The organism is Myroides fluvii (assembly GCF_009792295.1).
Taxonomy (GTDB): Bacteria; Bacteroidota; Bacteroidia; order Flavobacteriales; family Flavobacteriaceae; genus Flavobacterium; species Flavobacterium fluvii_A.
Genome location: NZ_CP039934.1, coordinates 796,201 through 1,026,886, shown reverse-complemented (window position 1 = coordinate 1,026,886; position 230,686 = coordinate 796,201). Strand labels below are relative to the sequence as shown.

Below are 230,686 nucleotides of genomic sequence, written 5' to 3'. Positions count from 1 at the left end.
ATACGTCGATTAATTTACCACGCAATTCAAGTGCGATGGCACAAGTAGGCGATAAAGTTTCTAAAAACCAAGCGCAAAAAGGCGATTTAATTTTCTTCCGTACAGGTAGAGGAAGTAGAATTAGTCATGTAGGTATTGTTACCGAGGTGGTTGACGATGAAATCAAGTTTATTCACTCTTCTACAACAAAAGGCGTTATTGTTTCTTCAACCAAAGAAGATTACTATAAAAGAAGATTTGTTCAAATAAACAGAGTTTTATCGGAGCAAGATATTTAAATCAAAGGATTTTATAAAATATGGAGAGAATTTTGATGTACTCAGCTGATGAGTCCATTAAAATTCTCTTTTTTGTTTTATGCTACTGCGGTAGCCGGTGGTATTTTGGCTAAGGCGCATGGTAACTTTGTAGCCCTGAGTCTTCTTTTTGTTCTACTGGTAGGAGTATTGGTCTTTACTGCGTACAGTAAAAGGAATTGGCTTTTTCATCCTCTAGCTTTTTACGCAACAGGGCTACTCTTTTATATTTTGTGTTTTTTATTGGGGTTCACCGCGGTTTCTTTTGTAGATTGGAAGAACAAGCAGCATCAGTATGTCAATGCTGTTGTAGATCAGCAATGGCATCAAGTAGATTTTCGCATTCTAGAAAAGCAAAAAACGAAAGGAGGCAAGCAGCAGTATATCGTTGAAATTGAGGGAGTAGATACTTCTGATACGCGAGGACAGGCTCTTGTTGTGGCGATAGATCAGCCTGGGCAACTTGGTCAAAAGTTTACTGGTATTGGCTACTTTCAGTCTTTTCCTAAAGCGATTAATCCAGGGCAATTTGATTATCAGTTGTATATGCAACACAAACAGATCTATAAACAACTCAAGATTCGACGATCTGTTTCTGTAGGTGTAGAACTCAGTCTTTCTATTTGGATGTTGGAAGGACGTGCGTTGTTGCAAAAACAATTGAATAAAAATGAAAAACTATCTAATCAAAGTAAGGCCCTTTTAGGTGCGTTGTTGTTGGGAAATCGCAAAGAAATGGACGAAGAATTAACCGCGAGTTTTCAACGGTTGGGGTTGCTCCATCTTTTAGCAATATCCGGGTTGCATATTGGTTTACTCGCTGTGTTTGCCACTAAGCTATTATTCTTTGTCAAACCAAGATATCGTCGAATAATCTTACTTTGTTTTTTGTGGAGCTTCGCTTTTATGACTGGTTTCTCTCCTTCTGTTTTTCGAACGGTATTGATGTTCTCTTCTATTGTTTTAGCTCAATCTGTCCTCCGTCAACAGCCAACAAGTGAAAGTATTGGTTTGTCGTTGTTTCTAACCTTGTTGTTTAACCCCTATTGGCTTTTTGATGTAGGATTTCAATTTAGTTATCTCGCAGTATTGGGGATTGTGTGGTTGATGCCATTATTCAAAAAGGGGTATACATCCTCGCGAATTGGCAACTATTTTTTGCGTTTATGCTATGTGTCATTGGTCGCCCAGATCTGTGTTCTGCCGTTGCAACTGTATTATTTTCATGCGTTTTCTGCCACTTTCTTAGGAAGTAATTTATTGATTATTCCCTTAATTACTCTTTTGGTGTTGGGGGGATTTATCTTGGTAAGTGTAGGGTGGGTGTCGGAGTTTATTGCTGGTTTTTTAGGCATGATACTCGAGCAAATTACACAGGGGATAGTTTTAATTTTGCAAGGGTTGAACCAGGTTAATTTTGCGTTTTCAAAAGGTTATATTACGAAAGAAACGATGGTTGTACTACTGGTAATTTGCGCAACAATTGGAATTGTGTTGCACAGGCCTAGATTAAAACGCGTGATTTTCTTTCTGTCTTTTTTAGTGGTCGTTGCTGTTAGCTGGGTTTATTTTGCGAGTCAAAATAAAAACCGTGAAGAATTTTGTATTGCTGCTGTACACGGTCAGCAACCTCCCTTGTATTGGCATTATACTAGGCAACAGTTGTATGTTTTTGGACAAGAAGAAAGTACAACTAAACTTGTAGAGGGATATAAGAAAAAATATGCATATAAAGAGGAGATGAACCAGCCAAGTATGACAAGTTATACCGTGGATGCTAATCGCAAATTGTTGGTAATCGCTCGCGAACAACCTTACTATGCTTTGCAAACGCATTTTCAGTTGATTTACTTCATTAATGAGGTAAAGCTCAACGTGGATCGCCTGCTCGATGTCCATCAACCGAAAATGGTTATTATCGGTTTTGCTATGGGGCGATGGTATAAGCAAAAGCTTATCCAAAGTTGCATGAAAAAAAATATCCCTTTTCACGATATGCGTGAAAAGGGATATTGGTCTTCTCAATTTCTTTGAGATTATATTTTGCTCAACAATTGAACGGGCGTGTGATAGCCAACAATTGATTGATCTAAGTTTCCTTTTTTATCCAAGATAACCATCGTTGGGTAACCAGGTACACGTAAGAAAAGCGTTAACTCATGTGTAGCATTTCTTCCTTTTCTACTTGCGTCATAGTTCGGGTTGCTGTATTTCTTACCATTATAAGTAACCGTTTCATTTCCTTCCGCATTGAATTTTACAGCATAATAATTTTTCGTTACATACTCTGCAAATTTTGCATCACTGAATGTGTTGCTATCTAACATTTTACAAGGTCCACACCAATCAGTATAGACATCCATAAAAATTGGTTTTGGATCTTTCTTCTGTGCCGCTAAAGCGTCATTTAATGACATCCACTTGATTTCTTGGGCTTGTGTTGTTAACCCTACCAAGATCAACGTAAATAAGAATACGATTTTTTTCATTTGTAATTAGGTTTGTTTTTTTTATTTAACACCGTGCATTAAACGTTTCATCATTGGATTTAGTGCAATGACTAAGATACCTGCTACAATTGGAACAATAGTGAAAATCAAGAAGAATCCAGATAGTGAATATTTCTCTGTAATATTTTCAATTTGTCCCCCTAATTTAGCAGCTAAATTATTACCAATTGCAATGGCTAAATACCACATACCAAACATAAAGGCAATCATTCTTGGCGGAACGAGCTTAGATACATAAGAAAGCCCCACTGGTGAAGAGAATAACTCCCCTAAGGTATGAAATAAATAAGCAAAAACAAGCCACATCATCGAAACTCTATTTCCAGCGGTTATACCATGTGCACCATAGGCTAGTACTCCAAATCCTAAGGCCATAATGATTAAACCTAATCCGTATTTAATAGAGGCTGGTGGGTTGTATTTGGAATCCCATAGTTTAGAGACTAAGGAGGCAAATGCAATGATAAAGAAGGAGTTTAAGATTGAAAACCAAGAGGCAGTAATTTCTACTTGGTTGTCTTTAATTTCTCTTACTTCTGCTTGAACAATATGAGGTGTTTTATCATGTGTGCCATATTCTGCAATTAATTTGGCTTCTAATTCTTCATTTAGAATATGGTAAGTACCTAATTCTTCGTAAATTTTAAGCGTTGTTCCAACTTCGTAACTAGCACGGTTTGATATAATGGTATGTTTCTCTACAATTTTATCTCCTTCTTTCGCTTGATAAGCAGTAGAGATTGGTTGATTGTGAAGAATTGCATTTTTGTGTTCATCGTATTTTGCTGTACCATCTTCATTTAAGGCTACAGTTTCAACTGTATCAAAGTGTACTTGGTAAGCATGAGAGGACCAATCTCGGTCGAGCATCCAAACAACAGCACCCCAAACTCCTAAAAAGGTAAGACCTAAGATGATGTTTGATATTAAAGCTTTTTTATAGGTTCTTTTCGCTAAGATGATTAACACCCATGAGATTAAAGCTAATGGAATAATCGTTAGTAACGTATTGAAAATTTGGAATAGTAAAGCCGTATTTCCTGATAAAACACGTTGTGTATTATCACGGGCAAAAATGACTAAGGAAGTTGCTCCTTGCTCAAAACTCATCCAGAAAAAGATGGTAAAGAACGCAAAGATAATTACTGCAATCATTCGATCGCGTACCACTTTTGCATAACGTGCGATACGCCAAATAACCAAGACTAAGAAGACAATTAGACCAAAAGCAATTCCAACGGTGGAACCATCTTGGCCAAGAATCGTTTCTGGGAATAAATTAATGCCCCCTACAATTCTAAATACATCATCAAAGGCATATAGCAATCCAATAACGGTTGTAATGGCAATTAGAATATAATCAATTGTAGTAAATGGATTGCGTTTTAGTGCGTCTTTTTCTTCAGGTGTCATGCCTGTTGTGTCAACCGCTTCTTCTTTATCACTTCTTGATTCTTTTGAAGGTACATCCCCAATAGTTCCAAAAATAGGTTTAGCCAACCAGAACTGTAAGGTTCCCAATAACATGAATACTCCGGCTAAACCGAATCCCCAATGCCATCCTACGCGTTCACCTAAGTAACCACAAAGCATCATTCCAAAGAAAGCACCTGCATTTACCCCCATGTAGAAAATCGTATAAGCACCATCTTTTTTCTCAGGGAATGATTTGTACATTTCCGATAGAATGGAAGTCATATTGGGTTTGAAGAATCCCGTACCAATAACCAAACACCCTAAACCAATATACATAAAGGTTTCTCCTTCAAAAGCCATGGCTGCATGCCCTAAGGTCATAATTAACGACCCAATGACAACGGCCCAGCGATAACCAATATATTTGTCTGCTAAGATACCTCCAAAAATAGGAGTGATATAAAGTAACATAGCATACGTAGCAAACAAGGCTCCTGCATCTGCAACGTTCCAACCCCAACCGGTGTTGATTCCGATCACGGACATGGTTAAGAATTGAATCAATAAAACTCGCATTCCATAGAATGAGAATCGTTCCCACATTTCGGTGAAAAATAACACAAATAAACCGGCCGGATGTCCAAGCACTTTGGTGTCAAAAAAGTTCGGCTGCGTATTCGAGCTTGTTTGCATAGAATATTGTTTTTTAAATTGGTTGAGAAAGATAGCTATTTTTATTTAGTTTAAACGGCTCTTTTTTTTGTACTCCATAATTTTAGTATAAAAAAGTTGATTATTTCTTGTTTTCGAGTGGTTTAATAATCAATCTGTCATAGATCATTAGTGTTACAACAGAAAACACACCAATTCCTACGATTACGTACCAAATTTTGTTCGGATTGTACGTATTCCATAGCATATCTACCATTTCCCAATGCGACATGCCCAATTTTTGTTCTGCTAAAGCAAAGTATTCATTTTTAGAGAAAGGGAAGTGTATTTGGCTGATATCAATACTTTTAGAAACTGCAAAATCTTTGAAATTTTGTGTAACAAGTTGCCAATCTACAGCTTCTGCTTTTAAATCAAATTGTTTTTCAAACGCTGAAATAGACATATTCAAGGCTTTAGCACCTTGTTCAATAAACTGTTCATGACTTACTACTTCGGGCATTTCAATGCCTCTTCCTGTCATTTCGCCTTTCAATAAAGACAATTTATCCGACCACGATTGGTATAGTCTTCCTGAAATAACACTGGTTACAAAATAACTTGCGGCTACAGGCAGAAAATAGGTTCCTTGGTATAACCCTTCTTTTCCTTTTGGTGTGATTAACGCAATAAAAGAAGACACGGTAGGACTGGACATCATCTCTCCAATAGAAAAAATCATGGTACCTAAGATGGTAAAAATAGGATTGTTGGTATAGAACGTTAAACCAACTCCGATACTTGCAATAATGGCTCCGCGGATTACCGCATTAATATGGCGCATTTTAGTTACGAAATAGGAGATACTCACTTGACAAAAAATAATCATGAAAGAATCAATATTCGTAAACCATTCTGGTTTAACCTGACCATCTTGTGTTAGTAATGTTCCCAATACAGGGGCATTTTCATTCAACCAATCGCTCAACGCTGCTGAGTTTACCCAGTCTTCAATAAAGTTTGGTAAGGTATTAAATAGTTGGTTGAACATGGTCCAGAATCCAATCATTAGCAGCAATAGAATTCCTAAACGCACGTCTTTTAATGCTTCGAAAATTCCTAATATCGAATCTCCGATGGCTTTTCCAATGGATTCTTTGGGTTTTTCAACTTTGGGTTCTTTGTAGAATAAAAGAAGAACAATCAGGTTGATTCCGATTACGATAGCTGCTTGAATGAAAATAATTTTCCATCCATAGGTTGTGCGTAAACCAGATGACATAGCGGGTCCGATAAATCCACCAATGTTTACCATCATGTAAAAAATACCAAATCCAAGTGTTCCTGTTGACTCATCGGTGTTTCTTGCCACAATGGCAGAAGCAACCGGTTTAAAGAAGGCAGCTCCTACGGCAACTAATAAGAAAACCATATAAACACTCCAGTATGTATTTACTTCACCTAGAAGGTAATAACCGCTTATCATAATAATATAGGCGATGGTTAAGGATACTTTATATCCAATACGATCCGCAATAACACCAAAAATTAACGGAAGAAAATAAAGGATACCAACGATATTCCCCATGATATTTCCTTTTTGAACGTGGTCAAATCCTAAACCGCCCGTATCGGTTGAACCAACAAGATAAAGGCCTAAAAGGGTGTAAATTCCGTACCATGCCCAACGTTCCATTAATTCCATGAAACTGGCAATCCAGAAGTTTTTATTGAACGATTTTAAAGTCTGTCCAAAGGTTTTATTATTTTGTGACATGCGTATAAAAAGTTGTTAAAATTAAGGAGTGTAATTTAATTCCTATATTCTATATAGCAATGGAATCGGTGTTAAAAAAACGGAGTAAAAAAAGAAAAAGCGACCAATTGGTCGCTTTTATCTTGTTTGATATAGAAAGAGTGAGAGCTAATTACTTCACTTCTTGCATTAATTTTTTCATGATTGGTGAAAGTGCAATTAAAACTACCCCTGCGATTACGGCATAAAGACCTAAATCTTTATATCCATCGGTATATGAAAGTAAGGCATCGTAGTTCGGGTGATTTCCTGTTGCAATTTCACTGCGTCCTTTAGACATTGCTGCACCAAGGATACCTGCTACATATTGACCATATGCACTCGCTAAGAACCACATTCCCATCATCATTCCCTGTAGGTTTGCCGTAGAAAGTTTAGTCATAATAGACAATCCAATCGGCGATAAACAAAGTTCACCTAAAGTAATGATTAATAAGGCAAAGGTAAAGAAGTCTAAGGAAGTCATACCCACTGCATCAGCGAAGAATCTTGTTCCAAATAAAGCGTAGTATCCAGCTCCTAAAAGAATAAAACCTAAACCAAATTTCATTACGGTGTTCGGTTCGATTTTCTTTTTCGCCATCCAAATCCACAGTAAACCTAATAAAGGAGCAATGAAGATAATGAAAAAGGCTCCTCCAGAGTTATTCACTCCATTCGGATCTAAGTGAATCCCCAATAAATCTGAATTTAAGTTTTTAGCAGCGAAAATACTCAATGATCCCCCTGCTTGTTCGTAGATACCGAAAAACAAGATAGAGAAGAAGATAAATACCAAAGCGGCAATAATCTTTTTGCGTTCTGCTTTTGTTAATTTGGTCATTTCATAGAACAAATAAGCTAAAGCTAATGGACCAACCGTATACATAAAGTAAGCGGTATAATCTGTATTGTCAATCATAAATACGATGACAGGCACCATAGCAAACGTCAATACATATGTTCCAACTTCTTTCCATAAAGGCATTTTTACTTGCTCACCATTTGCATTGGTTTGCATTGGTTGAAGTCCAATTGGACCCAAATGTCTTTTTGTAAAAATGAAGTTGATTAAACTAATTAACATAACAAAAGCGGCTAATCCAAAGGCTACACTCCAACGATTTTCTACTGCGATAGAATCTTCGAATAAGTGTCCTTTACCAATAGCGATACATAAATATCCTCCGATAAGCGCACCTAAGTTGATCCCTGCATAGAATAAAGAGAAACCTGCATCTGTACGATCATCTCCTTTTTTGTACAATTTACCAACCATGGTCGAGATATTCGGTTTAAAGAATCCCGTTCCAATTACAGTAAAAGCAATTCCGATAAAAAAGTAAGCGTGTGGATCAATGGCTAGGATTAAACTACCTAAGATCATCATGGCTCCACCCCAAAACAGCGATTTTCTGAAACCTAAAATTTTATCTGCAAAAATACCTCCCAGAAACGTGAAGGCATATACGAAAGCTTGTGTAGCTCCGTATTGTAAGTTAGCTTGTGCTTCTTCAAATTTAAGTTGGTCAATCATAAAGAATACCAACATTCCTCTCATTCCATAGAACGAAAATCGTTCCCACATTTCTGAGAAGAATAAGCTCCAAATTTGCTTCGGGTATTTACCAGAGAAATTTTGAATCTCTTCTAATGTCTGTGTTTGACTCATTTTTTATAGTTTTTATTTATGGTGTAATACACGGTGGGTTAACGAACACCGTGCATTAGTTTTTTCAATAGTGGGTTTACTAACATCACCAATACTGCAGCTGCAGCTGGGATTAAAGTAAATAAGAAGAAGAAGTGACTCAAGGAATATTCTTCTTTGATATTTTCAATTTGACCTCCTAGGATTGCTGCAAATTTTTGAGCAATAGCCAAAGCTAAGTACCACATACCAAACATGAAGGCAAGCATTTTTCCTGGTACTAATTTTGATACATAAGACAAGCCAACAGGTGAAATAAATAATTCTCCTAAAGTATGGAATAAGTAAGTTAAAACTAAAAATATCATCGACATTTTTACACCATCACCTAATCCCATTGACCCCAATCCTAAAATCAAGAATCCAACAGCAACTAATAATAATCCAATTCCGTATTTGAATGCAGCTGGTGGGTTGTATTTAGAATCCCATAATTTAGATACGGAAGATGCTAACGCAATAATAAAGAACGAGTTTAAGATTGAGAACCATGAAACTTTAATTTGAGAAACATCTTTTAAGAACTCTTCTCTCAACATATAAATAGCCATTGCCCAAATTCCAGCAAAACAAATGAATAAAATCACGTTTGATAAGGCAATTTTTTTCCAAGTAGTTCTAGCTAATAGGACTAATACCCATGAAATAATCATTAAAGGAATAATGGTTAAACACGTATTAATGATATTAAAAATCATTAGTGTGTTACCTTCTAAAGTTCGATCTACATAATCTCTTGCAACAAGTACTAAAGATGTAGCACCTTGTTCAAAGCTCATGAAGAAGAACATCAAGAAGAATGCCAATAAAATAACAGCAAACATACGATCTCTAATCACCTTTCCGTAGCGTAAGATTCTCGAAACAACTAAGTATATAAAAGCGATTAAAGCTAAAATAGCCATTAAGTTTTGACCACGTAAGAAAGGAGTGTCAAGACGAACAAAAAGGTCTAGTACCTCACTTTTTGATAAGGGATCATTAAATGCATAAAGTAGTCCAATAACTGATACAATAGTGATTAAGATATAATCTACGATGGTATAAGGGTTTTTAGTTTCCTTTTCTTCTTTGATTTGTTCAGTTGTTTTTACTTGAGTATTATCTTCTGCTTTTAATACACCAACATCACCAAATAAAGGTTTTGCTAGCCAAAATTGAATCGTTCCTAAGAACATAAAAATACCTGCTAATCCAAATCCATAGTGCCATCCTTGTGTTTCGGCTAAGTACCCACAAAGTAACATACCGAAGAAAGCTCCTGAGTTTACTCCCATGTAGAAAATCGTATAAGCTCCATCTTTCTTTTCAGGAAGTGCTTTGTACATTTCACCTAGCATGGAAGGCATATTGGGTTTAAAGAAACCTGTTCCAATTACTAAACAAGCCAATCCGACAAAGAACCAAACTTTAGAGATTCCCTCTGCGGCCATCGAAGCGTGACCTAAAGTCATGATGACTGCTCCTATGATCACAGCCCAACGAGAACCAATGTATTTATCGGCGATAACTCCCCCTAAAATTGGAGTTAAATAAAGAAGCATGGCGTATGTACCATATAAGGCTCCAGCTTGTTCTGCTGACCAACCCCAACCTGAAAACTCGCTGCCAAAAAGCACCTGAGCGGTTAAGAATTGCATCAATAATACTCTCATTCCGTAGAATGAGAAACGTTCCCACATTTCTGTAAAGAAAAGAACGAAAAGACCTGCTGGATGTCCTAAGACATTAGACTTAAAAAGGTCTGATTTAGTAGCTGTTTCTGCTGCCATTTACGTTAAGTTTAATATAGTTTGTTTTAAAGTTTAAACTATAGTTTAATAGTTGATCGTGTTATAGGTTGTTTAAGATGAAATTTGTCATCTTGGTGTATAGTTGTAAGCGTGTGTTTCCTCCGTAAATTCCGTGGTTTTTATCTGGATAAATCAACCAGTCGAAATCTTTGTTGTGTTGCACTAAAGTCTCAATCATAGCCATGGCATTTTGTACGTGTACATTGTCATCCGCAGATCCGTGTACCAGGAGATAGCGCCCTTTTAATTGATTGGCAAAGAAATACGGGGAGTTGTCATCATAGCCAGATGGGTTTTCTTGTGGCGTTTTCATGTAGCGTTCCGTGTAAATGGAATCGTACATTCTCCAGTTGATAACTGGCGCTACTGCAATAGCCATTTTGAATACGTCATTGCCTTTTAAGATACAATTGGTCGACATAAATCCACCGTAACTCCAGCCCCAAATTCCAATTCTAGTGGCATCAACATAACTTTGTTTACCCAAATACTTAGCTGCTTCAATTTGATCTTCAACTTCGTACTTTCCTAATTCGTACTGTGTTACTTTTTTAAATGCAGCTCCTTTGAATCCTGTTCCTCTTCCGTCAACCGTAACCACAAGGTATCCTTTTTGTGTCAACATTGCATGCCAGTAATCGTTCGAGTCCAACCATTTGTCTGCCACCTGTTGTGATCCTGGTCCACTGTATTGATACATAAAAACAGGATAGGTTTTTGTTGCATCAAAATCAATCGGTTTCATGATCCAAGCATTTAATAGGTTACCATCTGCTGCAGGAATTTGAATAAATTCCTTCTGCGGCAATTGATAGGCTTTTACCTTGCTTTCTAAAGCCGTATTGTTTAAAATCTCTTTGACTACTTGACCTGTTTTACTGTTTTGTAAGGTGTAAAGCGGTGCCTGTTTGGTAGAAGAGTGTACATTGATGAACAAGTCAAAGTTTGGACTAAAAATAGCCGTATTTGTTCCCAACTGATTGGATAATAGCTTTTTGTTCTTTCCGTTTAAATCAATGGAGTAAATATCTCTATAAATAGAACCTCGCTCAACCGATTGGAAATACAGTTTTTTATTTTTTAAATCGATACCATAGTAATCCGTTACTTCCCAGTTGCCTTTGGTGATCTGATTTAATAATTTTCCGTCTTTGTTGTAGTGATACAAGTGATTATTTCCATCTCTTTCACTCATCCATACAAAATCATTGTTTTCTAAAAAGGAAAGATCGTGCACATCGACATAGGCCTTGTCTTTCTCGTTTAAAATTAGCTTTTTGCTTAAGGTTGAACCATCGACAAAAAACACTTTTAAATCATTTTGATGTCTGTTGATTACTTGTACGCTTAAGTGTTTAGAATCCTGCGTCCACTTAATTCTAGGAATATAGAAATCGCTGAATTCACTAAGATCAATGCGATTGTTTTTAGCTTTTGCTAGGTCAAAAATGTGAAGGGATACTTCTGCATTTTTCTCTCCTGCTTTCGGGTATTTGAATTTATCTTGTGTTGGATATACGCCTGAACCGTAGATGTCCATGGAGTATTCGGGCACTTCTGTTTCATCAAATCGCACAAAGGCCAATTGATTACTTGCTTTATTCCAATCGAACATGCGAACAATACTAAATTCTTCCTCATAAACCCAGTCTGAAATACCATTGATAATCTGGTTTTTCTTTCCGTCTTGGGTGACTTGAATCGTGTTTTTCGAGGAAATATCGTAGATAAATAAATTGTTTTCGTAAGCATAAGCGATTTTTGTTCCATCAGGTGAGAACAGAGGCTCCATGATAGGGTGCTTCGCTATTTTTGTCGTTTGATTGGTCTTTGGATTAAATAGGTAGTAATCAGCTACGAACGAACGACGATAGATGGGTGTAGTATTCGTTCCAATTAAGATTTGCTCTTCTTTTGCATCAAAAACGTAACTTTCAATCGAAGTTATTTCAGGAAATGGTGCATTACTGAAGACTGTTTTTGTTTTTTCTAACGTTGCAAAGTCGTATAGATTAATGGCTTGATGCTTTTCTGAAATAGCTTCAATCCGCGCGTATTGATTGGTGGTATTTAGCGTATTGACGGCTTGCATAGCCTCAGTCCTAAAAGTACCATTCCAAATTTCAGCTAACTCAATGTTCTTTTGAGCTAACCCAATCTGTGTAACCATCACACAGATTAAGGAGGTTAGTTTTATGTATCTCATTATTTATTTAATCGAAAAAACTTCCAATTTTACTGAAAAAATCTGATTTATGCCAATTTTTATTGAGATTAATCAATAAAAACTTAAAATTATTGACGCGATTTTGGTAGTGAAAATCTTAATACCTTAAACAAATGGTATGGATTGTTCGTTTTTTACTTTTTTTAGTTCCTCTTGTTTAGATTATTCTTGCAACATGTATAATTTAAATGAAGTGCGGTTTGACAAGGGAAGAAGGACTGCTGTTTTTTAGCAAAAAATAATTTAGCTCTTAAACTAAATCTATTTACTGCATCTGATAGCTTCCTTTCGTTTTACTTGGTATTGTGTTTGGTGTAGTTATTTTGGTTGTTTTTTTCTACTATCGTTCAAGTTTCCTTCGAGTATAGGTGATTAATAAGGCTTTTTGTCGAAGGAATGTCGAAGGAATAGTAAGAGTATATCAAAGGAAGCTTACAGCGAGACTTGGTGTAAATGAACAGGAGTGAGGTCTTTTTTTGCGAAGATATTAAGAGGAGGTTTAGCTACTAAGTAGAATCATGTATCTTTGTAGCTAAAATTTTTCAGAATGGTAGGGAGTATAAATGGGTTTTCTAAATTAAGTAAACAAGAGAAAATCAATTGGATAGCAACGACATTTTTAAACAATCAAGAAGCTGTCGTAGATTTAATGAAGCAATATTGGAATTCAGATGAAGAATTGCAAAAGTTGCACGATGAATTTATTGAAAATACAATTACCAATTTTTATTTGCCTTTAGGGGTTGCACCTAATTTTTTAATCAACAATACGTGGTATGCTATACCCATGGTTATTGAAGAAAGTTCGGTAGTTGCAGCAGCGGCGAAAGCAGCAAAATTTTGGGCAGATCGCGGAGGATTTAAAGCGACTATACTCAATACGGAAAAAATTGGTCAAGTGCACTTTATCTACAAAGGAGATAAAGAAAAACTAGCACAATTTGTAGAGGATATACAAGGCGTTTTTCTAGAAGATACGTTTTCGATTACGCAAAACATGCAGAAACGCGGTGGGGGAATTCTATCCATTAGCTTGCGTGATAAAACAGCAGAACTACCTCATTACTATCAGTTACATGTAACGTTTGATACCAAAGATAGTATGGGAGCCAATTTTATCAATTCTTGTTTAGAACAAATGGCAACTACCTTGAAAAACCAAGCCTTGTTGTATGCTGCTTTTACAGCAGAGGAAAAAGGGATTGATGTCGTGATGAGTATTTTATCGAACTATGTACCCAATTGTGTGGTCCGCGCGGAAGTATCGTGTCCAGTTGAAGCATTGAAGTCAAGCGAAATTGCAGACCCTGTGCTGTTCGCAGAGAAATTCGTTCAAGCGGTTCGCATAGCAGAAATCGAGCCTTTTAGAGCGGTAACACATAATAAAGGAGTGATGAACGGGGTGGATGCAGTTGTCTTAGCAACAGGAAATGACTTTAGAGCCATTGAGGCGGGTGTACATGCGTATGCCTCGAAAGACGGACAATACCGAAGCTTGTCTCATGCGTCTATTGAAGATGGGATTTTTAAATTTTGGATTGATTTACCCTTAGCTGTTGGGACCGTTGGAGGTTTAACCTCTTTGCATCCGATGGTGAAAATTGCCTTGCACATGTTGCAAAAACCCTCAGCAACGCAGTTGATGCAAGTTATTGCAGTAGCAGGATTGGCACAGAATTTTGCAGCAGTAAAATCATTAACTACAACGGGAATCCAACAAGGACATATGAAAATGCATTTGATGAATATATTAAATCAGTTTAAAGCAACAGATGAAGAACGAATGAAAGTGGTTACTCATTTTGAAAAGAATGTAGTTTCACATCGTGCAGTGGTTGAATTGTTGGAAAGTTTGAGAAAGTAGTCCAATGGAATTTTATAGCAACGGTAAACTGTTAATTTCTGGGGAATATGTGGTGCTAGATGGAGCATTAGCTTTTGCATTGCCGACTAAATTTGGTCAGTCTTTACAGGTGGAACAGATTGAGGAACCCGTTTTGTATTGGACCAGCTATGATGTGGATGGGCAAGTTTGGATGAAGGAACAAGTAGATCTTGTTCATGTCGTTCAAGAAACCAACTTAGAAGGGAGTGCTTATTTACTAACTTTAGTAGATGTACTTCGTGTGGCACATCGTTTGAATCCATTTGTTTTGGAACAATCTGGCGGATTTAAAGTAGAGAGTAGATTGACCTTTCCACGTTTGTGGGGATTGGGAACTTCATCTACTTGGATTAATAACGTCGCCCAGTGGTTTGAAATTAATCCCTATCAGCTGTTGCGTGAATCTTTTGGTGGAAGTGGTTACGATATTGCTTGTGCACAGCACGATTGTGCTTTGTTTTATCAAGTAGTGGATCCATTGAATCCAATCGTTGATTTACTCGAATTTGAACCTGCGTTTACCAATCAACTGTACTTTGTTTATCTGAATCAAAAGCAGAGTAGCAAAACGGCCATAGCGGCTTATAAAGCAAAAAAAGGAGGTCTTCAAAAAGAAATTCAACGCATCACAGAAATCAGTAAAGCGCTGTCTACAACAACAGAGGTAACTGTTTTTAAAGCGTTACTTGTGGAGCATGAAAAAATAATGGGTGTCCTTTTAGACACTCCCCCCATTCAAGAACGTTTATTTGCAGATTTTAATGGAGTAATTAAAAGTTTAGGTGCTTGGGGAGGAGATTTTGTACTGGTTGTTTCTCAAGAAGATCCAACCGACTATTTCCAGCAGAAAGGATATCATACGATTGTGACTTATCAAGCCATGATTAAATAGAAATAAAAAAAGTTCGTATTCCATTGCGAACTTTTTTTGTTTAAAAAACTTCCAAGCTAAGAGAATGAATGGACAAGGTTGATTTAGATGCTAGTTTGGATAAGGATATGGAAAGAGATGCTGTCTTTTGACATTATATTAGTTTCTTTTTAGATATTTGATTGGATATAATGGAAAAATGGGGTTTGAAGCCTGTATTGGAGGCTTTTATAGTAGAATTTAGTATATTTATATTGTTTTAAAATAGTTAATAGCTTGTATCTTTTTTACAGGTGTTCAAGTATAATTTGGTAGCTTTTTAGGTATGAGCAATATTGGAAGAAGTTATTGAAGAAAAGGCATCTACTAAGGTGCCTTTTTCGTATCTCTTTCGGAACTTCATATAAAGAGATTTCACTATCTTTAATGGAAATGAAATGGATATGATACAAGAGATTTTGACTGCTGTAGACCACAGACCTTGGGAATTACCACAAGGCAATTGGACGTATTACCAAGAGTGGAATCGGTTGATTTTTTTGCACTTTGAAGTGCCCTTTGATGTATTGAGAGCACTTGTACCGCATGCTCTGGAGCTAGATTCTCTAGATGGACAATGCTATATTTCTGTTGTCCCCTTTACGATGGAGAAAATTCGCCCTCGTCACTTACCTGCTGTTGGTTTTATTTCTGATTTTGATGAATTAAATGTTCGTACCTATGTGGTGAAAGAAGGAAAACCAGGGGTTTACTTTTTAAATATTGAAGCAGGTAAATCCCTTTCTGCTTTTGTGTCGCGAACGCTATCAGGATTGCCGTATGAAAAAGCAACCATGAAACGCAGTAAAGGAAAATATTCCTCTCACAATTCAAAAAAGAACTACCAATTAGAAGCAACGTATCATATAGGGGAGGTCGTGACACATAAAACACCGCTGCAAGTGTGGTTAACAGAGCGCTATTGCTTGTATACCTATGGAAATAATACGCTTCATCGCTATCAAATTCACCATAAAGAATGGGAGTTGAAAACCATTGCTTTTGACCATCTGAAAGTGGATTATATATTTGGATCACTGAAACTGACGGAAGACAAGGTGCTTGCTCCAAATTATTCCGATGGCATTCAAGTGGTTGCTTGGAGTAAGGAAAAAGTTGAAATTTAAAACAAAAAACATGAGAATTCTTCATTTACTATTGGTCTTTTTTAGTGGGTATTTTGCACAGGCTCAAGCGCTAGCTGGTACATGGAAGACCAATGCGGTATTTACGTACAACATACAAGAATACTATGTGTTAACTCCTGCAAACACAACCGAAGAGGCTTCCAAGATGGAACGTTATGGTAGTTTTGTTGTTTTTTCGGAAGATGATACGTTTCAAAGCTATTATACAGCACCTTGCGGAAATGATTGTTTTACAACGACAGATGGAACCTATGAATACCTAGATAAAAACACGGTGAAACTCACACTGCATCGTTTGCACCAAAGTGGAATGTGTCAAGATGCTCAAAATAAAAAAGTGGTTTTAGGTGTTTTTGACATTGTGCAAAATAAAGAAGGTACGCGATTAGTGAAGCGTAAAGTATGATAGTAGTTTTTAAGTAAATCCTTTTTAGATGGCTAATTATATTATTCAAATACCTGAACCATGTTCCGAAGATTGGAATCAAATGACTCCTGTAGAAAAAGGAAGATTCTGTGCGGTTTGTGAAAAGGAAATCTATGATTTTTCAGCGTATACTGAACAAGAGTTGATTCAACAGATTAAAAAAGAAGGGGAAATTTGTGGACGAGTTCCTGCAAAATATTTAGATATAGAGTTGAATGAATCAACTGCGAATCGTGGAATTGGTCTGCGTGGTCTTGTTGCAGCTACAATTAATTTATTGGTTTTAACCACAGCAACAAGTGTGCAAGGTCAGACTCAAGACCCTGTAGAACAAAGTGAGCAACAAAAAGGCGATAGTAGTGAAAATCTTGAAGTAACAGTTCTTCCAACCCAACCGTTGAAACGCATGGTAACAGGGCAAGTAATCGATGAAGAAGGATTAGGATTGGCTGGTGCAATTGTTATAATTAAGGGAACAGAACATGGGGTAGCTGCGAATTTTGATGGGCAATTTGCAATTGAAATTCCGGAGGAAATTAATGATGTTGAGTTGTACTTTAGTTTTTTTGGAACAGAAGATTATATTAAAAAGATTAAAGATTTTGAAAAGCCATTGGTGATACGGTTAAGGAGTATCTTGGATGACGAGAAGACGATAATCACTACAGGAGGAATTATTGTGAAAAAGAAGAAAAAGTGGCTTTTCTTTTAATTGTTTATACGTAAGCGGTTGATTTTTTCTTGTCTCGTCCAATCATGGGTTTGCGTAAGCTCATTAATTGTTACATAGAGCAGTAAAGCTGTTTCCTTGTATGCTATACGGGTATGTACTGCTGTTGTTCGCGCGGCCAAACCAACGAGTAAATCAGCGAGCTCTTCCTGATTGGCAGTATCAAAAGAAGGATGTATAGCAAAGAAATCATTTACTTGTTGGGGTGTAGTTAGGGACAGTAATACGTCTAAGTCAACGGAAGTTTGTTCTTTCAAGTTTGAGGAAAAATCTTGAATAGCTTGCTCATTAGTGTCATCAGGAGGTAATTGATTAAAAAAGGCCCTTAGAATAAGAGCCGTTTTTTGTATGAGTCGTAAAATTGTATCTCGTGTTTCCATTAGCGAACGGGTCTCAGTGTGTTGCTGAAGGTCACCTTAAAAGGATTGTCTTTGCTACTGTTTTTCATGATGTAGATAAACTTAAACATCTTAGCGTGATCACTTTCAATCGTTACCTCGCTATTGGTATAGGTATCTACAATGGTAAAGTCATCGGTATTGTCAACGCGAACAGATTTTGCAATCCCGTTGGATAAATCACTCATCGTCATGCCTCTGAAGAATGTTTTGTTGCTATTTTTAACAACAATATTCTCTCCTTTGAATCCTTGAGTCAAGATAACGACACAGTATTTAGCTTCTGTCGCTTGCATGCCTTGTAAATAGGACTCTTTCGTCTTGTCTGAAACAGATCGAAAATCATCCCTTACTTGAGCATAGGAAGGCAAATCAATAACATCTTTGGCTTCGGGTAATCGATTTTCTTCTTTTATTTCTTCTAAGCGATCTTCAATAGACAAATCTTTAGATGTGTTGCTACTACTGTTGTTGTTACTGTTACTTGAACTACTCCCTGATGGAACGGATTTACACATAGCAAATAAAACAATCAGGAATAAAAAGGGCAATTTTTTCATAATCTTAATTTTACAATGATAAGGATGCGATTGTAAGTAAGTATCTTTGTGGCTGTAAAGATAAAAGTTTCAAATAGAATAAAAAAAGAGATCTTTACTTAATGACTAAACAAGTGTTTTATGCATTATGATGTTATCATTGTAGGAGGAGGGGCTGCTGGTTTTTTTACGGCAATCAATATTAGTGAACGCCATTCGAAATTGAGAATTGCTATTGTAGAACGTGGAAAAGAAGTGTTGTCAAAAGTGAGGATTTCTGGTGGAGGGCGTTGTAATGTTACGCATGCGTGCTTTGATCCTAGAGAACTGGTGCAATTTTACCCTAGAGGAGCGAAAGAATTGTTGGGACCTTTTCATCAATTTTGTTGCGGAGATACGATAGCATGGTTCGAGAAATACGGTGTAGAATTAAAAATTGAGGAGGATGGACGTATGTTTCCCATAACAGATTCGTCTCAAACGATTATTGATTGTTTTCTTCAAGCAACAGCAAAATTTAAAATTGACGTTCTTCAAGGCGTTAGCGTGCAAGGGGTTTATCAAAGTGATAACGGATGGAAGCTGGATACGACAAAAGAAAATATGACCTGTACTGAATTGGTTTTTACTACGGGAAGTAATCCTAAAATAGGTGAACTTATGCGCGATCTAGGACATCGTTTGGTAGAACCTGTTCCTTCGTTATTTACCTTTAATATAAAAGATAAACGCATCAAAGATTTGATGGGAGTTTCAACTGCAGCACATATAAAAGTAAAAGGAACAAAATTAGAAGCTACCGGCCCGTTGTTAATTACCCATTGGGGAATGAGTGGGCCTGGAATTTTGCGATTATCTGCTTGGGGAGCTCGTATTTTAGCAGAGAAAAAGTATCAATTCCATATTTTGGTTAACTGGCTGCCTCAGTTTGAAAAAGAAGAGTTGTTTGATGTGTTGAAAGAACTAAAACAAGAGCATGCTAAGAAAATTGTTTTAAAACGAGGGCTATTTGATTTTCCTATGCGTTTATGGGAACGTTTAGTTGTTGCAGCAGGTATTAGTGAAACCATTACTTGGGCCGACTTAACAAACAAACAAATGCAAGCGTTAATAATGCAACTGCAAGAAGGAGATTATCAAGTGAATGGAAAGAGTACCTTTAAAGAAGAATTTGTAACGGCTGGTGGAATTGATTTACGCGATGTAAATTTTAAAACCATGGAAAGCAAAGTTTGTTCTCATTTGTATTTTGCAGGTGAAATACTAAATATAGACGCAATAACAGGGGGTTTTAATTTTCAAAATGCTTGGACTACGGGGTTCTTAGCTGCACAAGCAATTGCTTCTAAATTTTAAAAAAATAGATGAAATTTAATTATTATAACACAAGTAGTAGCGCACTGCTTTTAGTGCTGTGTCTAGGTCCATTTTTGTCAACGGGAATCTTTTTCCTCTTGGTCGCTTCGGGTATCATTAAGCTTGTAGCGGTCTTGTTGTTCTTTTTGTTTTTGGTCTTTTTGTATAAAGTGCTCTTTATGAAAGTGACGATTGACGAAAAAGGAGTAAGCTATAAAAGCTTGTTTAAAGAGAAATCCTTGTCTTGGACGGAAATTCAAGACGTTTTAATTGTTGTAAGGGAAAGGAGATCTATACCAGATTACTATAAATTAGAGGAATGGATGCAAGCCGGAAAATCGAGTAAAAGTTATTTTTTACTGTTTCGTTCAACAAGTGAATTCCCTGCTAATCCGATGTTTATGTTTAGTGCGCCAATCGATGAAGATTATATTAGTGTGCAGGCTAGAAAAGAAATTATCGAGAGCATCAATCAATACTATTACCGTTCTTAATCTTTTCTTAAAGAAAGCGCAATTGGTGATAACATTGTTGATAAGTTTATTTTATTTTAGTAGCATACGCAAGTATTTTGCGTTCCTTTGGCGAACACACAACGAATAAATTAGACTACTTTAGTATGATTTAAAGATGTATGTAATTTTGTAAGTGCTAATAGAAATATGGAAGGTGTCCCCTTCCATATTTTTTTTATTCTTTTATTAGAGGATTAGGATTGTAAACTTTAAAAAACGATCCTTGGTAATCTTTGATGAAACGAGTAATAACCGTTAACGTAGATAAGCCAATTAAGGTTTTTAACGTCCAATTTTCCGAGGGAATTAATAGAACGATTAAAACAAGAGCACTAATTGTAGCGTACATTCGAAGGTTGTAATTTCGGGTGTTAATGGTTTGTTTATACAATAACATAAAAACAAATAAAACAATAATTGTACTGCCCAACAAGAATAAGAATTCTCTCCAACTCGAATTGGTGAAAATAGAATAGCCTATGGCTAGAGTCCCTGAAAGTGAAGCCAAAATCAAATTAGTGTAATCCAATAGTTTAATGCCATAACTCAAGCGAACCTGTATAGATACATCTGCTGTTAAGTGTAATGTCGTTTGTTTGATTGCTTTGAGCTGAGCTAATGAGATTTTGTATTGCGTCTGCCCGTACATAATGAGAACGTTGGAGCTTTTGCTGTCTAAAACTAAAGTGGATGAGGTTGTATCTTCTAGTTCTTTGACTAAGCAGTCATCTGAATAAATCAAAATAGGCTCTGGATCCCTCTGTGTCTTTTGAGAGATCGTCGTAAGGTGTAATCTTACCATAATGTTATGAGTTTGTGGGTTCGGTGTTAAGCTAATATAAAATATGTTTTTATAATAAACAATTATAACCTGATTTTTTTGCAATAAAATGACCTGAAGTGTAGAAATAGTTTAATAAAAGTGGTGAAATGATTGCGTATGGTAAGTTTCGAAAGGACAGAAAGGAAACGCTTGTATCTAATAAAAAGGTAGTATTTTTGTCAAAATTTAGAAAGGAATGACAAGCGCAACTGATTTTATTTTCGAGGGAAGTACCACAACGAATGAACAAACGATTCAACAAGGTACATTTACATGGAGTGCTCCGAGTAATATTGCACTAGTGAAGTATTGGGGGAAAAAAGAACAACAGATTCCCGCAAACCCTTCGTTGAGTTTTACGTTGAGTAACTGTAAAACGATCACTTCTTTATCTTATTTCAAAAAAGAAGAAAAGGGAATTGCTTTTGATTTGTTGTTTGAAGGACAGCCCAAAGAGGAGTTTAAACCGAAAATTCAAAAGTTCTTTGAGCGTATTTTACACTATTGTCCTTATATCGCGGATTATCATTTTACTATAGATACCAAAAACACATTTCCACACAGTTCTGGAATAGCCTCTTCTGCATCTGGAATGGCGGCTTTAGCGATGAATATTATGTCGCTAGAAAAAGCACTGCATGCGGAAATGACGCAGGCCTTTTTTTTAGAAAAGGCTTCTTTTTTAGCGCGTTTAGGTTCGGGTAGTGCCTGTAGAAGTGTTGTTGGAAGCGTTGTTGTTTGGGGCGTGCAAGCGGATGTAAAAGGCAGCTCGGATTTATTTGGTATTGAAGCACCTTTTGACATACACAACCATTTCAAAAATTATCAAGATGTAATTTTGTTGGTCGATAAGGGAGAAAAACAAGTGTCTAGTACAGTAGGACACGATTTGATGCACGACCATCCTTTTGCACAGGAGCGTTTTAAACAAGCCCATCAAAATCTTAGTCGATTGAAAGACATCCTTCAAACAGGAGATTTAAACCAATTTGTCGCGTTGGTTGAAAGTGAAGCATTGACCTTACATGCGATGATGATGACCTCGATGCCTTACTTTATATTGATGAAACCCAATACCCTTCAAATTATTGAAAAAATTTGGGCTTTTCGCGCTAAAACAGAAATCCCCGTTTGCTTTACATTAGATGCAGGAGCGAATGTACACGTGCTTTTTCCCGAAAACAATAAAGATGCTGTATTGGCGTTTATCCGTGAAGAGTTGAGTGAATTCTGTCAAAATGAACATTTTATTGAAGATAAAATGGGAACAGGAGCTGTGTTAATTAAATAAATAGTACTATATTTACTTTAGAAAAAATAGTGTTTAATTTTTAAAAAATCAAGCTATGAAAAATGTTATAAAGTTATTCGGACTCGTGATATGTAGCTTGTTAACATATCAAGTTAGTGCACAAACGCCAGTTTTTGACCAAAATCCCAACTATCGCGTTAGTATGGAAAAATACATGATGCAGAAGGATTCACTTTTGGTTAATCTAGGAGAAACTGTCCAAGATACGTATAAAGCGTACGATTGGTATGAAGCCAAGCAAGAGCGAAAAGCACTGAAGCGACAATACCGCCACGAAGAGCGTATGGCTCGAGCAAAATATGGACGCAGTTATTATTCCGATTATGGATATAACTACAATTCGGGTTACAACGGTTATTATCGAAATTATAGCAACTGGAATTGGATGCCGCGTATTGGCTTTAAAACAGGTAACTGGTGGTTCTCAATTTAATGAAAAAATTAATGAATAATAAAAAAAGTATGCAAATTAAGAAGATAGCATTAGCTGCAATTTTAGCAACATCAGGTCTATTTATCACGTCATGTGGTCGTCAAGTTACACGTGTTAGCACTGAAGAGACCATCGATTTAAGTGGTAGATGGAATAACTCCGATTCACGAGAAGTTGCGCAACAAATGACAAGACAAGTATTAGACGGTGCTTGGATTGGTAATTTTCAAGATGACAACAACAACAAAAAACCTGTAGTTATCGTCGGAATGGTTTACAACAAAAGCCATGAGCATATTGATGCTGAAACTTTCGTAAAAGACGTAGAGCAATCATTTATTCAGTCTGGACGCGTGCGTTTAGTTCAAGGAGGTAAAAAACGCGATGAGTTAAGAGGAGAAAGAGCGGATCAACAAACCAATGCTTCGGCTTCTTCTATGAAGCAATTTGGATTGGAGCAAGGAGCGGATTTTATGTTGCAAGGTTCAATCAACTCAATTGTCGATTCACACAAAAAGAAAAAAGTGGTTTACTATCAAGTCAATCTGGAATTAACTAATCTTCAAACGAATGAAGTAGTTTGGATTGGTGACAAAAAGATAGCGAAATACGTAAAAAACTAAATTTATAATTTATGGTTTTCAATCGAACCATATATTCAATTACAAAAACATTAGTACTTGTTGTGCTAATGTTTTTCGTATTTGGATGTGCCACTTATCACGATAGAATTACCGATTACTACCAACGTATGCTCAATGAAGATTACGTCGGAGCGGATAATGCCTTAGATAAGAACAAGTTGTTGCAAAAACCTCGAAATCTTCTGTTATTCTATATGGAAAAGGGAAAGGTGGAGCATCTAAAAGGAAATTATGCCCTGAGTAATCAATACTTTAATAAAGCCGATTTAGTTATTGAAGATCAAGTGACTAAGTTTGGTGATGTTATGGTGGGACTTTTTCTTAATTCTATGTCGCAGAGTTACAAAGGAGAGGAATTTGAAATCTTTATGATTCACTACTATAAAGCATTGAATTATTTGTATCTCGGACAATCACAAGAAGCGCTCGTAGAAGCGCGTCGAATTAGTTTGCAAAATTATGAGTTAGGGGATAAATATAACAACAAAACAACGCGCTATTCGAAAGATGCATTTTCGCTTAATTTACAAGGGTTAATCTACGAATCTACCGGTAATTATAACGACGCATTTATTTCGTACCGCAATGCACTTGACGTATATCAAAGTGCAGTTGGAGGGTTGTATTATGGCGTTTCCGCACCACAGAATCTGAAGTATGATGCTATGAATATGGCGGATAAACTTGGGTTTGTTACTGATTTACATCGATTTGAAAAAGACTTTGCAACCCCTTTTAAACGCTATAAAGCGACAGAAGGCGGAGAGCTTGTCGTTTTCTGGGAAAATGGTACTGCTCCAATTAAAGAAGAAGAAAATATTATCTTCACTTTAATTAAAGGAGATAGTGGAGCTTTGGTCTTTACGAATGCATTGGGTGTTATGATTCCCTTGGACTTAGGAATTGCAGGAAATACAAACTTAAGTGATGTGCACAGTGTGAATATTGCTTTTCCGAAGTATATTCATACAAAATCACCTTATGCTAGTGCTAATGTAGAAGTAAATGGAAGTGAGATATTTGCATTAGAAAAAGTACATGATATTGATGTTGTAGCTGTTTCTACCCTGAAAGAACGCGCTGGAAAAGAATTAGGACAGATTTTAACGCGATTAGCAGTAAAAAAAGCTGCGGAATACGCTGTGAAGTCTGCCGCTAAGTCAAATGATAACAATGCCATATTAGAAGGTGTAGGTTTAGGCTTACAGCTGTTTAATATGTTTTCTGAAAAGGCAGACACGCGAAATTGGCAAACCTTACCCGCTGAAATGAGTTATGCTCGTATCCCTTTACAAAAAGGAGTAAATAAGTTGACTTTTGAATTGCGAAAACCAAGTGGAGAGGTTGTAAAGCAACAGGTAGAAATTGAAGCGAATGGTGGAATGAAATTCTATAATTTTGCTACAATGAAGTAGAAAGATCATGGCGAAGAATCAAGTATGTACACATTGTAAATCACCTATTGACTGTCGAGCTGAAACAATTGATTTGTGTGCTTGCTCGCAAGTTAAACTCAGCGCAACTACTCGAAATTTTCTGCGTAGTTCGTTTCATAAATGTCTGTGTACGGCTTGTTTAGAAAAGATGGAGCAATTGGTTCAGGAAGCCCAAATGAGTGAATTTCCTCCTACAAGAAGCGAAATGATAGAAGGAAAACACTTCTATAAAGAAAATGGATATTTTGTCTTTACCGAATTGTATCATCTGCTCAAAGGACAGTGTTGTCAAAACGGATGTAGACATTGTGTGTATGGTTTTAAAAACCGCTATCTGTAGAAAAAAATAAGACAAAAACACCTAAGCGTTAATATTATACGTACCTTTGTGGTGTAAATTACTTTTATAAGCTATGAAAGGACCTTTATTTTATTCGAAAATTCTATTATTCGGCGAATATGGAATTATTAAAGACTCAAAAGGGTTATCGATTCCTTATAATTTTTATAAGGGAGCCTTGAAAATGGAAGATAACTTGGAGGGATTTGCTAAAAAATCAAACGAGAGCTTGAGAAACTTTGCTGCGTATCTACAAGATATGCAAGAGGCAGAGCCATCTTTGGTTCAATTTGATCTCAATCGCCTACAGACAGAAATTGAAAATGGACTGTATTTTGATTCTAGTATTCCACAAGGCTATGGCGTAGGAAGTAGCGGTGCTTTAGTAGCAGCAATCTACGATCAATACGCGATAGAAAAAATTACCGTGCTAGAGAATTTAAGTAAAGATAAATTACTTATACTAAAGGGAATCTTTGGTAAAATGGAAGCTTTTTTTCATGGAACTAGCTCAGGCTTAGATCCGTTGAATAGCTATTTGAGTTTACCTATCCTGATCAATTCTAAAGATAATATTGAACCAACAGGAATTCCTTCTCAAAGTTTAGACGGAAAAGGAGCGGTGTTTTTAATAGACTCGGGTATTGTTGGGGAAACTGCCCCTATGGTAACCATCTTTATGGAGAAATTAAAAGAACAAGGGTTTAGAAAGGTACTGAAAGAAGAATTTATTAAGCATACAGATGCTTGTGTAGAAAACTTCTTAAAAGGAGATTTGAAAGCGCTGTTTAATAATACCAAAGAACTTTCATCTGTAGTATTCAATCACTTTAAACCGATGATTCCAGAACAGTTTCACCAGGTGTGGCAAAAGGGAATCGAAACCAATGATTACTACTTGAAATTATGTGGTTCTGGTGGAGGAGGATATATCTTGGGATTCACCCCAGATATTGACAAAGCAAAGGAAACACTGAAAGATTACAAATTAGAAGTAGTATATCAATTTTAAGATATATAGATATAAAACATGTTATAACCTTTTTTAATCACAAGAAAAATAAATATGTTATCTAGGAAAAATAAAATCCTCTTAGCTAAAATATTCAGTCTATTTTCTGTGGTAAGAGGTTATAACATTTTTGTTATAATTTTAGCCCAATACCTAGCGTCAATTTTTATATTCGCTCCAGAGAAAAGAGCCTTAGACGTTATTTTAGATTGGCAATTATTCCTCATTATCTTAGCATCGGCCTTAGCAATCGCTTCTGGCTACATCATCAACAATTTTTATGACGCAGAGAAGGATCTAATCAATCGACCCAATAAATCAATGTTGGATCGTTTGGTGAGTCAAACAACAAAATTGAGGGTCTATTTTTTTCTCAATTTTCTATCGGTTTGCATTGTACTTCCTGTTTCCATACATGGCGCTATTTTCTTTGCTATTTATATCTTCCTCTTGTGGTTTTATTCCCATAAGTTGAAAAAATATCCAATCATTGGCAATCTATTAGCCTCGTTGTTGGCTATGTTGCCTTTCTTTGCCATCCTCATGTACTTTAGATCATTTCATATTTCTATTTTTATACATGCTTTTTTCTTGTATCTCATTATTTTGATTCGAGAAATCATGAAGGATTTGGAAAATCTTCGAGGAGACTTTGCTAATAACTATCAGACGATGCCGGTGCGCTTTGGCGAGCGAAAAGCTAAAGAAGTGATTACAGGTGTTTTTGTGTTGGCTTTAATTCCCGTCTATTTTATGACGGTTCGCTTTGATGTTGGCTATATGATTTACTATTTCTATTTTAGTATTGTTATTTTGCTGTTCTTCTTATTGAGATTATGGAAATCGAATACAACGCAAGAATATCACCAATTGCATTTTTTACTTAAGCTTTTGATTCTCTTAGGAGTTTTATCTATTGTGTTGATTAAGCCCGATGTTTTGGCAAGTGGCAAGTATCTTTTAGAGGAGACTTTATAATAAAAAGCTATATTTTTTTGTATTTTGAAATAAAAGACGGAGTTTGTCTATCTTTGCAAAAATATTTAATATGAATAACGGTAAATCAGGTTCTAGAAAACCCCAATCTAATCGCAGTGGTAAACCAAAAGCAGGAGGGCCAAAAGCTGGTAAATCTAAAGCTGGAGGATCAAAAGTTGGAGGTGCAAAACCTTTCCAGAAGCGAGCTAGTCAAGGACAAGGAGCACAAAAACCTAATCCTTCTGCTAGAACATTCGATAAAAAACCAAAAGTAGCATCAGCTCCAAAAGAAGATAATGGAGTAATGCGCTTAAACAAGTATATTAGTAATTCTGGAGTATGTTCTAGAAGAGACGCAGATTTATATATTACTTCGGGTAACGTAAAAGTGAACGGAGAAGTAGTAACGGAATTAGGACACAAAGTAAATATAACGGATGTAGTAAACTTTGACGGTATGGTATTAATACCAGAGAAAAAGGTATATATCTTGTTAAATAAGCCCAAAGGATTCTCTACCATCAATGAAGATGTTATTAGTCAAGAGAATGTATTGAGCTTGATTAAAAATGCAACTAAGTCAGCAGTAGCTCCTGTAGGTCGTATGGATAAGAGTACATTGGGATTGATGATTTTTACCAATGATACGAGTTTAATTCAAAAACTAAGTTCACCTGAACAACGCTCTTCTAAAATGTATCAAGTATCATTGGATAGAAACTTAAAATACGAAGATTTAGAACGTGTACAAAAGGGAATCTACATTGATGAGAAACGCGTATTTGTGGAAGATGTCGCTTATGTTGAGAATCAACCGAAGACTGAAATCGGAATTAAATTAAAAGCGTCTAACGTAAAATTAGTACGTGCTTTATTTGAATCAATGGACTATAATGTATTGAAAGTAGATCGCGTCATGTACGGAAATATTACCAAGTGGAATCTACCAAGAGGAAGCTGGAGATTTTTAACGGATGATGAAGTTCGCAGCTTACAACAAGGGTAAATAGTTATCAGTTATCTGTTATCAGAATAAAATAAACAAAAAAAGGGCAAGTTTAATTTAAACTTGCCCTTTTTTCGTTTATTGATAGTTGCTTAGATTTTGCCGTTTATGGCGTATCAATTAAGCTAATACAAATTGTGTTTCTATATCAAAATTAACTTCTTCGCTTACTAATAAACCACCTGTTTCTAGTGTGGTGTTCCAGTTTAAATTCCAGTCTTTTCTATTCACTTTACCATTTAGGGCTAAAGCAATTTTAGCATTTCCCCATGGATCTTGAATGATACCGCTGTATTCTGCATTTAATTTTACAGTTTTACTTACACCGTGCATGGTTAAAGTACCTTCTACTACATAATGGGCTTCTCCTTTTTTCTCAATTTTAGTTGAGGTAAAAGTTACAGTAGGGTATTGTTCTGCATCAAAGAAATCAGCACTTTTTAAGTGGTTGTCACGATCTGTATTGTTTGTGTCAATTGAAGCTGTTTGAGCCTCAAATTGTAGTGTGCTTTCTTCTAAATTATCATTTACTAGGTTGATTGTTGCTTGATAATCGGTGAAATTTCCTCTTACATTGGTAAACATCATGTGTTTAATTTTAAAGCCAATTGAAGTGTGTGTAGTGTCAATGTTCCAAATTTTAGTTTCCATTTTTTTTATTTTTTTACTGTTTGTAATTATTGTAAGTAACTTGGCAATTCCATCGGAATCTCCATTAATAATAGTTGTGCATCAGCCGTTGCTTGTACTTGAAGGGAATCAATATCCCAAATTCCGATGGCATCTCTGCGATTTAATGTTTGGTTGTTCGCTGTGATGCTCCCTTCTAATACAAAGAGATAAATTCCGTTGGTTTTATCTTTCAGCTCGTAGTTTAGTCCTTTATTTTGATCCAAGTTTGCTAAATGAAACCAGGCATTTTGGTGAATCCACGCTCCTGCATCCTCAGGATTAGGAGATAGAATCTGATCCCAATTGTTTTTTCTATTCGCCACGTCTAAGGGCAATTGTTGATAGCGCGGTGTGACGTGAAGTTTATTGGGAAATACCCAAATTTGCAAGAATTCACTCGCTTCTGTTTCACTAGGGTTAAACTCACTGTGTTGAACCCCTGTACCTGCACTCATCACCTGAATTTCATTGACGTTAATCGTCTGTCCATGTCCCATGCTATCTTGATGTGCTAGACTTCCTTTCAACGGAATTGAGATAATCTCCATATTTTCATGGGGATGAGTTCCAAATCCCATGCCTGGTGCTACATAATCATCATTGAGAACACGTAAAACACCGAAGTGTACACGGTCATTGTTTCTATAGTTAGCAAAGCTAAACGTGTGGTGTGATTTCAACCAACCGTGGTCGGCAAATCCTCTTGTATCTGCGGGGTATAAAATAAAATTATCCATAGCTGTATCGATTTTTGTTATACAAAGATACAGACAATCAATGGGTTAGTTGCTTAATGTAGGTTAAGAAATGGTGAGGAGGTGTGAGGAGGTGTGGTTGATTGTCGATTGTTGATTGTCGATTGTCACGAACAACAAACAACAAACAACGAACAATAACCAACCTCTATTTCGCGGTTAGGATTCGCTTTTTTAATTTGCTAAAAAATTCAGGGGTAATCCCTAAATAGGACGCAATTTGCTTTTGTGGTAAACAGTGTTTAATATCCGGGAAACGCTCGCAGAAGCGCTCATAACGCTCTTCAGCGGTTAGTGAAAGGTTATCCATCAAGCGTTGTTGATTGGCGATTAGTGATCGTTCAATAAGGATGCGGAAATAACGTTCCATTTTTGGAACTTGGTCAAAGAGATTGAGCTGTTGAGTACGAGTCATAGTTAAGACCATAGCATCTTCAACTACCTCAATATAGGATTTTCCCGGTTTTTGAGATAAAAAGCTGTACATATCGGCAATCCACCATCCATTAGTAGCAAAACTAACGGTATGCTCGACGATCTGATCATCAACAAAGTAGTTTCTCAATATTCCTGAGATTACAAAAGTAGAATTATAGCAAATTTCCCCTTCGATTAGGGTTTTTTCTTTGGCACTATAACGATGGGATTCAAAGGAATCCAATACAATTTTTTGCTCTACTTCTGTCAAGGTTACATGCTTCGCAATGCTTTCTAATAGTATATCCACAACAATCGGTTTATCTTTTAAAGATACGGTTTTTATTTTTACAAAAAAAAAGCGCTAATACGAGAGTATTAAGCGCTTATGTATATTTTTTGTTGATGAGTTCTATTTCAAAGCCTCTTTCATTCGCTTTAGTGCTTCTGTCAATTGATCTTCGCTTGTTGCATAAGAAAGGCGGATACAATTTGGATTTCCAAAGGCATCACCTGTAACGGTTGCAACATAGGCTTTATCTAATAAATACATCGATAAATCGTTTGCGTTGTTAATGGTTACTCCTTGTAGCGTTTTTCCAAAGAAAGCAGATACATCTGGGAATAGGTAGAACGCACCATCTGGTACATTTACTTTTACTCCTGGGATTTCTCTCAATAAGTTTACTACTATATCTCTTCTATTTTTGAAGGCGCTTACCATGTCTTTTAATACACTTGGATCTGCGTTAACGGCTGTGATCGTTGCGCGTTGTGCAATTGTATTGGCACCCGAAGTTACCTGTCCTTGCATTTTAGCACAAGCTTTTGCAATGAATTCTGGGGCACCGATATAACCGATACGGTATCCTGTCATAGCAAAGGCTTTCGAAATTCCGTTTACTGTAATGGTACGCTCAATTAGATTGCCAATTGAACCAATACTGCAATAAGCACTGTCAAAAATGATGTGTTCGTAAATTTCATCTGAAAGGATGTAAATAGCGGGGTGTTTTTCTAGTACAGCAGCAATAGCTTCCAATTCTGTTTTGCTGTAAACAGATCCACTTGGGTTACAAGGTGAACTGAACCACACCATTTTGGTTTGAGGTGTAATTGCCTCTTCCAACTGTTGAGCCGTAATTTTAAAATCGGTGTCGATCGTTGTTGAAACTTCTACGGGAATACCTTCTGCAATTTTTACGATTTCAGCATAACTCACCCAAAAAGGAGCGGGAATGATCACCTCGTCTCCAGGATTGATCATCGCTTGAGCTACATTGAATAACGCTTGTTTAGCTCCTGTCGAAACGACAATTTGGTTGGCTGTATAGTTTAGATTGTTATCTCTTTTGAATTTGTTGCTAATCGCCTGTCTTAACTCTAAATATCCTTCAACAGGAGGGTATTTACTATAGTTATCCTGGATTGCTTGAATAGCTGCTTCTTTGATAAAGTCAGGTGTATTAAAATCTGGTTCACCAAGACTCAAGCTGATGATGTCTATTCCTTGTTCTTTTAGCTCGCGAGCTTTTGCGGCCATCGCTAAAGTCTGTGAAGTTGTAAGATTGTTGATTCTATCTGATAGAACTTGAGTTTCCATAGGTATTAAATACATTTAAATAGTATCAACCAAAGGTAAGTATAATAAATTTATATTGAGAACTCATGTTGACTTTTTTGATTGAAGTGAAAATTAGCCATTTTGAGTCTGATTAAAGGCATTTTTAAGTTGCATAGCAGGGCTACGGAATGAAAAAATGGCGAAAAACAGGCTCAAAAGAGCAATTTTTAACCAATTAGAGAAAGTCAAGATGAGTTCTATAGTTAAGGGTGTTTATTTACCGAGAAAAAAGGCTATTTTTGTCAAAACTTTTGAAATGGAAGAAATTTTAAAATATTTCCCTAATCTTACCCCAGAACAAATCGCACAATTTGAACAATTGGAAGCTGTATATCATGAATGGAATGCGAAAATTAACGTTATTTCTAGAAAGGATATACAGGAATTATACGTAAAGCATGTTTTGCATTCTTTGGGTGTTGCCAAAGTCATGGAATTTGTTCCCGGAAGTAGTGTGATGGACGTTGGAACAGGAGGAGGTTTTCCAGGTATTCCCTTGGCTATTATGTTTCCAGAGACAAAATTCTATTTGATTGATATTATTGCAAAAAAAATACGTGTAGTTAATGAGGTAGTGCAAGCCTTGGGGTTGACGAATGTAGTAGCAGAACAAAAACGAGCGGAAACCGTAGAGGAAAAATTTGACTTTATCGTGAGTCGTGCGGTTACTAATATGCCCGATTTTGTCAAGTGGATTCGCCATAAAACGAAAAAGGAAAATAACCACGAATTCGAAAATGGTATCTTATATTTAAAAGGAGGAGACTTAACAGAAGAATTGCAAGATTTTCCTAAAGCCGTTCAGTTCGATTTGAGCAATATCTTTGACAATGAATTTTTTGAGACCAAAAAAGTGGTGTATCTACCGTTGAAATACAAAGGGTAAATTGGATAGAAGAAAGAAGTGAGAAGAAAGAGGAGAGGAGTGAATTTTCTCAAGTAAGGAAATTCTTTCTTTTGACCTAGAATCTTTTTTTATGGATAGAAGTTAGAGGAAAGGAGATATAAGGGTAGGTTTCTCTACTGTAAGATGATTCAATCTTCAAACAAAAAAATAAAAAAAGGCATGGATTGCAACTACAATTCATGCCTTTTTTTTATTTTTTAAAGAAGTTTTTTTTCTTCTAACCTCTTTATATCATTAGGTTTATATTTATTTTGGTATTCGATGAATCTATCTCACCTATTTTATATTTGGTTTAGTGTTTGATGAATCTTCACTGCGTTTCGATTTTCACTGCGCTCCGATTTCTTCTCACTTCTTTCCAATAAGTGGTTTGACAAAAAGCAAACAAGTATCAGTAGGACGATGAAGGACGTGATTGGCTACACTTCCCAAAATAATGTCCTTAATACCCGCAGATCCTTTTACCCCTAAAATCATTAGATCTGCTTTTTTGGTTTTGGCGTATTGAATTAGGGCTGCAGCCACATTCTGATTTTTAGCAGGAACAATATCGATATCGGTATATTGTGCATAGGCTTGGTTCCATTTTTCTTCTTTTTCTCTAATGTCTTCTAGCGAAATTTTGTCCAATTCCCGTTCTGTCATCATCGGCAGATAGCTCCAATACGATTTGGAAATATGCACTGCAGAATGCTTGATTCGCTGTCCCTTAGAATTGTTTTTGAATCGATCGGCCCACAGCATAATTGAATTCGTGTAGCGAGAGAAATCGATGGCGTCAATAACTGTTTCAATGGGAACGTGAAAGGTTTCAGGAACAAGAAGTGTAGCTGAAGGCAATAGGCGAATGAGTTTGTTGGCCAAAGCGCCATTTCCGGTCAATTGTTGCTTGTTTCCCAACAACAGTAAGTCGTAGTTCTTTTGCTTTGTAAGGGTTGAAAAGGCAATTTCTGAATAGTTCTCCATTGTCACCACAATATCGTATGGATAGGTGATTTCAGTCGCACTAATTTGCTCTTCTATCCGTTTGTGTATTCTTTGCTGTATGAGTTTTATTTGTTCTTCTTCAATCAATTCTTTGGGTAGTTCACCTAATTTTAAATTGTGAATAAAGGTGATTTGTGCTACGTTTAGAATATGGTCGAGTATTTTGGCATATTGAATCAAATAGTGATCCATCTCAGAGAGGTCTAAGCCAACTATTATATTGAGTGCTTTGTTTGTTTCCATCATGCGTTATTTTTGCTGTTCTTCGATTAAATCAGAGATAATATCCTTGTAACTCTTTTCTTGTTTCGACTTCAATTGTTTGGCCTTTTTATTCAATTCATCTTGTAACCCTTTTTGCAAGCTGTAACACATGAGCAGGAGGATAACGGCAAAGGGGAGTCCGGTTATAATTACAGCGGTTTGTAAGGCATCTAAACCGCCACCCCATAGTAATACGATGGCAATAAATCCTTGTAAAAAGGACCAGAATATACGTTGCCAAACGGGAGAATTCCCTTCACTCCCTGAGGTAATGTTATCGATAACTAAAGATCCAGAATCCGAAGAGGTAATAAAGAAAAAGAAAATAAGAATGATGGCAACTAGGGATAGAAAGTTTGTGAGAGGAAAGTTTTCTAAAAAGACAAAGAGAGCTGTTGAAATATCTTCTTTAACAGCGACTACCATCGTCATATCGCCTTCTAAAATGGTGTGTAAGGCACTTCCTCCAAATACATTCATCCATAGCAGGGTAATTAACCCGGGTACGATTAGAACGCCTAAAATGAATTCTTTAATGGTGCGTCCTTTTGAAATTCGCGCAATAAAGCTACCTACAAAAGGAGACCAAGCAATCCACCAAGCCCAATAGAAAATCGTCCAAATATTTTGCCATCCGGAACCTCCGTAGGTATCATTCCACGTACTAATATCAATAAAGTTCGCCAAATAGGATCCCGTATTTTGTACATATCCTTTTAGAATAAAAAGGGTAGGCCCTGTGATGAAAATGAGCAGCATAAAACCAGAAGCCAAATACATATTGACATTACTCAAAAGTTTGACCCCTTTGTCCAATCCAGATAGAACGGAGATTGTAGCGACACTAATTACGCCAATAATAATTCCCGCTTGCATTAAAGGGGATATTTCCCAACCATAGAGGTATTGTAATCCGGCAGCAATTTGGGTTACCCCTAGTCCCAAGGAAGTGGATAGACCGAATACGGTGGCTAAAGTGGATAAGATATCAATGGTATGTCCCCACCAACCGTGAATTTTTTCCTTTAAAAAAGGATATAATAAAGAGCGGAAGGTCATGGGTAGTTTCTTGTTAAAACTGAAGAAAGCTAAGGCTAGACCAACAATAGCATAGATAGCCCAAGCGTGTAAACCCCAGTGTAAACTAGTAAATTCCATCGCTTGGATTGCGGTATTAGTATCGCCATCAGTAGCGCGAGGAGGATTAAAGAAGTGAGAAACAGGTTCTCCAATACTAAAGAACATAATTCCGATTCCCATTCCTGTACTAAATAACATAGCAAACCAAGAAGGTTTGGAAAATTCGGGTTCAGCATCATCACCCCCTAAACGAATATTTCCATACTTGCCAAAGGCGAGAAATAGGGCAAAAATGAGGATGATATTAACGGTAAGAATAAAAAACCAACCAAAATTTTCAGTTACTGCAAGTTGTCCAATATGAAACCAATCGCCCACTTTATTGGGAAAAAGGAGGCAGATAGCAAGAAGTAAAATGATTAGAAAAATGGAGGTGGTAAAAACGGGTGGGTTAATAACCAGTTGTTTTCTGTCTCGTAATTTTTTAAACATGAGTTATATTTTATTTGTTAATAAGTATAACCCAGTACTTTAGAAATGAAATAAGGAACTTTTTCTGCTGAAAAAGTATAAAAGCAAAATATAAAAGTAATTTTTACTTAATCGTTTTTTTAAATGTATCAAACGATCCCGATAAAAAGCACTGAATTGTGAAATAAAAAAGGCGGTTAACAAACCGCCTTTGTATGTATTATCCTAAGAAAGGATATTTGTAATCTTTTGCAGGAACAAAGGTTTCTTTGATTGTTCTTGGCGATACCCAACGCAATAAGTTCAAGATAGAACCTGCTTTGTCGTTTGTACCAGAAGCTCTTGCTCCACCAAATGGTTGTTGACCTACAACAGCACCTGTTGGCTTGTCATTGATGTAGAAGTTACCAGCCGAGTTTACTAAGGCTTCAGTAGCTTCTGCGATTGCATAACGACATTGAGAGAAGATTGCTCCAGTTAAGGCATAAGCGGAAGTCTCATCTACTAATTTCAATGTTTCAGCCCATTTAGCATCCTCGTATACGTAAATAGTTAAAACAGGACCGAATAATTCTGTTTCCATTGTATCGTATTTTGGATTAGAAGTTAAGATAACCGTTGGCTGAACAAAGTAACCTACAGATTTATCGTATGAACCTCCCAATACAACCTCAGCGTCTTTTGCATCTTTTGCTGCTTCAATTGCTTTCGCCAATTTGTCGAAAGAACTTTCAGAAATAACAGAAGAAACAAAGTTAGAAGGATCTACTGGAGAACCCATTTTGATTGTTGCTAAATCAGCAGCCATAAAGTCTTTTACTTGTGGCCATAATGAAGCAGGGATATACGCTCTTGAAGCTGCAGAACACTTTTGTCCTTGGTATTCGAAAGCTCCTCTTGTTAAGGCAACAGCCACTTCTTTAGCATTTGAAGATGGGTGTGCTAACACATAGTCTTTTCCACCTGTTTCCCCAACAATTCTTGGGTATGTTTTATAGTTGTTGATGTTTTGTCCAATTTTTGTCCACATGCTGTTGAATACACCCGTTGATCCTGTAAAGTGAATTCCAGCAAAATCAGGACTAGCTAAAAGGGTATCTGTAATCATAGCTGAATCACCGTAAACTACGTTGATTACACCGTCAGGTAAACCAGCTAATTTGAATACTTCTACAATTACTTGTGCAGAGTAAATTTGTGTAGCAGATGGTTTCCAAACCACAACGTTCCCCATCATTGCAACTGAAGACGGTAAGTTTCCAGAGATTGCCGTAAAGTTAAATGGAGTAATTGCGTATACAAAACCTTCTAATGGTCGGTGTTCTAATCTATTCCAAACTCCATCAACAGATAGCGGTTGCTCGGAATAAATTTGAGCCATATATTCTACGTTGAATCTCAAGAAGTCGATGAATTCACAAGCCGCATCAATCTCTGCTTGGTGTAGAGTTTTTGCTTGAGCAATCATCGTAGCCGCATTAATTTTAGCACGGTAAGGGCCTGCTAATAATTCAGCCGCTTTTAAGAAAATAGCCGCTCTGTGTTCCCATGGCATTGCTGCCCATTTTGTTCTTGCTTCTAAAGCTGTAGCAATTGCTTTTTCAACTAAGGCTTTGTCTGCTTGGTGGTAAACACCTAGTTTATGTTTGTGATCAAAAGGTGGGAATAAATCTTTTGTATTTCCAGTTCTGATTTCTTCTCCACCAATATATAATGGAATATCAACTAATTGGCTATATTGCTCTTTGAAAGAGTTCAAAGTCAATTCTCTCTCTTGCGTTCCTGGCGCGTATGATTTTACAGGCTCATTAATAGCACTTGGAACTTTGTAGAATCCTTTTGACATAATGTACTTTTTTTCGGGTTTATTAAAATATGTAACTACAAAGATAATTAATTTTACTAGAACTATAGGCGATTTACAGTAGTTTAACTTAAAGCGTCTAATTTAAAATAAAGGGTGCAATCAGTTTAAAAAAGGGAATCTCAATGCTGATCATTTGCTGATTATCTGTTCGGATTACGTTGTAATACCCCTGCATCGCCCCTGAAGTTGACGTCAATACACAACCGCTGCTATAGGTGTACTTCTCTTGGGGTAAAATGAAGGGTTGTTCTCCCACAACCCCTAAGCCTTCTACAATTTCTTTGGTATTGAGCGAGTCGTAAATTTCCCAATAACGCGAGTGAATTTGAATGGTAGAATCGCTCTGATTTTCGATGGTGATTTCATAACTAAAAGCAAATTGCATGCTATTGCCACGCTGAAAAAAACCTTCATACAATGTTACTACTGTTACATTTACTCCTTTGGTTTGTTTTGATACCATAATGTTGTTTCTTTTTGGGTTCTAGTACGTAATTTGTTCCGCATTGGTTTCTACAAAACCAATAACGCGGTCATATAAATCAGTATTTCCTTTATAGTAGACTAAAACTTGATAGGTATTGGTCGTTAGGGCGTGGTTGCCATCTTGATTGTGTTCGTTGCTTACTATTCCTTTTTGAACAGTGGTAATGTTGTAATTGGTAAATCCTTGCTTGATGAGAATGGCCTTTTCAAAGCGATCCGTCTGTGTATTATATTCAAGCCTATGTTCAGGTGTTAATTCATAATTGTTGAACATACCCGTTACATAGTAAGCCTTGTTTTTATCTTCTGAGATGGGTTGGAACTCAAAGTATACCCAACTGTATTCTGCTTCAATAGTGGCGTTTTTACCATATATATTTCGCACTCTAAATGAGCCACTGATATCCGGGTAGTAAGAATATTTTTTTTCTAACCATCCTGTGATAGGATAAAGTATGGTTTTATACATATCATTTTCTTTGCCATTGGAATAAATCATATTATTGGCTTGTCTCAAGTCACTGTTGTCGAAATAGCGAAATTGATTTCCTCCCCAAAAGCTTGTCTCTTTGTCGTATTTGTAAATTAAATCCGTACCAATGGTATATTGAGGGGGAACTTTGGTGATATAGGAATCCCAACGTCCATTTTGGAATAAGGCTACTTTGATATTGGCAGTTGGGTTCTGATAGGTATGATCTCCAAGTTTAATAGTAAGTTCTAAGGATTGCTTGGTATCAACATAAGTTAGATCGCGTAGTCTTTTTACTTGTGCACCAACGCCAACACTATTTTCATATAAGACAAATTTACGTCGAACTACTACTTGGTTGTCTTCATCGTAAATTTCTAAAATGTAGTTACCACTTTTGGTAATGCGATACACGGAGTTGGGAATCGTCAATTTGTAGTGGGTATACAGCTGAAGGGTATTAAATGAAGTGCTGTATTGTTGAATCCGTTGATTATCCATTCCTTTGATATATTCAATCGGTCTCAATTGAGCAGGCGTCCAATCATAATTATAGGCCAATACGCGATAATAGTAATTGCCTTCATCTCCATATAAATCATCAAACTCAAGAGTAAATCCATCTTGTAATGGAAAAAAGGGGGTAGTGGCTTTATCATTGGCCATGAAAGCAGCCATTTTAATGTAATTAGCGGTATAATCCTGTGTTTGCTGTGCATGAGCGAATAGCGTACACAAAAAGAATATAAAAAGCCATCGTAGGTTCAACATGAGCGAATATTTATTAAGGAGTTACGCAATTTAAAGCTAAGAAATTTTCTTCAAATTCAGTTAAGTCAACTAGTTTTCTGTCTGCTAAGTTGAATTTAGTGTCGTGGTAAAATTCCAATTCAGGAACAATAAAAACGGTCATGCCTGCTTTTTTACCTGCGGTTGCTCCAGTAAAAGAGTCTTCAATAACAAGGCAATCTGCGGGATAGCTTCCTAGATTTTGTGCGGCTTGTAAATAAACATCTGGTGCGGGTTTACCTTGAGCTACATCTAAAGCGGATACAGTAGTTTGAAAAAAGTGTGCAATTTTCAATCGATTCAAAACAGTTTGAATTAATGAAGGGGTTGAATTGGTTGCTAAGCCAATTTTTATGTCTTGGGATTGTAAGAAAGTCAACGTTGTCCATACGCCTATTTTTATTTCTCCTTGAAGGCGGATGAGTTCATCTACGCGATCAATCACTGCCTGTTCTACTTCTTCTAGTGTTTTGCCTGTCCAAGGATATAAGCTGTACCAAAGTTCAGTAACGGCTCTTGTAGTTTGTCCAGTGGTTTGATGGGCAATTGCTTCGCTCCATTGACAGCCGACAGAAGTAAAAACCTCTTGCTCTGCTTGTTGCCAAAATTTTTCGGAGTCAATTAAAACGCCATCCATGTCAAAAAGTACGGTCGTAATCCTAGTCATATCAATTTACTAAATAATAGTAGGACGAAGATACGCAAAAGCGATAGAATGAGAAAGGAAGGTTTAAGCGGGTTTGAAGCAAACAGGAATTATTTCACCTGGAGCTAGGCAATATTTGACTACTTCTTTAGGAGTTAGTTTGTGCGTATAGTCCTCTTCAATAACAGTGAAACCGATTTGACGCAATTTGTCAAAATAGTCTAATCCATACACGCGGACGTGATCATACTGCCCAAACACCAAGGTGCGTTCTTTGGGATCGGTAATGCTGTCGTCTTGAAAAGTAGTTGTTCTGTTGAGGTCTTGCGGAACTTGAAAAATACCCATTCCTCCTGGTTTAAGGATGCGATATAGCTCTTGCATGGCTTTGATGTCATCGGGAATGTGTTCTAAAACGTGATTACACAAGATAATATCGAAGGAATTATCAGCAAAAGGCAGATTGCATATATCCGCTTTAACATCGGCTAAAGGCGATTCTAAATCAGTGGTGGTATAGGTTAAATTCGCTTGTTTTTTAAAGCGCTTGTAGAACGCTTGTTCTGGTGCGAAGTGCAAGACGCGATGAGCGGCTGTGAAAAAATCAGTCTCATTTTGCAAGTACAGCCACAGCAAACGATGTCTTTCTAATGACAATGTACTTGGTGAAAGTACATTAGGGCGTTGTTTGGCATAGCCATAGGGTAAAAAACTTTTAAAGCTTTTGCCATCAATCGGATCGGTGTATCGATCTCCTTTGAGGTAGCAGGCAAAAATAGGTCGAACAAGATAACTCAACCGAATTAAAATCGGTCGAGGTATGATGTTCAGTATAGTTTTGAAAAGTTTCTTCATTAGAGGGAAGTGAATTATAAAACTAAAGGATTAGCTCTAAACTCATCTTCTTCGTTGCTTTGGATTCCCAAGGCTTGGTAAATGTAGTGGAAGGTAGACAATAATTCTGGTTTTCCATTTACCAAAGCTACATCGTGCTCAAAGTGAGCCGAAGGTTTTCCATCACGGGTAACGATTGTCCAACCGTCGTTTAATTGTTTGATGTTTCTTGTTCCTAAGTTAATCATAGGCTCAATAGCAACCACCATTCCTTCAACGAATTTTTTACCTCTACCTGGTTTACCGTAATTCGGCATTTCAGGCGCTTCGTGCATTTTCGTTCCCAATCCGTGACCTACTAATTCGCGAACGACCGTATAGCCTTCTTTTTCACAGTAACGTTGAATGGCACTTCCCACATCTTCTACGCGATTTCCCAATTTGAATTCGCGAATTCCCACGTAAAGCGATTCTTTGGTCACTTGTAATAAACGCTTGGTTTCTGGCGCTACTTCACCTATTTCAAAGGTATAGGCGTGGTCACCATAGTATCCATTCATCACTGTTCCACAGTCAATGGATACGATATCCCCTTCTACAATCGGTTTATCCGTTGGTAGTCCATGTACAATTTGCTCGTTTACACTAGTCAAAATAGTAGAAGGACATCCATATAATCCTTTGAATCCCGGTACTGCACCGTGATCCCTGATAAATTCTTCTGCTTTTTTATCTAATTCTAAAGTCGTTACTCCTGGCTTTAGCTCTGTTGCAAGCATCCCCAATGTTTTTGAAACTAAAAGGGCACTTTGTCTCATCAACTCAATTTGTTCTAGAGTTTTTGGAATGATCATACTTTATTGATTTAAGAACTACAAAATTACGGTATTCCTTTGAATCTAAAAAATCGATGAAAATGGAATTTTAGAAATAAAGTGGTTCTATGTGATTGAAAAGCAAAATAATTAACTTATTTCCAATCCGATGCTAGAATTGTATGGGTGCTGTTGCTGACTTCTAACTTAATGGTTGCTGTACTCGGTTGCGCTTTGAGTTGGGTTGGATACCAATTTCTTTCGGGGCTAACGAAAATAAGCAATCCTTCGTCATCGCCAATCGCACAGAATTCAGGTAGGGGGGCGGATTTGCTGAAATACTGCAATCCCGTTTGTTGCATGATTGCTTCTGCTGTTTGCATGGGATGAGCGGTTACAATGCCAATTTCGCTAATATTCAACATCTCTTTAGGTGAAAAAGGCTGTGCTTTTGTGGTTTGGATATCGGCTCTAGCAATAAATTCAAGTAAATTGCCATTAAGGTCCCAAAAGTAAATCGACTTCGCTTTCCACGTGTCAAAGTGGGTAATGATTTCATTTTTAGGAGAGGGCAGTAACTCAATGTGGTTCGCTTGTGCCCAAGCAATCGCTTGCTCTAAGTGATTTGTCGCTATGTTAAAAGCAAAATGATAAAAAGGCGTTTTATTTTTATTCTCCGTGAAAGTAAGTAGGGTTTCTCCCGCTTGAAAGCGAACCTCTTTTGCTGTTTGTTCAACTACGGTCAACCCTAAGGTGTTTTGATAAAACGAAAGGCTATTGTTCAGGTTCTCTGTTTCTAAGTATAGGTTTGTTATTTTCATAATTTTCTTCGTTTTTGTTTATAGTAAAGGTAGTTGAACAACTTGCTTACTAAACGAGATTGAGATTGTTTAAACCAATGCAGAAATAAAAAACAACAATGAGAATCTAAACATAGTGATGGAATAGTTTACTTGTTAGAAGAAATAAATTGGGATTCGAGATTCAATAAATCACCAGAAACTTGGGTGAGTTTTCCCTTTTCAAAGGCATATAGATTAACGTATGGATCTTTTACAATTGCTTTTGGATTTGCCTCGTTTTGAAGTAAATCCATTAAAAAACGATTACTGTATTTTCCCTGCATATTGGTATTGTATGCTTTGTAGTTGATTACATAAAGTGGTAGGTCGATCTCTTGACTTAGTGTACTACTTAGGTTTCCATAGCCTGTAGTTACCAAGTAAAGTTTATATCCATTTTCATCTGCCCAACGCTTAAAGGTGGCTAAGGGATAACAAGTAGAGCTTGAACAACCATTGGCAAAAGTATAGACTAGAATTTTATCGTGTTGTTCCATTTGTTTACGGATTTGTTCTCCTGTTATGGAATAAACGCGATTGTATAGGGTATCTTTTCCTTCTTCGTAGGTAGCAAGATAGGCGTGGAGTGCTGGATCTAATTTTTTGTAATCACTCGTTACTCCGTATATCGTAATACAAGAGGAGCAGAGGATGAGCAACCCCAAAAGAGGGAAAATTTTAGTCATAAGGGATGGTTGATTGGTTGTAAGTGATACGAATATAGTAAAATAGCCCAACAAAAAAGTGCTTTGTAAATTTTACAAAGCACTTTTTTTATGTTGTTCTTTTCGTTTATACTAACGAATGTCTGGTCATTTCTTCAGGTTGAGGTAATCCCATCAACTTTAAGATAGTTGGTGCAAGATCACCCAAAACCCCGTGATTGATGGTTTTAATATCTTTATCTACTAAAATAATCGGCACGGGATTGGTTGTATGTGCGGTATTTGGTGTTCCATCCTCATTAATCATCGTTTCACAATTTCCGTGATCGGCTAAAACAATTGTAGTATAATTATTCGCCAAAGCCGCTTCGATTACTTCTTTTGCGCATTGGTCTACAGCTTCACAAGCTTTAATGGCGGCTTCCATGACTCCTGTATGGCCAACCATATCGCCATTGGCGAAATTCAAACACACAAAGTCAACCTCTCCTTTTTGCAATTCGGGAATCAAGGCATCTTTCAGATCGAAAGCGCTCATTTCGGGTTGTAAATCGTAAGTTGCTACTTTAGGAGAAGGACACAGAATGCGTTGTTCTCCTTCAAAAGGCAATTCTCTTCCTCCTGAGAAGAAAAAGGTAACGTGTGGGTATTTTTCTGTTTCAGCAATGCGAATTTGCTTTTTTCCATGATGGGCTATAATTTCACCTAAGGTATGGTGTAAGTTTTCTTTGTCATATACTACGTGTACATTTTTAAACGTATCATCGTAATTGGTTAAAGTAACGAAATACAAGGGCAAAGCTTTCATTGCAAATTCAGGGAAATTACTTTGGGATAAAACCTGTGTTAATTCACGCCCACGGTCTGTACGGAAATTGAAGAAAATAACGACATCGTCAGCTTCAATTTTTCCAACGGGATGATTGTCTTGATCAACCAGGACAATAGGGTCAATAAACTCGTCTGTTACATTATTGGCATAACTTGCTTCGATGCTTTTTACTGCATCAGTAGAGTGAATTCCTTTCCCCTCTACAAGTAAATGGTAGGCTTTAGCTACTCTTTCCCAGCGTTTGTCGCGATCCATGGCATAGTAGCGACCTATTACAGAAGCTAATTTAGCAGGGGAATACGCGATGTGTTCTGCTAGGTTTTTTACGTGTCTTACTCCCGATTTTGGATCGACATCACGCCCATCCGTAAAGGCGTGGATGAAAATATCTTGTAACCCAAAATCAACCGCAGCATCTACTAATCCGTATAAGTGTTTTTCATGAGAATGTACCCCACCATCTGACAGTAAACCTAAGAAGTGAACTTTTTTATTGTTTGCTTTGGCATAAGCAAAAGCGGCTTGTAAAGCTGGTTCATGGGCAATGGTCTTATTTTCAACGGCCATGTTGATTTTAACCAAATCTTGGTACACAATTCGACCGGCTCCTAAATTCATATGACCTACCTCTGAATTTCCCATCTGCCCCTCGGGCAATCCTACATTGAGTCCATCCGTTAATACATATGTATTTGGGTATTGGGTATACAGACTATCGATGAACGGTGTTTGTGCATGTGCAATGGCTGAAACCTTAGGGTCTTGTGTTTTTCCCCAGCCATCCAGTATCATTAAAATTACTTTCTTATTCATTGTTGTGTGTTTTGTCGTTTGAATTATTCCTTACACAAATTTACAGATTGTATGGTTAACTTCTGCTTTTCGTCGGTAGATTCCTGCATTTTATTTAAAAAGAAGGCGCTTTTTCCTCCTGACGTTTTAGGATTTAAGGAAATTGTGATTTTTGGTTAAAAAAAATTCTCAATAAGCAACGAAAGTAAAAAAAAATCACAATTATAGACTTAGTTGGGTGATAATCATTTGTTTGGTAAGAATATTTTTTTATTTTTACGACTTCGTAATTAAAAACAATCCCTTTTTAAAGATATAATAATGAATTATAAGCAGTGGATAGTGGCGTCAGCCGCTTTGGTATTAGTAGGTGCAGGTGTTGCCAAGAATTCAATAGCATTTGATATGTCGTCCATTCAATTGGATGTTGCCAGAACAGAAAAAATAGAGAAGATAGAAAAAGTAGAATTAAGTGCAGAAGAGCGATTTGAGTTAAAAGCGAATACACTTTTTCAAACGTTAGAACTAAAGGCATTTAACGCTCCTTCAGAAAAAGTATTTACCATGGCGTTGAAAGGCTATTTAAAAATGCAAGAGGAAGGATTGATTAAAAACAGTAAATTGACGATTGTCGATTTTAGCGTTTCTTCTACACAAAAGCGCTTATGGGTGATTGATATGGACAAAAATACCGTGTTATTAGAGTCTGTGGTCGCACATGGTAAGCGAACAGGGGATGAGTTTGCTACGGCATTTTCTAATCGAATTAACTCCCATATGAGTAGTTTAGGATTCTATAAAACGGGCGAAACGTATCAAGGGAGTAATGGCTTTTCGATGCGTTTAGATGGATTGGAAAAGGGGATTAACGACAATGCGCGTACACGTGCGATTGTGGTACATGGAGCGGATTATGCTTCTCCAACTTTAGCTTTGAAACAAGGTCGTCTGGGAAGAAGCTACGGTTGCCCAGCTGTTCCAAATGAAGTGAATAAAGAATTAATTGACTTGATCAAAGATGAATCTTGCTTGTTTATTTATTCTACACAACAAGATTATTTAAAACAATCAAAATATTTAATCTAATAGCATAGGATTCAACGAATAGTTGCTAAAAATGTCCAACGTACTAGAGTGCGTTGGACATTTTTATTTTAAAATAAATCAATTTTTTTGATACAGACAGGTCTACTTTTTGTTACTTTTAAGTGTACTACAAGTTGGAATAACATCTGATGCACTGTAGGACAAACGATAGTATTATTTAAAAAAATTAAAGCGATGAAAAAAATCAGTTTATGTTTACTTGCAACTCCTTTGTTGCTCTTGTCTTGTAAACAAGGAGATTCAACGACCAAAGGAGCAGCATCCAATCAAACAAGTGAGACTACTCAGGCGCAATCAATACAAGATCATGGTGGTCTAATTGGGCAAAAGGGAATATTAGCTTACCCTGATTTTAAAGCAGAGGTAACGTATTTGTCAGAAAATCAATTGCATTGGAAAACAACGAATGCCAAGGGAGTGGTTTCAGAAGGAACGGAAACAATGAGTTATAAGAAAATAGGGGATCACCTGTTTTTTATTAACTGGATTGAACAAGATGGTCTAACCGTTAGTCAGGTTATTGATACCCAAAAAGGAAGTGTGGATGCTTTCTTAAGCTATGCCGATGATGGCAGTAGTCAAGGAAAAAGAAGTTCAAATTTTATACAAGGAACTTTTCAATTTGCGGAATAAACAACGGAAAATCGCAGAATACAAAAGCCCAAGTAGAGAATTACTTGGGCTTTTGTATGTAGAAAAAAGAACGATTTTATTTGATTAAACGTTTGTACAATTCTTCGTCATATTTGTAAATATCCTTAAAATAGGTAAATTTCCCTTGACGATCCACTTCTACAGTCCAATATAATAAATGAACATCAATCGGAGTTTTACTCACGGATACGCTTTTGGTTTCTTGGGAGGCAACAATTTTGTCTACTTCTTCTTTGGTTAAATTTGGTGAGGCAAGCTCAAAAATATAAGTTGTCAGCTCAAAAGGATTTTGTACACGTACACATCCTGAACTCAAATTTCTATCATTGCGGGCGAACCCCCATTGACTTGGAGTATCGTGTAAATATACGGCATGGTTATTTTGAAACATGAATTTTACACGCCCCAGCGTATTACCTTGGCCCCCTTTTTGAACATAGCGATAGGATGTCCCTTTACTAGCATCCCAATTTTCAGGAGATACTACTTTTCCTTGGTTGTTGTAAATTGTAAAATTCAATCTTGAAAAATAGGAAAGATCACTAGATGCTTTGGGTACTAAATCATTTTTTTTAATTGTTGGAGGTACGGTCCACGTTGGATTCAAAACAACGGTAGTCAGCGTAGAACTTAAGATTGGTGTTTTACGCGCAGCAGTTCCCACAACAACTTTGTGTTGTTGAATCGTATCCTGATTGGATACGGTAACCAAACTAAAGGCTGGAATATTGACCAAGATATAGTTGGATGAAAATTCCCTCGGAAACCATCGCCAACGCTCTAAATTGACAATAATTTTTTCTTTTAAGGCATGTTCATCGCGCAACATCGCTTCAATCGTTTTGGTGTCAGTATAACCAGTAACACTTAGTTTTTTTTGGGTTTGAAAAGCTTTTATCGATTGGGCTGTAGCCTGATTGTAAATGGCATCTGTGCCAATACTGTCGGGCAACTGATTCAAGAATATCAAGTGTTTTTTAATGGTTACCAGCTCTGGAATCGTGTCGTTTATTTTTCCATTTTTAAATGGCTTTAAACTGTCTTGCTCTAAAGTATAATAGGAGAAAAGTTTTTTTCTCAATTGGGTGTATACCGGTTGCTTTGTTCGAATACTGTCATACGTGAGGGCAATATTTTCATGATTCAAAGCTAATAATAGGGTTGCACTTGTGTTTAAGGGTTTTGGGGTTATCTCCCAATCACCATATAAGCGCTTGGCTTTGATGCTGCCGTTGTACAAATTGTCTAATGTATTCACATACATCGTGGAGAATAAGAAGTCAGCCTCAATCTTTGTGGCTTCGTCCAACTGCTCATAGCTTGCGCTAAAATCTGTGAGCTTGTCCCTGTCTTTGGTTGAAATCTTAATACCGTCGTATTTAAGATCGTCAACACTCGTTAAAAGTTGTTGTCTATTTACGGCACTAAACCATCCTAAATGGTAGTCGTTGTTCTTGTAAAAAAGACGCACATCTTCTGGAAGTGCACTAGTTTGTAAGGAGTCAAATTGGATGTTCGGCACTTCATTCAACGCTTCAACAACTTCATTTTCACCATAGATAACTCGCATGGCTTGTTTACTTCTCTCCCCACAAGAGGTGAGTACACAAGCAAGCAATGCAGTTGGCAGTAATATTTTCTTAATCATATAGCAAGATTATAAACCAAAAATAATGAAAATAATTTATATTTTAAATATTATCCTTGTTTGAGTTTTTGCATAAGTGCTAAAAATGAATAAATAAGGTAATTTTTTTGTAAGAGAAAAAACCGGACTGTTTTCTATTTTTAAACTGGACTAGGAGAGGTGTAACATCCCTACTTACATTTGCAGTATACGAATGAATCAAGCATACATTTATTTTATGAAACCTCAATTTTATGTAGCCTTAACGGTTTGTAGTTTTTTTGCTGTAGCAGGTAATGCACAAGAAAAAAACACAACCACAGTAGCGGACAATATGGAAGAAATTGTGATTTACAATCAGCGATTACAACTTCCAAGTACTTTGAAAAATAGAAATATTACTATAGTAGGTCAGGATCAGATTAAGCAATTACCCGTGAGCTCGGTCAACGAGTTGTTGAGTTTTGTTGCCGGAGTAGATTTGAGACAACGAGGCCCCAATGGAACACAGGCAGATTTGAGTATTGATGGTGGAAGTTTTGAGCAAAATATTCTGTTGTTGAATGGTCAAAAGATTTCTGATCCACAAACGGGACATAATTCGCTAAACATTCCTATTCCTTTAGAGGCTGTAGAGCGCATTGAAATTGTGCGAGGGCCTTCTGCGCGTTTATACGGGATCAACAGTTTAACAGGGGTTGTGAACATAGTGACGAAAAATCCAAAGAAGGATGGAGTCTTTGCGGCTGCGTACGGAGGTACGAGCTTTAAGAAAGACAAAGAGGACGATCACAACGAAACGTATAACAACCGCGGCATTCAAGTAGGTGGGACATTGGTGCGTGAAAAGGATAACCATATGTTGTTCGCCAGCCACGATTCCGGAAATGGATATCGCTATAATACCGCTTATCACAACAATAAGGTGTTTTATCAAGGGAATATTAATCCCAACGAGCACAATACCCTAATGATTTTGGCTGGACATGCGAATAGTTCATTTGGTGCGAACGGATTTTATGCTGCACCTGGAGATAAAGAGTCGAAGGAAATTGTCAGCACAACGATGTTGAACTTGAGTTCACGTCATTATGTATCGGATCGGTTTACTTTGATGCCTAGTGTGGCCTATCGCTATAATTTCGATGATTATCGCTACTATCGTCATCGTTTGGATGTGGCAAGAAGTAGACATTATACTCATGCAATTACATCCAATGTCAATGGAGAATACGCTGCTGATTACGGAAAATTTACCTTTGGTGGTGAAATGCGTTATGAGGAAATTAACTCCACCAACATTGGCGATCACAGCAAGAGCAACTATGGATTTTTTGCTGCCTTTCAACGCGATTGGTTTGAGAAATTAGACGTAAATATTGGGGCTTATGTCAATTATAATACAAAGTATGGTTGGGAGTTTTTCCCTGGAATTGATGCGAGTTATAATTTCAATCCGCATTGGCAGGCTACATTTAACGCGGGAACAGCAAGTAGAATTCCGTCATTTACGGATTTGTATTTGAATCAACGACCTGGTAATATCGGAAACCCCGATCTAGCACCAGAAAAAGCATATCAAGTTGAGGTAGGTGGAAAGTATAGAAAAAATCGCTTACAAGCCGAGGCCTTTGTATTCTATCGCGATATTGATGATTTTGTCGATTGGATTCGCGTAGATATCAATCAACCGTATCAACCGTATAACGCCTCAAAGAATAAGACAAAAGGCTTGAATACGGCATTGCGTTACCAATTAGGAGAAGGTATTTCGCTATGGAATTTAGGTCTTTCGTATACGTATTTGTCACCAACTATTGAAAATAAATCTGCAGAAGCAGGGGTGCTTTCTAAGTATTCCTTAGAAAGTTTGAAACACCAAGTGGTGGGAACGGTGAACTACACCTATGATAAATTTAGCGTGACCTTAGCCAATCGCTTCAATGAACGATTGACGTATAAGAGTTATTGGATTACGGATATTCGTCTGAACTATGCCTTAGATAAGGTGAAGTTCTATTTAGATGCTCAGAATATATTTGATACAACCTATATTGAGGCTGGGGCTGTCCCTATGCCAGGTAGATGGTTTACACTAGGAGTAAAATTTGATGGGCTATAAACGATACGAATGTTTGGGTTAGTTGTAAAAACGAGTTAGAAGGGATATCTAACTCGTTTTTTTATGGGGTTGGTTGTTGGTCGTAGGTCGTAGGTCGTTCGTTGGTTGTTGTTTGTTGTTTGTGAGGTTTGCTCTTTGCAGAAACTTCAAAACTTCACAAAAAACAAAAAAGCAACTTCACTTTTTTAGTGAGGTTTGTGCTTTGTGAAGATTTTCGATTAAAGTACGATTGATCGATTCAGAAAATTTAAACCGTTAACTGATAACCTTTAGATTTGCTTTTTTGTCTTTTTGCAAGTTGCTTTTTCGACAGATTATCGATTTAAGAATATAAATCCTTAAATCAGAAAATTTAAACCGTTAACTGATAACCTTTAGATTTGCTTTTTCGTTTTTTTGCCAGTTGCTTTTTCGCCAGATTATCGATTTAAGAATATATATCCTTAAATCAGAAAATTTAAACCGTTAACTGATAACCTTTAGATTTGCTTTTTTGTCTTTTTGCCAGTTGCTTTTTCGACAGATTATCGATTAAAAAAAATATATCCTTAAATCAAAAAATTAACCAACAATCTGATAATGAATAACAATTGACTAAGATATCTTATTTAACCGATAAACTTCCGATTACTCATAACCTTTAGATTTGCTTTTTCGTTTTTTTGCCAGTTGCTTTTTCGCCAGATTATCGATTTAAGAATATATACCCTTAAATCAGAAAATTTAAACGGTTAACAGTTAACCGTTAACCGTTAACTAATTCGATATCTTCATTCCTTTTTTATTGATGGTAAAAGCGCGAAATTTGACTTCTACTTGTGCTTGTCCATTTTCAAAATTACTGGCGTATTCATATTGAAAGGGGATCATTACTTTTCCTTGTTTATTGATATAGCCAAATAAATTATCCTTTGAGGCTAGGGCGAGGCCTTCTGAAAAATTACCTACAAATTCATAAGATGCGGGAATAATTTTATCACCTGTGGTAGAGAAGAATCCCCATAAACCTCCTTCATAGAAAGCAATGCGGTCTTCACTACTGGTTTGCAATTCTTCGTATATGTAGGGAATAACGACTATTCCCTTATCATTAATTGCGCCTTGATAGCCTTCGAACGTTACGATGGAGACATTATCAACAAACGATTCAATTTGGTGAAATAAAGGTTCGATAAACAAGTCACCCGATTGTGTTTTAATTCCAAACAGCGATAGATCTGGGTCTTGAAACCAACGTAAATGATTGGCAAATTTAAAATCAGGATCGTTTTTTAGATCAATAAAAACGGTATCTGAGGTTGCTTGAAGTAAAGGAAGTAGCTTGTCTTCCCAAGCGTTTTTAGTTTCATGGGCATAAAGCGATGAACTAAAGGTGCAATGAAGCCCTAAAAAAAGACTAATTGCAATTAGGTGTTTCATAAAGTGATTGCTTTTAAATCGTTTACCCTATTGAGGTTTTCTGTAAAAAGTTGTTCCGCTAGCTTGTGCTTTGGGAAAAATGGTCATATCGGCCAATTGCACGTGATCCGGTTGATTGATGGCGTAGGCAATAGCATGGGCAATATCTTCGGGGCTAAGTGGATCATATCCATTGTACACTTGGTTTGCTTTGGTTTGATCTCCTTTAAAGCGCACCATTGAAAATTCCGTTTCAACAGCGCCAGGAGCTACGTTGGTAACTTTGATTCCCTTGCTATTTAAATCGATGCGCAACCCTGCTGAAATAGATTCTACAGCTGATTTTGATGCACAATAAACCGATCCGTTGGCGTAGGTTTCTTTTCCTGCAATGGAAGACAAGTTGACAATATGCCCTCCTCGGTTGTGTTGTAATAACAAGGGTAAAACAGCTTTCGTCACGTAAATTAAGCCTTTGACATTGATGTCAATCATTGCTTCTAGATCTTCAATGTCTGCTTCTTGGAAGGAAGATAAACCATGTGCATTTCCCGCATTGTTGATTAAGATGTCTATGTTTTTCCATTCCGTAGGTAGGGAGTCAACAGCCTGAAATACTTCTTCTCTGTTGCGCACGTCAAAAGTGAGTATATGCGTTGCTGTAAGGGCATTTAATTCTAGGGCTAAGGCTTCTAATCGCTCTCTTCTTCTTCCACAAAGGATTAAACGATGATTGGGTGCTAAAGCTCTGGCTGTAGCTTGTCCAATTCCTGAAGATGCTCCTGTGATAAATACGGTTCTCATATGCGATTGTGTTATAATATAGTTTGTTTTAGACCTTGTAAAATACATAACCAAAGGTAATTGAAAAAAGACTTTTCTTCTATGCGATTCACTTTTTTTATCTCAACTTCTTTAAATGCTCCAGCCGAGTTTTTGTGAATGAACCAATTGCCTACTTTAGAGAGTAGTTTTTTCTTTTTTTCTCCATTTTTACGATACAAGGTGACTTTTAAATCGTTGTAATTCATACCAAAAGTACCCGTTGCGACTTTGTTGTTTCCGGTGAAATTGAATTTGATCAAATCCAAATTCCCCTCCGTAGACGCTTTGACATAGGGTTGCAAAAAGGGTTGCATGGCAGTAGCCGGAAAGTTTTTAATGGTTCCACTAATTTGAAAATCGTCTTGACGATTTAATAGGTTAAAGGACCAGTTTACTTGTAAAGGGGCTGCATTCATAAAACTCGCCTGAATAGCCAAGGTTGTTGTCGGTAATTTAGTTTGCCTAAATCCACTGTATATATTTTGAATGGACGCATTGAAATTGCCAAAGGTTAACTTTCCAGGTGCGATTGCTTTTTGGTCGTATTCTTCATATTCCAAGGTAGAGTTGACAATATCTACTTGTTTTAAGGCCAAGGTAAAGGGAATCTCGCGTAGTTTTTTACTGAACAACGGCTTGATGCTCATGTTGAATGGCGGTGTTTTATCTCGAAAAATATTGGCGTTAATTTGATCGAGTTTGACGCGATCGGCTTTAAAAAATAAAACATCTTGAGCGTCAAATCCCCACGAGTAATTGGAAAGCGTAATCGCTTTGGTTTTAAGGGTAAAAATATCATCCGCATAGGTAAACATCTGCACCATGGTCTTGCGATTGTATTTGGGAATTAGCTCAAAATTATGACAAGTTAATGTGGTGTTTTTTCCCTGTATTTTAGATATTTTGATGTTGTAAAAACGACCAGCATCCCATTGTATCGCCTCTGACGAAAAGGAGATTTCTTTGTATTGCACGGGAATTTTGTTTTCCATAGTCCCTGCATCTAAGTGAATTTTTTCGATAGAGGCTTGAATCTCTTTTGCTTGTAAGGCAATTTTGTGCTCTTTTCCTTTCGTTGAGGTAAAGCTTCCCTTTTGAATAGAGAGGGTATCAATTTGCACTAACTCGTCAAAAAACACTTGTACTTTTTGTTTCTTTTGTGGATTTACCTTTGTTTTTTGATGTGTCTGATGCTGGTGAATATCCGGTTGTTTGAATTGAATGGATCTAATACGCAGCTCTTCTTTGGCTTTGTTTGCCACGCCTTTGAGGTGTAAGCTTCCTTTTTTGACAAGCCATTGATTGAGCGAATTGATGTGAATGCTATCCATATCAATAGCACCAATGGTTAAATCAAAAGGTAAAAGTTTAGGATTAACCGCTGTTTTGACCTCTTTTTTACGAGTTGATCGCTCATTTGCCTCTACTTGAACATCCACAGAAGGGGTTTGTATTTGATCGATATGGAGATAAAAATCGGATTGATCTTTATATCCCCAATCGGTACCTCTTAATACTAGCGAAGGAGCAGTTATGGAAACAAGTCGATGAGGTAAATCTGCTTTCTCTCTCGTCCCTATTAGCGGTTTTAAGGAAAGAAGCGCAGTGCTAATTTGATTGGGATTGATTAGAATGCCGTCTATATCTAATTGCTGAGCATCTGAAACTAAACTGCGAACAGAGTCACAGGAAATAACATAGTCCATGTAGGTGAACGGAAGGGGTTTATCTTGGGTTTCCACGCCAAAGTGAATCCCTTTAATTTGGGCGTTAAAGTTGTGTACTTCGTGTAAGCGCAGGTTGCGATCCACATCGTGTATCAGAACATGAGCTTGTTTCACAACAATATTCTTGATATCAATCGCTTTGATGAATTCAAGTGGCGCTTTTGGTGTAGTATCTTGCACTGTTTGATGTTGATATACTTGGATATCAGGTTGAACAATTACAATTCCTTGAGCCTCCAGGTGATGCTTTTTGAATAAATTCCAAAGAGCAACTTGTTGAATATCGATTTGCTGTAACTTTCCTTTGAGGTAAGATAGGGAATCGGTGGTTGTAGTCGCTTTCGGTTGAATATCTATCTCTTTAATGGATAATTTGCGTTCGGCAATGGAGTAATGAACGGATTGATAGGTTAAATCATAGGGTGAATCGTTTTTTTCTGCGATGATTGTCGGTAAATATTGATTTAGGAAATAGTTAATCATCCATTGACCTGAACAATATACAACCACAACAAAAAGGAGTAGAATCCCTAGTATTTTATGTTTCTTTTTCAACCGCATAATGTAGTCTTAAAACTGTTTACTCAAAGATACTGTTTTCGTTCTTTACTTGAGGAAACATATTTAAAATATGTTTTATTTATAAGTTTTAAAATGTTGTATTTCTGTTGTTTAGGTTTTTTTTAATAGCTTAATTCCTTTTTTTGACGCAGTGTGCTTGGTGCATGACCAAAGTGTTTTTTGAATGCATTACTGAAATTGGAGGTATTGAGGTATCCACATTTTAGGCTAATTTCTTCGATGGTATCCCTTGTATCCATGACATACTTTTGGGCTTGATTCATGCGCAATTCTTGTAAGTATCCAAAAACGGTAGTGCCAAAAACTTGTTTAAACCCTAATTTGAGCTTGGTCTGGTTGATGCCCACTTTTTTTGCAATTTCCTCTATCGTAAGCGGATGACTGATGTGTGCTTGAATTAAGTGGGCTGCAAAGCGAATGCAATCCATGTCTCTCGTCGTTAATTTAACTGTTTGAGCGGTGATTGGCTCTTCAAAACAATACGCTAGTATTTCGTTGATTTTCGATTCTAAATAGATTTTACGTGTCAACCCTTCAAAAGAACACTGTTTTATGCTTTGAATGGCTTGGTACAAAAGCGGATTCAGCTGAATAAAATTATCGGATAATCCCGCACTTTGAGCTGAGGTGATTTGATTGAGAAAATGATCCAATTGACGATTTTCACCCGCATGTTTGCTAATCATACTCAACGGTAAATGAATATCGAAGGTTTCATAATTTACTCCTTCTTGAAAAGATATTTCTGATTTTTCACTTGTGGATGCTAAGTAAATCATATTGCCTGTCATAGTGGGAACTTCCTTTAAAGGCGAAAATGAATTATTATACCCAATGGCGTGAGGAGATAAATTGAAGTGAAGTTCGAGAAAGGGATCACGTTCTAAGCAGTCTAAGGTTATTGTCTGTTTGGTTGTGTATTGCATAGAAACAACGCGAAGATGTTCGTTGACAATTTCTTGCTTAATGCTTATTTTCTCGGGAAGTAATGCGTTGTCCTTCTCTTTTTTTAAGCTAGTTGTAGGCTCCTGGAGTGATGGGTAATTCACCAGGTCTAGAAAGTCAACAATATCTATTCTATAGCTCATAATAAACCCTTTTACGTAAATCTTACACTCAAATTCGTAAGGTGTATTGATCTCTCTAAGTATATTTTTGCGTAAAAATACAGTATTTAAATTTATTCTAAATAACAATATGGTTAAATATTTTTACTTTTTGTTGTGCTGTTGCTCACCTGCCTTGGCTTGTGAGGTGTCTTTTTCTGTGCAGCATAGTCAAACTGGATTTTCTTCCAACTTAACCTTGATTGTTAATCAGCAATCCTACGGACTTGATAAGGAGGGGAAAAGCAAGCGTATAGATATACAGGAAGGAGTTTATAACGTGCAAATCTACGAGAATGGAAAGCTTCTTGATACACAATCAGTGGAGATTGATTGCCAGCATGCTCATTATTTCTTGTTTGTTGGAGAACAGCAGGAACAGTTAGAGGAAGTAGTGATTCAGTCTCAAACGACAGCGCAGAAAATAGAGCGAACACCTTTTGCAGTACAGGTATTGGATATGAAGCAGGCGTATCATAAAGGAGGAGATATTAGTAATCAATTGAATCAATCAGCGGGAATCAAAGTTCGATCTAATGGAGGATTAGGCGCTGAAACTCAATTGAATTTGGGAGGTTTACAGGGTAAAGCTATTCGAGTATTTAAAGATGGGATTCCCATCGAGTTATTTGGACATGGATTTTCTTTGAGTACAATTCCTGCGAATATGTTGGAGCGCATTGAGATTTACAAAGGCGCTATGCCAGTATACCTAGCTTCTGACGCTCTTGGAGGTGGTGTTAATTTGGTTACGCGGAACCCCAAATCTAATTTGTTAGAATTGTCCTATGAATTAGGTTCTTTTCAAACTCATCGGGCAACGGCTAATTTACTTTTGGTTGGCAAGAATCCTGCTTATTATTTTGGACTGAATACGAATTATAATACTTCGGCGAATAACTATAAGATTGATGCTCCTTTCATCGATCCAGAAACAGGAAATCAATACAAGAAAAAAGTGCGTCGTTTTCACGATGACACAGCTTCTTATTACGGGGAATTGTTTGTGGGAGTTCGAGATAAAATATGGGTTGATGATCTGAAATTGACGTTTTTGTTTTCAGACTTTTACAAGGAGTTGCAACACGACAGTGAGATGGGGAAAGTTTTTGGAGAGGCTTATAGTACGGAGCAGAATTACGCGTCCATTCTCTCCTATAAAAAAGGATTTTGGGATCAGCGTTTGCAAGTAAATGCAGTATGGAGTTGGAGTCATTTTAATACGAAACTCATCGATACTGCTACGGTGCGTTACAATTGGGATAATGAAATTATTCTTCAAAATCAGATTATTGGTGAAATCAATAAAGGCGGAAGTCAGCAGCGTTTGCAGTATGATTTACTAGCGGCTAGAATCAATGCAACATTGCAAGTGAATCCGAATCACTTTCTTGAATTTGGAGAATTAGTTTATCATCAACGCAGAAAGGGCAGTGATCCTTTAGGGGCAGTTTCTCCAGTACATGAGGTGGATGTTTTGACTATTCCTGCAACTTATCAAAAGAGTATTACCGCTTTAGCGCTGCGATCTTTGTGGTTGGGAGATCAACTAGAGAGTATCGTTTCGCTCAAGCATTACAACAATCAATCCAAAGGCTTTACTACAGATAAGTTCAATTTCGCTTGGCAATCTTCTCAGTCTACGAAACAATGGGGATATCTCGGTGGATTAAAGTGGGATGTAAATTCGTACTTACTCAAGCTTTCCTATGAATATGCTACGCGTTTACCCGATGAAATGGAAGTCTTTGGCGATGGCGTTTTAATTAAGGAAAACTTGGATCTCCTTCCTGAAACGAGCCACAATGTCAATCTAAACACAGCTTATGTGTACGGAAAGTCTGCACATAAGGGAACGCTAGCGCTTAATCTTTTTTATCGTCGAGTAAAAGATGCTATTTTCCTTCAACCTGATATTCCCTACAACCGATACATCAACTTCCATCAAGTTGAAATCAAAGGAGTAGAAGTAGAAGCGACCCATCAAATCAAAGAACAAGTAGATTTTGGGGTGAATGTTACTTATCAAGATATTAGACGCATTAATGAAAGAGCAGAGTTCAGTATGTATGAAGGTGCTCGTGTACCTAATATTCCCTTCTTTTTTGGCAATGCGTTTTTTAGGAGTCATGTTAAGGGAATATTGACTACGGATGATAAAGTAAGTGTAAGTTGGAATCTCAACTATCTCCATCGATTTTATCTGACCGATATTCCCAAAAAACAAGAACCTAGTCTTTTTGGGGAAGCGACTATGGTAGATTCTAAATTAATTATTCCCAATGACGGACGATTAGGTCAATTCTCACATGATGTGGGACTCTATTATTATTTTGGAAATAAGAAAATAAATCTAGCCTTAGAAGTGCTCAATGTTGGCAATAGTAAACGCTATGACAACTTCAACGTGCAAAAACCTGGACGTTCCGTTCAATTTAAAATTGTATACAAAATCATTTAATTAATCAAGATTATGAAAAAACTAAGATTTAGTGGTATAGCTACAGCTTTTTTAGCTACTTGTTTACTTTTCTCGTGTGCGAGCGATGATACGACACAAAAGCCAACACCACCTATTAACTCAGATGAATTGCCTAAAGATGAATTGTGGGTGATTTTTAATGGAACAGAAAAATGGGCCGGAGGAATTTATGCATTAGATGAAGCGAAATCACGTGTAATCGATTTATCTTCTACTCCATTCTATCAGTTGGGATACTCCGCGGGAGGTCGTGTTGTGGATAATGTATTGTACAAAAAAGATGGAGCTTTAGCGAGTGAAGTAGGCTTGTCCAAGTACAAATTGGAAGGCGGTAAATTTGGAACAGACGGATTTATTAGTACGCCAAATAATACATACGAAACCAATTATTTAGTGGTTAATGCAACCGAAGGATATTATTGGGATTCTGCTGCAGGAGGATTAAAAGTACAAAAGTTTAATCCACAAACGATGCAACGCATCGGAGAAGTTGATTTTTCGTCCCTTTCAGATGGCAGCCAATATGAAGCAGCTGGACAGTTGATTCTAGCGAAACGAGAGAATAAATTATATGTTGATATTCAACATGGAACACGTAGTACGGCTTGGCAAGTAAAACCCAATGTGGAAAAAGTTGAAATAGCAGTTTACGACTTAACAACAAATAAAATTGAAGGAGTGACTTCTTATGAAGGAGCAACAAATTTAGGTTTATTTGCGGATCATGTGCTATGGAGTTTAGATGAGGTTACACAAGATTTATACGTGATTGCAGTAGGAGATATGACTGTTCAAAAACCCGAATCTAAAATTTTACGCATTAAAAAAGGGGCCATTACTTTTGATCCATCTTTTGAGTTGAAAATCTCAGATTACCAGTATCCAAGTGATTTCAACCGAATTTTTGCACACAACAACAAAATATATACGACGATTTCAAGTCGACCTACGTCCTACTATGGTGGAGGTCAGCATGGAGTGTCTTACCGCAAAGATATTTGGTATTGGAATGAAATTGATGTGAATTCGAAAAAAGCAACGCGTTTAGCTATGTTACCTGATAATTTCTATTCCTACCAAAATCCATTTCATCACAATGGTTTTATTTATTTCACTTCCAATAATACAGAAGAAAATTTTGCAGGAGCCTATCAGTATAATCCTAAAACAGGAGAAGTAAAAGAAACTTTTCGCTTAAAAGGTAGCGGACGTTTAATGGGCTTCCATATTATCGATAAAAAGTAAGAGGTATTATGGGAGAAATTATTCAACGCATTGCTTTAGCCTTAAGTTATGTTTGTCGTGCTTTTTTAGCTTATGTATTTATTCCGCATGGGTTTGAAAAGCTAACAGAAAAGATCAGTCAACAAGAATACATTGACTTTGGATTAGCAGGGGATTTTCTGGATTTTTACCTTATTTGGGAACGAACGAACTTCATTCACGTTATTGGTTTTGCTCAATTAGTTGGGGGGCTGTTGCTTTTGTTTCGAAGAACGTATTTTTTTGGTGCTGTTTGGTTATTTCCAATTTCACTGGGTATGTTTTTGACGCATGTTTACATTAGTCATGCATTGGATTTTATCTACTTTGATCTGCTGGTTTTGCTTTTTAATGTATACCTTATTGCGGAGAATTACGCAGCGATTCGAGCTGCTTTTTTCAAAGCACAAAAAACGTGGATTTAACGGAAATGTATTGTGTTGAAATAGCACAAATTAGTTCAATAATGTGTAGATTATGACGGATTATCCGTTAAAAAAGAAGAGAACCCTAAGGTTCTCTTCTTTTATTTTAAAATCAATTGATGTTTTCTCAACAACCCTTCTAAAGCGTCTTTGGAAAAGATGGCATTTTTCAGTTTGGTCGAATCGGGATCAATATCAAAATTATAACTGGTATAAAAGTCGGCTTTCTGTGCTTTGGCTTTGGTGAAATTCACGCGATACAGGTTACAGTTGTCAAACATCACTTGAGATAAGTCTGCTTCCATGAAATCTGCGCTAATTAAACTACAGTTGATAAAGGATGTTTTCTTGAGGTTTAATCCATAGAATAACGTAAATTCTAAATTACAATCCGTAAAGGAGAACTCGAAAATCGTTTGATCAATCATGGTGAAGTTAACATGCGTAAAATTACAGGTTTGGAAGTGACAATTTCGCAATCCTACATAATTCACTGCAGCGTTTTTAAAGTTGCAATTCTTGAAATCACAATCGATAAATAGCGTAGATAAAAAAGAGCAAGCCGTAAAATCACAGTTGATGAATTTACAGTTTTCATATTCTTTAAAAGAGATGCTATTAGGCTCTAAAACGAGGTTTTCAAAGGTTTTGTCGTAAATAAAATCGGGTGTCATGGGCGGTAAAAAGAGTAAAAAAGCCTAATGTAAAATTAGGCTTGTATGTTATTCAATAATATGAGGGACGAATCTGCTTTTATCCGTCGTTATGCGTTTGTCGCTTTCTCTAAAAGTAATTCCACAAGGTTCTTGTCCGATTAGCCAACTGCCAATAATAAAATAGCCTTTTCCTTGGTTGGGTAAATTCGCTAGTGCTTGACAGATATAGCCTTCATCGCCATAATCACCTTTGGTTGCTTCTGCTACTTGATTGTTGATATACAAGGTTACATTGGCTCCTTCACGCGATAGTAGGGGCTTTTTGACAAAGTTTTGCATGCCTTTAGGTTCGTCGAAATACGATTCCAAGAGCAAAGGGTGATTGGGATACAACTCCCATAAAATAGGCAAAATGGCTTTGTTGGAGAGAATCATTTTCCACGACGGTTCAATCCACTGTGCTTGTGCCATATCACTGGGAATATGTAGGGCAAAGGGCTCGTAAATCAACCACTCCCAAGGATATAATTTGAAGATATCGGTAATCATTTCATCTTCTAAATCGGTAAAGGTTTCACCATCCCATCCAATATCGTCAATGTAGATAAGTTTGGTGTTAATACCTGCTTGTATTGCACAATCGCGAAGGTATTCAATATTCGTTAAGTCTTCGAGTGTTTCACGCATACAAGAAAAGTGTAAGGTACTGCCTTTCATGTGGGCCTTTGCTTCTTTCCACGTTTCGATTAAGCGATCGTGTACCGAGTTAAATTGATCTCTAGAATTGCCAAAATACGTATTCATCCACTGCCATTGCACCACACCTGTTTCATAAAGAGAGGTAGGGGTATCGGCATTGAATTCGAGTACTTTCAGTTGTTGATGTACGGTGTCATACACAAAATCAAAACGGCCATAAATGCTCAATTCATCCTTTTCCCAAGAGCGTTCAATGTGTTCGTGAAAGAAAAGGGGAATTTGAAACTGGTCGTATAATTTGTTTGTGATGACGTGGTCTACCGCTTGGAGGCACATGTCCCATAAATCAGCGGTGGCCGCATAAATCTCATCCGCTAAGGGTTCCGAAATGCTGTAATAGTATTCTTCGACCCAATAGGGGATGTTGTTTTCATCTGTATGATAACCAAAACCGTTTTGTTCCAATCGATTTTGCCAATTGGATTGCGGTGTGAGATATTTTAATTGCATGTTGTACGATTAAGAAGCAGCCGAGTTACTTTTGGAGGTATTGCCAAAGCCACCACGTGCCGTTTGTTTTTTATAGGCATCTGCTTTGGAGGTATTGGATCCAACATTCGATTGAGGAGAAATACCTGGACTCGTATAGCCCATTCCACCCCCCATCATCGGACGGAAAGCCATATACCACAAGAGTGCACTACCCATGCCCATGCCACCACCACTGCTGCGTTGTTGTTGGTATTGATCGGTTACTTCGGTATAGGGAGCACTGCTATCCGCACGCATAAATACGCGTTGTTGCTCTTCTTTTGTTTCAGTAGGTTTGGAACAAGAAGCTAAAGTAGCTGTGATTAAAACTAAAGAAACGGCTTTACTACTTTTTTTCATATTATTCTACTGTTACGTAAATTGGAACTTTTTCTATATTGGTTGGTTGAGCATCCCCCCAGTCGCTAAAATTTTTCGCTGTGGTAAGGGTGTCTACTTTTTGTTGTACCATTTTGCCATTTACCCAAATGGTTTGCGCTGTGATATGGTAAATACTGTCGCCAGAAGTAATCGTTTTTAACGTCACTTCTCGGGCTGATTTTTTATCGAGTGATTCTAAATTTTGTGTCGGTTGTTGTTGTGTACAAGCTGTTGCAACGAGGGCAATAAAACTCGCTATTCCGATTGCTTTTTTCATTGGAGCAATTATTTTTAGTTTGAGTAACAAAGTTTGGAAATAAAATTTGCTTATGCAATGCTTATTTTAAAAAATGAAAGTTCTTGTAAGATAGTTAATTAAATTGGGCTAGATGGGATTTCTTTTTACTTTTGTTACAAATTGAGTGGGTATGGATGAAATAGCTATTTTACAGATTAATGATATAACGCATAACAATTTGCAAACCGATTTTTATGCCAACACCTTATCTCAACATCTTATCGATAATCACAGCCATATTGAGCGACCACACAAGCACAATTTTTACGTAGGCGTTTTGTTCACTAAAGGCGAAGGGATACACGAAATTGATTTTAATCGCTACGAGGTAAAACCGGGATCGGTATTCATGTTAGCTCCTGGGCAAACGCATAGTTGGGAGTTGTCAGATGATATTGAGGGATACATCTTTTTTCACACCCAGAATTTCTTAGACTTGTATTTGTTGAAAGAATCCCTGCGGGATTATCCTGTTTTTCGATCCGCTTTTTATCCGAATCACGTGTGTTTAAGTGAAGCCGATGCACAAGTATTGGCGTTTGTGTTGAACCGCATGGTCGAAGAAGTTAGACAAGAACAATGGAAGCGCAACCAGCAATTGGTGAGCTTGACGTTGTTGTTCTATATTGAAACAAACCGCATATTGCTACAAGGAGAAACCTTTAAAACAATACACAATAATTTATATGCCACGCATTTGCAATTGTTTGAGGAGTTGGTTGAGAAGCACTTTGCGGAAGAGAAATCAGCGGCTGTTTACGCCAATAGGATGAATATGACACAAAAACACCTCAACCGTGTTTGTAAGACCATGGTCAATCAAACGACAACGGATATTATTCTCGATCGCGTGGTGTTAGAAGCCAAGCGCATGATGATTTATACGGATTATCCACTCAATGATATAGCCTCTGTTTTGGGATATGATGATTATTCGTATTTCTCTAAATTGTTCAAGAAAAGAGTAGGAGAAACCCCCAAAGAATTTTTTAAGCGGTATCAGTGATGGTTTACGGTTTACAGTTTACGGTTTACAGTTTACGGTTGTGAACATCCCTAAATACAGTTGGCTGTTTTTTAAACAGTAGCTTTAAACTGACAACCGATTATTAGGCAAACAAAAAAAAGTCCTTACAATTTGCAAGGACTTTTTTGCACGGGTGGAGGGATTCGAACCCCCATCAACGGTTTTGGAGACCGCTATTCTACCCTTGAACTACACCCGTTTTTGTTTCAAGTGGTGCAAAGATAAATAACTTTTTGAAAGAAACTATTCTTTTTTATAAAATATATTTAACCAAATTATGCGAGATAATCGGTAGTTAAATGTCCAACATAAAAGTAGTACAACTACAATGGCGATAAAGGTTTGAAGGAGAGTTATATGTACGTCAAAAAGAGCGTTGATGATCAATCTCAAAACCATTACAGCACTCATTTCTGCCACAGTAAGACCATAGCTCACATACATGCCTCCAAAGTAAAAACCTGTCTCTCTATGGAAATTATAATGGCAATGAGAACACTCTTTCGCCATTTTAGGCATGCGAAATGTAACGGGATTCCCCTTATCATAGAATAAATCTTCTTTGCCGCAATTTGGGCATTTTCCGCTTAAAACTCTTGATATGTATGACATAAGATTATTTTTATGCAAAGTAAAGTAAAAATACTGAAATGGAGGGGTTTTAAAATGCTGTATTTTGGTGTAATTCGGACATTTTAGCCCCTCTTGTCTTTATTGTTGTTTTTGTTTTGGTAGCTATCACCTTGAGTGTCTTGAAAAATATAAAAAACACTTAGGTTGAAAAAGAACAACACAAGAATAGCAAAAAAAAACAGCAGTAAACGTTGAAGTCCTGCTGTTGTTGCTATTAAAATCGCTTATTATTCTTCTGAGTACGTTGATTCCTCAACCGTTGTTTCTTCTTCTCCTTCTGTTGCATTTTCTCTAATATTCAAGAACTTTAAAGGATTGGATTTTGCTTCTCCATTGTAGTAATCGTCAAACTCTTTTACTAAGTTAGCGATTTCTTCTAAGGACATTACATCGTTTTCTTCTTCAGAAACATTGTAATATTCCATTAGTTTTAAACGATCCGTTTCGTATTTTTTGCGAATAGTATTTTTTTGAGCGGTATAAATAGCGCGATCCATTCCATACTTTCTGTAAATTTCTTTTTGTTCTGCCTTATAAAGGGCATCTAACACTTTTAAATCTGCCTTTAGTCCATCATCATTGACCATGGCTAAATCATATTCTACCTTTTTCTGAGCCCAAACGTCCATTTGGTCTTTGTTTAACGTGCGTTGAATAAATAGTTGATACGAATTTTTAACTTTTTTTTCCGTTTCATTTTTTTCAACAGGAAGCATATCTGTTCTGTCATTTAGGGCTTGCAAGTCCCTTTTGATGTATTCGTTTTTAACGACAAAAGAAGCTTCTTGTTTTTGACTTAATCCCAATTCAGCTTTGTGCTGAAGGATATTCTCTATATCTTTATAAACAATGATATCACTGCTACGTTGAATCACAGGTTTTCTTTGCCCATAAGTCACAGAAAAAGCCAAGAGTAGGATGGATAATGAGATAATCTTTTTCATTTCTTTTCTTTATTTTCAGTTGCAAATTTAATATAAAATAATCTTTTTCCTTTCGAAGAATAGCGAAAAAACAACGTTGAAATTAACCGTTTTTAGCTTCTTGTTGTCGTTCATTTAACACGCTTTCTCCTGCGTGTACAAACACCCTTTTTTATTTCTTTTTCAGGAGATTATCATCGCCTACAAAAGTAAACATATGTTTATTAAAATTAGTTAAATTTTTTTAAAAAACGAATATTGTGTGTCTGTATGTTTGTTTTTTGTATGTTATTGTGGTTGTTGTACATAAAAATATTGTAATTTGTTAAAAAATAGCGATAAAAAGCTATTTTTGTTTTGTTTTTACTGCTATTCCGCAGTGTTTTTTAATGAAAATTTGTTTAACACAAGTTTCTATTTTTTTATTTATTGTAAATTTCGAAACTTTTATGATAATCAATCTTATTATTGTTGTTAAATGCAAGAGATGTGCCACTTTTTAGTTTTAAGAAAAAATTGTGATGTTTTGCGATTTTTTATTCATGTTGTCGCATTCTTTTCTTTTCATGGAGTCGTATTGGGACAAATACCCAAAACACAAATCAAAGTTTTACAACAAGGAACAACGCTTGATTCTATTCGTGTAACCCCAGCACAAAAGGGTGAGCTATTTATGGAAGTAGTTAGTTATTTCGAAGAATACAGTTCAACGGAGCCAGCAAGTCGTATACAAATGTACTTTCAAGGTCAAAATAAACAAGGGGAGTTAGAGGTGCGCTATGTTTACACGTATGCCATGCTCAACTTTCACCTGGATACGCTGTTAACCTACTCCAATAACAGTAAGCAGACCTTTTTGTTTGATCAGTCTCGACGTGCGGCTTTGCTAGTAGAAGTAGACCTGCAGTATAAACCTTCAAAATTAGAAGTGAAGTTGCGGTAACTACTTGAATCGCAAATTGAAATACTTAAAAACAGGTGTGTATTAAGTTAATTTTTCGTATTCGTTCACTTTATTTTTTGTATTGGTTGGTTTTTTTTCTACTTTGCGTACTCCTTAGGGAAAAATGTACAACAAAAACTCCAATGACTAATGAAAAAGCCAGCTATTCTTACTCTACTTTTGTTAACGATGAGTACTGGTGCATTTGCTCAAATGGCACTAGATCGAATTGACGCTAATCCAAAATGGAAGCAATACGACCATTTTTATGAACGCGATGCATCGAGTGTATACCCCAATGATCGCATTGAATATGAATTAGTGGACGGGCGAATCAGCAGCTACCGCTTGTATTATAACGATGAATTGGGAAAGGTATTCGACGTGTTTTACGACAATCAAGGTCGCGTGTACCAAGAAGTTTTGATGTATGATGCAGATCGTGGACAAGTGAGAGAAGTCGTTTTTGAGAGTTCGTTTACCTATGATGATAAAGGAATATTGATTGACGACGGAAAACATACGTATACGAAATTCGTAAAAGGAAGACCCATGATCGTTACCTCTCGGGAGTATTCAGAAGAATATGAACGTGGGTTCAGTACGGTTCGCGCCTATAATGAAAGCGGAACCATACGCTTGGAGAAAACAACGTTTTTTGAGGAAGGAGAAAAGAAGATTCGCACCAGTATCTATAAATACGATGCTTGTGGGAATGTAACAGAAGTGAGTACGCGTACCACCATTGCGCCTACCTATACCAAACAAAAGAGACGCAAAAAAGACAGAACACCACCCGTTCGCCCTGTTATTGAAAAAGAAACGTTTGCTTATGAGTATGACGGCGATTGTATTTGGACCAAAAAATACAAAGTGGAAAATGGTGAACAAACCCTTTTGCGCGAAAGAGAACTTGTAAAATAGCACAAAAACCAATCAAACTATATTATGTAAAGCTCAGTGAATGTATTGTTCATTGGGCTTTTTTTTGCAAAAAAATAAAGAGAAGTACGTATATTTTGTTTGAGCGAGCGGATTGTATGCTAAGAATGCCTATTTTCGTTTTACTTATAAAAGGAGTAATGGATGTATAAATTAATGTTCCTCTTTGTTGGTTTTCTCCTCTTTGGTTGTGGGAGAAAGGAGTTGAAAAGAACTTGGAGTTATGAGATGCTGGGTGAGGTGTTCTATCAAGTAAAATGGTTTTCCTATCCCACTCTTGATGATAAACTGGAGAGCGTACAGTATTATATTTCTGAAACAGGAGATACGATCATTAATCAAGTTGTCGTATTTTGGGATGAAGAAACAATAGATACCTTGAGCAGTGAGTTTTATAGTTTACAGATTTATCCAACTGATACATTAGACACGTACAAAGGGGTTCTCGTCTTGTATAATAGATTCAACAAGCTACAAGTAGGTGCTGAAAATAAGCGTCGGTTACAGCTGTTATACGATGAAATTACAGATAGTTTAATTTTGAGTGCTGTAAGTTCAGATACCAGTAATCGCTTGGAATTCTATTACCGAAACTCCATTGATCACCACCTGACAGGCGTTTTATTACAAGACGTTTTTAGAGATACCTTAGTAGGGAATGATACGTTGCTGAATTATGGTAAAACGAGGTTGCTTATTGATACAAGAGAATTGACGAATAATACCTTTATAGAAAGCCATCGCTTTTTAAAAGTAAAAGGAAAAAATAGTACATCAGGTTATTTTTTTGAATAAAAAAACATAGGATCATGCAAGAAAGCACAACAGAAGAAAGCAAAACAAAAGCAAATATAACAGAAGCAAATACAACACAAGAAAATATAACAGAAGGGGTAAAAATGTATTCATCCAATGCGATTGCTATGGCTACTTTTTTAGGGGGTCCTTTAGTCGCGGGTTATTTAATTCGCGAAAATTACCGCGCCTTAGGTGAAGAGAAAAAAGCAAAACAAGCATGGATTTTGGGTATTATTGCAACGGTTGTGATCTTTGGTGGACTTCTTTTGCTTTCTGATACAATTGTCGAACGTATTCCCAATTATATTTTTCCAGCAATCTTTGCGGGAATAGTGAGCTGGATTGTTGAAGTAAAACAAGGGGATAAACTGCGACAACACAAGGCGTTTAACAATGTGTTTTACTCGGGTTGGAGAAGTGCTGGACTGGCTCTTGTATCAGCCTTAATCGTCGTGATTTGTATTGTAGGTGTGGTCTTTTTGATGCCGGAAGATAAAGTCTATGAGCAATATCAGACTGAATTTGTTCAATTCTCTGAAAATGAAGAGGAGACGTTGAAATTCTATGACAATATAACCACAAAATCCCAAGCAGAATTACTGCAAGACCTGGATCAGGTTATTCTTCCTAAATGGGAAGAAAATATCGAAATTATAAAGAAGACCAATCAAATTGAAAACCTCCCAGCGGAGTTGGTTAAGCAAAATGAAAATCTGTTGGTATACAGTGAGTTTCGATTGATTGCCTTTACCATCTGGAGACGCGCCATAGCAGAAGACACCGATCAGTATACCGCGGAATTAGAAGAAATTCACACCGCTATAGAAAAGCAATTGGATAAGTTGAGGTAAAATACAAGGCTAATTCAAAAGTAATTAACTGTAGTTTGCCTTGAGAAGGGCAAATCAAATGCGAAAACTTGATACGCAATTAAATAAGTAGGATGAAAGCATCTTGGGTAGATAAAGTAGTTACTGCGGTAAGCATGGTGATTAACCTGGTGATTAATCTCGTCTGTATGGGGTTTATGCTTGTGGTGGTGCTAGCTGGTCATTTGGTGCATAAAGTGATGAAGAGGAGGTAGCTTGTATTTTTTAGATCAGGTGTATTCAAAATCTCACAGTCCTCATTTCGAAAGTGTATAAAAAACAAAACCTCGGAGCAAGTCCGAGGTTGTAATTTCTTTTTTTTAAGTGCAGCGTTAAAGCATATTTCAGAATAACGGGATACGGTATCTAGGTCGGTTGTTTTAAATCAACTTCTCCAAGCGGTTCATCATCTCTTCTTTCTCTTTGATTATACGCTCATATAATATGATTTTTTCTTTGTGTAATTCTACTAGTATTGCAATAGGATCAAGATAGTTAGGATAATATTCTTGGGTAGGCGTATCACTGTAGATAGTTGAAATAAGGCTAAGTGCTTTTTCCGAATCAAATTGTTTGATTGCTTCCACTGGAATAGCTAATACTTTAGAAATTTCTTCAAGTAAGCAAGTATCAATTATTTCTTTTTTCTCTAGTAAAGAGATTTTCTTCTGAGTCCAATTGTCTCCTAAATCAAATGCTAGAACCTCTTGTTTGATTCCAAGCATTTCTCTGAAACGCTTTACATTTCTTCCCTGGTGTATCTGGTGTTCCATAATTGATAGTAGATTTTAACAGTGTTAAATTTTGTAATTAACTGATTACTAAATTTTTTCTATAATTAATACCTGGCATTGATTTTGTAATCTAACCAAAGATCGGATCCTAAATAACGGTACAGAACTAATTTTACTTGTATAATACAATTGAAAATTAGTATCTTACATTCGTATTATAGATAGACTCGTTTTAGGTTTTAGAAGGTCTCTTTTATATATTTGTAAACGCTAAACACATGAAGCTATGACCACCACCACTCGTAAACATATAGGAAGAAATATTAGTCGAATCCGTGAAATAAAAGGAATGAAGCAAACAACGTTAGCTGAGCTTTTAGGCGTTAGTCAGCAACAAGTATCTAATATTGAAAATAGTGAAACGGTTGAGGAAACTAAACTGGAAAGTATTGCTAAGATTCTAGAAGTGCCTGTTGAGGTAATTAAAGAATATTCAGATGACAAAGTGATGAATATTATTAATAGTACTATTACCGATAGTCCAATCTATAACAACTTCTGTACTTTTAATCCCCTTGATAAATTAGTAGAAGCGTATGAAGAAAATAAAAAATTGTATGAGCGTCTATTAGAAGCGGAGAAAGAAAAAACAGCCTATTTAGAGAAGTTGTTCATGGGAAAAAAATAACTGGAAGTTAAAAGCAGTAGTTTAAAAAACATAAAAAAAGCATCTATTTCTCAATAGATGCTTTTTTTATTGTGGTCCCACCTGAACTTGTTTTGTTTTTTAATTCGTTTTTATATAGTTTTACCTATTGATAATCAGTTCAATATGATTTATTTTAATTCGTTTGAACTGATTTGAATTCATTTTAGTCATATTTCTAACCCCTAATTTGCCCCTTCGTAAAAAATGGATTTTTAGAGTATGTTTTTAAGATTTTGATCGACGAAAATTAAAAATAGGAAAAGCTCCTGTTTTTTTATGTAAAAGCGTTGCCCCCTTGGCAAGCCCCCTTAAAAAACAATAATAATGAAATACTATTTCGAGCTGAGAAAAGATAAGATCGATAAAGAAGGTATGGTTCCTATTCGCTTAGTTGTTACTGCTCCAAAAGTTAGGATAAGAAAAAACATAAGCGTCAAGACAAAACTCGATGATTGGGATGCTGAGATTAATCAAATTCGAAATATCAAGAGAGATGATAATGAGTTGTATTTGGACTACAAAGAGTATAATGCTATACTTAGTAATACCATTAATAAAGTAGTTAGAGATTCTAAAAATTCATGAATACATTGGTAGAAATGTGTACTTTGTTTTGCTTGAGCATACTCTTCCATAGATAAAAAGTACCCTTCAGATAATTTGATACATTCATCTTCAATGACGACTTCTTTACTTCCTGTTAAAATTAAGTTGATTAGTGGAACTAAAACTGAGTAATATTCTTTTGTTTTCATAATGCCTTGGTTGGTGGTTAAAAAAAAGGCGTGAAACTAAGATCATGTCCTTATCAGAGGTTTGCGACAACCCAACAGCCAGACAGACTCAGCCCACGCCAATATTAGGCACGGGCGTAAGTCTATCGCTATTTTGGCTGTCATCTGAAGGTCGCAATTTCTGATAAACCAATAACGATAGATTACGCTTGTTCGTAATGTTTTTCTAATGCAAATGTAAGTAAGAGTTTAGATTTTAGCTAAGATTAGGTATTAAATTTAAATGGTTTAGGGGTTTGTTTTGTGACTTAGTACAAGTTTGTATATTTTTACTTATTATTTTTATTAAGAAGGTTTTATGGATTCGAAAGGAGAACAATATTTTCCGACATATAAATTCGATGAAAAAAGTAGAGACGTGCTTTTAAAAGAATTCGAAGAGGCTCAGAAGATTGCTAATACACAAACACAAGCTTATGCTCAAGTTACTAATTTAATTTTATTAGCTTTTGCTATTATCATCCCGTTATTTATTAGTAAAGAAAAATATTCAATTGATATAAAAGAGTATTCTCTAATATTTGTTTTTGTTATATTTATTTTTGGAGCTATTCTTTTGAGGTATTTCATAGAAGTTCAAAAACAAATTATATTTAATGCTAGAAAAGTGATTACTCTAAGATTAATGCTTGGAATTGATTACGGACATATTAATCTAACCTTGCCAAATTGGCGTGTAGAAGGAGCAACTAATCCTTTCGCAATTAAATTTTTTGCAGGTTGGCTAAATTTTCGAAGTACTCCTTTTTGGATTCTTACTATTGCTTTAAATATACTATTTGCTTCAAGTATAGAGATGAAAGATTTTTCTTTTACAATCATGTATATTAGTAAGTTTTTTAATATTAATCAAGAAATCAAAATCCCTTGGTATTTTGGAAACTGTATAATTACTTTTATTTATTACTATGTATTCAGAAAGAATTTAGTAGATAGACATGAAAACCTATATTTAATTTATATTAAAAAACTTGCTAACATATTTAAATTAAAAGCTTTCTTAGATACAGAATACATACTTTATAGAGCTAAACTATCAGTCATTGAATTACAGAGACTAAATATTGATTATAATAGTATGTATGAGATTTTAAAAGTTATAGAAGATCATAATTATGATAAGCATAATGGTGTTGATTTTAAAGCATTGGTGCGTGGTGCTTTAAGCCAATTTAAAGTTTATCGAAGCTACCATAATAATAAGGTAAAAGCTATAATGGTTAAGAGTGGAGGTTCAACAATAACGATGCAGTTAACTCGTACACTTTTTATACAAACACGACAAAATGCTCTTAAAAGGAAGATCTTTGAAATTTTGTTTTCTTTTTGGTTAAATAAACAGTTTTCTAAAAAAGAAATTTTAGATTTTTATATAGCTTCTGTTAGATTTGAAAATAAAATATTAGGTTTAGCCAATGCTATTAAGTTTTTTTTCGGTGATATTAGTAAATTAACTAATGAAGAGTGTTTTGTATTAGTTGAAAGGTTGTCAAATGTTTCTTCCACATTTAAGGAAGAAAGGATAAAGTTTTTGATAGCTAAATTGGAGAAAAAAAATATTGTTTTAAATAAAAAAAATATTTACGCCATTTATAGTAGTCTTGAAAAAGATAACAAAATTAAAAAAATATAATGAAAGATAGTACCCTAGTTATTGGATTATTGATTATAATAAATTTTATATCTGTAATTGTGATTTTATCAGTGAATTTTTATCCGGTTATTAATACTACATTTGATGACAAAACAATAAACAATATAAATGATATTTATAAGAATTTATCTTACAGTATTATTGGAGCAACAGTGTTCTATTTAGTGATTGATAGATTACCTTATTTACTTAAAAAGATTAAAACTAAGAAGGTGTTTTCAGATAATATTTTTTGTTTAAATAATAGTTTGGATTCACTATTTCTATATTTGAATAAAGAGTATTTTGGGAATAAAATTGATAAAGAACTATTTGCTTTGAGTTCTAATGATTTTTCAAGGATCAATAGGACTTCCACTATTTCAAAGGTAGTGGTAATTAAAACTGAAAAATCTGTTGATAAAACTTATATGTCTGGAGTCGCATTTTTTATTGATATAGGGGTAGATATAAAAAAGGAGATAAACGTTATTTATGAAAATCCACTTTGTGGTTTATTAGAAACAGAATTATTAATAATAATTCATAATATATTTAATTCGAAGATTTTTGAATTAAACAAATATTATGATGAGATTAATTCTCAATCATTTAAAGAAGCTGATATTCCATTTGAAATAGATGTAGAACTTTTTAAATTGTATAATGAGTATTTAAAATTAAGAAATCATAGATTTGTTCGTAATTAATATAGTATAGATGATTCCTAAAAGGCAAAATTCAGAAAAGAATTTAATTATTCTTCGTAAGCGATTGGAGAAGTTAGAAAATGAAAAAAAAGAAAATTTTGATTTTTTTTCTAAAGAGATAGAAAATTTACAAGAACGAATTAAAAAAGATAAACTAGTAGCTCAACAGGAGTATCGCGCTTTACAGGATTTTGTTAGATTATTGACAAATTTTGCAAGTCATGATATAAAAAATATAGTTCATAATTTAGATGGATTGGTAGTAAATCTGAAAAATAATTATATTAGTGATGAAGATATTATTTCTGCAAAGCTTTGTGTAACTGGAATAAGAGCAGCTTTAGAAGAGTTTAAAGTATTGTCTTCAGATCGAGAAAAAAAATCCTTTACAATTCAAGAATTAACTACAGCTCTAGAAAGCCTTCATAGAGCTTTATTAAAGAAAAATAAGATTTATTTTAGTTTTGAATACATAGAAATAACAAAAGATCAAATTATTAATCAAGTATTCCATCAAATATTACAATTGTTAAATAATCTTGTAATTAATTCATATGAGTTCTTGGACCCTGAAATAAGAGCTCCTGAAATTAAAATTAAAATAATATTGAAAGATAATATTGTAAATTTTTATGTTTGTGATACAGGAATAGGAGTCGAAGAAGGATTAGAAGACGATATGTTTTTGCCTTATAAAACAACAAAAGAAAATGGTTCAGGAGTTGGCTTAAGTCATGTTAGGTATGTTTCGGAATCATTGGGTGGTCAAATACAATATTTAGGAAAAGATGATAAGTATAATACTATCTTTTGCCTATCTTTACCTATATAAAAGGAAAATTAAGTAAATATGAAATATCATTCTATCCTAATTATTGATGATGAGGAGCTTGGGGCAAATAACCTTAAAAAATTCCTTGAATCTAATCGTACTGATGCGGATGTTTTAGTCGCTTGTACTGAAGAAGAAATTATAAGAAATGTAGATAATTCCTATTACGATTTAGCAATTGTAGATTTGAGAATGGATAATTTTTCTATTAATGGATTTGATATCATAAAACGCATTTTTAAGGTTAATTCTTTTGCAAAAGTACTTATTATGAGTGCTTATGTATCAGAGTTTGAGGAAGATTTAAACGATATACTTTCAACAGGTAGAATCGCAGGAATATTTCCAAAAGAAGATTTTGAAGTTTTTTCTACCAAAATAAATAAAGGTGTAACTCAGGTGTTTAAAGATTTCGATACAAAACATCAAGGTTTTAATACTACTGAATTAAAAGTTAATTATAAAAATTTAAAGAATAGTAATACGTTAGAATCCTTCAAGATTAATTGTAATAGGTTTGTAGGATTTTTGTTTTATTCTATGGGGTTTAATAGTATAAAGCAGAATGATGTTGAAGTAAAGGATTATAATATGTCTTTTTTAGTTAGAAATGAAATTGCGGATAATTTTTTTAATAAATTCAAACCATTTATTGCTGTTGAATATATTGATAGTATTACAGAAGAGAGCTTAAATAATAGTTCTTTACAACATACAGCGGATTTGTTTAAATTAATTTTCTGGATAACAACAAAAGATGTTGATATTGAGGTTTTTAATGCTGAATTTTCAAATGTTAAAAAAGATACTTTATCTGTGCTTATTTCTAGTAAAGAAATAGAGAGGATTATTCAAAGTGATCAAATAGTAAAAACAGTAAAGCAAATTATAGAAGATCAATTTGAAAAAACATGTAGAAGCAATTAGAGTACTATGTAAAAATAAAAAAGTTGAGTTAGCTAACTCAACTTTTTTATTTTTATTTTAACACGAATATATATATTATTTGTCCCCTAATCAATCCCCTAAAAAAAACAAACCCCTCATACACAACGTGTTGAGGGGTTCTTTTGTGGTCCCACCTGGGCTCGAACCAGGGACTTGCTGATTATGAGTCAGCTACTCTAACCAGCTGAGTTATAGGACCGGCCTATTTGACTGTAATATTTGTGGTCCCACCTGGGCTCGAACCAGGGACTTGCTGATTATGAGTCAGCTACTCTAACCAGCTGAGTTATAGGACCAGTCAAATTGACGATTAGCGGTTGCAATATTACTGCGTAATATTGGTTTTTGCAAGAAATACAGTCAAAAAAAAATATATTTATCCCCCAAGATTTTGGGGATTACCCCCCGTTGGGAAGTGATTTGTTAGCTGTCCGTTTCTTTTTTGCTCAAGTTGAGAATCCACCGTTAGATCTTTGATGGATGTAGTTGGTTCAATTACACCCTTTTGACGGTAAAACACCCTTGATTTTGCCCGCTTTCAGAAGAAAGATAAGAAATTTAGCGAAGAGAAGTAATAGAGGCGTGAAATATAAAAAAATATGATGCAAAAAATTGTATTTTTGCACCATGGAGACAAATAGACAAAAGAAGATGGGAGCGCTTCTACAAAGTGACCTAGTAGATATATTACAAGGAGAAGTGCGCAAGAACGGAATAAGCAATTTGATTATTTCAGTTTCTAAAGTTAATATCACCTCAGATTTATCAATCGCGAAAGTGTTTTTGAGCATTTTCCCAGCAGAGCGTGGAAAAGAATTATTAAAAGCCATTCAATCCAATGCGCCGCTAATCAAGCACGAATTAGCACAACGCGTTAAAAACCAAATGCGTAAAGTGCCGGATTTGATATTTTATGTAGACGATAGCTTGGAGTATATCGACCAAATTGACAAAGCATTAAAAGGGGACGAAAACCCAATTGCTAACCCTGATTTATTAGCAAAGAGAAAGAAAAAGTAATCCGTTGAAGATCGCCTTTTACATAGCCAAACGCTACGCTTTTAGCAAAAGCAAGAGCAAAGCCATTAACGTCATTACGGCGATTGCCTCTATTGGGATTGTCGTGAGTGCGATGGCCATGCTCATTGTATTAGCTGTGTTTAGTGGACTTCGTTCGTTTAGTTTATCGTTTACCAATGAGCTAGATCCCGAGCTCAAAGCCTTTAGCAAACACGGGAAGAACTTTGTAGTCAACCCAACGCAATACCAAGAGTTGAGTCAATCGGATCTCTTTTCAGGAGTAGCTCGAATAGTAGAAGACCGTTTGCTTTTTACCTATAATGAAAAGCAAACCGTTGCTATACTCAAAGGCGTGGATGCTGACTTTCCGAAGGTGAGTCAATTTCCCGAAAAAGTAGAGTTAGGACATTGGATTGAGCCAGGGTCAGATGAGGTTGTTACAGGACTGGGGATGGCTTATCTCTTGTCCATGGGACTCTTTGATATTGAACACAACTTACAAGCCTTGTCAATCAAACCTGGATCAGGTGTGGTAAGTAATCCCGAAGACGCCTTTTTACGCACGTATCTTCATCCTGTGGGTATTTATTCGCTGCGCAATGAAGAATTGGATAGTAAATACGTCTTTTGTGCTATTGAACTCGCTCAACACTTACTGAGCTTGGAGGAAAATGAATACACCAATCTCGAATTTGCTTTAAACCCGGGGGTGACAGAAAAAGAAGCATCGGCTTTTATTGAGCAAGTACTCGGTGATACCGTGGTGATAAAAAACCGCATTCAGCTGAATGATAGCTTGTATCGCATGTTGAATACCGAAAATGCAGTGGTGTATTTTATCTTTTTATTGGTCGTGATTATCGCGCTCTTCAATCTTGTGGGAGCGTTGCTCATGATTATTTTGGAGAAAAAAGCCAACATTAAAACCTTGAATGACTTGGGGGTGCCTCTGAAACAATTGAAGCGTATTTTTTTGTTTCAAGGTTTGATTATCAGTACCGTAGGTGGTTTAATAGGCATTGCCTTGGGAATTATTGGGGTGTTGATTCAAGAGCATTTTGGCTTGATTCTTATCCGACCTGGATTCGCTTATCCAGTAGAATTTAATATTGGCGATGTTTTCGTTGTATTTGGTTCGATTTTTATCTTGGGCTTTATCGCCTCTTATATTGCCTCCACTCGCGTGAATAAAAAGTATTTACACGCTTAGGTTTCGTTTACTTCCTTTTTTTTATCGAAATAACAGGTACACCGCTGGGGCTGTAGTACTTGTGCCTTGTTTTGACATTCCCTAAAATTGGTGATTTTTCCTTTTTAGATGGAACACTTTTTCAGAATTAACAAATTATGTCGCGGGTGTTTCATAAATTTGTTGTTGGTTGAGTTCATCGACCTAGTAAAAAATTGTTTTATTAGAAAAAGAAAAATTATGGGCGAGTTTAATGTAAAATACTTAAGCTATGTTAGTGAGTTTGCCAATGGGCAAGCAAGTTTAAGTGATGCCGCACAAGCATATCTTGATGCAGCTGACTACGCGGATCCTATCCGTTGGTTCAAAGCGCATGCGCTGTGTATGCTGGCTCAGCAAATTGGAAAAGAAGCAACTGTTTTCCAACAATTATACGTGCAAATTAACGAAGAGTCCAATCGCGAACGCAGTAGTTTTTATTTAAATGACAAAGACTATGCCCTGTGGTTTGACGATGTAGTGTTATTGAATCAGTTGTTTATTGACAAAGGATATGCTAAAGCCTATACGTTTATGCATGAATTGTACATGAATGCTCGCTTTGGATTTAAGGATGATGAGAAAGCAACCGCTTATCTGAAACAAGGATATGAGGCAGGTGATCATACTGCTCAAGCCTTTGTGGGGTACAATACCTATTACGGAAGTCTTGGATTTGAACAAAATCAAGAAGAAGGTTTGGCGTTAATTCAGTCCTCTTATGCAGCAGATAATAGCGTAGCTCCTTTATTTGCTTTAAATATTGAGTTTCGCGCTTGCGAATCTGCAGCAGAGGGAAAAGCTGTTTTAGATAAATACCACGATTTGATTCACGTAGAAAAACGCGGATTATATGTTTTAGCAGATTATTATTTACGCGAGGGAGAAGATGAAAAGGCAGCGGAAACTTTCTTGGAAGGAATCAAACACAACAGTGGTTACTGTAATTATATGATGGGGTTAATGATTTGCAATACGCGTTTCGCTCCCCTTGGATATGAAATTGAACAAGGAGTTTCTTATTTACAAGTCGGTTTTGAACACGGCATTGCTTATGCTGGTTTCGTACAAGGATATTACTATTTATATCCTACTGATCAAAGTGAACCCCAATTTGAAAAAGCCATCCAAACAATGGAAAAAGCAGTGTTATATTGCTCAAATGAAGCCCTTTTGGAATTGGCAATCTTATACCTATACCACAGCGATTACAAAAACATCGACAAAGCCATGGAATATTTAGATCGTGCAATTGCGGCTAAATCTACCCGTGCAATGAACGAAAAAGCCATAGCGTTGTTAGAACACCAAGAGATGGAACACAACGTAGAAGAGGCAAAAGCCCTGTTGCTAGAATCGATGGAATTAGGGGATGACTATGCGCCTTATCGCTTGGGATATGGGTATCAAACAAGCGAGTTTGGCACAGAAGAAGAATTGGAGAAATGCATTGAATTCTATGAAATAGCCGCAGAACGCAACAATGGATTGGGAATTGAATATGCTGGACGATACTACCGTTATCACGAAAATCCAGATTTAGACAAAGCCATTGCGTTTTACGAAAAAGGAGTGGAACTATACAATTCAAACTACTGTAAAGTGGAATTGGCCATGCTGTTAGAAAGAGGATACGGACTAGAAGCCAATCCAGAACAAGCAGAACAATTCTATCAAGAAGCTTTAGAAAACAACTATCCTTTTGCAGCGGTTCGCTTGGGGTATATGTATGAAGATGGATTAGTGGGAGAAGTGGATGCTGAAAAAGCAAGGGATTATTTCGAAATCGCGGCGAATGCAGATTTAGCAGAGGGACTATACCAATTTGCTCGTTGCAACCGCTACGGAATTGGAGGAGCCGAAAATCGCACCGTAGCTTTTGAATTGTTTGAAAAAGCGTTGGAATACGGCTATAACGATGCTAATGTCGATTTAGCCTTAGCCTATGAAGAAGGTGCAGGGGGAATAGAAGAAAGTCCTGAAAAAGCAGTAGAATATATGACAGCAGCAGCTGAAATTGGATTCAGCTATGCACAATATAAACTAGGTACGTATTACCTCTATGCTTATGGTTTAGAGAAAGATTTAGAACTAGGGAGATACTGGTTGGAGAAAGCCAATGAAAATGGTTCGGCTCTAGCGATGTTGACTTTAGGGGATTACTATTTATATGGCTATGATGAAGATCAACCCTATGATTTAGCGTTTCCATATTACGAAGCAGCCGAACAACACGGTTATGTTTCAGAGGGAATGGGAATCTGTTACCAATTTGCCATTGGCGTGGAACGCGATGACAAGAAAGCCTTTCAGTTCTATAAAATAGCCGTAGAAAGAGGATATGATGCCGCTTATTTCCGTTTGGGACTGTGTTATTACTACGCCATCGGAACAGAAAAAGATTATGTAGAAGCCCTGTATTATTTGAGAGCTGTTGCAGATCGAGGTCACTTAGAAGCTTCTTCTTATGTGGGAATTATGTTAGTGAAAGGAGAAGGTGTACCACAAGAAGCGGTAGAGGGAATTGCTTACCTTGAAAAAGCAGCGAATGCAGGCTATGATTCGGCTCAATATGAATTGGGTAATTGTTATTTAAAAGGAGAAGGTGTAGAGCAAAATGATGAATTGGCTTTGCATTGGTATCAACAAGCTGCTGAAAATGGAAATGAAGATGCACAGAAAATTATCGGTGGCCCAAGAAAAAGAAGAAGATAATGGACAATAAAAAGAATTATCAATTCCAAGTGAATATGAAGGGAATGATAGAGCTGTTGAGTGAGCATATTTATAGCTCACCAACGGTTTTTATTCGCGAATTACTGCAAAACGGCGTTGATGCCGTTACAGTTAGAAAGGGAATTGATGAAGTGTTTCAGGGTAAAATAACCCTGTTTTTTGATAGCGATCAGTTGATTTTTCAAGACAATGGTGTGGGCTTAACCCTAGAGGATATGCACCAGTTTTTGTCTGTAATTGGACAAAGTTCGAAAAGAGGCGAATTAGCCGAAAAAGACCTCATTGGTCGTTTTGGTATTGGTTTGCTCTCTTGTTTGGTGGTGTCTGAAGAAATTGTGGTGGAATCTCGTTCCTTGTACAAAGAAGAATCGGTGCGTTGGATTGGACGAGCGGATGGAACCTATGAGGTGGAAATGATCGATTTGTTGCCGGAAGTGGGAACACGCGTGATTTTACAAGCCAAGAAGAATTGGAGAACGCTGTTTAAAAGAGAAGAAGTAAAGCAAAATGTCTTATTCTACGGAAGCGCCTTGCCTATTGAGATTAAGTTTATCGAAAAGGGAGAGGAAGAAATCGTATCGGATGGCAACCCGATTTGGATGAATCCCAAAGCGTCAAAAGAAGACTTATTAGCCTATGGAAAGGAGATCTTTAAGACGAAATTTTTAGACGTATTTCCCATTGCCTCCGAAGCAGGAGATATTCAGGGAATGGCCTATGTGATTCCCAACAAAGTTAATATGACGACTTCTAAAGAACACAAGATTTTCTTGAAGCGCATGTATCTCTGTGATCAAGCGACCAATCTCTTACCGGAATGGACGTCTTTTGTGCGTTGTATTATGAACTCCAATAGCCTGCAACCAACGGCTTCGCGTGAATCACTGATGAATAACGCCCTCTTAGTAGAGGCGAAAAAAGAACTGACCACTTGTTTTAAAGATTATTTAAAACTGTTGTCGGTGTCGAATCTAGAGAAGCTGGAACAGATTATCTCCATTCACCATTTGTATATTAAATCCTTGGCGGCTTCAGACAATGAAATTCTCAAATTATTTGAAGATTATTTGCCTTTTGAAACTAATCAAGGGACTTTGTTGTTTCGAGATATTAGAACGAGTTACGGTTCGATTTTCTATACGCCTTCCTTGGATGATTTTAGACAAATTCGACGCATTGCAGGTTCTCAAAAGAAATTGGTCATCAATGCCGCGTATAGCTATGAGGCGGATTTAATTCAAAAGATCAAAGCGAGTAATCCAGAATTGACGATTGACTTAATCAAGCCCAACGATGTTTTAAATAGTTTTGAAGAGGCCTCTACGACTGACGATCGCCTTGCTATTTTCATTGAGAAAGCCAATAAAATACTAAAAGCACAATACTGTAAAGTAGAGGTGAAGCGATTTGAACCTCAAGATACTACGGCGATTTACATTGCCAATGAAGAAGCATTGAGCAACAAGAGCATGCAAAATTTAGCCCAGAGTGCCAATCCTTTTTCAGCAGCCCTGGGGCACTTTAAAAAGCAAGAAGAAGTGTTGCCAACCCTGTGTTTCAATCAACAAAACGACTTGGTTTCTAAATTGTTGGTGATTAAAGATCCTGAGCTTTTCGAAGCTCTGATACACGTGTTGTATGTACAGGCGTTGATGTTGGGAGGTTATACGATCAACAAGCAAGAAATGGATATTTTCAATCATGCCCTTTATCAATTTGTAATCTTGGGGATGACTAACTTTTTACCCGAACTCTAAGATGCTACATCGTTTAGAAATACAAAAAATCCTGTTGCAGATTCAAGAAGAATACACAGATTCCAAACACTGTATTGCTCAGTTGAAACAAGCGATATACTTGGCAGACAAACATGCAGATTTGAGTTGGGCCATTGATTTGCGCATCATGTTGATACGCGAAGAACGCTGTTCATCCTCCTGTATTGAAAGTCCGTTGGCTTTCGCTTGGCTGTTGGAGCAAGCGCGCTTGCATCCCGATCAGTTGTCGGAATCGGAATTTTTGGAAGAATACGAATGGATGATCTGCTCCGCTTATGGCAATGTGAATATTCCCTTGGAACAAGTACATGCAATAGCGGCAGATTTAGAACAGAAATTAGACCATTTTAAGTTTTCTAAACGAAGTTATTATTACACCATGGCGGGTTTTGCCCAGCATGTAGGGGATTATGAACTCGGTGGTACCTATGTAGCCAAAGCAAGAGAAGAAGCCCTGGATGATATCTGTGGAGAAGCGATGGCGTATGACAATGAGATTGAAAGTGCCTCTCGTTTGGGACATTTTGACGAAGCTATTGCTTTGATGCATCAAATGGAGTACAAAAAGATACGCGATTTCTCCTTGCCTTTTGAAACCTATGTTTCCATGGGGTATTTCATGGTACGCTATGGAGATGATCGCGCGCGTATGTACTTGGAAAAAGCCAAAGAAGAGTTTAGCCAATTGCCCGAAGTGAACAGCTCTTTGCTGTACGGATTAACGCGTTTGATTTACGCCTTACACTTGTTAGGCGATGAATCCCTTTGGCATTATTACGAAATTATTGCGGGTTGGGATAGGGACGCAGAAGACGACTTACAATTGATGTTGAGTCGCCACATGATGTTTGTCTTAGACCAAGCAGAGAAAAAACAATTAACCCTATCGCCTTCGGTTTCCTTCTATCAAGAAGACGGATGCTATGACCTCAAAGCTTTGTCAAGCGCCTATAGAAGCAGTGCGTATGACTGGGCGAAGCGCTTTGATTTGCGCAATGGAAATACGGCCGCTCAAGAGGAAATTAAGCGAATGGAAGAAGAAAATAAAAGAAAAAAATAGCTATGAATTACAATTTAGAAATCCAAAAGATCCTGCTAAAAGTGGAGGGTCTAAAGAGTTTAGAAGACAAGATTGTCGCGTTGAAAGAGGCCATACAATTAGCCGATCAACACAATGATATCGATTGGGGATTTGATTTGCGTTTGGACTTAATTCGCCAAGAGCGCAATACCTCTCGTTGCAATGAGAGTTTCCCCGCTTTTGCTTGGATTCTACACACCAGCGATGCCAATGAAGATTACTTTGACGAATCAGAATTCCTGTGGGAATACAAATGGATGTATTGTTCGGCTTACCGCAGTGCGTTAATCCCGTTGGATGAAATTGAAAAGATTGGAGAAGACCTCAAACGCAGGTTGGTGAAAAACGGCTACAGTACACGTGCGTATTACAATGTGTTAACCGGATTGGCGTTTCACTTGCGCGATTACGATTTAGCGAAAACCTATATCGATGCTGCCAATAGTGAATTAGTCGATGATATGTCGAATTGCCCGGCTTGTGAATTGGATACAGAAGTGGAATTGTTGTTATTTCAAGGAAAATTAGAAGATGCCATCGTGAAAGCACAAGATTTAATTCACAAGAAATTGACGTGTTATTCCATGCCTTTTCAAACGTTTTGTAGTTTGACGTACTATTCTTGGCAGGCAGGGGATGCTGCAGGAGCGGAGAAGTATTTCAACAAAGCGCTTGAGGAATATGAAGCACACGATCAATACGACAGTTCGGTGGGCTATTCAATGGGCTTGTTGATGTCCTATATGAATGCCATCAACCACCCAGAAACGTGGTCTTTCTTTGAGCGCATTGCCACTTGGGATATCGAGGCAGAGGATATTCACCGTTATAACTTCGCTCGTTATATGTTGCCGATCATGAAACAAGGAGGAAATAGAGCCTTGCAACTTTCTCCTCAATTGCCGTACTACAAAGAAAGTGGGTTTTACAATTTAGACGATTTATATACGCACTTCAAACAACAAGCAACAGCATTTGCAGAGCGTTTTGATGCGCGTAATCAAAATACCAATTATACAACGGAAATCGCAGCGTTGTAAAAGAGAAAGAGAGTGATTTTTTTCACTTGTACTTGTAAAGTAAGTTAAAAGGGAAGCAGTATAGGCTTCCCTTTTTTTGTGGTTGTTATTATTTTCTTGGAAATAGTTGAATAGTTTAGAAAACCCTCCTACAATATATAAGATGCCTGATTCAAGCCCACTTGAACGAGAAATTTATGAACAATTTACTATTATTGAAAAGTATAAAGGAAGTATGTCAAATAATGGCAATATGGGATATTTATTGAATAAAGTAAACCCTGTTGGAGGAAGGTTTGACTTAAAAACCCCTCAAGGCAGAAAAATTTTTAAAGAAAAAGCATTAAAAATTGCTAAAAAGTATAACTTACCAACAACATTCTAACAACCTGATTTAAAGAAATATATGCATATCACAGCGTTACCTTGGGGTAAAAGAATAGATTTAGATGAAGAATCTGACTTGAAAGAAGCAAGAAGAGTCTTCGATTCTGGCAAATATGGATTGCGTATCGGTCCATTTACAGAGATTAATGATTCTTTTTTTTTAGATAGATTTTTAATCCATTTTAAAGATATTTCTGATTTTAATTTTATGGCATGGGGGGATGGTGTTTCTTATGATTTTTTGTATCAAATGACTAATTTAGAAAGATTGCATTTAGATGTAATGTATCCAATAGATTTTAGTAAACTATCAAAATTGACCGAATTGTCTCTTATGTGGAATAAAAAGTTCATTTCAAATTTTCAAACGCTAAGGAATTTAGAACAATTAACTATTTCAGATTTTAAGGAAAAAGATCTGTCTAGTCTTGCGTCTTTAAAGAGTCTCACAACATTAAGTTTCAAAACGGCTAGTATCAAATCGTTAAACGGCATAGAGGAACTTATCCATTTAAAACGGCTGTCTTTAGGGGGTGTACGTAGTTTAGTTGATCTTACAGCGATTGCATCTCTTCAAAAATTAAAGTTTTTAGAAATTGATATTGCTTGGAAATTGCAAGATTGTAGTCCTATTGGTCAATTAGGTGAACTGGAGGTTTTACAACTAATGGACTGTAAAAATTTAGCTTCTATCCAGTTTGTACGACAAATGCCTAAACTTCGTCAACTTTATACATTAGGTACTACAATGATTAATGATTATGATACCACACCAGCCGAACATATTCCCATCTTTTTTGGTAGCTTAGATAAGAAGTACACAAAAATGTATCCAGAAAAAGAGATTCGAGAGGGGCAAAGAACTTGGTCTTCGTATCACTAACCCTATCGCGCTCCCGTACGCGATGTCCTGAGGCAACGAAGGGGCCGCATCCGCTGTGCCCATTTTGCTGAGTAACAAGCGTTGAGTGACGGATGCGATGCTTCCTTCGTCAGCATGACATACGGTGTGTGGATACTGTGTGGTCAGTGTTTGTTTTGAAAGTTCTATGTTTCCAAGTAACTGGGATTTAGAACGGATTAAACAGGAAATAGCTTTTGTTTATGAAAATACAGTGGCAAGTGGTATTAATAAAATTTTTAAGAAGAATGTAACAGGATTAAATCAATATGTAGGACAATCGTCAAATGGTTTTTTAATTGTTTTAGAAGTTGATGATTTAGGTAAAATATTGAATGCATATCCAAAATTGTAATAGTAATTTTTATGAATTATAAGTTTTATTTGAGAAAAGTTTTTGATTATACTTTTTATTGTGTTGAAGGAATAGATGAATGGGAACTATTAGCTTTATTAGGGTTTGAGACATGGACACCACAATTGATACAAACACTAATTAATGGAGTTCTTGCTACAAAAGATTCGGATAAAGAGTATAAATATCAGACAGAGGGAGATCAATTATATATTTATAGTAATAGTTATGCAGTACAATTCTTTAACTTACGAGGAGGGAAAAAAGAAGCAGAATTAAAGTTAACACATGATGAATTTATTTCGTTTTTAGAGGATTTTAAAAAATTTGTAGAAGCCAATAGTTAGTGTTGGAACTGCATATCCATTAAAAAATAAAAGGATAAATTTTAAAATTTTATCAAAGAGTTTGATAGATTGTGACTATGTTGCTTTTTTGGAAGTTCTATGTGGGATTTAGAACGGATTAAACAAGAAATAGCTTTTGTTTACGAAAATACAATGGCAAAAGGAGTAGGAAAACTACCTAAAAACCCTAGAGATTTACTGAATAAATATGAATATAACAGTACAAATGGATTTAAAATATTAATAGAGGTAGATGATCTTGGAAAGATAATGAACGCTTATCCAATTATTAAGTAATAAATTTTTAATCGTAATGAAATATAATTTTAGTATTCATAAATCATTAACAGATTCTGTTTGGTTTTATGTAAATATAGAAGATTCAGAATATGATGTTTTAGGTAATTTAAGTAATGTATATTGGACACCACAAATTATTCAACAACTTATAGATGGTGTTCTTTCTACAAAAGATTCGGATAAAGAATATAAATATCAGACTGAAGGGGATGATTTGTATATATATAGCAATGACTATGGAGTTCAGTTTTTTGCTTTAAAAATGAAAAAAAAAACTGCTAATTTGGTTTTATCACATGATGAATTTGTTGGTTTCTTACAAGATTTTAAAACTTTTGTTGAACGAAATAGTTAGGTATTTTTTTCTTTTTACTAGCTTTTTTCTCAATTACTCATTCAGAGGAGGCATTATTTAAATGGATGAGAATGGTTCAAACAGACAATGTGTTATTTAAAGTACACGGAAAAAACGGAAAACGAATAGAAGCTGTTTCAAATATCCCAAATCAAGCGGAAGTTCTGTTTAAGTCAAAGACTGTTTTTAGAGTGGAGAAAATAAATTATTATTATGATAAGAAATTGATGCGAGAAATCTTTGAGATAACGTTAATAGAAAAATAAATGATGGATAAGCATAAAAAAATAAAAGAGTTGAAAGAACAATTAGGGGAATTAGACCCTATTGTAGAAAAACGATTTAACTCAAGTAAAGAGTTGAAAAGACATGTTGAGAAATACAAGAATGTATATCAGAAAGCACATGATTTATTTGAACAAATCCAACAATTAGAATGGGACTTAATGACACCTGAAGAACAAGAGAGAGAAAAGGAAGTTTTAAGGCTTATGAAAGAAAAACGAGAAGGGAAAATGCATTAAAATAGTAAAAACGGATAATTTTTTAAGCTTTGTAGAAGAGTGTAATGAAACGATAACCCTGCCGTGCTCGCATACGCTATGTCCTGAGGGAACGAAGGGTCGCATCCGCTGCGTCCATTTTATTGATTAACAATATGATAGCTGTCTCATTTATTATTCATTATAAAAAAGTAACGTATTTAGATCAACCTATAATTAAAGGAATTGATGCAGTTTATGAATTCTCTTCTCCATCTCCTAAATACATCATTGCAGAAGTAAAAATGAATACAAAAGGATTTTCTTGGTGGAAACCTAAATTAAATAGAAAAATTACATCGAGTGGAGGTAGTCAAATGCAGGATGCGTGGATTCGGGCAAATTTAGAAGGAGCGGTTATGGAAGATGTTTATCAAGATATATTAATTAATGGATATGAAAGTGTATTGATGGGAGTATCCAAAGACAACAAAATGATTTTAGAATCATTGGATAGAACAGCGAAAAAAATAAGAACCAATATAAATATTGTATAATGAATAATTTTATTGAATATATAGAGGTAAGAAGGAAGAGAATAGAAGTGTTTAAAAAAGCTATTGAAAACAGAGAAGTTGATAATAATAAAAAAATCGAACTCAATGCAGCAATATTCGATGCCTATTTGTATAAAACAATCGCTCTCTATTCCTCCGAAGCTAATAAAGAACTTGTAACAGCAAGTTTAGTAGAGGCCATCACAGCCTTTGAAGACGGTTTTTATTGGGAAGGTTTTGCGAAGAGTTATGCGATGTATGGTCAGATGGTATGGATGCTGAGTTTGGGTATTTTGTGTGAGGTAGATGATGCAAATTTTAAACGTATTGTAGCGGTTATTCAACGGGGAGGTGCTCAAGATGAATTGCTCAAAACATTAGTGAATTACCGATTGCCTCGTACCATGCAAGGATCTTCTTATATCCAAAAAAGCCCTTATGCTCATTTGGATGGATTAGTAAAGGGACAAGATAAAAGCATTAGCTTTATAAAAACCTACTTAAATAAAAAGTGGTATCAAGGACATCGCGATGCCCCTTGGTATGATAGTCACAAGCGTACCAAAGTCAATACGTATTTTGGATATTGGGCTTGGGAAGTAGCGGCATTGGTGAAAATATACGCTATCGATGATGAAGAGTTGAAAGAGCAACAGTATTATCCGTATCGCGCAGTACGATGGTAAGTGTGCTTGATTATGAAGTACTACCCCTATCGCGATCGCACTTTTCATCGGTAGTAAGTAGGGGAGAATGGCAATTTGTCCCTTTGTTTGGGAAATTGTGTTCAAAGGAATTTTATCTGAAAAAATGATATGCAAAGGAAATGAATAGTTGTCTTTTGTTTTGGTAAATGATTTTTAACTGTCATAACAGGTGGAAAGGTTGCTAAAGAAGGGATTGTTGTTAGTTATAAAGGAGAAGTTATCGCCAGTGGCGAGGCGAAAGCAGTTCGCAATAGTTTAGAACGAAAAAAACCATCTAAAGTATTTGATCCAAATAAAAAAGCATTAAAAGGATTCGAAATTAAGCTTAAAAAATCGAAGGTAGGATTATCAGTTGATTTTGCAGATACTCCTTATTTGTATCCTGTCACTGGCGAACAAAAGAATATCGTGAAAATAAAATTAACAGGAACAAGGAGGTTTGATGATAAGTTAGCCTACGAGTTAGCAGGAATTAAGAAAACTAAAAATTATACGTGGCATCATTTAGATGACTATGATCCAATGGATGGTACTTGCACAATGCAATTAGTAGACAAAGACGTACATAGAGCGTCGATACCTCACTATGGGAGTGTTGAATTGATAAAGAAGTTCTTAAATATAGAAAGTTATTAAGTAAATATGAAAGTAGGAAAATTTGAAGATATAGAGAAGAAATTAAATTTTCAAGACATTTTAGATTTTGAATATAAAATGGGATTTGTCTTACCAATTAATTATAGAAGATTAATTTTAAAGTTCAATGGTGGATTAACTGAGGAGTCTGATTTTTTTGATGTTTTATTAAGTATAAAATATGGAAAACAAAAGGTTGAAGATATGATAAATATGCATCAAACTATAGAACAAAATATTCCAGAGGGATATTTACCTATTGCTTTGGATTGGTCTGACAATCCTATTACAATCAACACGAACGAAGGAAGTCAAAAAGGTGAAATTGTGAAATTTTATTTTGATACAGATGAGGCCCCTGAAATTATTGCTCATTCATTAGAAGAACTCTTAGGAGTAACTAGCATTGATGAATTATAAGTAAAAGCCACAAGGAGTGGCTTTTTTTATTAAATTAGGGTGAATTGAAAACTTCAATAAAAGAAAAATAGTTTTATAATTCTATCAGGCTTACTATCGCATTTTTCATCGGTAGCAAGTAGGGGCAAATGGCAATTTGTCCCTTTGTTTGGGAAATTGTGTTCAAAGGAATTTTATCTGAAAAAATGATATGCAAAGGAAATGAATAGTTGTCTTTTGTTTTGGAAAATGATTTTTAACTGTCATAACAGGTGGAAAGGTTGCTAAAGAAGGGATTATTGTTAGTTATAAAGGAGAAGTTATCGCCAGTGGCGAGGCGAAAGCAGTTCGCAATAGTTTAGATGAGGTTTGGAGTGCAAAAGGAGTGGATTTAAAAAATACTTTAGAGGAATTATATGAAATTATATCTTTTGTTAGGCGAATTACGCCAAAATTAAAAACAGCACTAAATGAAGCTTTCTTCTGGTCTGGAAAAACTGATGGAATTGGGGGAGAACTAGTAGCTTTAAATATTTCAAAATCTAAGAAAGGAATTACACTGGAAGGATTAATAAAAAGAAATAGTATAGATATGCCTAAATGGGAAGATAAACCAAAAATTTGGGAAGCTACATCAAGGGAATACGCTAATCAAGTGTCAGGAGAAGTAAGAGCCGTAATAGGTGATAAGTTAAGAAAAGGAAATGTATGGGAAAATTATGAATTACCTGCTTTAAAACAAAATCCAAATGTTACAAAAATTATAACTATTGACCCTAAAACTAGAAAAGAAAAAATAATTTTTAAACGTTAATTATCTAAATAACTATTATGAAAGTAGAATATTCAATATTAACCCCCTCAACTATGAAAATTATTGTTGACAATAAGAAAGAGATGTATATACAAGGGGAAGGAACAACAGAACCAAAATTTTATGCAGATATAGATTCTATTAAGAATTGGGAACCTCCTTATGAACAAGAGCCTATTACAGAAAACGAGAAAAAAGAAATTATTAGTTCAATAGAAAAGGCCTCAAAAAAAGGAAAAATACCTATTGTTTTTGACTAATTTATTTTTGATTGTTTGTAAAAGGTGAAATTATTAGAACGAAAAAGACCATCTAAAGTATTTTATCCAAATAAAAAAGCATTAAGCGAATTAGGAATTAAGCTTAAAAAATCGAAGGTAGGATTATCAGTTGATTTTGCAGATACTCCTTATTTGTATCCTGTCACTGGCGAACAAAAGAATATTGTGAAGATAAAACTGACAGGCGATGATAATTTAGATATAAAATTAGCAAATGAGCTTGCTGGTCTTAATAAAAAACCATTGAAATATACGTGGCATCATTTAGACGACTATGATCCTATGACCAACACTTGTACATTGCAATTGGTAGAAACTAAAATTCATATAAAATGTAATCCATATTATGGTACAGTTAAGATAGCGGAAGAGTTTCATAAAATCAAATATTTGACACGATAGATATGAAAAAAGTTAGAATTAATAGTTCAGAGAGAATGATCACTATTGGAGATATACTAAGTTTTGAAAAAACATTTAATATTGTTATACCCAGTAGTTTAAAGAGATTATACCTTAAGTACAATGGTGGTGAAGTAGAATTTTCAGATGCTTCTACCTATGATTTTGCAAGTATAAAGTATGGGGAATTGACATTAGGAGGACTAGTACAAAATTTAATAATAGATGAGAATGTTATCCCTGGAAACTTCTTGCCATTTGCAGTTACAGGTGTTGGACACATGATAACAATTCAAATGGATTCAGTAGTTAATAATAAAATCTATCTTTTTAGATATGATGAGTTAGAACCTATTTTATTAGCCAATTCTCTTGAAGAGTTATTGGGTGTAGATAGCATTGATGAATTATAAGTAAAAGCCACAAGGAGTGGCTTTTTTTATTAAATTAGGGTGAATTGAAAATTTCAATAAAAGGAAAAATAGTTTTATAATCCTTTTGGACTCACTATCGTATTTTTCATCGGTAGTAAGTAGGGGAGAATGGCAATTTGTCCCTTTGTTTGGGAAATTGTGTTCAAAGGAATATTAAGTAAGTTTATTGGAGAATCAACAAGTGGCTTTGATATAGTTCTAGAAATTGATGACTATGGGAAAATTTTAAATGCTTATCCAAAAATGTAAAATTTAATAATATGAAATATAAATTTGAAAAATATGATTGGGATGGATTAATGATGTATGGTGTTACTTCAGAAGAAATAATTTTGGAAGATTTGACAGGATATTATTGGACACCACAAATTATTCAACAACTTATAGATGGAATCCTTTCTACAAAAGAGACGGATAAAGTATATAAATATCAGACAGAGGGAGATGATTTGTATATATATAGCAATGATTTTGGTGTTCAGTTTTTTGATTTAAAAATGAAAAAAAAAACTGCTGATTTGGTTTTATCACATGATGAATTTGTTGGTTTCTTACAAGATTTTAAAACTTTTGTTGAACGAAATAATTAGGTATTTTTTTCTTTTTACTAGCTTTTTTTTTCAATTACTCATTCAGAGGAGGCATTATTTAAATGGATGAGAATGGTTCAAACAGACAATGTGTTATTTAAAGTACACGGAAAAAACGGAAAACGAATAGAAGCTGTTTCAAATATCCCAAATGAAGCAGAAGTTCTGTTTAAATCAAAGACTGTTTTTAGAGTGGAGAGTGTGAAGCCAGGTAAAAACCCTATTAACGAATTAGAGAAAATAACAATTATAGTATTAAGTGAAAAATAATTATGGAAGAATTAGAGAATAAGCGAAAAGAGTATGATCGTTTAAAAATTAAACTTGATAATGTTGCAAAAAAGAAATATGGAATGGATAATTATGGTGGGTTTCCTTCAAAAGAAAAATTCAATCTATATATAGAGGAGAATAAGAATGATTTAGAAAACTTAAAATTATTAAGAGAGCAAATAAGACAGTTAGAATGGGACTTAATGACACCTGAAGAACAAGAGAGAGAAAAGGAAGTGTTGAGACTGATGAGGGAAAAGCGGGAAGGGAAAAGGCATTAAAATAGTAAAAATGGATAATTTTTTAAGCTTTGTATAAGAGTGTAATGAAACGATAACCCTGCCGTGCTCGCATACGCTATGTCCTGAGGGAACGAAGGGTCGCATCCGCTGCGCCCATTTTACTGAGTACCAAGGTGAGAGCTGTCGCATTTGTTATTCATTACAAAAAAGTAACTCTTTTAGATCAACCTATAATTAAAGGAATTGATACAGTTTATGAATTCTCTTCTCCACCTCCTAAATACATCATTGCAGAAGTAAAAATGAATACAAAAGGATTTTCTTGGTGGAAACCTAAATTAAATAGAAAAATTACATCGAGTGGAGGTAGTCAAATGCAGGATGCGTGGATTTTATTTAATTTGAGGCAGGAGTTTGGACCAGTTAAAGCGCTTGAAATTCAAGCGTTAGGATATGAAAGGGTCTTAATTGGTGTTTCTAAGAATAATAAGGTTATTTTACAATCTCTAGATAAAAATGGAAAACCTATTGCAAATAATATTAAAGTAATAAAAAAGTAATAAGATGAATGATTTTTTAGGTTTTATAAAAGAGTGTAATGAAGCAATAACACAGGGAGTTAACTATGTGAAATCTGGAAGCATACCTTCTGATCGAGTTATAGGGTTGAAGAATATGATTTTTACAACCTTTCTAGAAAGAACAATCGCTCTCTATTCCTCCGAAGCCAATAAAGCACTAGTAACAGCAAGTTTAGTAGAGGCCATCACAGCCTTTGAAGACGGTTTTTATTGGGAAGGTTTTGCGAAGAGTTTTGCGATGTATGATCAGATGGTATGGATGCTGAGTTTGGGTATTTTATGTGAGGTAGATGATGCAAATTTTAAACGCATTGTAGCGGTTATTCAACGAGGCGGTGCTCAAGATGAATTGCTCAAAACATTAGTGAATTACCGATTTCCTAATGCTATGCAAGGATCTTCTTATATCCAAAAAAGCCCTTATGCTCATTTGGATGGATTAGTAAAAGGACAAGATAAAAGCATTAGTTTTATAAAAACCTACTTAAATAAAAAGTGGTATCAAGGACATCGCGATGCCCCTTGGTATGATAGTCATAAACGCACCAAAGTCAATACGTATTTTGGATATTGGGCCTGGGAAGTGGCGGCATTGGTGAAAATATACGCTATCGATGATGCGGAACTGAAAGAGCAACAGTACTATCCGTATCGCGCAGTACGATGGTAAGTGTGTTTGATTATGAAGTACTACCCCTATCGCGATCGCGTACGCGATGTCCTGAGGCAACGAAGGGTCGCATCCGTTGTGCCCATTTTGCTGAGTAACAAGCGTTGAGTGACGGATGCGATGCTTCCTTCGTCAGCATGACATACGGTGTGTGGATACGGTGTGGTAAGTGTGCTTTTTCGCCAGTTGCTTTTTTGCCAGATTATCGATTAAAGAAGATATACCCTTAAATCAGAAAAATTAACCCATAACCGATAATCTGTTTAGGAAGGTTAGATGGCTTAATCGATTAACTAATTAAGCAAATAACCAATTAACTCATCAAGAGAATTTAGGATAAAAGAAAATATACCCTTAAATCAGAAAAATTAACCCATAACCGATAATCTGTTTAGGAAGGTTAGATGGCTTAATCGATTAACTAATTAAGCAAATAACCAATTAACTCATCAAGAGAATTTAGGATAAAAGAAAATATACCCTTAAATCAGAAAAATTAACCCATAACCGATAATCTGTTTAGGAAGGTTAGATGGCTTAACCGATTAACTAATTAAGCAAATAACCAATTAACTCATCAAGAGAATTTAGGATAAAAGAAAATATACCCTTAAATCAGAAAAATTAACTGTTAACCGATAACTGTTAACAGTTAACCGATAATTCACATCTCAATGAAGCGATTCGGTTGAATCGCATCACGCAAGTTCACATCGTGGGAGATAAACACAATTGTTCCTTTGTATTCCCTTAGGGCTTCGTATAAGCGCTCTAAACCAAAAATATCGAGGTTATTACTCGGTTCATCCAGCAGTAAAACATCAATAGAAGATAAAGAGAGATTCAGGCAACAGATGGTCAAGCGAAGACATTCGCCTCCACTTAATTGCGCAACGGGTTTAGACCATTGTTCTGGTCGAAAACCATATTGAAACAGGGTGTTTTTTAAACTAGCCTCATCCAATACGTTGTGATTGAAGGTTTGCGCTTGTTCCAGCATCGTTTTGCTGTGATCGAGGAGACTATAAAACTGATCCAAGTACACGATATTGTTGGTCAACCGTTCAACCTGACCTGTAGTAGGTTGTAGATTTCCCGCTAATAAATGCAGTAAGGTCGATTTACCTGTGCCGTTTGCCCCTTCAATTAATAGGCGTTCTCCACTTCGAATTTCGAGATTCCACGGAGTAGACCAAAGCGCTGTAGGAGCAGTTTCATATTGATAGTTGACTTCTTTCAACTGAAAAAGCACTTTATTAGTGTGTAAATCGGAGTTGTTAAACGAGAGGTGAAACGGTTTTACTTGTTCCAACTGATCTTTTAATTCCCACAAGTCCCCTTGGAGTTTTTGCTGTTTTTCCATTTGTACCTCAGTACTTTTAGCACTGCTATTTTCTGCCGCATTCTTGAGTGTATTGACTACAATCTTCGGAAGTCCCCCTTTTTGCTCCGCTTTTTTGTGTTGTCCCACCGCCTTTTGCTGCTTCTGAAGTAATTTCTGTTGTTCCGTTTTTACCTGACGCAAATCCTTAGAAATCGAATCGATACGGTGTTGAAGAGAAGCAAACTCCTCTTGTTTTTGCGCTTTGTAAAAATCGTAATTGCCTTTGTAGGTCTGAACCCCTTTGCTGCTAATCTCAAAGGTAAGTCCTTGTCGATTCAATAAGGCGATATCGTGACTGACTATAAGCACCGTCCCTTTGTACTGATCCAAGAAATCAAACAACAGTTGTCGCGTGGCTTGGTCAATGTGATTGGTGGGCTCATCCAACAACAAAATATCGGGCTGATGAATGTGGATATACGCAAAATACACGCGCATTTGTTGCCCTCCACTGAGTTGATGCATAGGCAGGGATAAATCTTTTCCCTCCAATTGCCAGTATTGCAAGGCTTGGGCAATATGCTCTTCAATTGCCCAGTCATCATCCAAATCGACATAATCCTGTTCATTGACCGACCCTTGTAAAATGCGGTGTAAAGCTTGTAGTTTCTTATCCGTTTGCAGGGCTTCTTGAATCGTTTGTTCCGCAGCTTGGTTGGTGTTGATTTGAGGTAAATAATAAGCCGTTCCATCCAACTGAATAGCGGATAGAGGCGTTGTGGCAATAAGTTTTAATAGGGTGCTTTTTCCCGTTCCATTGGCTCCAATAAGGTTAGCCTTTTCTCCTTTGTTGAGTACTAGATTGAGCTGTTGAAACAAAGGGGTTTTATCCGCGTGTTCGTAGGATAGATTTTTTATAACGATAGACATAATAATCAAAATAAGAGAGATGAGTATAAAATACTTGTGGCCCGTACACCACTACTCACGGTCTTGGATATGTATTCACATAACTAAATAAGTATTACAGCCCTAGGAAAGATAGAAGCTATTAAAAATTGTTTGCTCCGATAAGTAGAAAACCACTTATGCGATTAAAACGAAATACTTATTTTAGATATCCATTTGATTATTTATTCGTTAATACTGTTGCAAAGATAGGAAAAAAATTAGAAAGAAGATAGAAGAAAGAAGAGAAGAAAGAAGAGAGAAGAGAGAAGAAACGGAGCGCAGCATAAATTGAAACGAAGTGAAAATCGAAACGTAGTGAAGATTCATCGAACACCAAAATGAATATAAAATAGGTGAGATATATTCATCGAACACCAAAATGAATATAAAATAGGTGAGATATATTCATCGAACACCAAAAAACAATATACACGGTGCGATAAAAAAACAAAAAACCAACCATCCAGCCACCCATAAAAAAAGAGGATGACTTAATTAGGCATCCTCTTGATATTTTAGTTAGAAAAGACTGATTTGTCCCTGTTGGGTATGGTCTTTGGCGGGTTTCTTTTTTTCTTTCTTTCCCTCTTTTTCCGTTTTCTCTACCTTCTCTTCTTGAGGTTGAATAGGTAGAACGGTATCTTCAAAGAGGTTGAGTGTATCTTCTTCAGGCTCTGTTGGGGTACAAGCTGTAGCTCCCTCTTCTTCAGATTCAACACAAATGGATGATTTTGTTACAACACCATCAAAAATTGGGGGTGTCGTTTGTTGTGCCCAAGAAGGGATTGTTGTTTCCTCTTGGGGAATGAATGTTTCTTCAGTAAATGATTCATTTACCTCGGTTTCTTCTATAACCTCCGCAGTCGTTGTTTCTGTCGTTTCAATTTCTGCTGTAAACACCAGTGGCTCTTCTGTTGTATTTTCTTCGATTGTTGTTGTAAGGGACTCTAAAACCTCTTCCTGTTGAGGTTCTACTTCCTCAGCGACCGCTTCTTCCTGGATTGCAGGTTCCACAAGAGTAACGGATGCCGCATCTATTTCAATTTCTTTACTCTCTGTTTCCTCCTTATGAGCATCTGTAGGTTGGCTTTCTTCCAAAAGATCAAAGATGGAATAATTTTTTACGATGATCTCATTCACATCAATAGTAGGATCTAACACCGGATTGTTGTCTTCCTCCTGCAGGTCTGCTTGTACTTCTTCGCTAAGCTCCCCTTCTAAAATAGTGGCTTCTTCAATGATGATTTCATTGACACCTAATCGAGGGAAATTCGCCAAAGCAGCTGCCGTGGTTTGCGTTTCATCCGTCTCCTTATTTTCAGTTGTAAAACTTTCTACCTTGTTCTCTAAATCCACCAAAAGACGCTTGACTTTTTTGATATGGGGATGATCTGCAAAGGTCTCTTTTTCGTAAACCAACTCCAAAAGTTTGTACATCGTGTACGCTTCGTGGTACTTTAAAACGATGGCATGCTTTTTATTGTGGTCTAAAATAGAGACTTGTTTCTGAATATTCTTGGCCTTATCTTCAAGTTTAGCAAGTAAATCCTCTTTTATACTAACCAATAAAGCGTCTTTTATAGATTGTACTACATAGTCATCCGTTTTTTCAACCATCTGAATAACAGTAAGAAGGACATCGTTACTTAATTTAAATTGAATTTTTGTCGTCATTGTGATAATTAGAAAGCCAGTTTAGTCGTTTCAAGTATTGAAAGTTCTACAAAATAATGAAAAAAATATGACTTTATACGGTGTTCGCAAAAACATTTAAAAGGCTTTGTTTCCTAGAAAAGCTTGCTTATTTTTAAGGAAGAAAAATCAACCATTTGAAAAAGTTTCCAACCCCTATTGCATTCAAATATCCTTGGCGCGACTACCAGCAAAAAGTGCTGGATCAATTAGAAGCGCATCTAAAAGACAATAAATTACACGTTGTAGCTCCTCCCGGATCAGGAAAAACGGTTTTGGGATTAGAAGTGATTCTGCAACTCAATAAACCCACGTTGATATTAGCGCCAACCTTGGCAGTGAAAAATCAGTGGATTGATCGTTTTTGTTCGTTGTTTTTACAAGTAGAGGAAGTGCCCGATTGGATTTCAACTCAAATTACATCCCCTCAGTTTCTTACTGTTTCTACCTATCAAGGATTACATGCCGCCTTTAATTATTTAAAGGAAGATGAAGGAGAGCTTGATGAAGATCAAAAAGAAGAAAATACAGTTTATACCAATGCGAATGCCAAGGCAATTATTCAACAATTAAAAGCAGTTGGCATTCAAACCTTGCTTGTTGATGAGGTGCATCATCTGCGAAAAGAGTGGTGGAAAGCTCTAGATTTATTGGATAAAGAATTGAAAGCAACTGTTGTTGGATTAACCGCAACACCACCCTATGGAGCAGTAGATTTTGAATGGCAACGGTATATTGGTTTAGCAGGACCTGTTGATGAAGAAATTGCAATTCCTGAACTTATTGTTGCTGGGGATTTATGCCCGCATCAAGATTTTATTTATTACAGCACACCCTTAGCGGAAGAGCGAGAGAAAATTCTCTATCACAAATCCATTGTTTTTGAGGCTTTTACTCAAGGAAGAACAGATGCAGATTTGGTAAAAATACTCAAAAAATCAACTCTTTTTCAACAACCGATGCATCACTTGGATTGGATTTATGAAAATTTGACCACCTATGTGGCTTGTTTAATCTTTTTGAAAGACGATGATAGAGAACTCGATAAGGTACACTTAAAAATAGTGGGATTGGATCAAGATGAACTCCCCTCTTTAGATCTTGTTTGGTTTGAAAAAGTACTGAATTTCTATTGTTTTCACGGACAAGATTTTTTTACTGTAATCCCAGAATACGAAGCACATAAACGCAACCTACAAGCAAATTTGAAGAAAAAGGGATTGATTTCCTTTCGACAAGTTCAATTGGTAAATGATAATAAAGGGGATGATTTACTGCTTTCTAGTTTGAGTAAATTAGAAAGTATGGTTCGAATTTTAGATTTTGAATACGAGCTTTTAGGAGAGGATTTGCGTATGGTCATCTTAACAGATTATATCCGAAAAGAGTATTACAGCCATACCGTAATTCCGCCACCTGTTTTGTCTAAATTGGGTGTTTTATCTATTTTTGAAACCCTTCGTCGGACCAATCGAAAGGGAATTCGATTGGCTGTATTAACGGGATCTATAGTTATTGTTCCTACGCTTTGTGTAGAAACGCTGAATCAATGGGTAAAAGAGAAAGGACGGGAACCATTTTCTAGTCATGTCTTTTCCTATGATGATCAGTATGCCGCTTTGCATCTCACCTCTGGGGAGAAAGCAGATATTGTTAGTTTAGTAACTCGGTTAGTACAGGAAGGAAAGATAAACGCTTTAGTCGGAACCAAATCATTACTCGGAGAAGGTTGGGATGCCCCTGCGATTAATACCTTGATTATAGCGAGTTCAATTGGTGCTTATATTACCTCGAATCAGATTAGAGGACGTGCCTTTCGTATCAATCCAAAAGACGAAACTAAAACAGCTAATATTTGGCATTTGGCTTGTTTGGATACTGATGCGATTGAAGGAGGGAAAGACTGGAGCATTGTCCATCGACGCTTTCAAACGTTTGTTGGTATATCAAATAGTAGCATACATGAAGAAACCAGTATTTCAAATGGAATAGATCGTTTAAGAGAAGGAAATACCAAGAGAGTACTCGATCCAACGTATAGGGAGAAACAGAATCAACAGACGTTGGATTTTGCCAAACAACGAAGTGCATTAAAAGCGAAATGGCTAACAGCCATTCAAAAGGGAAGTCACTTAGTAGAAGGAGTGAAGGTAACTTTTTCATCGTCAAGAGAAAGAAGAAATATCGAACAGGCGAAGCGATTTTACACGAACAAGACCATTGTTTCTGTTTTGTTTACTGTTGTTTGTTCTGCGATTCTATTTTTAGCCTATCAATTTATCGGATTGGGAAGGGGAATTCTTATGCATGGAATTAGTTTGTGGTCTTTTGGATATTGGGTTTTTCAAACCTTTGTTGTCGGATTAGGCTTTCGCTTTGGATGGAAAGGGGTGAAGTATTATCGCCTATATCGAAAATTTGGCGATATGCGAAAAGATGTGCAAAATATTGGACTAGCCCTCTGTAATACGCTTTGTAAATTCGAGATTATTTCTACCCCAACAACAAAATTACACGTGATCAGTGAATTAGAATTTGGTGGAGGTGTATTCTGTTCGTTAGAAGGCGCAACTTTGAGAGAAAGCAATGTATTTGCCTCATGTATGAAAGAAATTTTATCTCCTATTGATAATCCTCGTTATGTTATTGAACGAAAAACACTCTTGCCTATTCAAGATAGCGAAGCTGATTTTCACGCGGTTCCCACCTGTTTAGGCATAAACCGAAAACAAGTCGATTATTTTTCAGATCAATGGGCCAAATTAGTAGGAAAGAATCGCGTTGTTTATACCAGAACACCTGAAGGAAGAAGAGCGTTGTTGCATGCACGTACTTTTGCAATTGCCAATCAACTACAAGAGCCTCGAGTAAAACAAGAACACCAATGGCTATAATAAGAACGTCCCTTGTATGGACATACAAAGGACGTTCAACTAACTAATCAATTAAAATGGGTCATCACGCCATTTTTATAAAAGTGCTTCAGACTTTGATATTCTTCGGTGAAGAAGAGAAGAAAGCGAAACAGACTTTCCTGTGAATTAAAATTTACTTTTTTCCAGCAACACCTTAGCTACGCTGGAATCTTGAACTATTGGTCGTTCTTGTTTTTGTTTTGTTACAGTCTTTGTAAAAATAATTTTGTTAAATTTTATTAAGTGAATCGAGAGGCTAAAACGGGCTATTTACTGCTTCGGCTTTTATCTTCAAAATTCGCCTCTTTAATGCTTTTTTTGTTGGAGCTATCTCCAAAAGTATAGGTTGCACCAATGGTCAATCTTCGGCTATTCCAGCTGTTGGTGAAGTTTTGTACGTTGTCATTGAAATAACTCGTTCCGTTGGATTTACCTGTATTGAAGATATCGTATAAGGTAACATTGAGGTTGAGTTTCTTGTTCAATACATTCGCTTTAACTCCTGTAGTCAACGCTGAATACGAACCATATTTAGTATTGTCTGATTTATGGGGTACTTGGTGATACCAGTTTAAAAATGCATGTAAGGTTTTAGCGGTATTCACCGTAAACGTGTTTTGTGAATAGTAACTAAAGTATACTCCATTTTGGGGAATTTGATTGGCTATTTTATTGCGGTAATAAGAACTCGAATAGTTTGTATTGACTCCTGTACTGGTTTGCCACCATCCTGTTATTTTATCGCTATATGAAAGGTCTAATCCATAGTTGTCACTATTCAACATATTGTAATAGGTACTGATAAAAACATCGTCAATTAAGGTTGAATACTGATCAAACGAATTGGTAATGTGATAGTAATTTAACCCCACAGACAAAGAGCCGTGAAAGAGGTAATTCAATTCGAAATTATCTGTAAATGAAGGGTCTAATTCTGGATTTCCGCTGTTGTAGGAATAACTATTTGCATAGTAGCGGAATGGGTTCAAAATGCCAGAGTATGGACGGTTGATGCGCTTAGAGTAATTGAAGTTGAACGAGTGATTCTCATTGGGATCATAGGAAATATAAGCAGTTGGAAACCATTTGCCATATGATTTTTTAAATGTTTCATTCGTCTCTACTAGATGACCTTCTACTTCTGTTTGCTCAAATCGCATTCCTCCTTTAACACTCCATTGATCGCTTAATTTTTTGTGTAAACTGACATATCCAGCAAAGTTATCTTCTTTGTAGTTGAATCGGTTGCTGCGACTATTGTCATAAACTAAATCTTCATCAATTCGGTTGTAGTAAAATACCTTGGATTTATTGTCGTAATTCGAGTACTTTCCTCCAAATTCAACATCAGCCCACGACAATTTATACGATACATCCGCTGTTCCACTCCATACCTGATATTTTAAGTCATTGGTGTAATAAGTTGAATTGCGAAGCTTGTGTTGGGGATCGTATTCATTCATGTCTGTTGCTCCATCTGGAATATTAGAAAAGTAATTTACCCCTAAGGATAGTTTGCTTCCCAGGGTATCTAAGTTGCGGTCGTAAAATAAATTAGCCGTATGGTAAATGTTGTTGTTGGTTGCTTCTGTAATAGACTTGATGATAGAATCTGTTTTTTGCTCCGGTAAGGCTATATATTTGGATGTATTGGGATTCGTATTGTCATTTTTGTACTTGGATAAATCATAGGTCGCTCCAATTACCTCTTTGTCTGATAGCTGGTAGTTGGTGGTCAGGTTGATTCCTCCTGAAGTATAAGCCCCTGTTGGTTTAGCATAAGAATCTAAAATACGCGTATCGTTTTTAAAAGTATACGTATTCTCATTGCCGTATTTTCCATCTCCTCCATTGGCTTTCAGCATCACATTCCACTTCTTCTTTTGGTAATTTAAACTTCCATTGAGCGAATACCAATTGTAGTTGTTGTACGAATAGGAGCTACTCACGGATCCATACATCCCCAAGGATTTGTTTTTCTTCAAAACGATATTAATCAATCCACTGTTTCCACTAGCTTCGTATTTGGAAGGAGGATTGGTGATTACTTCAATTTTCTCAATATCATCCGAACGCAGGGTCTTTAAATAATTCGTCAAAGCATCCCCTTGTAAGTGAACAATCTTATCGTTAATCATAACCGTCACACTACTTTTTCCCACAATGCTAATTTTGTCATTTTGCACTTTGACTAAAGGGGTATTGGTCAATGCTTCTATGGCATCCATACCTTGAGAAGCAACGCTATTTGCCGTATTGAATACCAAACGGTCGGCTTTGCGTTCTACTAATTTCTTTTCCGCTTGTACGACAATCTCACCTAGTTCCGTTGATGATTCTGCAACAATCTCCCCTAAATCCATATGCTGGTCAATCAACATTTCTTTTGTGTATAACAATTGACCTAAGTAGTGAATGTTTAACTTGTATTGTGCAGTTGGAATATTCGTCAACGTAAATTCACCCGTTTCCGCAGTGAAGCCTTGCTGTGCTAATTGGTCATTACTTTCTTTGACTAAGTGCAACTCAGCAAAATCTATCGGTTGCTTGTCTTTATTGAGTACTTTCCCCTTGATTGTATTCTGGGCTTGCAGGAAGGTAATCCCGCAAAAAAAGGCAATAAAAAAGGTGATTTTATTTTTCATAGTGATAAGGTTGTTCTGTACTTATTAACAATGTTGATAAGTTTGTTAACAAGTGGTGTTTTTTTTGTTTATAACTTGATTGATGCTTATAAGTAGTCGTTCTAACTATTTTGTTACTACTATTTTAGTATTGTTTATAACTTTTGCTTTTAAAATGTTTTTATTGCTTGTAAATCAGGTGTTTCTGAAAGTTGTTAACCAGGTTATGAACAAGTCTTTTTATTTTCTGTTGATAATGTCTTTATTGCTTCCTTGACGTTCTTTTACTTGGATTTTAGAATTTCCAAAGCTATAGCTCAAGCCTAAGGTGAAATAGCGATTGTCATGATACATATTGTACTGTTGTTTTACACCATCTGAAGTTGCTTGTGCACGTAAATGGGAAGTTCTTAAAATGTCATTCATATAAGCAGAAATGTTTAATTTCTTGTCTAACATGGCGTATTTTAATCCTAAGTTTAATCCGTACATCGGTTTTAATTTCCAGTTTCCATTGTTTAATTTCGATTGATACCAAAAGTCGACTTGAGCCTGAAACGTTTTGTCTGCATTGAGCTGAAGCGTATTGTTAGAGCTAAAATAGTACCCCATTCCATCGTGAGTGTCTACCTGAACATCCTGAATTAACTTACTCGAATTGTAGAACGCCGATAGTGTGTTTTGGGAGTTTAACCAATGCCAAGTGTCAAATACATGGGTGATACTCAGGTTGGTACTAGCTGCATCAAAAATGTTGCCTTGTTTCAATACTTGGATATGGTTTTCGGTGTCAATGTTTGAATATTGAGAAGCAAGATCTGTTACTTTTGAATAGGATGCATTAATAAATAATTTGTTCTTGAAGGTATAGTTTACGTTCATTGCATTTACATACGTAGGCTTTAAGGCTGGATCTCCCGTTACATAGTTGTATTCATTGACATACCAACGGAAGGGGTTTAGTTGCCAAAAACTCGGTCTGCTGATACGTCGATTCGCACTCATGGAGAGATTGTTCTCCTCATTGATTTTATAACTTACATAAAGCGTGGGGAAAAGTTCGGTGTAATTCGTCTTTTCTGTGGTTTGCGTCGCTATTGATTCGCCTGTGGTTTGCGTGCTCTCTACGCGTAAACCCACCTGAGCTTCCCATTTTTTTCCAAATGATTTTGATGCACTTACGTAGGCGGCTTGAATGTTCTCTCTGTAAATAAAGTGATCGGCTTGTATGATTTCAGGTAGCGTCGTTTGACCATTGAAGGTAGAAGAGTTAGCATTGTTAACTGTTTTTACAACGCTCACTTTAGCTCCATAAGATAAGTTGGCAAAAGAAAACGGGTGTTCTAAGTCTATTTTTGCACTGTAATTGTCTATTTTCTGATCTCCTTCGGTTTGAGCTTGTTGGTCATTGTTAACAAAGTTATCAACATAGTGCGTATTTGTGTTGAAAACTCGTGATTTATTGATTTTGTAGTTAAAGTAATCCAAGTCTAAATTTAGTTTATTACCCACAGTATCAAACTTATGTGTCAGATTTAAATTGATGGCGTGATTGTTGAAATCTGGACTCGATTTTCCTTTCGTATTGATGTTTTTAATCAAGTTATCAACCGAGTTATTCACATCGACTTGATTGTTATCTGTTGTTTGTTGCGTGTTTTTACTTCCTCTATATTGAACGCCGAATCCAGTTTTAGGTGTCGCTTGATAATCCAACTGAAAACTACCCGAAAGGTCTTTGTTCTGTTTTGTTTCGCGATAAACAGTATTCCAAGTTTCTGTAGGATAATGCAAGTTCATTTTTCCAATTTCTTGGTTGTAACCCCTACTGGCATTCATTGCACCAGCAAGGGATAGCTTGTTTTTGCTGTAATTGAATACATCGCTAATTTTCCACAACGCTTTATCTGTTGCTTCAAAGCCTGTGCTGATCTGATTGTTCCACGAATTGTGTTTGGCTTGTTTTAATACAATATTGATTAATCCGCTGTTGCCACTAGCTTCGTATTTTGCTGGTGGTGTGCTGATAATCTCGATCTTTTGAATGGTTTCAGAAGGAATAGTTTGCAGGTAGTTCATCAGTTCTTCTCCTGTTAAAGGCAACATTTTGTCGTTAATCATCACTTGCATGCTGCTTTTTCCGATTAATGCGATTTGATCCTTATCCACCTTTAGTCCAGGGGTAAGCTTTAAAAGGTCTTTGGCATTGCTGTTGTTTGCGTGTACAGATTGTTCAATATTGAACACGGTGCGATCTACTTTTCGCTCAAATACTTTTGCTTGGGTAGCCACGACAATTTCATCTAGCATTTTGTCGTTTTGAACAGTCAAAGGTGCTAATGTCACATCCTGAGTTAGGGTTATGCTTGTTTCATATTGCGTGATTCCGAGATTATTTACACGTAAAGTATAAGAATCGGAAGGGATGTTTTCAAACGAGAATTGACCTGTTTCATCCGTGTAGGTATGTTGAAGTAGCTTCTCATTTTGGTCAAGTAATAAAATTTCGGCAAAATCAAGGGGTTGTTGGCTGGGATTGACAACGGTGCCAGAAAGTTTAACTTGTGCAAAGCTGACACAAGAAAGGGTGAAAAACAGAATAAAAGTGCTTAGTTTAGTTTTCATCGGTTGGTTTATTTGATAGATAGAAGACTAAAGCTATGCCAAGGGATTAATGTTTGTTTAAATTTCTAATTTTCAGTATCTTGTATTTTTTGATTGGTGAGGGGGTGTTCATTATCGAACAGGAAAAGGGCAAAAGTGAACATAAAAAAAACTGCTTTTGGGGAAAGCAGTTTTTTCGTTAAGCATATATGAATTTTTTGAATATCAATTTTCAGTCATTCATTTTAAGCTTGACATTGATTTTGTTGTTTATGTTAACCAAAGGTACGATAAAGTTTAATAAAAAGGAACTAAAATATAATAAAGTGTTACCTTTGTGTGAGATAATTTATTAAACTACGAGGTTTATTATGCAAACACCAGCACAAAAATGTAAAAATCAATCAGAAAAGATGCGTACAAGGCGAAAGGAGTTAGGTTTTTCTCAGGAATATGTAGCGATGAAGCTTAATATTTCACAAAAGGCCTATTCTGATATTGAGAGTGGAAAGACAAAATTGAAGAATGATGTATTAAATGAGATTGCTATAATTCTAGAAATCTCTCCTTTTCAAATTTGCCCTATTGCATGTGATTGTACTTCAGATTTACAAACAAAGCACGCACAACTTGTTCAATATCTTCAAGAGAAAGGTGTTGACTTCCCAGAGGAATTAAGTTAATAGCCGTGCAATCTAACCAGAACCTATCGTTTACATAATTATAAACAAAAAGAGGCCTCCGATGGAGACCTCTTTTTTATTTATTTAGTACAAATGGCGGGGGTTTCCAATAAAATCCCGCGTCTTTTGATTTTATATATTCCACTGTAATAAACTCGCACCCCAAGAAAATCCTGCGCCGAAAGCAGTAAGCAAGAGTAAATCCCCTTTTTGAATTTGATCTTTAAATTCCCACAGACATAGGGGGATCGTAGCGGCAATGGTATTACCAGAATAGGTAATATTATTTAAGGCTTTGTGTGTTTCGATATCCAATTCTTTACCGACAGCATCAATGATGCGTTTATTTGCTTGATGAGCAACGAGCCAATTGACGTTATCAATGGTTAGATCATTCTTTTTTAAGAGCGTTTGACAAGCTGCACTCATTGCGGTTACCGCATTTTTGAAGACTACCTTGCCATCTTGTTTTAAATAACGATGCTCCTCATTCCAATCTTCAGCGTCATGAGGATACAAGGAACCTCCACCTTTGATGTTGAGGTATTCGATTCCCTTGCCATCACTGAGTAATAAAGCATCTAAAATTCCAGTCTCTGCAGAAGGCTCTAACCAAACTGCACCCGCTCCATCACCAAATAGAATATTGGTTGAGCGATCTTTGCTATTTACATACGTGCTAATTTTATCTGCTCCGACAACCACGACATTTTTGTAACGACCTGTTTCTACTAAAGCTGCCCCCATATCTAAAGCATACAAAAAACCAGAACAAGCTGCATTCATGTCGAAAGCCCATACGTTTTTGAGGTTTAGCTTGTGGCAAACGATATTGGCTGTTGAGGGCATGGGCATGTCAGGGGAGGAAGTCGCAATGAGAAGTGCGTCAATATCCTCTGCGTTTTTTTGATATGCAGCACACAATTCTTTTATAGCGGCTACAGCCATGTCCGATGTCGCTAGACCATCTTCTAAAATTCGGCGCTCTTTGATTCCCGTTCTCTTCATGATCCACTCGTCAGAAGTGTCCGATAAACGTTCTAAATCAGCATTGGTGCGTCTTTTTGGCGGTAGGTAACCCCCAAGGGCCGTTAGTTGAGCATATTGTTGTTTGTTTTTTAACATTGTTGTTTGTTTTGCGTCTTATATGCAAATAATAGTTACTTGCGTTTTGAGCTGTTTTTTCCATTAAAGGGACTCAAATCTCGCTATTTTTGCGGAAATATTAGTGGTTAAATAAACGGAATAAGTTGTCTAAAAGACGCATAAATTTTATTAAATGTTAATTTATTAACTTAAATTCTCTAGGTGAGATTCCTGTACTGTTTTTGAAAAACTTACTGAAAAGCGCGACATCTTGAAAATTGAGTTCAGTGGCCACTTGAGTGATTGAATTAGTAGGGTTTTTCAACATAATTTTCGCCTCTAAGATGATGGTCTCTACAATAATATCCTTGGGCGCTTTGCCAAATACTTCCGCTATAATTTTCGTTAGGTGCTTGCGACTGATAAATAGGTGATCCGCATAGAATTGTACACTTCGCTCTTTTTTGAAATGAGAGGAAACCAAAAAGAGGAAGTTTTTGGTTAGCTCTTCTTTGCGAAGGGTCTTTTTTTCTGTTTTTGCTAAAACTCTTTTGTTGTAAAAATGACCCAATTCGTACATCAAAATCGAAAAATGATGGAGAATCAATTGATGGGTAAAGATATTGTCTTTGTCAAAAACAAGTTTGTTAAGTCGCTTCAAATGATAGTTGATTTCCTTGATAATATAGGTATTCAAGGGTAATATCTTGGGATACTGAGAAGAAAAAAAATGAAATAGATTGTTCGATTTTAAGTGAAATCCCGCATCTAAGAATAATTCTCCACTGGCAAAAAAAGCTTGTACGCTAAAGTCTTTGGTAAAGTGGATAATTTCAAAGAATTGTTGAGGTAACACCACGAGAATATCGTTTTTCTTTACTTTGGTGGGCTCTAAATTAATGGTAATCTCACATTCACCCGAAGTGATGAGAATTAAGCCAAATGAAGCAAATTTATAGGGTTTGCCAATAACAAAATACTGGCTGTGTTTTGGGCCAATCTCTACTACTGCTAGTCGCTTGTCAACAATGAAACGCTCATATCGATTTAAGATATCAGCAATAGAGTAAGATTGTATATAATTATTTTTCACGATTAAATGACATAGTTAAAGCGATAAAAATAAGAAGTCCGACGGAAAAAAAAGTTGTTTTAGGTTAAGAACTGATCTTGACTTTTTTGATTGAAGTGAAAATTAACTATTTGAGTTTGATTAAAGGCATTTTTAAGTTGCATAGCAGGGCTACGGAATGAAAAAATGACAAAAAGCAGGTTCAAAAAAGCAGTTTTTTAACCAATTAGAGAAAGTCAAGAGGAGTTCTAAGAAAAAAATAGAGTAGAAAATTTACTTTTCTACTCTATTTGTATTTCGTTTTATCTAGATCAACGAGGATGTGCGCCTAGTGATGATCTACAAAATGATGGTTAGGCTCATAGTCCGCTTCCATTTCTGCTTGATAATCTAGCTTTTCTTTTTTGCCAAATCGCTTGCCTATTTTATCGAAAATAGAGTAGATGATTGGCACGATAACTAGGGTGAGCAGCAAGGAAGACAGTAATCCACCAATGATAACCACAGCTAATCCGTTGTTCATTTCTGCTCCTGCGCCATCGGCTAATGCAATCGGTACCATACCGATAACCATGGCAATTGTCGTCATTAAAATTGGACGTAAACGCGCGTGGTTTGCCGCAATTAAGGCGTCGTGTACACTATCACCCGCTTCGACTCTGTGGTTGGCAAAGTCCACCAGCAAAATGGCATTCTTACACACTAGACCAATCAGCATGATAATCCCTAAAATGGTAAAAATGTTTAAGGAAATATTGGCGATGGCCAAGGCTAATAAAGCGCCAATAAAGGACAAAGGCACAGAGAAGATAACGATGAACGGCTTAGAAAAACTGTCATAAAGTGCAACCATTACCAGATATACTAAAATAATAGCCGCAAGCAAGGCAATTCCCAAAGTACCAAAACCTTCTTCTTGATCTTCCATTGTTCCGGTCCATTGGTATTTTACTCCTGGTTTTAAGGTTAACTGATCAAATTGAGGCAACCAATCATTGGCAATATCTCCAGGGGAACGCCCAATGGTTTGGGATTTAATGGTTACTGACGGACTCTTGTCTCTGCGCTCTAAAATAGAGGGGCCTGAACTATAGCTAACCGTAGCAAATTGTTCTAATTTCACATCTTGACCTTGGTTGTTTTTGAAGTTGATGGTTTTTACATCGTCAATCGTGGTTCTCGCATATTCCTGGAAGCGAATGTTGATATCGTATTCGTATTCTCCCGCTCGGTATTTTCCATCCGTGTTTCCGTTAAATGCGGTTTGCATAGTCATCCCCACGGTGTACATATCTAAACCAAGGGCTGCCATTTTATCGCGATCGACTTGGACATTGATCTCTGGACTTCCGGTTTCTGTAGTTAACTTCGTTTCCATTGTTCCTGGAATCTGATCCAACAAATCTTTGGCCTGAATGGCAAACTCCATCGCATCATCTAAATTAGAACCTGTAATTGTCAAGGCTAATGGGGCTTCTTCAGCACCAATTAATCCCACAGGAACTGTTTTTACTTTTACCCCTACCATCAAGGGAGCTAGTTCTTTTTTCAATTTTGCCGCATAGACAAATGAACTTTCGCTTCTTTCCTTCTTGTCCGTTAAGATTACGTGAATCTCCGATTTGTATTTGGTCGCTTGACTTCCTCCGTATCCTTCGGAAGATTGCCCAACGGTAGTAATCATATCCACGACTTCTGGTTTGGTACGCAAGAAGGCCTCTGCTTTTTGGGTCACGAGATTCGTCTGCTGTACAGAAGCATCTTTGTCTAATTCTAACTGAACTAAAAATTCTCCTTTATCGGTTTTAGGGAAAAATTCTCCTCCAATATACCCCAACGAAGGGAGACCTAAAGATCCAAAGAAGGCTAACGCTACAATAAAGAGAACAGTAATTGTATTTTGTGTTGAATGTAAAGACCAAACCAATAAACCAGAAATACTGTGTGTAAATGAAGTTAATCCTTTTTCAAATCCGTGTAATATCTTTCCAAAGAAAGAGGTTGGCTTGATGACTTCAATTTTCCCATATCTCGAGAATAACCAAGGAACAATCGTAAAGGAAACCAACAATGACAACATCGTTGCAATGATTACTGTTACACAGAATTGCTTGATGATATTCGGCACTAAGCCAGAAGACATGGCAATAGGTAAGAATACGACAACAATAACTAAGGTAATGGCCGTTACGGTGAATCCAATTTCTTTCGCCCCATCAAAGGAAGCGCGAACCTTGTTTTTACCCATCTCCATGTGGCGGTGAATGTTCTCAATTACCACAATGGCATCGTCCACCAAAATACCAACAACCAGTGAAAGGGCTAGTAAACTCAATAGGTTTAACGAATACCCCAACAGGTAAATTCCTATAAAGGTCGCTACTAACGAAAGCGGAATCGCAACCATTACAATCAGGGCATTTCTAAAACTGTGTAAGAAAAACAACATCACAAAAGCCACAAGGACGATGGCCAAGAACAAGTCAAACATAACGGCATTGGCTGCTTCTAAAGTAAATTGAGAAGAATCATTGGCCGTTTTAATGTTTAATTGGATATCGGCGTAGTTTGTTTCTACTTCAGCAATGGATTGTTGTGTCAATTCACTTACTGTTACTGCATTGGCATCTGATTGCTTGATTACTTGCATCAAAATAGTCGATTGCTGATTTAAACGCGCAATTTTCTCCACTTCTTTGATGCCATCTTGTACATCGGCAATATCGCTTAATCGGATGTCTATTCCTCCTTGGGATGCAATAACTAAGTTTCGCATCTCTTCAATATTCTTGTATTTTCCCGCTAAGCGAATGAGGGTTTGTTTATCTCCCGATTTTACACTTCCCGTAGGGAAGTCTAAGTTGGAACTCAATACGGCTTGTTGCACCAGGGGTACGCTCAAACCATAAGCTTCAATTTTCTTGGGATCGAGTAAAACTTGAATCTCTCGTTCTTCTCCACCCACCAATTCTACTTTCGCTACTCCCGCTACACGAGAGAAGATCGGTTGAATCTTCTTGTCTAATAAATCGTAGAGCTCCTTTTCCGTTAAGTTACTCGTCACGCTCAAGGTCATGATCGGCAAGTCACTGAGGGAATATTTCTGTAAAGAAGGCGGGTCAACGTCTTTGGGTAAATCTTTGAGGATAGCATTAATCTTGCGCTGTGCATCGTTCAACGAGAGATCTACATTGGCTTCTGAAGTCAAATAAATCATGACAGTTGACAAGCTCTCAAAAGATAAGGCTTCTACTTTTTTTACATTCTCCAAAGAAGCAACAGCATCTTCAATCTTTTTGGTTACGGTATTTTCAATTTCCGAAGGGGAAGCTCCTGGATAGACAGTTGCTACTGTAATCACGTTTACTTCGAACTTGGGAATAAGTTCATAACTCAGGTTTTTATAACTAAATATACCTCCGAGTAAAAGTGCAATGAATAGCACAATGATAATGCTCGGACGTTTGATGGATATTTCGGCTATTTTCATATGTCAATCCTTTCTTTAGGCCGTTATTTAATAATAGAAACAGGGGCTTGGTCTGTTAGGTTGATTTGCCCAGAGGTAATTACCGTTTCTCCTTCTTTTAATCCGTCGAGGATTTCAACAAAATCACCTAGATTTCTGCCAGATACTACTTGGGTAGCTACTGCTTTGTTGTCGATAACGCGATAGATAAGATTAGAGTTTACACTTCCAACAAAAGCATTACGCGGCACAAGAAGTAGGGGAGTGTCTTGATTTTGATCCGCATCAAAGTAAGCAGAACCATACATTCCTGCGCGCAGCTTATTGTCTTTGTTGTTGGTTAAAAGTAAATCAACGGGATAATTTAAAGCAACATCAGCCTTAGGAGCGATGAACGTTACCTTACCCTCAAAGCGATCATTCGGGAAAACACTTGCTTTCACCTCAATAAGATCCCCCTCTTTTAGATTCGCAACGTGACTTTCATCTACATTGACTCTCAATTTGAGCTGATTGACATTCACTAAATCAAAAATGGGAGCACCAGGAGCAACAAAACTCCCTTGTTCTACGTGTTTCTTGTTTATAATGCCGTCTATTGGAGCTTTGATATGGGCATCGCCAGCTGTAATTTGGGCCGATTTTAAATTCGCTTCCGCATTTTGGACCATTAGTTTTACCTGATCCAATTGTTGTTTGGTTACTCCTCCTGTGGTATAAGCGCTTTCAAAACGAGCTGCATCAGCTTTGGCTGTTGCATAAGCTGCCTCTGCATTGCGCACTTGTACGCTAATTTGATCGCTATTAACCCAAGCCAAAACTTGGCCTTTACGCACTTGTGCTCCTTCGTCAACTAGTAATTTAGCTACGCGACCTGGTGTCTCTGCCGCTAAGGTTACTTCTTGGTAAGGCACAAAGTTGCCATTCGCCTTATAAGTAGCGTCAACAACGCGTACACTTGCTTTTTCAACGCGAACGGTAATCGTTGCATCTTGTTCTGCTACAATTGCTGTTTCTGCGTCGTTATTGGTTTTGTTGCGGTTTAATATATAGATAGTTCCACCTAGCAAGGCAACGAGAACTAAGGTTGTTATTATTTTTTTCATGCTTGTTTGAAATTTGAAAGCGAATTAGTTAAGTAAGGTTTTCAGCGCTCCTTGTGATTTGACAATTTGAATTTCTGCGAGTTTAAAATCAAGTAAGGCAGTGGTATAATTGTTCTCAGCTTCGGTATACGCATTTTCTGCATTGAGCAAATCAGTTAAAGAAGCTAATCCGTGTTTGTAATTGTTTTGCATATTCGTCAAAATACTTTGAGCTAATTCCACATTTTCCTTTTGAATGTTAATGGTGATTAAAGCATTTTCAATGGATTTTTGTGCGTTGGAAAAATCTAAAGCCAAGGCCTGTTTCGTATCTTCCAGTTGTACGTCTATTTTTTCAAGGTCTATTTTCGCTTGTCTGGCTCTTGATCTCGTTTCAAAACCGTTAAAGATGGGTAGTTTTAGTGAAATCCCCACGGCTGAAGCGCTCGTCCAGAATACGCCATCACTCGGTTTATTGCCCCAGGGGAATTTATCTCCCATGCCTTGATAACCAAAGGTTCCAAAAGCGGCTAGTGAAGGATAGTAATCGGCCTGAATTGACTTGAGTTTATAGGCTAATAACTCTTTTTGCTTTTCTAATAGGTGAACTTCCGTTCGAGCATCAATCTTATTTTCCGCAAGAATAGTACTCTCATCTATGGTAAAGGTGTTTTCAGGCAATTGAATGGCAGTTTGTAAATCCATTCCCATGAAAAACTTTAAAGCATTTTCTTGTAAATCAACGGCATTGATGATCTGCTGTCTATTGGCTTTTAAATTGCTTAAACTCACTCTTGTGCGGTCTAAATCGATTTGGGTCGCTAAGCCATTGCGGTGTAAATCCTCAATAATATCTTTCATGCGCGTTGTACTGCTAATCGTAGTTTCAAGGGTTTTCAACATCGCTTTAGACTGAAATACTTGATAGTAAGTAGAAGCCACTTTTTCTATGATTTGCTCATCCGTTAGCTCTTTGTTGATGATGTAAAACTCTTTCGCTGAACGCGCAGCCTTTAACCCCATAAATACCGCTTGATTAAACAAGATTTGAGAGGCCGTAGCAGTTACTTGAGAGTTCCACTTTAAATTGAAGGGAATCATCTGCGTTTGTCCGCCTAACGTTAACGGCATTTCCTGAATTTTGACGTTGTTGGCAATATTGGCCTCTACGTTTAAATGAGGAAGTGCATTGGCCTTCACTTCCTGAATTTGATAGTCACTATTGGTGATATCTAACGTTGCTTGTCTAGCTTCGGCTTTGTGCTCTAGAGCATATTGTAATGCCTCTTTTAAACTCAACGGTTCCTGTGCCCAGAGTGCGCAAGAAACAAATAGACTGTATAAGGTTAGTAAGGTCTTATTCATTTTTAATACTTTCTTTTAATTCTAGGTATTGTTTCAATCCTTTTTCTGTTGTAATGCTTCGTATGTGGTGCTCCAAGTGTAACGTATGTAACTGCATATGGGTATACTCGGCTGGTTCAAAGTAATCGTGATCGTCTAGTAATACTACGGAAGCGATGTGTAGACGAGCAGTAAATTCAACATCCAAGTTAGCGCGAAACACCCCTTCTTTTATCCCCTTCTCTAAGTTGCGCTCAATGATGCCTACGTACTTTTTCTTGTGAAAAATCTTTTGCTTCTGTGCAATCTTCGGATAGTATTTGTTTAATTGATACAAACAAACCGATGTCTCTATAGCGAAGACCTCATTCATATTGTTGTGAGCGGTTATGATTTCTGCAACTGCTGGTCTGTTTTGAGCAATAACGGCTTCTAGCGACTTCAAGAACTTCTCGTTGATGTAAGCCAAGCTCTTTTCAATGAGTTCCGGTTTGGAAGCGTAGTGTTGGTATATTGTTTTTTTTGATATAGATAATTCAGCGGCTATATCGTCCATTGTAATGCTTTTAAATCCTTGAGATAAAAACAAATGAGTAGCCTTTTCGAGTATTAAAGTTTCCATGTATCTCTTTTTAGTCGGGCAAATATAATTAGGAAACTTATATCGTTTTAAAGTTTCCATTTAGATTAAGAAAACTTTAACGCTTCAAAAAGTTTCCAGCGATAGAAAGGGGATTTGAGGTTTATTTTCCAGCGGGGAAAAGCGCTTGAAGATGAAGAAGGAAGAGAGTTGGGCGGAAGGTCGTGTTTTTCGCGAAAAACTAGTGGATAACTAATCTATTTTTAGGATATTTGCGGCAATCAAAAGGTAGAATGGCGTACAGAAACGAAAAGTCTTTGAAAAACGCGTATTTTTACCAAAATTTTTTTGAACATGCAATCCATAGCAAAATACAAAGAACAGATCGCCGATTATCTTAATTCCATTCAATTAGATGGTCAACCCATCGAACTTTATGAGCCTATTTCCTATATTCTTTCTTTAGGAGGAAAGCAAATCAGACCGGTTTTAACGTTGATGGCTGCGGATGTTTTTAACGAAGATCCGAAAAAAGCGATTTATGCAGCAACGGCGATTGAGTTGTTTCACAACTTTTCGTTGATGCACGATGATATTATGGATGATGCTTCTTTGCGTAGAGGGCATCAAACGGTACACGAGAAGTGGAATATTAACACGGCTATTCTCTCGGGTGATGCGATGTTGATTTTAGCGTACCAATATTTTGAGTATTACGAGCCTGTGATCTTTAGAGATTTGGCGAAGTTGTTTAGCAAAACGGCAATTCAAGTATGCGAAGGACAACAATACGATATCTGTTTTGAAGATCGCTCAGATGTAAAAATTGAGCAGTACATCAAAATGATTGAATACAAAACGGCGGTTTTGGTTGCGGCAGCACTAAAAATGGGAGCTATCGTAGCAAAAACAACAGCAGAAAATGCCAATCAGATTTACAATTTCGGGTTGAATTTGGGCATTGCCTTCCAATTGTTAGATGATCACCTGGATGCTTTTGGAGATGAAGCGACGTTTGGCAAGCGCATTGGAGGAGATATTCTAGAGAATAAAAAGACGTTTTTATATTTAAAATCGTTGGAGCAAGCCAATCCAGCGCAAAAAGAAGAGTTAACTCGCTTTTATGCTACAGTAGACTGTGCAGACGAAGAACAAAAAATCGCGCGCGTAAAAGAATTGTTCGTTCAAACAGGAGCTCAACAAGCATCCTTACAGTTGATTGAACAATATACGGAAGAGGCGTTGAAGATTTTGGAAATCTTAGCCATCGAAGAAGATAAAAAAGAATTACTTCGCGTGTTCAGTAAAGAATTAATGAATAGACAAATGTAATTGAAATGGAAGTAGCCGTAACGTATCTCGAAAATCAATTAAAGGAACAACAGCATTTGTTTGAACTATTGGTTCAGCAAATAGAACGTGACTTTAGAATGAGCGTAGAGGAGGATTTGGCATTTCCTGCTTCCACTCCTCTCGAATTAGTACAACAGCTTCAGGAAGTATTGGAGCATATTGCTTCTCGAACACCGGCGAAGTTGTCAATGTTGCTCTATCGCATTGATGTAGCAGAGAACGACATTCGAGCAATAGAAGAAGGGGATGTGTTTACTTACTTTCAACAATTGACGTATTTGATTGTCAAACGCGAATTTCAAAAGGTTTACTTCCGAACAAGTTTAGCAAAAGAATAGAAAAATATAAACAAAAAAGAGCCGATTTGTAGAATCGGCTCTTTTTTTGTACCTTATAAAGGGTGGTTTTAGAAATAGATGCGGATGAACGGCATAAAAGCACTTCCGTATACCATGTCTTTTTCGCGGTATAATACGTTGTATCGGACTCCTATCGTGGCAGGCCCACTGCTGTATCCTGCACCTAAAAACAAAGCAGTATTCCAGAAGTTGGCATCTAGCTTATGAAGGTTTTCCTTATACGTATAAGTGTTGTTGACGCGCAATTGCTCTAGTTCGATGGATAATTGCAATTGAGGAATGGGGTTGGACAAGGCAATCAAGCTTCCCCCATAAATCCAAGATTGGTATTCTTTTACACTACTGTAGTAAAAAGAACGATTCTTGCTGTTGATGTAACTCCCTTGTAAACCCACTCCTAGATTTAAATAAGGGTTCACTTCATACAGCGCACTCGGCGCTAACATCACATCGGTGTACCCGTTGCCAAAGCCTAAACCGAAGCCCCCACCAAATCTCCATTTTTTGACAGAATCGTAATTTTCGGAGTTATTTCGGTTTTGTTGTGCAAAAAGTGAAAAATTGGACAATAAAAAAAATGAAAAAACGAATAAAACACTCGTTTTTTTGACATAAAATCTTCTCATAGCTGTTTTATGAAATTGTTGTGAGATAAAAATAAGAAAAAGTTTATACTTTTGTAATCAAAGAGTTGTATTTTTGTATATATAATATTTAATCAATAGGTCTTTAGACGAAAATTATGGATAGATTTTCCTTTTTAAACGCGGCACACACTGCATTTTTTGCAGATTTGTATGATCAATATTTAGAAAATCCAGATAGCGTAGAACCAAGTTGGAGAGCCTTCTTTCAAGGTTTCGATTTTGCAAATGAATTTAATGATGGCACAGTTGAGAAAGTAACTTATGTTTCATCCCCAACAAGTGGTTCAAAAACAGGTGATTCAGCAGATATAAGCCAAATTACAAAGGAGTTGGCGGTATTGAAATTAATCGATGGCTACAGGACTTACGGACACTTATTGACTAAAACAAACCCGCTTAGAGAAAGAAGAGTTGTTCACCCAGATTTAAGTTTAGAGAAATTCGGTTTATCCGCTGCTGATTTAAATACAACCTTTGACGCAGCAAAAGCAATTCAATTACCCGCATCTACTTTAGCGCAAATCGTTGCCCAATTAGAAAAAATTTACTGTGCAACTTTAGGTATTGAATTCAAATATATCACAGACGAAAAAGAGGTGAATTGGATCCAAGATCACTTCGAAATCCCAGAAGCAAAATTTGATTCAGAAGAAAAAAAGGAAATCCTTCACAAATTAATTGAGGCCGTTTCTTTTGAGAACTTCTTGAATACTAAATATGTAGGACAAAAGCGTTTCTCCCTAGAGGGGTTAGAAGCAGCTATTCCTGCGATGGACTTTTTAATTGAAGCTGCTGCTGTAAAAGGAGTAGAGGAAATTGTAGTGGGTATGGCTCACAGAGGTCGTTTGAACGTTTTGGCAAACGTATTCAAAAAACCAACCCAAGAAATCTTCTCTGAATTTGACGGAAAAGACTACGATACGGTAGAAGGATTCGACGGGGATGTTAAATACCACTTGGGGTTAAGCTCGACACGTAAAACGCGCTCGGGAAAAGATATTCACGTAAACTTAACGCCAAACCCTTCTCACTTAGAGACGGTTGGTGCAGTAATCGAAGGAATCGCAAGAGCAAAACAAGATACCGTTTATACCAATCAACCTTCTAAAGTATTGCCAATCGCTTTACACGGAGATGCTGCTATTTCTGGACAGGGAATTGTATATGAAATCGTGCAAATGGCACAACTAAGAGGATACAAAACTGAAGGGACAATCCACGTAGTGCTAAACAACCAAGTTGGATTTACAACAAACTTCACGGATGGACGTTCTTCTACGTATTCTACGGATATCGCTAAGGTTACAGCTTCTCCTGTATTACACGTAAATGCAGATGATACAGAGGCTGCTGTACGCGCTTTCTTGTTCGCTTTAGAATATCGTATGACTTTCGGTAGAGATGTATTCATCGATTTAGTAGGGTACCGTAAATATGGACACAACGAGGGAGATGAACCAAAATTCACGCAACCTTTATTATATAAGTTAATCGCTAAGCATCCAAATGCAAGAAATATCTATAACGCAAGATTGTTAGATGACAAAATTGTAGATGAAAGCTTCGTGAAAGACCTAGAACAACAATATAAAGATGTATTAGAACAAGATTTGCAAATGTCACGTGAGAATGAATTTGCTAAAATCAGAACGTTCATGCAAGAAAACTGGAAGAACTTCAGAACCGTAGATGAAAAAGCAATGGTTGTTGATTATGATACGAAAGTGTCTAAACAAGTATTGACGGATATCGCTGAGGTAATTACAGAACTTCCTGCAGATAAGAAATTCATTAGCAAGGTAAAACGTCTAATTGGAGACCGCAAAGCCATGTTCTTTGAAAATGACAAATTAGACTGGGCAATGGGTGAATTGTTGGCTTACGGATCATTGATCTCTGAGGGATATGATGTGCGTATGTCAGGACAAGATGTGGAGCGTGGTACATTCTCTCATCGTCATGCTGTTGTTAAAACAGAAGATACAGAAGAACTAATTGTTTTATTGAATCACTTGAAAGACCAAAAAGGACAAATGAGAATTTTTAACTCTTTGTTGTCTGAGTATGCTGTTTTAGGATTCGAATATGGATATGCTTTGACAAATCCAAATACCTTGACCATTTGGGAAGCTCAATTTGGGGATTTCTCCAATGGAGCTCAAATTATGATGGACCAATACATCTCTGCTGCAGAAGATAAATGGAACAGTCAAAACGGTTTGGTGATGTTGTTACCTCATGGATATGAAAACCAAGGGGCAGAGCACTCTTCAGCGCGTTTAGAGCGTTATTTACAATTGTGTTCAGAACACAATATGTACGTGGCAAACTGTACAACTCCAGCCAACTTCTTCCACTTGATGCGTAGACAGATGGTTACTGATTTTAGAAAACCATTAATCGTGATGTCGCCAAAGAGTTTGTTGAGACATCCAATGGCAACTTCAACCGTCAGCGAATTGACAGACGGAAAATTCCAATATGTAATTGACGACGCAGGTGTAGATAAAGCAAAAGTGAAGTCATTGGTATTCTGTTCGGGTAAATTCTACTACGATTTAGTAGCGAAGAGAGAAGAATTAGGACGAGACGACATTGCATTTGTGCGTTTAGAACAATTATTCCCTCTACCAGTAGAGCAAATCAAAGCGATAATCGCTTCTTATCCAAATGCGGATGACTTTGTATGGGCACAAGAAGAACCGAAGAACATGGGAGCTTATGGTTATATTTTGATGAACTTTGAAGAAAAACCATTGCGTTATGCAGGAAATAAAGCGTATAGTGCGCCAGCTTCAGGAAGTTCAACACGCTCTAAAAAGCGTTTTGCTTATGCAATTGAAAAAGTTTTTAATAAGAACTTATAATAAAAAAAGAGTATTTTTACATAACAATATTTAATTAAAGAATATACGATGAGCATCTTAGAAATGAAAGTTCCTTCACCAGGTGAATCAATTACAGAGGTTGAAATTGCAACTTGGTTGGTAAAAGATGGAGACTATGTTGAGAAAGACCAAGCAATTGCTGAGGTTGATTCAGATAAAGCAACATTAGAATTGCCTGCTGAAGCAAGCGGAATCATTACTTTAAAAGCAGAAGAAGGTGACGCAGTAGCGGTAGGTCAAGTGGTTTGTTTAATCGATACAAGCGCAGCAAAACCAGCGGGAGGTTCTTCTACAGAAGCTAAGCCAGCAGCAGAAGCTCCAAAAGCGGAAGCTCCTAAGGCAGAGCCAGTACAAGCACCTGCAGCAGCAACTTATGCAACAGGTTCAGCTTCTCCAGCTGCCAAAAAAATATTAGATGAGAAAAATATTGATCCTGCTACGGTTTCTGGAACAGGAAAAGAGGGTAGAATCACAAAAGAAGATGCTTTAAACGCGAAACACTCAATGGGAACCCCAACTGGTGGATCAAGAGGAGAGGAACGCAAAAAAATGTCAATGTTACGTCGTAAAGTAGCAGAGCGTTTGGTTGAAGCTAAAAATACAACAGCGATGTTAACGACGTTCAACGAGGTTAACTTAACGAATGTAAACAAATTAAGAAGCGAATATAAAGACGCTTTTAAAGCGAAACACGGCGTTGGTTTAGGATTTATGTCTTTCTTTACGAAAGCGGTTACTCGTGCTTTAGCCTTGTATCCAGACGTAAACTCTATGATTGATGGACAAGAGCAAATTAAATATGACTTCTGTGATATTTCAATTGCAGTTTCTGGACCTAAAGGACTTATGGTTCCAGTGGTGCGCAATGCTGAATTATTGTCTTTCCGCGGTGTTGAAGCTGAAATTAAACGTTTAGCTACAAGAGCGCGCGATGGTCAAATTACTGTAGATGAAATGACAGGTGGTACTTTTACAATCACCAATGGTGGTGTATTCGGATCAATGTTATCTACGCCAATCATTAACCCTCCACAATCAGGAATCTTGGGAATGCACAACATCATCGAGCGTCCAATCGCTGTAAATGGTCAAGTGGAAATCCACCCAATGATGTATGTTGCGTTGTCGTATGACCACCGTATCATCGACGGACGTGAATCAGTAGGTTTCTTAGTTGCAATTAAAGAAGCACTAGAAAATCCAACTGAATTGTTGATGGATAACAATCCTAAAAAAGCATTAGAACTTTAATAGCTATACGCTTTTAATATATCAAACGACAACTAGAACTAGTTGTCGTTTTTTTATGCCTATAAAATGAATGATGACCGCGAATGACTTTGTTTTTACAGTTGTCAAAAGCATTTTGTGATTAACGACACATTCTGTTGTATCTTTGTGCCTTAAAACATTAAGACCATGTCGAAAGAAACAAAAAAAGGGATATTTAGAGGGATTATAGAGAAAGATGAACAAGGAAATTATTTTTGTGGACCTTACTTGCTAGATTACCAATATACAGAAGCTCAATTCAAATTAGGTGATTTAGTGAGCATCAAGACTGTAATTGCCAACCCAAGTGGAAAAAGTAAAACCGCTTATCCGATGAAATCGATGAAGTTTTTCTTAGCGGATGAGGAATAGAATACAAGAACTATTCGTTTGGTGTTGAAGAACAAAGGAGATAATGCAAAATTGTCTCCTTTTTTTATGTCTAAAAGTGAAAAGGATAAAAAATTAGTTAGAAGAGGTGAATTTAAAGGCAGTTTGTTTTGTTAAAAGCTGTTATTGCACTACATTACCCTTTCTTTTACTAGCTGTTTGTACAAGACAACAAGTAATCAATTTTGACACCGTATTTAATGTATATGAGTATATGCGCAGCTATTATGCCATTTTAGAAGTTACCCCATCAGCTAGTCCCGAAGAAATAAAAAAAGCGTTCAGACGATTGTCTAAACAATATCATCCGGACATGAATCAAGGGAATACCGCCTATCAACATAAATTGTTTGACGTTATTAAAGCGTATGAAGTCTTGGGTAATGAAGCAGAGCGAAGAGCCTATGATCTAACGTTGTTTCGATCTCAATCCACCACTGCAACTGAAAAAACACAAACAGCAAGACCTACACAAACAACGACAGATTACTATCAACCAGAAATTCTTCATTTTTCGTGTAATCAATCCTATTTCTTTATGGGGGATTTGATCGAGATTAGCTGGGAGTGTAAACAAGCCGATGTTATTCGAATTTATCCTTTAGGCTATATGGATGAGTTAAAGGGAAAAGTTATTTACCGCGTAAAAGAGTTAGATGCTAAGTCTTTGTCTTTTGAATTGACTGCGACCAATCAGCATAGTTCGAGTGTAACCAAGCGCAGTATTCACCTGAATAATGGGGTGTATATGAATTTTACTGAAGCCAATTTAAACGATAAAGTACGCTATGTAAATCCGCAGCATTGGAGTATGGGATTCTTAGCTCCCCTAGGTAGAAGTTCAAGAAAGGATTTCGGTTTGCGCGTTGCTTTTTTAGCCACACTATTCTTAGCGGCCTTCTTTTATCAACCCTATTTTGAACATGACGGAACCTATTCTTTCTTCTGTACAGCATTAATTTATGTGTTAATTATTTGTTCGGCTAGACGACTACACGATGTTAATCGACACGGTATACTGTCTTTATTATTGCTGATTCCACTATTGAATATAGCTTTTTTGTTGATTTTACTTTTGTTGAAAGGAGAAGAATTACCCAATAAACACGGACGTAAACCTAAATTTTAGCTGTATTAAATCGGTTTAAATAGGGATTGCTTTTCCTTTGCTTTTTAAAGGAACTCGTTAGAGTGTAACGTTTTTTTTAGCTTATATTTGTAGTTAATAATGTTCAAATCCTATTTTTTGAGATGAGTTCTTTGTATTATATCGATCGAACAGATACGCGCCTAGAAGACGTTATATTTACTGAAGCGGTAGCAAGTGAAATTGAATCGTTTTTAAAGGAGTATAAGTTTCGTGAAATCTTGACGAAATACAATCTGCCTGTAAGTAATAAAATCCTTTTATACGGAAAAACAGGTTGTGGTAAAACAATGACAGCAAAGGCTATTGCTAAGCAGTTAGACAAAAAGCTGATTATTGTAAACTTGGCGACGATTGTTTCGTCTAAACTCGGTGAAACGGCAAAAAACATCGAGAGTTTATTTAAGGAAATTCAATACGAAAGTGCTGTTTTATTTTTCGATGAATTTGATTCTCTTGGACAAATTCGCGATTATGACAACAAGGATAATAGCGAAATGAAACGCGTAGTTAATGCTATTTTACAACTCATTGATAATTTCCCTCAAAAGTCTATATTAATTGCAGCAACCAATCAAATTCAAATGATTGATGAGGCATTGGTGCGTCGTTTTGAATTGAAGTTGGAATATACAGCTCCAGAAAAAGAGGCTTTGGACAAATATTACGATAAGATGTTAGCCGCTTATCCTGCCGAATATGCAAGTGTAGAACGCATATATGATATCTCGTATGCAGAAGCTAAAACGCATATTTATCGCACGGTAAAAAGCAACATCATTACAAGCCAACTAGAATTGGAAAATTAGTAAAGAAATAAAAGAATAGAATATATGATGAAATGGGAAAAGTTGCTGTCTTTAAAGAAGCACGGTGACACATTTGTACGAAATCGCTTAGATGAAAGTCAAACGAGAATCGGTTTTGAAGTAGATTACGATCGCATTATCTTTTCTTCTCCTTTTCGCAGTTTACAAGATAAAACACAAGTAATCCCTTTGTCAAAAACAGACTTTGTGCACACAAGGTTAACGCATAGTTTAGAAGTTTCCGTGGTAGGTCGTTCTTTAGGTCGAAATGTGGGCGAGAAACTTTTAAAGAAATATAGCTATTTAGCGGAAGAATACGGGTATACGGTGAATGATTTCGGTGCCATTGTTGCAGCGGCTTCGCTAGCACATGACATCGGAAACCCTCCTTTTGGACATTCTGGTGAACGGGCAATTGGCGATTTTTTTAGTCGTGGAAAAGGGCTTGTTTTCAAAGATAAATTGACCGAAAAGGAATGGCAAGATTTGATTGATTTTGAAGGAAATGCCAACGGGTTTTCTATCTTGACGAAATCGCGCCCTGGAATTGAAGGGGGATTGCGTATTTCGTATGCAACCTTAGGTGCATTTATGAAGTATCCGAAAGAGAGTTTACCTAAAAAACCGACGCGTGATATCTCAGATAAAAAATATGGATTCTTTCAAGGAGATAAAGAGGCTTTTATTGATGTAGCTTCGGAATTGGGTATGATCATGAAAGACGATCGCGTGGAAACAGCTTTCTACCGCCATCCTCTAGCTTATTTAGTAGAAGCAGCCGACGATATTTGTTATACCATTACCGATTTTGAGGATGGAATTAATTTAGGTTGGATTCCGGAAGAACACGCGCTAGAATTCTTAATCATGATTGTACAAAATAGTATCAATACACAAAAGTACTCCCAGCTAAATTCCAAAGAAGACCGCGTGAGTTATTTACGTGCTTTGGCTATTGGAAGTTTAATTGATGATGTAACGCGTTTGTTTATTGAGAATGAAGAAAAGATTTTAGCAGGAGATTATCCGTTTGCCTTGACAGAGAAATGTTCTTATATCGCGCAGATGAAGGATATCTTAGCGGTAAGCATCAATAACGTCTATCAGAGCAAAGAAGTCATTGAGAAGGAGATCATCGGTTATCAAGTGATTGAAACCCTGTTAGAGCGCTTTATTACGGCAACGAATAATCGTTATTATGGAGAAGACAATCAATACGATGGATTGATTCTTACGTTGCTTCCTGAGCGTTATCTTTTAGAAACAGATAGTTTATATGAGCGCTTGATGAGTATTTGTCATTTTGTGTCCATGCTGACAGACGGAAAAGCACTAGAACTGTATCATACCATTAAGGTGACTAAATAAAAAAAAGGCTTTTGAAAGAAATTTCAAAAGCCTTTTTTCATTATTTAAACAAATATGGAAAATGTACTATTTTTTCGTTGTTGGAATCCAAACGTGAGCATAATTCATCATTCCTCCGTCCCAAGCTTTCATCGCATCTGGAGCAGCAATTGCTTTTGCTTCTTCTAATGTTTTTCCGATTGCATCTCCTTTACTTGCTGCAATTGAACTTTCTCCTTTTTTTGTTGCAATAGCAAATGAAGCTTTTGTACCTGTTTGGTAGTCTCTAACGTATACAGTTAAGAATTGCCCTGTTCTTCCTTCATAGTAACCTGCTGAATTCATGATTTCGAAAATCATTTGTCCTTTAGCTTCATCAGTAAATACTCTTTTTAAGTCTACTTTACCACCTTCTGTGAAAGAACCTGTTCCAGAGAAATCTGCCATTAATAAAAAGGCATTGTCATTCTCTCCGATATGAAACTCATATTGTCCCATATTTTTTCCTCCAATAACAATCATGGTACTTGCATACGTTCCACTTAATCCTTCGAATGAAGGAATTGTTTCGCCACCTTCGCTACCTTCTTTTGTATAAGTAGAAAATCTTCCTCCAGTTAAATCTGTAGCTAAGGCAAATTCGGCTTCTGCTTTTATTTTTGCATCTGCCTCACCGAAAGTTGCACGAGCAACATCTACTGTAGTAGCCGTGATGTTTTTCAACTGTGCTACAAAGTAACTGCCTGCTTTTTCTCCTTTACCTTCTAATAAGATTTTGTTTGTATTGGTATTGTGTTTCAATACTTTCATGTCATAGGAATCATTGAAGTTTACTGTTTCATTTGAGAAAGTATAAGAATAAGTATGTCCTTGTTGTGAGAAAACGTATTTTCCTTGTACGGGAAGATTAATTTTTTCTCCTGGTTCACCATTCATCTTGATTAATTTTAACCAGCTGAATTTGTTGTTGGCGTGATCTGGTGTAGAATTTCCACTTGCTGGGTAAACTGCTTTAATCGCTTCAATTTCTGAAGTGAAAGAATAATCAATATTGATATCTAATGACTCACCCTCTTTGATGTTACGCAAGAAAAATGCTTTGTATTCACTATTTGTTTGGTGTTTAGATACTACTTTCATTACACCATCTGTGTTTTTGTAGATCTTGATGATGTTGTAGGTGTCATCTTCTTGTCCGCTTCCTGCCATTAATGACATTTGCATGGCGATTGATTTCTTTTTGAAATCAAATGGAATTGGGTTTCCAGCATGACCATAAGCGTAAGTACCCTCAAAATGTAATTCAGAACCAACTTCTGTTTGTCCATTTTCGTCTGGTTTTTCTGTTCTGATTACATTATCATCGCTAGAACAACTAGCTGTAAGTAAAGCTAGTATTGCTAAAGCTGATAAGAATTTAGTCATTTTCATCATGTGTAGAGTATTATGTTTCTAGTTATAATTAATTTAGACCAAAAATAAATAAGAAATACGACATGTGCAATATTATTTTTATTTTTTCTAAATAAGAATAGTGTGTTGGAGAGAGGAGAGAAGAAAAGGGAGAGAGGAAATCGAAACGAAACGAAGTGAAGATTCATCGAACACCAAAACCAATATAAACCCTGTGAGATATATTCATCGAATACCAAAATAAAATATTAACTCAGGGAGATAAAGAGAAAAGAAGATAGTAATCGTCTAAATAGCCCAATTACTCTTTAATCAGCAGAGTTAGCAAAAACACAAAAAAGCAAAGAAGCAAAAGCCCACCCTTTTCCCCTTTCCTCTCACTTCTTTCCAAAAAAAAAGGTATTGTGAAATTTCACAATACCTTTTTTTATTTTGTAACCTTTAATCTGTTCACACAGATAGATAGATTCTTAAGCTTCGAATGGAAGGATAGAAACGTAAGACTTGTTGTCTTTTTTCTTTTGGAATTTAACAACACCGTCAACTTTAGCATGTAAAGTATGGTCTTTTCCCATATAAACGTTTTCACCAGGGTTATGCTTAGAACCTCTTTGTCTTACAAGGATGTTTCCAGCGATAGCTGCTTGACCACCATAAATCTTAACACCTAAGCGTTTCGATTCTGATTCTCTACCGTTCTTCGAACTTCCGACACCTTTTTTGTGAGCCATGACGTTATAATTTTAAAATTGTTAATTACTCAGCTGCTTCAGCTGTTTCTTTTTTAGTCGCTTTTTTCTTTGCTCCACCGAAATTGATTCCTTCAATTACGATTTGAGTCAAAGCTTGTCTGTGACCGTTTTTCTTTTTGTAACCTTTTCTTCGTTTCTTTTTGAAAACGATTACTTTGTCACCTTTAAGGTGTTGTAAAACTTTAGCTTCTACAGAAGCACCTTCTATAACTGGGGCGCCTACAGTTATGTTGTTGTTGTCATCAACTAAAAGAACTTTATCAAAACTGATAGTCGCTCCTTCTTCTGTTGCCAAACGGTGAACATAAACTTTAAGGTCTTTGCTAACTTTGAATTGTTGCCCAGCTATCTCTACGATTGCGTACATAACAATAAATTATTAAGGTTTATTTAAGTGTGCAAAGTTACAAATCTTTTTTAATTAGTCAAATCTTTTTGTTTTTTTGTTTTGTAATGTTTTGATTCGTAAGTTATAAGTTAGTAAAAGGAGTAACGTTTTCCTTTTTTGACTGAAGCCCCTTCCTTTTTGAATCGAAAATTGTACAAAAAAACGAAAATACAAAAACACAAAAATGCTTTTCACAGCTTCACAAAGCAGGAACCTCACTAAATAAAATGTTAAATTACGTATATTCTCTTCACTTCGCTGTAACAATTTGAGAAAGGAACGACTTATAGTAGATAACTAAATTCAAAAACTACAAAATGAAAAGATCACTCTTGATTTTGGGCGCGTTATTTTTCGGAATGACGGCGTCAGCTCAAAAAGTGGAATTCGAAGAATACACCTTAGACAATGGGCTAAAAGTTATTTTACATCAGGATAAATCAGCGCCTGTAATCATTACTTCTGTGATGTATCACGTGGGAGCAAAGGATGAAAATCCGGAGCGTACGGGATTTGCTCACTTCTTTGAGCACTTATTGTTTGAAGGAACACAAAATATTGAACGTGGAGAATGGTTCAAGTTAGTAACGGCTAATGGTGGAAAAAACAACGCAAATACTTCAGATGATCGAACGTATTACTATGAGGTTTTTCCTTCGAACAATCTAGAATTAGGTTTGTGGATGGAGTCAGAACGTTTGATGCATCCGATTATCAATCAAATTGGCGTAGATACGCAAAATGAGGTGGTAAAAGAAGAAAAGCGCTTGCGCATGGATAACCAACCGTACGGACAGTTATTGCCACAAGTAAAAGAAAATTTATTCAAGAAACACCCGTATCGTTGGGCGCCTATCGGATCAATGGAGCACTTAGATGCAGCAACTTTAGAGGAGTTCTTAGCGTTCAATAAGAAATTCTACATTCCAAATAACGCTGTATTAGTGGTGGCTGGGGATTTCGAAACTGCACAAGCGAAAAAATGGATTCAGCAGTATTTTGGTTCTATTGCCAAAGGTACAGCGGTAACGCGTACAGCTATCCAAGAAGATCCAATTACAAAAGAAATTAGAGCTGAATACCAAGATCCAAACGTTCAAATCCCGATGTTGGTTCAAGCGTATCGCACGCCTTCAATGAAAACACGCGAAGCTCGTGTATTGGATATGATTTCTTCCATCTTGTCGAATGGTAAAAGCTCGAGATTATACAAGAAAATTGTAGATGAGCAGAAAAAAGCATTGGAAATTGGTGCTTTCAATTTGAGCCAAGAAGACTATGGAGCTTATTTAATCTACGGTTTACCTATGCAAGGATATACAACGGAAGATTTAGTAACTGAAATAGACAAAGAGATTGTGAAATTGCAGACGGAATTAATTTCTGAACGCGATTTTCAAAAGTTACAGAACGTATTAGAAAACGAATACGTAAGAGGAAATTCAGACTTAGAAGGTTTAGCACATAATTTAGCAACCTACAGTTTGTTGTATGGAGATACAAACCTGATCAACACAAATATTGAAATGTATAGAGATATTACACGTGAGGAAATTCGCGAGGTAGCTAAGAAATATTTGAATAAAAATCAGCGCTTGATTTTAGATTACACTCCAGAGAAAGACGCTAAAAACTAATGCTAAACAGTAAGAGAGAAATGAAAAAAGTATACCTATATGCAGCGAGTTTAGCTTTTGCTTTAACGGCTGCTCAATTACAAGCACAAGATAGAAAACAACCTGTTTCAGGACCTGTACCAACAGTTCACGTAGGGCAACCTACTTCATTTGTATTAAAGAATGGATTAAAAGTATTGGTTGTTCCCAATCATAAATTACCGCAAGTATCTTATACGTTAACCATCGATAATCCGTTGGTTGCTGAAGGAGACAAAGCTGGGGTAACGTCAATTTTATCTCAAGTATTAGGGAATCAAACCAAAAAAATGTCCAAAGAGAAATTCAATGACGAAATTGATTTCTTAGGGGCAAATGTTCGTTTTGCGTCCAGTGGTGCGTTTGCAAGTGGATTGTCTAAATACAATGAAACGATTTTAGGTTTATTGGCTGATGGAGCATTGAATTCTGTCATTACACAAGAAGAATTTGACAAAGCAAAAGCCCAAGTAATCGAATCGTTAAAAACGAGTGAAAAAAGTGTATCTGCAGTTGCAAGTCGCGTAGAAGATGCCTTGTTATACGGTAAAAATACGGCAGCTGGGGAGTTTGAAACAGAAGCTACGGTTTCGAATGTTACGTTGGCAGATGTGCAAGAATATTATGCGAAGTACTTTACACCAAACAGCGCTTACTTAGTTGTTGTTGGAGATGTAGATTACAAGAAAACCGAAAAAGCGGTGAAGTCGTTGTTCAATAATTGGAAAAAATCAGCAACTACTTTTGCTGAAGCTACAACCAATAAAAATGTAGCAAAAACGCAAATTGATTTCGTTAATATGCCCAATGCAGTGCAATCGGAGATTGCGTTGATTAGCGAAGTGGATTTAAAAATGACAGACTCGGATTATTTTGCTGCAATCTTAGCCAATCAAATCTTAGGAGGTGGTGGTGAAGGGCGTCTGTTCTTGAACTTACGTGAGGCACATGGATGGACGTATGGCGCTTATTCTTCAATCAGTACTGCGCGTAAATACCCAGGTAAATTTAGAGCGAGTGCTTCTGTTCGAAATGTTGTAACGGATAGTGCAGTAACGGAATTTATCAAGGAAATCGACTTGATGCGTACAACTTTAGTGAAAGATGAAGAGTTGAAAATGGCAAAAGCGAAGTATATCGGGAACTTTGTAATGGAAATCCAAAAACCAGAAACAGTAGCGCGTTATGCTTTAAATAAAGAGTTACATAAATTGCCTGCTAATTTCTATGAAAATTACATCAAAGGCATTAACGCAGTAACAGCAGCAGATATTCAAAAAGCAGCGCAAAAGTATTTCTTAAAAGACAATATGCGCATTGTAGTTGTTGGAAAAGGAGCGGATGTAGTTGCAGGATTAGAAGGATTAAACAAACCGATGTTCTTCTATGACAAAGAGGCAAATGCAGTAGAAAAACCAGTTTTCAAAAAAGAAGTACCTGCAGGAGTTACAGTGCAGACTGTTTTAGCTAATTACATTCAAGCTATTGGAGGGGATGCGAAAGTAAAAGCAGTGAAATCCTTGTTGATTACTAGTGAAGCTGAAGTGCAAGGAATGAAATTGGAAATGGTGAATAAAGTAAAAGATGGCTTTTTATCATCCGAACAAAAAATGATGGGTGCGGTAATGTCTAAGCAAGTGATTACACCAAAAATGGGGTATGCAGTTGTGCAAGGGCAGAAAACGGATATCACAGGACAAGAATTGAAAGATGCACAAGCTGAAGCAGTTCCATTTGGAGAGCTAAAAGCAGATGCAACAGCTGTGTTAACTGGAATCGAAGCAATCAATGGTGTTGATGCGTATGGAGTGAAAGTAGGGAACACAACAAGCTATTATGACACAACAACAGGGTTAAAAATTGCTGTAGTTCAAGAAGTAGAACAAATGGGGCAAAAAATGCAACAAGTAGTTAATTATTCTGAGTACAAAGAAGTAAAAGGAATCAAATTTCCATTCGTTCAAGCGATGAATGTCGGTATTGAAATCGAAATGAAAATCAAAGAAATTAAAGTTAACGAAGGAGTTTCGGATGCGGATTTTAAATAATCTTTTTTAAAATTAATTATAATTCTTTTGAGAAGTCGCTATTCACCTTGAATAGCGACTTTTTTTGTCTACGACAAAAACAAGATGTTGTAGGTAAATGAAAAAGTATAAGGGTGTTGATTCTCAAAACAAAAAGAGTGAATTAGAAGGAGGGAGGGATTTATTTTTTTGTATTTTTGTTTCGAATAAGAGAATTGAATAATCAAAGCATTAATATACAACAAGATGAAAATAGTAAAACTGGGATTAGTTGCCTTATTAGGAGGAGTTTTTTTAGTAGGATGTAAAAGCGAAACTAAAAAAGAAGCAGCGCAAGTAGAAACTGTAGAGCAAGTAGAAACAACTGCAACAGAGACGAATGAAGTGGCGGGAAACATGGAACAAGCTACCTTTCAAATTGAAGGAATGACTTGTGCTTTGGGATGTGCAAAAATGATTGAAGGAAAATTATCGGGATTGCAAGGTGTGAAAGAAGCTGCGGTTGATTTTGAAAGTAAAACAGCTACGGTTGTATTTGACGATGCGAAGCAAAATGGAGAATCGTTAACGCAAACGGTTCAAAAGATTGCAAATGGCAGTTATACCGTAGAAAATTTAGAAGTTAAAGCGCTTTAATAGCGATGGAATAAAAAAAACTCGATCATTTAGATCGAGTTTTTTTTTATTTGTTCGTTTGCTCCCAACGCAGCGATTCTAGCATTTTTCGCATATCCTGTTGGATGTAATGGCTGGCGGGAAGGATGGAGTCAAAGTTTGGTTTCGCATAAAAATACAAAGAAGCTACAACGAAGTTCTTGACGCTATCAGTGGCGTAGAATTGTACATTCGTTGCGGCATTGCCTCCTACGTGATAAAACATGCCGTAAACGCGGTCTTTTTCGTTGAGATAAGGTTGCTCTATAATCTCATCGGCTTTGATGAAATGCTCGTAGGTCAGTTTTTGGGCATCTTTGAGCAACGCATCCAAATTGTTGTCTACCGTTTTGTAATTCATGAAAACAGTTGCTTTCATTTGAGGGTAGTGTACTTCAAAGGCCGTTGACTTTGTTTCTTTTACCGATGCATTTTTGTTTAAATCAAACGCAAAGTGATGATGCGAATTTTCGTAGGTTTGATATTCTGCTTGAGGATATTGAAGTGCTAGATACGCATTAGGTTTTGGTGTTGTTTCTTTTTTGCAAGAACCTAGTACTAGCAATGCGCCTAAAAAGGCTGTGCCATAAAGGGCAAATGTTTTTTGGAACATATAGTTTATTTACTTATCCGATTAAAAAGGCAAATTATCGCTGTTGTTTTCTCCTGGTATAGTGAAGCTGTCAATGGCCTTTTTGCGTTCTATTTCTTCTGGTGTAGCCGTTTTGTCAATCTCTTTCTTGGTGTCCAAGAACATGAATTCGGTTACAATAATTTCTACAATTTGCTTTTGTATCCCCTCTTCTGTATTCCATTGTCTTGTGCGAATTCGCCCTTCTACGTAGACGCGATCTCCTTTGGAAAGGTGTTTTTCGCAAATTTCCGCTTGTTTATTGCGAACGACAATATTGTGCCATTCGGTTGACGTGATGCGCTCATTCGTGGACTTGTTAATGTAAACCTCATTGGTAGCTAAAGGAAAGCGTCCGATGCAATTGCCATTTTCAAAATAGTGTATTTTAACACTTTCGCCTAGGTGGCCAATAAGGGTAACTTTGTTTAATGTGCCATGCATAAGTGGAAAAATTATACGGTTAAGGATTGAATAAAGTTATGAATTACAATTGGAAAACCAAATTTATTTAATTCGCTCCAAGGGGTGGCATTTCTCAAGGTTTGATTGGTTTTAATCAGCCAAAAGTGAATGTGCAGTTTTTGATGTGATAGCTGATGGATGATTACATCCGTTGTCAGGCATTCTACTTGTGAAATTGCTTGTGGCAGTTGTTGGTTTTGTATGTGTTTTGTTGGGTCAATAACAGTGTCCTCAAAGCGATCCACCACCGGGAATTGATATAGATTTTGCCAAATGTCCTTTTTTGTGCGTTGTTCCAATAGGGTATTTCCATCTGCATCTAGGTAAATCAAGAAATCCATGTAGCGATTCTTAACTTTCGTTTTACTGAGTTTCACTGGTAGCTTGTCCACTTGATTGGTCTGAAATGCTACACAGGTGGTTATGAAGGGACACGGAGTGCAATTCGTCCCTTTGGGTGTGCATTGAATGGCGCCAAAATCCATGATGGCTTGGTTGAAAATAGCAGGCTGTTTTTTTGAAATAAGGCCAGCGGCTACTTGCTGAAATTCTTTTTTTGTTCTTTGAGTAGATATATCAGATGTAATTCCGTAAATTCGTGCGAGAACTCGAAAAACATTTCCATCAACAACAGGAACGACTTCATCATAAGCAATAGAGGCTATTGCAGCTGCGGTGTATTCGCCAACGCCTTTTAAGGTGAGTAGTTCTTTATAAGTTGTTGGGAATTGTCCATTTAGTTCATAGGCTACTTTTTGGGCTGTTGCGTGTAAATTGCGCGCGCGGCTATAGTAACCTAAACCTTGCCAGAGTAGTAAAACATCATTTTCTTGGGCATTTGCAAGATCGAAAACAGTAGGATAAGTCTGTTTAAAAGCCTCAAAATAGGGTAATCCTTGCGCTACGCGCGTCTGTTGAAGTATAATTTCTGATAGCCAAATGTAATAAGGATCTTTTGTTTCACGCCAGGGTAAAAAGCGTTTGTTGTCTAAGTACCAAGCTATTAGTTTGTTAGAGAAAATCATGATTAAAATGTGTGAGGGGCAAAAATAAACGATATATATTTAAATTTTAATCGATTAAGATTGAATTATTGGATTATAAATTAATATATTTGCACACTCTAAAAAAAACGGACAACAACAAATATAATTAATATCTAAAATGACTAAAGCGGACATTGTAGCTAAAATTTCAGAGAAATTAGGGCTTGAGAAAGGTGACGTTCAAGCGACAGTAGAATCTTTTATGGATGAAGTAAAAGCGTCGTTAGAAACAGGTGAAAATGTGTATTTAAGAGGTTTTGGAAGTTTTATCATCAAAACAAGAGCTGAGAAAACTGGAAGAAACATTTCTAAAAACACAACAATTAGAATTCCAGCTCACAACATTCCTGCATTTAAACCAGCTAAAGTGTTTGTAGAAGGTGTAAAGTCAAACACAGAAGTAAAAGTAAAATAATTTATTAATCTCTAAATTACACACATTATGCCAAGTGGTAAAAAAAGAAAAAGACATAAGGTAGCAACGCATAAGCGTAAAAAAAGAGCGAGAGCTAACCGTCACAAAAAGAAAAAGTAGTTTAATACTACTTTTTTCTTTTCTAAGAAATTTTAAAATACGCTCATTGATAGGTATCTTATCAAGTTGAAGAACGAATAAACGAGTGTAAACTCGCTTTTAAAATAATGTTTAATCCATCTATACAAACTCATTTTGTTTTGAAAAGGATGTTCCAAATAACCAAAACAGTGTAATGAATGAGTATGGATAAAAATGTACAGTGTGAATAAAGAGCTAATTATTAGGTCGAATTCTGATACAGTAGATTTTGCCTTATTAAAAGATGGAAAACTAATTGAACTACACAGAGAGCGTGAAGCTGATGAAGGTAATGGTTTTCAAGTGGGGGATATTTTTATCGCTAAAATTAGAAAACCCGTTCCCGGATTAAATGCTGCGTTCGTGCACGTAGGTTTTGAAAAAGATGCTTTTTTGCATTATCACGACCTGGGACCGAACTTAAAAACGCTACTCAAGTTCACTAAACTTGTAAGTGGAGGTAAATTAAAAGATTTCGCCTTAGAAAACTTTGTTTTTGAAGATGAAATAGATAAAGATGGTGCCATTACGGATGTGTTGAGTGCTAATCAATCTTTGCTTGTTCAAATTGTCAAAGAACCTATTTCAACAAAAGGACCACGCATTAGTTCTGAATTGTCAATCGCAGGTAGATATGTAGTACTTGTGCCTTTTTCAAATCGAATCTCGATTTCGCAAAAAATCGAATCGAAAGAAGAAAAGGAACGATTAAAGAAATTAGTACAGTCCATCAAACCCAAAGGTTTTGGTGTAATCGTGCGTACAGTTGCCGAAGATATGAAGGTAAGCGAGATTGATAAAGATCTGCGCAACTTGATGTCGAAGTGGAACAGCATGTGCAAAAAGTTAACAACCGCACATCATCCTTCGAAAGTGTTGGGTGAAGTAAATAAAGCTTCCTCAATATTACGCGATGTTTTTAATGATACTTTTACGGGTATTATTACAGATGATGAGGATTTGTACTATCAAACCAAGGACTATTTGCAAGAGATTGCTCCTGCAAAGGTGTCGATTGTGAAGCATTACCAATCGAGAGAAGTTCCCATTTTTGAGAAATACAGTATTGAACGCCAAATTAAAACCTCTTTTGGTAAAACGGTTTCTATGAGCAAAGGTGCTTATTTGATTATAGAACATACGGAGGCGTTACATGTCATTGATGTGAATAGTGGAAATCGTTCAAACAAAGCTCAGTCACAAGAAGATACAGCCCTTGAAGTCAATTTAATTGCCGCTGCAGAAATAGCGCGTCAATTGAGATTGAGAGATATGGGGGGAATTATAGTGGTCGATTTTATTGATATGGGGAACCCAGAGAATAGAAAAACACTATACGATTTCTTGAAGGAGGAGATGAGCGATGATAAAGCCAAACACAAAATTTTACCACCAAGTAAATTTGGATTGATCCAAATCACTAGACAACGCGTTCGACCAGAAGTGTCAATCGAAACTAGAGAAGAGGATCCAAATGAACACGGTGAGATCGAAGCCCCAATCTTAGTTATCGACAAGATTAGAGCTCGAATCGAAAATATTATTGCAAGAGATCCATCTTGTAAAATAATCTTGAATACACACCCTTTTGTGGCCGCCTATCTAACGAAAGGATTGCCTTCCTTGAGAATGAAGTGGTGGATGGAGTTCAGGAAATGGATCAAAATTGTACCGCGTGACGCTTACACGTATTTAGAATACCATTTCTTTGATGATAAAGGAAAGGAAATATCAGAATAACAAAAAACCCAAAACGGATACCGTTTTGGGTTTTTTGTTATTCCTGTTTTTCAAGGTAGAATGCTATGGTTTGTGTATGACCTTCTTCGTCTGTAATCGAGAGGTAGTTAAGTCCCATTTTTCCGTGTATAGCCAATTCGTGAAATTGTCGGGTTGAACCTAAATACTGTTCGTTTAAGTACCAAAACAGCGTTTTGTTAGCGCTACTAGCACTCGCCTTGGCTACAAAAGGCTGCAATTCGGAATAAAAGTTTTTGGTCAAGTAAATATGTTCTCCGTGTTTTGGGTAAATGAACTCTATTTTTTTGAGTGGATCTTGCACATAACAGTCTACCCTAAAGGGAGGTAAATCTTGGTAATCACTATGTGATTTTCTGTAAAAATAAGCCATCGTTGGGGGTAAAATGAACCAAGGTGTTGGTTTAATTTGATCAATGGCTTCGCATTGGCTGTTTACCTGATATTGCTTACTAGCATCCAAATGAATGAGTTTGTGATACGGGCAAAGCGCGGTTTTCTTTGCGCGAAAGGGGATCAAATCGGTTTTCGTTTGAGGACAATGAGGACCTGCGATATAACCTGAATTAGGACAAATAGCTACTTCTTCTAAGTCATTCAACGGTGCTGCTATATCCTTCTGCTTGGGTAGTAGTTTGAATAAATCAAAGAGAATCGGACCTGCCATGCGCACTCCGCTAATCGAAGGACGTCCTTCTCCAGTGGCATTGCCTACCCATACGCTGACAACGTATTTTTTGTTCACACCAATGGCCCAAGCATCTCGCCCTCCAAAACTCGTTCCTGTCTTCCATGCAATTTTAAGGGCTGAGTCGTAATATTGCCAAGCTTCATCACCTTCGGGTCTATTTACTTTTGTTAAGGCCTCAAAGGTGTTGTAAATCGCTCCTGCGCCCCAAATCGTCTTTTCTTTGGAAGTCTCTCCATAGGATTGTACATAATCTGCCTTCCAATTTAATTCTTGAATCTCTTTAGTGCGATAGGATTGCTCTTGGTTGTAATAGTTGACTGTACCCACCATCCCAGCATATGCTCTAGTTAACTGCCATAAGCTACTTTCAGCACCTCCTAAGATTAAGGATAAACCATAGTGATCGGGGTATTTGTTGATCGATGATAATTGCAACTGCTGTAGGTTGTCATAAAAACGATAAACACCATACTGTTGTAACATCAATACAAAGGGAATGTTCAGCGAACGCGATAGCGCATCATTCGCCGTCGTGGCTCCCTCGTAACTATTGGAAAAGTTAGTGGGTTTGTAACCTGAAATTACCACAGGTATATCCGCAACCAATTGGTGGGGTAAGAGCGATGCATCATCTAGCATTGCAGCATAGAGAAAGGGCTTTAAAATACTTCCAGTACTTCTGTTGGCTTGGATGATATCAACATCTTTTTGATGCGCAGTGGTGGTTGGTGCGTTGCCAATATAGGCGATAATATCTCTATTTTCTACATCGACAATAAGTGCTGCAATATTGTATACTTCGGCTTGTTTATAATGCAAGTAATAATTGAAAATAATATCGTTTGCGCGTTGTTGTACTTGGTGATCAATTGTAGTGACCAAACGCTCTTCTTTATTGGTTTTAGCAATATATTGCAAGAGATGAGGGGCTAGTTGGGGCAACTCATGTGGCTTTTGAGGGAGTGGTTCGGTAAGGGCTAAATCGTACGTGTTCTGATCGATTTTGTTCGCTTCTAAGAGCTTTTTAAGTAAGGCATTGCGCTTGCTTAAGAGAATTTCTTGGTTTTTGCCAGGATAGATCAATCTAGGCGCATTGGGCAGTACAGCTAATGTTGCACTTTCTGCCCAAGAAAGTTGCTCAGGGGCGGTTCCAAAGTACCGCCAAGCAGCCACGTCTAATCCTACGACATTTCCTCCAAAAGGAGCATGTGAGGCATAGAGTTTCAAAATAGATTGCTTGCTATACTTAAATTCTAAACGAGTCGCTTGAATCAGCTCGATTATTTTTTCAAAATAAGTTCGCCTTTTACCATCTCTTGCTAGGCGTATGGTTTGTTGCGTTAAGGTACTACCTCCGCGTTTTACTTTATTCGCTGATAGATTCGAAACAAACGCCTTAACCATAGAAACGGGATTGAATCCCCAATGATAGGTAAAGTATTCATCTTCATACAGGGTGATGCACGTTTTAAATTTATCGGGCACTTTATTTGTTTCAGGAAATCTCCATTGTCCATCCGAGGCAATTTGAGCGGCTAAAAGTTGATGGTCCTTGCTTTCAATAACAGTAGAATAAGGAGCTTCAAACAAAGTTGGAGGCAAACAAAAATAGTAGGCAATCAAAGCGATACCTACGAGAATAGCAAGCACCTTTTTCTTAGTGCTCCAGGACTTCCATTTTAAATTGGGTTTGAATTTCATATAAAGCAATACAGGGATAAAAATCCCTGTATTTATATTGATTTATGTTTCACTATTTAATTACTTCTACCCATTGTCCGATTGTTCGACAACGGTAGGCATTGTCATACATCGCATTGGCTTGTACTCCTGGTAGGTAGTAATTTCCTAAATACGACGCATTCAAGGTTACTTTCAGCGTTTTTGTGCTATTGGCATTTAAGGTAAAGTAGAAGAGTGAACGATCATCGCGGATATCGGTATAATCCACCTGATTTTCTGTTCCACCTGCATCTGTATAACGCAAATTGACAATCTCCCATCCCGAGGGCACAATATGCGTTAAAGCGACGTTTTCAATACTGCGGTTGCTCGTATTGGAAATGGTTATATCACAGATGAACTCCGTTCCTTGTTGAATGCTTGTCGGGTTAATCGCCAAGCCATTGGTAGCGCGATACGTTGTCTTAATCGCCAAGTTACTTTGATCCGCTTGTTCTTGTCCAACAGGTAAAATACCACTTGAAGTTAAACGCGCATATACTACAGCATTGCTCTTGTTTTGTACGGCCAAGGTATTGCTTGATTTGATGTTTTTCAATTCTGCGTGAACCATCGCTTTGGTTGTGTTTACCGTAGCAGCTTGTCCATTATACGTGTATAGTGTATTAATTCCATCACTTGGTTTGTGTATATTGACATAGCTTGCAATTGCATTTAAGGCGTAAGCAGTTGTTTGAGTACTCATCCATTGAGATGAACCTAGTTTATTTGCCAGTTCAATGGCATACTCATGTGTTTTAATCTTATTGCCCTTGCTGTGAATCATCGTTTCTAAAACCATGGCTAAGTTTCTTTCGTAAGAACCATAGTATGAATAGCCCGCAATCTCATCCAATGATAGATTGGCGATTAATTTCTGAGCCGCTTCTTTTTGTCCCGCTAAAGCATATGCCGCTGCCAAACGGAATTTAGTATTGGTTGAGATGCCCTGCGTTTCTCTCAATCGGTTCATAGAAGCGATATCGGGTTGACCAGCTAATGCTAGGGTGTATAAACGATACGCTTGTGCGAAATCGGTATTGTAACGCGTATTTGACTTCCATTGTCTAGCCATTTTTTGTTGGTAGGAAATCCAATTGGATTTGCTATTCACAGGTAGGGCATATCCCTTTTTCTCTGCTTCAAGATAGAAGTGACCTACATAAGAAGTCGCCCAATCATCCGCATAACTATTGCCGGGCCAATATGCAAATCCACCATCGGAGAATTGACGTTGAGCCAAACGCTGAATTCCTTCATTTACATTGCGTTGAATGCTTTGTTTTTTGCTGTCATCTAAGGTGATTAAATCTGCTAAATACAACTGTGGAAAAACACCTGAAGTGATTTGTTCTGTACATCCATGAGGGAAGGTAATCAAGTAGTTCAAACGCGAAGTCAAATTGATATTCGGGAAAGTAGAAAGCTCTAAAGTCGCTTTGTTGCTTCCTCCAATTCCAAAGGGATTCCAATCTAAGTTTTCTTCACTTTGTGGATCAATGCTCACGATTTGCGTACGCGTGGTTACAGGATTTGGATTGAGTACATCCAACTCGATGCTATACGTCGCTTTTTCTTTACCTGAAGTTGCTTCAATTTCAATTTTGGAAATACCTGTTTTGTTTGCTACTTCTAATTCGAAATAAGCGATTTTCTCATCAGGTTCACTAAAGGTTAGTTGCTGATTTGATGCTCCACTGATTTTGAATTTATCATCTGTTTTAACGGAAATCTGTACGTTTTTAACGTGATTTTCCATTGCAAATACGGTTACAGGTAGGGTGATTTTCTCTCCAGGAACGGCTCTCCTTGGTAAGGATCCTAAAATCATCAACGGATTATTCACTTTTACCGTTTTGTCTGTGTTTCCATACGCTCTATTTTCTGTATTTGAAGCCACAATCATGGTTCGAACCGAACCGATGTATTTTGGTAATTTGATTTCATGTGAGGCGGTTTTTCCTTTTTCTAAGGTATGAGGGCCAGAGAAAATAACAACAGGTTTAAAGCGATTTGCTTTTTTCACTTGACCTGCACCTAAATCTTCATCTCCACCAATGCTAAATACTTGGTTGATGGTTCCGCCATAAGCACCGATAATATAATCAAAAACGTCCCATGTACGAACTCCTAAAGCCGATTTGCTATAGAAATTTTGCCAAGGTGTTGGCGTTTTGAAACGCGTTAAATCTAACAGACCATCTTCAACAATCGCTACGGTATAGGTCATTTTGTGTCCATTTTTTTCTTTCACTTTGAGGGTGAATTTGTCTTCTGGACGCAATTTATCCGGCATGATAATTTCAGGCTCCAACTTCGTTTTTTTGTTGTACACACTAATTGGTGCAATACCATATAAGCGAATAGGAGCATTGTTGATCGTATAAGCATGAGGCTGGATAAGGGTAATGTTGATATACGCATTTGGAGCCATGGCCGCTGTTGCAGGCAATTCAAAGGTCGTTTCTCCTTGTTTGGTCTGTACCCAATGCGTAGATAAAACACTACTACCGCTCTCTACTGAAACTAAGGCTCTACCTCCTTCACTTGAAGGAAACGATAGTTTTATTTTTTCATCAACGGTATATTCTTTTTTGTCCGTTGCAATAGATAAGGCGATGGCGTCTTTCCCTTCTTTGTGCTTGGTTTTCGCGGACCAATAAGGCCAATCTACATACACTTGGTGAGAGGCAATATGTCCACTGTTTAAATTGGTCAATACGACTTCATAATTACCCCAATCTTGTTCGGGGATTTTTAACTCGTATTTCGTACCCCCTTTTGATGATGTGTTAATTTCATCTGAACGGTATAAGCTGTAATAATCTGACGCATTGTAGTTCGAAACTCCTGATTCATTCGAACTCCACCACCAGTATCCTTTTTTTCGGTAGACATCCACGCGTACATTTTGGCCTACGGCTTTTCCATCACTATCCACCGAAACAATGGAGAAAACCAATGGTTTGTCTGTTTCGTAATAGCCGTATTTATTCGCCTCAGGCGCTTTTATTCCAACGTAACTTGCATAGGGAGAATAGGTCAATGTAGAGACATCCGTAGAAACATCTCCGCCGTTTTCATATACTTTTGTCGTTAGTATCGCTTTTAGCATGGCTGAGTTCTCAACCGTGTTTTTTAAATTTAAAGCAAATGAAAAACTTCCGCTTTCACTTGTTCTTCCCGAATAAACATTGATATCTTCTGTTGCATAAGAAGATAAACTATTGTTGAAACGATAGTTTGGATAGGTTTTAAACGTGGTTTGTTCTGGAAGAAGTTTGATTTGTACTTCCGCTCTTAAATTTTTAGCTGTGCTTCCTTGCAGCCATTCTACGTTGTAATCTACTTGTTTGTTGTAGTAATCTGAAGTGATGACTTTTCCTTCTGCATTATTTTTTATTTTAAGACGATTGGGCTTAATAGTCTCTACTTTGATGCGTTTGTAAAATTTAGCTCCACCGACTTGAATAACCGCTTCCCAATTTCCTGTTGGTGCTTCGGTATCCGTTTTGATTCTGAATGCATAGTGATTGGCTGCATTCTTCTTCTGCACCATTTGTTCCGTTACTTTTCCAAATGGATCCGATAGCGTCAATTTAATTGGGTGATTTTCAGGTAAGGGATTGGCCATGTCGTCCAAGATGAAACCAATGTGGATGTCATCTCCCGGACGCCAAACCCCGCGTTCAGTATACATATAACCATTCATCCCTTTTTGTAGTGTTGTGCCATCTACATCGTAGTTGCTCACTGATAAGGCATTCGCTTGGTCAATTTTAATATACGTTGTATTGTTGTCTTGTTTAGCAAGGGCAAAATACGCTTTGTTTTTGCCTAAGTTTACTTTGGCAATTCCGTCATTATCTGTTTTGGCAGAAGCCAATAGTTGTTGTTGATAGCTGTAGAATTCTACCGTAGCTCCATTCACAGGTGCAGTCGTTAGAATATTCGTTACAACAGCAGTATAAACATTGTCACTTCCTCCTTTTACAATGAGTGCTAAATCACTCGCCAATACATTCGTTGAAGGCATTTGCATGTAATAGTAATAAGCATCTGAACAAGGGTCTTCTTTTTCTTCCCATGGGTAATAGCGATAGTAATATTCGTATTCATCATCCTCAGGAGATAATTCTTCTTCTTCTACTTCAATTTCTTCAGTCTCCTCTGTTGAACAGTTGATTGCATACGCTTTCTTAAAAGAGAATTTTACGTGGTAAATGGCTCCTGGATCTGGTTTGATTAATGTAGATAGATCCAAGGCATAAGCGTTCCAACGCATTAATGCTTTTGGATCGGGATTGGTCAATTCAATCGTTGTTTTAGCAATAGGTGCTGCAACGGTATAGAGGGAATATGAACCGTCTAAATTGTTGGATTGTAAGAATTGTAAAATATTGTTTTGGAATACTTTATATACTTTGACATCTACGGCTTTTAAAGAAGTAGCTTTAAAATTAATCTTTAAATTTTCAGATGAAGGAAGTATTGTACCATTTTGCAACAATTGTACCTCTGGCTTCGGAATGGCAAACGTGATGGTTTCAGTATAAATATTGCTTAATTTAGTGCCGTAACTGTCACTGATACCCTCTTGAACATTTAAGGTTACTTCTTCAGGCAAAGCTTTTTCGCTATATACTTTGATGAGATTCCCTTCAACCAAGAAAGTGAGCGGTAACTCTAAACCTTGTAAACGGATTAATCCCTCTAAGTTTTGGTTCTTCTTGATGGGGTTGGAAAAGTTAATCGCAAAAGCGTGATTATCGCCAATTGTAGTGAGCACTTGATGAACTTGGAATACATCTTTCGCTGGGACATCAAAGTTTAACGTTGTTTTTTGTTCCAATTGGACGGCTTTCGCATCTAAGGTTAAGGTCAACTCACTGCTTTCTTTTTGGCGCTTAATGCCGCGAATGCTAAAGGGAAATTCCTTTGCTTCTTGAGCGTCATTGGTTTGGAAAGAAAGTTCTAGAGACTGTTTTCCTTGTTGCGCTATTGCTATTTTTTTGATGTTTGCTGTACTAATCCAATCACTTGATTTAAGGACTCCATTGAGGATGTAAGTATCCTTATCCGTCGATTGTAAATCGGTAAATTCAGCGGTAAATTGCTGAGGTACGGTGTGAACTAGAAATGAAAATGCCTGTTGATCGGGTTCTACCGTTGTCAGTTTTCCCAAGTGAAACGTGATGTAGTACTTCTGATCCTGTTTTAGGCGTTCTGCAGGTTCAAAACGCAAAGTTTGATTGGCTAAATAATGTAATTTACCTTTTACAGCAGGTGAAATGGTAAAGAATTTAGCATCTACTTCTTGTTGATCTTTCCATTCTCCCCAATTTTTAGTTAAGGCGATATCAATTGGCGTTTTAGAGGAAATCATCCCCGTGGTAAACGCAGTGATATATTCGCTAAAATCTTTGGGATCCGATAGAGGAAAGTCCTGAGTAGCGTCTTTTTTACAAGCCTGTAGGAAGGCTAAGAGCAGACACACTACAGTTAGTACAATTTTGTTCTTCATAGCTTTTTTATAGTTTTATCTTCTTTTTTCAAAAAATGAACGCATGAGTGTTGCACATTCCTCCGCTAGAACACCAGAAGTTACAGCAGTTTTTGGATGAAGTTGCCCACCCATAGTCTGAAAACCTCTTTTTTCATCGCTTGCCCCCCATACTACGCGTGAAATCTGACTCCAATAGAGTGCGCCTGCACACATCTGACAGGGTTCTAAAGTTACGAATAAAGTGCATGATTTCAGATATTTAGCATCTAAATAATTTGCAGCAGATGAAACAGCTTGTAGTTCCGCATGGGCTGTAACATCGTGAAGTAATTCGGTTAGATTATGGCATTTAGCGATAATCTTATTGTCAGAAACAACAATGGCACCAACGGGAATTTCTCCTTTTTCAAAGGCAAATTGAGCTTCACTCAAGGCAATGCGCATAAAATAGTCATCAGTAAAAATATCCATGATCTTTTTTGTTTAACGCAAAGTTAAGTGAAAAAGGTTTTCTCTGTTTGATTCTGTTAAAAAAATCACTAGTTCTGGGGAAGGATATTGGAGAGAGGATAGAGGAGAGAGGAAAAGGGTAAATTTTCAAGAAAAAGGAGATATTATTTTTCATCGAGCATTTCTTCACCTCACAAAAAACGACAAACAAAAAAGCAATTTCACAAAAGTCAAAAAACCAAAAACAAAGTTGTAATTTTGTTCTTTCAATAAAAGAGAAGAAATAGTTGTATGTTATTAGAGCAAATCAAAGATCCTTCGGACATCAGACAAATGAGCTTGGCGCAGTTGGAAGACTTAGCAGCTGAAGTTCGACGATTTATCATTGATATTGTAGCCACCAAAGAAGGACATTTGGGGGCAAGCTTGGGTGTTGTTGAATTGACAATAGCCCTGCATTATGTTTTTGATACACCGAATGATTTATTGGTTTGGGATGTAGGACATCAAGCCTATGGACATAAACTACTCACGGGACGACAAGCTGTTTTTCACACGAATCGACAAAAAGGTGGAATCAGCGGCTTTCCCAATCGCTTTGAAAGTGAATACGATGCTTTTGGTGTTGGCCATTCATCAACCTCAATTTCCGCTGTTTTGGGAATGGCAATTGCCTCCAAACTTAAAGGAGAATACGACAAGCAACATATCGCTGTGATTGGCGATGCTTCTATTGCCGCTGGGATGGCTTTTGAAGGATTAAACCACGCAGGGGTTAGTGATGCCAACATGTTGGTAATTTTAAACGACAACGCTATTGGGATTGATCCCAGCGTGGGCGCACTGAAAGACTACTTAACGGCAGTCAAGGAAGGGAAAAACCACAAGCGAAATAATATGATTAAGTCCTTGCATTTTGATTATCGGGGCCCTGTAGATGGTCATGATTTAAAGCAGTTAATCAAGGAATTAACCAAGTTAAAAAAACAGAAAGGCCCTAAGTTCTTGCATGTAATTACAACCAAGGGAAAAGGACTGAAACAAGCAGAAGAAGATCAGGTAAAATACCATGCACCAGGAAAGTTTGACAGTGCTACAGGGGAGCTAATCGTCAAAGAAGAAAAAGAATATCCAGCTAAATTTCAGGATGTTTTTGGTCATACCTTAGTAGAGTTGGCGCAACAAAATCCCTTGATTGTTGGGATTACCCCAGCAATGCCTACGGGCAGTTCAATGAAGTATATGATGGAGGCTTTCCCTGAACGAGCTTTAGATGTTGGAATTGCAGAACAGCATGCGGTTACTTTAGCGGCAGGTATGGCAACACAAGGGTTAATACCCTATTGTGCGATCTATTCTACCTTTTTACAACGCGCCTATGATCAGTTGATTCACGATGTGGCTTTGCAAAAACTGCCTGTTGTTTTTTGTTTAGATCGAGCCGGATTAGTAGGAGAGGATGGCGCTACGCATCAAGGTGTTTTTGATTTGGCTTATTTAAATTGTATTCCCAATATGATTATTGCCGCTCCTTTAGACGAAGTAGAGCTGCGCAATTTACTCTATACTGCCCAACTGGGGATTGATACCCCTTGGGTCATTCGCTATCCTAGAGGAAAAGGAGTAAAAGTATCCAATTGGCGAGAAGAATTTGAAAAAGTTAACGTATCAATAACTAGAAAATTAAGAAAAGGCAATAAATTTGCGTTAATTTCTACGGGAGTTATTGGCAATAATGTGATAGAGGCCTTTGCCAAATGTGAGACGGATGCTTGGTCGCATTATCACTTCTTGTTTGTAAAACCATTAAATGAGGAAGAATTACACCGCATTTGTCAAACACATCAACGCCTTGTTACCATCGAAGATGGAGTGATAAAAGGAGGGTTTGGAAGTGCGATTGCACAATTTGTAGCACAACATTATCCCGGAATTCCGGTTGAAAATTTGGGGGTTCCAGATGAATTCATCGAACATGCAACCGTAAGAGAACAACAACAAATGTGTGGAATAGATTTAGATTCAATTGTTAAATTAATTCGTGAAAGTTTTGAATAAGTTAGGAAAGATTGCTTTTTTTTCTTCTGTAGTAAGTATATCTAGCATGGGTGCGTTGGCTCAAGAAGGACAACCCGTTGCTATGCCTACTCAACCTCAAGCACAAGTGGCTCAAGATACAGTAAAAGTACAAGAGAATCCCTTCAATCCCTTAATGAATTTTTTGCCACGTAAGAATTACGCAGAAGAAGATTTGCTGATGAGCTATATGAATATTGGGACTAGAGAGGATTTAGCCTTTTTTAAACCAGAGGTTTTTGTGGAGCGTAGCAAACCCAAATACACTCAAATAAAGACTAAATTTAATCCGCAGATTCAATTGTCTGCTATTCCAGTGAATAATGAAATTATTGGGTATTGGGAAAAGAAGAATCGAGTAGGGTTGGATTTTAATCAAATTGCTTTTGTCAATTGGAGTGCAGGTGGAGATAACTCTATTTCAGGCCTGCTAAAAGGAGATTTTAGCAGAAAGTATATCAAAGGGCGTTTAATATGGGATAATACCTTAAATGTGCGCTATGGGGTAAATAAACAGTCTGATCGCGAGTTGCGCAAAACCGATGACGTTTTAGAGCTCAATTCTACTTTTGGATACAAATCGTCGGCTGCATCGGATTGGTACTATGTATCGAAACTGAATTTTAAAACGCAGTTTACCGATGGATTCAATTACCCGAATACAGATGATCCTGTATCAAGATGGTTAGCGCCTGCTTATCTATTTGTCGGGGTCGGAGGAGAATATATGGATTCAAAAACGGGAATTAAGTATTATATTTCACCTTTAACTTATAAAGGAACCTTTGTTAATGATCAACGATTAGCTGATCAAGGTGCTTTTGGTGTTGATTCAGCGGTTAAAGACGATGAAGGAAATATACTCAAACACGGAAAACGTTCAAAATCAGAAATCGGTCTGTTGTTGAGTACGGAATGGAGAAAAGAAGTGTTTACGAATATATTTATTGATACTAAATTGACGCTGTATAGCGATTATATCAATCAATTTGGTAATATTGATGTGATGTGGGACTTAAAACTCGACATGAAAGTCAATGATTTTGTACGTGCCAATGTGGGGATTAACCTGATTTACGATGACGACGTTAAAAATAAGGTAGAGCGCGGAGGAGTACAAATAATAGAAGGACCTAAAGTTCAGTTTAAACAAACACTAGGGGTAGGGCTAGTCTATTTATTTTAATTTTATACCTTCGTGTTATGAAGAACGTCTTTTTGCTAGTGCTGTGTTGTTTGATCTCCTCTTTTTCTTTTGGACAAGAAATTGAGGGAGTGGATGAATTATCTAGTAAAAAGGATAGTGTAGCGCTCGATTACAAGTATAGAGAGGATCAATTTTACTTTGGATTATCTCATACGTTGATGCAGGGAAAACCCGCTGGGTTTACAGGAAACTCAGTTTCTTTGGGGGTTGACATAGGGTTTTTGCGCGATTTTCCAATTAATAAAAGTCGTACACTAGCGATTGCTCCAGGTGTTGGATTTTCGTATCAAAATTTGCGCAATAACTTTGGGTTGGCAGAAGATGGGAGTTATACCACGTTGGAAAGTTATAAGAGCAATAGCCTTTCGCTGCATATGTTAGATTTACCCATCGAATTGAGATGGAGAAGCTCTACGCCAGAGAGTCATAAATTTTGGCGCACCTATGTAGGATTCAAAGCGAGTTACGTATTAGGTAATCGACTAAAAACGGCAACAGATACTTATTCAACAACGATACGTGGAGATGAAAATATCAACAAATGGCTGTTGGGTATGTATGTAGGGGCAGGATTTAATACGTGGAATTTTTACGCCTATTACGGTTTAAATACAATCTATAAAGATACTCCGATTAAAGGGGATACCGAAGGGCTTCGCCTGTTTAAGGTAGGTGTTATTTTTTATATTTTATAAGAGCTTTTAGCTCTTTTTTTATTGGGTTAAAAGTATCCAACATAAAATCTGAGGAATTATTCCAATCAATCCTCCAACAAGAACTTCATACGACGTATGCGCGCGTAAATACAAGCGAGCACTAGCAGTTATCCCTGTAATTAAAATACAGGCAATGAGCAGAATCAAAGATGGAATTCCTTGATGAAAGAGCAATAGAGTAAAGAAAATCAATCCAGCGGTTAATAAAGCGGTGTGTACGCTAAACTTCTGCTTAATTAAGGCTCCAATCAATAAAAGAGAATAAGTGCCAATAAGTCCCCAAAAGTAAATTTTCAACTCATACGCACTGTTGTTGTACAAAACCAAGGATTTTAGCGTATAAAGCAGTATAATATTAATGGCAAAAGGAAAGATGCGTTCTTTTGTTTCATGGACCATCACACTCGATTGTAGAATGCGCAAGGAACGCATTAAATAGTAGATGGAAATGGGAATAAAAAAGGTAACAATAGCCACTTGACTGAGAATGATTGATAGCTCCAGTGGTGTAAAGTAGTTGTATTGCATTAGGAAATACAACCCAACCGTTTGTAAAGGTACTAGAATCGGATGAAAAAGATAGGAAATAATTTGGGCTGATTTTTTCATAATGACCTACCTTAATGTAAGCAAAGGATTTTGTATGCAGATGATTTAAATTCTCTTGCGCATTCGCGCTACTGGAATATCCAGTTGTTCTCTGTATTTAGCAACCGTTCTTCGGGCAATGGGATATCCTTTTTCTTTTAGTAATTCGGCTATCTTTTCATCGGGATAAGGTTTTCTAGTATCTTCCTCTGAAATAATCGTTTCCAATATTTTCTTAATTTCGATGGTAGAAACCTCTTCTCCTTGATCATTCATCATGGCTTCTGAAAAGAAGTGTTTGATTAATTTCGTACCATAAGGAGTTTCTACATATTTGCTATTAGCTACACGTGAAATGGTAGAGATATCCAAGCCAACTAAATCTGCAATATCTTTTAGAATCATTGGTTTTAACTTGGTTTCATCTCCAGTTAAAAAATACTGTTGTTGATAATGTATAATAGCACTCATGGTTACATAAAGAGTCTCATGACGTTGTTTGATTGCATCAATGAACCACTTAGCTCCATCAAGTTTTTGTTTGATGAATTGAACGGCATCTTTTTGAGAAGCACTCGCCTGTGAAGAATCTTTGTAGGTTTGTAACATTTCTTGGTAATCACGAGAAATATGTAATTCAGGTGCATTTCTATTATTCAGGGTCAATTCAATTTCTCCATCGACAATTTTGATGGTAAAATCTGGGATAACTTGCTCAATAAAACGATTCGATCCTGTGTAGGCTCCCCCAGGTTTTGGATTGAGTCGTTCAATTTCGTCAATGGCTTTTCGCAATTGATCTTTGGTAATATTATAGCGCGAAAGAAGTTTGTCGTAATGCTTTTTTGTAAAGGCATCGAATTGATTTTCAATGATATCTTTGGCTACAGTAATGGCATCGGTGGGTGTTTTGTGTTTTAATTGTAATAGTAAACACTCCTGTAAATCACGTGCTCCTACACCGATAGGTTCAAGTTCATGTACAATATTCAAGATGTTTTCAACAGTCTTTGTGTCTGTATAAATGCCTTGTGTGAAGGCCAAATCATCTACAATATCTTGTATATCTCGACGGATATATCCCATTTCATCCATACTTCCCACTAAGAACTCAGCAATAGCGCGATCGTCTTCTGAAAGGATGAAAGTATTTAACTGATTGATTAAATTTTGATGAAAAGATTCTGTCGCAATAATAGGGGCCTCATAGTCATCGTCTTCTGAGCTGTAGTTGTTGGCTTGCAACTTGTAATCTGGAATCTCATCATCGCTGAGGTAGTCATCAATATTGATGTCTTCGGTGTCAATGTGTTCGCTGTCAAAGTCTTCAAAATCATTATCTAGATTATCAAAGTCATCTCCAGTTTCTTCCTTTCCTGTTTCCAGGGCAGGATTTTCAATTAGCTCTTCTTTCAACCTTTGTTCAAAGGCTAAAGTAGGCAATTGAATTAGCTTCATCAACTGGATTTGTTGAGGAGATAATTTCTGCGATAATTTAAGTTGTAAACTTTGTTTTAGCATGCTAAATAAAATTGACGAAATAAAAATGTTTACTTTTAATCGGTATTCATCCCAAATTACAGAAAAAATACGATAAAAGTAAACATTTGAAGGGTTTCTTTTTCTTAAAAATTAGAATGACGCATTTTGCGGAGTTCTAGGAAATGGGATTACATCTCTGATGTTTGTCATCCCTGTAACGAATAGAACTAAACGCTCAAATCCTAGACCAAATCCACTGTGTGGAGCTGTACCAAATTTACGCGTATCTAGGTACCACCAAAGTTCTTCTTTGTCGATGCCCATCTTCTCGATTTTATCTAATAAAACGTCATAGCGTTCTTCTCGTTCAGATCCTCCTACAATTTCTCCAATTCCAGGGAATAAGATGTCCATTGCGCGAACTGTTTTTCCATCTTCATTCATACGCATGTAGAAGGCCTTAATATCTGCAGGATAATCAAATAAGATTACCGGACATTTAAAGTGTTTCTCTACTAAATAACGCTCGTGCTCACTTTGTAAATCAGCACCCCATTCTTCGATGATATAGTTGAATTTCTTATTTTTATTTGGTTTAGAAGCTTTTAAAATATCAACTGCTTCTGTATAGCTTACGCGTTTAAAATTGTTTTCCGTAACAAAACGCAATTTGTCCAGTAAGGATAACTCACTGCGTTCCGCTTGTGGTTTGTTTTTTTCTTCTTCTTGTAAACGCTGTTCTAAGAAAAGTAAATCATCTTGACATTTCTCTAGCGTGTAATTGATAACGTATTTAATGAAATCTTCTGCTAAATCCATGTTGTCTGCTAATTTGTTGAACGCAACTTCTGGTTCGATCATCCAAAATTCAGCTAAGTGACGCGATGTGTTTGAGTTTTCTGCACGAAATGTTGGGCCAAAGGTATAAACAGAACCCAATGCCATAGCATAAGTTTCTGCTTCCAATTGTCCAGAAACAGTTAAGTTGGTCGCTTTACCAAAGAAATCTTCAGTGAAATCAACAGTACCTTCTTCGTTTTTCGGCAGTTTATTTAAATTGAAATTAGTTACTTTAAACATTTCTCCAGCTCCTTCGGCATCTGAACCTGTAATAATAGGCGCGTTAAAGTAGAAGAAACCGTTTTCTTGGAAATATTTGTGTACCGCAAAAGAAAGCGTACTTCTCACACGCATAATTGCACCAAAAATGTTTGTTCTAATTCGCAAGTGTGCATTCTCGCGTAAAAACTCTAAAGAGTGTTTTTTCGGTTGAATTGGATACTCTTCTGGATTGGATTCACCATAAACTTTTAAGTTTTCAACTTGGATTTCTACATTTTGTCCAGCTCCTCTACTTTCAGTTAAGGTACCTCTTACAGAAATAGCTGCTCCTGTGTGAATTTTTTTAAGTAATTCAGCAGGAAACTTATCTAAGTCAACAACACATTGTATGTTATTGATTGTCGATCCATCATTTAAAGCAATAAATTGGTTGTTTCTAAATGTCTTTACCCAGCCTTTTGCTTTTACTTCATGCAAGAGTGCCTTTCCAGTAAGTAGATCGATAATTTTGGTGTGTTTCATTTTTGATTATATTTTTGTTACCTGGTAGATCAAATCATTGAATTGAAATACGAACAAATGTACTAAAAAAACTATAGATATTGGTGCAAACAACACGCTTATTAATCAAATAGTAAGATTGAAATGTACCTTTTAAACAAAGGAAAGGTGTTGCTTTATTTATCGCGAGGCGAACCAAGTAAAAGGAGGTCAATAAAAAAGCCCGCATTGAGCGGGCTTTCCTTATACTTTAAGAATTTCTTCTTCTTTTTTCACTAAAATATCTTCAATTTTCTTTACGTAAGCGTCTGTGATTTTTTGTACTTGCTCTTCGGCATCTTTACAAACATCTTCAGATACTCCGTTTTTCTCTTCTTTTTTGATATCGTTATTTGCGTCTTTACGCGCATTGCGGATACCAATTTTTGCCTCTTCTGCTTCTGATTTTGCTTGTTTTACCAAATCTTTACGTCTTTCTTCAGTTAAAGCTGGGATGTTGATGATGATGTTGTCTCCATTGTTCATTGGATTCAACCCTAAATTAGCGATCATAATCGCTTTTTCGATAGGTTGTAACATGCTTTTTTCCCACGGTGTTACTGTTAACGTACGCGCATCAGGAACGTTTACACTAGCTACTTGTGATAAAGGCGTTTGAGAACCGTAGTAGTCTACAAAAACGCCACCTAACATTTGAGGTGATGCTTTTCCAGCACGAATATTTAATAACGATTTTTCTAAGTGAGCAATAGAACCGTCCATTGCCTCTTTTGCACTCGCAATAATTAAATCTATTTCTTCTGTCATAACGATTATTAATTAATGTTTACGGAAACAGTAGTTCCTACGGAGTCATCTCCTTGGCAAACTTTTAGTAAATTATTTTCTTTATTCATGTCGAATACCACAATTGGCAATTCGTTTTCTCTACTCAATGTAAATGCCGTAGTATCCATCACATTTAATCCTTTTGTCAATACATCGCTAAAAGTGATTTGCTCAAATTTAACAGCTGTCGGATCTTTTTCAGGGTCAGCATTGTACACACCGTCAACACGAGTTCCTTTTAAAATAACATCGGCATTGATTTCAACTCCTCTTAGTACTGCGGCTGTATCTGTTGTGAAATAAGGGTTCCCTGTTCCAGCACCAAAAATTACAATTCTACCTTTTTCCAAGTGACGAACAGCTCTTCTTTTGATGTAAGGCTCAGCAACTGCTTCAATTTTTAAGGCTGTTTGCAAACGAGTAAGCATACCTGCATCTTCTAAAGCGCCTTGTAAAGCCATTCCGTTGATGATGGTTGCCAACATCCCCATATAATCACCTTGAACGCGATCCATGCCTACACTTGCTCCTGCCACTCCTCTAAAAATATTTCCACCACCAATAACAATCGCTATTTCAACACCTAAATCGTGTACTTTTTTTACTTCAGCTGCGTACTCAGCCAATCTCTTAGGGTCAATTCCATATTGATTCTCTCCCATTAAAGCCTCTCCACTTAGTTTTAGCAGAATTCTTTTGTATTTCATGGATATGATATTTTTAAAGTTTTGCAAATATAAAGATTATAAACTACTATAAAACAGCTTTTGCGAATTTATCCTCATGATTTTTAAAGGATCGTGCCGCCGCTAAATATCCCAAGTCAAAAATTTCATCCATCCGCTGCTTATTTCGTTCAAAAGTAGAATATTGCGTGATGTGATGTGATTCGATTAGCCAATCACACAAGGCTGATTGCGTGCGGTTGTGATTCGCCGCCATTAAATCATAGGCTCTAATAGCAACGGATCTCAGCGAAGTTAGATTTTTCTTATCCAATTGCTCAATCGGACAAACATTACTCCCAATCAGCAAATCACAATCCTCTCGAATTAAATCCGTTGCAAAATTATTGAGAATACCGCCATCGCTATACAGCTGTTCATCGATGGTATGAGGAGAAAAAATGGCAGGAAAAGCACTAGAAGCCAAAATCGCATCAATCACACGCGTGTGAGGGGCAAAAACGTGAACTTCTCCTTTGGCAATATCTGTTGAGTTAATTAAAACGGGAATGGGAAGGTCGTCTAAGGTTCTGTTTTCAAAAATAGAAAATAGATATTTTTCAAATGCATTGGAATCAATCAACCCCGCTTTTTTAAAGGTGAAAAAATGCCAATTTAAAATATTAACTGATTTAAAGAAATTCAATATTTCACGAGGGGTTAATCCGACGGAATACAAGCAGGATACAATTGATCCAGCACTTGTTCCAGCAAGGATTTTAGGTTTGATGTCTTGCTCAACTAAGAACGATAGCACACCGGCATGCGCTATCCCTTTATAGCCTCCTCCAGATAGAGCCAAACCTATTTTTGGGGTTTTCATAAATAAAGTATTGATAGATTCGTGTTTAAAAGATTAACTTTGAATTCAAACTAATAAAATTAAACAAAAATGAACAAAGTCGAGATAAAAGATTTGAATAATAGTTTTTCTTATGCGGCGTTTCGTGCCTATGTTTCAGACGCTTTGCAGCATAATCCTGATAAGTTGAATTTGTCTGCTGACTATTTGCCTTATGCAGAATTAAACGAAGCGCGTTTACACCGTTTGGACAAAACCTTGCGTGTTGAACCTGAAGTTGCTCTAGTCATGGAAAATTTGGGCAAAGAGTATATTTGGTTGGTGATTTCAGAAAGTTGGTGTGGCGATGCAGCTCAATCGGTACCTATGTTGAACAAAATGGCTGAGCTTACAGGAAAAGTAGAATTGCGCCTTGTGTTTCGCGACCAAAATTTGGAATTGATGGATCAATACCTAACGAATGGTGGTAGAGCAATTCCAAAGTTGTTGATTGTCGATAAAGAAACGCTTGCCGTTCTTGGACATTGGGGACCTCGTCCTGCTGATGCAGTACAGTTAGTCAACGATTATAAAACAGAACACGGAAAGTTTGACGAAGATGGCATTATCTTGTTAAACAAGTGGTACACAAAAAATAAAGGTCAACAAGTACAACAAGAAGTTGCCGCCCTGATGACCTCCATTGATATTTAAAATTAAAACAAGCACTAAGGGACGATAGGACCTGAGATTGTGATGTTTTTGGACCAAGTAATTCCCGCGGGATTGCATCCTAATGCTCCTTCGGGAATGACTTGGTCTAATTTTTCGAAGTATTGTACCCACACGGGAAAGAACTCTCCGGTATATTTTGAACGGTAAGTCATGGGGTACATCTTAAAGAATTCTTTGTTTTTATTGGCCGATTTAAATGCATCGTAGATAAGTTCAGAACAATAGTATTTGCCATTGGCATATAGGTAATTATCGTCATACGGAACTCCAACTTGTTTTAAGGCGAATTCCTTTGCTTTTGGAATTAATTTCTCGTGCTTTTTGATAATGCGCCCTAAATACATGGGTTCTGGCGTTTTATTTAGAAATTGATCCAAAGGCGTGATGCATACTGCGGGCCAAGTGGCTTCGATAACTTGCAAACTACCTTCATACTCAATGACCATTCCCATATGATTGAAGTTTAGTCCTTCATATCCATACGTTACCTCGTTAATCGCATCACACAAAGGTCCACATTTTAGCTCTTGAAAAATCAAATCGCCTTCTTTAAACGGGGTCTGTTGTGCGTAGCTTATTGTGCATAGTAAACCAATAAGCGCAAGTATTTTTTTCATATGCCTTTCGTGTTTCAACAAAAGTAAAACTATCCCTATAGATTCGCAATGAAAGAAGGAAAACCTTTGAAATTAGGTGTCAAGTGGTATTTTTTTTGTTGTGTTAAATTTTATATAATCCATTAATAGGCATTGTCTTGATTTGTAATTAATTGTATATTAGGAGGATTAACCATAAAAAACGAATTATTTATGTCCAATAACATTCAATTTCCCAAGTTTAAAGAGCAATACGGAAACTATATCAATGGCAAGTTTGTGGATCCTGTACAAGGAAATTATTTAGACTCGATTACGCCAATTAACGGAAAACCGTTTACTAAAGCAGCACATTCAACGGAAGAAGATTTGATTCTTGCAATTGATGCGGCGGATAAAGCATTTGAAACTTGGAGTAAGACTTCCGCTGCGGAACGCAGTAATATTCTATTTCGCATTGCTGATCGCATGGAAGAGAATTTAGCTTATTTGGCACAAGTAGAAACGATAGATAACGGAAAGGCGATTCGCGAAACAATGAATGCCGATATTCCACTAGCTATTGATCATTTTCGCTATTTTGCAGGAGTGATTCGCGCAGAAGAAGGTTCTGTAGTTGAATTAGATGAGCATACAGTTTCGATGATTGTACACGAACCTCTTGGTGTTGTGGCTCAAATTATTCCTTGGAATTTCCCGATTTTAATGGCTGTTTGGAAATTGGCTCCGGCATTGGCCGCAGGAAACTGTGTTGTTTTAAAACCCGCCGAAAGTACGCCGATTTCTATTCTGGTATTGATGGAGTTAATCGGAGACCTAGTTCCGGCTGGAGTAATCAATATTGTCAATGGTTTTGGTTCGCAATTGGGGCAAAAATTAGTGACAAATCCAAAAATTAGCAAAGCTGCTTTTACCGGATCAACAGCAACAGGTCGTTTGGTGATGCAGTATGCCACAGAAAATATCATTCCAGTTACCTTAGAATTAGGAGGGAAGTCTCCCAATGTGTTCTTCGAATCTATTATGGATCACGATGACGAATACCTAGACAAGGCCATAGAAGGAGCGGTATTATTTGCCTTTAATCAAGGAGAGATTTGTACATGTCCTTCTCGTTTGTTGATTCAGGAGAGTATTTATGATAAGTTTATCGCACGGGTGATTGAGCGCGTAAAAGCGATTAAAGTTGGAAATCCGCTAGACCCAACAACGATGATGGGGGCGCAAGCTTCAAAAGTTCAATACGACAAGATTAGCGCGTATCTAAAGCTAGGAATAGAAGAAGGTGCAGAGTTGTTAGTTGGAGGAGATGTCAATCATTTAGGCGGGGATTTAGAAACGGGATATTACATTCAACCCACCTTGTTTAAAGGACACAACAAGATGCGTATTTTCCAAGAGGAAATTTTCGGACCAGTACTAGCTGTGACCACCTTCAAAGATGAAAAAGAAGCGATTGAAATCGCGAATGACACACTATATGGTTTAGGAGCAGGAGTATGGACGCGTGATGCCCATCAATTGTACCAAATTCCAAGAGCGATAAAAGCAGGACGTGTTTGGGTAAACAACTATCACAATTATCCTGCAGGTGCTCCATTTGGCGGATATAAACAATCGGGGATTGGACGTGAAAACCACAAAATGATGTTGGGACACTATCGTCAAACAAAAAACATGTTGATTTCATACAACAAGAATAAAATGGGATTCTTTTAAAAAATACAGTACAAGATGTCGAAAGTTAGCCGTATTGATGTAACAGACAAAGCGAAAGCCCTGATTAAAGAACTACAAGCCGAACATGGCGATTTGATGTTCTACCAGGCTGGAGGCTGTTGTGAAGGGACACAACCCATGTGTTTTGTGAAGGGAGGGTATTACTTAAGACGCAGAGATGTCAAGATAGGAGAAGTGTGTGGTTTTGATTTTTGGGTCGATCGCGATTTATTCGAGTATTGGAAACACGCCCATTTTACACTAGATGTGACTGATGGTTTTGGCGCCGGGGGTTTTTCGTTAGAAATCCCCAAACAAAAAACCTTTACAATAATGTATCGTATGTTTACACCAGAAGAGCTGTCTCAGCTTGAGGAGGTAATTTTAAATGAATAATTGCTTTAATACGATCAAATGAGAGAGGCTACTCCGCAGGAGTAGCCTCTTGTTTTTTTATTGTGGTTTAGAGCTTAGTACTTGCTCTTCAAATTCTTCAATACTCAATGCATTCACTACATCGTATTCGCCAATTTTTGTGCGGCGCAATGCCGTTAAATGGCCTCCACTCTTTAATTTCTGACCGTAATCAAAAGCTAAAGAACGAATGTAAGTTCCCTTTGAACAAGCAACTCTAAAGTCAATTTCGGGTAGTGCAATACGCGTCAACTCAAAAGCGGAAATTGTAATGGGGCGCGTGCTAATTTCCACTTCCTCTCCTTTTCTCGCGTGCTCATACAACCTTTTCCCATCTTTTTTCAAAGCGGAGAAAATAGGAGGACGCTGTTCGGTGGTGCCTAAAAAGCTGATTCGTGTTTGTTCAATCATTTCTTCGGTGATATGATCAATCGGAAATGTTTCATTAACCTCCGTTTCTAAGTCATAGGAAGGGGTCGTGGCACCGATAGTAAACGTACCGGTATATTCTTTTTCTTGCCCTTGTAAATCTGTGATTGTTTTTGTGGCTTTTCCTGTGCAAATCAACAATAATCCCGTTGCTAAAGGATCTAGCGTTCCCGCGTGTCCTACTTTGATTTTTTTAAGCCCATACTCTTTTTTTAATAGCCATTTAATCTTGTTCACGGCTTGGAAAGAAGACCAATGTAAAGGTTTGTCAATCAATAAGACTTGACCTTCTTGAAAAGCTTCTGCTGAAAATTGCATAGTTAGTTTTTTAAGTATCCGAAGTAAATCAATAAGATAACACCTGCAATAATGCGATAGTATCCCCAAGGTTTAAAGCCGTATTTTTTGATAATTCCGATGAAAAATTTGATCGCTACAATAGAAACGATAAACGCTAATACGTTGCCTAAAAGGAATAATTTTAAGTTGTCGGCATTGTCAAAAAGTAATTCATAGCCCATTTTTCCCGATTCGTATTTTTTAAATACGATAGAATATACGGTTACGGCAGCCATTGTAGGAACGGCTAAAAAGAAAGAGAATTCAGCGGCTACTTGACGAGAGAGCCCTTGTTGCATTCCTCCAATAATCGAGGCGGCTGAACGACTTGTTCCAGGCATCATCGCTAAGCACTGCCAAAATCCAATGGTTACTGCTTGCTTGACTGTAATGTCTTCTTCTCGTGTTGTCTTTGGATTTTTAAAGTATTTATCAATAAAAATTAAAACAATCCCCCCCACAATTAGCATGATGGCTATGTAAATCGTTTTTCCTAAAACGGCATCAATTTTTTCGTCTAGTAATTTTCCTAAAACTAGTGCTGGAATAACAGCAAAAATCAATTTTTTATAGAATGAAATACGACTGAAATCAAAAAACTTACGCCAATAAAGAGCAACAACAGCTAAAATAGCTCCGAACTGAATGGCGGTTTGAAAAAGTTTTACAAAATCATCTTCCTGAATTCCGTAGTACGAACTCAAAAAAATCATGTGAGCAGTAGAAGAAACGGGTAAATATTCAGTAAGTCCCTCTACTATAGCTAGAAGGATGGCTTGTATTAAATCCATAAAAATAGTTTGTTATGATTGTTTTTTATCTTTTTTAAAAATAGAATAAATAGCTACCCCAATACCAATAAAAAATACGGCTGGTGCGAGGTGAATTCTTCTGAAGCTATAGATGGCTTCATTAAATTGTGTAGGATCATCATTAGAAGCTCCACCCATAAGGATAAAACTCAAGGCGATAATCGCAAAACTTGCGAGTAGCCAAATGTAGTTTTGTTTGGAAAACAAAAAACCAGTAGGGTTGTTCTCTTTTTTCATATTTAATAAAGTTCGTCTGATTTGAGGTTTAAGAATCGCTGAGTAGCGAAAAATGTGCTAATTGTTGTAATGATAACACCTGCTAAGATAATGCCCAATCCAACGATAACCAAAGGCATGTAATTTACTGTAGGGTCAAGTTCGAGGTCGGGGAATTTTTTATCTAGGTAAAAGGTTAGAGCAACTAAAGCAATAACCGCTAGGATTGATCCGATTAAGCCCAAACGCATGCTGTGCCAAATAAAAGGACGGCGAATAAAGCGCTTGGTTGCGCCAACCATTTGCATGGTTTTGATTGTAAAACGGCTAGAAAAGATCAATAAACGCAAGGAACTGTTGATTAATAACATCGATACAATCGTCAGAATACCCGCAATGATTAATACCCAATTGGTGATGCGTGCAATATTGCTGTTAACTAAATCAACCAATTGCTTATTATATGATATTTCTGCAATGTGAGGGGTTTTCATAAAGGTTTCCTCTATTTTTGCTAAACTATCTCCCACTACGTAATCACCTTTTACATAAACATCATACGAGTTTTGTAGGGGGTTATATCCCAAAAATTCAAGAAAATTCTCTCCAAGATCCTCTTTCTGGCTTTCCGCTGCTTCTTCTTTAGAAATGAACGTATACGTTTTAATATAAGGTGATTGCCCTAATTTCTTCGTAAATTGATCAAAGTCATTTTGTGTAGCTTTGTCGGAAAAATAGAGAGTCATTGGAATATTCTCTCGGAAATTATTCGATATTCTTTTGGAGTTAATTACAAATAAACTCAAGGCTCCTAACAAGGAGAGAACCAAGAAAATACTTAATATTACAGAAAAATAAGACGAAATTAATTTTCGCTTTTGGTATTTTTCATAAGTAGACGCCATAATGCAATTTTTAAAGCTGTAAAATTAACAAACAAAAGTGTTTTTAAAACACAATTACGAGTAAACTTTTCTAATTGTTATAAATATAGTTTATTTCTTTGTAATTTGTATGATAATAGAAGGGAAATCGGAGATGAATCAGGAATTGAGTACGAAAAGAAAATGAAAAAGGATGCAAGTAAATGCCTTTGCTATTTGTATGAAAAGGTGAGCCAATGAATATGTCTAACAGCATAATCTAGTGAAGAATTCGGATGATTATTTTGGATAAACCTTTGTTTGTTTTGTGAGAAATGGTACTATTTGAACAATGTAAATCGATAAAGCATACGCTTTTTTCTTCCTTGTTTTTAGGTGGATTGTGTTATTTTTTCCTTGCGGTTTTTCAACCCTTTGGAACTTATAACTTTGTCCATATCAATAAATATCTGCTTTTATTGCCTTATGGCTTTTTTGGATTTTCAAGTTTTTTACTTAGTGATTTGTTATTTCCACAATCCAATAATTCTTGGAATTGGAAAAGAGAAGTGAAACAAGCGAGTTTCGTTTTGTTTAGTTGTTCGATCTTGAGCTATTGGTATAATAGTAGTGTTATCTATACGTATTCTCTTACCTTTTTTGGTTGGTTGGAAATGTTGTTTTATACCTTGTTGATGGGTTTGCCAATTTACGCTATTCACAGTTTACTTCAGTATGTGATGGTTAGAGAGGAGCAAGATAGAGTTGCTGTTGTGATTGAACGCAAAACAAGCGAAAAAGAGGCCAGCAAAGAAGAGTCGGTGGTAAGTATAAAAACAGAAGTTTTACAGGAAACGTATCAATTGAAAGAAACTGATTTTGTATATGCTCATTCAGAGGGGAATTATTGTACGGTTTACTACCTAGAAAGAGGAGAAATTAAGCGACAACTCATGCGCTTACCTTTAAAGAAATTAAAAGAACAATTGTCGTTAAAAGAGATACAATATTGCCACCGTTCCTATTTAGTCAATGTGAACTATCTTCTCAGCGTAAAAGGAAATGCGCAAGGAGGCAAGCTGTATTTGAAGGAGATTCAGCATGAAGTTCCTGTTTCAAGAACGTACATTCAAGCTTTAAAAGCACGAGATAATTAGTTTTTAGTCTTCTATCCACGTGTTTTATTAGCTGTTGTATTCGTGGAGTTTGTCGTTCATCCCAAATTGTTGTTATTCGTCCCAAACTTCTGTTTGTTATTGGTTTAATGTGCAGTTTTACTGTTTGAATTAAAATACATAACGCATGAAAAGAATGTTATTTGCGGCATTGATAAGCGTGTTTAGCTTTTTTAGCTGTCAAGTGAAAGCAGAGGAGGGAGAGCATCCATTACGCGGTGATTGGAAAGTCGAATTTATCCATCCTGACATTGGGCAGGTGCGTTTGATTTTATCCATAGAAGTAGAAAAAAATACCTTCCGTGCTCATACGCGGAAAGGAGCGGATAAAATTGTCTTAGGTCGTTGGACTTCTTTTCTAGGGCGTACGTTTACCTCTTCTTTTAAAGAAGGGCGATTTATTGTTGTGGAGGAAGGAAAAATCACGGGCGAAGACAATGGTTTGTTGCTCGATGGAATCTTTCGTTCTCCTTTGGGAAATTACTATTTTAAGGGAACCTTAGTAGAAGGGAAGTTACAGGTTGATTTGACTACTAAAAGTGGAGCAGTACGAGCAACTTTGTCGGGGAATCCATTAGCCGAAGTTTTACCCTTAGCTGATTATCAAAATGTTTTAGAGCAGGTATTTGAAGATACAGAGCGCTATCTTTATAATCGTCGTTTGATTGAAGGTAAGTCATGGCAAGCGTTTAAAAGTAAAATGAAAGCTATTTCCACCGAAGTGAATGACGATCTAGAACTTGTTTTTGCGTTTTATTACTATGCGCAGAAACTCCCTTTTTCCCACTTTGCTTTAGTGAGAGGGACAATGGAGCATATAGCTGTAAATCGCAGTGAAAAGCAACTGAACTTTGAGGATAAGGGGAAGGGAATTGGGGTGTTGACGATTCGCAGTTTTGGTGGTTCAACTGTAGAAATGCAAGATGCTTTTCGCCTGATTGAGCAACGCAATATTGCGCATTTGATTGTCGATTTGAGGGGGAATTCAGGGGGTTCTATTGAGGCTGGATTGACTTTTGTAAATCACGTTGCCACCACTTCGTATGACGGAGGTGTTTTTTTAACTCGTCAATGGTTTGATCAGCATTCGCAATTGCCTACTTCAGCACAACGATCCACTTTTGTGTCTTTTAGTGATCCAAATGTTACAACGTTATTGGCGAATATTCATCAACAAGAGGGGATTGTCTTGTTGGCAGAACCGTCAGCTAAGGCTAGGTTTAGGGGGGATTTGTATTTGTTGATTAACGATAAAACGGCCAGCACGGCAGAAGCACTGGTATATGCGCTTCAGTTAGAAAGACGTGCTTTAGTTGTGGGAGAAAAATCGGCAGGAGCTATGTTGAATAGTGAGCGATTTTCTTTGCCTGAAGGATTTACATTAGTCTTGCCTACGGCAGATTTTTACACTGCTGATGGAAAGCGATTGGATCAAGTAGGGGTTCAGCCTACTGTTAGCGTATCTAGTAACGATGCCTTGGATTACGTTCTAAATCTGTTGATGAATAAAGAGTAAACACTACTTCTGTGTTGTTTTGTTGTAAGTAAGTGAATTAAAGTTTTCTCTTTCTTATAAATATAGTTTATTTTTGCGTCAAGTAGGCGTTTTTTTTCGAGTGAATCGATAAAGAACATGTGTAATAATTGATATTTATACTATGAAATACAATCCAAGCGAAATTGAAGCAAAATGGCAAAAGTTTTGGAAAGAAAATGAAACTTTTAAAACCTCAAATACATCCGATAAACCGAAGTATTATGTGCTAGATATGTTCCCTTATCCATCAGGAGCAGGACTGCATGTCGGACATCCACTGGGGTATATTGCTTCTGATATTTTTGCACGATATAAACGACACAAAGGATTTAATGTATTACATCCGCAAGGGTATGACAGTTTTGGATTACCTGCTGAGCAATATGCTATACAAACAGGTCAGCACCCTGCTGTTACTACGGAGGTAAATATCGCTCGTTACCGAGAACAATTAGATCAGATCGGATTTTCTTTTGATTGGTCACGTGAAATTCGCACATCAAATGCTGATTACTACAAGCATACACAATGGATTTTTATTCAGTTGTTCAATGCTTGGTATAATAAGGTGTCTGATAAAGCGGAGTCAATCACCACGTTAATCGCTTTATTTGAAAAAGAGGGAAATGCAAGTGTACAAGCGGTTTGTGATGAGTCAATTGAACTGTTTACTGCTGCTGCATGGAATTCTTTTTCAACAGAAGAAAAGGAGCGTATTTTGTTGCAATATCGCTTAACGTATTTAGCGGAAACAGAAGTAAACTGGTGTCCCGCTTTAGGTACAGTATTGGCTAATGACGAAATTAAAGATGGTTTATCTGAGCGTGGAGGACATCCTGTTGTTCGCAAAAAGATGAAACAATGGAGTATGCGTATTTCAGCTTATGCTGAGCGTTTGTTGGAAGGATTAAATACGATCGACTGGACAGAGAGCTTAAAAGAAAGTCAACGCAATTGGATTGGAAAATCCGTGGGAGCGTCTGTGATTTTTAATTTAAAAGAATCTACTGATACAATCGAAGTATTTACGACGCGTCCGGATACGATTTTTGGTGTGAGTTTTATGACATTAGCGCCAGAACACGATTTGGTTAGAAAAATTACTACTGCACAGCAAAAAAGCGAAGTAGAAGCTTATATTGAGGCTACATCAAAACGCAGCGAGCGCGATCGTATGGCAGATGTGAAAAAAATCTCAGGGGTTTTTACAGGAGCCTATGCTGAGCATCCATTTACAAAAGAACCTGTTGAGATTTGGATTGGCGATTACGTACTAGCTGGATATGGAACAGGGGCTGTAATGGCTGTTCCTGCTGGTGATTCACGTGACTATGCTTTTGCCAAACACTTCGGTATTGCAATAAAGAATATTTTTAATCAAGATATTAGCGAAGAAGCTTTTGCTGAAAAAGAAGGATTCGTATTAGAAAATTCTGATTTCTTGAATGGATTAGCCTATAAAGAAGCTGCTGCTAAAGCAATTGCTGCAATCGAAGCTTTAGGTCAAGGAAAAGGAAAAACAAATTATCGCTTGCGCGATGCAGTATTTTCTCGTCAGCGTTATTGGGGAGAGCCGTTTCCGGTTTATTACGTGAATGGTTTACCTAAAATGATTGAGAAAGCGCATTTGCCAATTTTGTTGCCAGAAGTTGAAAAGTATTTGCCAACGGAAGATGGTCAACCACCTTTGGGAAATGCTGCAACATGGGCTTGGGATACGGTGAATAATAAAGTAGTGGCGAATGATTTAATCAACGAGCAAACTATTTTCGCATTAGAGTTAAATACGATGCCTGGCTGGGCGGGGTCTTCTTGGTATTGGATGCGTTATATGGATCCAACAAATGAGGAGTTTATTGCTTCAGAGGAAGCGTTGAGCTACTGGCAAAATGTCGATTTATATATAGGAGGAAGCGAGCATGCAACAGGTCACTTATTGTATAGCCGCTTTTGGAATAAATTTTTAAAAGATATTGGTGTAGCGCCAACAGAAGAGCCTTTTGCAAAATTAATCAATCAAGGGATGATTTTGGGTACTTCTGCTTTTGTATATCGCATCGAAGGAACCAATACCTTTATATCTAAGGATATGATTAAAGACGAGAAAGTACAACAACTTTACGCTTATGTAGGATTGGTAAATAATTCATCTGAATTAGATATGGAGGAATTCAAGGCGTGGAGACCTGATTATGCAACGGCTGAATTTGTTTGCAATGCTGCCGGAAAATATATTGTCGGGCATGAAGTTGAAAAAATGTCTAAGTCTTATTATAATGTGGTTAATCCAGATGATATCTGTCAAGAATATGGTGCGGATACATTGCGCTTATACGAAATGTTCCTAGGACCTTTAGAGCAGGCAAAGCCTTGGAATACGGCTGGTATTTCGGGGGTATTTGGATTCTTGAAAAAATTGTGGAGATTGTATGCAGATGACACGGCAGTTGTTGTTGTAGAGGAAGAGCCGACAAAAGAAATGTACAAATCCCTTCATAAAACGATTAAGAAAGTACAAGAAGATATCGAAGCATTTTCATTCAATACTTCAGTTTCTCAGTTTATGATTTGTGTGAATGAGTTAGGGCAGCAAAAATGTCACCACCGTGCAATCCTTGAGCCTTTAGCTATTTTAGTAGCACCTTATGCGCCACATATAGCGGAAGAGCTTTGGAGTATGTTGGGACATAGTAAGACAATTGCTGATCAGGAATTCCCAGAATTTAAAGCTGAATATCTTGTAGAAGAAGCAAAGGAATATCCGGTTTCTTTTAACGGGAAAATGCGTTTCAAAATTGAATTAGCTTTAGATTTGAGTGTGGAAGAAATTGAGCAAATTATTTTAGCTGACGAAAGAACTCAGGCGCAATTACAAGGACGTGAGCCCAAAAAGTTAATTGTAGTACCGGGGAAAATTATAAACATTGTTGGATAATTTTTCGAGGAAATGAAATAAAGAAAATCCCGTTGTACAAAAGTGCAACGGGATTTTTTATTTTATTTTCCTGGTCGAAGGAGTAAAGAGTTGTCAAAATCTTTTTTAAGGGTTTGCAGGTATCGCTCTGCTTCTAAACGCGTTTTGAAATTTCCTGCCAAAACTTTGTATGAAGGATTGGAGTAAACTAAGGTTGCTTCTAAATCTGGGTATAGACGTTTGACACGTGCTAGTGCAGCTTTAGCTTCATTGTTTTTTCCATAAAAAACTTGAATATTGTATTTATCTGTGTTTAGCCCTGGCGTTGTTGTGTTTCTTTTCGCTTCTACTAGTTTTTTTATCGCTAAAGGCTCTTGAATTGCGTTGTTTCGCTCTTGAGCAAAACTTATTAGATGCATAAAAAACAAGCAAAAAAGGACCGGAAACATTCTTAAAATTCTCATAATGAAATGTATTTGAAGCAAATTTACAATTATTCTTGAAAATTGCGCGAGAGCCCTTTATTTAGAACGCGTATAAATTAAAGATTAAGGTCGTTAAAGGTTTTAAGAGTTATGCATAAATTGTATTTTTGTCGGAGTTTGTAAATAAGGTGTATTGAATAATAGTTGATTATTGCTGTTATTAGAAAGACCAAGTTTAGTTGAAAATCAATTTATAACTATGAAAAAAGTGGGTAACCATAATTCGTTTTCAAAGATTTTATTCTTTTGTTTAGCATTAATGCTATCGTTTTCTACAATTTCATTTGCTCAGGATGTAGCAAAGGGTAAGGAATTGTTTAATTCTAACTGTGCGGCATGTCATAAGATGGACGGGGCTTCAACAGGACCTGCATTGCGTGGAGTTGTTGAACGTCACGACGGGGATGTAGAATGGCTACACAAGTGGATTAAAAGTAGTTCATCTTTGATTAAATCTGGTGATGCTCGTGCGGTAAAACTGTTCGACGAGTGGAACAAAGTTGTGATGAACGACTTCCCAGGTTTATCTGACCAAAATATTGATGATATTTTGGCGTATGTGTCTGAACCAAAAGCTGAGACTCCAGCTGCTACTGCAAGTACAGATGGTGCTCAGGGACAAGGTGGTGGAGATGCGGTTTCTAATATGATTGTATTAGGGGCATTAGTAGTGGTGTTGTTATTATTGGTAACGATGCTTTTCCTTGTTAAAAAAGTATTGAATAAAGTTGTTGAAGCTAATGGTTTAACAGAAGAAGTTCGCCAAACAGTTCCAATGTGGAAAGCGTTTGTGAAAAACCAATTCTTAGTAATTTGCTCTACAATTATATTTGTTTTAATTGGATCGTATTTCGCTTACGGGTATATGATGCAAATTGGAGTAGATAAAGGGTATGAGCCAGTTCAGCCTATTCACTTCTCACACAAAATTCACGCAGGAGATAACGGTATTGATTGTAAATATTGTCACTCCTCTGCAAGATCAAGTAAAACTTCAGGTATTCCTTCATTAAATGTTTGTATGAACTGTCATAAAAACATCAGTGAGTTTACAGGTGATGCTGGAACAGATTACGGAAAATACACACCAGAGTTTTATACTGCTGAAATTCAAAAGTTATATGATGCTGTTGGATGGGATCCTGCTGCTCAAAAATATACTGGTAAAGAGAAGCCTGTAAAATGGGTTCGTATTCATAATTTACCTGATTTCGTTTACTATAATCACTCACAACACGTGAATGTTGCTGGTTTAGAATGTCAAACTTGTCACGGACCAGTGGAAGAAATGGAAATCATGAGACAACATTCTCCATTAACTATGGGATGGTGTATTGACTGTCACAGAACAACTGATGTTAAGTTGAAAGACAATGCTTACTATGCTAAAATCCATGACGAACTTGCTAACAAGTACGGAGTAGAGAAATTGACAGTTGCTCAAATGGGTGGACTAGAGTGTGGTAAATGTCACTATTAAGAATTATTTAAGAATAAGAAGCTAATATTTATATACAATGGCATCAAACAAAAAATACTGGAAAAGTGTTGAAGAGCTGAATGATAATAGTTCTATTGTTGAGACGCTAAGAAACAATGAGTTTGTTGAGGAAATTCCTACAGATGAATTTCTTGGGGACAAAAACAAATTGTCTTCTTCTTCAACAACTCGTCGAGACTTTTTGAAATATGTTGGTTTTTCAACAGCTGCAGCAACATTAGCTGCTTGTGAAGGACCGGTAATAAAATCAATTCCTTACGTGGTTCAGCCAGAGGAGATTATCCCTGGAATTGCAGACTACTACGCGACTACAATCGCAGATGGTTTTGATTTTGTGAATGTTTTGGTTAAGACTCGTGAGGGTCGTCCAATCAAAATTGATAATAACAAACTTGCAAATGCATATTCTGGTGCCAATGCACGTGTGCATGCATCAGTGCTTTCGATGTATGATAGCTTGCGATTAAGAGCGCCGAAAATCGAAGGTAAAAATGCTTCTTGGGATGATGTAGATGCTAAGGTAAGAGCAAGTTTACAAGATGCTAAAGCAACAGGAGGTAGTGTTGTGTTATTGACTAATACAATGGCAAGTCCTTCTACTGATAAATTAATCGGTGAGTTTATCGAATCTAATCCAAACGCTAAACACGTAATATACGATGCGGTTTCATCTTCTGCTGCTGCAGATGCTTATGAACAAGCATACGGAAAACGCGGATTAGCTGATTACGATTTCGGTAAGGCAAGTGTAATCGTTTCTGTTGGTGCTGATATCTTAGGAGATTGGCAAGGTGGAGGATACGATTCAGCTTATGCTCAAAAACGTATTCCTAAAAATGGAGTAATGTCTAAGCATATTCAGATTGAAGCTAATATGAGTCTTTCTGGAGCTAATGCAGATGTTCGTCTTCCATTAACTGTTGCGGATCAAAAGGCTGCATTAGTGAAGTTGTACAACGCAATCGTAGGAGGGTCAGTTTCTTCTGCTAGTACAGTATACGACGAAGCAATCGCGAAAGCAGCTAAACAAGTAAAAGCAGCAGGTTCAAAAGGAGTTGTTGTTACAGGTTTAGATGATGTTAATGCACAATTAGTTGTTTTTGCAATTAACGAAGCGTTGCAATCAGAGGCATTCATGCCAGAACAAACAAAATATGTAAGACAAGGTAATGCTGCAAAAGTTACTGAGTTAATTAAAGAAATGAATGCAGGTAAAGTGCATACTTTAATTATGTCAGGAATTAATCCAGTATATACTTTAGCAAATAGTGCTGCTTTTGTTGAGGGATTGAAGAAAGTGAAAACTTCAGTTAGTTTCTCAATGAAAGAAGATGAAACTGCTTTAGAGACTACAATCGCAGCTGCTGCTCCTCACTACTTAGAGGCTTGGGGTGATGTGATGATTAAAAAAGGTCACTATTCAGTTACGCAACCGACAATCAGACCTTTATTTGATACAAGACAGTTCCAAGAGGCTTTATTGTTGTGGAATGGAAATAATACGGCGTATTATGACTATGTTAAAACAACGAGTGTTTCTTATGTTTCTGGGTTAACTTGGAATCAATTGGTTCACGATGGTTTTGCTGTTGCGGGTGAAAATACAAAAGTAGCAGCTACTGCTGATTTCTCTTCTGCTGCTGCTGCGTTAAGCAAAGCGAAAAAAGGGGAAGGACTTGAGTTGGTGTTGTATACTAAAACAGGTATGGGAGATGGACAACAAGCAAATAACCCTTGGTTACAAGAGTTTCCAGATCCAATCACGCGTGTTTCATGGGATAACTACTTAACAATCTCGCGCGCTGATGCTGAAACTTTTGGAATCGTAAACTTCCACGTAGCTAACGGTGGGTTGGACGGAAGCTATGTTACGCTTACAGCAAATGGTGTTACTTTAGAAAATGTACCTGCATTAATTCAACCTGGTCAAGCGGCTGGAACTGTTGGTTTAGCTTTCGGTTACGGAAGAAAAGCAAGCTTGAAAGAAGATATGCAAGTGGGAGTTAACGCTTATGCATTATATCACAACTTCGAAAATGTACAATCGGTTACTGTAGCCAAAGCATCAGGAAACCATGAGTTTGCTTGTGTTCAGTTACAGAACACATTGATGAGTAGAGGTGATATCGTGAAAGATACTACATTAGAAATTTTCAATACAAAAGATGTTGAGGAGTGGAATATCTTCCCAATGGTTTCTTACGATCACCAAGAAGTAAGAGCTTCATCAATTGATATTTGGGAATCATTTGACCGTACTGTAGGTCATCACTTTAATTTATCGATCGACTTAAACGCTTGTACAGGATGTGGAGCATGTGTTATTGCATGTCACGCTGAAAACAACGTACCAGTTGTTGGTAAATCAGAGGTTAGAAGAAGTAGAGATATGCACTGGTTGCGTATTGATAGATACTATTCATCAGAAGATACATTTGCTGCTGATGTTGATAAGAAAGTTACAGCAAAAGGTTTCTCAGAGGCTCGTTCTGCTTATATGGAGTTAGAGCACCCTGCGGATAACCCACAAGTAGTTTTCCAACCTGTAATGTGTCAGCACTGTAATCACGCACCTTGTGAGACTGTATGTCCGGTAGCGGCTACGTCACACGGACGCCAAGGTCAAAACCACATGGCTTATAACCGTTGTGTTGGAACTAGATACTGTGCAAACAACTGTCCTTATAAGGTTAGACGTTTCAACTGGTTCTTATATGCTCAAAATGATGAGTTCGATTTCCACATGAATGACGATTTAGGACGTATGGTGTTAAACCCAGACGTAGTAGTTCGTTCAAGAGGGGTAATGGAGAAATGTTCATTGTGTATTCAAATGACGCAAGCAACAATCTTGAAAGCGAAGAATGAAGGTAGAGCGGTTCGTCCAAACGAATTCGAAACTGCTTGTTCTGCTGCTTGTTCAAGTGGAGCTATGGTATTTGGAGATGTTAATGAAAAAGAATCAGAAATTACTAAATTAGCTGAATCAGATAGAACATACCACTTGTTAGAGCACATCGGTACAAAACCAAATGTATTCTATCACGTTAAGGTTAGAAATATCTAGTTTAAAAAGAAGTATTAATTAAAGAAACATATAAAGGATTATGTCGTCACATTACGAAGCACCCATTAGAAAACCTTTAGTTATCGGTAAGAAATCTTACCACGATATAACTGTGGATGTGGCTAGACCTGTTGAAGGACGAGCAAATAAATTATGGTGGAGAGTATTCGCTATAGCTTTGTTAGCTTTCCTATGGGGTGTTGGCTGTATGGCTTACACTGTAGGTACAGGTATAGGTACTTGGGGATTAAATAAAACTGTTGGATGGGCTTGGGATATTACCAATTTCGTTTGGTGGGTTGGTATCGGTCACGCCGGTACATTAATTTCTGCTGTATTATTATTATTTAGACAAAAATGGAGAATGGCAATTAACCGTTCTGCTGAGGCCATGACAATTTTCTCAGTAGTTCAGGCTGGTTTATTCCCTATTATACATATGGGTCGCCCATGGTTAGCGTACTGGGTATTGCCTATTCCAAACCAATTTGGTTCGTTATGGGTAAACTTTAACTCGCCGTTATTATGGGACGTATTCGCGATTTCTACGTACTTATCAGTATCATTAGTTTTCTGGTGGACTGGTTTATTACCTGACTTCGCTATGTTACGTGATAGAGCTATCACCCCATTTACAAAAAGAGTATATTCAATTTTATCTTTCGGTTGGTCTGGAAGAGCAAAAGATTGGCAACGTTTTGAGGAAGTGCACTTAGTATTAGCTGGTTTAGCTACTCCACTTGTACTTTCTGTACACACGATTGTATCTTTTGACTTTGCTACTTCAGTGATTCCAGGATGGCATACAACAATCTTACCACCGTACTTCGTTGCGGGTGCGATTTTCTCGGGATTCGCGATGGTAAATACGTTGTTGATCATCATGAGAAAAGTTTCTAACCTAGAAGATTATATTACAGTTCAACATATTGAGTTGATGAACATCATCGTAATGATTACAGGATCTGTGGTTGGGGTAGCTTATATCACAGAGCTATGGGTAGCTTGGTATTCAGGAGTAGAGTATGAACAATACGCTTTCTTAAACCGTGCTTCTGGTCCATACTGGTGGTCTTATTGGTTGATGATGACTTGTAACGTAATTTCTCCGCAAGTAATGTGGGTGAAGAAAATTAGAACTAATATTTTAGCTTCATTCATTATCTCAATTGTGGTAAACGTAGGGATGTGGTTCGAGCGTTTCGTAATTATCGTTACCTCGTTACACAGAGATTACTTACCGTCATCTTGGACAATGTTCCAACCAACATTTGTTGATGCTGGTATTTATATTGGAACAATCGGTTTCTTCTTCGTGTTATTCTTGTTGTATTCAAGAAGTTTCCCTGTAATTGCGCAAGCAGAGGTGAAAACAATTTTGAAATCATCAGGTGAATACTACAAAAAAGAAAGAGATAGTAAAGAAGGTCATCAATCATTAAATCACTAATTCGTTATGAGTAATAAGTTTATTCACGCAATATACAATGATGATGATGTGTTGTTAGATGCAGTTAAAGAAACAAGATCTGCTCACCATCACATTGAAGAGATATACACGCCTTTCCCAGTTCACGGACTAGATAAGGCGATGGGATTAAAACCAACTAGATTAGCTATTTGTGCATTCTTATACGGTTTAGTAGGTTTAGCATTTGGTACAAGCATGATGTATTTTATCATGATTGTCGATTGGCCACAAGACATCGGAGGAAAACCTAGTTTTAGTTTTATCCAAAATATGCCAGCTTTTGTGCCTATTATGTTTGAGATGACCGTGTTGTTTTCTGCCCACTTAATGGTGTTAACTTTCTTCTTTAGAAGTAAATTATGGCCTTTTAAAACAGCTGAAAACCCTGATGTAAGAACAACTGATGACCATTTCTTAATGGAGGTTGCTTTAAAAGGAGACGAAGATACTGCTATTGAATTTTTCAAAGGTACAGGAGCAGTTGAAGTTAAAGTAATTGAAAAGTAATAGTAGCATGAAATCGATATATAAAATAGTAACTTTAGCGGGTGTAGCTGTTTTGACTACGTCTTGTTTTAACAAAGAGCGTCCTAACTATCAGTTTATGCCAAATATGTACGAATCTGTTGCATATGAAACATACTCTGAAGTGCCGACAACTGTTTTTGCAAATGGTAAGGAAGGACAACTTCCTGCAGAAGGATCTGTGCCTCGTGGATTTCAACCAGAAGAGTACGCTGATACTCCTGAAGGTTTAGCGGAAGCGAGACTACATTTAAAATCACCCTTAACTGCAGATGAAAAAGATCTTGAGAAAGGTAAAGCGTTATACGCAATTTACTGCTCAGTTTGTCACGGTGCAAGTGGTGATGGAAAAGGTAATTTGGTGAAAAGAGAAAAATTCTTAGGGGTTCCTAACTATCATGATAGAGAACTTACTGAAGGAGGAATTTACCACGTTATTACTTATGGTTTGAATTCAATGGGAGCGCATAAAAACCAATTGACGCAACACGAGCGTTGGTTAGTGACTGATTATGTGCTTAAATTGAAATCAGAATAATAAATTGTAAAACTTAGTTGAAAGTTTAGATATGTACACATTATCAAAAAATTTGAAAACCTTTGCGATGATCCTGATGGTTCTAGGATTAGTAGGGATTGCGTATGGGTTTTTCAGTGCGCCAAAGACAACTGCTGAAGTAGAGCAGATTTTAAATGAGCAAGCTCACCACGGTGGCGCTGCACATGGTGGTGACCACAGTGAAGTTTCTGAAGCGGATCATGAGGCTCATCAAAAACATTTAGAGCATGTGTTATCACAGATGCAAAATAAACCTTGGACAGCTGTATATGTTGCTTGTATTTTTGTAATGCTTGTTTCTCTTGGGATTTTAGCTTTTTACGGAATCAATTACGCAGCTGCAGCAGGATGGTCACCAGTTCTTTTCCGCGTTATGGAAGGATTGACGGCTTATCTATTACCTGGTTCTATTATCTTCTTCCTTTTATTAGTAGCTAGCTCGCTAGGAGGTAACCACCTATTCATTTGGATGGATCCTGCAATCGTAGAGCATGATGCTTTAATTCAAGGTAAAACAGGTTATTTGAATATTCCATTTTTCTTACTAAGAGCAATCATTTTCTTAGGTGGTTGGAACTTGTATAGAATCTATATGAGAAAACAATCGTTGAAATTAGACGAAACAGGCGATCTAACTTTCCATAAAAAGATGTTTAAAGCATCTGCTGGTTTCTTAGCTTTCTTTATCGTTACTGAATCAATGGCATCTTGGGACTGGATTATGTCTATCGATACACACTGGTACAGTACTTTATTCGGATGGTATGTATTTGCTAGTTTCTTTGTAACGGGGATCACGACAATCGCGTTTACTACGTTGTATTTGAAAAGCAAAGGTTACTTAGAGTTTGTTAATACAAGTCATATTCACGACTTAGCTAAATTTATGTTTGGTTTAAGTATTTTCTGGACTTACCTTTGGTTCTCTCAATTCATGTTACAGTGGTACTCTAACATTCCAGAAGAGGTTACTTACTTTATCTTTAGAATTCAAGAATACAACTTACCATTCTTCGGAATGTTACTATTGAACTTTGCGTTGCCTTTATTATTATTGATCAACACAGATTTTAAACGCTTATCTTGGATTGTTGTTATGGCGGGTACTTGTATTATTGTAGGTCACTATTTAGACTTCTTTATTATGATTAGTCCAGGTACAGTGGGTGGATCTTGGTTTATCGGCGTTCCTGAAATTGCTGCATTGATGTTCTTCATCGGATTATTTATCTATGTTGGATTTACAGCTATTTCTAAAGCACCTTTATTAGCTAAGAACAACCCGTTAATTGAAGAGAGTAAACATTTTCATTATTAATAATTAAAAATAAACCAATGACTAGTTTATTAATAGTAGCGATAGTTGTTTTGTTGGGAATTGCAATTTGGCAATTGACTAAAATATTTGATCTAACGCAAGTAGGATCAGGCCCAAATGACTATTCATCTCAAGTAGCTAACGAAAAAGATAATAATGTACACGGTTATATTACTTTCGCTTTCTTAGCTTTCATCTACGTATTCACAATCTTTTGTTTAGTAGAATATGGAAGTTTTCCTTTAATGAGTGATTCAGCATCAGAACACGGAAAAACGGTTGACAATCTAATGTGGATTTCAATGGGATTAATTTTCTTCGTTCAGATCGTTACTCAGTTTTTATTGCACTACTTTGCATTCAAAGGACGTGGAGTAAAAGGAAGAAAAGCGAGATATTTCTCTGATAATGATAAGTTAGAAGCAGCTTGGACAATCATCCCAACAATTACTTTAACCGGTTTGATCCTTTATGGATTATTTGCTTGGAATGATATTATGTTTGTGGATCAAGAAGAAGAAGTAATCAATATCGAAGTGTATGCAAAGCAGTTCGGATGGGATGTACGCTATTCTGGTGAAGACAATACATTAGGAAAAGCTAACGTGCGTTTTATTAAAGGTATAAACGTAGTAGGTGTGGATATGGCTGACCCTAACGCACAAGATGACAAAATGGCGAAAGAACTTCACTTACCTGTTGGAAAGAAAGTTGTTTTAAAATTTAGATCTCAAGACGTTTTACACTCGGCTTATTTACCTCACTTCAGAGCACAAATGAACTGTGTTCCAGGTATGGTTACTCAATTCGCTTTTGTACCTAGTGTTACAACTGAAGATATGAGAACGCGTGAAGGAATTGTAAGTAAAGTGAATAATATTAATAATATTAGAGCGGAAAGAAGTCAAGAATTAGTAGCTGGAGGTCATGAACCTTTGGATCCATATACATTTGATTACTTATTATTGTGTAACAAAATTTGTGGAGCTTCACACTACAATATGCAAATTAAAGTTGTAGTTTCAAAAGAAGAAGAATTCAAGGCTTGGTTAAAAGAGTTACCAACTTTAGCAGAACAAGTAGCTGCTGAAAATGGTGCTAAAGAGGAAGAAGTTACAGCTCCTGTAGAAACTGAAGTTGTTACAGAAGCAGCTGAAACTGAAGCTATCGCTCAAGTAGTACAATAATTCACGTATTTAATTAAAACTTATACTATGTCAGCAATAGGACACGAAATAATTAATGATCACGATCACGATCATCACGATAAAGGAAATTTCTTTACTAAATACGTATTTAGTTTAGATCATAAAATGATTGCTAAACAATACTTGATCACAGGTATTATTATGGGAATCATTGGGATTGTAATGTCCCTTTTATTTAGAATGCAAATCGCGTGGCCAGAAGAATCTTTTCAAGTATTCAAATGGTTATTAGGAGATAAAATGGCTCCTGATGGAGTGATGCGAAATGATATCTACCTTGCTTTGGTAACAATGCACGGAACGATTATGGTATTCTTCGTATTGACTGCTGGATTAAGTGGTACGTTCTCGAACTTACTTATTCCATTGCAAATTGGAGCACGTGATATGGCTTCAGGTTTTATGAACATGTTGTCATACTGGTTCTTCTTTGTTTCTGCTGTATTAATGGTTATTTCATTATTCGTAGAAGGTGGGCCTGCTTCTTCTGGATGGACAATCTATCCTCCATTGAGTGCATTGCCACAAGCCATTCCAGGTTCTGGTTCAGGGATGACCCTTTGGTTAATCTCTATGGCTATCTTCATCGTTTCTTCTACAATGGGATCATTAAACTACGTAGCAACTGTAGTTAACTTGAGAACAAAAGGGATGACAATGACTAGAATGCCTTTGACAATTTGGGCTTTATTCGTTACTGCTATTATCGGTATCGTATCTTTCCCAGTTCTTTTATCAGCGGCTTTATTATTGATCTTCGATAGAAGTTTTGGTACTTCATTCTTCTTATCTGATATTTATTTAGCAGGTGAAGTATTACATTACCAAGGAGGATCACCAGTATTATATGAACACTTATTCTGGTTCTTAGGTCACCCTGAGGTTTACATTGTAATCTTACCAGCGATGGGTATTACATCTGAAATTATCGCAACTTCTGCTCGTAAACCAATCTTTGGATACCGTGCGATGATTGCTTCAATCTTAGGTATTGCTTTCTTGTCAACAATCGTTTGGGGACACCACATGTTCGTTTCGGGAATGAACCCGTTCTTGGGATCTGTGTTTACGTTCACAACATTATTGATTGCAATTCCATCTGCAGTAAAAGCGTTCAACTACATCACGACAATTTGGTCTGGTAATATCCAAATGAACCCTGCGATGTTATTCTGTATTGGATTCGTTTCGACATTCATCACAGGAGGTTTAACAGGTATTATTTTAGGAGATTCAACCTTAGATATCAACGTTCACGATACGTACTTCGTTATTGCTCACTTCCACTTAGTAATGGGTATTTCTGCTCTTTACGGAATGTTTGCAGGTATCTACCACTGGTTCCCTAAAATGTTCGGACGAATGATGAATAAAAACTTAGGTTATATTCACTTCTGGGTAACTGCTGTTTGTGCGTACGGAGTATTCTTCCCAATGCACTTCATCGGATTAGCAGGTCTACCACGTCGTTACTACTCAAACACAGCTTTCCCATTATTTGACGAGTTCTATGATGTGAACGTATTAATTACAGTGTTTGCTTTGGTAGGATCGGCATTCCAATTGGTGTTCTTATGGAACTTCTTCGTTAGTATTTTCTACGGTAAGAAAGCGCCTCAAAACCCTTGGAGATCAAACAGTTTAGAGTGGACTACTCCAGTAGAACACATCCACGGAAACTGGCCTGGTGAATTACCAGTTGTTTACAGATGGCCTTATGACTATAGTAAACCTGGATTACCAGAAGATTATGCACCTCAAACAATGCCTTATATGGAAGGTGAGGAGCAATTACACCACTAGAATTATTTAGTTTAGATACAGAAAACGCCATTCATTTTTGAATGGCGTTTTTTTGTATCCCTTTTTTTGATTTATCTTTGTTGTATGAATGAGCATTTAGATCCTACCACCCAACATTTCAACCAAGAGGAATTTGATGTTGAAAAAAAACTAAGACCCCTATCATTTGACGATTTTGCAGGGCAGGATGGTGTTTTGGAAAACCTTAAAATATTTGTAGCAGCTGCAAACCAACGAGGCGAAGCTTTGGATCATACCTTGTTTCACGGTCCTCCAGGTTTGGGTAAAACCACATTGGCGAATATTTTGGCTAATGAGTTGAATGTTGGAATTAAGATTACTTCAGGTCCTGTTTTGGATAAACCTGGAGATTTGGCGGGTCTATTGACGAATCTTGAAGAAAGAGACGTCTTGTTTATTGATGAAATTCACCGTTTGAGCCCCATTGTAGAAGAGTATTTATATTCGGCAATGGAAGACTTTAAAATTGATATTATGATTGAATCTGGCCCCAATGCGCGTTCGGTTCAAATCCATCTAAATCCATTTACTTTAGTCGGTGCAACGACGCGTTCAGGTTTATTAACCGCACCGATGCGTGCGCGTTTTGGAATACAAAGTCGCCTTCAATACTATTCAAAAGAATTATTAGCAACGATTATCGAACGCAGTGCTTCTATTTTAAACGTGCCGATCGATTTAGAAGCAGCTATCGAAATTGCTGGTAGAAGTCGCGGTACACCGCGTATCGCTAACGCATTATTGCGTAGAGTGCGCGATTTTGCACAAATTAAAGGCAATGGTAGCATTGATATCGAAATCTCGAAATATGCCTTAAATGCGCTTCATGTCGATGCTAGAGGGTTAGATGAAATGGACAACAAAATCCTATCGACAATCATCGATAAGTTCAAAGGAGGTCCAGTAGGGTTGTCTACATTAGCAACTGCTGTTTCAGAGAATGCAGAAACCCTAGAAGAAGTATATGAGCCTTATTTGATCCAAGAAGGGTTTATTATTCGTACACCTCGGGGTCGTGAAGCTACTGAATTGGCGTTTAAACACCTCGGACGTTCGAAATCCGTAGGTGGATTATTTGATTTGTAGTAACAGATGGACAAAAAATCCCACTATGCCGAGCTCATCAAAGCCGAAGCTAAGCGTTTGGGTTTTATGTCTTGTGGTATTTCGCAAGCAGGTTTTCTAGAAGAAGAAGCACCTCGTTTGGAGCAATGGCTTAAGGCCAGTATGCATGGAAGCATGCAATACATGGAGAATCATTTTGATAAAAGATTAAACCCAACGTTATTGGTAGAAGGTGCCAAGAGTGTGGTTTCGCTTTTGTTTAATTATTATCCTGAACAAAAACAAACGGAAGAAGGGTATAAGATTTCAAAATATGCCTATGGCGAAGATTATCACTACGTAGTTAAAGATAAATTAAAAGAACTTCTCTACTTTATTGAAGAAAATATCGGCGCTGTCGATGGACGCGCTTTTGTTGATTCAGCACCAGTTTTAGATAAGGCTTGGGCTGCGAAAAGTGGTCTAGGTTGGGTGGGAAAGAACAGTAATCTAATTTCCAAGCAAGTAGGTTCTTTCTTCTTTATCGCTGAGTTAATTATCGATTTGGAACTGGAACCAGATGGTGCAACTACGGATCATTGCGGTAAGTGTACCCGTTGTATTGATGCTTGCCCTACTGGTGCTATTGAAAGCGCTTATATCGTTAACGGATCGAAGTGTATTTCTTATTTTACTATTGAATTGAAAGACGATATTCCTACTGCAGTTGCCGGTCAATTTGACAATTGGATGTACGGTTGTGACGTCTGTCAAGACGTTTGCCCGTGGAATCGCTTTGCCAAACCACACAGCGAACCTCGATTTACTCCTAATGAGGCGTTAATGAACTATTCCAAGAATGAGTGGGAGGAACTTACAAATGAGGTTTTTAATGATATTTTTAAGAAATCCGCAGTAAAAAGAACAAAGTATACAGGATTAGTGCGGAATATTAAATTTTTAAAGGATTAAAATTCTAACATTAAATTATCTTTAAAAAGAGGTAACTTTGTTTATTCGGTTAAAATTTTTTTTATGAATAAAGAAAGCTTACGTAGGGAAGCGTTGTTATATCACGCAAAACCAACACCTGGAAAAATTCAAGTAGTACCTACAAAAAAATACTCTTCTCAAAGAGATTTAGCATTGGCTTACTCACCAGGAGTAGCAGAGCCTTGTTTAGAAATTGCAAAAGATGTAAATAACGTTTATAAATATACAGCAAAAGGAAACTTAGTGGCTGTGATATCCAATGGTACTGCCGTTTTAGGATTGGGGAATATCGGTCCTGAAGCATCCAAACCTGTGATGGAAGGAAAAGGTCTTTTGTTTAAGATTTTTGCGGATATCGATGTTTTTGACATTGAAGTGGATACGACGGATATTGATGCATTTATTGAGACAGTAAAAAATATTGCTCCAACTTTTGGAGGAATTAACTTAGAAGACATCAAAGCACCGGAATCTTTCGAAATTGAAAGACGCCTAAAAGAGGAATTGAATATTCCTGTAATGCACGATGACCAACATGGAACTGCAATTATCTCTGCCGCAGCTTTGTTAAATGCTTTAGAATTAGCAGGAAAGAAGATTGATGAAGTGAAAATGGTGGTTTCTGGAGCGGGATCTGCAGCTATTGCTTGTGCTAATTTATACGTTGCTTTTGGTGTGAAACAAGAAAATATCTTGATGTTCAACAGTAAAGGAGTCCTGAAGAAAAACGATGATCGTATTTCAGATATGCAACGCGAGTTTGCTGTAGATAAGGATATTTCCTTGCTAGATGCAATGAAGGGAAGTGATGTATTCATCGGTCTTTCTACTGCCGATGTTGTAACGGCAGAAATGTTACTGGGTATGGCTGAAAATCCAATCGTATTCGCCATGGCTAATCCAAAACCAGAAATAGATTACAATTTAGCGGTTCAAACGCGTAAAGATGTAATTATGGCAACCGGTAGATCCGATTATCCTAACCAAGTGAATAACGTACTGGGATTCCCTTACATCTTTAGAGGAGCGTTAGACGTTCGTTCAACAAAAATCAACGAAGAGATGAAAATGGCCGCGGTTATTGCTTTAGCTAAGTTAGCAAAAGAGCCAGTGCCAGAGCAAGTTAATATCGCTTACGGAGAAACTAAACTGAGTTTCGGTCGGGAGTATATCATTCCAAAACCATTCGATCCACGTCTAATTTCTGTCGTTCCGCCAGCTGTAGCGAAAGCAGCAATGGAGTCTGGATTAGCAGAAGCGCCAATTACAGATTGGGATAAATACAAGCAAGAGTTAGAAGAGCGCATGGGGTCCGATAATAAATTGGTTCGTATGTTGTTTAACCGCGCTAAAATTGATTCAAAACGCGTAGTGTATGCAGAGGCAGATCACCTTGATGTGTTGAAAGCTGCACAGATTGCTTACGAAGAGGGAATTGCAACGCCAATTTTACTTGGAGATAAAGAAACAATCCTAGAATTGAAAAAAGAAATCGATTTTCATGCGGATGTTGAAATCATCGATCCTAAGGATGAATCAGAAAAAGAAAGAAGAGCTGAGTTTGCTGATTTATATTGGAAAACAAGACAGCGCAAGGGAATTACGCAGTACGAAGCGTCAAAATTGATGCGTGAACGTAATTATTTTGCAGCAATGTTGGTCAATACAGGGCAAGCGGATGTGTTGTTAACAGGATATTCTCGTAGCTATCCTACCGTGGTAAAACCAATTTTAGAGTTGATTCCAAGAGCACAAGGTGTGGGTAAAATTGCCACAGCTAACTTAATGATGACCAAAAGAGGGCCAATGTTTTTAGCGGATACAGCGATTAACCCAAATCCAACCGCAGAAGAATTAGCTAAAATCGCTGTAATGGTGGAGAAAACAGTAAAAATGTTTGGTTTAGATCCTGTGATTGCGATGTTGTCTTATACAAACTTTGGTTCTGCTGAACATGCTTCTCCAACAAAAGTAAAAGAAGCAGTCAAGATTTTACACGAAAATTACCCAGATATGGTTGTTGATGGTGAAATTCAAATGGACTTTGCTTTGAATAATGAAATGTTAAATTCGAAGTTTCCCTTCTCTAAATTGGTTAATAAAAAGGTTAATACTTTGGTGTTCCCAAATTTAGACTCAGCGAATATCACGTATAAAATGTTGAAAGAATTGAATAAAGCCACTTCTATTGGCCCAATCATTATGGGGCTAGAGAAGGCGGTTCACATCTTCCAATTAGGAGCGAGTGTAGATGAAATGGTAAATATGACCGCTGTTGCAGTTGTGGATGCTCAAGTAAGAGAGAGCCGAAAGAAAAAATAAAAAACCAAAATAAAATTCTTCCTTGGTCTGTGCTTCATTATGTTAGTAAATAGTTAAAATTATTTACTATTTTTGATGAAAATTAGAGACTATGATTGCGCAGATTCAAGGAAGATTAATTGAAAAAACACCTACAGAAGTAATTGTGGATTGCCACGGTGTAGGTTATCAAATAAATATATCACTTTATACGTATTCGCTTATTGGTACTAGTGAAAACCTAAAGCTATATACGTTTCTTCAAATCAAAGACGATGCGCATACCTTATTCGGATTTATCGATAAAGTAGAGCGTGAACTTTTTAAGCTTTTGATTTCAGTATCAGGAGTGGGTGGAAACACCGCTCGCAATATTTTATCTTCTACAACGCCCAAAGAATTATTGCAGATGATTGCCAATGCAGATGCAAAGAGCATTCAGCGAATTAAAGGGATTGGAGCTAAAACGGCTCAACGAATTATTTTAGACTTACAGGAAAAAGTATTGAAACTTTACAATATAGATGAAGTTTTACCTACCATTAACAATACAAATGCCGATGAAGCGTTATCTGCTTTAGAGGTACTTGGTTTTGTACGTAAAACAGCAGAAAAAGTGGTAGATGCAATTTTAAAAGCAAATCCAGAAGCCTCAGTAGAAGATATTATTAAACAAGCATTAAAAAAGTTGTAAGTCTTGGGAGATTTCTTTTTTTTTCACCGAAAGTTGGCCTTGTGTTTGCTTTTTATGCTGTGCACCACCTGGAGTGGACTTGCACAAAACACCCCGTTGAATCAAGCCAATGATTCGATTACACAGCCAGCTTATGATTTAGGTAATATTGCATTGCCTGATCCTGAAATTATCAAGGAATCGTATAGTTATGATCCATTAACGGATCAATATTACTACACGAAAGTAGTAAGTGATTTCAACTTGAGTCTACCGCTTATTTTGTCACGTCAAGAATATGAAAAGATCTTGATGCGTGCCGAAATGCGTCGTTATTTTGCTCAAAAATTCAATGCGGTAAATGGAACATTAGATGATCCAGCAGCTCAGCGTGATATGTTGCCGCGTTACTATGTCAATTCTAAATTATTTTCCGGCATATTTGGATCCAATGAGATTGACGTAAGGCCTTCTGGATCCGTTGAATTTGATATGGGAATTCGCCATACCAAACAAGAAAACCCCTTGATGTCTAGCCGCAATAGAAAATCAACTACGTTCGATTTTGATCAACGTATTAGTATGGGATTGCAAGGGATGGTCGGAACGCGATTGGCAGTCAATGCTAATTACGACACACAAGCAAGCTTTGATTTTCAAAACATCATGAAGTTGGAGTATGCGCCAGATGAAGATGATATCGTCCAAAAAGTTGAAGTAGGTAACGTGAGTATGCCTATTAGTGGTTCACTAATTCGTGGAGCACAAAGTTTATTTGGGGTTAAGACAGAACTTAAATTTGGTAAAACGACAATAACAGGAATTTTTTCTGAACAAAAATCACAAACAACTTCTGTGAATGCTGAAGGAGGAGGTATGTTGGAAGAATTCGAATTGTACGCCTTAGATTATGATGAAGATCGCCATTTCTTCTTGTCTCAATATTTTAGAAGCAAATACGACGAAGCATTAAAGAATTATCCCTATATCAATTCTAGGGTGCGTATTACCCGGGTGGAAGTTTGGGTGACAAATCGCTATAATCGCGTGAGTCAAACCAATAATAACCTGAGAAATATCGTGGCTATTCAAGATCTAGGAGAGGGGTTTTTGCGCAATGTCAAATCCGAGAAGATTTTTTCTCCGCGTGTAGATCCTGCACTTTTTGTGTTGAATAAAACGCTGGATGCTCCAACGGATAATAAAAATAACCAGTACGATCCTGGAAAAATAGGAAGTAACTACTTGACGACCTCTATCCGAACTCCGGGAATTGGCGGAAGTGGATTTACAAATAATGTTCAAGAGGGATTGGATTATGCCCGTTTAGAAAGTGCGAGAAAATTGAGTCCGAATGAGTTTACTTTTCATCCTCAATTGGGGTATATCTCTCTTCAACAACGCTTGTCCAATGACGAAGTACTTGCCGTAGCTTTCCAGTATACCATTGGAGATAAGGTGTATCAAGTGGGGGAATTTGGAACAGATGGGGGGAGTTCAAATGTAGAGACAAATATTCCAGGACAAACAGATCCAGATGCTCAAGTGCCTTTAGCGCAGGCTCTAGTGGTGAAAATGTTGAAGAGTTCTTTGACTCTGACAAGTGCGCCTGTGTGGAATTTGATGATGAAAAATATTTATCAGATTCCCAATGCAATGAATATCTCTCAAGATAAATTCCGCTTTAACTTATTGTATACCGATCCAAGCCCATTGAATTATATCAGTCAAGCGGGTGATTTGCCCTTGCCAGAAGGAGTTGAGCGCACGCCTTTATTGAAGGTGTTTCATTTAGACCGTTTGGATTCATCCAACAATCCTCAAAATGGAGGGGATGGATTTTTTGATTATTTAGCACAAGGTAGCGCAACCAATGGATTAGATCCGGCTACGGGTAGTTTTGGAAATAATAATAATAGCGGATATGGTGGGAATAATTCCTATGGTGGATATGGAAATAACTCCAACCAAAACCAATACAATAATAATACGTTCGATGGTATTACAATTGATGCAGTGAATGGGCGAATTATCTTTACTACAGCAGAGCCATTTGGATCACATTTATTTGATAAATTAAAAAATAAAATAGACGAGGACTACGATGTTTCTGCATCGTATAACGTCAACCAAAAGAAATATGTATTCCGCGAGTTGTATTCAAATACAAAATCATCGGCTATACGAAACCAAAGCAGCAAGAATAAGTTTCAATTAAAAGGAAAGTATTCGAGTGTGAGTGGACAGGGAATTCCCATAGGCGCTTTTAATATTGCGCCAGGATCTGTAATCGTTAATGCTGGGGGAAGAGTCTTGGCAGAAGGTGTGGATTATACTGTTGACTATACTGGAGGGCGTGTTATGATTTTGGATGAAGCTTTACTTGCTTCGAATACGCCAATTAATATTTCAGTTGAAAACAACACCATGTTTGGCCAACAGACGAAGCGCTTTTTCGGATTAAATATCGATCACCAATTCAATAAAGATTTTAAAATTGGAGGTACATTCTTGCGTTTGTCCGAAAAACCGATGACCCATAAATCTGTGTACGGACAAGAATCGGTAAACAATACTATTTGGGGATTCAATATGCAATATTCAACCGAGGTTCCTTTCTTAACGCGCATAGTAAATAAATTGCCTAATATAGATACGGATGTTGAATCGCGTGTTTCAGTTCGTGGAGAATTTGCTTATTTACAGCCTGGGGCATCGAAAAATGATCAAATGAACGGTGAAGCAACCGTGTATATTGACGATTTCGAAGGAGCGCAATCGCGTATTGATATTCGATCTCCTTTAGCCTGGAAATTATCGAGTACACCAGTGGGATTTTTCAAAAAAGACGCTAACACATATGAAGATCCAAACAATTTACCTCACTCATTGGAAGATGGGTTCCGCAGAGGAAAATTAGCTTGGTATACCATTGATCCTACTTTTTATGTTGGAGCAAAACCAAATGGAGTAGGAGAAACGGATATGTCTTCAAACCGAACGAGAAGAATCTATAGTGAAGAATTATTTGCTACCAAAGATATTGCTTATGGGGAGAGTCGTGTAGTTACGACTTTGGATATGTCTTTCTATCCGGAAGAACGTGGACCTTATAACTTTAATCCAGATTTTTTGCAATCGTTAAAATCTAAAACTCCTCGCAAGAATTGGGGAGGAGTAATGCGTGGATTGGCGACAACTAACTTTGAACAAGCGAATATTGAATTCGTGGAATTTTGGGTATTGGACCCTTATGTTGGTAGAGCAAATGATATGATTCCAGAGCGAAATAGTGGAGAGCTCCGTCTGAATTTCGGATTTATTTCGGAGGATATTTTGCGCGATGGATATAAACAATACGAAAACGGATTGCCAGGAGTTGGAAGTACAGTTGCAACGATTGAAACCATCTGGGGAAAAGTGCCTGCAGCTCCATCGTTAATCTATGCTTTTGATGTAAATGCAGAGACTAGAAGATTGCAAGATGTAGGTCTAGATGGGTTAAGTGATGAGGAAGAACGTATTAAGTTTTCAGATTTTGCAGGGTTTTCTGATCCTGCAGCCGATAATTTTGTACATTATCTCGATGCAGAAGGAAGTATCTTAGAGCGCTATAAAAATTACAATGGATTAGAAGGAAATTCACCAACTTCTGGAACAAGAGGAGGAAATAACCAACCTGATGCAGAAGATATTGATGGCGATAATACCATGAATACCATTGATGCGTATTTTGAATATGCGGTAAAAATTAAAGCCAATCCTGAAGTAGGTGAAAACTACGTGACGGATATTAGAAATACAACCGTACAATTGGCGGATGGATCGATAACGCCTGTGCGTTGGGTTCAATATAAAGTGCCTATTGATGAAAACGGAAAGAAAATTGGAATGATTGACGACTTCCGTTCCATGCGTTTTATGCGTATGTATCTAACGGGATTTGAAACGGATATTACCTTGCGTTTTGGAAGTTTGGATTTAGTGCGTTCGGATTGGAGAAGGTACAACGCAAGTTTGCAAAACGATAAAGATAATAATCCATTGCCATTAAGACCCAATACAGGATTTGATGTTACCTCAGTGAGCGTTCAAGACAATTACGACAGAAAGCCAATTCCGTATGTAATTCCTCCTGGAGTAAAGCGCGAACAGTATTATGTAAACAACACAGTTGTTGCGCAAAACGAACAATCACTCTCCTTAAAAGTGTATCCGATTGAATCGGGAAAAGCACCTGATGGATTAGCACCTGGAGATTCTAGAGGAGTGTATAAAAACTTTAACCTCGATCTTCGACGCTATAATAAGCTGCGTATGTTTATCCATGCTGAAGCATTAGAAAATAGTACGATGCGTTTACGCGATGACGAAATGGTTGCCTTTATTCGTTTGGGAACGGATATTACAGATAACTTTTATCAGGTAGAAATTCCATTAAAAGTAACCAATTTTGGTGAAGCAAATCCAGAGTTTATTTGGCCAGAAGCCAATGAATTAGAACTTAAATTGGAGCTTTTAACCAAGCTCAAGGTCCTCTTTATGAATGAGGTTGGAAAGCAAGAACGCCTGACGGATATTTTCTTTAAAGAAGAAGAAGAATTAAGTGGTGGATCTTCTCGTGCAAATAAATTGCGCTACGGAATTAAAGGAAATCCAAATTTCGGAAACGTTCGCGTTATTATGATTGGTTTGCGAAATGATTTAGATCGATACGGAGCAACAGGAGACCTAGCTGGTGAGTTCTGGTTCGATGAGTTGAGAATGTCAGACATGGACAATAAAGGCGGTTGGGCTGCCACCTTGAGTATGGATGCGAATTTAGCTGATTTTGCAAATATCTCTGCGACAGGAACAAAACGCACCATCGGATTTGGAGGATTAGAACAAGGACCCAATCAAAGAAGTAAAGAAGACTTTAAATCCTATAGCATCGTTACGAATGTCAATCTAGGACAATTGCTTCCTAAAAATTGGAGAATTAACTTGCCGTTTAACTATGCTATTAGTGAAGAGTTTATTACACCTGAGTTTGATCCGGCCAATCCAGATGTCAAGTTGAAAACAATGAAGTCTGTTGCTGGTTCTTCAGCTATGGCTGATGAAATTGAAAAACGAGCCACGGATTACACCAAACGACGAAGTATTAACTTTATCGGGGTGAATAAACAGAAAAATCCAGAGAGTAAAAAGAGAATTTACGATATCGAAAATATTACGTTATCTCATTCGTATAATGAAGTAATTCACCATGATTTTGAAGTGGAATCCATGATTGATCAGCAAACAAGATCTGCTTTGGATTACGCGTATAGTTTTGAAGCAAAACCTATAGAGCCTTTCAAAAAAATGGAATTTATGAAAGGTAGATATTGGCAAATATTGAAGGATTTTAACTTCAATTATATGCCTTCTAATATTATGTTTAGCAGTAATATCATGCGCCAATACAACAAGCAACAATTCCGCTTGATTGATGTGGAAGGAATCGGATTAGATCCGCTGTATAGACGCAATTATTATTTCAACTACAATTATGGATTTAACTTTGATTTGACCAAATCACTGCGTTTAAACTACGTCGGAGGAAGTAATAATATAGTTCGAAATTATTATGATAGCCAATTCAATGTAATTGAGAATAGTACCATTTGGGATGATTATTTCAATATTGGAGAACCAAATCAATTTACCCAACAGTTTACGTTAAACTACGATTTACCACTGAATAAAATACCTTTCCTTGGTTTTGTTCGTTCTTCTTATGCTTATACAGGCACCTACAATTGGCAACGTGCTTCGGATGCGTTTAGTCACATTGAGTTTGATGGAATGGAATATAATTTGGGGAATACAATTCAAAACTCGAGAACCCAACAATTGAATACAACCTTCAGTTTAGAAACGTTGTACCGTTATGTAGGTTTAGTAAAACGCAATACAGCGAAGAAAACCCCTGCGAAGAAAGCAGCGATTGTGCCAGGACAAAAAGTGGTGCAGGCTAAAGAAAATGAAGGTGGATCTACAGCTGGTGCATTAACCGATTTTGCAATTGGTTTGTTGACTTCTGTGAAAACGATTCAGATCAATTATTCTGAAAATAGCGGAACAGTCTTGCCTGGATTTATGCCAAGTGTCGGTTTCTTCGGGACGTCAAAGCCAACGTTGGGATTTGCTTTTGGTGATCAAGCGGATGTGCGTTATCAAGCGGCAAACAGCGGTTATTTGACAAACTTCCCTGAGTTTAACCAAGAGTATACGCAAGTGTCAAATAAAACGCTAAACTTTACGGCTAGTGTAAATCCTATTCCAGATTTAACTATTGATGTGACTGGTAGAAGGATGAAGTCGGAAAATTACGCGGAACAATTTCAAGTGATTGATAAGGAGTATCAATCCCAATCACCCTATAATTACGGTAATTTTAGTATTTCAACTGTCATGTTGAGCAGTGCTTTTTCGAGTAATTCCTTGGAGTATTCAGCGGCTTTTGAACGCATGAAGGAGAATCGAATTATTGTTGCGAATCGCTTGGCTACGGCAAGAGGAATTGATCTCAGTAATCCTGCTAATTTAGACAAAGAAGGATTCCCAATCGGATACAGCAAAGGAAGTCAAGAAGTATTGTTGCCATCGTTCTTGGCTGCTTATACAGGAAAAGGGGCAGAGAAAGTTTCTACTAGTATGTTTAGAGATATACCGTTGCCAAACTGGAATGTTCGCTATACAGGATTGATGCGCATTCCGTGGATTAAGAGTAAATTTAGACGTTTTTCTATTCACCATGGCTATACAGCAACCTATGCTTTGGGGTCGTTTAGTTCAAATTTTGAATACCATGAGAAGCCAGATGAAGTAAATCAATATGGTAATTATCCTGCAAAAACTGTCGTGAATAACGCTATCTTAACCGAGCAGTTTAACCCGCTAGTTCGCTTCGATTTAGAAACAAATTCAGCAATTAAGATTTTAGCTGAAATTAGAAAAGATCGAACTTTGGCGTTGAGTTTTGACAATAATCTCTTGACAGAAACAACCGGAAATGATTACGTGATTGGATTGGGGTATCGTATTAAAAACGTTGGATTCAATTCGATGTATGCCAATGATGGAATGGGTGGACGTATTGAAAGTGACATCAATATTAAAGTAGATTTGACGTTGAGTAAACGAGAAACGATTGTTCGCTATTTAGATTACAATAACAACCAAGTAGGTGGAGGTCAAGATATGTGGAAACTATTGATTACAGCTGATTATATGTTGAGTAAGAATTTAACCGCTATATTCTTTTATGATCATTCGTTTTCTAAAGCTGTTATTTCAACCATGTATCCAATTACAAATATTCGCACGGGATTGACGATGCGATATAGTTTTGGAAATTAGTTGAATTTGTTTCGAAATACATAAGTTTATTATACATTTGCTAAAAAATAATTACAAAATGAATTTACCAGCTAATTTAAAGTACACAAAAGACCACGAGTGGGTAGCTATCGAAGGTGATATCGCTACAGTAGGTATTACAGATTTCGCTCAAAGAGAGTTAGGAGATATTGTATATGTTGAAGTTGAAACCTTAGACCAAACTTTAGATAAAGATGAAGTATTTGGTACGGTAGAAGCTGTAAAAACAGTTTCAGATTTGTTTTTGCCTTTATCAGGTGAAGTAATTGAATTCAACGAAGGATTAGAAACAGAACCAGAATTGGTAAACCAAGATCCTTACGGTGCTGGATGGATGATCAAAATTAAAATTTCTGATTTAAGCGAAGTGGATGCTTTGTTGTCAGATGCAGCATATAAAGAATTGATTGGCGCGTAAGGTATATTTTATATTGGGGCTGTTCTGGACGTGTTTTATTTTATACGCATGTCTGGCTGAAGCATCCTCCATACCCAAAACGTCTTTCTTTAATATTCCGAATAAAGACAAAATTGCACATTTTACTTTTTATTTTGTTTTCTCTTTGATTTGGTTTTTGTTTTCAAACAAAAAAAACAAGGATAAAAAAGCAAAAATAAGAACGGGAATAGTTATCTTTACTATTGCAACGTTCTTAGGTGGAGGAGTAGAGTTGATTCAACTTTTTTTCACCAATTCACGAAGTGCAGAATGGGCAGATTGTATAGCCAATTCACTAGGAAGTGCAATTGGAGTTTTATTAGGTTTATTTATAACAACGCATAAAAAATAATAGAGCCCCAATCTTGGGGCTTTTTTTATTCATATAAAGTACTTACAATAATGAGAGATTTGAGAGAGTTTATGGATTCTACTTATTTGAAAACCGCAGAACAAGCCGGTTTGTCTGAAGTGGAAAATAAGAAAGTTGTGACAGCTTTAATTCAAGAAGCTATTGAAGAGCGATTCAAATTGGCGATGATTCGTCCAGAAGAAGTAAAAGCAGGGAGGGGGTTAGTCGATCAAATGAACTCAAAAGTTTTGATTGGTACCGTTATCGATTTCCCAAAAGGAGATGGAGGATTAGAAGCGAAGCTAAAAGAAGCGAAACAAGCTGTTGAAGATGGAGTAGATGAGTTGGATTATGTGGTAGACTATAAAGCCTTTCAAAAGGGCGTTGTTGACAAGGTAAAAGATGAAGTCTACGCGTGTACGAAGTTTGGTTTAGCGGAAGGAAAAGTGGTAAAGTGGATCATTGAAGTAGCAGCATTGACAGATGCTGAAATTATCAAACTAACAGCTTTGATCAAGAATGTGGTTATGCGTAGTTTCAAAGAAACCGATTACGACAAGGTGTTTGTGAAATCTTCCACTGGTTTTTATCAAACAGAAGGTGGTAAACCAAACGGAGCAACGATGGAAACCTTGATTTTAATGTTGGAAAATGCAGGTCCACTACCTGTAAAAGCTGCAGGAGGTATTCGCGATCGGGAGACTGCTATCGAAATGATTGCTGTAGGCGTTAAAAGATTAGGAACTTCTTCGGCAAAAGTTATCGTGGAGGGGAAGGGTAGTACTGAAAATTACTAAAAGATTAAAATAAGTGAATATTCAAAGCTCTAACGTATGTTTATAGGTATAGTTCTAAAAATTGGATTATATTTGCAACTCATTAAAAACAAATGAAAACAGCTTTGAATATTTCTTCTGAAAATAAACAATCGGTTTCTATCCTTAAGGAATTTAAAGAGATGACTAAGATGGGACTCGCCCTGAGCGTAGTGTTTTCCACTTTGGCAGGCTATATTTTAGCTGTTCCTGATATTAGAAGCATCAATTATATGACCATTATCGCTCTAGCAGTAGGGGGATATTGTATGGTTGGAGCCTCTAACGTATACAATCAAATTATTGAGCGTGACTTAGATGCGAAAATGAACCGCACCGCAAATCGACCAATTGCCTCAGGTCGTGTGAAACCAACACCGGCTTTTATCTTGGCCGTTACGCTAACGATACTAGGACTAGGTATTTTATATGCCATCAATCCTAAAACAGCGATGTTTGGTGCAATATCTATCTTTTTATATACCAGTGTTTATACTCCGTTGAAGACCATAACTCCTTTATCTGTGTTTGTTGGTGCTTTTCCTGGAGCAATTCCCTTTATGTTAGGATGGGTGGCTGAAACAAATAATTTTGGCATTGAAGCAGGAACTCTATTCTTAATCCAATTCTTTTGGCAATTTCCTCACTTTTGGGCGATTGGATGGTTCTTGTATGACGATTACAAAAGAGGTGGCTTTTCCATGTTGCCAACTGGAAAAAAAGACAATAAAACACTTACTCAGATTATATTATACACCATTTGGTTGATTATTGTTTCTATATTCCCTGTATTTAATGTAACAGGTCGATTATATTTAACTCCTATTGCCGCAGGGTTAGTGTTGTTAGCGGGAATCTGGATGCTTACAGCAGCCGTGAAATTGTACAAACAGCGAACGGATAAAGCCGCTCGCTCGTTAATGTTGGTAAGTGTTACTTACATCTCGTTAATTCAGATTATTTACGTGTTAGATAAATTTTTACGATAGTTTATACAAGAGAATATGGAAAATAGTGTAGCGCAAGAGCAGTATGAGAAAAAAGGCAGAGCATTAAAAGTAATGCTGTTATTTGCTATTGGAAGTATTGCCATGGTGTTTGCCGGATTGACAAGTGCTTACGTAGTAAGTAAGTCGAGACCGGATTGGCTAGCAGATTTTGTTTTGCCACTAGATTTTACAATTAGTACCGTTGCAATTGTAATTAGCAGCTTGACGATGCACCTCGCATTGAAAGCAACGAAAGAGGGAAATGTTAAAAGAAGTACGATTTATTTAGTTTCTACTTTGATTTTAGGTCTCTTATTCGTTTTTTTGCAATTCAAAGGTTTTGGACAAGTAATTAGCGAAGGCTACTTCTTTACAGGGAGTGAAAGTACAATTACAACTTCATTTTTATATGTGATTGTAATTGTGCATATTGCACACTTGTTTGGCGGAATGATTTCTTTACTTATAGTAATTTATAATCATTTTAAACAAAAGTATAATTCTGAGCAATACATTGGATTACAGCTATGTGCGTGGTTTTGGCATTTCTTAGATATACTCTGGGTTTATTTGTTTTTGTTTTTTACATTCTTTAAATAGAAAATTTAAATTAAATTTGGGAACTTTATAACTAATAACTTTTTATGGGAGCGACAGTTACTACAGAAGCTACTGAAGTAAGAGGCGATGCAAGAGGGCCTCTAAACGTAAGCTACGGTAAAATGATGATGTGGTACTTCATATTATCAGATTCATTAACATTTTGTGGATTCCTTGTAGGATACGGTTTTACAAGATACAAGTTTATGGATACTTGGCCGATTGCAGACGAGGTGTTTAATCACTTTCCTTTCTTACATGGTGTTGATGCACCGATGTACTATGTGGCCTTAATGACCTTCATTCTTATTTTCTCATCTGTAACAATGGTATTGGCTGTTGATGCAGGACACCAAATGAAGAGAAAAAAGGTGGCAACGTATATGTTTTTAACAATCTTAGGTGGTTTAGTGTTCATCGGATCACAAGCTTGGGAGTGGAAAAACTTTATTAATGGTTCTTATGGAGCTGTAGAAACAACAGGAGGATCAATCTTGCAGTTTGTTGGAGAAGATGGAAAACAAATCGCTTTAGCTGATTTCGCCGTTGTTGATCCAAATAAAAAGGACGCTACATTGACAAGAGCGAATGCTACTTGGTTCGTTAATGGACCTAGTAAGTCTACGTACTCATTAGCTGAAGTGCAAGCTGGATTTGACGCTAATCCAACGATTAGAATTCGCACACAAAAAACAACAGACGCTAAACACAAAGAAATTCTTTCTAGAGAAGCATCTGTGGAGCGTTTAAAAGATGCTGTACTTGTAGTGGAAGGGGCTAACCTAATCCGCAACGAATACGGACATAAAACATTTGCTGATTTCTTCTTCTTTATTACTGGTTTCCACGGATTCCACGTTTGTACAGGTATCTTAATCAATATCATTATTTTCTTTAATGTATTGTTGGGAACATACGACAGAAGAGGTTCTTACGAAATGGTTGAAAAAGGAGGATTATATTGGCACTTCGTAGATTTAGTATGGGTGTTCGTATTTACATTCTTCTATTTAGTTTAATGTTATAAAATAGTATTTGATATGGCAGCAGAAGCAACAGCACATCACTCAAACGCAAAGAAAATCTGGAAAGTATTCTTTATCCTATCAGCAATTACTATCGTAGAGGTTGCATTAGGTATTTTTAAACCAGAAAGCTTACACCACGTACATATCTTTGGTTTAAGTTTGTTAAATTATATCTTCATTGTTTTAACAATTTGGAAAGCATACTACATTATGTGGTCGTTCATGCACTTAGAACAAGAGAAAACAGCATTTAGATGGACAGTAGCGGGAGTTTTATCTTTCTTATGTGTTTATTTAATTACTTTGGTGTTGATCGAAGGAAACTACGTTTACGAGGTTTTCCAGCACGCACAATATAAGTGGATATTTTAATAAGTTATTATAATTTAAAAGGCGGTTTATTAACCGCCTTTTTTTATTTTTGTCTAGCTATTTAATTTATTTGTAAAGTGAAAAAATATATCATACTCGTTTTGCTCTTTATCATGCCGATTTGTGCTTATTTGTTTTTTGCTACTGGGGTGAATCAATTTCAGCGATTACCCATCATTAGTGAAAATGTAAACGAACTGCCTATGGGAGAAACTTCCTTGGGTAAACAACCGGTCTTAGAAGGGCGTATTACAGTGCTTGGTTTCCCCGGAGCTCATTTGTATAAAGACCGTGGGGATGCGTTTAATCTCAACCAAAAAATTTACAACCGCTATAAGGATTTTGACGATTTTCAATTGGTCATGGTCTTGCCTAAAGGATCTGAGGAACAAGCCAAGAAAGTGGTGGATGATTTAAGTCCCATATCGGATATGTCTAATTGGAATTATCTGTTTTTAGAACCAGCAGAAATCCAAGCGTTTTATAAAAGCTTAGGATTAGCAGGTAAACTAGATGATGATCTCGCAAGTATCAACGTCTACATCATTGATAAGGATAGAAATCTAAGAGGTAGAAAAGGTAAGAATAAAGCTGGTGAACTCGAATACAAAGAAGGGTATTCTACAATCTCAGCCGCTGAATTACACAACGATATGATGGATGATATGAAAGTGGTTTTGGCTGAATATCGCTTGGCATTGAAAAAATATGAACGCATTAAAAAGACAGAGTAGTTATGAAAGATAAATCGTATATCTGGATTTCGTTAGTAGTGTTAGTCTTCGGTATTTGGGCCGTGCCTAAGATTATTAAGAAATTTGAAAAGTCAGATTTGCTTGTAATTGGACAAGCTCCACAATTTGAACTGATCGATCAAAACAATAAAACAATCAACAACGCAACATACAAAGGAAAGGTATATGTTGTTGAATTTTTCTTTGCTAATTGCCCAACAATCTGTCCGATTATGAATCAGAATATGTTGAAGTTGCAAGATGCGTTCCGTCCCCATATGGATTTCGGAATTGCTTCAATCACCATCGATCCCAAAAATGATACTGTGGAGGCGTTGAATGCCCATGCAGCTGAATTGGGTGTGAAAATTCCTTATTGGCACATGCTCACAGGAGATGCGAAGTACATCTATGATTTGGCAGGCAAATTTAATTTGTATACTGGGGTAAACCCTGAAGCTCCAGGTGGATTTGAACACTCCGGATTATTTGCTTTAATCGATAAAGAAGGAAATATTCGATGCAGAACTGATGAACACGGAAATCCTATTTTGTACTATGATGGAACATCAGACGATGGAGTGAAGTGGATCAAAGAAGATATTAAACTTTTGTTAGAAGAATAAGACATGGAAAATTATAAAGAATTAGAACAAAAATACACCAAATGGATTTGGATTTTATCCATCGCAATTCCTGTAGTTGTGGCAATTTTATTTGGCGTTAATTTGCAAAAACTGGGGTATGATGTTCAACCGTTGAGTTTTTTACCACCGATTTACGCTACTATTAACGGTATTACAGCTGTTTTATTAGTTTGGGCAGTAGCAGCTATCAAGAAGGGGAATAAAGCCTTACACGAGCGTTTAATTAAATGCTGTATCGCGTGTTCTGTTGCTTTCCTAGCGATGTATGTTGCGTATCACATGACGTCTATTGAAACAAAATACGGTGGGGAAGGTTGGATGCGTTATGCCTATTTCTTTATTCTGATTTCGCATATCCTGTTGTCAATCATTATCATTCCTTTTGTATTAATTACTTTTGTACGCGGAATTTCTGGTTCATATCAACGCCACAAAAAACTAGCGCGAATTACCTATCCTATGTGGTTGTACGTCGCAGTAACTGGTGTTATAGTGTATTTGATGATTTCCCCTTATTACGTAAATTAATCCCGTATGAAAAAGTTTTATTTTTTAGTCGCGTTTTTTATTTTGACCGCTTCCCAATCTGCCTTAGCACAATGTGCGATGTGTAGAGCTGTATTAGAAACGGAAGAAGGAGGAGTAAAAGCAGAAGCCGTAAATGACGGTATCGTTTACCTGATGATATTCCCTTATCTACTCGTGGGCTTCGCTTTGTACTTTAGTTACAAAGTGTATAAAAAGAAAAAGAGTTAATCAAGCTTGAAATAGTAAACCGCCTTTAAAGGCGGTTTTTTTATTATCTTTAATGTAACAATAGCTGTTACTTCACGTCTTATTGTTTAGATAATTAGTTTTCAATGAATTTGAGTAAATTTTATATTTCAACCTTGTTTTGTTTTCTCGCACTGTTGAGTGCAGCACAAGAGAAACGCTGGTCCTTAGATGATTGTATCAGTCATGCCATTGAACACAACATCAGCGTAAAGCAAATTGAAATTAGCGAACAAAGTAAAGCTGTTACGGTAGATTTAGCGCGTTATGATTTTCTACCCGTACTTAGCGGAACGGCAAATCACTCTTGGACGTTAGTGGATCAACCTGATGCGCAAACAGGGGTGGTCGGACAACGCACCATGCAAGAGTCTGCGGTTGGATTGAGCTTGGGCATTGACATCTTTGACGGATTGCAAAAGCAAAAGCGATTGGCCAAAGCACGTCTTGAGCATGTAGCTTCTGTTTATCAAGTGCAAAAGATGAAGGAGGATATCGCTTTATCTGTTATCAATTCGTATTTGCAAATTATATTTAATAAGGAATTGGTACATACCAATCAGGTTCAATTGGACTATGATGAAAACGAAGTAAATAGAGTGCAGATATTAGTGAAAGCTGGAGCTGTTCCTGCCGGAGATCTACTAGATGTCAAAGCAACCGTTGCTTCTTCTACTCAGCGTTTAATCAGCGCACAAAATGAATTGATTATTGCTAAACTTAACTTAGCGCAATTGTTGCAGATTCGCGATTACGAAAAATTCGATGTAGTAGATTCAGACTATGTTGTGCAAGCCTCTGAATTAATGCTGTATACACCTGAAGAAATAACAAATCGCGCGTTTGAATCGCTGACAAATATTAAAACTGCTGAACTGAAGGTACAGCTAGCCGAAAAAGAAGTGCAAATAAGCAAAGGCGCTTACTATCCTAAACTAACAGGATTCTATAATTTTGGTTCTAATGTACACTATCAAGATCGACTGTTGGGAAGTGTCCCTTCTGCTCGTTTAGATCCAATCGGTTTTGTTGAAGGATCAGGACAGCGAGTGATGCGTCAAGGGATGATGAATATTTACGGCGGACCAGAGTCTTTCTTTCGACAGATTGACAACAATAAAAGCTCGGTGTTTGGTTTGAGTTTGACGGTTCCTATCTTTAATGGTTTAAAAGCGAGAAAAACCGTAAAGTTAAATCAATTGGCCTTGGAGCAGATGCAATACGAAAAAGAAGCAGAAGAGTTGAAATTAGAACAATTGGTGTTCAAAGCGTATACAGATACCAAAAGTAGTTTTCAAAGCTATGAGGCTAGTGTTGTTACCTTAGAATCTCGAGAAAAATCGCTAGAGTATGCACGAGAGCGGTACGCTGTGGGGCTGATTAATATTTTTGAACTCAATCAGAATCAAAATTTATATGTAACGGCGCAGTCCAATTTACTCAAAGCCAAATACGATTATATCTTTAAGAATAAAATAGTGGAATACTACTTTGGATTACCGTTATTTAAAAGAAATTAAGTGATGAAAAAAAAATATATAGCTATCGTTGTAGCCCTTGTTGTCGGTGTTTTTATTGCGGTGAAGTTCTTTGCCAAGACAGAAGAAGCCACTGGCGTTGAACTTGCTACTGTAGATGAGATTAACCTTGTCGAAACAGTATCGGGAACAGGGAAAATTCAGCCTGAAATTGAGATTAAAATAACACCAGAAGTATCAGGAGAAATCATAAATTTGCCAATCAAAGAAGGGCAGGTTGTCAATAAGGGGGATTTATTAGTGGTGATTAATCCCAACTTATACGAATCCAATCTCGATCGCATGGTGGCCATGTTGTCTACGAGCAAAGCCGGATTAGAACAAGCCGAAGCTCAGCTCAAAGAGACGAAAGCCTCTTATGCAAGAAATAAAATGTTGTTTGACAAGGGAGTGATATCCGGATCAGAATGGGATCAGGTGGTGCGTTCCTATGAAGTAGCTAAGGCCAATAAAAACTCGGCATATTACAATGTGGAAAGTTCGAAAGCAGCCGTAGAAGAAGCGAAAGTGAATTTGTTGAAAACAACAATTTACGCACCTAGTGCAGGAACGATTTCTCGCGTGGATGTTGAACTAGGAGAACGCGTGCTTGGAACTCAACAAATGGCAGGTACAGAGTTGCTGCGCGTTGCAAATTTAAACAGCATGGAAGTGGAAGTAAACATCAACGAAAATGATATTGTCAAGGTAAAAGTAGGGGATGAAACGAAGATTGATGTTGATGCTTTTTTGAAAAAAGAATTTAAGGGAATTGTGACAAGTATTTCCAATTCAGCTTCGAATCAAACGCTATCGGCAGATCAGGTAACGACATTTAAAGTGAAAATTAAAATTCTACGGGAGTCGTATGAAGATCTCCTTGATGGGAAGTTAGAAGATTACTCTCCTTTTCGCCCTGGAATGACGGCAGCTGTTGATATTATTACACACGTGAAAAACAAAATTACTGCAGTGCCAATAAGTGCCATTGTTATGCGAACGCCAAGTGACACATTGGTAAATCAAGCAGAAAAAGACGCCGTAAAGGCCAGCGAAGTATTGAAAGAAGCTGTATTTGTTGACGTGAATGGGGTAGCCCAATTGCGCTTTGTCAAAACAGGTATTCAAGATGATAAAAATATTGAAATTGTTCAAGGATTGAAAAAAGGCGATGTTCTTGTGACAGGACCTTATTCTATAGTGAGTAAAACCTTGAAACACAACGATAAGATTAAGAAAGAAGAAAAGAAAGAATGATTGTACTATTGAATATAGAAACGGCAACTAAAAACTGTTCCGTTTCTTTGTCTGTAGATGGGACACTTGCAGGAGTGAAAGAAATAGCAGAGGAGAATTTTTCGCATGCAGAAAAGTTGCATGTGTTTATCGAGGAATTGCTAAAAGAAAACAACTTGAAAATGCAGCAATTAAGTGCAATTGCTGTTAGCCAAGGGCCAGGATCTTATACAGGATTACGCATCGGCGTCTCCTCTGTGAAAGGATTGTGTTATGGATTGAATATTCCCATGATAGCGTTAGACACGCTTCGTATTTTAGCCAAACAATTAGAAGTGAGCAGTGGTTGGATTATTCCCATGATTGACGCAAGGCGAATGGAGGTGTTTTGCGCGACTTTCTCTTGTGAAGGGGAGTTGGTTAAGCCAATTGAAGCCAAAGTGGTTGATGAGGCTTCTTTTAGTGAACTAAAAGGGGATGTACCCGTTTACTTCATTGGGGATGGCGCAATGAAATGCGAAACCGTTTTGACAGCGCCTAATTTTAATTTCTGTGAAGCCATTGTTTATCCATCAGCCAAAGAAATGGTGACGATGAGTTATGAAAAATACCTCGCCAAAGACTTTGTAGATGTAGCTTATTTTGAGCCGTATTATTTGAAAGACTTTGTGATGCCCGTAAAACAAAAGAAATAAGTGATTATAACGAATCACTTATTTCTCTCGCTTTCAGTAGAATATAAGAATTGACAGCCGTAAAGTTGTCATTGTCTACCCAAACTTGTACGACATATGTAATTTTAGTGTCGAGTAATTCTTTAATCAAAACTCGAGGTTTAGGCTGTGATAGAATTTTGTCATTTAGCTGAAGCTCTTCCAATAATTTTTCAATAAACAACGCCGTATTTTTCGTTAGGTTTGTTTGAACAAGCACCTCTGATCTTCTCAGGTTGTTTTGCGATATATTCTTAATTTTGCTATTGGATAAAACCCCGTTGGGTAGGTAAATAACATTATTTTGATAGTTTACGATTTGCGTGGAGAAAATGTGAATACTCAATACTTTTCCCGTTTCTCCTTGGGCTTCAATTATATCTCCAATGCGGAAAGGCTTGAATAAGATAATCAAAACTCCGCCCGCAAAATTGCTGAGTGACCCTTGTAAAGAAAGCCCTATGGCTAAACTCATGGCTCCAATTATAGCGACAAAAGAACTGGTTTGTATGCCCAATTTAGAAGCTATTACAACGAAAAGCAAGATGCGAAACCCCCACAATAATACATCGAGTATAAAACTTGAAAACGTCGGGTCGATATTGCGTTTTGTCATGATGCGTTTGGCCACTTTTTGAGACATCTTAATGACCCATAATCCCAAAGCTAAGATGAACAAAGAGGAAACAATATACGGGACGAAATCGATTAATTTCTCTAAATAAGACGCGAGTAAATGATCCATTTTTTCCATAACCTAAAGCTTTATTAAATGACTTATTTCTGTTGTTGGGGTTAAACAATGTTTGTTCTCACAAAGGTAATATTGCGTTGTCTGACTCACTGTGTATTTTTCAAAATACGGAATCGAACTCGCCTGATTAATTGGAAAAACAAACGTTTTACTAATCAAATTTGCTTGAATTTTCTGGCTTTCTTCTAGGGCATTCGCACCAACGATAGCCAATTCAGACGGAGATTCCGTGTACAACATGGCCAAGAGCCAATGCGAATACGCAGACGGATAGTCTATGTTTGATTGCATGATGTCAATCATCTGATGCGCAAGCTGGGTGTAATGTGTATGTTCAAATGCAACGCCAAGCTGAAGTAAACTCCTGCATAAAACAGCGTTGGCCGAAGGTATTACATTGTCTTCTGTTTCAATACTTCTCAAAATATTATCCGCTTGATTCTCCTGACTAAAGTAGAAGAACTTATTCTTTTCATCTAAAAATAAATCCAAAGTCAAATCCATCAAGCGCTTGGCTTGCCATAAGTAATCTTGATTGGCTGTATGCTCAAATAGGTTAATTAAAGCTTGAATATAAAAAGCATAATCATCCAAATAAGCCAATGTCTGCACTTGTTGCTTGTGAGAAGAGTGGAATAAACCGCGTTCTTCATCAACTAAGTGCGTCTGAATATAGTGGTAAATGCGCTCCGCTTGCTGTAAGTAGTCCTGTTGTTGGGTAGCACTATAAGCATCGAGTAGTCCTGTAATCAACATGGCATTCCAGCTACAGATAATCTTATCGTCCAATAAAGGTTTAGGCCTTTGATTGCGTTCTAGTAAGAGTAATCGCTCCCAGTTTTCTTTGCGTTTTTTCAGATCAAATACGTCCATTTGATTGGCTAACGCAATAGTTTCTATTAGCTGATTTTGGATGAGAACAAAGTTTCCTTCTTCCCAATAACCGTATTCGTTAACATTGAAAATTTGAGCAAATAGAGTAAAATCATCCCCTAAAATGCGATGTAACTCTGCCGCTGTCCAAACGTAGTAAGCTCCTTCCTGTGAAACTCCTTTGTCATTTGCGCTATCCGCATCCAAAGCAGAATATACACCACCCCAATCGGATTGCCAATTGCATTGGATGAAGGCTGTCGTTTTGGTTAGTACTTCTAGATACAAAGGATTTGCTGTGCGCTTGTAAGCATCACTGTAAACACTTAACAGTTGAGCATTATCGTACAACATCTTTTCAAAATGAGGAATATGCCATTTGAAATCAACGGAATAGCGTGAAAAACCACCCTCAATCACGTCGAAAATCCCACCCCAAGCCATTTGAGTTAGCGTTAAATCAATATAGTGGAGCAAGTCTTTATCTCGTGTAAGATCCCCTAATTTTTGAAGGTAGAGCAAGTTGGTCGGCATCATGAATTTTGGTGCACGTTGGTAGCCTCCATACTCTAAATCAAAACTTTGTTTCCAGTTTTCGATGAGTAACGCTAAATTAAATCGACTTTCATCCTTTGCCGTTGGAGCAAGCCCCATGATATAGACGCCCTCTTGTAATTTTGTTGCAAATTCAACCGTAGCTTCTGGTTTGTTTTGGTGGAGTTGAGCGAGTTGACTTAAAGCGTCAATCCACGTTTTTTTAGGGAAATAAGTTCCTCCCCAAATCGGTCTTCCATCAGGTAAACACACTACATTTAAGGGCCATCCCCCTTGTTTGGTCATTAGTTGAACGGCTTTCATGTAATAAGCATCCACAGCAGGATGTTCTTCTCGATCCACTTTAATCGAAATGAAATCGCGATTCATTGCTGAAGCAACCTCTAAATTGGTGAAACTCTCTTCCTCCATGACGTGACACCAATGACATGTGGAATAACCAATGCTGACAATTACTAATTTGTTTTGCTCTTGAGCCTGTTGAAAAACAGATGGATGCCAAGCCTTCCAATAGATAGGGTTGGTAGCATGCTGTTTTAAATAAGGATTTGACGCGTATTGTAATTCATTCATGGAAGTGAGTTTAGCTTACAAAATTAGGGAAAATTATTTATTAGAGAGAGGAAAGAGGATAGAGGAAAGGGGGTGAATTTTTCAATACATAGAAATGTTTACTTTTTTATGTATTTGTAAGTTGAGAATGCCCGATTTTTCTAAAAAAAGAATCACTTCTTTAATCTAGAATTCTACCCTTTTCTTCGCTCCTCTCTCTACTTTTCTAATAAAGGATAACATTAAGTTAACGTTGGTTTAGAGAAATAGAAGGACTTTTGCAGTACGCAAAAAAATAAAAAAATAAATGGAACAGATTTTTATTGTAATGCTAATAGCCTTAGGGATATTGGCCATAATAGATTTAACTGTTGGAGTTAGTAACGACGCTGTAAACTTCTTAAATTCAGGACTTGGATCCAAGGCGATGTCTTTCAAAGGCATTATGCTCGTGGCTTCTTTAGGAATCTTGGTTGGAGCTGTTTTTTCTGGTGGGATGATGGAAATTGCCCGAAGTGGAATCTTTGTTCCCAGTATGTTCACCTTCAACGATGTAATGATTATCTTCTTAGCCGTCATGATTACCGACGTCTTGCTATTAGATGTCTTTAATACGCTTGGATTACCCACTTCTACAACAGTCTCAATTGTATTTGAGTTATTAGGTGCCGCGGTGTGTTTAGCTGTGGTGAAAATTGTAACGAGTGACGACAGTTGGGCCACTTTGCCTTCGTATATCAATACGAAGAAGGCCTCCGAGATCGTTGTGAGTATTTTGTTGTCTGTTATTTTGTCCTTTACACTAGGGACCATCGTTCAATATGTATCGCGTTTAATCTTTACCTTCCAAGTGGAGCGTAAGATGAAATATTTCGGTGCTTTATTCGGAGGAACAGCAATTACTGCTATTTCCTTTTTTATTTTGATAAAAGGACTAAAAGGATCAAGTTTCTTAACCAAAGAAGCCTCTACTTGGATTGATCACAATCAATTGATTATTTTAGGAGGAAGTTTCGTGTTTTGGACGTTGTTTTCTCAATTTTTAATGTCCGTATTTAAGCTGAATATTTTACGTGTCATTATTATTATCGGAACGTTCGCACTAGCCTTGGCTTTTGCAGGGAATGACTTGGTAAACTTTATTGGGGTGCCCATTGCGGCGATTCAATCGTTCGAGTTTTTTCAAAGTTCAGGTCAAGCACCAGATGTTTACTTGATGGGGAAACTGGCGGAAGAAAGTGTCAAAGCGCCTTTTTATTTCCTATTGTTAGCAGGAGGTATTATGGTTTATACGTTGTGGACTTCTAAGAAAGCGCGCAATGTAATTGAAACGGAAATGAACTTAGCGCGTCAGAGTTCAGATTCTTCGGATGAGAAGTTTTCACCCAATTTACTATCTAAAGCCTTGGTGCGTAGTATGGTTATTTTTGGGGGTATTGTAAATTACTTTCTTCCGAAATCATGGCAAATCCACATGGATAAGCGTTTTGAGCAACCTGAGGTGAAAACAAAAAGCAAGAATAAGGCAGATGAGCCCGCTTTTGATATGGTACGTGCTTCTGTCAATTTGATGGTGGCAAGTATTTTGATCTCTATCGGTACGTCGATGAAACTACCTTTATCTACAACTTATGTTACCTTTATGGTAGCTATGGGTACTTCTTTTGCGGATAGAGCATGGGATAGAGATTCTGCAGTTTATCGCGTAGCTGGGGTGTTCAATGTTATAGGAGGGTGGTTTGTCACGGCTATTGTCGCATTTGTTGCTTCTTTTATCACGGCTTATATCCTTTATATTGGAGAGGTATATGCTTTAGTAGCGATGCTGATTTTAATTGGTATTTTATTATATAGAAGTAATAAGATGCATCAGCGTCTAGAGCAAGAGAAGAAACTCAAAATAGAAAAACTCAATAAAATTGATATTGTAACGATTCACGAAGTTGCTTCGGAGAGCTCTGCTCAAATTGCCAAGGTAATTGTCCGTACGAACGAATTGTATACGCGTGTTATTGACGGAGTAGCGTTGCAAAATCACGCGGATTTAAAAGCGTGTAGAAAGAAACTAAAACAGTTGGAAAAAGAAGTAGATAGCCTGCGTGGTAATGTGTACTTCTTTATCAAGAACTTAGACGAAACTACCGTGGGAGCAAGTAAGTTTTATGTATTGACTTTGGGCTTCTTACAAGACATTATTAAGTCTACCTTATTCATTACACAGAATAGTTATACGCACGTGGATAATAACCACAAAAAGCTAAAGTTTAATCAGATTCGCGATTTGAAGTTAGTCGACAATAAACTACAGAGCTTTTTGGATGAGATAGGGGCTATTTTCTTAGAAGAAAAATTTGATCGCATTAGCGAAGTCCTAGCAAATAAAGAAGAAATTACACAGACAATTGATAAATTAATTCAGAAGCAGATTGTGCGCATTCGCACTACTGAAACAAGCCCGAAGAACAGTAAATTGTATTTTTCCATCTTGTTTGAAACAGATGATATGGTGAAAGCAACTATTGGCTTGTTAGAATTGTTTGAACAATTTGATTTGGATCAAAAGAGAACGAAGTATACCTCAAGAAGTTAAATTGAGGTGTTGTGAAAAATAGAATTAAAAAAACGCTTGAAATTTGATTTCAAGCGTTTTTTTTTTATGTTTCTTCTGATTAGTCCCTTTTATCCGTTGAGGGCTTCTACAACAATAGCTTCGTCAGCAAGCATATGTCTCAACATGCTTTCAATACCATTCTTTAAGGTAAAAGTAGAAGATGGACATCCGCTACAAGCTCCTTGTAAGATTACTTGAACGATATTCGTTTCCGCGTTGTAGTTTTGGAAGGCAATGTTTCCACCATCCGCTTGAACCGCTGGTTTTACATTTTCTTCTAAGATATTAATGATGCGTTGTGACTTCTCGTCTAAAGAGTCAAAGTGAATATCTGCTTGTTTCTCTAATGCTGCAACATTCGTAACCAAAGCTTCCTCTACTGCTAAATTCCCTTTTTCTAAAAATTCCTTAATAAATGAACGCGTAGATTGAATGAATTCATTCCAATCAAACGCTTCGTATTTAGAAATGGATACATAATTCTCGTCAATGAATACTTCGCGTACAAAAGGCAGTTTAAACAGTTCTTTCGCTAGTGGTGAAGCTTTCGCCTCGTCAATGTTTTTAAACTCAACACCTTGCTTGGTTAATGCCTTGTTGGCAACAAATTTAATTACGGCTGGATTTGGCGTAGATTCTGCATAAATCGTAATAGGATGTTTTTTGTGATCATCTTTAGATTCTATTAAGATTTTCTTACCTTTAGCGATGAAAGTTTGGATTTGATCCGCAACAGTATCTTGCACGTCATCCCATTCAACAATTGAAAATTTTTCAATGGCAATAAAATTATTTGCAATAAATACCGTTTTTACAAAAGGTAAGTAGAAAAGTTCTCTCGCCAAAGGAGATTGTGCAGTTTCATCAATGTTTTTGAACTCAAAATTGTCTCCTTTTGTGATGAAATCAGGGAGGATAAACTTGACAATTGCAGGGTTTTGAGTATTTTGAATTTTAATCTGTGACATTTTGTTTTATTTTTTTTCAAAATTAACAAACTTATATTCTACGAATCTGTATATTTGGTTTTTTAAACATATAATTAACATATAATTAAGTATGAATTAACAGCGCTTGCAGAAGCGAAGTAATTCTAACTAAGAGAAGTAAGTACAATTTTTAAATTTTGCAATAATGTGTAGAGCAATTAATTATGACAAAAGTAGTTGTAGTAACTATGCGCGGAGCGATGGTTATGCGTTGAATTTTAGAACAATGTTTGATTATTTTATCAAAGAGCAATGGACTTTGGTCTTAATTAAAAGCGATATAGATGAGTAATAATAATATTTATACAATAAAAAAATCATTTATGAAGAGATTTTTATTTTTCATGGTTTTTCTGCTCACGCAAATGAGTTTCTTTGAAGCACAGGCGGAAGATCTTTTGATTTTCAACGGTCGTAGAGAGATTTGTTCAGGAACTCTATATGATGATGGTGGGCTAGCTGGTAACTATCAGCCACTTCAACGCTACGAAATGGTGTTGTGTCCAGATACGCCAGGAGGAACGATTCGTTTGGATTTCACTTCCTTCTTATTAGCACCAGGAGCTTCCTTGGCAATTTCATCAGGGGGACAAGCTATGCCAGGAAGTCCATTTACAGGACAAAACTCCCCTGGATTTGTTTCATCCTCTGCTGCGGATGGATGTATGACGTTGGTATTTACCTCTGACGATGGACCAACTTCGGAAGGGTTTTCAGCCAACATCATGTGTCAAATGAAAGCTTGTCAGAATATAGAAGTGCTCGTTCCTCGAACAGTACCTGCTTTCGATCCCAATACACCTCCAACCTGTCCGGAAGATCTAGGAGTAATTAAAGTATGTTCGGGAAGTGAAATTAAATTATATGGAGATGCTATTTTTTCTGAATCGGGTGAAGATGCAGTGTATAAGTGGACTTATAAATTCGACAGGCGTACCGTAGAGCGTATAGGGAAAAATGTGACCTACCGATTTGATGTGCCTGGTGCATATCGTATGAGATTTAGCGTAACAGATCGCAACGGTTGTGAAAAAAATAAAACTTTTATTATTCAAGTAGCCTCTTCTCAGGCGGATATCACCTTAACAACAGATAAACCAGTCTATTGTTTAGGTGAACCCATTAAGCTAGGAGCTGTAGTTGAGCTAGAGAAACAAGAGTTCATACCAGTTAAGATGGAGTGTGTTCCTGTCGATTTGCCCGATGTTCCTGGGGTGTTTTTTACAAGTGCTATCGAATTCGATTATTATTGTGATACCGAAAAAATTGAGAGACCAGAGGATATTATCGATTTGTGGATGGAGATTGTACATGGATGGGCAGCGGATTTGGATATTATTGTATTTGCTCCTAATGGGGCTTCTATGTATTTGACTAAATATATTAATGGCAATAGACCTTTTGATACAGGAATTACTTTTGGAAATGGTAATAATGTTTTTGGAATATACAATTTTAGCGATGATGCTGATTTTCCATTGCAAAATAGAAACGGTAACGTGCAGATGGCACCTACTCCTGGAAGTAGGTTCCCAGATGGTTTATATAAACCTTGGGAATATACAACGCCAAATAATGATTTTTCAAACTTTATTGGTGCGCCTTTAAATGGAATTTGGCGTTTACAAGTAGAAGATAAATGGCAAGGTCATAGTGGAAGATTAAAGTGTTGGGATATTGCATTTGATGAACGCTTTCAAAAATTAGCGTTAACTTTTCAACCAGTAATCGCGAATTCGTATTGGATGCCACATCCAGATCTAGTAATGGAGAATGGGCAAATGGTAGCTAAACCATTGTTCCCAGGTGAACATACTTATACCTATGTAGTGGTAGATGATTACGGATGTACACATACCAAAGATATTACGGTTACAGTACAAGATGCTCCTGTATTGACAGAAGTACACAATTTACAAGCGTGTATTGATGCTGCTGGAGTTGCAGAATTTGATTTAAATGATGTAATTACACAGTTAAATATTAACGATACCTATAACATTAAGTTCTACAATTCAGAACGCGATGCTCAAGCTAATAATGCTCCTATTGCTTTAACACAAACGTTGAATACGGCAGTAGATGGATTCTCAAGAACGGTTTGGGTACGAGTAGATCGTGCTGGAATGCAATGTTATGCGATGGATTCTTTTGAATTATTAGCTTTGCGTTGTGAACTAGACTTAAATGAATTGCCAAATTTATCGGTATGTAGCGAATTAGCTACAACGACGGCTCCTTTTGATTTAACGGTTCAAACACCGCGTGTATACAATAACAATCCGAATTATGAGGTATTGTACTTCTTAACCCAAGAGGATGCAAATCTAAATAGGAATGCTATTCCTACTGCTGATTTAACTCGTTTTATAGGAAGTAATGGACAAACGATTTGGGTACGTGTACAAAATAGAACACAAACGACAGAATTTACGTTAACATCGTTTCAGTTGTTTATCAACCAGGTACCAACAATGCCGAATATTGGTAAGATATTTGGTTGTCCAATCGAAGGAAAAACAACAGGGGTGTTTAATTTTAATTTGACAACACCAGTTATTATTGCGGGTCGTCCAAATGTAGAAGTGGTTTACTTTAGAACAGTAGCAGGTGCGATTAATAACGATGCAAGTGAAATTATTCACAATACAGCAAATTATGAATCTGCTACGGGAACAATTGGTGTTCGTTTAGTAAATCTTCGCACAGGTTGTTATGGTGTTTATCCAATTGAACTAGAAGTGGCAGTATTGGCTGAGATCAATGATAGCTTAGAGCTTTTCTCTTGTAGTTTAAGTACAGCACCAAATGGAATCGGAGAGTTTGATTTGAGACAGGCGACAATTAGCTTGTTGGGTGATCAAGTGAGTCCTTATATCGAGGTGAAATACTTCCGTTCAATTACGGATGCAAACCAAAATATCAATGCAATTGGTACGACGAATTTTGTTAATACAGTGCCATTTACGCAAACAATTTATGCTAGAGTCGCTTACGCAAGAAGTACGTGTTTCCAAGTGGTACCTGTATTGTTGACGATTAGCCCTAAAGTAGTTGTTCCAGAGCGTATCATGTTCTCCATGTGTGTGGATAATCCAAACCGTGAGATGATTGTCGATCTAACAACAAAAGAGGCAGAAATTACAGCGCAATTAAATGGTACTCCATATCGAATTGATTATTATACTTCGCGTGTTGATGCTGAAAATAGTCGCAATTCAATTGTGAATCCAGAAAATTATTCTAGTGCCTTAGGTAGAAGTGTGTGGGCAAAAGTAGAAGATTTAAACACAGGCTGTTTTAGTTTGACTAATATTGTACTTACGCCAATCTTAATGCCAGTGATTCCTACTGTAGTGGATTATCAAAAATGTGAAGACCCTGCTTTAGGACAAGGATATGCAACGTTTGATTTATTAGATCATGTTACACATTTAATTGGAATTCAATTAGGACTTGAGGTGCGTTTTTATGGTTCAAGAAGTGAAGCAGAAAGACAAGTGAATGCTTTGCCAAATAACTATGTGAATATCCAACAATACGAACAAACAGTTTATGTGAGATTTAATTCGGATACCGGTTGTACTGAAATTAGACCAATGAAATTAAAAGCATTGACAACTCCGGTGTTGAATATTCCAACAGATCCAGTGGCTATTTGTAGTGTGAATAATGATGGGTTCGGAGTGTTTGATTTGATGAGCTTAGTGAATTCATTGCAAAATGGAGATCCAAATATTGTCATTACTTTTTATGAGACAGAGCAAAATGCTTTGGCAGGAGTAAATGCAATTCCAAATCCAAATCAGTATAATAATATTACAGCAAATAATGCGATTGTATATGTTAGAGGAGAATTAGCAGGTGGATGTTTTACAGTGAAACCATTGCATTTAACTGTAGTTGCTACCCCATTAAATCCAATCGATTTACCTGATTTGGTAACGTGTAGCGATGATCCTTTTTCTGATATGGGAGTTCTTTTCAACTTGCGTATTCAAGATACAGCAATTTTAGCAGCTCAAAATAACAGCGATGTTCAAATTCAGTATTTCTTAAATGAGCCAGATGCTTTAGCAAGACGCAATGCGATTTCTAATCCAGAACGTTATGTAAGTCTTAGGAATAACCAAACGATTTGGTATAGAGTTACAAGTAGATTGAGTAGCTGTTTCGCTACTGGAAACTTTAAAATTATTGCCAATGTTCCATTAGCAATTAACAATCCATTGCCAATTGAAATTTGTCAAGCATCCTTGCCAAATACAGGTAGAGGAACGTTTGACTTAACAATTAGAGAATTGGATATTTTAGGTCGAGTAATTGATCGTGTTACTTTTGATTATTATTTAACAAAAGAGGATGCACTAGCGAATAGAAATGCTATCGCAAATCCAAGACAATATCCAAATACAGGTAACCCACAAACGATTTGGGTAGCTGTAAATAGTTTCAATGGATGTAGAAGTTATACTTCAATGACAATAAAAGTATTGCCATTGCCAAATGTGAATTTCAATCCTAAACCTATTTACGAGTGTGATTCAAGTCCGACACATATAGATGGGCTGGCTAGATTTGATTTAACAGTTAGAGAATTAGAAATTGCAAATCAATCGGCAAATTATAGTTTTGAATATTACAATACGAAGCGTGGAGCTGAGGAAAGAGATCGATTTGATAGAATTATTTTCCCTGATCAACATCTTTCTGGTACTACGACTGTATGGGTAAGAGTAAATTCAGAATTGAATGGAAATACGGGATGTGCAGTGCTTGTGCCTTTACAGATTGGCGTGAAACCAGTTCCTGTATTTGCTCCAGTGAACTTCCTTATTTGTGAGGAAAATACATCAGGATTCCACAACTTCAATATGCTAGATAAGTTAGATGAGATATTGAATGGTGAAAATCCAGCAGATTTTGATGTGTACTTCTATTTAGATAGAAATGACGCAGAAAGAAATAACATTGGAGTTGCTATTCAACCACAACGTACAAACCAAACACGTGGATTTGAACAAATTTTTGTACGCGTAGTTAGAAAAGAATCAGGTTGTCACTTTGTAGGCGTATTGAATTTAATTGTTGAAGAAAAAGTTTTTGCTTTTGATATTAGCTTAGCTGATAAAACAAGAATTGAGAAATGCGCAAGTCCAGCAGGATCTGCAGGAACTGCTACTTTTGACCTTAATTTGTTCACAGATGAAATTATCATTGGACAAAATATTGATGCAGCAAACTTAGGTGTACAGTATTATTATAAAAATGTATTAATTGATCCAGCACAATTAGGTAACTTTAGATTGCCTATCGGTACACATGAAATTGTTGCAGTGGTAAAACGCCCAGGTGCTAATTTCTTCTGTCAAGATGAAACGAGATTTACACTTACTGTGTTTGAAACGCCAATCGCGCCAGTATTAGCAGCAGGACCATTAGTATGTATTGATTATACGACTAAAAAATTACTGGATCCTTATACAATTGATTCTGGATTTAAAGGTGGAGATTATGAATTCCAATGGGAAAGAAGAAATGCTACAGGTGGAATATATACTCCAATTGCAGGTGCTACAAAATCATATTATGTAGTAGAAAGCATTGAATTAGGAAACGTGTTTAGAGTAGTTGTTAAGTTTAAAGGACAACAATGTTCAAATACTAGTAATGCGATAACGCTTAATTTTGTTGAAGAGATTAAGATTAAAATCACAAATGCTGATTCAAAAGGTATTCTTGGAGCAATCGATGGTGAAGAGCGAATTTCTATTATCGTTGAAGATCCAAAAGATGCAAGATTGTTTGAATATGCTTTAGATGAAGGAGCTTATCAAGATTCGAAAATTTTCTATGATGTATTAAATGGAACGCACAGAGTTTGGGTTCGATATAAAGATCAGCGTTCAATTTGTCCGCAATATGTAGATGTGTTTGTTTTAGGTTATCCAAGATTCTTTACACCGAATGGTGATGGATTTAATGATACATGGAATATTCCTACATTGCAAGGTCATCCAGAAGCTGTGATCTACATTTATGATAGATATGGTAAATTATTAACTCAGTTTACTCCTGCTAATGGAGGATGGGATGGTACATTTAATGGAAAACAAATGCCATCTACTGATTACTGGTTTACTGTAGAGTATTTAGAAGAAGCTAAACAAGCAAATCAAGTTCCTCGAAAAGTTCAATATAAAGGACACTTCTCATTAAAACGATAATTTAGGATATGAAAATATTTAAGAAGAGATATTTAGCAATTGCGTTATTAGTTACTCAAATGGGTCATGCGCAAGACGGTGGATTACCTATGTATTCGGATTATTTGGCTGATAACTATTATTTGATTCACCCAGCAATGGCAGGATTAAAAAATAGTACACAGGTACGAGGAGCGATAAGACAACAGTGGGGTGATACAGATGATGCACCACAAACGCAAACTTTAACAATCAATACCCGCGTCGGAGAACGATCGGGTATTGGTATCATCGCTTTCTCAGATAAGAATGGTTATCATGCTGAAAGTGGAGCTAAGTTGACGTATGCACATCATATTACTTTCAGTGAGTCACGTTATGAATTGAATATGTTGTCGTTTGGTATGAGTGCAGGTTTTGCTCGTACTACACTAGATGAAACAAAATTTGGTTCTGTTTATGACCCTGTGTTAAGTGGTGGTCTTGAAGTAAAAGATAGCTATTTTTCTGTTGATTTTGGAGCGGCGTATCACCGTGGAGAATTTTTCTCTATGTTCACCGTAAAAAATGCAGTTACAAGTAAAAGAGAATTGTATACAGATGCAGAAAGCAACAATTTTCGCCGTTACTTATTAGGTGGTGGTTATACTTTCGGAAACACGCGCTACAATGGAGGATGGATGTATGAGCCTTCTGTGTTAGTGCAGTATGTTGAAGAAACGGAGATGAAGTTAGCTGATGTGAATATGAAAGTGTATAAAACTTTCGAAGACGCTAAACTTTGGGCTGGTGTTTCTTACCGTCGCGATTTTAATCGAGCGGAATACATGAAAAGTGGAAAAAGCAAAAAACAAGCAAATCAAAGTATCAGTCCACTAATTGGAGGGTCTTATAAAATGTTTAGTTTTACTTACACGTATACACATGAATTAGGAGATAATACGTTTAACAAAGGAGGATTCCATTTATTCACACTTGGAGTTGATTTATTTGCAAAACGAAGTACATTAGATTGTAATTGTCCTAACCTACACGATTAAAAAAAAGTCCCGATATTTATCGGGACTTTTTTTTTAAATATAACAAAGTATGCTAATAAAAGAAATAAGAGGGAAGTACCCCAATATAGCAACGGATTGCTATATTGCAGAGAATGCTACTATTGTCGGAGATGTTACAATCGGGCAGTCGTGTAGTGTTTGGTTTAATGCAGTAATTCGCGGTGATGTGAATTCGATTGTCATTGGCAATAAGGTAAATATCCAAGATGGAGCAATTATACACTGTACCTACGAAAAACATCCTACAGTTATCGGAAACAACGTTTCAATAGGACACAATGCTATGGTGCATGGTTGTGTTGTACACGATAATGTGTTAATTGGTATGGGAGCTATCGTGATGGATGATTGTGTCATTCACAGCAATACGATTATAGCTGCGGGAGCTGTAGTTACGCAGCATACTGTAGTGGAACCAGGAAGCATTTACGCAGGTGTTCCTGCAAAGAAGGTAAAAGACATTGGTGCTTCGGATTTCGCAGGGGAGATTGAGCGTATAGCCAATAATTATGTGATGTATTCTGGTTGGTTTAAAGAGGCAGATCAAGAGAAATAAATAGCGGTTAGCACAAATATTTGCTAAATAGAAAACAGTAGTGGATTCATGCATTACTGTTTTTTTTGAATATTGGTAAGGATTTGGCAGAAAAAAAAAGCATTGCTAGTGTGCAATGCTTTTTTTAAAATTCAATTTGTTGAACTTGGATATCTTTTGGTGCGAATGTTTGTAACACAGAAGGGTCTACATTGGTGTAAAACAGGGTGTGGCCAGGTTGATTAGTTGTAGTCAATAATTGATGTTCAGCTAATACTTTTTGGGTGTGTTTTGCAACTGCTTCACCAGAGTCAATAATTAAAATATCTTCGGGAATAATTGTTTTTATAATAGGGGTTAAATAAGGATAGTGCGTACACCCTAAAACTAGAGTATCCATGCCTTGCTCGACCATGGGAAGTAAATAGAGTTGTAAAAGATCCTTCATTTCTTGGGTATGGAGTTGACCCGCCTCAATCAAGGTGACTAAATTATAGCCGATTTGTTCGATTATTTTCACATTAGGGTATAGTTTTAGCTTGGAAGTAAATAAATCGCTTGTAATGGTTCCTTTTGTAGCTAAAACACCTATGGTTGAGGTTTTTGTCAGTAGAGAAGCTGGCTTAATAGCTGGCTCTATTCCTATGATGGGGATGGTAAAGGAAGAACGCAGTTCTTGAATGGCATTTGTGGTTGCTGTATTGCAAGCAACAATAACCAATTTACATCCTTGATCAACCAAGTATTTTACGTTTTTATGGGATAGGGCAACAATAGCTTCTTTGGTTTGTGTGCCATAAGGTGCATTCTTCTGATCTGCTAAAAAAATGGTGTCTTCATAAGGCATTAAGTTGCGAATCTCTTGCCATATTGTGGTTCCACCTATACCAGAATCAAATAAACCAATGGGATTTGTGTTTTTCATAAGTAGAACAAAAATAAAAAAGTCCGTTGTAAAAACGGACTTTTTTTGAAAATATAAAAATTATTTAATACCTAATTCTTTTTTTACATCAGCTGCTAAGTTTGTACCGTCAGCTAATAAAACGCCAGAACCCATTGATGAATCTAATACATATTGGATTCCTTGAGCGCGAGCTACTTTTTGGATTGCTGTTCTAGCTTTCTCAAAAATAGGTTGTGTTAAATCAACTTCTTTCTTTTGTAAATCTTGCGAAGCTGTAGTTTGGAACTGTTGGATTCTTTGTAAAAGATCTTCCACTTCTTTTTGTCTATCTTCGTTTACTTTATCTCCTACAGTAGGAGCTTCAGTTTGGTATTTTTGAGCTTTTGTTTGGTACTCAGATACCATTGTTCCGTATTCTTTTTGATATTTTTCGCTTAATGTTTTTAATTCTGCCTCAGCTGATTTCATAGCAGGCATTTCTGTAATCAAAGCTTGAACATCGATGTGTGCAACTTTAGTTTGGGCTGTTGCTGTAGTTAAGCTAACGCCAAAAAACATTACTGCTGCAATCAATAAGGATTTCATTTTTTTCATTGTATTCGTTTTTTATATTATTTTACTTGTTACTTTTTGCGGCTTCAATTTGTTTTTTCATTTCTTCTTGTTCTTGAAGCATTTTTTTGCGTTTTTCTTCTTGTTCTTGTTGAACGCGTTGTTTTATTTCTTGTTGTTTACGCTGCGTTTCCTCTATTTGTTTTCGACGTTGTTCTAGGGCTTCAGTTTTCTTTTGCTCTTGTTCCACTCTTCGCTTGGTTTCGGCAGCTTGTCTGTCAGCAATTAATTTTTCAAGTTCTTCATTCTTGTCATTTTTTTGCTGTTTTTCCGCTTCTTCTCGGCGTCGATCTTTTTCTTCTTGTTCTCTTTTTTCTCTGGCAGCTTTTTGCTTTTCCGCTTCTTCTTGCTGCTGTTTAATTTGCTTTTCTCGATCTAATTGAAGTTGCTCTCTCTTTTGTTTATCCTCTAGCTTCTTCTGTTCAATCTCTTCTTGTTTTTGTTTCAGCGCTTGCTTTTGCGCTTCAATTTTCTCTTGTCTTAAACGTTCAGCTTCTTCTCTTTTCTCTTCTAACTCTTTTAACTTCTCTTCTTGTTGACGTTTTAAAGAGTCTTCTTTACTGATTTGTTCATGCTCTGTCTTCGTTTGCTGTTGCTTCTGCTTTTCTTCTTTCTGTTCTTGACGCATTTGGCGTTCAGCTTCTTCTCTTCTGCGTTGCTGTTCCTCACGTCGACTTTGTCTAAGCGAAATAGCATCTTCTTCTTTTTCCTCTTTCTCTACAGCTTCTACTTGCTCTGCTGTCATGTTTTGTTTTCTTCGAGCAGCGGTCATGCGACGAATGACTAAATTACTAATATCATATCGTTTATCGGCTATTAACATCGTAGTTTCAGCATTCTTGTCTAAAACATAATCGTATTTTCTTGCCTCAGCAATATCTTGAACCATAGAGAATACTTGATCTTGAATCGGTTTCGCTAAACTTATTTTTTGCGAAAAGTACTCTCCATCTGTACCAAAATATTTTTGTTGATATTTTAAAAGATCGTCTTCAAGAGAACTGATGTCTTCTTCTTTTTCATTAATCAAATCACGAGTAAGCAACACTCTTTCATTTGCTAAATCCGTTTTGAGTTTTTTAATCTCTTCCTTTTTCTTGTCAACTTCTTGTTTCCAGCCTTCTGCACGTGAGGCTAATTGTGCACTAGCCTCTGTGTATTCCGGGACGTGTTGCAAGATAAGTTCCATGTCAATATAAGCAACTCGAGCAGACCCTCCTTGTGCAAAGGAAAAGGAATAACCAAAAATACTGATTAAAAAAATAAAAAGATACCTCATAATTTGTTAAATTTTAGCAAAGTGTATCACTAAAACTGTTGACCAAGGATGAAGTGTGTCTCCCAACCGTTTTTCTGAGTTGTTCCTGGAGGTGCATCAAATCCATACCCGAAGTCAATACCCAATAGACCAAACATAGGCATGATCACGCGAACACCTAATCCAGCCGATCGTTTTAAATCAAATGGATTGTAATCTTTGAATGAATCATATGCTGCTCCAGCTTCTGCAAATGATAATACATATACAGAGGCACTTGGTTTTAGTGTAATAGGATAACGTAACTCTAGGGTGAATTTATTGTATATCGTACCACCAATTTGTTCGCCATATTGATTTATTGGCGTCAAAGCCTGGTTTTTGTACCCTCTCAATTGGACAACCTCACGACCGTCTAATGAGAAGTTAACTAATCCATCTCCTCCAACATAGAAACGCTCAAACGGAACAACACCACGGTTGTTGTTGTACGCCCCCATGTATCCGAATTCTCCTACTGTTCTAAATACTAATTTATCAAAAATTGTGGTATACCAATCACCTTTGAACTTTAATTTATAGTATTCTAACCAATTAAATCGTTTTTGGTCTACTTTACTAGCATCTGCTGTTGCATCTTGCCAGTTGCTCACGGGTTGTCCTGCTGCATTTAAGTAGGTACCTTCTGGAATTATTAAACCTGTATTAGGATCGATTTGTCCTGCTTTTGATTTGTATTTGTACTCTTGTTGATTGCCTAAATTCTTGTAATCAACATTGTTGAACAACGAGTACGGTGGTGTAAACTTACCACTGATGCTAAAGAACGAACCAAAAGTTGGGAAGTTTGGATCCATTCCTCGGTTGTCTCTCGTTAATTCGATTTGGTAGGCTAGATTTCGCGAAGAACCATCACCAAAGGTAAATAACCCCGTGTTGTAGTTCTTCATGTCGTAGTATTGGAAACTCAACGTGTGTGATAATACAAAGTAATCATCAGGTACACTTAATTGTTTCGCAACCCCAAGTTGTAATGTTGTAATGTTAAAACCTCTACTGCGATCTGTTCTTCTGTTGTAGTAGTCGTATAGATTCTGTGTACTGTAGGCAATGGTACCAAATAAGTTCACCGGTTTCTTTCTACCTAACCAAGGTTCTGAGAAACTCAAACTATACGTTTGATAATAAGAACTTCCTTGTAATCTCAAAGCTAAAGATTGACCATCTCCCATTGGAAATGGGTGGTATGCTTTTTTATTGAAAATATTGCGCAAAGAAAAGTTATTGAATGACAATCCCAAGGTTCCGATGAAACCACCTCCACCGTATCCTCCTTGTAACTCAACTTGACTGGATCCTTTTTCGGCTACGGACCATTCAACATCTACCGTTCCCGAAGTTGGATCGGGGTTTAATACATCTGGAACAATCGCTTGAGCATCAAAAATATTCAAAGCTCCTAAACGTCGCATCGTTTCCATAACCATAGCTTTACTCCAGATTTCTCCAGGTCTAGTTTTTAAGGTACGATGAATAACGTGGTCATGTGTATACTCGTTCCCGCGAACAGTGATGTTGTTAAAACGTGCAATAGGACCTTCTGTGATACGGATTTCAAAATCAATGGTATCATTCGCCGTCTTTACCTCTACCGGGGTAATGTTAGAGAATAAATACCCGTTGTTTTGATATTGATTCGTTAAATCATACGCATCTGGATTTGATGAGTCCTGTATGCGTTTGTTTAATAAAACACCATTGTAAACCTCGCCTTTGTCAATTCCTAAGATATTGCGAAGTTGATTGTTTGTGTATACTGTATTTCCGATGAATCGAATATCACCAATGTAGTATTTGTTTCCTTCTTCTACATCGATATTAATCGCCATGCGATTCGTTTTTGAATTGTATGCAGTTGTATCTGTTATAATACGAGCATCTCGATATCCTTTCTCTTTGTATTTGTCAACTAAACGCGTCAAATCTTCTTCGTATTTCGATTGGATGAATTTCGAAGGTTTGAAAATACGTAAAGGGTTAAAAGGACTGCGTTTTTTCGTGTCTTTTAAAGCTTTGCGCAACTGTTTGTTTGTCAGTTGTTTGTTACCGTCAAAAGTAATATCTGAAATGCGGACTTTTTTTCCTTTGTCAATGCCTACAACTAAATCTACGTATTTACCTGTTGAATCCGTAGCTACAGTGTTTAGTGTCACTTTGGTATTAAAGTAACCGTCTTTTTTGTATTTGTTTAAAAGGAAATACTTTGTTGTTGATAGCAAGTTTTCATTGACAATTTTACCTTTTGTCAATTTTGCCTCTTTGGTAACAGTTTCAGATTTCGCTTTTTTGAAGCCTTTTACTTTTGCACTATTCAAACGAGGTAATTCATTTAAAGTAAGCTCTAAATTGATAGTGTCGTTAACAATAGATGTTTCGTAAATATTAATGTCTTTAAAAAAACCGAGTTTCCACAGTTTCTTTAAAGCATCTGAAATCTCTTCTCCAGGAACAGAAATTTTTTGACCTTTATTTAAACCCGTAAAAGTTACAACCGTTTGAGGGTTGTAATTAATTTTACCAGTTACTTTTATATCTCCTAAAATGTAAGTTTTAGGGGTTTCTAAAGTAGGAATATTGCCCCCTTGCTGTGCTTGTGCACTACTACAAATTAGACCTGCAATAAACAGAGCAAAAAGTGAGATGCCTTTTTGAAACATTATTTTCGTTTTTATTTAATTTGTTCACTAGTTTTTCCAAATCTTCTCTCTCTGTTTTGATAGGATAGAATAGAACGATAAAGTTCGTCCTCTGAGAAGTCCGGCCATAATACCTCCGTAAAATACAATTCTGCATAAGCAATCTGCCAAAGCAAGAAATTACTAATTCTTTGCTCTCCACTTGTGCGAATTAACAAATCAACATCAGGCATATTATGCGTGTAAAGATGCTCATTAATAATTGATTCGTCAATATTGTCTTCTGAAATTATATTATTTTTAACTTTAATAGAAATTTCCTTAATTGCGTGTATTATTTCTGCTCTGGAGCCATAACTTAATGCTAAAGTTACAGTCATCCTTTTGTTTTCTTTCGTTTTATCAATTGCGTCAGTTAACTTATCTCGAACTTTTTCGGGTAGTAAAGCTAAATTTCCTATCGCATTTAAGGCGATATCGTGCTTCATGAATGTAGGGATTTCCTTTGTCAATGCTTTTATTAACAGCTCCATTAATTTGTCTACTTCGTACTTGGGTCTGTTCCAATTTTCTGTAGAAAAAGCATATAATGTCAGATAGTTGACACCCAATTCTGCGCAAGTTGTAATAGTTGTTCTAAGGGATTTTACGCCATTTTCGTGACCAATCGTTCGTAGAAAACCTCTTTGTTTAGCCCATCTACCATTGCCATCCATGATAACTGCAATGTGCTTTGGTAGATTGCTCATGTTAAGTTGTTCTTTCAATTTCATTTAATCTGCGCAATAACAAGGATTATGTCCAAAAGTATAACTTATTGTAATTCCCGAATAGAAAAACCAATCATTTCCATTTTTTCCAAAGCGATAGCGTTTTGTGCTAGCTGAAGTAGGATTACTGCCATCTAAATTATCGGTGAATGTATAAGTCGCAGTTACTTCTGCATTAATATTAATCTGAGGATTTACTCTAATTTTCATTCCCGCAGCAAAGGGAATCGCTGCGTTGTATTTTTTGTCACCTTTAATCATCTTTTTATTTCTGTGGTAAATGTCAGTGTAACGAATACCTGATATACCAGCGTAAAGATAAGGAGTCATAGCAAAATTTTCTTGGTGTAAATCAAATTCAAAAAAGTTGAATTCAATTCCCAAACTCAGTTGCTGTAGTGTATTGTCAAAACGCAAGCCTCTTTCTTTTCTACTTTCACTAGAAGCATCAGCGTCATTCCCGGTTAGTTTTGTTTGACTAAAACTCAAGCGATAGGAGTGTCGCGGGCTCTTGTTCCATCTATAAAAAATGTTATAGCCTATGTTCTTTGGATTGACGAACTGTGTAGATCCCACATCACCTACATAGTTTGTACCTCCTAAACCAAAGCCTACCTCATGAATTTGAGCGTATGCTAAAGGCATGGTAAGTAGTAAGATAAATGTAATTAAGATCTTTTTCATTTTGTTAAAATAATTCACAAATATAGTAATAATGAACTTTCTTTGTTTGAAAAAAAAGATTTTGTTGCAGTTAATACGAACAAAATCTTGTGCGAAACAATAAATGTAACAAAAAAAAGGGTGCGATTCGCGTGTTAATTGCGTTTATCTTCGCCCCACAGTAATTTATTTCGCAGTGTTTTAATAAAACTCTGTTGAGGAAATTCTACTAAATTAATAGTGAAGGGAGCTTTTGAAATGGTTACTTCTGTTTCGTTGTTTACTGCTTGAGTACTACTGTCAACAGAAAGTAAAAACTGACTTTCCCTAGCGTTTACCTTTAGTTTAATCGTGAGGTTATCTCGTATCACTAATGGGCGTACATTTAAATTGTGCGGTGCCAAAGGCGTGATTACAAAGCATCCTGTTTCAGGTTCAATAATGGGGCCTCCACAGCTCAAGGAGTATCCTGTGGATCCAGAAGGGGTTGAAATAATTAATCCGTCTGCCCAATAGGTGGCAAGGTATTCATTATCTAAATACGTCTCCACAGTAATCATGGATGTTGTGTTTTTCCTCGATACGGTTATGTCGTTTAAGGCAAAGTTAATGTCGAAATTAGAATTAGCCACCGGGTTACAATCGATGGTGAGTAAAGCTCTTCTCGATAATTTGTATGTGTTCTGAAACAAATGAGGTAAATGCTCTTCGATTGTGTCTTCTTGAATGTTTGCTAAAAAACCCAATCGACCAGCGTTAATTCCCACAATGGGAATGTTTTTGTCTTTGATGAAATTTGCAGCTCTCAACATTGTACCATCACCTCCAATACTAATAAAGAAATCAACATCCGTAGGAAGTTCATTCTCATTTCCGAAAGTTTCGTATGTAGTAGGTAATAGATTTATTTCGTTTAATAAATCGTAAAAATGATGCTCGAAAATAATGGTAGGGTGGTAAGACTCCAATACATGTAATAAGCGACGAACGATTTGTTGTACTATTGTTTTATTGGTTTGCCCGTAAATTGCAAATTTCATACTATAGGTTTAAAAATTTGTTTAGATAATTAGAGTGCTCAATCAGCTTGTTTTGATGTAAATCTTCATCGTGTTGAGAAATAATATCAAAATCAAAACGTCGAAAGTCTTGAATAATTGTCTCAATGTTTTTCTGACTAATTCGCAACAGGATTTGAGTTTTTTGTTCTTTTGTTTGTAGCAGTAAAATACCGAGTAACTTGGCGTTGTTGCTTTCCACCAATTGCACTACTGTTGAAAGACTGTAGGCCTCTGCGTGTGTTTCAATAATGAGAGTTGTACCTAATTCAGCAAAAAATGTACGCTCTACTAAATCTGCGGTTAAAGCTGCCTTGGGTAGCATTCCTCTCAGATGCATCTCTTCATCAACAACTGGTAACAAGTTACACGTGTTGAGGATAAATGTATCGACTATTTTGGCTAGATCGTCAGTAGTGTAAACAAAAAGTGATGCTATGTGGTACTTGAGATTTGCAATTTTTTCCGTTTCATCAGTATCGTATAATACATCAGTAGCCAATGTTCCCATCCATTTATTGTCCGAATCGACAAGAGCAAGATGCGAATAATCATGTTGGTCTAAAAAGGCAATCCCATCACGTACTAGCATATCGCTAGTGAGTGTAGGTGCGTCGATGAGTAAAGATTCTAAGGTTGTCAAAATAGGTTCGATTGAATTGCTGTTGCAAAATAATTAAAAATAAACCAATAAGCCTTAATTATACTTTGTATTTTTGTTTTTTAATATCTTAATTATGACAAAGCTATCTGTAAATATCAATAAAATTGCTACCTTGAGAAATTCAAGAGGGGGTAATGTACCTAATTTATTAAAAGTTGCTGAAGATGTGCAAAAGTTTGGTGCTGCGGGGGTAACTATTCATCCTAGACCAGATGAACGTCATATTCGTTATCAGGATGCAAGAGATTTAGTGCATGTGGTATATACAGAATATAATATTGAAGGGAATCCTATGGATGACTTCTTGAAATTAGTGTTTGAATGTAAACCAACACAGGTAACTTTAGTGCCAGATGCGGTAGACGCCTTGACGTCGAATGCTGGATGGGATACTGTCAAGCACAAAGATTTTTTAACAGAAGTAATTCAAGAATGTAAACAACAGGGAATTCGCACCTCCATTTTTGTCGATCCGGTGCTGGAGATGATTGAAGGGGCTAAGTTGGTAGGCACAGATCGCATTGAGTTATATACGGAGGAATTCGCAACGCAATATGGATTGGGGAATGAGAAGGGAATTGAGCCCTATATCAAAGCAGCAATGTTGGCTGTTGAACTAGATTTGGGTATTAATGCCGGACATGATTTGAGCTTAGATAATATCCAGTTCTTTAAAGCCAATATTCCCAATTTACTAGAAGTGTCTATCGGGCATGCATTGATTGCGGAATCGCTTTATCTTGGATTGGAAAATGTAGTGAATATGTATATAAATAAATTGAGTTAATGGCAGACATTTTATATTCAAAAATAGAAGGAGAAGGAGGTATTCCGATGCTTGTTTTACATGGCTATTTTGGCATGTCTGACAACTGGAATACTTTTGGTAGACAAATGGTCGAACAAGGCTATGAAATGCATTTGATAGATTTGAGAAATCACGGTCGTAGCTTCCATTCAGATGATTGGTCCTATGATTTTATGGTAGAAGATATTGTGCGCTATATGGATCATTATGCGATGTGTGATGCTGTCGTATTAGGACATTCTATGGGGGGGAAAGTAGCCATGCATTTAGCTGCTAAACACCCAAGTCGAGTAGAGAAGTTGATTGTGGCAGATATTTCACCCCGTACCTATGCACCGCACCATCAAGATATATTAGAAGCTTTAAATGCAGTTGATTTTTCTTTAAAACCTTCCAGAAAAGAGGTGGATGAAATTGTTAGTGCGCGCATTAAAGATTTTGGAACAAAACAATTTTTGTTAAAGAGTTTGTACTGGAAAGAACCTGATCAATTGGCTTTTCGATTCAATTTAGCGGTGTTTAATAAAGATGAAAATGCGATTGGAGAAGGTATTGATGAAGCAAGTTTATTTGATAAACCAACCCTGTTTATACGTGGAGGAGCCTCAAAATACATTCAGGAAAATGATGAAGTGTTAATTCAAAAGTACTTTCCTCAAGCGGTAATTAAAACGATTCCCAATGCAGGGCATTGGTTACACGCCGAGAATCCGCAGCTATTCTTTGAAATAGTCGCTGAATTTTTGGTTTAAATCTAGCTGTAAATTAGAATAAAAAAAGGCTCTTGCAGTGCACTGCAAGAGCCTTTTTTTATTGGGTATTGTTAATTTGTAGTATAATTAAGGGTGTTTGAATAGTGGTTTTTAATTTGTTTTTTATTTAAAAAACTAAATTTTGAATATTAAAATAAAATAAAAAATGATTTTAGACTATTTTTTTGTTTTTGATTATTTGCTGTATAGTTAAATTTAACTTAAATTGGACCAATTTTGATTTAGAATCAAGAAAGCCTGAAATGAACCAATGTAGGTTTTGTACGAACCAACTTAACATCAAACTCTATTTATGAAACAAATAAACTATTTACTTCTCGGCATTCTGCTTTTGTTGAGTAATGCCGTATTTGCTCAATATTATAAGACACATCACATTGCGCCAGCTCCTTGGCAGTACTGGAGTACTGCGAATCAGATTGTAATTGGGACACTATCAACAACTCCGGTAGAGGTTGTGCTGAAAAAAAGTGATGGAACGCTTTTAACAACGTTAAGCGTGACAGCAAATAACCCAATTTCTTATCGCTTTGTAGGAACGGCGAATACACAGAATCGCAATGTTGTGAATACCACGTATAACGATCGCGGTTTAGTAGTCGAAGCAACAGAACCGGTATTGGTTAATATGCGAAATATTGCCTCTGACGCAAGTGTAGGATGGACGTCTTTAGGAGTAGATAACATTAAGGGGAATGCCTCTTTAGTGAGTTTTGGTGAAGAGGGGTTAGGTGTAGAATTTCGCGTGGGATATTATAGACAGAGTACACAAGGATTATACGATAATACACCTGTTTATTCGGTTATGGCAACGGAAGATGGAACAGATGTAGAAATAGGACAGGCAACTGGAACAACTACTTTTACCCTGAATAAGGGGCAAAGTAGATTGTTTACCGCTCCTTTGGGTAGTGCTTTAAAAGCAACGAAAGCCGTAGTGGTCAATGTGGGGAACTGGGGAGATACCCCTAGACTTTGTGGTCCAGGAGGTATTAATGGTCAAGATGGTACTTTTGATCAGGTCGCGCCTGTGCATATGCTAGGGAATCGTTATTTGGTGGTTCGTGGGGAAGGAACAATTCCTAATGATACTCAACGCAGTCAGTTTCTTGGATCGGAGCAAAGTTTAATTGTAGCGACAAAAGACAATACAACAGTTACTGTTAAAAGCTTTACACCACAAGGGGTAGAAACAGGAACTATGGTTACGCAAGTCTTGGCTAATGCAGGAGATTATTATTCGTTTTATCACGGAGATGGTCGAAACCCTAATTCGTCAAGTCTGATTGTATCCGATAATGAAGTAATTGTATACGCGGGTACAGCGGTGGAATGTGAAACGGATATTTCAACTGTATTGCCTATTGGAGGATGTGCGGGGTCTATTAATATTCAAACGAAAAAGTTTGTCAATTACAATGACGGAGGACTGCCATACATGGGATTCGCTATTATTGAACATCCAACAGAACTCGTGTATATTAATGATCAAAACATAGAAACCGTTACAGGGAGAGCTAGAGTTGCACTCGGAAATAGTGGTTTTTATATGATTACATTCAATCATACTTCTATAGGAAATCCAGAGAATATTGTCTTGCGTTCAGGATTGCCTTTAACGGCGAGTTTGGTTCAGCAAGGTGATGGGTTTTCGATGTCTGCTTTTTTCTCTTCTTTTGGAGAATCGGCTAAAGCGCCTATTAAGGTGAAGCAAAATGACAACTGTACTGTGCGCATTGAATCTGAGGAGAATTCGCTAGAATACGAGTGGTTCTTTCAAGGAGAATCATTGGAAATTACGACAGAAAACTTTATCGATGTTGAGAAAAGTGGGATGTATTCCGTAAAAATAAAAAAGGAATGCGGGTGGAGTACGATGTCGTTGCCTATTGAGGTATTAGTTAAGCCTTGTACTGATTTATCGATTGCCAAAAAAGTGAAATCGCAAAAAGAGGGAGAAGCTGTTTTTATTATTACGGTGAAAAATTTGGATGAAGTTTTTGCTGATCCTAATGTTGTGGTAACTGATTTGCTGCCGTCGGGCTATGAGTTTATAAGCTATACTGCTGATCAAGGAAGTTATGATGCAACTACAGGAGAGTGGAATGTGGGAGAATTGGATCCTCAAGCAGAAGTGAGTATTGAAATTAAAGTAAAGATCAAAAACGGAGGTGAATATAAAAATATAGCTACGGTTGTAGGGGATAACATTGATAATAACTTAGCAAATAATAAAGCTGAAGCTATTGTAGCTTTGGGGAAATTAGAATTCACTAAAAAGGTCATAGGGCAAGAATACAATCGAATTGGCGATCGCATTGAGTATGAAATTATTGTAAAAAACATAGGCGAAATTGCCATTAAAGAGCTTGTGCTCACAGATGAAAATGCAGATGCAGGTTCCTTAAGTCCAGCGTCAATTGCGGTATTGGAACCAAGAGAATCGGTAACCGTGAAAGCCTATCACACCATTACGGAAGCAGATTTCAGAGCGAAACAAGTGGTTAATCAGGCTTCTTTAACAGGGGTGACACATGGGGGGACTATGACGCAATTGTCGGATGATCCTACTACTGCAGAGCGAAATGACGCTACAATTGCTGTTATTTTGTATCAAGCAGATTTACACGCGGTAAAAGATGATGGTATTCAATACTATATTCCTGGTCAACAAACCACTTATACTATTGTCGTTGAAAATAAAGGGCCTGGATCAGCTGTGGATGTCGAAGTTACTGATATGATGCCAGAAGGTGTAAAACAAATGGTGTGGAAGAGTTCTTTAGGTTCATCGGGTGAAGGTGATTTAATCGAGGTGATTTCACGATTAGATGTAGGGGAGCAGGTGACCTATGAAGTTACTTTGACCATACCTGAAAAACAGACGAATGCCTTTATTAACGTTGTTACAGTGGTAGCAACAGACAACGAGGATCCCGTTGAAGCTTGTGAAACATGTAGCGATATTAATTATCAAAAAGTGTTTATCCCTAAGGGGATTTCTCCAAACGGAGATGGATTAAATGACTACTTAGATTTAAGTAATTACAATGTTGTGAATTTAAAAGTGTATAATAGAAACGGAATATTGGTGTATAACGCAGGAAAGTATGAAAAAGAATGGTACGGGCAATCTAGTTCAGGAAATAAACTGTTGCCGACGGGAACTTATTTCTACGTGATGCAAAATATCCTAAAAGATACATACTCGGGGTGGATTTACCTGCAATACTAAATTGAATTCTTACGTTTTTAGTTTATAGTAAAAAAAGCTGTCTTAACTAGTTAGGGCAGCTTTTTTCTTTTTTACACAACAGCGCTTTGTACTGTTAAAAGAATAGCGAAAGAGAAAGGAGCGGGATTGGTTAATTAAGAAATAAAATAAAAAAGTAGTAATAAAAAGATATATGTGATTTGAATTTTTATAAAAAACAGTAGTTTTGTTTCTATTTCTTCTTTTATAGTGTTAAAGTGGGTATTAAAAATTTGTCAAATTAGGATATATTTTTATATTTACTAGATATGAAATAAAATAAGTGTTAATTATGATAAAAAAGGTAGTATCATTATCCCTTCTGACGTTAATTACAGCCTCTACGTATGCAGGGGGGTATCGCGTTAGTATGCAAGGAAATAGACAGCTTGCGATGGGACATGCAGGGGTAGCTGTGATTAGCAGTGGTGCAGAGTCACTATTTTTTAACCCAGGTGCATCAGTTTATCTAGAGGATAAGTTTAACTTTTCTGCTGGGATGAATTATTTGGTCGCTGATACCAAATTCCAAAATAAGACCTATGGATGGGAGAATGAAACCCGAAACCCGGGAACGCCTTTTTATCTCTATGGGACTTATAAGGCAACGGATTGGATGACTGTCGGATTAGCGATTTATACGCCCTATGGAAGTGCGGTGGATTGGGATAGGGATTGGCAAGGTTCGCATTTAGTAAATAATATCGATTTAAAGGCCTTCTATTTCCAACCAACAGTAGCGTTCAAAGTGAGTAAGCATTTCAGTTTTGGTGGAGGGCCTATCTTCGTCAATGGAGGGGTTACTTTTGATCGAAATATATCGCGTAGTATGACCGATGAGCAAGGAAGAAGAACTAGTGTTGAAATTGAAGCGAAAAATGTAACGGCTTGGGGATGGACTGCTGGATATTTAGTAAGTGTGGATGATCACTTGCGTTTCGGATTGAACTACCGCTCTGAAATTATCATGAAAGAAAATAGCGGGAAAGCAAAATTCTCGCATGCCCCTGAATTTGGCAGTAGCATGTTTCAGGATGGTAAAATTAAAGCCGAAATGCCATTACCAGCTGAGTTAACGGTAGGAGCTTCTTATTCTTGGAATAAATGGGTATTTGCCTTTGATTACAACAGAACATTCTGGAAAGTATACGATGCATTGGTTATCGATTTTGTCGATAATAGCACCTTAGGAACTGCTGTGAATCCTAGAAATTACAAAGATTCAAGTACGTATCGCCTTGGAGCACAATACAGTGTAAATGAACAATTGACTTTAAGAGCTGGATGGTATTATGATGAAAGTCCAGTGCAAAAAGGATACTTTGCTCCAGAAACCCCTAGAAATGATTCTCGTGCCTATACGGGAGGTTTAACGTACAAGTTTAAAAATGGAATTGGCGTGGATCTTGTGTTCTCCTACTTGCACTTTAGTGATACTCATAGCTCTTACGATTATTTTCAAGAGGACGAGCAAAATGTGTCTTTTGGAGGAACGTATAAATCAGCTGTTACAAGTGGTGGTTTAGGAATTACTTATAGTTTTTAATGATTAAAGAGACTTAAAATGAAAAGAAAATATTTATATATAGCGCCACTTTTAGCTTTTTTAGCTGCAGGGTGTGAGCCATCTATCAAAGATGAGATTAATTCAGGCACATACTATGCTGGTGAAGCGGATTTTTCTTCTTATGTGGCTATCGGAAATTCTTTGACTGCTGGATATATGGATGGTACATTGTACCGCTCAGGACAACAAAATTCTTTCCCTAATATCTTAGCTAAACAATTTAAAATCGTAGGAGGGGGTGAATTTACACAGCCACCTTTAGGTGATGATACCAATGATGTAGGTGGAATGTTAATCAACGGAAATCCGCTACCTGGTTTTGATACTAAACTGGTGATGAATATGGCAACGAGTAGCCCAGAGAATAAAAAAGGGGTCGTGACATTAGACGTGAA

201 protein-coding genes, 3 tRNA genes and 1 pseudogene (2 of these 205 running past the window's edge) are annotated in these 230,686 nt (G+C 36.9%); 123 read left to right on the top strand and 82 right to left on the bottom strand.

What is annotated here, in order from left to right; translation table 11 throughout:
• Both FBR08_RS04775 and FBR08_RS04770 read left to right on the top strand, forming a co-directional pair.
• A protein-coding gene (locus tag FBR08_RS04775; RefSeq protein WP_158961666.1) for a C40 family peptidase crosses the window boundary here: on the top strand, positions 1-278 show its end. Its footprint begins 328 nt before the window's first position; 278 of the gene's 606 nt are visible here — the last part of the coding sequence; its start codon lies off the left edge, out of view; its stop codon occupies positions 276-278.
• Positions 279-326: 48 nt separating this feature from the next.
• Positions 327-2,330: a ComEC/Rec2 family competence protein gene (locus tag FBR08_RS04770; RefSeq protein WP_158961665.1), complete on the top strand. Its 2,004-nt coding sequence runs from the start codon at positions 327-329 to the stop codon at positions 2,328-2,330.
• A gap of 2 nt (positions 2,331-2,332) precedes the next feature.
• On the opposite strand, the gene FBR08_RS04765 is transcribed toward FBR08_RS04770, so the two are convergent.
• The 6 genes from FBR08_RS04765 to FBR08_RS04740 form a co-directional block, all read right to left on the bottom strand.
• Positions 2,333-2,785, bottom strand: coding sequence for a thioredoxin family protein (locus FBR08_RS04765; protein WP_158961664.1), 453 nt, complete (start codon positions 2,783-2,785; stop codon positions 2,333-2,335).
• A gap of 21 nt (positions 2,786-2,806) precedes the next feature.
• Positions 2,807-4,915 carry a peptide MFS transporter gene (locus FBR08_RS04760; protein WP_158961663.1) on the bottom strand — a complete coding sequence of 703 codons (2,109 nt, stop codon included), beginning with the start codon at positions 4,913-4,915 and terminating at the stop codon, positions 2,807-2,809.
• A 100-nt stretch (positions 4,916-5,015) separates the two neighbouring features.
• Complete coding sequence (locus FBR08_RS04755) at positions 5,016-6,650, bottom strand: MFS transporter (protein WP_158961662.1); 1,635 nt, start codon at positions 6,648-6,650, stop codon at positions 5,016-5,018.
• Positions 6,651-6,801: 151 nt separating this feature from the next.
• Positions 6,802-8,340 carry a peptide MFS transporter gene (locus FBR08_RS04750; protein WP_158961661.1) on the bottom strand — a complete coding sequence of 513 codons (1,539 nt, stop codon included), beginning with the start codon at positions 8,338-8,340 and terminating at the stop codon, positions 6,802-6,804.
• A gap of 38 nt (positions 8,341-8,378) precedes the next feature.
• Positions 8,379-10,151 carry a peptide MFS transporter gene (locus tag FBR08_RS04745; protein ID WP_158961660.1) on the bottom strand — a complete coding sequence of 591 codons (1,773 nt, stop codon included), beginning with the start codon at positions 10,149-10,151 and terminating at the stop codon, positions 8,379-8,381.
• A gap of 61 nt (positions 10,152-10,212) precedes the next feature.
• Positions 10,213-12,378 (bottom strand): S9 family peptidase, encoded by a 2,166-nt coding sequence (locus tag FBR08_RS04740; RefSeq protein WP_158961659.1) that lies wholly within the window; start codon positions 12,376-12,378, stop codon positions 10,213-10,215.
• Between the two features lie 568 nt (positions 12,379-12,946).
• Between FBR08_RS04740 and FBR08_RS04735 the strand changes: the two genes are divergently transcribed.
• The 5 genes from FBR08_RS04735 to FBR08_RS04715 all read left to right on the top strand — a co-directional run bounded on the left by FBR08_RS04735 (position 12,947) and on the right by FBR08_RS04715 (position 17,481).
• Positions 12,947-14,263 (top strand): hydroxymethylglutaryl-CoA reductase, degradative, encoded by a 1,317-nt coding sequence (locus tag FBR08_RS04735; RefSeq protein ID WP_158961658.1) that lies wholly within the window; start codon positions 12,947-12,949, stop codon positions 14,261-14,263.
• Between the two features lie 4 nt (positions 14,264-14,267).
• Positions 14,268-15,176, top strand: coding sequence for a GYDIA family GHMP kinase (locus tag FBR08_RS04730; RefSeq protein ID WP_158961657.1), 909 nt, complete (start codon positions 14,268-14,270; stop codon positions 15,174-15,176).
• A 416-nt stretch (positions 15,177-15,592) separates the two neighbouring features.
• Complete coding sequence (locus FBR08_RS04725; protein ID WP_158961656.1) at positions 15,593-16,321, top strand: YqjF family protein; 729 nt, start codon at positions 15,593-15,595, stop codon at positions 16,319-16,321.
• 10 nt (positions 16,322-16,331) lie between these two features.
• Entirely contained in the window at positions 16,332-16,748 is a 417-nt protein-coding gene (locus FBR08_RS04720) for a hypothetical protein (RefSeq protein ID WP_158961655.1), read from the top strand.
• A 28-nt stretch (positions 16,749-16,776) separates the two neighbouring features.
• Positions 16,777-17,481, top strand: a complete 705-nt coding sequence (locus FBR08_RS04715; RefSeq protein WP_158961654.1) for a carboxypeptidase-like regulatory domain-containing protein — start codon at positions 16,777-16,779, stop codon at positions 17,479-17,481.
• Here FBR08_RS04715 and FBR08_RS04710 read toward each other — a convergent pair.
• Together FBR08_RS04710 and FBR08_RS04705 are read right to left on the bottom strand one after the other, a co-directional pair.
• Positions 17,478-17,879, bottom strand: a complete 402-nt coding sequence (locus FBR08_RS04710; RefSeq protein WP_158961653.1) for a hypothetical protein — start codon at positions 17,877-17,879, stop codon at positions 17,478-17,480. The genes FBR08_RS04715 and FBR08_RS04710 overlap by 4 nt on opposite strands.
• Positions 17,879-18,457: a hypothetical protein gene (locus FBR08_RS04705; protein WP_158961652.1), complete on the bottom strand. Its 579-nt coding sequence runs from the start codon at positions 18,455-18,457 to the stop codon at positions 17,879-17,881. Before FBR08_RS04705 ends, FBR08_RS04710 begins: the two co-directional genes overlap by 1 nt.
• 120 nt (positions 18,458-18,577) lie before the next feature.
• On the opposite strand from FBR08_RS04705, the gene FBR08_RS04700 reads away from it, so the two are divergent.
• Both FBR08_RS04700 and FBR08_RS04695 read left to right on the top strand, forming a co-directional pair.
• Complete coding sequence (locus FBR08_RS04700) at positions 18,578-19,792, top strand: BaiN/RdsA family NAD(P)/FAD-dependent oxidoreductase (RefSeq protein WP_158961651.1); 1,215 nt, start codon at positions 18,578-18,580, stop codon at positions 19,790-19,792.
• 8 nt (positions 19,793-19,800) lie between these two features.
• On the top strand, positions 19,801-20,286 hold the full coding sequence (locus tag FBR08_RS04695; protein ID WP_158961650.1) for a PH domain-containing protein: 486 nt from the start codon (positions 19,801-19,803) through the stop codon (positions 20,284-20,286).
• 196 nt (positions 20,287-20,482) lie between these two features.
• Here the strand turns inward: FBR08_RS04695 and FBR08_RS04690 are convergent, their stop codons facing one another.
• Complete coding sequence (locus FBR08_RS04690) at positions 20,483-21,109, bottom strand: hypothetical protein (RefSeq protein ID WP_158961649.1); 627 nt, start codon at positions 21,107-21,109, stop codon at positions 20,483-20,485.
• Positions 21,110-21,326: 217 nt separating this feature from the next.
• Between FBR08_RS04690 and mvaD the strand changes: the two genes are divergently transcribed.
• From mvaD to FBR08_RS04650, 9 genes and pseudogenes are all read left to right on the top strand, one after another.
• Positions 21,327-22,421 carry a diphosphomevalonate decarboxylase gene (gene mvaD, locus FBR08_RS04685; protein WP_158961648.1) on the top strand — a complete coding sequence of 365 codons (1,095 nt, stop codon included), beginning with the start codon at positions 21,327-21,329 and terminating at the stop codon, positions 22,419-22,421.
• Positions 22,422-22,476: 55 nt separating this feature from the next.
• Positions 22,477-22,875: a hypothetical protein gene (locus FBR08_RS04680; RefSeq protein WP_158961647.1), complete on the top strand. Its 399-nt coding sequence runs from the start codon at positions 22,477-22,479 to the stop codon at positions 22,873-22,875.
• Between the two features lie 29 nt (positions 22,876-22,904).
• The gene (locus FBR08_RS04675; RefSeq protein ID WP_158964169.1) at positions 22,905-23,498 is read left to right on the top strand and encodes a penicillin-binding protein activator LpoB; all 594 of its coding nucleotides are present in this window, start codon (positions 22,905-22,907) and stop codon (positions 23,496-23,498) included.
• Positions 23,499-23,509: 11 nt separating this feature from the next.
• Positions 23,510-24,934 carry a COG3014 family protein gene (locus FBR08_RS04670; RefSeq protein ID WP_158961646.1) on the top strand — a complete coding sequence of 475 codons (1,425 nt, stop codon included), beginning with the start codon at positions 23,510-23,512 and terminating at the stop codon, positions 24,932-24,934.
• Between the two features lie 7 nt (positions 24,935-24,941).
• A pseudogene (locus tag FBR08_RS16865) lies at positions 24,942-25,088 on the top strand (cysteine-rich CWC family protein); the annotation flags it as partial.
• Positions 25,089-25,103: 15 nt separating this feature from the next.
• Positions 25,104-25,295: a DUF5522 domain-containing protein gene (locus tag FBR08_RS16860; protein ID WP_233266312.1), complete on the top strand. Its 192-nt coding sequence runs from the start codon at positions 25,104-25,106 to the stop codon at positions 25,293-25,295.
• 73 nt (positions 25,296-25,368) lie between these two features.
• Entirely contained in the window at positions 25,369-26,307 is a 939-nt protein-coding gene (locus FBR08_RS04660; RefSeq protein WP_158961644.1) for a mevalonate kinase family protein, read from the top strand.
• Between the two features lie 54 nt (positions 26,308-26,361).
• Positions 26,362-27,285, top strand: coding sequence for a geranylgeranylglycerol-phosphate geranylgeranyltransferase (locus tag FBR08_RS04655; RefSeq protein ID WP_158961643.1), 924 nt, complete (start codon positions 26,362-26,364; stop codon positions 27,283-27,285).
• 70 nt (positions 27,286-27,355) lie between these two features.
• Positions 27,356-28,291 (top strand): pseudouridine synthase, encoded by a 936-nt coding sequence (locus tag FBR08_RS04650; protein WP_199268630.1) that lies wholly within the window; start codon positions 27,356-27,358, stop codon positions 28,289-28,291.
• Between the two features lie 120 nt (positions 28,292-28,411).
• Here FBR08_RS04650 and FBR08_RS04645 read toward each other — a convergent pair whose 3' ends face one another.
• The 4 genes from FBR08_RS04645 to FBR08_RS04630 all read right to left on the bottom strand — a co-directional run bounded on the left by FBR08_RS04645 (position 28,412) and on the right by FBR08_RS04630 (position 31,738).
• Positions 28,412-28,942 (bottom strand): YceI family protein, encoded by a 531-nt coding sequence (locus tag FBR08_RS04645; RefSeq protein WP_158961641.1) that lies wholly within the window; start codon positions 28,940-28,942, stop codon positions 28,412-28,414.
• A gap of 26 nt (positions 28,943-28,968) precedes the next feature.
• Positions 28,969-29,700 carry a pirin family protein gene (locus tag FBR08_RS04640; RefSeq protein ID WP_158961640.1) on the bottom strand — a complete coding sequence of 244 codons (732 nt, stop codon included), beginning with the start codon at positions 29,698-29,700 and terminating at the stop codon, positions 28,969-28,971.
• 166 nt (positions 29,701-29,866) lie between these two features.
• Complete coding sequence (locus FBR08_RS04635; protein ID WP_158961639.1) at positions 29,867-30,445, bottom strand: Crp/Fnr family transcriptional regulator; 579 nt, start codon at positions 30,443-30,445, stop codon at positions 29,867-29,869.
• A gap of 102 nt (positions 30,446-30,547) precedes the next feature.
• Positions 30,548-31,738, bottom strand: coding sequence for a pyridoxal phosphate-dependent aminotransferase (locus FBR08_RS04630; RefSeq protein ID WP_158961638.1), 1,191 nt, complete (start codon positions 31,736-31,738; stop codon positions 30,548-30,550).
• Between the two features lie 277 nt (positions 31,739-32,015).
• Between FBR08_RS04630 and rsmG the strand changes: the two genes are divergently transcribed.
• A complete protein-coding gene (rsmG, locus tag FBR08_RS04625; protein WP_158961637.1) occupies positions 32,016-32,645 on the top strand; it encodes a 16S rRNA (guanine(527)-N(7))-methyltransferase RsmG in 630 nt (209 codons plus the stop codon).
• A 369-nt stretch (positions 32,646-33,014) separates the two neighbouring features.
• Here rsmG and FBR08_RS04620 read toward each other — a convergent pair whose 3' ends face one another.
• The 11 genes from FBR08_RS04620 to gpmI form a co-directional block, all read right to left on the bottom strand.
• On the bottom strand, positions 33,015-33,899 hold the full coding sequence (locus FBR08_RS04620; protein WP_233266245.1) for a universal stress protein: 885 nt from the start codon (positions 33,897-33,899) through the stop codon (positions 33,015-33,017).
• Between the two features lie 3 nt (positions 33,900-33,902).
• Positions 33,903-35,489: a BCCT family transporter gene (locus tag FBR08_RS04615; RefSeq protein ID WP_158961636.1), complete on the bottom strand. Its 1,587-nt coding sequence runs from the start codon at positions 35,487-35,489 to the stop codon at positions 33,903-33,905.
• 199 nt (positions 35,490-35,688) lie between these two features.
• Positions 35,689-37,314, bottom strand: a complete 1,626-nt coding sequence (gene pruA / locus FBR08_RS04610; protein WP_158961635.1) for an L-glutamate gamma-semialdehyde dehydrogenase — start codon at positions 37,312-37,314, stop codon at positions 35,689-35,691.
• A 97-nt stretch (positions 37,315-37,411) separates the two neighbouring features.
• Positions 37,412-37,798, bottom strand: coding sequence for a Co2+/Mg2+ efflux protein ApaG (gene apaG / locus FBR08_RS04605; RefSeq protein ID WP_158961634.1), 387 nt, complete (start codon positions 37,796-37,798; stop codon positions 37,412-37,414).
• A gap of 21 nt (positions 37,799-37,819) precedes the next feature.
• Positions 37,820-39,064 (bottom strand): type IX secretion system plug protein, encoded by a 1,245-nt coding sequence (locus FBR08_RS04600; RefSeq protein ID WP_158961633.1) that lies wholly within the window; start codon positions 39,062-39,064, stop codon positions 37,820-37,822.
• A 13-nt stretch (positions 39,065-39,077) separates the two neighbouring features.
• Positions 39,078-39,749, bottom strand: coding sequence for a hexitol phosphatase HxpB (hxpB, locus tag FBR08_RS04595; protein WP_158961632.1), 672 nt, complete (start codon positions 39,747-39,749; stop codon positions 39,078-39,080).
• 63 nt (positions 39,750-39,812) lie between these two features.
• Positions 39,813-40,583 (bottom strand): class I SAM-dependent methyltransferase, encoded by a 771-nt coding sequence (locus FBR08_RS04590; protein ID WP_158961631.1) that lies wholly within the window; start codon positions 40,581-40,583, stop codon positions 39,813-39,815.
• 14 nt (positions 40,584-40,597) lie between these two features.
• Positions 40,598-41,416: a type I methionyl aminopeptidase gene (gene map, locus FBR08_RS04585; protein WP_158961630.1), complete on the bottom strand. Its 819-nt coding sequence runs from the start codon at positions 41,414-41,416 to the stop codon at positions 40,598-40,600.
• Between the two features lie 116 nt (positions 41,417-41,532).
• Complete coding sequence (locus FBR08_RS04580; protein ID WP_158961629.1) at positions 41,533-42,198, bottom strand: VOC family protein; 666 nt, start codon at positions 42,196-42,198, stop codon at positions 41,533-41,535.
• Between the two features lie 128 nt (positions 42,199-42,326).
• Complete coding sequence (locus FBR08_RS04575; protein ID WP_158961628.1) at positions 42,327-42,905, bottom strand: hypothetical protein; 579 nt, start codon at positions 42,903-42,905, stop codon at positions 42,327-42,329.
• Between the two features lie 106 nt (positions 42,906-43,011).
• The gene (gene gpmI / locus FBR08_RS04570; RefSeq protein WP_158961627.1) at positions 43,012-44,529 is read right to left on the bottom strand and encodes a 2,3-bisphosphoglycerate-independent phosphoglycerate mutase; all 1,518 of its coding nucleotides are present in this window, start codon (positions 44,527-44,529) and stop codon (positions 43,012-43,014) included.
• 300 nt (positions 44,530-44,829) lie between these two features.
• Here gpmI and FBR08_RS04565 point away from each other — a divergent pair, with 300 nt between their 5' ends.
• Together FBR08_RS04565 and FBR08_RS04560 are read left to right on the top strand one after the other, a co-directional pair.
• Entirely contained in the window at positions 44,830-45,594 is a 765-nt protein-coding gene (locus tag FBR08_RS04565; RefSeq protein ID WP_158961626.1) for a murein L,D-transpeptidase catalytic domain family protein, read from the top strand.
• A gap of 195 nt (positions 45,595-45,789) precedes the next feature.
• Positions 45,790-46,248 carry a MoaF-related domain-containing protein gene (locus FBR08_RS04560; protein ID WP_158961625.1) on the top strand — a complete coding sequence of 153 codons (459 nt, stop codon included), beginning with the start codon at positions 45,790-45,792 and terminating at the stop codon, positions 46,246-46,248.
• 76 nt (positions 46,249-46,324) lie between these two features.
• On the opposite strand, the gene FBR08_RS04555 is transcribed toward FBR08_RS04560, so the two are convergent.
• The gene (locus FBR08_RS04555; RefSeq protein WP_158961624.1) at positions 46,325-47,917 is read right to left on the bottom strand and encodes a L,D-transpeptidase family protein; all 1,593 of its coding nucleotides are present in this window, start codon (positions 47,915-47,917) and stop codon (positions 46,325-46,327) included.
• A 217-nt stretch (positions 47,918-48,134) separates the two neighbouring features.
• Here FBR08_RS04555 and FBR08_RS04550 point away from each other — a divergent pair, with 217 nt between their 5' ends.
• Positions 48,135-50,018, top strand: a complete 1,884-nt coding sequence (locus FBR08_RS04550; RefSeq protein ID WP_158961623.1) for a TonB-dependent receptor plug domain-containing protein — start codon at positions 48,135-48,137, stop codon at positions 50,016-50,018.
• 756 nt (positions 50,019-50,774) lie between these two features.
• Here FBR08_RS04550 and FBR08_RS04545 read toward each other — a convergent pair.
• From FBR08_RS04545 to FBR08_RS04530, 4 genes are all read right to left on the bottom strand, one after another.
• Positions 50,775-51,437 carry a WG repeat-containing protein gene (locus tag FBR08_RS04545; protein ID WP_158961622.1) on the bottom strand — a complete coding sequence of 221 codons (663 nt, stop codon included), beginning with the start codon at positions 51,435-51,437 and terminating at the stop codon, positions 50,775-50,777.
• A gap of 27 nt (positions 51,438-51,464) precedes the next feature.
• Positions 51,465-52,220, bottom strand: a complete 756-nt coding sequence (locus FBR08_RS04540; RefSeq protein WP_158961621.1) for an SDR family NAD(P)-dependent oxidoreductase — start codon at positions 52,218-52,220, stop codon at positions 51,465-51,467.
• 11 nt (positions 52,221-52,231) lie between these two features.
• Entirely contained in the window at positions 52,232-54,451 is a 2,220-nt protein-coding gene (locus tag FBR08_RS04535; protein ID WP_233266243.1) for an AsmA family protein, read from the bottom strand.
• A gap of 200 nt (positions 54,452-54,651) precedes the next feature.
• A complete protein-coding gene (locus FBR08_RS04530; RefSeq protein ID WP_158961619.1) occupies positions 54,652-55,638 on the bottom strand; it encodes a helix-turn-helix transcriptional regulator in 987 nt (328 codons plus the stop codon).
• A gap of 109 nt (positions 55,639-55,747) precedes the next feature.
• Between FBR08_RS04530 and FBR08_RS04525 the strand changes: the two genes are divergently transcribed.
• Genes FBR08_RS04525 through FBR08_RS04515 form a run of 3 tightly spaced genes read left to right on the top strand, consistent with a single transcriptional unit; the run spans position 55,748 to position 59,826 of the window.
• Positions 55,748-58,117: a TonB-dependent receptor plug domain-containing protein gene (locus FBR08_RS04525; protein ID WP_158961618.1), complete on the top strand. Its 2,370-nt coding sequence runs from the start codon at positions 55,748-55,750 to the stop codon at positions 58,115-58,117.
• Between the two features lie 12 nt (positions 58,118-58,129).
• Positions 58,130-59,383 carry a hypothetical protein gene (locus tag FBR08_RS04520; protein WP_158961617.1) on the top strand — a complete coding sequence of 418 codons (1,254 nt, stop codon included), beginning with the start codon at positions 58,130-58,132 and terminating at the stop codon, positions 59,381-59,383.
• Between the two features lie 8 nt (positions 59,384-59,391).
• Complete coding sequence (locus FBR08_RS04515) at positions 59,392-59,826, top strand: DoxX family membrane protein (RefSeq protein WP_158961616.1); 435 nt, start codon at positions 59,392-59,394, stop codon at positions 59,824-59,826.
• Positions 59,827-59,927: 101 nt separating this feature from the next.
• On the opposite strand, the gene FBR08_RS04510 is transcribed toward FBR08_RS04515, so the two are convergent.
• Genes FBR08_RS04510 through FBR08_RS04495 form a run of 4 tightly spaced genes read right to left on the bottom strand, consistent with a single transcriptional unit; the run spans position 59,928 to position 62,370 of the window.
• The gene (locus FBR08_RS04510; RefSeq protein WP_158961615.1) at positions 59,928-60,500 is read right to left on the bottom strand and encodes a pentapeptide repeat-containing protein; all 573 of its coding nucleotides are present in this window, start codon (positions 60,498-60,500) and stop codon (positions 59,928-59,930) included.
• Positions 60,501-60,548: 48 nt separating this feature from the next.
• Positions 60,549-61,691 carry a glutathionylspermidine synthase family protein gene (locus FBR08_RS04505; RefSeq protein ID WP_158961614.1) on the bottom strand — a complete coding sequence of 381 codons (1,143 nt, stop codon included), beginning with the start codon at positions 61,689-61,691 and terminating at the stop codon, positions 60,549-60,551.
• Positions 61,692-61,700: 9 nt separating this feature from the next.
• Positions 61,701-62,072 carry a hypothetical protein gene (locus FBR08_RS04500; RefSeq protein ID WP_158961613.1) on the bottom strand — a complete coding sequence of 124 codons (372 nt, stop codon included), beginning with the start codon at positions 62,070-62,072 and terminating at the stop codon, positions 61,701-61,703.
• A gap of 1 nt (position 62,073) precedes the next feature.
• A complete protein-coding gene (locus FBR08_RS04495) occupies positions 62,074-62,370 on the bottom strand; it encodes a hypothetical protein (RefSeq protein WP_158961612.1) in 297 nt (98 codons plus the stop codon).
• Positions 62,371-62,521: 151 nt separating this feature from the next.
• On the opposite strand from FBR08_RS04495, the gene FBR08_RS04490 reads away from it, so the two are divergent.
• A complete protein-coding gene (locus tag FBR08_RS04490; RefSeq protein WP_158961611.1) occupies positions 62,522-63,397 on the top strand; it encodes an AraC family transcriptional regulator in 876 nt (291 codons plus the stop codon).
• A gap of 149 nt (positions 63,398-63,546) precedes the next feature.
• Here FBR08_RS04490 and FBR08_RS04485 read toward each other — a convergent pair.
• The 3 genes from FBR08_RS04485 to FBR08_RS04475 form a co-directional block, all read right to left on the bottom strand.
• A tRNA-Trp gene (locus tag FBR08_RS04485) sits at positions 63,547-63,617 on the bottom strand.
• Positions 63,618-63,661: 44 nt separating this feature from the next.
• A complete protein-coding gene (locus tag FBR08_RS04480; protein WP_158961610.1) occupies positions 63,662-64,030 on the bottom strand; it encodes a DUF983 domain-containing protein in 369 nt (122 codons plus the stop codon).
• A gap of 248 nt (positions 64,031-64,278) precedes the next feature.
• Positions 64,279-64,995, bottom strand: a complete 717-nt coding sequence (locus tag FBR08_RS04475; RefSeq protein ID WP_158961609.1) for a hypothetical protein — start codon at positions 64,993-64,995, stop codon at positions 64,279-64,281.
• Between the two features lie 505 nt (positions 64,996-65,500).
• Between FBR08_RS04475 and FBR08_RS04470 the strand changes: the two genes are divergently transcribed.
• The 4 genes from FBR08_RS04470 (at position 65,501) to FBR08_RS16740 (ending at position 68,508) form a co-directional block, all read left to right on the top strand.
• A complete protein-coding gene (locus tag FBR08_RS04470) occupies positions 65,501-65,917 on the top strand; it encodes a hypothetical protein (RefSeq protein ID WP_233266240.1) in 417 nt (138 codons plus the stop codon).
• 150 nt (positions 65,918-66,067) lie between these two features.
• The gene (locus FBR08_RS04465) at positions 66,068-66,841 is read left to right on the top strand and encodes a hypothetical protein (protein WP_158961607.1); all 774 of its coding nucleotides are present in this window, start codon (positions 66,068-66,070) and stop codon (positions 66,839-66,841) included.
• A gap of 162 nt (positions 66,842-67,003) precedes the next feature.
• The gene (locus FBR08_RS04460; RefSeq protein ID WP_199268629.1) at positions 67,004-67,654 is read left to right on the top strand and encodes a hypothetical protein; all 651 of its coding nucleotides are present in this window, start codon (positions 67,004-67,006) and stop codon (positions 67,652-67,654) included.
• A 14-nt stretch (positions 67,655-67,668) separates the two neighbouring features.
• Positions 67,669-68,508, top strand: a complete 840-nt coding sequence (locus FBR08_RS16740; protein ID WP_199268628.1) for a hypothetical protein — start codon at positions 67,669-67,671, stop codon at positions 68,506-68,508.
• 398 nt (positions 68,509-68,906) lie between these two features.
• Here the strand turns inward: FBR08_RS16740 and FBR08_RS04450 are convergent, their stop codons facing one another.
• Positions 68,907-69,299 (bottom strand): helix-turn-helix domain-containing protein, encoded by a 393-nt coding sequence (locus FBR08_RS04450; RefSeq protein ID WP_158961606.1) that lies wholly within the window; start codon positions 69,297-69,299, stop codon positions 68,907-68,909.
• A gap of 247 nt (positions 69,300-69,546) precedes the next feature.
• Between FBR08_RS04450 and FBR08_RS04445 the strand changes: the two genes are divergently transcribed.
• The 6 genes from FBR08_RS04445 (at position 69,547) to FBR08_RS04420 (ending at position 74,865) form a co-directional block, all read left to right on the top strand.
• A complete protein-coding gene (locus FBR08_RS04445; RefSeq protein WP_158961605.1) occupies positions 69,547-69,948 on the top strand; it encodes a helix-turn-helix domain-containing protein in 402 nt (133 codons plus the stop codon).
• A 345-nt stretch (positions 69,949-70,293) separates the two neighbouring features.
• Entirely contained in the window at positions 70,294-70,554 is a 261-nt protein-coding gene (locus tag FBR08_RS04440) for a hypothetical protein (protein WP_158961604.1), read from the top strand.
• 507 nt (positions 70,555-71,061) lie between these two features.
• The gene (locus FBR08_RS04435; RefSeq protein ID WP_158961603.1) at positions 71,062-72,396 is read left to right on the top strand and encodes a biosynthetic peptidoglycan transglycosylase; all 1,335 of its coding nucleotides are present in this window, start codon (positions 71,062-71,064) and stop codon (positions 72,394-72,396) included.
• On the top strand, positions 72,396-73,106 hold the full coding sequence (locus FBR08_RS04430) for a hypothetical protein (RefSeq protein WP_158961602.1): 711 nt from the start codon (positions 72,396-72,398) through the stop codon (positions 73,104-73,106). The genes FBR08_RS04435 and FBR08_RS04430 overlap by 1 nt, the downstream gene beginning before the upstream one ends.
• A 10-nt stretch (positions 73,107-73,116) precedes the next feature.
• A complete protein-coding gene (locus FBR08_RS04425; protein ID WP_158961601.1) occupies positions 73,117-73,938 on the top strand; it encodes a sensor histidine kinase in 822 nt (273 codons plus the stop codon).
• Between the two features lie 18 nt (positions 73,939-73,956).
• On the top strand, positions 73,957-74,865 hold the full coding sequence (locus tag FBR08_RS04420) for a response regulator (protein WP_158961600.1): 909 nt from the start codon (positions 73,957-73,959) through the stop codon (positions 74,863-74,865).
• A 146-nt stretch (positions 74,866-75,011) separates the two neighbouring features.
• Here FBR08_RS04420 and FBR08_RS04415 read toward each other — a convergent pair.
• Positions 75,012-75,085, bottom strand: a tRNA-Ile gene (locus FBR08_RS04415).
• 23 nt (positions 75,086-75,108) lie between these two features.
• A tRNA-Ile gene (locus FBR08_RS04410) sits at positions 75,109-75,182 on the bottom strand.
• Between the two features lie 331 nt (positions 75,183-75,513).
• Between FBR08_RS04410 and rbfA the strand changes: the two genes are divergently transcribed.
• From rbfA to FBR08_RS04275, 27 genes are all read left to right on the top strand, one after another.
• Positions 75,514-75,906, top strand: a complete 393-nt coding sequence (rbfA, locus tag FBR08_RS04405) for a 30S ribosome-binding factor RbfA (protein WP_158961599.1) — start codon at positions 75,514-75,516, stop codon at positions 75,904-75,906.
• 4 nt (positions 75,907-75,910) lie between these two features.
• Positions 75,911-77,116: an ABC transporter permease gene (locus tag FBR08_RS04400; protein ID WP_158961598.1), complete on the top strand. Its 1,206-nt coding sequence runs from the start codon at positions 75,911-75,913 to the stop codon at positions 77,114-77,116.
• Positions 77,117-77,335: 219 nt separating this feature from the next.
• Entirely contained in the window at positions 77,336-79,849 is a 2,514-nt protein-coding gene (locus FBR08_RS04395) for a tetratricopeptide repeat protein (protein ID WP_158961597.1), read from the top strand.
• Positions 79,849-81,627 (top strand): HSP90 family protein, encoded by a 1,779-nt coding sequence (locus FBR08_RS04390; protein WP_158961596.1) that lies wholly within the window; start codon positions 79,849-79,851, stop codon positions 81,625-81,627. Before FBR08_RS04395 ends, FBR08_RS04390 begins: the two co-directional genes overlap by 1 nt.
• 1 nt (position 81,628) lies before the next feature.
• The gene (locus FBR08_RS04385; protein WP_158961595.1) at positions 81,629-82,708 is read left to right on the top strand and encodes a hypothetical protein; all 1,080 of its coding nucleotides are present in this window, start codon (positions 81,629-81,631) and stop codon (positions 82,706-82,708) included.
• A 2-nt stretch (positions 82,709-82,710) separates the two neighbouring features.
• Entirely contained in the window at positions 82,711-83,769 is a 1,059-nt protein-coding gene (locus FBR08_RS04380) for a hypothetical protein (RefSeq protein WP_158961594.1), read from the top strand.
• A gap of 106 nt (positions 83,770-83,875) precedes the next feature.
• A complete protein-coding gene (locus FBR08_RS04375; protein WP_158961593.1) occupies positions 83,876-84,133 on the top strand; it encodes a hypothetical protein in 258 nt (85 codons plus the stop codon).
• A gap of 21 nt (positions 84,134-84,154) precedes the next feature.
• On the top strand, positions 84,155-85,018 hold the full coding sequence (locus FBR08_RS04370; protein WP_158961592.1) for a leucine-rich repeat domain-containing protein: 864 nt from the start codon (positions 84,155-84,157) through the stop codon (positions 85,016-85,018).
• A 166-nt stretch (positions 85,019-85,184) separates the two neighbouring features.
• Positions 85,185-85,391, top strand: coding sequence for an EndoU domain-containing protein (locus FBR08_RS04365; protein ID WP_158961591.1), 207 nt, complete (start codon positions 85,185-85,187; stop codon positions 85,389-85,391).
• An 11-nt stretch (positions 85,392-85,402) separates the two neighbouring features.
• Positions 85,403-85,738, top strand: a complete 336-nt coding sequence (locus tag FBR08_RS04360) for a hypothetical protein (protein ID WP_158961590.1) — start codon at positions 85,403-85,405, stop codon at positions 85,736-85,738.
• Between the two features lie 99 nt (positions 85,739-85,837).
• Positions 85,838-86,035 (top strand): hypothetical protein, encoded by a 198-nt coding sequence (locus tag FBR08_RS04355; RefSeq protein WP_158961589.1) that lies wholly within the window; start codon positions 85,838-85,840, stop codon positions 86,033-86,035.
• 16 nt (positions 86,036-86,051) lie between these two features.
• A complete protein-coding gene (locus FBR08_RS04350) occupies positions 86,052-86,393 on the top strand; it encodes a hypothetical protein (RefSeq protein WP_158961588.1) in 342 nt (113 codons plus the stop codon).
• 65 nt (positions 86,394-86,458) lie between these two features.
• Entirely contained in the window at positions 86,459-86,659 is a 201-nt protein-coding gene (locus tag FBR08_RS04345; RefSeq protein WP_158961587.1) for a hypothetical protein, read from the top strand.
• Positions 86,660-86,917, top strand: a complete 258-nt coding sequence (locus tag FBR08_RS04340) for a hypothetical protein (protein WP_158961586.1) — start codon at positions 86,660-86,662, stop codon at positions 86,915-86,917.
• Positions 86,918-87,051: 134 nt separating this feature from the next.
• Positions 87,052-87,432 carry a cytosolic protein gene (locus FBR08_RS04335; protein ID WP_158961585.1) on the top strand — a complete coding sequence of 127 codons (381 nt, stop codon included), beginning with the start codon at positions 87,052-87,054 and terminating at the stop codon, positions 87,430-87,432.
• On the top strand, positions 87,432-88,118 hold the full coding sequence (locus FBR08_RS04330) for a PoNe immunity protein domain-containing protein (RefSeq protein WP_158961584.1): 687 nt from the start codon (positions 87,432-87,434) through the stop codon (positions 88,116-88,118). The genes FBR08_RS04335 and FBR08_RS04330 overlap by 1 nt, the downstream gene beginning before the upstream one ends.
• Positions 88,119-88,514: 396 nt before the next feature.
• Positions 88,515-88,775, top strand: a complete 261-nt coding sequence (locus FBR08_RS16855) for an HNH endonuclease signature motif containing protein (protein WP_233266237.1) — start codon at positions 88,515-88,517, stop codon at positions 88,773-88,775.
• Between the two features lie 6 nt (positions 88,776-88,781).
• Positions 88,782-89,195, top strand: a complete 414-nt coding sequence (locus FBR08_RS04320) for an SMI1/KNR4 family protein (RefSeq protein WP_158961583.1) — start codon at positions 88,782-88,784, stop codon at positions 89,193-89,195.
• Positions 89,196-89,559: 364 nt separating this feature from the next.
• Complete coding sequence (locus FBR08_RS04315; protein WP_158961582.1) at positions 89,560-89,988, top strand: hypothetical protein; 429 nt, start codon at positions 89,560-89,562, stop codon at positions 89,986-89,988.
• Positions 89,989-90,005: 17 nt separating this feature from the next.
• Positions 90,006-90,248 (top strand): Imm74 family immunity protein, encoded by a 243-nt coding sequence (locus FBR08_RS04310; RefSeq protein WP_158961581.1) that lies wholly within the window; start codon positions 90,006-90,008, stop codon positions 90,246-90,248.
• 24 nt (positions 90,249-90,272) lie between these two features.
• Entirely contained in the window at positions 90,273-90,671 is a 399-nt protein-coding gene (locus tag FBR08_RS04305; RefSeq protein ID WP_158961580.1) for an HNH endonuclease, read from the top strand.
• A 2-nt stretch (positions 90,672-90,673) separates the two neighbouring features.
• Positions 90,674-91,084 carry an SMI1/KNR4 family protein gene (locus tag FBR08_RS04300; protein WP_158961579.1) on the top strand — a complete coding sequence of 137 codons (411 nt, stop codon included), beginning with the start codon at positions 90,674-90,676 and terminating at the stop codon, positions 91,082-91,084.
• 281 nt (positions 91,085-91,365) lie between these two features.
• Positions 91,366-91,695, top strand: a complete 330-nt coding sequence (locus FBR08_RS04295) for a hypothetical protein (RefSeq protein ID WP_158961578.1) — start codon at positions 91,366-91,368, stop codon at positions 91,693-91,695.
• A gap of 66 nt (positions 91,696-91,761) precedes the next feature.
• Positions 91,762-91,965 (top strand): hypothetical protein, encoded by a 204-nt coding sequence (locus FBR08_RS04290; RefSeq protein WP_158961577.1) that lies wholly within the window; start codon positions 91,762-91,764, stop codon positions 91,963-91,965.
• 2 nt (positions 91,966-91,967) lie between these two features.
• Complete coding sequence (locus FBR08_RS04285; RefSeq protein ID WP_158961576.1) at positions 91,968-92,249, top strand: hypothetical protein; 282 nt, start codon at positions 91,968-91,970, stop codon at positions 92,247-92,249.
• A gap of 134 nt (positions 92,250-92,383) precedes the next feature.
• On the top strand, positions 92,384-92,770 hold the full coding sequence (locus FBR08_RS04280) for a hypothetical protein (protein WP_158961575.1): 387 nt from the start codon (positions 92,384-92,386) through the stop codon (positions 92,768-92,770).
• Between the two features lie 4 nt (positions 92,771-92,774).
• Positions 92,775-93,461, top strand: a complete 687-nt coding sequence (locus FBR08_RS04275; RefSeq protein WP_158961574.1) for a PoNe immunity protein domain-containing protein — start codon at positions 92,775-92,777, stop codon at positions 93,459-93,461.
• Positions 93,462-94,125: 664 nt separating this feature from the next.
• Here the strand turns inward: FBR08_RS04275 and FBR08_RS04270 are convergent.
• Together FBR08_RS04270 and FBR08_RS04265 are read right to left on the bottom strand one after the other, a co-directional pair.
• Positions 94,126-95,715: an ATP-binding cassette domain-containing protein gene (locus tag FBR08_RS04270; RefSeq protein WP_158961573.1), complete on the bottom strand. Its 1,590-nt coding sequence runs from the start codon at positions 95,713-95,715 to the stop codon at positions 94,126-94,128.
• 540 nt (positions 95,716-96,255) lie between these two features.
• Positions 96,256-97,410: a hypothetical protein gene (locus FBR08_RS04265; protein ID WP_158961572.1), complete on the bottom strand. Its 1,155-nt coding sequence runs from the start codon at positions 97,408-97,410 to the stop codon at positions 96,256-96,258.
• 155 nt (positions 97,411-97,565) lie between these two features.
• Between FBR08_RS04265 and FBR08_RS04260 the strand changes: the two genes are divergently transcribed.
• Positions 97,566-100,322 (top strand): DEAD/DEAH box helicase family protein, encoded by a 2,757-nt coding sequence (locus FBR08_RS04260; protein WP_233266236.1) that lies wholly within the window; start codon positions 97,566-97,568, stop codon positions 100,320-100,322.
• Positions 100,323-100,609: 287 nt separating this feature from the next.
• Here FBR08_RS04260 and FBR08_RS04255 read toward each other — a convergent pair whose 3' ends face one another.
• On the bottom strand, positions 100,610-102,988 hold the full coding sequence (locus FBR08_RS04255; protein WP_158961571.1) for an outer membrane beta-barrel family protein: 2,379 nt from the start codon (positions 102,986-102,988) through the stop codon (positions 100,610-100,612).
• 219 nt (positions 102,989-103,207) lie between these two features.
• A complete protein-coding gene (locus tag FBR08_RS04250) occupies positions 103,208-105,592 on the bottom strand; it encodes an outer membrane beta-barrel family protein (RefSeq protein ID WP_158961570.1) in 2,385 nt (794 codons plus the stop codon).
• Positions 105,593-105,942: 350 nt separating this feature from the next.
• On the opposite strand from FBR08_RS04250, the gene FBR08_RS04245 reads away from it, so the two are divergent.
• On the top strand, positions 105,943-106,254 hold the full coding sequence (locus tag FBR08_RS04245; RefSeq protein WP_158961569.1) for a helix-turn-helix domain-containing protein: 312 nt from the start codon (positions 105,943-105,945) through the stop codon (positions 106,252-106,254).
• Between the two features lie 132 nt (positions 106,255-106,386).
• Here FBR08_RS04245 and FBR08_RS04240 read toward each other — a convergent pair whose 3' ends face one another.
• The 6 genes from FBR08_RS04240 to FBR08_RS04215 all read right to left on the bottom strand — a co-directional run bounded on the left by FBR08_RS04240 (position 106,387) and on the right by FBR08_RS04215 (position 114,932).
• Positions 106,387-107,379 carry a beta-ketoacyl-ACP synthase III gene (locus FBR08_RS04240; protein WP_158961568.1) on the bottom strand — a complete coding sequence of 331 codons (993 nt, stop codon included), beginning with the start codon at positions 107,377-107,379 and terminating at the stop codon, positions 106,387-106,389.
• 157 nt (positions 107,380-107,536) lie between these two features.
• On the bottom strand, positions 107,537-108,433 hold the full coding sequence (locus FBR08_RS04235) for a helix-turn-helix domain-containing protein (protein WP_158961567.1): 897 nt from the start codon (positions 108,431-108,433) through the stop codon (positions 107,537-107,539).
• A gap of 307 nt (positions 108,434-108,740) precedes the next feature.
• Positions 108,741-111,902, bottom strand: coding sequence for an efflux RND transporter permease subunit (locus FBR08_RS04230; protein ID WP_158961566.1), 3,162 nt, complete (start codon positions 111,900-111,902; stop codon positions 108,741-108,743).
• Between the two features lie 23 nt (positions 111,903-111,925).
• The gene (locus FBR08_RS04225; RefSeq protein WP_158961565.1) at positions 111,926-112,987 is read right to left on the bottom strand and encodes an efflux RND transporter periplasmic adaptor subunit; all 1,062 of its coding nucleotides are present in this window, start codon (positions 112,985-112,987) and stop codon (positions 111,926-111,928) included.
• A 24-nt stretch (positions 112,988-113,011) separates the two neighbouring features.
• Positions 113,012-114,331, bottom strand: coding sequence for a TolC family protein (locus FBR08_RS04220; protein ID WP_158961564.1), 1,320 nt, complete (start codon positions 114,329-114,331; stop codon positions 113,012-113,014).
• Positions 114,324-114,932 carry a TetR/AcrR family transcriptional regulator gene (locus tag FBR08_RS04215; RefSeq protein WP_158961563.1) on the bottom strand — a complete coding sequence of 203 codons (609 nt, stop codon included), beginning with the start codon at positions 114,930-114,932 and terminating at the stop codon, positions 114,324-114,326. Before FBR08_RS04215 ends, FBR08_RS04220 begins: the two co-directional genes overlap by 8 nt.
• A 312-nt stretch (positions 114,933-115,244) precedes the next feature.
• On the opposite strand from FBR08_RS04215, the gene FBR08_RS04210 reads away from it, so the two are divergent.
• On the top strand, positions 115,245-116,222 hold the full coding sequence (locus FBR08_RS04210; RefSeq protein ID WP_158961562.1) for a polyprenyl synthetase family protein: 978 nt from the start codon (positions 115,245-115,247) through the stop codon (positions 116,220-116,222).
• Between the two features lie 5 nt (positions 116,223-116,227).
• The gene (locus FBR08_RS04205) at positions 116,228-116,581 is read left to right on the top strand and encodes a hypothetical protein (RefSeq protein WP_158961561.1); all 354 of its coding nucleotides are present in this window, start codon (positions 116,228-116,230) and stop codon (positions 116,579-116,581) included.
• A 68-nt stretch (positions 116,582-116,649) separates the two neighbouring features.
• Here FBR08_RS04205 and FBR08_RS04200 read toward each other — a convergent pair whose 3' ends face one another.
• Positions 116,650-117,228 (bottom strand): hypothetical protein, encoded by a 579-nt coding sequence (locus tag FBR08_RS04200; RefSeq protein WP_158961560.1) that lies wholly within the window; start codon positions 117,226-117,228, stop codon positions 116,650-116,652.
• 116 nt (positions 117,229-117,344) lie between these two features.
• Here FBR08_RS04200 and FBR08_RS04195 point away from each other — a divergent pair, with 116 nt between their 5' ends.
• From FBR08_RS04195 to dgt, 6 genes are all read left to right on the top strand, one after another.
• The gene (locus FBR08_RS04195; protein WP_158961559.1) at positions 117,345-120,116 is read left to right on the top strand and encodes a 2-oxoglutarate dehydrogenase E1 component; all 2,772 of its coding nucleotides are present in this window, start codon (positions 117,345-117,347) and stop codon (positions 120,114-120,116) included.
• Positions 120,117-120,164: 48 nt separating this feature from the next.
• Entirely contained in the window at positions 120,165-121,388 is a 1,224-nt protein-coding gene (odhB, locus tag FBR08_RS04190) for a 2-oxoglutarate dehydrogenase complex dihydrolipoyllysine-residue succinyltransferase (RefSeq protein WP_158961558.1), read from the top strand.
• Between the two features lie 168 nt (positions 121,389-121,556).
• Entirely contained in the window at positions 121,557-121,781 is a 225-nt protein-coding gene (locus tag FBR08_RS04185) for a hypothetical protein (protein ID WP_158961557.1), read from the top strand.
• 232 nt (positions 121,782-122,013) lie between these two features.
• The gene (locus FBR08_RS04180) at positions 122,014-122,928 is read left to right on the top strand and encodes a DnaJ domain-containing protein (protein ID WP_158961556.1); all 915 of its coding nucleotides are present in this window, start codon (positions 122,014-122,016) and stop codon (positions 122,926-122,928) included.
• A 122-nt stretch (positions 122,929-123,050) separates the two neighbouring features.
• Positions 123,051-123,755 (top strand): AAA family ATPase, encoded by a 705-nt coding sequence (locus FBR08_RS04175; protein ID WP_158961555.1) that lies wholly within the window; start codon positions 123,051-123,053, stop codon positions 123,753-123,755.
• 24 nt (positions 123,756-123,779) lie between these two features.
• Positions 123,780-125,123: a dGTP triphosphohydrolase gene (dgt, locus tag FBR08_RS04170; protein ID WP_158961554.1), complete on the top strand. Its 1,344-nt coding sequence runs from the start codon at positions 123,780-123,782 to the stop codon at positions 125,121-125,123.
• 66 nt (positions 125,124-125,189) lie between these two features.
• Here dgt and FBR08_RS04165 read toward each other — a convergent pair whose 3' ends face one another.
• The 3 genes from FBR08_RS04165 to rplU all read right to left on the bottom strand — a co-directional run bounded on the left by FBR08_RS04165 (position 125,190) and on the right by rplU (position 127,634).
• On the bottom strand, positions 125,190-126,527 hold the full coding sequence (locus FBR08_RS04165; RefSeq protein ID WP_233266234.1) for a hypothetical protein: 1,338 nt from the start codon (positions 126,525-126,527) through the stop codon (positions 125,190-125,192).
• 458 nt (positions 126,528-126,985) lie between these two features.
• Entirely contained in the window at positions 126,986-127,246 is a 261-nt protein-coding gene (gene rpmA / locus FBR08_RS04160; protein WP_002989789.1) for a 50S ribosomal protein L27, read from the bottom strand.
• Positions 127,247-127,271: 25 nt separating this feature from the next.
• Positions 127,272-127,634, bottom strand: a complete 363-nt coding sequence (gene rplU, locus FBR08_RS04155) for a 50S ribosomal protein L21 (RefSeq protein ID WP_158961552.1) — start codon at positions 127,632-127,634, stop codon at positions 127,272-127,274.
• 338 nt (positions 127,635-127,972) lie between these two features.
• On the opposite strand from rplU, the gene FBR08_RS04150 reads away from it, so the two are divergent.
• The 3 genes from FBR08_RS04150 (at position 127,973) to FBR08_RS04140 (ending at position 131,973) form a co-directional block, all read left to right on the top strand.
• On the top strand, positions 127,973-129,292 hold the full coding sequence (locus tag FBR08_RS04150; protein WP_158961551.1) for a M16 family metallopeptidase: 1,320 nt from the start codon (positions 127,973-127,975) through the stop codon (positions 129,290-129,292).
• A 20-nt stretch (positions 129,293-129,312) separates the two neighbouring features.
• A complete protein-coding gene (locus tag FBR08_RS04145) occupies positions 129,313-131,358 on the top strand; it encodes a M16 family metallopeptidase (RefSeq protein ID WP_158961550.1) in 2,046 nt (681 codons plus the stop codon).
• Positions 131,359-131,583: 225 nt separating this feature from the next.
• A complete protein-coding gene (locus FBR08_RS04140; protein ID WP_158961549.1) occupies positions 131,584-131,973 on the top strand; it encodes a heavy-metal-associated domain-containing protein in 390 nt (129 codons plus the stop codon).
• A gap of 46 nt (positions 131,974-132,019) precedes the next feature.
• Here FBR08_RS04140 and gldD read toward each other — a convergent pair whose 3' ends face one another.
• Genes gldD through mutY form a run of 3 tightly spaced genes read right to left on the bottom strand, consistent with a single transcriptional unit; the run spans position 132,020 to position 134,112 of the window.
• Positions 132,020-132,604, bottom strand: a complete 585-nt coding sequence (gldD, locus tag FBR08_RS04135; protein WP_158961548.1) for a gliding motility lipoprotein GldD — start codon at positions 132,602-132,604, stop codon at positions 132,020-132,022.
• A gap of 21 nt (positions 132,605-132,625) precedes the next feature.
• Positions 132,626-133,066 carry a single-stranded DNA-binding protein gene (locus FBR08_RS04130; RefSeq protein ID WP_158961547.1) on the bottom strand — a complete coding sequence of 147 codons (441 nt, stop codon included), beginning with the start codon at positions 133,064-133,066 and terminating at the stop codon, positions 132,626-132,628.
• A gap of 11 nt (positions 133,067-133,077) precedes the next feature.
• A complete protein-coding gene (mutY, locus tag FBR08_RS04125; protein WP_158961546.1) occupies positions 133,078-134,112 on the bottom strand; it encodes an A/G-specific adenine glycosylase in 1,035 nt (344 codons plus the stop codon).
• A 139-nt stretch (positions 134,113-134,251) separates the two neighbouring features.
• Between mutY and FBR08_RS04120 the strand changes: the two genes are divergently transcribed.
• Together FBR08_RS04120 and FBR08_RS04115 are read left to right on the top strand one after the other, a co-directional pair.
• On the top strand, positions 134,252-134,548 hold the full coding sequence (locus FBR08_RS04120; protein ID WP_002989807.1) for an HU family DNA-binding protein: 297 nt from the start codon (positions 134,252-134,254) through the stop codon (positions 134,546-134,548).
• Positions 134,549-134,872: 324 nt separating this feature from the next.
• A complete protein-coding gene (locus FBR08_RS04115) occupies positions 134,873-136,429 on the top strand; it encodes an Rne/Rng family ribonuclease (protein ID WP_158961545.1) in 1,557 nt (518 codons plus the stop codon).
• 37 nt (positions 136,430-136,466) lie between these two features.
• Here the strand turns inward: FBR08_RS04115 and pbpC are convergent, their stop codons facing one another.
• The 3 genes from pbpC to FBR08_RS04100 are packed head-to-tail and all read right to left on the bottom strand — an operon-like array spanning position 136,467 to position 144,837.
• Positions 136,467-138,839: a penicillin-binding protein 1C gene (gene pbpC / locus FBR08_RS04110; protein ID WP_158961544.1), complete on the bottom strand. Its 2,373-nt coding sequence runs from the start codon at positions 138,837-138,839 to the stop codon at positions 136,467-136,469.
• Positions 138,840-138,891: 52 nt separating this feature from the next.
• The gene (locus tag FBR08_RS04105; protein ID WP_158961543.1) at positions 138,892-144,384 is read right to left on the bottom strand and encodes an alpha-2-macroglobulin family protein; all 5,493 of its coding nucleotides are present in this window, start codon (positions 144,382-144,384) and stop codon (positions 138,892-138,894) included.
• Positions 144,385-144,399: 15 nt separating this feature from the next.
• Positions 144,400-144,837, bottom strand: a complete 438-nt coding sequence (locus FBR08_RS04100) for a nucleoside deaminase (RefSeq protein WP_158961542.1) — start codon at positions 144,835-144,837, stop codon at positions 144,400-144,402.
• Between the two features lie 270 nt (positions 144,838-145,107).
• Between FBR08_RS04100 and FBR08_RS04095 the strand changes: the two genes are divergently transcribed.
• The 3 genes from FBR08_RS04095 to FBR08_RS04085 are packed head-to-tail and all read left to right on the top strand — an operon-like array spanning position 145,108 to position 148,794.
• Positions 145,108-146,874: a 1-deoxy-D-xylulose-5-phosphate synthase gene (locus FBR08_RS04095; RefSeq protein ID WP_158961541.1), complete on the top strand. Its 1,767-nt coding sequence runs from the start codon at positions 145,108-145,110 to the stop codon at positions 146,872-146,874.
• Positions 146,867-148,078: a DUF3078 domain-containing protein gene (locus FBR08_RS04090; RefSeq protein ID WP_158961540.1), complete on the top strand. Its 1,212-nt coding sequence runs from the start codon at positions 146,867-146,869 to the stop codon at positions 148,076-148,078. Before FBR08_RS04095 ends, FBR08_RS04090 begins: the two co-directional genes overlap by 8 nt.
• Before the next feature lie 17 nt (positions 148,079-148,095).
• On the top strand, positions 148,096-148,794 hold the full coding sequence (locus FBR08_RS04085; RefSeq protein WP_158961539.1) for a porin family protein: 699 nt from the start codon (positions 148,096-148,098) through the stop codon (positions 148,792-148,794).
• A gap of 18 nt (positions 148,795-148,812) precedes the next feature.
• Here FBR08_RS04085 and FBR08_RS04080 read toward each other — a convergent pair whose 3' ends face one another.
• From FBR08_RS04080 to FBR08_RS04055, 6 genes are all read right to left on the bottom strand, one after another.
• Complete coding sequence (locus FBR08_RS04080) at positions 148,813-149,424, bottom strand: hypothetical protein (protein WP_158961538.1); 612 nt, start codon at positions 149,422-149,424, stop codon at positions 148,813-148,815.
• Between the two features lie 45 nt (positions 149,425-149,469).
• Positions 149,470-150,924: an RNA polymerase factor sigma-54 gene (gene rpoN, locus FBR08_RS04075; RefSeq protein ID WP_158961537.1), complete on the bottom strand. Its 1,455-nt coding sequence runs from the start codon at positions 150,922-150,924 to the stop codon at positions 149,470-149,472.
• A gap of 111 nt (positions 150,925-151,035) precedes the next feature.
• The gene (gene asnS, locus FBR08_RS04070) at positions 151,036-152,469 is read right to left on the bottom strand and encodes an asparagine--tRNA ligase (RefSeq protein ID WP_158961536.1); all 1,434 of its coding nucleotides are present in this window, start codon (positions 152,467-152,469) and stop codon (positions 151,036-151,038) included.
• 222 nt (positions 152,470-152,691) lie between these two features.
• Positions 152,692-153,255 (bottom strand): ribosome recycling factor, encoded by a 564-nt coding sequence (gene frr / locus FBR08_RS04065; protein ID WP_158961535.1) that lies wholly within the window; start codon positions 153,253-153,255, stop codon positions 152,692-152,694.
• Between the two features lie 8 nt (positions 153,256-153,263).
• Entirely contained in the window at positions 153,264-153,983 is a 720-nt protein-coding gene (gene pyrH, locus FBR08_RS04060; RefSeq protein ID WP_002989830.1) for a UMP kinase, read from the bottom strand.
• A 46-nt stretch (positions 153,984-154,029) separates the two neighbouring features.
• Positions 154,030-154,824, bottom strand: a complete 795-nt coding sequence (locus FBR08_RS04055) for a patatin-like phospholipase family protein (protein ID WP_158961534.1) — start codon at positions 154,822-154,824, stop codon at positions 154,030-154,032.
• A gap of 69 nt (positions 154,825-154,893) precedes the next feature.
• Between FBR08_RS04055 and FBR08_RS04050 the strand changes: the two genes are divergently transcribed.
• Positions 154,894-155,496, top strand: a complete 603-nt coding sequence (locus FBR08_RS04050) for a thioredoxin family protein (RefSeq protein WP_158961533.1) — start codon at positions 154,894-154,896, stop codon at positions 155,494-155,496.
• Between the two features lie 14 nt (positions 155,497-155,510).
• On the opposite strand, the gene FBR08_RS04045 is transcribed toward FBR08_RS04050, so the two are convergent.
• Positions 155,511-156,134: a YiiX/YebB-like N1pC/P60 family cysteine hydrolase gene (locus FBR08_RS04045; protein WP_158961532.1), complete on the bottom strand. Its 624-nt coding sequence runs from the start codon at positions 156,132-156,134 to the stop codon at positions 155,511-155,513.
• A 192-nt stretch (positions 156,135-156,326) separates the two neighbouring features.
• Here FBR08_RS04045 and FBR08_RS04040 point away from each other — a divergent pair, with 192 nt between their 5' ends.
• Together FBR08_RS04040 and FBR08_RS04035 are read left to right on the top strand one after the other, a co-directional pair.
• Positions 156,327-157,832: an aldehyde dehydrogenase family protein gene (locus FBR08_RS04040; protein ID WP_158961531.1), complete on the top strand. Its 1,506-nt coding sequence runs from the start codon at positions 156,327-156,329 to the stop codon at positions 157,830-157,832.
• A gap of 15 nt (positions 157,833-157,847) precedes the next feature.
• Positions 157,848-158,228 carry a DUF779 domain-containing protein gene (locus FBR08_RS04035; protein WP_158961530.1) on the top strand — a complete coding sequence of 127 codons (381 nt, stop codon included), beginning with the start codon at positions 157,848-157,850 and terminating at the stop codon, positions 158,226-158,228.
• 57 nt (positions 158,229-158,285) lie between these two features.
• On the opposite strand, the gene truB is transcribed toward FBR08_RS04035, so the two are convergent.
• The 4 genes from truB to FBR08_RS04015 are packed head-to-tail and all read right to left on the bottom strand — an operon-like array spanning position 158,286 to position 160,947.
• Complete coding sequence (gene truB / locus FBR08_RS04030; protein ID WP_158961529.1) at positions 158,286-158,993, bottom strand: tRNA pseudouridine(55) synthase TruB; 708 nt, start codon at positions 158,991-158,993, stop codon at positions 158,286-158,288.
• A 2-nt stretch (positions 158,994-158,995) separates the two neighbouring features.
• Complete coding sequence (locus FBR08_RS04025) at positions 158,996-159,805, bottom strand: undecaprenyl-diphosphate phosphatase (protein WP_158961528.1); 810 nt, start codon at positions 159,803-159,805, stop codon at positions 158,996-158,998.
• A 12-nt stretch (positions 159,806-159,817) separates the two neighbouring features.
• Complete coding sequence (locus tag FBR08_RS04020; protein WP_158961527.1) at positions 159,818-160,063, bottom strand: DUF3098 domain-containing protein; 246 nt, start codon at positions 160,061-160,063, stop codon at positions 159,818-159,820.
• A gap of 2 nt (positions 160,064-160,065) precedes the next feature.
• A complete protein-coding gene (locus FBR08_RS04015; protein WP_158961526.1) occupies positions 160,066-160,947 on the bottom strand; it encodes a cell division protein FtsX in 882 nt (293 codons plus the stop codon).
• A gap of 293 nt (positions 160,948-161,240) precedes the next feature.
• Here FBR08_RS04015 and FBR08_RS04010 point away from each other — a divergent pair, with 293 nt between their 5' ends.
• The 3 genes from FBR08_RS04010 to leuS all read left to right on the top strand — a co-directional run bounded on the left by FBR08_RS04010 (position 161,241) and on the right by leuS (position 166,552).
• Positions 161,241-162,062 carry a LytR/AlgR family response regulator transcription factor gene (locus tag FBR08_RS04010; RefSeq protein WP_158961525.1) on the top strand — a complete coding sequence of 274 codons (822 nt, stop codon included), beginning with the start codon at positions 161,241-161,243 and terminating at the stop codon, positions 162,060-162,062.
• A gap of 145 nt (positions 162,063-162,207) precedes the next feature.
• Complete coding sequence (locus FBR08_RS04005) at positions 162,208-163,596, top strand: S41 family peptidase (RefSeq protein ID WP_158961524.1); 1,389 nt, start codon at positions 162,208-162,210, stop codon at positions 163,594-163,596.
• Positions 163,597-163,738: 142 nt separating this feature from the next.
• On the top strand, positions 163,739-166,552 hold the full coding sequence (gene leuS / locus FBR08_RS04000) for a leucine--tRNA ligase (protein ID WP_158961523.1): 2,814 nt from the start codon (positions 163,739-163,741) through the stop codon (positions 166,550-166,552).
• Between the two features lie 62 nt (positions 166,553-166,614).
• On the opposite strand, the gene FBR08_RS03995 is transcribed toward leuS, so the two are convergent.
• Positions 166,615-166,950: an SPOR domain-containing protein gene (locus FBR08_RS03995; protein ID WP_233266231.1), complete on the bottom strand. Its 336-nt coding sequence runs from the start codon at positions 166,948-166,950 to the stop codon at positions 166,615-166,617.
• Between the two features lie 265 nt (positions 166,951-167,215).
• On the opposite strand from FBR08_RS03995, the gene FBR08_RS03990 reads away from it, so the two are divergent.
• The 27 genes from FBR08_RS03990 to tsaB all read left to right on the top strand — a co-directional run bounded on the left by FBR08_RS03990 (position 167,216) and on the right by tsaB (position 201,108).
• Complete coding sequence (locus FBR08_RS03990; protein ID WP_158961521.1) at positions 167,216-168,496, top strand: c-type cytochrome; 1,281 nt, start codon at positions 167,216-167,218, stop codon at positions 168,494-168,496.
• A 37-nt stretch (positions 168,497-168,533) separates the two neighbouring features.
• Positions 168,534-171,584 (top strand): TAT-variant-translocated molybdopterin oxidoreductase, encoded by a 3,051-nt coding sequence (locus FBR08_RS03985; protein WP_158961520.1) that lies wholly within the window; start codon positions 168,534-168,536, stop codon positions 171,582-171,584.
• Between the two features lie 40 nt (positions 171,585-171,624).
• Positions 171,625-173,034: an NrfD/PsrC family molybdoenzyme membrane anchor subunit gene (nrfD, locus tag FBR08_RS03980; protein WP_158961519.1), complete on the top strand. Its 1,410-nt coding sequence runs from the start codon at positions 171,625-171,627 to the stop codon at positions 173,032-173,034.
• Positions 173,035-173,040: 6 nt separating this feature from the next.
• Entirely contained in the window at positions 173,041-173,562 is a 522-nt protein-coding gene (locus FBR08_RS03975; protein WP_158961518.1) for a DUF3341 domain-containing protein, read from the top strand.
• Between the two features lie 7 nt (positions 173,563-173,569).
• A complete protein-coding gene (locus FBR08_RS03970; protein ID WP_158961517.1) occupies positions 173,570-174,118 on the top strand; it encodes a c-type cytochrome in 549 nt (182 codons plus the stop codon).
• Between the two features lie 31 nt (positions 174,119-174,149).
• Positions 174,150-175,457, top strand: a complete 1,308-nt coding sequence (locus FBR08_RS03965; RefSeq protein ID WP_158961516.1) for a quinol:cytochrome C oxidoreductase — start codon at positions 174,150-174,152, stop codon at positions 175,455-175,457.
• Positions 175,458-175,474: 17 nt separating this feature from the next.
• Positions 175,475-176,644 carry a cytochrome c oxidase subunit II gene (locus tag FBR08_RS03960; protein ID WP_158961515.1) on the top strand — a complete coding sequence of 390 codons (1,170 nt, stop codon included), beginning with the start codon at positions 175,475-175,477 and terminating at the stop codon, positions 176,642-176,644.
• A gap of 27 nt (positions 176,645-176,671) precedes the next feature.
• Positions 176,672-178,468 (top strand): cytochrome c oxidase subunit I, encoded by a 1,797-nt coding sequence (locus FBR08_RS03955; protein WP_158961514.1) that lies wholly within the window; start codon positions 176,672-176,674, stop codon positions 178,466-178,468.
• Between the two features lie 84 nt (positions 178,469-178,552).
• Positions 178,553-179,575, top strand: coding sequence for a Holliday junction branch migration DNA helicase RuvB (ruvB, locus tag FBR08_RS03950; protein WP_158961513.1), 1,023 nt, complete (start codon positions 178,553-178,555; stop codon positions 179,573-179,575).
• A gap of 6 nt (positions 179,576-179,581) precedes the next feature.
• Positions 179,582-180,505: a tRNA epoxyqueuosine(34) reductase QueG gene (gene queG / locus FBR08_RS03945; RefSeq protein ID WP_158961512.1), complete on the top strand. Its 924-nt coding sequence runs from the start codon at positions 179,582-179,584 to the stop codon at positions 180,503-180,505.
• A gap of 63 nt (positions 180,506-180,568) precedes the next feature.
• Positions 180,569-182,848, top strand: a complete 2,280-nt coding sequence (locus FBR08_RS03940) for an NADP-dependent malic enzyme (protein WP_158961511.1) — start codon at positions 180,569-180,571, stop codon at positions 182,846-182,848.
• A gap of 91 nt (positions 182,849-182,939) precedes the next feature.
• On the top strand, positions 182,940-183,521 hold the full coding sequence (ruvA, locus tag FBR08_RS03935) for a Holliday junction branch migration protein RuvA (RefSeq protein WP_158961510.1): 582 nt from the start codon (positions 182,940-182,942) through the stop codon (positions 183,519-183,521).
• Positions 183,522-183,575: 54 nt separating this feature from the next.
• The gene (gene sov, locus FBR08_RS03930; RefSeq protein WP_233266310.1) at positions 183,576-190,889 is read left to right on the top strand and encodes a T9SS outer membrane translocon Sov/SprA; all 7,314 of its coding nucleotides are present in this window, start codon (positions 183,576-183,578) and stop codon (positions 190,887-190,889) included.
• A 58-nt stretch (positions 190,890-190,947) separates the two neighbouring features.
• A complete protein-coding gene (gene gcvH, locus FBR08_RS03925) occupies positions 190,948-191,328 on the top strand; it encodes a glycine cleavage system protein GcvH (RefSeq protein WP_115092450.1) in 381 nt (126 codons plus the stop codon).
• Positions 191,318-191,701 carry a VanZ family protein gene (locus FBR08_RS03920; RefSeq protein ID WP_158961508.1) on the top strand — a complete coding sequence of 128 codons (384 nt, stop codon included), beginning with the start codon at positions 191,318-191,320 and terminating at the stop codon, positions 191,699-191,701. Before gcvH ends, FBR08_RS03920 begins: the two co-directional genes overlap by 11 nt.
• A 50-nt stretch (positions 191,702-191,751) precedes the next feature.
• A complete protein-coding gene (gene deoC, locus FBR08_RS03915; RefSeq protein WP_158961507.1) occupies positions 191,752-192,498 on the top strand; it encodes a deoxyribose-phosphate aldolase in 747 nt (248 codons plus the stop codon).
• Between the two features lie 92 nt (positions 192,499-192,590).
• Positions 192,591-193,505 carry a heme o synthase gene (gene cyoE / locus FBR08_RS03910; protein WP_158961506.1) on the top strand — a complete coding sequence of 305 codons (915 nt, stop codon included), beginning with the start codon at positions 192,591-192,593 and terminating at the stop codon, positions 193,503-193,505.
• A 15-nt stretch (positions 193,506-193,520) separates the two neighbouring features.
• Entirely contained in the window at positions 193,521-194,105 is a 585-nt protein-coding gene (locus tag FBR08_RS03905; protein WP_158961505.1) for a cytochrome c oxidase subunit 3, read from the top strand.
• Positions 194,106-194,149: 44 nt separating this feature from the next.
• Complete coding sequence (locus FBR08_RS03900; RefSeq protein ID WP_158961504.1) at positions 194,150-195,124, top strand: cytochrome c oxidase subunit 3; 975 nt, start codon at positions 194,150-194,152, stop codon at positions 195,122-195,124.
• A gap of 21 nt (positions 195,125-195,145) precedes the next feature.
• Entirely contained in the window at positions 195,146-195,505 is a 360-nt protein-coding gene (locus FBR08_RS03895; protein WP_158961503.1) for a cytochrome C oxidase subunit IV family protein, read from the top strand.
• Between the two features lie 113 nt (positions 195,506-195,618).
• On the top strand, positions 195,619-196,239 hold the full coding sequence (locus FBR08_RS03890) for a hypothetical protein (protein ID WP_158964162.1): 621 nt from the start codon (positions 195,619-195,621) through the stop codon (positions 196,237-196,239).
• A 2-nt stretch (positions 196,240-196,241) separates the two neighbouring features.
• A complete protein-coding gene (locus tag FBR08_RS03885) occupies positions 196,242-196,865 on the top strand; it encodes an SCO family protein (RefSeq protein ID WP_158961502.1) in 624 nt (207 codons plus the stop codon).
• Between the two features lie 3 nt (positions 196,866-196,868).
• Positions 196,869-197,414 carry a DUF420 domain-containing protein gene (locus FBR08_RS03880; protein ID WP_158961501.1) on the top strand — a complete coding sequence of 182 codons (546 nt, stop codon included), beginning with the start codon at positions 196,869-196,871 and terminating at the stop codon, positions 197,412-197,414.
• A 6-nt stretch (positions 197,415-197,420) separates the two neighbouring features.
• Complete coding sequence (locus FBR08_RS03875; protein ID WP_158961500.1) at positions 197,421-197,642, top strand: hypothetical protein; 222 nt, start codon at positions 197,421-197,423, stop codon at positions 197,640-197,642.
• A gap of 104 nt (positions 197,643-197,746) precedes the next feature.
• Positions 197,747-199,180, top strand: coding sequence for a TolC family protein (locus tag FBR08_RS03870; protein ID WP_158961499.1), 1,434 nt, complete (start codon positions 197,747-197,749; stop codon positions 199,178-199,180).
• 3 nt (positions 199,181-199,183) lie between these two features.
• The gene (locus FBR08_RS03865) at positions 199,184-200,434 is read left to right on the top strand and encodes an efflux RND transporter periplasmic adaptor subunit (RefSeq protein ID WP_158961498.1); all 1,251 of its coding nucleotides are present in this window, start codon (positions 199,184-199,186) and stop codon (positions 200,432-200,434) included.
• Positions 200,431-201,108 carry a tRNA (adenosine(37)-N6)-threonylcarbamoyltransferase complex dimerization subunit type 1 TsaB gene (gene tsaB, locus FBR08_RS03860; protein WP_158961497.1) on the top strand — a complete coding sequence of 226 codons (678 nt, stop codon included), beginning with the start codon at positions 200,431-200,433 and terminating at the stop codon, positions 201,106-201,108. The genes FBR08_RS03865 and tsaB overlap by 4 nt, the downstream gene beginning before the upstream one ends.
• A 4-nt stretch (positions 201,109-201,112) precedes the next feature.
• Here tsaB and FBR08_RS03855 read toward each other — a convergent pair whose 3' ends face one another.
• Both FBR08_RS03855 and FBR08_RS03850 read right to left on the bottom strand, forming a co-directional pair.
• Entirely contained in the window at positions 201,113-201,880 is a 768-nt protein-coding gene (locus FBR08_RS03855) for a mechanosensitive ion channel family protein (protein ID WP_158961496.1), read from the bottom strand.
• Between the two features lie 3 nt (positions 201,881-201,883).
• Positions 201,884-203,881, bottom strand: a complete 1,998-nt coding sequence (locus FBR08_RS03850) for a thioredoxin domain-containing protein (protein ID WP_158961495.1) — start codon at positions 203,879-203,881, stop codon at positions 201,884-201,886.
• Positions 203,882-204,167: 286 nt separating this feature from the next.
• Here FBR08_RS03850 and FBR08_RS03845 point away from each other — a divergent pair, with 286 nt between their 5' ends.
• Complete coding sequence (locus FBR08_RS03845) at positions 204,168-206,450, top strand: inorganic phosphate transporter (RefSeq protein WP_158961494.1); 2,283 nt, start codon at positions 204,168-204,170, stop codon at positions 206,448-206,450.
• Positions 206,451-206,539: 89 nt separating this feature from the next.
• On the opposite strand, the gene FBR08_RS03840 is transcribed toward FBR08_RS03845, so the two are convergent.
• Positions 206,540-207,439, bottom strand: a complete 900-nt coding sequence (locus tag FBR08_RS03840) for a NifU family protein (protein WP_158961493.1) — start codon at positions 207,437-207,439, stop codon at positions 206,540-206,542.
• Between the two features lie 344 nt (positions 207,440-207,783).
• Here FBR08_RS03840 and FBR08_RS03835 point away from each other — a divergent pair, with 344 nt between their 5' ends.
• Genes FBR08_RS03835 through FBR08_RS03825 form a run of 3 tightly spaced genes read left to right on the top strand, consistent with a single transcriptional unit; the run spans position 207,784 to position 215,283 of the window.
• Positions 207,784-213,687, top strand: a complete 5,904-nt coding sequence (locus FBR08_RS03835) for a T9SS type B sorting domain-containing protein (protein WP_158961492.1) — start codon at positions 207,784-207,786, stop codon at positions 213,685-213,687.
• An 8-nt stretch (positions 213,688-213,695) separates the two neighbouring features.
• On the top strand, positions 213,696-214,706 hold the full coding sequence (locus FBR08_RS03830) for a PorP/SprF family type IX secretion system membrane protein (RefSeq protein ID WP_158961491.1): 1,011 nt from the start codon (positions 213,696-213,698) through the stop codon (positions 214,704-214,706).
• 49 nt (positions 214,707-214,755) lie between these two features.
• Positions 214,756-215,283 carry a gamma carbonic anhydrase family protein gene (locus FBR08_RS03825; protein WP_158961490.1) on the top strand — a complete coding sequence of 176 codons (528 nt, stop codon included), beginning with the start codon at positions 214,756-214,758 and terminating at the stop codon, positions 215,281-215,283.
• A 124-nt stretch (positions 215,284-215,407) separates the two neighbouring features.
• Here FBR08_RS03825 and murI read toward each other — a convergent pair whose 3' ends face one another.
• From murI to FBR08_RS03785, 8 genes are all read right to left on the bottom strand, one after another.
• On the bottom strand, positions 215,408-216,187 hold the full coding sequence (gene murI / locus FBR08_RS03820; protein ID WP_158961489.1) for a glutamate racemase: 780 nt from the start codon (positions 216,185-216,187) through the stop codon (positions 215,408-215,410).
• A 60-nt stretch (positions 216,188-216,247) separates the two neighbouring features.
• Positions 216,248-216,763: an OmpH family outer membrane protein gene (locus FBR08_RS03815; RefSeq protein WP_002989920.1), complete on the bottom strand. Its 516-nt coding sequence runs from the start codon at positions 216,761-216,763 to the stop codon at positions 216,248-216,250.
• A gap of 22 nt (positions 216,764-216,785) precedes the next feature.
• The gene (locus FBR08_RS03810; protein WP_158961488.1) at positions 216,786-218,060 is read right to left on the bottom strand and encodes an OmpH family outer membrane protein; all 1,275 of its coding nucleotides are present in this window, start codon (positions 218,058-218,060) and stop codon (positions 216,786-216,788) included.
• A gap of 29 nt (positions 218,061-218,089) precedes the next feature.
• Positions 218,090-220,756 (bottom strand): BamA/OMP85 family outer membrane protein, encoded by a 2,667-nt coding sequence (locus FBR08_RS03805; protein WP_158961487.1) that lies wholly within the window; start codon positions 220,754-220,756, stop codon positions 218,090-218,092.
• Between the two features lie 11 nt (positions 220,757-220,767).
• Positions 220,768-221,508, bottom strand: a complete 741-nt coding sequence (locus FBR08_RS03800) for an isoprenyl transferase (RefSeq protein WP_158961486.1) — start codon at positions 221,506-221,508, stop codon at positions 220,768-220,770.
• Complete coding sequence (gene porG, locus FBR08_RS03795; protein ID WP_158961485.1) at positions 221,509-222,189, bottom strand: type IX secretion system protein PorG; 681 nt, start codon at positions 222,187-222,189, stop codon at positions 221,509-221,511.
• A gap of 134 nt (positions 222,190-222,323) precedes the next feature.
• On the bottom strand, positions 222,324-223,208 hold the full coding sequence (locus tag FBR08_RS03790; protein WP_158961484.1) for an NAD kinase: 885 nt from the start codon (positions 223,206-223,208) through the stop codon (positions 222,324-222,326).
• 1 nt (position 223,209) lies between these two features.
• The gene (locus FBR08_RS03785) at positions 223,210-223,869 is read right to left on the bottom strand and encodes a CBS domain-containing protein (RefSeq protein WP_233266228.1); all 660 of its coding nucleotides are present in this window, start codon (positions 223,867-223,869) and stop codon (positions 223,210-223,212) included.
• A 94-nt stretch (positions 223,870-223,963) separates the two neighbouring features.
• Here FBR08_RS03785 and FBR08_RS03780 point away from each other — a divergent pair, with 94 nt between their 5' ends.
• The 5 genes from FBR08_RS03780 to FBR08_RS03760 all read left to right on the top strand — a co-directional run.
• Positions 223,964-224,677 (top strand): pyridoxine 5'-phosphate synthase, encoded by a 714-nt coding sequence (locus FBR08_RS03780; protein WP_158961483.1) that lies wholly within the window; start codon positions 223,964-223,966, stop codon positions 224,675-224,677.
• Positions 224,677-225,450 (top strand): alpha/beta fold hydrolase, encoded by a 774-nt coding sequence (locus FBR08_RS03775; protein ID WP_158961482.1) that lies wholly within the window; start codon positions 224,677-224,679, stop codon positions 225,448-225,450. Before FBR08_RS03780 ends, FBR08_RS03775 begins: the two co-directional genes overlap by 1 nt.
• A gap of 313 nt (positions 225,451-225,763) precedes the next feature.
• A complete protein-coding gene (locus FBR08_RS03770; RefSeq protein WP_158961481.1) occupies positions 225,764-228,706 on the top strand; it encodes a DUF7507 domain-containing protein in 2,943 nt (980 codons plus the stop codon).
• A 310-nt stretch (positions 228,707-229,016) separates the two neighbouring features.
• Positions 229,017-230,270 carry an OmpP1/FadL family transporter gene (locus tag FBR08_RS03765; protein ID WP_158961480.1) on the top strand — a complete coding sequence of 418 codons (1,254 nt, stop codon included), beginning with the start codon at positions 229,017-229,019 and terminating at the stop codon, positions 230,268-230,270.
• Positions 230,271-230,288: 18 nt separating this feature from the next.
• Positions 230,289-230,686 carry the beginning of an SGNH/GDSL hydrolase family protein gene (locus FBR08_RS03760; protein ID WP_158961479.1) on the top strand. It continues 1,222 nt past the right edge of the window, so the window shows 398 of its 1,620 coding nt (coding positions 1-398); its start codon is at positions 230,289-230,291; its stop codon lies beyond the right edge, outside the window.

Bases quoted from the DNA above. Each gene is read 5' to 3' on its own strand.
- FBR08_RS04770 (WP_158961665.1), top strand. From the start codon at position 327: ATGAGTCCATTAAAATTCTCTTTTTTGTTTTATGCTACTGCGGTAGCC.
- FBR08_RS04765 (WP_158961664.1), bottom strand. From the start codon at position 2,785: ATGAAAAAAATCGTATTCTTATTTACGTTGATCTTGGTAGGGTTAACA.
- FBR08_RS04760 (WP_158961663.1), bottom strand. From the start codon at position 4,915: ATGCAAACAAGCTCGAATACGCAGCCGAACTTTTTTGACACCAAAGTG.
- FBR08_RS04755 (WP_158961662.1), bottom strand. From the start codon at position 6,650: ATGTCACAAAATAATAAAACCTTTGGACAGACTTTAAAATCGTTCAAT.
- FBR08_RS04750 (WP_158961661.1), bottom strand. From the start codon at position 8,340: ATGAGTCAAACACAGACATTAGAAGAGATTCAAAATTTCTCTGGTAAA.
- FBR08_RS04745 (WP_158961660.1), bottom strand. From the start codon at position 10,151: ATGGCAGCAGAAACAGCTACTAAATCAGACCTTTTTAAGTCTAATGTC.
- FBR08_RS04740 (WP_158961659.1), bottom strand. From the start codon at position 12,378: ATGAGATACATAAAACTAACCTCCTTAATCTGTGTGATGGTTACACAG.
- FBR08_RS04735 (WP_158961658.1), top strand. From the start codon at position 12,947: ATGGTAGGGAGTATAAATGGGTTTTCTAAATTAAGTAAACAAGAGAAA.
- FBR08_RS04730 (WP_158961657.1), top strand. From the start codon at position 14,268: ATGGAATTTTATAGCAACGGTAAACTGTTAATTTCTGGGGAATATGTG.
- FBR08_RS04725 (WP_158961656.1), top strand. From the start codon at position 15,593: ATGGATATGATACAAGAGATTTTGACTGCTGTAGACCACAGACCTTGG.
- FBR08_RS04720 (WP_158961655.1), top strand. From the start codon at position 16,332: ATGAGAATTCTTCATTTACTATTGGTCTTTTTTAGTGGGTATTTTGCA.
- FBR08_RS04715 (WP_158961654.1), top strand. From the start codon at position 16,777: ATGGCTAATTATATTATTCAAATACCTGAACCATGTTCCGAAGATTGG.
- FBR08_RS04710 (WP_158961653.1), bottom strand. From the start codon at position 17,879: ATGGAAACACGAGATACAATTTTACGACTCATACAAAAAACGGCTCTT.
- FBR08_RS04705 (WP_158961652.1), bottom strand. From the start codon at position 18,457: ATGAAAAAATTGCCCTTTTTATTCCTGATTGTTTTATTTGCTATGTGT.
- FBR08_RS04700 (WP_158961651.1), top strand. From the start codon at position 18,578: ATGCATTATGATGTTATCATTGTAGGAGGAGGGGCTGCTGGTTTTTTT.
- FBR08_RS04695 (WP_158961650.1), top strand. From the start codon at position 19,801: ATGAAATTTAATTATTATAACACAAGTAGTAGCGCACTGCTTTTAGTG.
- FBR08_RS04690 (WP_158961649.1), bottom strand. From the start codon at position 21,109: ATGGTAAGATTACACCTTACGACGATCTCTCAAAAGACACAGAGGGAT.
- mvaD (WP_158961648.1), top strand. From the start codon at position 21,327: ATGACAAGCGCAACTGATTTTATTTTCGAGGGAAGTACCACAACGAAT.
- FBR08_RS04680 (WP_158961647.1), top strand. From the start codon at position 22,477: ATGAAAAATGTTATAAAGTTATTCGGACTCGTGATATGTAGCTTGTTA.
- FBR08_RS04675 (WP_158964169.1), top strand. From the start codon at position 22,905: ATGCAAATTAAGAAGATAGCATTAGCTGCAATTTTAGCAACATCAGGT.
- FBR08_RS04670 (WP_158961646.1), top strand. From the start codon at position 23,510: ATGGTTTTCAATCGAACCATATATTCAATTACAAAAACATTAGTACTT.
- FBR08_RS16860 (WP_233266312.1), top strand. From the start codon at position 25,104: ATGGAGCAATTGGTTCAGGAAGCCCAAATGAGTGAATTTCCTCCTACA.
- FBR08_RS04660 (WP_158961644.1), top strand. From the start codon at position 25,369: ATGAAAGGACCTTTATTTTATTCGAAAATTCTATTATTCGGCGAATAT.
- FBR08_RS04655 (WP_158961643.1), top strand. From the start codon at position 26,362: ATGTTATCTAGGAAAAATAAAATCCTCTTAGCTAAAATATTCAGTCTA.
- FBR08_RS04650 (WP_199268630.1), top strand. From the start codon at position 27,356: ATGAATAACGGTAAATCAGGTTCTAGAAAACCCCAATCTAATCGCAGT.
- FBR08_RS04645 (WP_158961641.1), bottom strand. From the start codon at position 28,942: ATGGAAACTAAAATTTGGAACATTGACACTACACACACTTCAATTGGC.
- FBR08_RS04640 (WP_158961640.1), bottom strand. From the start codon at position 29,700: ATGGATAATTTTATTTTATACCCCGCAGATACAAGAGGATTTGCCGAC.
- FBR08_RS04630 (WP_158961638.1), bottom strand. From the start codon at position 31,738: ATGGAAACTCAAGTTCTATCAGATAGAATCAACAATCTTACAACTTCA.
- rsmG (WP_158961637.1), top strand. From the start codon at position 32,016: ATGGAAGAAATTTTAAAATATTTCCCTAATCTTACCCCAGAACAAATC.
- FBR08_RS04620 (WP_233266245.1), bottom strand. From the start codon at position 33,899: ATGATGGAAACAAACAAAGCACTCAATATAATAGTTGGCTTAGACCTC.
- FBR08_RS04615 (WP_158961636.1), bottom strand. From the start codon at position 35,489: ATGTTTAAAAAATTACGAGACAGAAAACAACTGGTTATTAACCCACCC.
- pruA (WP_158961635.1), bottom strand. From the start codon at position 37,314: ATGTCAAAAGGATTCTACAAAGTTCCAAGTGCTATTAATGAGCCTGTA.
- apaG (WP_158961634.1), bottom strand. From the start codon at position 37,798: ATGGTATCAAAACAAACCAAAGGAGTAAATGTAACAGTAGTAACATTG.
- FBR08_RS04600 (WP_158961633.1), bottom strand. From the start codon at position 39,064: ATGTTGAACCTACGATGGCTTTTTATATTCTTTTTGTGTACGCTATTC.
- hxpB (WP_158961632.1), bottom strand. From the start codon at position 39,749: ATGACTAGGATTACGACCGTACTTTTTGACATGGATGGCGTTTTAATT.
- FBR08_RS04590 (WP_158961631.1), bottom strand. From the start codon at position 40,583: ATGAAGAAACTTTTCAAAACTATACTGAACATCATACCTCGACCGATT.
- map (WP_158961630.1), bottom strand. From the start codon at position 41,416: ATGATCATTCCAAAAACTCTAGAACAAATTGAGTTGATGAGACAAAGT.
- FBR08_RS04580 (WP_158961629.1), bottom strand. From the start codon at position 42,198: ATGAAAATAACAAACCTATACTTAGAAACAGAGAACCTGAACAATAGC.
- FBR08_RS04575 (WP_158961628.1), bottom strand. From the start codon at position 42,905: ATGACTAAAATTTTCCCTCTTTTGGGGTTGCTCATCCTCTGCTCCTCT.
- gpmI (WP_158961627.1), bottom strand. From the start codon at position 44,529: ATGAATAAGAAAGTAATTTTAATGATACTGGATGGCTGGGGAAAAACA.
- FBR08_RS04565 (WP_158961626.1), top strand. From the start codon at position 44,830: ATGAATTATAAGCAGTGGATAGTGGCGTCAGCCGCTTTGGTATTAGTA.
- FBR08_RS04560 (WP_158961625.1), top strand. From the start codon at position 45,790: ATGAAAAAAATCAGTTTATGTTTACTTGCAACTCCTTTGTTGCTCTTG.
- FBR08_RS04555 (WP_158961624.1), bottom strand. From the start codon at position 47,917: ATGATTAAGAAAATATTACTGCCAACTGCATTGCTTGCTTGTGTACTC.
- FBR08_RS04550 (WP_158961623.1), top strand. From the start codon at position 48,135: ATGAAACCTCAATTTTATGTAGCCTTAACGGTTTGTAGTTTTTTTGCT.
- FBR08_RS04545 (WP_158961622.1), bottom strand. From the start codon at position 51,437: ATGAAACACCTAATTGCAATTAGTCTTTTTTTAGGGCTTCATTGCACC.
- FBR08_RS04540 (WP_158961621.1), bottom strand. From the start codon at position 52,220: ATGAGAACCGTATTTATCACAGGAGCATCTTCAGGAATTGGACAAGCT.
- FBR08_RS04535 (WP_233266243.1), bottom strand. From the start codon at position 54,451: ATGATTAACTATTTCCTAAATCAATATTTACCGACAATCATCGCAGAA.
- FBR08_RS04530 (WP_158961619.1), bottom strand. From the start codon at position 55,638: ATGAGCTATAGAATAGATATTGTTGACTTTCTAGACCTGGTGAATTAC.
- FBR08_RS04525 (WP_158961618.1), top strand. From the start codon at position 55,748: ATGGTTAAATATTTTTACTTTTTGTTGTGCTGTTGCTCACCTGCCTTG.
- FBR08_RS04520 (WP_158961617.1), top strand. From the start codon at position 58,130: ATGAAAAAACTAAGATTTAGTGGTATAGCTACAGCTTTTTTAGCTACT.
- FBR08_RS04515 (WP_158961616.1), top strand. From the start codon at position 59,392: ATGGGAGAAATTATTCAACGCATTGCTTTAGCCTTAAGTTATGTTTGT.
- FBR08_RS04510 (WP_158961615.1), bottom strand. From the start codon at position 60,500: ATGACACCCGATTTTATTTACGACAAAACCTTTGAAAACCTCGTTTTA.
- FBR08_RS04505 (WP_158961614.1), bottom strand. From the start codon at position 61,691: ATGCAATTAAAATATCTCACACCGCAATCCAATTGGCAAAATCGATTG.
- FBR08_RS04500 (WP_158961613.1), bottom strand. From the start codon at position 62,072: ATGAAAAAAAGTAGTAAAGCCGTTTCTTTAGTTTTAATCACAGCTACT.
- FBR08_RS04495 (WP_158961612.1), bottom strand. From the start codon at position 62,370: ATGAAAAAAGCAATCGGAATAGCGAGTTTTATTGCCCTCGTTGCAACA.
- FBR08_RS04490 (WP_158961611.1), top strand. From the start codon at position 62,522: ATGGATGAAATAGCTATTTTACAGATTAATGATATAACGCATAACAAT.
- FBR08_RS04480 (WP_158961610.1), bottom strand. From the start codon at position 64,030: ATGTCATACATATCAAGAGTTTTAAGCGGAAAATGCCCAAATTGCGGC.
- FBR08_RS04475 (WP_158961609.1), bottom strand. From the start codon at position 64,995: ATGAAAAAGATTATCTCATTATCCATCCTACTCTTGGCTTTTTCTGTG.
- FBR08_RS04465 (WP_158961607.1), top strand. From the start codon at position 66,068: ATGAAAAAGCCAGCTATTCTTACTCTACTTTTGTTAACGATGAGTACT.
- FBR08_RS04460 (WP_199268629.1), top strand. From the start codon at position 67,004: ATGTATAAATTAATGTTCCTCTTTGTTGGTTTTCTCCTCTTTGGTTGT.
- FBR08_RS16740 (WP_199268628.1), top strand. From the start codon at position 67,669: ATGCAAGAAAGCACAACAGAAGAAAGCAAAACAAAAGCAAATATAACA.
- FBR08_RS04450 (WP_158961606.1), bottom strand. From the start codon at position 69,299: ATGGAACACCAGATACACCAGGGAAGAAATGTAAAGCGTTTCAGAGAA.
- FBR08_RS04445 (WP_158961605.1), top strand. From the start codon at position 69,547: ATGACCACCACCACTCGTAAACATATAGGAAGAAATATTAGTCGAATC.
- FBR08_RS04440 (WP_158961604.1), top strand. From the start codon at position 70,294: ATGAAATACTATTTCGAGCTGAGAAAAGATAAGATCGATAAAGAAGGT.
- FBR08_RS04435 (WP_158961603.1), top strand. From the start codon at position 71,062: ATGGATTCGAAAGGAGAACAATATTTTCCGACATATAAATTCGATGAA.
- FBR08_RS04430 (WP_158961602.1), top strand. From the start codon at position 72,396: ATGAAAGATAGTACCCTAGTTATTGGATTATTGATTATAATAAATTTT.
- FBR08_RS04425 (WP_158961601.1), top strand. From the start codon at position 73,117: ATGATTCCTAAAAGGCAAAATTCAGAAAAGAATTTAATTATTCTTCGT.
- FBR08_RS04420 (WP_158961600.1), top strand. From the start codon at position 73,957: ATGAAATATCATTCTATCCTAATTATTGATGATGAGGAGCTTGGGGCA.
- rbfA (WP_158961599.1), top strand. From the start codon at position 75,514: ATGGAGACAAATAGACAAAAGAAGATGGGAGCGCTTCTACAAAGTGAC.
- FBR08_RS04395 (WP_158961597.1), top strand. From the start codon at position 77,336: ATGGGCGAGTTTAATGTAAAATACTTAAGCTATGTTAGTGAGTTTGCC.
- FBR08_RS04390 (WP_158961596.1), top strand. From the start codon at position 79,849: ATGGACAATAAAAAGAATTATCAATTCCAAGTGAATATGAAGGGAATG.
- FBR08_RS04385 (WP_158961595.1), top strand. From the start codon at position 81,629: ATGCTACATCGTTTAGAAATACAAAAAATCCTGTTGCAGATTCAAGAA.
- FBR08_RS04380 (WP_158961594.1), top strand. From the start codon at position 82,711: ATGAATTACAATTTAGAAATCCAAAAGATCCTGCTAAAAGTGGAGGGT.
- FBR08_RS04370 (WP_158961592.1), top strand. From the start codon at position 84,155: ATGCATATCACAGCGTTACCTTGGGGTAAAAGAATAGATTTAGATGAA.
- FBR08_RS04365 (WP_158961591.1), top strand. From the start codon at position 85,185: ATGTTTCCAAGTAACTGGGATTTAGAACGGATTAAACAGGAAATAGCT.
- FBR08_RS04360 (WP_158961590.1), top strand. From the start codon at position 85,403: ATGAATTATAAGTTTTATTTGAGAAAAGTTTTTGATTATACTTTTTAT.
- FBR08_RS04355 (WP_158961589.1), top strand. From the start codon at position 85,838: ATGTGGGATTTAGAACGGATTAAACAAGAAATAGCTTTTGTTTACGAA.
- FBR08_RS04350 (WP_158961588.1), top strand. From the start codon at position 86,052: ATGAAATATAATTTTAGTATTCATAAATCATTAACAGATTCTGTTTGG.
- FBR08_RS04345 (WP_158961587.1), top strand. From the start codon at position 86,459: ATGAGAATGGTTCAAACAGACAATGTGTTATTTAAAGTACACGGAAAA.
- FBR08_RS04340 (WP_158961586.1), top strand. From the start codon at position 86,660: ATGATGGATAAGCATAAAAAAATAAAAGAGTTGAAAGAACAATTAGGG.
- FBR08_RS04335 (WP_158961585.1), top strand. From the start codon at position 87,052: ATGATAGCTGTCTCATTTATTATTCATTATAAAAAAGTAACGTATTTA.
- FBR08_RS04330 (WP_158961584.1), top strand. From the start codon at position 87,432: ATGAATAATTTTATTGAATATATAGAGGTAAGAAGGAAGAGAATAGAA.
- FBR08_RS04320 (WP_158961583.1), top strand. From the start codon at position 88,782: ATGAAAGTAGGAAAATTTGAAGATATAGAGAAGAAATTAAATTTTCAA.
- FBR08_RS04310 (WP_158961581.1), top strand. From the start codon at position 90,006: ATGAAAGTAGAATATTCAATATTAACCCCCTCAACTATGAAAATTATT.
- FBR08_RS04300 (WP_158961579.1), top strand. From the start codon at position 90,674: ATGAAAAAAGTTAGAATTAATAGTTCAGAGAGAATGATCACTATTGGA.
- FBR08_RS04295 (WP_158961578.1), top strand. From the start codon at position 91,366: ATGAAATATAAATTTGAAAAATATGATTGGGATGGATTAATGATGTAT.
- FBR08_RS04290 (WP_158961577.1), top strand. From the start codon at position 91,762: ATGAGAATGGTTCAAACAGACAATGTGTTATTTAAAGTACACGGAAAA.
- FBR08_RS04285 (WP_158961576.1), top strand. From the start codon at position 91,968: ATGGAAGAATTAGAGAATAAGCGAAAAGAGTATGATCGTTTAAAAATT.
- FBR08_RS04275 (WP_158961574.1), top strand. From the start codon at position 92,775: ATGAATGATTTTTTAGGTTTTATAAAAGAGTGTAATGAAGCAATAACA.
- FBR08_RS04270 (WP_158961573.1), bottom strand. From the start codon at position 95,715: ATGTCTATCGTTATAAAAAATCTATCCTACGAACACGCGGATAAAACC.
- FBR08_RS04265 (WP_158961572.1), bottom strand. From the start codon at position 97,410: ATGACGACAAAAATTCAATTTAAATTAAGTAACGATGTCCTTCTTACT.
- FBR08_RS04255 (WP_158961571.1), bottom strand. From the start codon at position 102,988: ATGAAAAATAAAATCACCTTTTTTATTGCCTTTTTTTGCGGGATTACC.
- FBR08_RS04250 (WP_158961570.1), bottom strand. From the start codon at position 105,592: ATGAAAACTAAACTAAGCACTTTTATTCTGTTTTTCACCCTTTCTTGT.
- FBR08_RS04245 (WP_158961569.1), top strand. From the start codon at position 105,943: ATGCAAACACCAGCACAAAAATGTAAAAATCAATCAGAAAAGATGCGT.
- FBR08_RS04240 (WP_158961568.1), bottom strand. From the start codon at position 107,379: ATGTTAAAAAACAAACAACAATATGCTCAACTAACGGCCCTTGGGGGT.
- FBR08_RS04230 (WP_158961566.1), bottom strand. From the start codon at position 111,902: ATGAAAATAGCCGAAATATCCATCAAACGTCCGAGCATTATCATTGTG.
- FBR08_RS04225 (WP_158961565.1), bottom strand. From the start codon at position 112,987: ATGAAAAAAATAATAACAACCTTAGTTCTCGTTGCCTTGCTAGGTGGA.
- FBR08_RS04220 (WP_158961564.1), bottom strand. From the start codon at position 114,331: ATGAATAAGACCTTACTAACCTTATACAGTCTATTTGTTTCTTGCGCA.
- FBR08_RS04215 (WP_158961563.1), bottom strand. From the start codon at position 114,932: ATGGAAACTTTAATACTCGAAAAGGCTACTCATTTGTTTTTATCTCAA.
- FBR08_RS04210 (WP_158961562.1), top strand. From the start codon at position 115,245: ATGCAATCCATAGCAAAATACAAAGAACAGATCGCCGATTATCTTAAT.
- FBR08_RS04205 (WP_158961561.1), top strand. From the start codon at position 116,228: ATGGAAGTAGCCGTAACGTATCTCGAAAATCAATTAAAGGAACAACAG.
- FBR08_RS04200 (WP_158961560.1), bottom strand. From the start codon at position 117,228: ATGAGAAGATTTTATGTCAAAAAAACGAGTGTTTTATTCGTTTTTTCA.
- FBR08_RS04195 (WP_158961559.1), top strand. From the start codon at position 117,345: ATGGATAGATTTTCCTTTTTAAACGCGGCACACACTGCATTTTTTGCA.
- odhB (WP_158961558.1), top strand. From the start codon at position 120,165: ATGAGCATCTTAGAAATGAAAGTTCCTTCACCAGGTGAATCAATTACA.
- FBR08_RS04185 (WP_158961557.1), top strand. From the start codon at position 121,557: ATGTCGAAAGAAACAAAAAAAGGGATATTTAGAGGGATTATAGAGAAA.
- FBR08_RS04180 (WP_158961556.1), top strand. From the start codon at position 122,014: ATGCGCAGCTATTATGCCATTTTAGAAGTTACCCCATCAGCTAGTCCC.
- FBR08_RS04175 (WP_158961555.1), top strand. From the start codon at position 123,051: ATGAGTTCTTTGTATTATATCGATCGAACAGATACGCGCCTAGAAGAC.
- dgt (WP_158961554.1), top strand. From the start codon at position 123,780: ATGATGAAATGGGAAAAGTTGCTGTCTTTAAAGAAGCACGGTGACACA.
- FBR08_RS04165 (WP_233266234.1), bottom strand. From the start codon at position 126,527: ATGACTAAATTCTTATCAGCTTTAGCAATACTAGCTTTACTTACAGCT.
- rpmA (WP_002989789.1), bottom strand. From the start codon at position 127,246: ATGGCTCACAAAAAAGGTGTCGGAAGTTCGAAGAACGGTAGAGAATCA.
- rplU (WP_158961552.1), bottom strand. From the start codon at position 127,634: ATGTACGCAATCGTAGAGATAGCTGGGCAACAATTCAAAGTTAGCAAA.
- FBR08_RS04150 (WP_158961551.1), top strand. From the start codon at position 127,973: ATGAAAAGATCACTCTTGATTTTGGGCGCGTTATTTTTCGGAATGACG.
- FBR08_RS04145 (WP_158961550.1), top strand. From the start codon at position 129,313: ATGAAAAAAGTATACCTATATGCAGCGAGTTTAGCTTTTGCTTTAACG.
- FBR08_RS04140 (WP_158961549.1), top strand. From the start codon at position 131,584: ATGAAAATAGTAAAACTGGGATTAGTTGCCTTATTAGGAGGAGTTTTT.
- gldD (WP_158961548.1), bottom strand. From the start codon at position 132,604: ATGTTCCAAAAAACATTTGCCCTTTATGGCACAGCCTTTTTAGGCGCA.
- FBR08_RS04130 (WP_158961547.1), bottom strand. From the start codon at position 133,066: ATGCATGGCACATTAAACAAAGTTACCCTTATTGGCCACCTAGGCGAA.
- mutY (WP_158961546.1), bottom strand. From the start codon at position 134,112: ATGATTTTCTCTAACAAACTAATAGCTTGGTACTTAGACAACAAACGC.
- FBR08_RS04120 (WP_002989807.1), top strand. From the start codon at position 134,252: ATGACTAAAGCGGACATTGTAGCTAAAATTTCAGAGAAATTAGGGCTT.
- pbpC (WP_158961544.1), bottom strand. From the start codon at position 138,839: ATGAAATTCAAACCCAATTTAAAATGGAAGTCCTGGAGCACTAAGAAA.
- FBR08_RS04105 (WP_158961543.1), bottom strand. From the start codon at position 144,384: ATGAAGAACAAAATTGTACTAACTGTAGTGTGTCTGCTCTTAGCCTTC.
- FBR08_RS04100 (WP_158961542.1), bottom strand. From the start codon at position 144,837: ATGGATATTTTTACTGATGACTATTTTATGCGCATTGCCTTGAGTGAA.
- FBR08_RS04095 (WP_158961541.1), top strand. From the start codon at position 145,108: ATGTTATTAGAGCAAATCAAAGATCCTTCGGACATCAGACAAATGAGC.
- FBR08_RS04085 (WP_158961539.1), top strand. From the start codon at position 148,096: ATGAAGAACGTCTTTTTGCTAGTGCTGTGTTGTTTGATCTCCTCTTTT.
- FBR08_RS04080 (WP_158961538.1), bottom strand. From the start codon at position 149,424: ATGAAAAAATCAGCCCAAATTATTTCCTATCTTTTTCATCCGATTCTA.
- rpoN (WP_158961537.1), bottom strand. From the start codon at position 150,924: ATGCTAAAACAAAGTTTACAACTTAAATTATCGCAGAAATTATCTCCT.
- asnS (WP_158961536.1), bottom strand. From the start codon at position 152,469: ATGAAACACACCAAAATTATCGATCTACTTACTGGAAAGGCACTCTTG.
- frr (WP_158961535.1), bottom strand. From the start codon at position 153,255: ATGACAGAAGAAATAGATTTAATTATTGCGAGTGCAAAAGAGGCAATG.
- pyrH (WP_002989830.1), bottom strand. From the start codon at position 153,983: ATGAAATACAAAAGAATTCTGCTAAAACTAAGTGGAGAGGCTTTAATG.
- FBR08_RS04055 (WP_158961534.1), bottom strand. From the start codon at position 154,824: ATGAAAACCCCAAAAATAGGTTTGGCTCTATCTGGAGGAGGCTATAAA.
- FBR08_RS04050 (WP_158961533.1), top strand. From the start codon at position 154,894: ATGAACAAAGTCGAGATAAAAGATTTGAATAATAGTTTTTCTTATGCG.
- FBR08_RS04045 (WP_158961532.1), bottom strand. From the start codon at position 156,134: ATGAAAAAAATACTTGCGCTTATTGGTTTACTATGCACAATAAGCTAC.
- FBR08_RS04040 (WP_158961531.1), top strand. From the start codon at position 156,327: ATGTCCAATAACATTCAATTTCCCAAGTTTAAAGAGCAATACGGAAAC.
- FBR08_RS04035 (WP_158961530.1), top strand. From the start codon at position 157,848: ATGTCGAAAGTTAGCCGTATTGATGTAACAGACAAAGCGAAAGCCCTG.
- truB (WP_158961529.1), bottom strand. From the start codon at position 158,993: ATGCAATTTTCAGCAGAAGCTTTTCAAGAAGGTCAAGTCTTATTGATT.
- FBR08_RS04025 (WP_158961528.1), bottom strand. From the start codon at position 159,805: ATGGATTTAATACAAGCCATCCTTCTAGCTATAGTAGAGGGACTTACT.
- FBR08_RS04020 (WP_158961527.1), bottom strand. From the start codon at position 160,063: ATGAAAAAAGAGAACAACCCTACTGGTTTTTTGTTTTCCAAACAAAAC.
- FBR08_RS04015 (WP_158961526.1), bottom strand. From the start codon at position 160,947: ATGGCGTCTACTTATGAAAAATACCAAAAGCGAAAATTAATTTCGTCT.
- FBR08_RS04010 (WP_158961525.1), top strand. From the start codon at position 161,241: ATGGTACTATTTGAACAATGTAAATCGATAAAGCATACGCTTTTTTCT.
- FBR08_RS04005 (WP_158961524.1), top strand. From the start codon at position 162,208: ATGAAAAGAATGTTATTTGCGGCATTGATAAGCGTGTTTAGCTTTTTT.
- leuS (WP_158961523.1), top strand. From the start codon at position 163,739: ATGAAATACAATCCAAGCGAAATTGAAGCAAAATGGCAAAAGTTTTGG.
- FBR08_RS03995 (WP_233266231.1), bottom strand. From the start codon at position 166,950: ATGCATCTAATAAGTTTTGCTCAAGAGCGAAACAACGCAATTCAAGAG.
- FBR08_RS03990 (WP_158961521.1), top strand. From the start codon at position 167,216: ATGAAAAAAGTGGGTAACCATAATTCGTTTTCAAAGATTTTATTCTTT.
- FBR08_RS03985 (WP_158961520.1), top strand. From the start codon at position 168,534: ATGGCATCAAACAAAAAATACTGGAAAAGTGTTGAAGAGCTGAATGAT.
- nrfD (WP_158961519.1), top strand. From the start codon at position 171,625: ATGTCGTCACATTACGAAGCACCCATTAGAAAACCTTTAGTTATCGGT.
- FBR08_RS03975 (WP_158961518.1), top strand. From the start codon at position 173,041: ATGAGTAATAAGTTTATTCACGCAATATACAATGATGATGATGTGTTG.
- FBR08_RS03970 (WP_158961517.1), top strand. From the start codon at position 173,570: ATGAAATCGATATATAAAATAGTAACTTTAGCGGGTGTAGCTGTTTTG.
- FBR08_RS03965 (WP_158961516.1), top strand. From the start codon at position 174,150: ATGTACACATTATCAAAAAATTTGAAAACCTTTGCGATGATCCTGATG.
- FBR08_RS03960 (WP_158961515.1), top strand. From the start codon at position 175,475: ATGACTAGTTTATTAATAGTAGCGATAGTTGTTTTGTTGGGAATTGCA.
- FBR08_RS03955 (WP_158961514.1), top strand. From the start codon at position 176,672: ATGTCAGCAATAGGACACGAAATAATTAATGATCACGATCACGATCAT.
- ruvB (WP_158961513.1), top strand. From the start codon at position 178,553: ATGAATGAGCATTTAGATCCTACCACCCAACATTTCAACCAAGAGGAA.
- queG (WP_158961512.1), top strand. From the start codon at position 179,582: ATGGACAAAAAATCCCACTATGCCGAGCTCATCAAAGCCGAAGCTAAG.
- FBR08_RS03940 (WP_158961511.1), top strand. From the start codon at position 180,569: ATGAATAAAGAAAGCTTACGTAGGGAAGCGTTGTTATATCACGCAAAA.
- ruvA (WP_158961510.1), top strand. From the start codon at position 182,940: ATGATTGCGCAGATTCAAGGAAGATTAATTGAAAAAACACCTACAGAA.
- sov (WP_233266310.1), top strand. From the start codon at position 183,576: ATGCTGTGCACCACCTGGAGTGGACTTGCACAAAACACCCCGTTGAAT.
- gcvH (WP_115092450.1), top strand. From the start codon at position 190,948: ATGAATTTACCAGCTAATTTAAAGTACACAAAAGACCACGAGTGGGTA.
- deoC (WP_158961507.1), top strand. From the start codon at position 191,752: ATGAGAGATTTGAGAGAGTTTATGGATTCTACTTATTTGAAAACCGCA.
- cyoE (WP_158961506.1), top strand. From the start codon at position 192,591: ATGAAAACAGCTTTGAATATTTCTTCTGAAAATAAACAATCGGTTTCT.
- FBR08_RS03905 (WP_158961505.1), top strand. From the start codon at position 193,521: ATGGAAAATAGTGTAGCGCAAGAGCAGTATGAGAAAAAAGGCAGAGCA.
- FBR08_RS03900 (WP_158961504.1), top strand. From the start codon at position 194,150: ATGGGAGCGACAGTTACTACAGAAGCTACTGAAGTAAGAGGCGATGCA.
- FBR08_RS03895 (WP_158961503.1), top strand. From the start codon at position 195,146: ATGGCAGCAGAAGCAACAGCACATCACTCAAACGCAAAGAAAATCTGG.
- FBR08_RS03890 (WP_158964162.1), top strand. From the start codon at position 195,619: ATGCCGATTTGTGCTTATTTGTTTTTTGCTACTGGGGTGAATCAATTT.
- FBR08_RS03885 (WP_158961502.1), top strand. From the start codon at position 196,242: ATGAAAGATAAATCGTATATCTGGATTTCGTTAGTAGTGTTAGTCTTC.
- FBR08_RS03880 (WP_158961501.1), top strand. From the start codon at position 196,869: ATGGAAAATTATAAAGAATTAGAACAAAAATACACCAAATGGATTTGG.
- FBR08_RS03875 (WP_158961500.1), top strand. From the start codon at position 197,421: ATGAAAAAGTTTTATTTTTTAGTCGCGTTTTTTATTTTGACCGCTTCC.
- FBR08_RS03870 (WP_158961499.1), top strand. From the start codon at position 197,747: ATGAATTTGAGTAAATTTTATATTTCAACCTTGTTTTGTTTTCTCGCA.
- FBR08_RS03865 (WP_158961498.1), top strand. From the start codon at position 199,184: ATGAAAAAAAAATATATAGCTATCGTTGTAGCCCTTGTTGTCGGTGTT.
- tsaB (WP_158961497.1), top strand. From the start codon at position 200,431: ATGATTGTACTATTGAATATAGAAACGGCAACTAAAAACTGTTCCGTT.
- FBR08_RS03855 (WP_158961496.1), bottom strand. From the start codon at position 201,880: ATGGAAAAAATGGATCATTTACTCGCGTCTTATTTAGAGAAATTAATC.
- FBR08_RS03850 (WP_158961495.1), bottom strand. From the start codon at position 203,881: ATGAATGAATTACAATACGCGTCAAATCCTTATTTAAAACAGCATGCT.
- FBR08_RS03845 (WP_158961494.1), top strand. From the start codon at position 204,168: ATGGAACAGATTTTTATTGTAATGCTAATAGCCTTAGGGATATTGGCC.
- FBR08_RS03840 (WP_158961493.1), bottom strand. From the start codon at position 207,439: ATGTCACAGATTAAAATTCAAAATACTCAAAACCCTGCAATTGTCAAG.
- FBR08_RS03835 (WP_158961492.1), top strand. From the start codon at position 207,784: ATGAAGAGATTTTTATTTTTCATGGTTTTTCTGCTCACGCAAATGAGT.
- FBR08_RS03830 (WP_158961491.1), top strand. From the start codon at position 213,696: ATGAAAATATTTAAGAAGAGATATTTAGCAATTGCGTTATTAGTTACT.
- FBR08_RS03825 (WP_158961490.1), top strand. From the start codon at position 214,756: ATGCTAATAAAAGAAATAAGAGGGAAGTACCCCAATATAGCAACGGAT.
- murI (WP_158961489.1), bottom strand. From the start codon at position 216,187: ATGAAAAACACAAATCCCATTGGTTTATTTGATTCTGGTATAGGTGGA.
- FBR08_RS03815 (WP_002989920.1), bottom strand. From the start codon at position 216,763: ATGAAAAAAATGAAATCCTTATTGATTGCAGCAGTAATGTTTTTTGGC.
- FBR08_RS03810 (WP_158961488.1), bottom strand. From the start codon at position 218,060: ATGAGGTATCTTTTTATTTTTTTAATCAGTATTTTTGGTTATTCCTTT.
- FBR08_RS03805 (WP_158961487.1), bottom strand. From the start codon at position 220,756: ATGTTTCAAAAAGGCATCTCACTTTTTGCTCTGTTTATTGCAGGTCTA.
- FBR08_RS03800 (WP_158961486.1), bottom strand. From the start codon at position 221,508: ATGAAATTGAAAGAACAACTTAACATGAGCAATCTACCAAAGCACATT.
- porG (WP_158961485.1), bottom strand. From the start codon at position 222,189: ATGAAAAAGATCTTAATTACATTTATCTTACTACTTACCATGCCTTTA.
- FBR08_RS03790 (WP_158961484.1), bottom strand. From the start codon at position 223,208: ATGAAATTTGCAATTTACGGGCAAACCAATAAAACAATAGTACAACAA.
- FBR08_RS03780 (WP_158961483.1), top strand. From the start codon at position 223,964: ATGACAAAGCTATCTGTAAATATCAATAAAATTGCTACCTTGAGAAAT.
- FBR08_RS03775 (WP_158961482.1), top strand. From the start codon at position 224,677: ATGGCAGACATTTTATATTCAAAAATAGAAGGAGAAGGAGGTATTCCG.
- FBR08_RS03770 (WP_158961481.1), top strand. From the start codon at position 225,764: ATGAAACAAATAAACTATTTACTTCTCGGCATTCTGCTTTTGTTGAGT.
- FBR08_RS03765 (WP_158961480.1), top strand. From the start codon at position 229,017: ATGATAAAAAAGGTAGTATCATTATCCCTTCTGACGTTAATTACAGCC.